Here is a 229,329-nt window from a genome sequence, read left to right on the forward strand (position 1 = left end):
GCTCCCCGCTGGGTAGGTGGAGAGCCCCCTGTCCCGAGTGGCGCGTAAAGGGTCAAGGGTCGAGAGTCGAGGAGTTGAGATTAGAGAACCCGGACCCGGATCCACCCGCTCTTAACCCTCGACTCTTGACCTTCGACTCAACGTTTCAGTGCCCAGGCGTCCTCGATGGCGAAACGCGCCAGCAAACCCATTTCCATCTCATCCAATCCCATGGTCCTGGCCTTGGCCCATTCACCGGCGATGTCGCAGGGGATGACGCCCGGATCATCCGTTCCCAGGGCGCAGCGCACACCGGCCCGGAGCATCACGGGCAGGGGATGGGGACCCAGATCCTTCACCAGGGCCTGGTTGGAGCTGGGACAGACATCGACGGGAATGGCGCGATCGGCCAACAGAGCAAGAATTCCAGGCTCCCCGGCGGCCTTGACGGCGTGGACAATGCGTTCGACACCCCCGTGGAGGATCGCTTCGCGGACATTTTCTCCTGGGCCGTTCTCTCCGGCGTGGGCGGCGATGCGCAGGCCGAGGGATCTTGCGCGCTCGAAGACAGGCGCCCAGTCACGGAAGGGGACTCCTTCGAGGCCTCCGGTGGAAAATCCCACGACGAATTCCGGAAGACTGCTTTCCACCAGGTCCAACACCTCGTGGCCATGCCTGGGCCCGAAATGGTTCACCGCGTCCAGGACCACGGCCACGGCCACGCCGAGCTTGCGTGCGTCCGCCAGGCCCTCCTCCAGGCCGCGCCAGAGTTCATCCAGGCCGAGGAGCTGCTCATGGCGCACGAGGAAATGGGGCGAAACCCATAGATCCACGCCTCGTGGAGCCGCCGCCTGGGTCGGCAGGCGCCCCACAATGGTCCCGAGGGCCAGCCTCACCGCCTCGCGGTCGCGTAGAAATCCGGAACCGAAAAGGAAAGCCTCGATGAAATGGTCGAAGGGTTGGGCATCGCCCCGCCAGAACGCTTCCAGGGACTCGGGAACCCGTTGCCCGGCAGCGTCCGCCTGCCGGCGGACCCAGGCCTGATCCAGCCCGCCCTCGAGATGCACATGGCGGTCGATGCCAGGGATGCCTGCGCGGACCGGTGGAGCCTGAAGGCCGGTCACAGCTTCATCTCGACCCATGCCGTCGTGAATATGTGAAGCCGAGAGCCGGGGGATCGAGGGCACCTTCAGTGCCGCAGAACATCGCCACCTTGATCATCTCGACCCATGCCGTCGTGAATTCGCCAAGCCGGGGGCCCGGCATTGAAGAGCACATTTAGTGCTACCGACGAACGATATCCTCATCATCTCGACCCATGCGGTCGTGAATTCGCCAAGCCGGGGGCCCGGCATGTGAGAGCACATTTAGTGCTCTCCAATGCCACCCGGCTAGGCTTATTCATCATAGTCGTCCATGCGGAGATCGCCGGGATCCACGCCTTCGGCCCGGGCGGCGCCGATGCCCAGGCTCTCGTCGAAGCCCTCTTCGGCCGCGGCTTCCGGCTCGGGTTCGGTGCCCAGATCATCCTCGATCACATGGACCTGCTTGTCCTTCTTCACCACTTTCAGTTTGGTGGGGGCGTCCTTCTGGTTCGACCCGCACTTCGGACATATCGCTTCGGGTTTGCGGAAGTCGTAGAACTTCGTCGCGCACGAGAAGCAGGTGAATTTTTTCCCCAGATTAGACATGCGTCGCCCTCGAAACCAAGGTCCAGGGTTTACCAGATCCTTGCGGTCTTGTCACCACCAGAACTTTACGCAAGTCCCCACCCTGTGGCTTTTTACTAATGAAACCTAGCTCTTGCAGCGCTTGGGGAAAGAGCTCAAGGATCTCGAAACCAAACCGGATGGCCCTGTCACGACCAAGGCGCGGGGCCGAGTTTGGAGGGAATGCCCTCGCATAATTGGGCCTGGACCGTCTGGATGAAAATCCTGTGCTGCTGTTCGGTGGGCTCGCCGAAGCGGTCGATGAAGGTGGCCCTGGACCGCTCCAGTTCATCCCGCAGGAGCGAATACAGGTTTCCCTGCTGGCGGCCCTGGGCGACTTTTTGAGGGAAGTAGAGTTCGATGTCGCCCACCAGAACGCGGGCAAGGCGCTCAGCGGTGGCCCGGATCTTGGGATCCAGGGCGGGGCCCGCTTCGATGGGCTCGGGCACCTGCTGGGTGGGCATGGAAGAGGGCGCGATGGCGGCCGGCAGGGCGATGGGAGCGGCTGGAGCCGGCGGAGCCGCGGGGGTGAAGGAGGGTGGCTGCGCCGGGGGTTTCAACGCCGCGGGAATCTGCATCTGCATGGTGGGGGCCGCGTGGCCCGCCGGCAGGCCGATGGGGGGCAGGGGTGTCGGCGGCGCGAGGGGCGGCGGAGCTTGCGGCGCGGCCGCCGCTGGTGGCGCGGGTCTGGGCGCGGGCGCGAGGGTGGGCATCGGACCGGTGGCTTTCAGCGGGCCGGTGCCGGGTTTGTCTTCGTCCTTCGGACCCGCCAGGAAGGCCAAGGCCGCTTCGGCGGAACGCACCAGCGCGCGGACGTGTTGAGGATTGTCCAAGGTGCGCCGCAGACCGCTGTCTGCCAGGACCAGGGCCACGGTCTTGCGCTTGAGCCGGATGGGGTGGATCCGCACATCGGCCGAGGTGAGGCCGGACAGGGGGCGGATGAGGGCGAGGTAGGCCTCTCCAGCCTGCTGGACCACCGGCAACTGGCCGGAAATCAGGGCCTCCAACTCCGGCGGCGGCACCACGGGCGTCCCGGGCTTGGCGGATTCCCCGTCGAAACCCCTGAAAGCGTAGAGGCTGGCGATCCCTTGCTTGATGATGAACAGGGCGCTGCGGTCCGCGAAGGGGCGCAGGCCGTCCAGCAGCTTGTGGAGCACTTCGGCCTGGCTCGGAGCGTTGTCCAGGAGATCCAGGGCCGCTCCCAATTCCGGATCCGAGGTGACCACTGGCGAGGGGGCGGGAGCTGCGGGGGGGACGGCGGCCAACAATTCCTTGGCCAGCGCATCGTCAGGCTGGAGGCGGCCCAGACCTTCCTCCCAGGTCATCATCACTTGTTCCAGAAGCGCCTGATGGCGCTCATGGAGCCAGGTCAGCAGGATCTGCTTCAGCGCGTCGGAAGGCTGCGGCATGTCGGACTCATCAGGAGGTTGGGTAATTACGATAGCGGAATTGGACCAGGAAGCGGGAGCAGATGCTTGGTAGGATGATCAGACCCTCTTTGGAGCCCTAGAATGACCGATCTTTCCATCCAGGTGCGTGATGCGGGCTGCGCCTCGGTGGTGGAGCCATCCGGGTTCATCAACGCCCACACCGTACGCCAGTTCGAAGGCGCCCTCGAAACCCTCGTCCAGGCGGGCCGGTACACGATCCTGCTGAACTGCCGGGAGCTGAACTACATCAGTTCCGCGGGCCTGGGCGCCATCATGGGGCTCATCGAGACCGTGAGGGAGAACAAGGGCGACATCCTGCTCTGCAACCTGCAGGAAAACGTCTTCGCCATTTTCGACACGCTAGGCTTCACCCAGCTCTACCGGGTTTTTCCTTCCGAGGAAGACGCCCTGGCTTCCATCACGGAGCAGGCCTGATGTCGCCCTCCCCAGCCATGCGGATGGAAAAGTCGGATTTCCGGCTCACCATTCCCAGCCAGACCCGCTACCTGAACCTGGTGACGGGATTGGCCAAGCGCGCGTCGCAATTGGCCGGCATGGACGACTCCACCGCCGCCAAGGTCTCCATCGCCGTGGATGAAGCGGTCACCAACATCATCATGCATGCCTACGGCGGGGAAGAGGACCATTCCGTGGAACTGGACCTGCGCTTCACGGACACGGCCCTGGAAATCCATATGTGGCACACGGGGGTGGGCCTCCGGGGCAACCAGATCGTGCTGCCGGACCCGAAAGAGTATGTGAAGCATCCCCGGAAAGGCGGCCTGGGGCTGCTGCTCATGAGCCGGTTCATGGACGAAGTGCGCTTCAGCGAAGAAAAAGGCCGGAGCGAGTGCTGCATGATCAAGAACATTGCCTAGTCCTGAACCGTTCGTGGCCCCTGAGAATCCCATCAATCCGTTCGACCGCCTCCGGGAACTCTCGCTGCGGATTCCGGAAGGCGCCAGCGAGCTGCTGCCCTTGGTGGATTTCCTGGAAGCCTTTCCGGAGCAGGTCACCGAAGAGGCCCTGGTCCATCTCGTGGGCGTCACGGCCCTGGGCATCGCCAAAGCCAGCCAGGGCGGCCTCTGGGATGGCTACACCTGGATTTTCCTGAGAGGCTCGGCGCCGGCCTTTCCCACCAATCCGGGCAAGGGCTGGATCAGCCTGCCTTGGACCCATGCCGATGACATCTACGGCCACTTGGTGCTCAGGACTCCGACCGCGCCGGCGGCCCTGGAACTGTTGCTTTCCATCTCCGCGCCGCTGCTGGCGTGGCGGCGGGCCGAGGCCCTGCGGAGCGATCAGAACCGGGCCCTGGCCCTGCAACTGGCGCGGCTCAACACCGTGTACGACTTGACCCGGTCCCTGGGCGAAGTGAACACCAAGCCGGACCTCATCCGCCTGATGGCATCCACGATCATGGGCGAGTTCCGGATTCCCCGCATGCTCGTGCTGGATGCGGATGGCGGCGTGCTGCTCAACAAGGGCCTGGGAGTCCTGCCGGTCCAGCTCTCCGGCACCGCCCTCCAGTCTGTGCTTTCGGAAAAAGCCCTGGTCCACGCCATCGAGATCCTGGACCAGGCCCACAGCCACGGCTTCGCCTACGCCGCGGAACCCACCGTGGGCCGCCTGAGCGAAGAAGATGAAGTCTTCCTGCAGACCCTGCTGAACCTCACTTCCAGCCAGCTCACCAGCCTGGATCTCCGGGAAAGCCAGGTGCTCACCCTGAAGATGGAAAAGGACCTGGATCTGGCCCGCAATATCCAGCGCCAGATCCTGCCCCAGGTGCTGCCGGAGCTCGACGGCTGGGAGTGCGCCGGGGCGAATCTTCCCTTCCAGGCGGTGGGCGGGGACCTCTACGATGTGTGGATGGCCGTGGATCCGGTGGGTTCCGTGGAGGCCGAAGCCGAGAGGCTGCACATCGCCGTGGGCGATATCTCAGGCAAGGGCCTGCCGGCCTCGCTGATGATGACGCAGCTTTCCACCTACCTCCGCGCCCGGGCCGACCGCCGCGTGAAGAACTGGGGGCGGCTCGCCAACCGGTTGAACGTGCGCATGAACCAGGTGCGGGACCGCAACCGCTACACCACCCTTTTCGCCGGCAGCCTCAATCCCGAGACGGGTGATCTGCGCTACGTGAACGGTGGCCACAACCCGCCGCTGCTGGTTCCCGCCGACGGCGGATCGGCCATCCGCCTGAGCCCCACGGGGCCCATGGTGGGCCTGCTGCCCAATGCCACCTTCGGCGAAGGCCGCGCCCGCATGGATCCGGGCGATGTGCTCGTGATCTTCACCGATGGCCTGGTGGAGGCGGAGAATCCCGCCACCGGCGAAGACCTGGGCGAGCAGGCCATCATCGACGTGGTGCGCGGCCACCAGGGCAGCAGCGCGGATGATATTTTCGAGCAGATCCTCGTGGCCACCTTCAAACACCTGGGCGACGGCGGATTCAAGGACGACGTGACGCTGGTCGTGGTGAAGCGGGTGGGTGAAGGGGACCGCTAGGCTCCAGGCCGCGAGCACGCACCGCTCCAGGAATATGGGCCCCCGGACTTCGGCTGTAAAATGTTTCCGGAGCGCCTCCATGAACCAGTTCAAGACGCTATTCCTCATCGCCGGGCTCACGGGATTGCTGGTATGGATCGGCGACATGCTGTATCCCGGAGGCCAGGGCCTGCTCATGGCGCTGGCCATTGCGGTGGTGATGAATTTCGTCAGTTATTTCTACTCCGACAGGATCGTGCTGGCTTCCTATGGCGCGAAGATCCTCGAACAGCAAGACGCCCCGGATCTCTACCTGCTGGTATCGCGCATCGCCCAGAGGGCGAACCTCCCCATGCCGCGCCTGGCGCTAGTCGAGGACGACACGCCCAATGCGTTCGCCACGGGCCGCAACCCCGAACATGCCGTGGTGGCGGTGACGACGGGGATGCTCCAACTCCTCAACGATGCCGAGCTGGAAGGCGTGCTGGCCCACGAACTGGGCCATGTGGCGCATCGCGACATCCTCATCAGCTCCCTCGCCTCGGTGCTGGTGCAGGCCATCATGTTCCTGTCGCGCATGGCCATGTGGGTGACGCCCCGCGATTCCGAAGGCCGCTCCAATCCGCTTGCGGGCCTGCTCATCGCCATCTTCGCCCCGCTGTCGGCCATGGTGCTGCAACTGGCGCTCAGCAGGTCCCGCGAATACCTGGCGGATGAATACTCCGCGCAGGTCACGGGCCGCCCCCTGGAGCTGGCCAACGCGCTGGAGCGCATTTCCGGACTCAACCAGATTCAACCGATGCGCGATGCCCAGCCCGCCACGGCCCACATGATGATCGTGAATCCCCTCCGCGGCGGCGGATTGATGAGCCTCTTCTCCACGCATCCGCCCATCGAGGCGCGGATCGAGCGGCTTCGGGCGATGGCATCGGGAATGCGGTAACTACTTTCGTCGCTCGGTGGGCCCTGACTACCCCCCGATCGCACAGTCCACTGGACTGTGCTCCCGCTCCCGCGGCGCCTTCGGCTTGCGATCGCGGAGGGGGCCCCGTCCCACATGATGATCGTGAATCCCCTCCGCGGCGGCGGATTGATGAGCCTCTTCTCCACGCATCCGCCCATCGAGGCGCGGATCGAGCGGCTTCGGGCGATGGCATCGGGAATGTGAATTCGGCTATCAGCTATCGGCTATGAGCTATGAGCCTCATTCGGATGCGGCCGGAGGCCGCGACTTTACTTATGGCGCGCCGGAGGCGCTTCCAGATCAGCTCATGGCTGATAGCCCGTAGCTGATAGCCCATTTCCCGCCCCTGGGCATAAACTAAACCCATGCACAACCGGACCATCCTCATCACCAACGACGACGGGCTTTGGGCTCCTGGCCTCGAGCTTCTGGCGCGGGTGGCCGCCCGGTTCGGGCGGGTGGTGGCGGTGGCGCCGGACCGCAACCGTTCGGCGGTGTCCTCGGCGCTTTCCTTGCATGGAATCCTCCGCCTCCATCCCTTGGGTGAGGACCGCTACGCCTGCGACGGAACACCCGTGGATTGCGTGTTGCTGGGCGTCCGATCCGTGCTGGAGCGCGAGCCGGACTGGGTGCTTTCGGGGGTCAATTACGGCTTCAACCTGGGCGAGGACGTCTTTTATTCCGGCACCGTGGGCGCCGCCTTCGAAGGAGTCCTGCAGGGGTCGAAAGCGGCGGCCTTCTCGATGCATCCCAAGGCCGATCTTGCGGTGGTGGAGGTGTGGATCGAATCGTTCCTCCGCCACTGGGAGCAGATGGAGCTGGGGCCGAACCGGATCTGGAATCTCAACTTTCCCAAAGGAGAGCCCAAGGGATTCAAACTCTGCAACCAGGACAACCGCCAGTACCACAACCTGGTGGAGAAGCGCATCGATCCGCGCGGCACGCCCTACTACTGGATCGGCGGCGACGTGGGCCCCACCTATGCCCGGAGTCCCGGAAGCGATGCGGAGGCCGCGCTGGACGGATGGGTGGCCGCGACCCCGCTGCGCATGGATCTGGCTTGCCCCGAAGTGCTCACCAAGGGCGAGGAATTCAACGCCGCCTTCAATGGGAATGGCGCATGACTTTTGGTTTCCGGGCGAAGGGCCGGGTCCAGGGCGTGGGCTACCGCGCCTTCGTGATACGGCAGGCGCGGGCCCGGAATATCGTCGGGTGGGTGCGCAACGAGGCTGATGGCTCCGTGGCCGGCCAGGCCAGCGGCGACGCCTCGGATCTCGCCCTTTTCCGCAGCCTTCTGTGCAAGGGTCCGGCCTGGGCTTTCGTGGAGTCACTGGACTGGGAACCCCTGAATGAGGGAGAATCCCTTCCCACTTCTTTCGAGATTCGATCATGAGCCTGGACTTCAAATCATTCGTGCGCGACGTGCCGGACTTCCCCAAACCGGGCATCCTCTTCAGGGATATAACGCCCCTCTGGGCCGATCCGGCCGCCTTTGGCGAGGCCATCAAGGCCATGGCGTCGCCGATCCAGACCCTGAAGGCGACCCACGTCCTGGGGCTGGAATCCCGGGGGTTCATTTTCGGCGCGGCCCTGGCTAAAAACCTGGATCTGGGCTTCGTGCCCGCCCGCAAGCCCGGCAAACTTCCGATGCCCACGCTCCAGGAGAAGTACGGCCTCGAATACGGCATGGATGCCCTGGAGATCCACCTGGATGCCTTCAAGGCGGGGGATCGCGTCCTCATCGTGGACGATGTGCTGGCGACGGGCGGCACCGCCGCCGCGGCGCGGCGCCTCGTGGAGCGCACCGGAGCCCAGGCCCTGGCCCTCACCCTCTTCATCGAACTGACGTTCCTGTCAGGCCGCGAAAAGCTGAACGGCCTGCCGGTATTCAGTGTGTTGCGTTACTGATGAAACGCGCCTGATGCTCGGCAAGCTCCTGCTGGTGGTGCTCGCCTCCGCACTGCTCATATCGCCCTTCGCATTGCTCATCCGCCTGCGAAAGCCACGGCGATGAGCGAGGTCATACGCGGCCGCAGCGCCCGCGACAATACCCGCCACTTGACGCCCTGACAGTTAGAAACCATAATGGTTCCATTACGGTTGGAGCCGGAAATGCCCACAACGCTTACCCTGAAGAATATTCCGGATGAAGTATATGACCGGTTGAAACATTCGGCGGAAGCGCACCGCCGCAGCATGAACAGCGAAGCCATCGTGTGTCTGGAGGCGGTGTTGCTGCCGGCCAAGCTGACTCCCACTGAGTGGCTGGCGCGCGCGCGTGAGCTTCGAAGTGCATTGCAGCCGGGGAAGTTCCGGGCGCGCGACATTGATGCCCTGAAGCAGGAAGGGCGCCCATGATCGTGGTGGACTCCAATGTGCTGGCCTACCTGTACCTGCCAGGCGAATACACAGCGGCCGCCGAAGCGCTGCTCGAGCGCGACCCAGAGTGGGCCGCGCCGGTTCTTTGGCGGAGCGAATTGCGCAACATTTTAGCGGGTTGCATGCGACGGAAGTCGCTCACCTTCCACCAAGCATGCAGCCTGCAGAGCGAGGCCGAAAAACTGCTTGCGGGAATGGAGTTCGAGGTTGACTCAGCAGCCGTGCTCGATCTGGTGAAAGATAGTGATTGCTCCGCGTATGACTGCGAGTTCATCGCGCTGGCGATCAGGCTAAGGACCAAGCTCGTGACCATGGACAAGAAACTGCTGCGGGCATTCCCGACACGCACGGTGGCGCTTTTCGCGTGAAAACGACGGAAGCGAGGGAGTCACGTCCCTGCGTCAGCTGAACACTTTTTCGACATTGGACAGCTCGTGACCGCGATGGCCATGGATTATTTATGTGTGGCACCCTCTCGACCCTTGGCTCTCGACCCTCGACTCTTAACTCACGCCCCCATCCCCTTCGGAAGCTCCACGCTGAAGCGGCTGCCTTTGGGCAGGGGCTCGAAAAAGGCTTCGCCGCCATGGTCCGTGGCGATCTTCCGCACGATGGCGAGCCCCAGTCCGGACCCCCGCTCCTTGGTGGAGAAGCTGGGTTCGAAAAGCCGCTCGCGATGGGACTCCTGCACGCCGGGGCCGTCATCCTCGACCTGGATGCGCACGGTGCCGTTCCGGTCCATGAGCCCGACCCGGATGGTGCCTGCATCCTCCACCGCGGCCACCGCGTTGTCCACCAGGTTGATGATGGCCCGTTTCACCATGTCCCCGTCCCAGCGCACGGGCACCGCGTGGTCCGGCAGTTCCCAGTCCCATAGGATCTTGGGATGGGTGGGGCCGTAGAGCGTGGCGGTCTGGCGGAGCAGGTCGCAGGCATCCACATCGCTGGGGTGGGGCGCGGGCAGCCGCGCGAAACGGCTGAAGGCGTCCACCAGCCTCGCCAGGCTCGCGACTTCCGTGAGAATGGTTTCCGCCCCCTGGTTCACCACCTCCGGATCCAGCCGGTTCTCGCGCACCCGGCGCAGCAAACGCTGGGCGGTGAGCTTGATGGGGGTGAGGGGATTCTTCACCTCATGGGCCATGCGGCGGGCCACTTCCTGCCAGGCGGCGCGCTTCTCGGCTTTGGCGAGCAGCGATAGATCCTCCAGCACCGCCAAGGCTCCGCCCCCTTCCAGGGGAGCCAGGATGGCCCGCACCAGGCGGCCCTCGCCTTCGCCGCCCAGGCGCAGCTCCTCCTGGTGGGCCCGCCCGGATTCCCTCGTCTGCTTGAGAAGGTGGAGCAGGTGGCCGAAGCGCTGCTGCGTGGCCCACTCCGCCCAGGAATCCCGATCGGGATCGAAGGCCTCGAGGCCCAGCCAGCGCCGGGCGGCCGGATTCACGAGCCTCAACTGGCCGGCCTGGTCCCAACTGAGCACGCCCACCGGCAGGGCCTCCAGCAGTTGTCCCAGGTAGGCCCGTTGCTGGTCCAGCCGCGCGCTTTGGGCCTCGATGGCGCCGCGGTTGGATTTCAAATCGGAAGTCATGCGGTTGAAGGTCTGGGCGAGAAAGGCCAATTCATCTTCACCCTCCTCGTTGAGCTGGACTTCCAGATCGCCTGTGCCCACGGCCTTCGCGGCTTTGGCCAAGGACCGGATGGGCTCCGACAGGGTCCGCGCGATGGTCAGGCCCGTCCACACCGCGGCGAACAGCGTGAGCACTGTCAGGAACAGGAACGTGCTTTGAGGCAGGGTTTCCAATACGCCGCGGTTCTTGCTCACCTGGAAGGATTCCGCCGACCGCTTTTCCATCCGCAGCAACCCGTCGGCCACGGTCCGGGGCACGAAAATCCCTACCACCAGCTGATCTCCGGTCCGTCCGTTGGCCTCCCCTGCGGTCCTCAACAGCCATCGGCCGTCTTCGGATTCCACGGTCATGGAACCACCTGCGGAGGCGGAGAAGATCGGGCGCTTGATCGTTTCCGGAATCGAGGACCGATCGCCTGCCTGGATCAAATCCAGGCCTTCCTCGGTTCTCAGCCGGTCCAGGTCCCTGAGGTCCGAGCCGCGCACATGCGCGATGGCGGTGTTCAACCTGGCCTGGACCTGGGCGTTGAAGGCCTTGGCCGTGGCCTGGCCGTCCTCGACGATCTCCTTCGTTTCAGGCAGGAACCAGCGGTCCAGGTTCTTGCTGATGGCGTTCTGCCCCACGAAGAACAGGATCAGGCTCGGCACCAGCGTCACGCCGAAGAACGCCAGCACCAGCCGCGTGCGCAGCCGCGCGCCCAGGATGCCCCGGCGGCGTTCGAAGTAGAGCTTGGCCAGGGAGCGCGCCACGATGAAGAGCAGGATGCCGATGGCCAGCACGTTCAACAGGCCCAGGGACATCAGGGCCCACTTCGAAGGCGCGTCGATGGCGCCGCTGACGCGCTCGCTCAGCAGCTTGTAGGCCTTGAAGATCATCCAGACCAGCACCGCGAGTCCCGCGGCGGCATAGAGCCGGGTGAGCTCATGATCCCGTTGGATCTTCATGATCCGGCCCTCATCCGGGACAGCCGTGTATCTTCCTGGTTCCTAATCATGCTGCCAGCCTACCCCAGCTTGCGGTACAGGGCCGCGTCTTCTCCGTTTTTGTAGTAGGCCTTGCGAAGGCCGTCCTGTCTCCAGCCGGCGCTTTCGTACAGGCCGCGGGCCGGAGCATTGGACACGCGGACTTCCAGCAGCAGCGTGGCGATGCCCATGCGGTTCAACTCGGCTTCGCAGGCGAGCAGCAGGGTCCGCCCCAGGCCCTGGCCTCGGCGCCCTGGAGCAACGGCGATGCGGAGCAGTTCCGCCTCCCCCGCCACGGCGTTGACCGCCCAGATGGCGAAGGCTTCCTTCGAGAATCCCCAGGCCTGTTCGTGGCCCGCGAAATCGCCCCAGGCTTCGCCAAAACTGTTCCGGTCCAATTCCTCCAGCCAGGCTGGAACCCCGGAGCCGGGTCCGAGGCGGAACAGCTCCTGTGGTCCGCTCAACGCGCCCTGCCTTTGCGGAGCGCGTCGTCCAGGTGCGCCGAGGCTTCCGGGAAATTCACTTCCGCATCGGTCTCGCGCAGGTAGAACGGATGGATCGGAGCCTCCGGAGGAAGGGCAGGGAGATCTCGGCAAAGCGACACAAGCCCTTCCAACATCGAGGCGCCTTCGTCCTCAAGGCGCAGGGGCGGGCGGGCCGATGGGGAAAGTTTCGGAAGGAGGCTTGAAGGCGCCCACCATTCCTCGGCGGAGATGAGATCGGGCAGATCCGCCAAAGGCACCTTCCGGGCTTCGTTCGCAGCTTCGACGCCATTCCATTTCTGGAGGAACACCTCGCTGCGCTGCCCGTCCAGCAGCACCCAGAAGGCTCCCGTGATGCCAGCCTGTTTCAAGGCGTGGGCGCGCAGCAGGAAGGAGGAGAACCCCCAGGTGGGCAGCCCTGTGAGTGCCAGGCCTTCCGCTGTGGCCACGCCGATGCGGATGCTCGTGAAGCCGCCAGGGCCCGCGCAGCAGCACACACCTTCCAGATCGGCCGCCGAAGCGCCGGCTTCCCCCATGAGGGCCTCCAGGGAGGGCAGCAGCGAGACGCTATGGCTGCGTCCGACGCCCACCACCACCCGCCGGGTCCAGGCGCGTTCCCCATCCACCAGCGCCAGGTGGAGGACTTCGGTGGCGGTGTCGAGGCCAAGGATCATGGGGCGGCTGTCGTCATCGGGTCATGGACATTGGGAGGCATGGGCCATCCTATCGGCAGAGGCGCATCAAATGGAAAGGGCGGCCTTCAGGCCGCCCTTTCCATTCATGGGAAACGTACTTAAGCGGCTGTGCGCTTGGTGGAATTGTTGAGTCCCCGGGGGGCCTTCACGATCTTGCCCGCCTGCAGGCAGGAGGTGCAGATCGTCACCTGCTTGGCCACGCCGTTGACCAGGGCGCGGGCATTCTGAAGGTTGGGATTCCACCGGCGCTTGGTGATGTTGTTGGAATGGGAAACGTTGTTCCCGAATTGGGGCTTCTTGCCGCAAATCTCGCACTGACGGGACATGGGAACCTCGATAAGACAGGACAAACCTTGAAATGGCAAAGCGATGCGCAACAGAAGGAGTAGTCTACCAACTTCCCCTGTCTTTTCAAGGAAGAATCTCCCTTTGAGTCTCCTGGATCCAGCCCGACTTGCGCTTGCCTTCGCCGTGCTGCCCTGGCTGGAGCGCGACAAGGCGCGTCTCTGGGGGACCCTCCAGAATGGCGGGACAGCCGAACTCGGCCCTGAAGCGGTTTCGCAATTGGAGGCCTTGGACCTTCCCCGCTTCCGGAGCGAGGCCGCTGAGCGGAAAGGACGCCTCGTGCTGCCAGGAGATGAAGGCTCGGACGCCTTCTTCGAGCCCTTGCCCTATCCCGTGGCGCTATGGGTCCGTGGCACCCTGCCGCCGCCGGGGCTCCGCATCGCCGTGGTGGGCACCCGCACGCCCAGCCTTCTGGGCCGCGAGCGGGCACGGAACTGGAGCCGCCAGTTGACCGAGCAGGGTGTGGGGGTGATTTCCGGCCTGGCCCGGGGCATCGATGGCGCGGCCCATGCGGGCGCTCTCGAGGCTGGCCCCACCTGGGGAATCATGGGCTCGGGGCTGGACCACCCCTACCCGAAGGAGCACACGGGCCTCATGGAGCGCATCGTGGATTCCGGGGGAGGGTTGATCACGCCCTTTCCGCCGGACGCCCTGCCGCTCAAGTGGCACTTCCCCCGGCGCAACTTGCTGCTCGCGGCCTGGAGCCGGGGCGTGCTCGTGGTCGAAGCCAAGCTGAAAAGCGGCTCGCTGGTCACCGCCAAGCTGGCTCTGGACCTGGGCAAGGAGCTGTGGGTGGTGCCCGGCAGCCCGGAAGATCCGCTGTCCGAGGGGCCGAATTCCCTGTTGCGGGAAGGCGCCGCGCGCCTATGCCGCTCACCGGCCGATCTGTTGGAGGATCTGGCGGAATTGGGCTGAATAAAAAACTTCCCCCTACGGGGGAAAGAAATGCAAATCCCATGCTTGGACTTGACAAGCCTCCAGTCTTTTGTTCCATCATCCAGACCATCCCTGGAGTCTCCTTTGACCAAGCTCGTCATCGTCGAAAGCCCCTCAAAGGCCAAGACCATCGCTAAATACATTGGCAAGGAGTACACGGTGAAGGCCTCCGTGGGCCATATCCGCGACCTTCCCAAGAAGCTCGGCGTGGACATCGAGCATGGCTTCCAGGAGGAATACGAAATCTCCCCGGCCAAAGCCAAGGTGGTCGCGGAGCTCCGGGCCTCGGCCAAAGGCGCCAGTGAATTGATTCTCGCGACCGACCCTGACCGCGAAGGGGAAGCCATTTCCTGGCATCTGCTGGAGGCCATCAAACCCCCGAAATCCCTTCCTGTTTCGCGGGTGCTGTTCAACGAGATCACACCCGCCGGCATCCAGAAGGCCATGGCCAACCCCACGGTCATCAACAAGAAGCTGGTGGACGCCCAGCGGGCCCGGCGCGTGCTGGACCGGCTCGTGGGCTACAAGGTGAGCCAGGTGCTCTGGGACAAGGTCCGGCGAGGACTCTCCGCGGGCCGGGTCCAAAGCGTGACGGTGCGGCTCATCGTGGACCGCGAACGGGAAATCCAGGCCTTCAAGGCAGTGGAATATTGGGTGCTGAAGGGCCGGTTCAGCGCCAAGGTGCCGCCGAATTTCTGGATGCGCCTGGTGAAGCTCAGCGGCCAGGCCCTGCAGCTCGGCAACAAGGAGACCAAGCGCCGGGTGGAAAACGAGAAGCAGGCCCACGGCCTCCGGGACCAGATCCTCAAGGCGCCCTGGAAAGTCACCGGCCTGGAGACCAAGGAAAAGAAGCGCAATCCCGCGCCGCCCTTCACCACGGCGCGCCTCCAGCAGGAGGCCGCCCAGAAGCTGAAGATGAGCGTCAGCCGGACCATGCAGAACGCCCAGCGGCTCTATGAGGGCCTGGATTTCGGCGAAGGTCCCATCGGCCTCATCACTTATATGAGGACGGATTCGCCACGGCTGGCGCCCGAAGCCATCGAGGCCGCCCGGGCCTACATCGCGAAGAAATACGGGAAGGAGTATCTGCCGGCCAAGGCCCGCGTCTATGTCGGCAAGGCCGGCGCCCAGGACGCCCACGAGGCCATCCGCCCCACGGATGTCATGCGGACGCCGGAATCGCTGAGGGAGCACCTGGAGCCCGACCAGTTCCGCCTGTATTCACTCATCTGGCGGCGCACCATGGCGTCGCAGATGGAAGCGGCCCGCATGGACGAGACCGTGGCGAGCGCCGCCGCGGCCCTCGAAAACGGCGAGGAAGCCCTGTTCGAAGCCAAGGGCGAGATCGAACGGTTCCCAGGCTGGCTGGCGGTCTACCGCACAGACAAGAAAGAAACGGATGCCGAGGCCATCCAGGACGCGACCAAGACCGATGGAGAGGAAGAGGAGGAAAAGGTCGGCCTGCCCCCTCTGGAATTGGGCGAGACGCTGACCCTGCAGTCACTGGAAACCGACCAGCAGTTCACCAAGCCGCCGGCGCGCTTCAATGAAGCGACGCTCGTCAAGGAACTCGAAGAGGACGGCATCGGCCGCCCCTCGACCTACGCGAGCATCATCTCCACCATCCAGGACCGGGATTATGTGAAAAAGCACGAAGGCCGCTTCAAGCCCTCGGAGCTGGGCTGCGTGGTGACGGACCTGCTGGTGCAGGGTTTCCACGAGCTGATGAACCCGAAATACACCAGCGGTCTCGAAGCCAATCTGGACCGCGTGGAAGAGGGCTCCCTGACCTTCCTGAAGGCCATGAAGGATTTCTACGGGCCCTTCGAGCAGTCCCTGGCTGACGCGGGCACGCACATGCAAAACCTGAAGGCCGGCGTGCCCTCGGGGGAGGCCTGTCCGAAGTGCGGCGCGCCGCTGCTGAAGCGCATCGGCAAGAACGGCCTTTTTTTCGGGTGCTCGAACTACCACGCTGAAAAACCCGAGGACAAGTGCGACTACACCGCGGAAGTCGAGGCCATGGACGAGCCCGAGGACGCGCCGGAATGCCCGCTCTGCGGCTCGACGCCGATGGCGCTGCGCAAGGGCCAATGGGGGCCGTTCTGGGCCTGCACCAACTATCCGAAATGCAAGGGCATCCGCAAGGCCGACCCGAAGGGGATTCCAGTTCCCGCCGATGTGCCCACCGGCGAGAAATGCCCCGTCTGCGGCAAGGACTTCGTCAAACGCCATGGCCGCTACGGCGAGTTCATCTGCTGCGTGGACTACCCGAGCTGCAAGACCGTGAAGAAGGAGATCCTCGGCGTTCCCTGCCCCAAGTGCGGCGGAGATTTGAGCCCGCGCAAAACGCGCTTCGGGAAGGTGTTCTATGGCTGCACCAATTATCCCAAGTGCGACTTCACGGCCTGGGACAAGCCCGTCGCCCGCACCTGCCCCAAGTGCAAGAGCCCTTACCTCATGGAGAAGACCCGCAAGCCTCGCGGCAAGGATCCCATCCAGGTGCTGCTTTGCCCGGCTCCCGGTTGCGGGTTCGAGGAAGTCCTGGGCTGAGGCGGCTCCCGGATCCCGGTAATATCCCTCCATGGCCATGCCCAATCCCCACCTCGACGGGACCGTCCAGGAGATCGAAGCCGCCACGCGATGGAGCCGCCTCGCGGCGCGGCTCATCGACTACCTCATCTGGTTCGCGCCGCTGGCGCTCTTCATTTTCCCCTGCCTGGGCCCCATCGCGGCCGTGCTGGGCTGGCTCGGAATCCTGGGCGCCCAGATCTGGCTGCTGGTGACCCGGGCGCAGACCATCGGCAAAAAGGGCATGGGCATCTACATCATGCGGACGGATGGGGGGATTCCCCACATCGGATGGCTGCTGGTCCGTGAATTCGCGATCCCCGCCCTGGCCGGACTCCTGCAATACATGGGGAGCGTGAACCACGATGCCGCGGGCCTGTTCTTCAGCCTGGTGGCGAGCCTGCTCTGGCTGATCGACGTGCTGTTCATCTTCGGCCGCACCCGCCGCTGCCTCCACGACTACATTGCCGGTACCCATGTCGTGAAGGCCGCCTAGGCATCCCCCATCAGGGAATGAAAGGCTCCTCGTGGTCTTTCAGGCGGCCCTCGATGTAGGCGCCCAGGGCCCGTGCCTGCTCATCGGGCAACGGGTCGAAGCGCAGGCCGCAACCCATGATGTCCATGCCCTGGCCGCCCCCCAGCGTCCGCATCACGGTGGCGCTCATGGGGTTCGGGGGCAGGTCGGGATGATGGAGGATCAGGTCCTCGATGCGCCGGCCCGCCACCACGCCGCTCGTGTGGCTGGTGTCGATGAAAAGGAAAAGGCCGCCTACGCTCAGGCTGGTCACCCGGATGCCCGCCAGATGCTTGTCCTTGATGCGCAGGGAGGCGCTCAGGCGGCCGTCCACGACATTGATCCTCGGGTGCCGGCGCGGGGTGTCCATCGAGGAGCCTCCATCAGGGGAAGACGAGTCGGATTCGGGTCGTTCCAGAATAACCAGCGTCATACCTGGCTGAAGGGTGGTGGCGCCAGTTCACCCATGGGTCGTGGGCAGGAGCAGGTCTTCCAGGAAGAAAGCGGACAGTTCAGCGCGGCCCGCCAGGCCGGCTTTCCGATAGACATCCTGGGCCTGCTGGCGGACGGTGCGCTCGGAGGTGGACCGCAGCTCCGCGATGTCGCGGGTGCTGAAGCCTTTGAGGAGGAGGAGGGCCACTTCCCGTTCGGCGTGGCTGAGGTTCCATCGCTCGAACTGAATGTCCAGGGCGCGCCCCAGCCCCTCCAAGGCCTGGGCGGCTTCGGCGCGCCACCGGTCGGCCTCCTGCTGGGAAGCTTCCAGGGCCGTTTTCAGGCTGGTGATGGCCTGGCCCCTGTGGCGCAGGACAAGCAGAAGCCGTAGACCCAAGGTAAGGGATACGGTCCCGATCAGGATTTCAAATCCCTGATGCAGGAGGCTCACTTCGCCCTGGATCCGGTCCCACACCAGATCGACCGCGAACTGCACCGCGATGAATAGGAAAACTCCGCTCATCAGCGCCGTGCTGGGGGCTCCGTCATTTGCCGGATGCTGTCTGGGAACGGGCTGCATGGTGTGTGGCTCAGTGGTTATGGGTCGGACGACGGATGGCTGGATGGGCAGCGCTTTCCTATCCTGACAGGACCGAATTGAGGACGCGATGATCGAGTTGTCTCTGCACGCAGCAGCCGCCAAAGACCTTGTGGGGCAAGGGTCCGCGCCTCCCTCTCGATGTTTGGCGGACCTTTGGAAAAGGTCGTTGGCCGTGGAGCGGAATACAACTCGTCCAGGATTTTTGCGGGTCCGGATGGCGAAACATTTTGCTCAACCGCACAATGCCGCCAACTGATCAGCCATGCGTTTCCTTAACTTATATTCCGATATAGACATAGCTGAGGCCCGGCGTCGCACGCCCTTCTCCACTCTGGTCAGGTTCTCCAGGATTTTCCTGGATCCGCGCCGTTTCCCATGGATTCCGCAATGAAGCACGCACTGACATCCCTTCATATGCGGATCTTCGGAGCTGTCCTGCTGCTCATCGGATCGATGCTCGCTTGCAGCCGCGGCGATCAGACCCGGGGCGCGGGGCCGAGCCAGAACGGGCATTTCCATCCGGCGGACTGGATCTCCATCCACCCCGGCAAGGCCATGACTCCAGGCACCCTCGGCGGCTGCAAGGAATGCCATGAAATGACCGTGACGCGGACCGGCAGCGGCATCCCCTCCTGCATGACCGCGGACTGCCACCATAAACCGGTTCCGGGATGGGCCTTGGCGGGGAGCCACGGCGCGAAGGCGAAGCTGGCGCAGGACGCCTCGGGCGGGGGCATGGCTTCCTGCCAGCTCTGCCACGGCACGGACTTCGGCGGCGGCGTCTCCACGAATTCCTGCGAATCCTGCCACACCGTGAAGGCTCCGCATCCAGTGAAACCATGGAGGAATTCCGCCGGGACCACGCACACCAACACGGATCCATCGAATGCGGCGGTCTGCGCGCAATGCCATTTCCCGGGGTCCGCTGTGAATCCGCCCAACCACCCGCCGGTCAGCCCGGCCGCGGGGAGCGCACCCGGATGTTTCAATAACACGCTGTGCCACGGCGAGGCCGCAGCGCCCCATGCCCTGGGCTCCGTGTGGCTGGAGCCCACCAGCCAGAATTTCCATGGCCTTCAGGCGAAGCAGGATCTGCTGTACTGCCAGTCCTGCCACGGCACGCCGGGCACCCCTAAATTCGACGGCGGCTCCGCGTCCACCAAATGCTCCAGTTGCCATACGGCGGCCAAGGCCCACTCGAAGCCCTGGCATCCCGCGCCGGTCGCCACCTTCCCCGGCTACGTGCCCTCCCACCGGAACGCCGGAAAGCGGGACACCTCCTGCAGCGTCTGCCACGACTACACCAAGGGCCGGACGGCCCCGCTCATCGGCGCGCCCAGCTGCTATTCCGCTGCCGAAGGCGGAGTCGGCTGCCACGCCAATGGACCTGGCCAGGCCAACCATGCGGTTCCGTACCTTGAAGCAGGCCACACGGCAGTCACCCAAACGGGGTTCAATTCGAATTGCAGTTCCTGCCACGCGGTGGCGGGGGCCTCGCCACTTTCCTCGGCGCCGCTCTGCAGCGCCTGCCACCAGGCCGGATCTCCGTTGACCCAGGGAAGCTGCGCTTCGTGCCACGCAAAACCGCCCACGGGATCGGTGTTTCCGAATGTGGCGGGCACCCACGCCAAGCATGACGCGCTGAGCGGCCTGACCGGGCAGTGCGCCGCCTGCCACAGCGGATCCGATTCGGGATCCCTGCTCCATTACAACCACGCCAATGGCCGCTCCGGGCACGACTCGCTGCGGACGGCTCCGGGCGAGACCTCGTTCCTGGCCACCTTCAACAGCAAATCCGGTTCCGCCTCCTTCGATCCGACCCAGCTCACCTGCTCCAACGTGAGCTGCCACGGCGGAAAGACGACGCCGAACTGGCAGAACGGCATCATCGACGTGAACAGCGAAGCCGGGTGCCAGCAGTGCCACGTGGTCGGCACCGCCGTGGGGACGCCGGAAAACAACAGCGCCTACAGCGGCCTCCACGCGGTGCACATGGCCGCGAAGGCTGGGGCGGCCTGCGTGGATTGCCATGCGATGGGCAACAGCACGGCCGGCGCCCAGAACCACTTCAAGTTCCTCAACACGCCCCAGATGGAAGGCCCCGCCAGCAGCACCATCGCGCCCCAGGGCAATCCGTCCTTCTACAATATCCCGACCCAGACCTGCGGCAATTTCGTCTGCCACGGACAGCAGCACACCAACTACTCCTGGATCGGGGGAGCGAACCACGCCGTCCCCTTCCTCGACAGCGCCCACTTCACCGCCAGCCAGAGCGGCTTCGATGCCAATTGCAAGAACTGCCACTCGGACACGGGCTCGTCCCCGATCGCGGCGGCGCCGCTCTGCTCGACCTGCCACCAGGCTTCCTCGGTGCTGACGGTGTCGAACTGCGCATCTTGCCACACCAAGCCTCCAACGGGGGCGGCCTTCCCGAATGTGGCCGGAAAGCACGGCAAGCACGATGCGCTCGATGGCGTCGCTGGGGTCTGCTCGTCCTGCCACACGGGTTCCGATTCGACCACGCTTTCGCACTACGACCATGCCAATGCGCGTCCCGGCAAGGATGCGCTGCGGGTGCCGCCCGCCCCCACGGCTTTCATGTCGGTGTACAACGCGAAATCCGGCTCGGCCTCGTTCAATCCCGCCACGCTCACCTGCTCCAGCGTGAGCTGCCACGGCGGACAATCCGCGTCGAGCTGGCAGACCGGCACCATCGATCCGAATGCCGACGCCGGCTGCCGCCAGTGCCACGCCCTCGGCACCTCCCAGGGCGTTCCCCAGTACAACAGCCTCTTCTCCGGTCTGCACGCCAAGCATCTGGGCACCGAGGTCAATGCGCTCTGCACCGAATGCCACATCATGTCCAATGGCACCGCCGGAGCCCAGAACCACTTCAAATTCCTGAACACCACGCAGATGGAAGGCCCCGCCGGCAGCACCGTGGCGCCCCTGGGCAACCCGGCCTTCTACAACATTCCTGCGCAGACCTGCGGCACCTTCACCTGCCACGGGACCCAGCACGGCAACTTCTCGTGGACCGGCGGCCCGAACCACGCCGTCCCGTTCCTGAGTCCTGACCACACCTCGGTGACCCAAGGCGGATACGATGCCGACTGCAAGACTTGCCATGCGGTTTCCGGCACCTCCCCGCTCGCTTCGGCGCCGCTCTGCTCCAGCTGCCACCAAGGCGGATCGCCCCTGACGATCTCGAATTGCGCTTCGTGCCATGCCGAGCCGCCCACGGGAAGCGTCTTCCCGAATATCGCCGGCACGCATGCCACCCATGATTCCCTCCAGGGCGTCACGGGCGCCTGCAACACCTGCCACAGCAATTCGGGCACGACCACGCAGCTCCATTACGACCACGCCAACGGGCGGCCCGGCCACGATGCGCTCCGGGTCCCCCCGGGCGAGGTGCAGACCCTCTCCACCTACAACGCCAAGACCGGCGCGGCCTCCTTCAACACCGCGGGCCTCACCTGCTCCAACGTCAGCTGCCATGGCGGCCAGACCACCCCGAATTGGCAGACCGGCTCCATCAACGTGGACACCCAGTGCGCTTCCTGCCATGTCCGTGGAACCACCCAATTCAACAGCTACAACTCCGGGGAGCACAAAAAGCACGTGGTGGACGAAGGGATCGCATGCGTCGAATGCCACAACACCACAACGCTTGCGGTCAACCATTTCACCACCCTGGGCACATCGGCCATGGAGGGCCCAGCCTCAGCCACCATCGGCGGCGGCGCGACGGCGATCCCGGCGGGCGCCTGGAACGCCACGAACAAGACCTGCACCTTCAATTGCCATGGCCAGGAGAACCACAACAACGAGCAGTGGTAGGAACCCATCCCTGATCCATCCCCAACCCGAAGCTCACCGGAGCTTCACCACCCTGGAACCCGGCTGTTTTCACTCAACCCCTAAAGGAGGCACCATGAACCCCTTCACCCACCGCCTGCCAGGCTTCAACCGCCTGGTGCTCGCCGCTCTGCTCGTCTCGGGAGCCGCCCTGTTCGGCGGCGACCAGGCCAAGGACCTTCCCAAATTCGACGGCAATCTCCAGAAGTACTGGAATGATGCCTGCGCGCGCTGCCACGGCGCCAATGGCAATGGCCGGGACAACAGCGGCAAAGCGCTGCCGGACGCGGGCTTCGACTTCACCGACAGCCGCAAGGCGAACAAGAAGAAGGACAGCGATTGGGTGAAGGTGACCCTGGTGGGCAAAGACAAGATGCCCGCTTTCAAAGACAAGATGTCCGAAGCCGATGTCCAGAAAATGATCACCGAGATCATCCGCAAATTCGCGGCCAAGCGCTGAGCCGGGGCCGCCATGACGCACAAGATGTTCCCAAAGATCGCGCCTCTGGCCGCTTGCGTCCTGCTGGCCGGCGGCGCCCTGAACGCCGAGGAATCGGAAATCCCCGTCGCCATCAACCTGCCGACGGCGGACCGGATGCAATTCTGGGACATCGGCCTGGTATTCACCCACCGCTTCCTTTCGCCGGTGAAGGACCACGGCAAGGACCTCTACGGCCTGGACGGCTTCACCTACGCTGGTTTCGGATTCAATTTCGGCATCAAGTCGGTGGAGGGCTTGAATGCCAGCATCTACCGCACGGCGGACAACAAGACCTTCACCGTGGCGCTCCAGCAGCAGCTCCTGAACAAGGACCGGATCCGCATGTCCGCCAGGGTGGAGCGCTTCGACGAGGTGGTCACCCAGGTGGCGACCAAGGATGGAACCGTCGGCATCAGCGGCATGGTCTTCCAGCTCCCGACCGAGATTTTCGTCACGGATGATCTGGTGCTGTCCGTGGTCCCCACCTACCTGAGCCGCACCACCACCCAGGAGAAGAGCATTTTCAACTATGGCATCGGGCTGCACTACGACTTCACGGGCAAGTTCAGGTTCGTCGCGGAGTACTACCCCCGGCCTTCGAAAATCGCCAAGACCTTCGAGACGGGCTTCGCGGCGGGCATCTCCTACAAGACCTTCAAGCACCGCTTCACGCTGATGGGCACGAACAGCACCGGGACCACCGCGCATCAGGTGCTCGGCGGCGACTACGGCGGCGGGCCCAAGCCCAAAGGCGACTGGTCGATTGGTTTCAACGTAGCGCGCGTGTTTTGAGACAAAGGGTCCTGGATGCCTGAATCACTGCTCGACCTGTTCGCCCGCGAACATCCCGCCTTCGTGCATCTGCCGCTGGGCCTGGTGATCGCGCTGCCCTTCGCCATGGCCATCTCCTTCAAGGCCAAGCATCCGCATGCCTGGAAACTCGCTTCGTTCTTTCTGGCGGGCCTGGCGTTCATGAGCAGCGCCGTGGCCCTGCTCAGCGGCTTGTTCTGGGGCCGCCAGATCTCCCTGATTCCGCCCGGGGGCTTTCTCCCCGTGGTGGCGTCCGAGAAGCAGGTCCTCCAGAAAATGCTCCAGCTCCATGAATTCGCTGCCTTCGCCGGAATCGTCATCGGCCTGCTCTGCCTCGTCCTGCTTTGGCGTTCGCTGAAGCAGGATGGCCCGGCCCGCGCCGATGCCTCCACCCTGCGGCGGCGCCTTTCCGATCGCGGCGTGGGGATCGCGCCGCTGTTCGTCAGTTTCCTCTGGGTCGCTTCGTGGGGCTTCTGCGGGAAGCTCGGGGGCATCATGGTTTTCGGCAACGAGGAGACCAACAGGGCCGCGGCCGAGGCCGACCAGGCCCGCAAGGGCGACGCAGAAGCGGATCTCCCCATCCGCGCGCTGGATTACGCCAGCCTTGAACCCGCCCAGGCCGCTCCGGCCAGGAGCAAAGCCCATGGGAACCGCTGGGCCCGCGTATGGGTGACCGCCTCGGGCATCGACGACTACAAAGCGGGGAAGCCGCTTCCAGCAGGCGCCTATGCGGTGTTGAGCTCGGTCGAGGACCTGCGCGGAAAACCCGGCCAGGAACCCGGCCCGCTCTACATGAGGGAGACTCTGGCGGATGGCCGCGTGTCGTTCGCATTCTATTGGCCCCGCGTGCCTGAATCCCAGCGTGCCGAGACCAATGGCGAGGATTTCGCCTATTGGCGGAGCCCCAGCGAAAAGCTGAAATCCTGCGCCGTTTGCCACGCCACGGCAGGGCCGGCGGCCAAGCCCTGATCGTTCCGGCCTGCCCGGAGGCGAGGCCCGCATTTGGACCGCGGGGCCTGTCTCCGGGTAGGCCTGCTCTGGCCCTACACTGGATGGACCTCCTGGGAGCGTCCCGTGTCCTTCCCCCACCTGCTGGCCCCCCTCGATCTCGGGTTCACCACGCTTCCGAACCGCGTGCTCATGGGTTCCATGCATACGGGACTGGAGGAGGAGAAGGGCGGCTTCGAGAAGCTGGCCGCATTTTTCAAGGAGCGGGCCCAGGGCGGCGTCGGCCTCATGGTCACCGGGGGGATCGCGCCGAATCTGCGGGGGCGCCTGGCGCCCTTCGGCGCGCAGCTCAGCTGGCCCTGGCAGGTGCGGAAGCACCGCCTGATCACCGAAGCGGCGCATGCGGGCGGCGGGAGGATCGCGATGCAGATCCTCCATGGCGGACGCTACAGCTACCATCCGCTGTCCGTTTCGGCTTCGAACGTGAAATCCCCCATCACGCCCTTCAAACCGTCTGCGCTTTCCGGCCGGGGCGTCGAGGGCACCATCCGCGACTATGTGTCCTGCGCCCGCTACGCCCAGGAGGCGGGCTATGACGGCGTGGAGATCATGGGCAGCGAGGGCTACCTGATCAACCAGTTCCTGGTGGCCCGCACCAACCGCCGCACGGATAAGTGGGGCGGCTATTACGAGAACCGCATGCGCTTTCCGGTGGAGATCGTGCGGCGCACCCGGGAAGCGGTGGGGCCGAACTTCATCCTGATCTTCCGGCTTTCCATGCTCGACCTCGTGCCCGAAGGCTCCACCTGGGAAGAGGTGGTGCAGCTCGCCAAGGCCGTGGAAGCCGCGGGCGCCACCATCATCAACACCGGCATCGGCTGGCACGAGGCCCGCGTCCCCACCATCGGCGCCATGGTGCCGCGCGGCGCCTACGCCTGGGTGACCCGGCGCATGAAGGGCGAAGTGAAGATTCCCCTCATCACCACCAACCGCATCAACACGCCGGAGCTGGCGGAAACCATTCTTGCGCGCGGCGACGCGGACATGGTTTCCATGGCGCGCCCGCTGCTCGCCGACCCAGAGTTCGTGCTCAAGGCCGCCCGGGACCGCAGCGATGAAATCAACACCTGCATCGCCTGCAACCAGGCCTGCCTGGACCATGTCTTCGAACAAAAACGTGCGACCTGTCTCGTGAATCCAAGGGCCTGCTACGAGACGGAACTGAATTTCCAGAAAGCGGCGAATTTCAAGCGCATCGCCGTGGTGGGCGGAGGCGCCGCGGGCATGGCCTTCGCGGGCTACGCCGCCGAGCGGGGCCACCGGGTGACGTTGTTCGAGGCGGCCGGCGAGCTGGGCGGCCAGCTCAATCTGGCCAAGCGGGTGCCGGGCAAGGAAGAATTTTATGAAACCCTGCGCTATTTCTCGCGCCGTCTCGAGCTGATGAACGTCGACGTGAAGCTGAACACCCGCGCTTCCGCCGAGGAACTGAAAACCTTCGATGAAATCGTGCTCGCCACGGGCGTCCTGCCGCGCCAGCCAGAAATCCCCGGCATGGACCATTCGAAAGTCGTCAGCTACCCGGACCTGCTATCGGGACGCAGGAAAGCGGGCGCGAAGGTGGCCATCATCGGCGCCGGCGGCATCGGCTTCGATGTGGCGGAATTCCTGGTGGCGGAAGGCGAGAAACCCGACATCGGCGTCTATTTGAGAACCTGGGGCGTGGACGAGCGGGAAGGCCCCCGCGGTGGGCTCCAGGCCTCGCCGGAGAAGCCGAGGCCAGGCCGCACGGTGTTCCTCTGCCAGCGCAAAAGCGACCGCATGGGGGCCACCCTGGGCAAGACCACGGGCTGGGTCCACCGCGCCACGCTCAAGGCCAACCAGGTGAAGATGATCGGCGGCGTCACCTATGAACGCATCGACGACCAGGGCCTGTGGATCCGCGAGAGCGGCGGCGAACCGCGCTGCCTCGACGTGGATTCCGTCATCAACTGCTCCGGCCAGCTCAGCCAGCGCGAGTTGGTGGAACCCCTGAAGGCCACAGGCGTTCCCGTGCACCTCATCGGCGGCGCCGAGCTGGCCGCTGAACTCGATGCCAAGCGCGCCATCCGCCAAGGCGCGGAGTTGGCGGCGAAGATCTAGTGGCGGGTCCATGTTCCAGCTAGGCGGTGCCGGGAGTCCATCATGATGAAGGTTTTCGAAGCCCGGCACCATGCCGAGGCCCATTTCGTGGCGGGGCTTCTCGACGCTTCTGGAATTTCCGCGGAGGTCCGTGGCGAGTCCCTTTTCACTACCGTGGAAGGCGGCACCGCCATTCCAGGAATGCGCCCTTCGGTCTGGATCCTGGAAGACCGTCAACAGGAGAAAGCGAGGGAGATCCTCTCGAACTACGCGACCGGGGAGGGCGCGCCGACCTTTTCCGACGGCCCGTGGAAGTGTCCACGGTGCGGTGAAATCCACGAACCCCAATTTGCCGCATGCTGGAATTGTGGAACCGAGAATAATAGGGAATGACCGACCTCCAATCCCGCGCCCGCCGAATAAAATTGCTGTGCACCGATGTGGATGGCGTGCTCACGGACGGGTCCCTTCATTTCGGCCGGGAACCGGGCCATACCAAGGCTTTCAATGTGCGGGACGGCGCGGGCATCAAGTGGCTGCAGAAGGCCGGCATCCCGGTGGCGTTCATCTCTGGGCTGGATTCCCCTTCAACCTGGAACCGCGCGAAGCAACTGGAGGTAGTGGACTGCTTCGCGGGGCATCTGCAGAAGCTGCCGATCCTGGAACAGCTGTGCGCCAAGTACGGGTTGCAAATGGACCAGGTCGCGTTCATCGGCGATGATCTGCACGATCTGCCTCTGCTTAAGCGGGTGGGCTTGGCGGTTTGTCCCGAAGATGCGGTGGCCGAAGTGCGCGCCGCATCCCATTGGATTGTCCCCCTCTACGGCGGCCGCGGCATCCTGCGCGCCGTGGCAGAAGAGATCCTGAAGGCGCAAGGGAAGTGGGATGAGGTGGTGGGGCGGTACTCGGTTTGAGTCCCAAGTCTCAAGTCTCAAGTCTCAAGTCTCAAGCAGGAGCGGACCCATCATTCCGGTGCATTTGGGACTTGGGATTTGTCGCTTGGGACTAGTCCACTGGATGAATGCTGCCCCCCGCGTTCCGCGATCCAGGCATCCACGCGCCGCTCCAGCAGGTCCAAGGGCAGCGCGCCGCCCCCCAGGACGCAATCGTGGAAGCCCTTGATGTCGAAGCGGGGGCCGAGCTTCGCTTTCGCCTTCTCGCGCAGTTCGAGGATCTTCATCTGGCCGATCTTGTAGGCCAGGGCCTGGCCTGGCCAAGCGATGTAGCGGTCGGTTTCGCTTTGGATGTCCACTTCGTCCATGGAACCGTGGGCGCGGAAGTAGTCCACCATCTGGGCCCGGGTCCAGTGCAGCGAGTGGACGCCCGTGTCCAGCACCAGGCGGATGGCGCGCAGCATTTCATCGTTCAGGCGGCCGTAGTCGGAATAGGGATCTTTGTAGTATCCAAGCTCCTTCGGCAGGCGTTCGGAGTACAGGGCCCAGCCCTCTTCGAAAGCCGTGAAGGGCGCATGCTTCTGGAATTCAGGCACCGAATCCAGTTCCTGGGCGATGGAGATCTGCATGTGGTGGCCTGGGATGGCCTCGTGGTAGGCGGTGCTCTCGCAGGTAAGCATGGTGCGGGTTTCAGCCTTGAAGGTATTGACGGCGAAGCGCCCGGGCCGCTTGCCATCGGGCGTCCCGGCATTGTAGTCCGCGGCGGCGGCGGCTTCCGCCCGGAAGGCCTCCATGGGGATCACGCGCAGAGGCGCTTTTGGAAGCCTGCCGAATAGCTTCGGCAGTTGGGCTTCCATGCCGTCCACATAGCCTTTATAGCGCGCCACCAGCTCCGCGCCATCCTTCGGATGAAGGTCCTGCTTTTTGGAGACGGCTTCCCGGAAGGCGGCCAGATCCTTGAATCCGAGGCTCGCGCCGATGACGGCCATTTCGGCTTCGATGCGCGCCACCTCCTTGAGTCCGGTCTCGTGGATGGCTTTCGCATCGAGCGCAGTGGTGGTGTGGCGGCGGATGGCGTAGCGATACCGCTCCTCTCCGCCTTTCAGGGCCCAGATCCCCGGCTCGACCCGGCCTTTGGGCAAATACTCCTTTTCAAGAAAATTCAAAAGGCGGACATAGGCGGGCGTCACCGCCTGCCTGAGGGCCGCGTCCACGTGCTCGCGGAGCGTCGCCCGCTCGCCCGCGGAAAAGCCTTCCGGGAAGGCCTTCAAGGGTTCCAGGAAGGGCGCAGTGGCGGTGGTTCCGCCGCTCAAGGGCCGCACCTGGCCGATGATCCCCTGGATCACGAGCCTGGGCGGAACGTTCTGGCGCCGGAGCCCCGAACGCATGTTGGCGATGGCATCGTCGATGCTCTTCGGGAAAGCGCGGAGCCGTGAAACGTAGTCCTGGTAGTCCTTCGGAGTCTTGAAGGGATGGCTGCTGAAGAGCTGCGGGAAATCGATGTGCGGGCCGTCCATCTGGGTGAGGGGAGTCTCCCAGGGCTTGAATCGGGCGCCCTCCAGTTGATCCTGGACCAGGGTATGGAGGACATCGCGGCTGAGAAGCCGGTCCGCGTCCAAGCCCTTCCCGGGGACCGCATCCAGTTTTGCCAGGAAGGCGCGTTTCCAGGCGAGGTCCTTCTGGATGGCGGCCAGGGACACATCGCTGAGCCGATCGTTGTAGCGGCCGTCGCCCACGGTGGTGGCCAGCTCCGGGCTCGTGCGCAACACGTGCTCCCAGTAGTTCCTGAAGAGGCGATCCAGGGTTTTGGCGGGAGTTGCGGCGGCCTCCAAGGGCACAGCGCAGATCGTTGCAGCTAGCAGGACGGGAAGGATGAGCTTATGGATCAAGGGTTCTCCATGGAATGCAGCAGGTGTTCGGCCACGCGGGCCGCAGCGCCGGGCTCGCCGAGGTGCTGGCGCACGGTGCCCAGATCTTCCCGGATCCTGGCTGCTTTGACGGGATCGAGCAGGCGCGCGAGAACCTTCGACAATTCATCGGGATTCACCTTGCCCTGCACCAGCTCTTCCACCACGCCGCGCCCGGCGACGACATTGGCCAACCCGAAATGGGGCAGTTTCACGAAGGATTTCGCCATGGCATAAGTCAATGGATTGAGTTTGTAGACAATGGCGAAAGGTGTGCCCAGCAAGGCCGTTTCCAGCGTCGCGGTGCCCGAAGCCACCAGAGCTGCATCCGCATAGGCGCGGGCTGCATAGCTGTAGGAACGCAACGGAAGAATGGGCGTGTTGTTCAGGAAGGGTGAGATGAATTCATCCGAAAGGGTCGGAGCGACAGGAAGCACCCATTGCACATCATGGTGTTTTGAATCGCCGTGCCACCGCCGCGCCAATTCCGCCATGGGCGGCAGCAGGCGTTGGATCTCGCCTTCGCGGCTGCCGGGAAGCAGCGCCACCAGGGGTTTCATTGGGTCGAGTCCAGTGCTTGAAAAGAAGGCCTCGCGATCCACTTCCGGTTTGACCATTTCCACCAAGGGATTGCCCACCCAGACGGCCTCCACGGGAAAACCTTTGAAGAGGCCGGGTTCGAAATCAAACAGGCAATAGAGCGTGTCGAGGACGCGGCCCAGCTCCGGGATGCGGCCCTTCTTCCAGGCCCAGACCTGGGGACAGACGTACTGGTGGAGCTTCACGGCGGGCATGGATTTCCGCAGCGATCTGGCGAGCCGCAGATTGAGACCCGGATAATCGATGAACAGCGCGGCCTCGATGGCTTCTTCTCCGGCCGCTTGAAGGATCCGCTTGAAGAGCCGGTTGAGCGAGGGCAGGTGCTTGATGACCTCGATGAACCCCACCACGCCGAGATCCTTCACGTGGGCCAGCTGGCGATCGAGATAGGGCGCCATGCCGTCCCCGCCGATGCCGATGATGCGCAGGTCCGGGCGCCGCGCCTTGATCTCGCGCAATAGTTCCGCGCCGTGCAGATCGCCGGAAGCTTCGCCCGCGATGACGAGCAGGGTGCGGCTCACTCGCGGCTCCGATCCGGCTGCTCGTTCCAATGGGCGCCGAAGACCAGGCTTTCATCTGGCACGATCGGCCGACCTAGCGCGGTGGTGGGCATTTCTGCGGGAAAAAATACGGTTGGGAATTTTCCCTCAAGCATCTTGATTCTCGAAGAAAGCTCCTCCGGAGACCCCTCTACCGCAAGATTCCAGCGGTAGCCAGTGCGCTGCAGCGAAGTGTAATCGGCTTCCGATCCTCCCACCGCGGTGAAGAGGCGGTCTGCGATGAGATCGAGGTCCTGGCCGATGTCCGGATCCCAGCAGAATCCCACCGCCTCGCCCCTGGCCTCCCTCAGCAGCGGCACCAGCGCCGGAAGGGCGCCCTTCGAAGGGCGGAGCGCGAGCTTCACGCCGCGGCCGGAGGTGTGCTCCAGGAGGGCTTCCAGGGTTTGGAGGAAGGCCGCGTTGGCTTGCCGGCCCGTGGGCGCGCTGGCCGGCAGCACCAGGAAATCCACGCCGAGCCGGGGGCGCAGCGCTTCCAGCGCCAGTTCCAATAGCCCGGCGCCCCAGGGCCCTGGCGGGAGGTGCAGCGCATGGATGGCCATTCCGTGCCTGGCGGACGGCTCCCACTCCGCATGGAGATGTCCATCCCACCTCAGCTCGACATTCCTGAACGCGGCCCAGGTTTCAGGGCTGGAACCGGAGAGGATCAGGGGAACAAAGCGCATGGGATTATCATGAAGCAGCGGAGGAGAGCATGGCCCGAGTTTTCACCCTGGAGGAAGCCAAAGCATTGATGCCCGCGGTGCGGTCCATGACCGCCCCGGTGTTTCAACTGGCGGCCAGCCTCGCGGAGGAGTTGAGCGAACTCGAAGAGCAGGACGATGCCCGGGCGGATGCGCTGCGCGACCGGCTGCAGGTCCTGGTGGAGAGCTGGGCCGATGGCATCCGCGATCTCGGGGCCGATGTGAAGGGCCTCTGGCTCGTGGATTTCGACAGCGGCGACGGCTACTGGTGCTGGGCCTATCCCGAGGAAAACCTCGAGCACTGGCATAGCTACGAGGGCGGTTTCGGCAGCCGCGTGCCCGTCACCATGAAGCCCGTGCATCAAGCATGAAACGCAATCCTGGAGCCGCCCGGAATCCAGACATGGATGTCGAAGATGGGGATCCTGGACCGGAATTCCGGGATCTCGTCCTGGCCATGGTCGCGAAAATCCCGAAGGGGCGCCTGGCGAGCTACGGCCAGATCGCGATGCTGGCGGGCTTCCCGCGCCGTCCCCGGCAGGTGGGCATGGTCCTGCGGGGCCTGCCGGAAAAGACGAAGCTGCCCTGGCATCGCGTGGTGAACAACCAGGGCTATGTGCCCTCCAAGGGCCGGTGGTGGGGAGCCATGGTCCAGATCGAACGGATCCGCGCCGAAGGCATCGAAGTCGCGAACGACGGCACCTTGGATCTTGAAGCCCATCGCTGGAGACCGCGGGGATCTTGAAAATGAAGCCTCAAGTCCCAAGTCCCAAGTCTCAAGTCTCAAGTACGGCGCTCCGCGCCGCTGTGGACATCAGAGAAACGGCCCGTCAGGGCCGTTTCTCGCTTGGGACTTGAGACTTGGGACTTGGGACTGATCAAGCCCCATTTCCGCGATAAAATTTCACCATGGGGGCAATGATGAAGGTTCGCGTGCTGGTGTCGCTGAAAACGGGGATTCTGGATCCCCAGGGCAAGGCGGTGGAGCAGGGGCTCCACGGCTTCGGATTCCAGGTGGACCACCTCCGCATCGGCCGCCTGATCGAGATGGAGGTCCCAAGCCTCGATCCGGACGAGGCGCGGGCCCAGGCCCAGGCCATGTGCGACAAGCTGCTGGTGAATCCCGTCATGGAAAAAGCCACCATCGAGGTGCTCTAGTGCGCGTGGCGGTCCCTGTATTTCCCGGCTCCAACTGCGACCACGACGCCCTGCACGCCTGCGGGGCCGTGATGGGCTGGGACACCCGGCCCGTATGGCACCAGGAGGCCAGGCTGCCGGAAAGCACAGAGCTGGTCTTCATCCCCGGCGGCTTCAGCTACGGCGACTACCTCCGCTGCGGGGCCATCGCGGCGCTCTCGCCCATCATGGAGGACGTCAAGCGCCATGCCGAGAACGGCGGTCTGGTCTTCGGCGTCTGCAACGGTTTCCAGATCCTTTGCGAGGCGAAGCTGCTGCCCGGCGCTCTGCTGCGCAACGAAAGCCTGCGCTTCATCCACCAGCACGTGCACATCCGCGTGGAGCGCGCCGGCCTCCCGTTCACCTCGGCCATGAAAGCGGGCCAGGTGATGAAAATCCCCATCGCCCATGCGGAGGGCAACTACACCCTCGATGCCGCTGGACTGGTGGATCTGGAAGCGCGGAACGGCGTGGTTTTCCGGTACTGCGACGAGGCAGGGCGGATCGGGGAGGCGCAAACGCCGAACGGCGCGGCCAATGGCATCGCTGGAATCATCAATGTCCGGGGCAATGTGCTGGGCATGATGCCCCACCCAGAACGGGCCGTGGAGTCCGAAATGGGCGGCACCGATGGGCTTGGAATATTCCGAAGCTTGGCCGACACTTTGGCAAAAGCCTGAGCCCATAGAATCGCGAGTGGAAAAAAAGCCTACGAGCGGAGGCGAATTCTGCCATCCTGCCAAGGATGTTTCACTTTTTATAGCGGTTTTTGCCATGGACACCTTCATCCCCGATCCCAACGATTGCCAGGTCTTCTCGAGCGGGACGCTGCGCCTTGTCGTCCTGAAGCGGGATCCGATTCCTCCCAAGGCTTTGCCCAGCAAGGATGCGTGGACGCTGATCCTGCCCACCTCTTCGGTGCGCGTGTGCACCGGAGATGGGGACCGCGAAGAAGGCATCATCCGCCGCGGCGACCTGGCCCTGCTGCTGCCGGGTTTCGGCCACACCCTGAAGCGCCATCAACCCCAGCAGGGTTTCGGATTCACGTCCCTGGAACTGGAAGGCCCGTTTCCGGAGCCGCTGCTTTCCACCTTCCAGAGCCCGCCCAAGAAATGGCAGGAGCATACCTTCGCCGTGCTGCGCAGCCAAAGCCTGAAGCAGCTCTTCCACATCTTCATGAGCGAGTTGATGAACCCCGACGGCGTCCAGCTCATGACCCGGGAGCTCTTCCAGATCCTGCTGGGCGCCGAGCTGGGACGCCTTTCCGAGAAGGAGGACCGGAGCCGGTTCCCCTACCGGCTGAACCGCTCCACGCTCCAGATCGTGTTGGACCACATGGAGGCGCAGATCGGGCAGCCGAACAGCGTGCCGGAACTGGCCAACATGGCCAAGTGCACGCCGGACCATTTCATCCGGCTGTTCCGCGAAGCCACGGGCACCACGCCGCACCAGTACTTGATCGAGCGCCGCCTGCAGCGGGCCGTGACCCTGCTGTCCAACGGCGAGCGGCCCTCGGATGTGGCGAAACTGCTCGGCTTCTACGATGCGTCGGCCTTCACCCGCGCCTTCAAGCACCGCTTCGAAGTGCCCCCCTCGGTCTACGCCAAGGAATCCTACGACCGGCAGTTCCCGAAAAAGGACTGAGAATCGTGAGGTTTCCGGCCGCCCGGCGCCCGGCTACTTCCTGAACATGTTCCTCAGCACATAGGCCGCCATCATGGGGTTGTGGGCCAGGCGGCGCTTCAGATAGTGGATGGCGAACTTCCACTCCTCGGCGAAGGGCAGGTAGATGCGCATCACTCCGCCGCGCTGGACGATCTCCTTCTGGATCGCGGAGCGCGGGATGCCCAGGAGCATCTGGAATTCATAGGCATCCTTGGGGCAGCCGCGCTGGTCCAGGTAGTCCATGCACCGGCGGATCAGCGCCTCGTCGTGGGTGGCGATCTCCGGGTAGTGCCCCTTGTCCAGGAGGAGCTGCACCTGGTCGAAGAGCTTGTCCTTCATGGCAGGCTTGGCGGTGAGGGCGACCTCCGCGGGCTCTGTGTAGATGCCGATGCAGATGCGCACCTTGCAGGGCTTTTCGTGGAGCGCAAGGATATCGTCCGTGGTCCTGAAGAGCCGGGATTGCAGCACGATGCCGACGTTGTCGAACTCCGAGCGCAGGGCCTTGAACATCCGGAGGGTGGCATCCGTGAAGTTGCGGTCTTCCATGTCCACGGTGATGTGCAGCTTGTGGGGTGCCGCCTGGGCCACGATCCTCCGGATGTTGTCGAGGCAATAGCCTTCGCTGTCATGGATTCCCAACTGGGTGGGTTTGAGGGAGATGGAGGCGTAGGGGCGGTCCTTGAGGGCCTCGATCATGCGGAAATAGAGTTGGACCGTGGCCTCCACGTCCTCGCGCAGGTGGACCTCCTCCCCCAGCAGATCGACGGTGCTGTAGAGGCCGGAATCCTTGAAGAGCTGGTCCGCCTTCCGCACGCCGGTCTCCAGGCCCCTCCCGGCCACGTACGGCGAGGCGAAAAGGCGCACGAGCCTGCCCGGCATCAGGTCGACCACGGCCCGCTTGAAGTCCATTTTTCCTCCGGCATCCGCCCGCTACGCATGAGCTCCAAGGTTAGCCCGCGGCTGGTATGCACGCGATCACGACTCGATGGAGAGCAAGGCCGCTGACGGGCACAGCCTCTAGCTTAGCGCCGATCCGGCCCCCGGATGAACGCGAACCGGGCGGGAGCCTTCGGGTCCACAGGTTGCATTCAGAGCATCACCGTGGACTGGAACCCGGGTGGGCGCCGCGCCTTGGTGGCCTGCTCGAACGCGAAGCCCAGGTTCAAGAGCTTCCGTTCGCTCCAGGCGCGGCCGAAAAAGGAGAGCCCCACGGGCAGCCCGAAAGCGTGGCCCATGGGCACCGTGAGGTGGGGATAGCCCGCCACCGCCGCGGGGGAGGAACAACTGCCCCCGCCCCCGCCGCCATTCACCAGGTCCGTCACGTCCGCCGGATTGCCGGTGGGCGCAAGCAGCGCGTCCAGCCGGTGCTTGTCCATGGCGGCATCGATGCCTCCAGCTTGGGAAAGCCGTCGGCAGGTCTCCAGGGCTTTGACATAGGCGGGGTCCGCGAGCGGACCCTTGGCATTGGCCTGCTGAAGGATCTGCTGGCCGAAGTAGAGGAGTTCCCGGTCGGCTTTGGCTTCGTTGAAGGCGATCAGGGTTGTGAGATCCTTCACAGCCCCGCCCCGGGCTGTCAGGTAGGCGTTGAGGTCCGCCTTGAATTCGTAGAGCAGCACATCGAATTCCGCATCGTCGTAGCCGCTGGTGGAGAGTCCGATGGGGTCGATCAGTTCTGCCCCGGCGGCCTTGATCGCTTCCAGGGCGGCGGCGAAGGCCTTCGCCAGGTGCGGGTTCGAGCCCATGAAGCTCCGGACCACGCCCAGCCGCGCGCCCTTCAGGCCATCCGGATCCAGGAGGCGTGTGTAATCCTCCACGGCCTTCCCGCGGGCGGCTTCCGTAGCGGAGTCCTTCGGATCCAGGCCGGCCATGGCGCCCAGGAGCATCGCCACGTCCCGCACCGTGCGAGCCATGGGCCCCGCCGTATCCTGGCTGTGGGCGATGGGGATGATGCCGCTGCGGCTCACCAGTCCCAGCGTCGGTTTCAGGCCCACGATGCCGCAGGCGTTGGAGGGGCTCACGATGGAGCCATCGGTCTCGGTGCCCACGGCGGCTGCGCAAAGGCTCGCCGCCACCGCCACCGCCGAACCGGAACTGGAACCCGAGGGGTTTCGGTCGAGCGCGTAGGGATTGCGCGTGAGCCCGCCCCGGCCGCTCCATCCGCTGGTGGAGCCCTTCCCCCGGAAGTTCGCCCACTCGCTGAGATTCGTCTTGCCGAGGATCACCGCACCTGCTTCGCGGAGCTTCTGCACGACAAAGGCATCCGCCTTGGGCGCGGGCGCATCCATCAGCGCCAGGGAACCGGCGGTGGTGCGCATCTTGTCGGCGGTGTCGATGTTGTCCTTGATGAGGACGGGAATGCCGTGCAGCGGTCCACGCGGGCCCTTCTCTTTGCGTTCCCGGTCCAGCGCCGCGGCGATGGCCAGGGCCTCTGGGTTCACTTCGATCACGGAGCGCAGGCTGGGTCCCGACTGGTCGAGGGAGCGGATGCGCGCGAGGTAGCCCGCCACCAGCGACTTCGAAGTCCAGCGCCCGGAGGCCAGTCCCGCCTGCAGATCCGCAAGGCTGAGTTCCTCCAGTTTGGGAGCGCTTTTCCCGCTTGTGCCGCTCAGTAAAGGTGCAGCCACTGTAAACGCGCCCGCCGCCAAGCCGAGGTTCAGGAAATCGCGGCGATCAAGGCCCTGCTCTGAAGGAATGGCCATGGGAGGCTCCGGGATATTCCGAGAGCATACATCCAGGCCCGGAACCATTCACCGATGCAGGAGGACCCTCCACCGATCCTTCCTGGACACGGGCTCCTGACGCCCCCAGCTTGGATTCCGGGTATTTTTCCGGAGGTGGCCATGGTCAAGTTCCTGCTCTGGTGCATCCTGCTGGTGCTGTGCTGGCCCCTGGCCCTGCTGGCACTGGTGCTCTATCCCTTCATCTGGCTGCTGCTCCTGCCCTTCCGCCTCGTGGGCCTGACCGTGAACGGGCTGCTGGCATTTGTTCAGGCGCTATTCCTGTTGCCGGCGCGGCTGCTGGGCGCAAAGTCCTGATCAGCCCAGCGCGCCCTCCAGCGCACTGGCGTGGATTTTCCTCAAGTCCGCGGCATCGGCGTCCAGGATGGGCTGGCCGTCCACGGCCACGGTGACACGCGCGCCGCCGGTGGTGCCAAGCTTGGCGACGGGCACGCGATGGGTGTCGCAGATGGCCTTGAGCGCGCTTTCGCCTTCGCCGCTGACGGTGACGACGATGCGCCCTGCGGTTTCGCCGAAGAGCAGGCTGTCCAGGCGCAGATCGCGCTTCGAGAACATCAATTGGCAGCCCATCCCGCCGCCGAAAGCGGATTCGAGGATAGCCGTGAGCAGGCCGCCCTCCGAGGTGTCGTGGGCGCTATGGATGAGGCCCAGGCGGATGCCCTCCCGCACGCAGGCCTGGAGCCGGAATTCATCGTCCAGGCGCAGTTCCGGGCAGGGGCCAAAGACCTTGCCCGTGCGCAGTTTCAGGTACTCGCTGCCACCCAGTTCATCCCGGGTCTCGCCCATTAAAAAGATGCCATCGAAGGGTGCGCGGAAGGCGGAACCGCAGAACCGGTTTCCCACTTGGGAGAGCGCGGTGGCGTCTGGCGCGTTCACATCCACGGGCAGCGCCACGTCTTCGATGAGGCCCACCGCGGCGATCATGGGCGTAGGGAAGATGCTCACGCCCTCGGTGTCGTTGTAGAGGCTGACGTTGCCGCTGACGACAGGTGCGTTCAACGCGAGGCAGGCCTGGCGGATGCCCAGGCAGCCCTGCTCGAAGGCCCACATGTTTTCGGCCTTCTCGGGATTGCCGTAGTTGAGGCAATCGCTGAGGCCGATGGGCTCCGCTCCCACGCAGGAAAGGTTGCGGCATGCCTCCGCCACCGCATGGGCCGCCCCCCAGAAAGGATCGAGAAAGGCGAAGCGCGCATTGCAGTCGCTCTTCATGGCCACGGCCTTGCCGGTGCCCTTGATGCGGATCAGGCCCGCATCGCCCGCGCCCTGGGGCAGCAATGTATTGCCCCGCACGGTGCCATCGTACTGCTCGAAGATCCAATGCTTGGAGGCGATGGTGGGCTGCGCCAGCAGCTTCCGCAGCGTTCCTTCCACGTCATCGGGATTCAGGTCTTCGGGCATGGGCGCGGCGCTAACGGCATCCAGGTAGGCGGGACGGGCGCGGGGCCGGTCATATTTGGGCGCAGCGTCCGAGAGCGGCTGGATGGGCAGATCGATGACCTTTTCGCCATGCCAGGTGCCGATGAAGCGACCGCTGTCCGTGACCTCGCCCACCACTACGGCGTCCAGGCCCCATTTGTGGAGCACGGCGATGATCTTGTCCTCGCATCCCGGTCTCGCCACCAGCAGCATGCGCTCCTGGGATTCCGACAGCATCAGCTCGAAGGGCGTCATGCCCTCCTCTCGCATGGGAACCTGGTCCAGCCGCAATTCCAGACCGGTTCCGGCCCTGGAAGCCATTTCGAAGGAGCTGGAGGTGAGGCCCGCGGCGCCCATGTCCTGGATGCCGATGACCCAGTCGGTTTCGAAGATTTCCAAGCAGGCTTCCAGCAATAGCTTTTCGGTGAAGGGATCGCCCACCTGCACCGTGGGGCGCTTTTCCTCGCTGCCCTCGCCGAATTCCGCCGAGGCCATGGACGCGCCGTGGATGCCATCGCGGCCGGTCTTGGAGCCGATGTACATCATCTTGTTGCCCACGCCGGACGCGAAGCCCTTGAAGATCTTGTCCGTTTTCAAAACGCCCAGCGTGAAGGCGTTCACCAGGATGTTGCCGTTGTAGCAGGCGTCGAAGCCCACGTCGCCGCCGAGCATGGCGATGCCCATGCAGTTGCCATAGCCCGAGATGCCCGCCGCCACGCCCTTCACGAGGCCCTTCATGCGCGGCGCATCGATCTCACCGAAGCGCAGGGAATTCAAGTTCGCCAGGGGCCGTGCGCCCATGGTGAACACGTCGCGCAGGATGCCGCCCACGCCCGTGGCCGCGCCCTGGTAGGGCTCGATGAAGCTCGGATGGTTGTGGCTCTCCATCTTGAAGGCCACCGCCCAGCCGTCGCCGATATCCACCACGCCTGCGTTCTCGCCGGGCCCCTGGATCACGCGGGGGCCTTCGGTGGGCAAATTCTTGAGGTGGATGCGGCTGCTTTTATAGGAGCAATGCTCGCTCCACATGGCGCTGAAGATGCCGAGTTCCGGGTAGGTCGGCGTGCGGCCCCCCAGCAGGCGCAGCGCGACCTGCCATTCCTCCCGGCTCAGGCCCAATTGGAGGGCCAGGGATTCGTTCACCACAGGTTCGGTCAGAGTGGACACGGAGACCTCAATAAATAAAAGCGACTACGCGGAGGGCAGCGGAGGAGCGGAGGGAAGCGGAGAAAAACTAAAACAAGTCAAGAAAACATGGGGTTCAGGATGCGCTTGATGCCGTGGTCTTTCAGCGGCCAGGACCAGAAATTCAAAATGAGGCCTAAGCGGAGATTCCTGAATCTAAGGTAGGTCAAGAGCTGGGCTTCATGAACGGGAAGAATCATCTCGATGGTTTTTAGTTCGAGGAGCACAGAATCATTCACCACGGCATCCAACCGATAGGCGTTGGGCAGAACCATGGATTCGTATCGGATCTCTAATGGGACTTGGGTTTCGACTTTCAGACCCGCGTGCCGTAACTCATAGGCTAAACATGCTTCGTAGGCGGATTCGAGAAGCCCATTGCCAAGCGAACGCTGAACCTTGATGGCCGCTCCGATGATCGTCCCAGTGAGTTCCTCCTCTTCTAAGAACCCTCCGCTTCCCTCCGCCACTCCGCTACCCTCCGCGTAGTTTAGTTTAGCTTCGATCGAGGCACGAAGATCCCTGTAATTCCAAGGCTTTTGGCCCTAAACTATAGGGCTGGACGCCCATGACGCCGACACTTCCCAAGACACTGCTGCTCTACTCCGCGCCCCGGAGCGGTTTTGGCGACGAGTGGATGACCTTCCTGCCCATCGGGCTGGGGTTTCTGCAGGCGATGCTGAAGACAAGCGGCTTCCCGTGCCGCCTCGCCAATCTCAGCGGGAAGAACCGCAAGGAGATCCTCGCCTATCTGAAGGCCCAGAACGCCGACGTGGTGGGCGTTTCCATGTTCACCTTCAACCGCAAGCGCAGCTATGAACTGCTGCAATGGGCGAAGGAAGCGAACCCAGGCTGCATCACGCTGGCGGGCGGACCGCATCCCACGCATCTGGCCACCGAGGTCTTCGAGGACTGCCCTGCGTTGGATGCCGTCGTGAAGGGCGAGGGCGAGCCTATCCTGCTGGGCATCCTTGACCGGTTGAAAACAGCGCCAGGATCGGATCTATGGAAACGCACGCCGGGACTCATTTTACGTGATGGCGAAACGGCAGTGCAACCTGTGATGGAAGATTTGGATGTAATGGGCGCGCCGGTGCAGCACTTCGAGGCGGACTTCCTGGATGACATCGGGCAATTGGCCTACATCTCCACCTCACGCGGTTGCCCCGCCACCTGCAATTTCTGCAACACGCCGGATTTCTGGGGCACGTCCATCCGCTTCCGCGGTCCCGAGGCGGTGGTGAGCGAGATGCGACTGCTCCGCGAGAAGCACGGCATCACCTACTTCTCGTTCCGCGACGACACCTTCACCGCCAACCGGGGCCGCATTCTCGCGATGATGGATCTCATCCGGCAGAGCGGCCTCCATCCATTGTGGAACTGCCAGAGCCGAGTGAACCTGGTGGACGAGGAACGGGCGGTGGCCATGAAGCGGGCGGGCTGCGAATTCATGCAGTTCGGCGTGGAGAGCGGTTCGGAAAAGGTGCTTTTATTGCTCGATAAGGGCACGAGCATGAAACATGTGCGCCAGGCCCTGGCGATGGTGCGCAAGGTGGGAATGAACCTCGGCATCTACCTGATCACCGGCATCCCGGGGGAAACCTGGGAAGACATCGAAGAAACCGCCCAACTCATCCGCGAGGCCAGGCCCCACGACTGCCAACTGAGCCCCTTGGCGCTTTATCCGGGCACCCGCATGTACGACCAGTACCGCGCCGAGGGTCGCATCACGAAGGCGTTCTATCGGGAGAGCGGCGACGCGGAGATCTTCGCCCGCCAGGATGCCCACACCGAAAAGGCGCTGAATCATTTGTACGGCGAAATCGAGACCGTGAAAGCCAAGGCCCGCTACACCCCCCGTGAATTCGCCGAGCAGAAAAAATGGCTAGGCTTCTGCGCCGTCACCAACATTCTCTGCGGCGAGGCCGCCGAGGACACGGGCCGCCTGGTGGAAGCCGAATCCGAATACTCCGAAATCATCGCCCGCGAACCCGACAACCCCTGGGGTTTCATGAAACGTGCGCTGCTCTTCGAGAAACAGGAAAGGATGAAACTGGCCAAGGCGGATCTCGAGGAAGTGTTGAATCTGGCGCCGGGCAATCCTGAAGCCACGGAGCTGGCGGGGCTCTGGGGCCTGCGCCTCAGGAAGCAGCGGAAAGGCGGACCCAGCCATGGCCCGGCCGCGGTGATGAAGGGCGCCGAAGCCTTCCTCAGCCGCCCCAAAATGTGAATCAACGCCGGGCGGGCCGCGGGATGTGGTCCATCAAAGGCGCCCGAAAAGGTACACTGGAGGGGTCCCGCCCGGGACGCTGGAGGTGCCATGCCCGCTGCCCAAGGACAGTGCCCGTTGGATGCCGCCCAGTTGGAGGCGACCATCGGACGCCTAGCCCAGGACATTGCCTCGGGATTGCGCCCAGGCGAGGCGTTCGTCCTCGTGGGCATCCGCAGCCGGGGCCTGCCGCTGGCCGAGCGCCTGGCACCGCTCTTGCGGGAGATCACCGGCGGCCCCGCTCCGGTCGGGGCCCTGGATATCACGCTCTACCGCGACGACCTCACTGAAAAAGCCGGGACGCCCATCGTGCGCCCGACGGAAATCCCTTTCACCCTGAAGGACCGCACCGTGGTCCTGGTGGACGACGTGCTGTACACGGGCCGCACCGTGCGCGCGGCATTGGACGCCCTGCTGGACCACGGCCGCCCCACCCGCGTGCTGCTGGCGATCCTCGTCGACCGCGGTGGACGCGAGTTGCCCATCCAGGCCGACTTCACGGGCCTGGCTGTGAAGGTGGAAGACCATGAGCGCGTGTCGGTCCGGATCCAGGAACTGGACGGCGAAGACGGCGTCCACATCGAGCGCATCGAGGGAAGGGACCTCCATGGTGGCTGAACGCTACGCCTTTCCTCATAAGCACCTGCTGGGCATCGAGCCCCTGAGCCCCCGCGACATCACCGCGATCCTGAACCAGGCCGCGGCTTTCGAGGAAGTCTGCGAGCGTCCGGAGATCAAGATCGTGCCGGCCCTGCGCAAGCGGGTGGTGGTGAACCTTTTTTTCGAGAACAGCACCCGCACCCGCAACAGCTTCGAGATCGCGCAGAAACGCCTGAGCGCCGAGATCATCAATTTCGACGCGGACACCAGTTCCTTGAAGAAAGGCGAGACACTCATCGATACGGCCATGAACCTGCAGGCCATGCATCCGGACCTCATCATCATGCGCCACAGCGCGCCCGGCGCCCACGCGCTGCTGGCCCGGCACATGCAGGCCAGCATCGTGAACGCCGGGGATGGCGCCCATGAGCATCCGACGCAGGCCCTGCTCGATGCCTACACGCTCCGGAAGAAATTCGGGAAGGTCGAGGGCCTGAGGATCGCCATCGTGGGCGATATCCGCCACTCCCGCGTGGTGCGGTCGAATTTGTGGCTGCTCACAAAGATGGGCGCCAAGGTGACGCTGGTGGGTCCGCCCACCCTGCTTCCGAAGGAGATGAAGGCCACCTGGCCGGAGGTGGAATTCACCAGCGACTTCGAGTCCATCATTCCGCAGCAGGACGCCATCATGATGCTCCGCGTCCAGTTCGAGCGTGGCACCGGCGGCTTCATCCCGGGGCAGGGCGAGTACATCCGCTTCTTCCAGCTCAACAAGGAGCGCATGAAGATGGCCAAGCCGGATGTCGCGGTCCTGCATCCAGGCCCCATCAACCGCGGCCTCGAAATCACCTCCGAGGTCGCCGACGGGCCCAACAACCTGATTCTCGACCAGGTCACCAACGGCGTTCCCGTGCGCATGGCGGTCATGTACCTGCTCTGCAATCCCCACGGCGAATCCGTGCCCTGATGGCGCTTCCGGTCGAGCGCATCTTGAAGTCCATCCTGGTTTTAAGGGGTGAAAAGGTCATTTTGGATACCGACCTGGCGTTACTTTACGGTGTGGAAACGAAGGTCCTCTTGCAGGCCGTCCGTCGCAATATAGAGCGGTTCCCTGACGACTTCATGTTTCAGATGGACGAGTTGGAGTGGTCTGTTTTGAAGTCACAATTTGTGACCTCAAAACCAGGCCAGGATCCCAGAGGTGGTCGCCGGACAGCTCCCTACGCATTCACGGAACAAGGTGTGGCCATGCTTTCCAGCGTTCTGCGAAGTGATCGGGCCATCGCCGTGAACATCCAAGTCATGCGTGCCTTCGTCCAGCTTAAACGCATGCTCGCGACCCACGAGGACCTTGCCCGTAAAATCGAGTCGCTTGAGCGGAAATACGATGCTCAGTTTCGGGGTGTCTTCGATGCGATCCGGGAATTGATGGCGCCCCAGGAGAATCCGAAGAAGCAGCCCATCGGCTTCAAGGTGAAAAAGTGATCTCCGGCCCCATCACCCTCCTGATCCTCGACGGCTTCGGCGACGGGCCGCGCAATGCGTTCGACGCCACGTTCACGGCGGGGATGCCGCATTTCACGGAACTGCGGAAGCGCTACGCCTGCACCCAATTGATCACCTCGGGCGAAGCGGTGGGACTTCCCGAAGGGCAATTCGGCAATTCCGAAGTGGGCCACATGAATCTAGGCGCGGGGCGCGTGGTCTGGCAGGAATTGACGCGCATCGATGCCGCCATCCGGCATGGCAAATTCCGTGAGAATGTGCCCATCGCCAGGCTGCTGGCGGGGCTGAAAGCTTCCGGCAAGCGGCTCCATCTTCTGGGCCTCGTCAGCGATGGCGGCGTCCACAGCCACCAGAACCACCTCGTGGCGCTCGCCAAGTGGGCCCAGGATGAAGGAATTCCAACCACCATCCACGCCTTTCTCGATGGCCGCGACACCGCCCAGAAAAGCGCCGATGGCTACCTGCAATGGCTGACTTTCCAGATCCGCGATTGCCCGCTCGTCGCCATCGGATCGCTGTGCGGGCGCTACACCGCCATGGACCGCGACAAGCGCTGGGACCGCACCGAACGCGCCTGGAAACTGCTGGTGGATGGCCATGGCGAATTCGAATCCAGCGACGCGGCCTCAGGCATCGCCGAAGCCTACGCGCGCGGCGAGACCGATGAATTCGTCTCCCCGACGAAGCTAGCGGCCTTCCACCGCATCGCGGAAGGCGATGGCGTCCTCTATTTCAATTTCCGCGCTGATCGCGGCCGGCAGATGTGCCAGGCCCTGGTGTCACCGGATTTCAACGGCTTCGTCCAGCGCCTTCGCCCCACGGTTTCACTGCTCACCTTCACGCAGTACGACATTTTGCTGGAACCCTATCTGTCCGTGGCCTACCCGCCCCAGAATCTCACGCGCATCCTGGGCGAGCTCATCGCAGAGCACGGATGGAGGCAGTTCCGCACCGCGGAAACCGAGAAGTACGCCCACGTCACCTACTTCTTCAACGGCGGGCGTGAAGAGGCTTTCAAGGGCGAGGACCGTAGGCTGGTGCCTTCGCCCAAGGTCGCCACCTACGACTTGCAGCCGGAAATGAGCTGCCTGGAGGTCACGCGGGGACTGGCCCAGGCCATCCGCAGCGGCGACTACAGGCTGTTGGTGTGCAACCTCGCCAATGGCGACATGGTGGGCCACACCGGCGACATCAGCGCCGCGAGCACCGCCTGCGAAGTCCTGGACGACGCCATCCGCGTCATCAGCGAGGCGGTGCTGGAACAAAAAGGCGCGCTGTTCATCACCGCTGACCACGGCAATTGCGAATGCATGCGCGACGAGGCCGGAAATCCCCACACGGCCCACACGCTGAATCCGGTTCCGGCAGTGCTGGTGGCCGAGGGCTTCGAGGCCCGGCAACTCCGCGTCGGCGGCGCGCTCAGCGATGTTGCCCCCACGCTGCTCAAACTCATGGGCGTGGATCAACCGGCGGAAATGGACGGGTCGAGCCTGTTCTAGGAATTGAAGGGTGCCATCATTTCCCGCGGTTGCTGCTCCGGGTGTGGGCGGCGCCCGCGGCCTTTCCAGCGGGCTTGGTGCTGGTCTTGACTTTGGGCATGGGGCTCTTTCCGCCCTGGGGGGCGGGTTTGGAGTCGGTGGGCAATTCGGCTTTTTTGGGCGTGAGGTTTTTCAAGATATCGGCGGCGGTGGATAAATCAGGCTTCACGGTCATGGGAGGCTCCTCGGTCTTTTCTAAGCACATTCTAGCGCCGTTGCGCCAGGAAGCGTATCTTGGTTGCGCTATCCCAACCAAGGAGGTATCGATGCGACTCACCCTTTTCCTGGCCCTTGGCCTCGCCCTGGCGGCAGCGCCCCTGCCTGCCCAGGGCAAGGCAGAGGAACAGAAAGCGCCCCCCACCATGGCCTCGATGATGAACAAACCTGGGCCGGAGGCGGCCAAGCTCAAGGGCATGGTGGGCACCTGGAATGTGGAGGAGACCATGGAAGCCAGCCCCATGGGGCCCGCCGGCAAGGGCATGGCGGTCAGCCGTGTCACTTTAGGCCCTGGCGGCCTGTCGATCATCATCGACTACCGCTCCGTCAGCGGGCACATGAAAGGCTATCGTGGCCACGGCGTGGTGGCCTGGGATGGAGAGGCCAAGGCCTACAAGCAGGTCTGGACCGACAACATGGTGCCGATGATCATGCTCTCCAGGGGCGGCATGGAAGGTGACAAGCTCGTGCTGAATTCCGAAGGAACGATGATGGGCAAGCCCTTCAAGGCCCATGACACGCTATCCGGCATCGGGACGGACTCGTTCACGCTCGTCTCTGAGATGTCCCTGGACGGCAGCCCCATGGCCAAGGTGATGACCCTCGCGCATAAGCGCGCCAAGGCCGCGGATGCGAAACCCGCCGAAAAAAAGTAGGAACCCAAGCCTCGACCATCGACTAGTCAGGGTTTGATGCCCACGTGCAGGGCCACGATGCCGCCGGTGAGATTGGTCCAACGGACCTGCTCAAAACCGGCGGTTTTCAGTTCCTGGGCCAGCCGGGGCTGGTCCGGAAACTCCCGGATGCTCTCGGGCAGGTAGGTGTAGGCGGAGCGGTCGCCGGAAATCAGCGCGCCGATCCTGGGCAGAACCTTGAGCGAGTACCAAGTGTAAAGGCCGCGGAAGCCAGGAAGCACTGGCGTCGAGAATTCCAGGATGGTGAGCCGTCCCCCGGGTTTCAGCACCCGCAGGAACTCCGCATAGGCTTTCATCCGGTCCTCGACATTGCGGATTCCGTAGCAGATGGTGAGGCCGTCGAATTCCTCGCTCCTGAAGGGCAGCGCCTGGGCATCGGCGTCCGCGCTGGCCCAGATGAGCGATTCAAGCTTCTTCTGTCTGAATTTGGAGGGGCCTAAGCGCAGCATGGCGTGGGTGAAATCCGTGCTGACGACCTCGGCGCCGCGCCTGGCGAGGGCGATGGAGGAATCGCCGGTGCCCGCCGCCACATCGAGCAGTCGCTTTCCCTTCGCGGCGCCGCTGGCCCGGGCCATGCGCCGCCACCAGTAGAAATCGATTCCACCGGAGAGGACATGGTTCAGCAGGTCGTATTTTCCAGCGATGCCAGAGAACATGGCCTGCACTTGTTTTCCTTCGGGCACTCGGCCTCCCACTACCAATGATCGCAAGTTTTTCCGGCTTACCCAAGGTATGGGTGGAACCGCGGCCTGGTCGGCGCGATGATCGTTCGATTCCTGGAGGAACCCATGGCCACCGCGACCACTGAGATTGTGCAGGGCGGATCCTTTCTGCTGACGCCCATCGGGCAGTTGTCCCAATTCACGCCCGAAGACCTCTCCGACGACTCCAAGGAGTTCGGGCGCGCCGCGCGGGATTTCATCGAAGGCGAAGTGCTGCCCCGGGACGAGGCCATCGACAAGCTGGACCTTCCGCTGACCATCGAGCTGCTGAGGAAGGCCGGGGAGATCGGCCTTCTGAGCATCGAGATTCCCGAGGCCTACGAGGGATTGGAACTGGACAAGAAAAGCTCGCTCCTGGTGCTCGAGGAAATGAGCAAGCAGGGCAGCTTTTCAGTGAGCTACGGCGCCTGCACCGGCATCGGCACACTGCCCATCGTCTATTTCGGCACCGAAGCCCAGAAAAAGAACTACCTGCCAAAGCTAGGGGCTGGCGAGCTGCTGGCGGCCTATGCGTTGACCGAGGCCGGCAGCGGTTCCGATGCCATGGGGGCGAAGACCACGGCCGTGCTGGACGGCGACACCTGGGTGCTGAACGGCACCAAGATGTGGATCACCAACGCGGGTTTCGCGGATGTCTTCTGCACCTTCGCCAAAGTGGACGGCCAGCATTTCAGCTGTTTCATCATCGAGAAGGACGATCCTGGACTGAGCACCGGCGCCGAGGAACACAAGCTCGGCATCAAGGGCAGCTCCACGCGGACGCTCATCCTGGAGAACTGCCGCATTCCCAAGGACCGGTTGCTGGGCGAGATCGGCAAAGGCCACAAGATCGCTTTCGGCATCCTGAACATAGGCCGGTTCAAGCTGGGCGCGGGCTGCATCGGCGGCGCCAAGCGGGTGATCGAATACACCCTGAAGTACACCGCCGAACGCCATCAGTTCAACAAGCCCCTGAATTCCTTCGGCCTGATCCAGCAGAAATTGGCCGACATGGCCACCAAGATCTACGTGGGCGAAGCCATGAACTGGCGCACCATCGGCTACATCGACGAGGCCCTGTCCCAGTCCAGCTGGTCCGACCCCGATGCCGGCGCCAAGAAGATGCAGGCCATCGATGAATTCGCCATCGAGGCTTCCATCGTCAAGGTGTGGGGCAGCGAGGCGCTCTCCTGGATCGCCGACGAGTCGGTGCAGTGCTTCGGCGGCTATGGTTTCAGCGCCGAATATCCCCCGGAAAAGGTCTACCGGGACTGCCGCATCAACCGCATTTTCGAAGGCACCAACGAGATCAACCGGCTGCTCATCGCCGGCACCTTGTTGAAGCGGGCCATGAAGGGCGAGCTGCCCATGATGCAGTTCGGCCAGCAGGTGGCCAAGGAGATCTCGAATCCGCCCAAAGCCGCGGCCTTCACCGGGCCTGTGGCGCGGCTCAAGCATGGGGTGGAACTGAGCAAGCGCCAGTGCATGCTGGCCTCGGGCCTCGCAGTCCAGGTGCTGGGCCAGAAGCTCGTAGACAACCAGGAGGTGATGGCCCGCATGAGCAACATGATGATGGAAATCTACGCCATGGAAAGCGCCGTGGTGCGCGCCGAGCGGATGCTGGAATCCGGCCATCGCTGGGCGGAGATGGCTCGGGACTTCACCGAACTCTATGTCAACGAAGCCTGGCATCGCGTCCATGGCGACGCGCGCATGCTCTGCGCTGACGTGACCGATGGCGAAGGCCTGCGCCATGCGCTCGCGGGCATCAAGGCCTTCGCGGAATTCCACCCGACCAGCTGCGCCCGGCTCCGGGGCCGCATCGCCAGCCAGCTCATCCAGAAGGGCGGGTATCCGATCGAAGTGATCTGAGGCCCCGCCGCTGGGCCAATGGCCAGCAGAAGAAAAGCCCCCGCGGGGGCTTTTCTTCTGCTGGCCTGGACTTCATCCGCGGCGGGAACTGCCGCCACGATCCGAAGGCGGGGAAGGCCTTGATTCCTGCCGGGGAGCCGGTTGGCTTTCCTGGCGCGAGGGGCGGGACTCTTCTCTGGGCGCGGGCCGGCTCTCCTGCCGGGGGGCTGGCCGATCTTCCCGGGGAGCGGGACGGCTTTCCTGGCGTGGGGCCGGGGTGTATTCGCGCGGTGCCGGGCGTTCCATGGGCCGGTATTCTTCGCGAGGCCGGTCCCGGGTCGGGGCGGGACGCTCGTCCCGGAGGAATTCCCGAGGACTGCGCTCCCGTTGGATGTCCCGAGGACGATCAGCAGGACGATCGGTGGGGCGGTCGACCGGGCGAGTCTCGCGGCCGGCATTCGGATCCCGGGGACGATCCACGGGCCGATCGGTGTGGCGATCGCTCAGCTCCCGGGCGCGGTCCGACCTGTCTGTCCTATCTGTCCTATCGATGGCATGGGGCGTCACGGTGGTGCGGGAAGAACCATTCCCGCCTGGAGTGGCCCGGTCGAGGGTGCGTGAGGAACTGCGATCCGAGATGACTCCGCGTCCGGCCGGCGAGCCCGTGCGGTCGCGGTTCTCGAAAGGAGCGGGAGTCGTCCGTTTCCGATCCACAGGCACGAGGTTCACGGTCCGTCCCGTGCTGGATTGCGCCGCGCGGGAGTAGGTGTTCAGGCGGTCCTGGGCCACGGAGCGGTTGAAGGCCGTGCCCAATTGGCCGGGATTCTGGAACTCCTGGCGGGTGGCGATGATCGGGGCCGTCCGCCAGGGCGGCGTGAGGCTTCGGCCGCGGGCCGCCCAGGTCGTGGCGCCGGTGCCGCCGGACATGTTGGCGATGACGTTGTGGTCCGACATCAGCCGGGTGCGGAGGTTCGGAGTGTTGAGGTGGTGGATGCTCACGACGTTCCAGGCATGGTAGCCATTCCACGCGCCATAGCCCCAGGAGCAGGGGTTGTTGTAGTAGCCCAAGGGCGCCCATCCGCAGTAGCCGCCGCTCCAGTTCCAGGCCACCCACGCGGGGCTGTAGAAGCTGCCGGGAATCCAGTACCAACCGAAGGTCGCGCCCCAGCCCCAGCGGCCGTAGTGATGGGTGAGATAGCCCCAGGGTTCGTCGCTGATCCAGGTGAGTCCGCCGCTGTAGGCCCCCCAGCGTCCGCGGGAGTAGGGGCGCCAGTCGGCATAGGTCACGCGGGGGCACCAGACCCGGCCCACGTCCTCCACATCCACCCAGGAGCCGTTGTCATCCAGGTCATCGCTGTAATAGCGGATGTCGGCGGGCACATTGTCCCAGGAGGCACCGCGGCGGGCTGTCATGTACGAATCGCTCCAGGAATCGAAATCATCCTGTTCGTAGGTGTTGTAGCTGCGCACCCGGTCCAGGCGGTCCTGGCTGCTGTAGACCGTGAGCCGCTCGCCCGCCAGGATGCGGGCCTGGTCCCTCTCGTTGGTGAAATTGATGCGCCCCGAAGCCACATGCACCTTCACGCTGCGGTCGGAATCCACCGCGACCGTCACGTTCGCCTTGCCATCCAGGATCGCGGTACCCGAGGGCGTGTCGATGCGGATGCGGCCTTCGCTTTCGGAGCCATAGTTCACCCGCAGGCTGCCCCGGTCCAGGCGCAGCAGCACCTGCCTGGAACCGTCCTTTTCCGTGAAAAGCGCCGCGATGGTGAAGCGCGTATTGCGGCCGAACGCCACGCGGGTGCCGTCCCCCAGTTGCAGGACGCCACGGCCGCGGCTATCCACCACATCGCCCTCGGCGATGGGCGTGCCGCGGGAGAGGGTTTCGTCCGCATCGCCTTTGCGGATCCGGATATCGCCTTCCAGTACCTTCACCGAGGCATAGCGGTAGGGCGCTTCGCCTTGGTAGATCTGCTCATCGCCATCCTGCGCGAAGGCCAAGGCGGCATGGGCCGGGGTGTGGAATGCGAGGGGCGCTGATACCGCCAGCAGCGAGGTGAGCAGCGAGAGCGGCAGGGGAAGCCGCAGGTTCCAAGATGTGCGGGTGCGCTGGGTCGACATGGCTCATCCTCCTATGGGATTTGGATGCTGGAAGCAGTGTGAAAGCTTCCTTTGAGTCCGATGGGTATCTGCGAGGGCCGTGCCATTTGACGCCGGCCTCTCCAGCCGGCATCTCGCACCCTACCATCCTTCTGGCCAGCCCCGGAGCAGCATCCACCCTTCCGACCAAGGCGCAACGGCCCCCTTCAATTCGGAAACGGGACCAGGGCCGTGCCGAGGGCGGGGCTATCCTCGGGCCGGGCCAGCTTGGCGAATTGCGGCAGCAGGGCCAGCCAGGGCAGGGACCACCTCCGGGGCGCGCCCGAGGAGCCTTGGCCGGGGATTTCAAGCAGCTCCAGGTAGCCCGGGGTCATCCGGAGGCTGAAATCCTGGCCGATGGGCAGGGGCAGGAAAACGACCCGGGCTGTGGCGGGATGCACCACCGTGAGGAAATGTTCGCCGTCGTCGAGGATCCAGAGCAGGCCCTTCAAAGCACTGCGGAAATCCTCACCGCCCCAGGGTATGGCCTGGATCCCCCTGGCCAGCGGCGTATCACTCGGGAACCGCCAGGACTCGCTCGGCGATTCCAGCAGCGACAGATCCATCGGAATGCCCCCGTCGCGCCAGGCCCTGAGCGGCCGGCCCGGCAGGCCCAAGCGCAGGCGGCGGACGCCTTTGGCGCCCAGGATGCGCAGGGTTCCATCCGCGGATACTTTCACCGTGATCGGACCACTGCTGGGGACAGTCGGGGAGATCGGGGCTTCAGGTTCCGAAGCGGCTGCAGCTCCGGCATGGCTGCCGAGGCCCGCCCGCCAGGAAACGGAAGGGGCCGATTCCCAGGGCAGGGGCAGCCGCGCTTGCGCGGCCAGGGCATTGGCCAGCGTGGCGGCCAAAAGCATCGCCGTCAGGCGGGGGGCGCCCAGCCGCACAGGGCCTCCAGATTCCGGGTGGTGAGCTCTTCGATGCGGGCGCCGGTGATGCCGCGGAGCTGGGCCAGGTGATCCGCGACGGAACGCACGTAGGCGGGCTCGTTGGTCTTTCCCCGATGGGGCACCGGCGCCAAATAGGGCGAGTCGGTTTCCACGAGAATGCGGTCCTCGGGCGCCCAGGCGGCCACATCCCGGACGGCGTGGGCGTTCTTGAAGGTGACGATGCCTGAAAAACTAAGGTAGAAGCCCAGATCCAGGGCCCCTTCGGCAAAGGCCATGTCCTCCGAGAAACAATGGATGGTGCCGGAAACCTCCTCGGCGCCCTCCTCCCATAGGATGCGCAGGGTGGCTTCCGGGGCGGAGCGGGTGTGGATCATCAGGGGTTTTTGAACGCGCTTGGCCAGTTGGATCTGGGCGCGGAAGGCCAGTTCCTGTTCCTCCCGGGGGCTCAAGTCATAGTGCCAGTCCAGGCCCGTCTCGCCGATGAAGCGGACATTGGGGTCCAGCGCCAGGGTCTCCAGCTCCGCGGCGGACTCTGCGTTCCAGGACTTGGCCTCATGGGGGTGGACGCCTAGGCTGGCCTGGACGCAAGGCAGTTCGCGGGCCAGATCCAGCACCGCCTGGCTGTCCTCCCGGTCCGTGCCCACCGCGATGAACCCGGTCACGCCGGCGGCGAAAGCCCGTTCCAGGGTGGCCTTCACCTGGTCCTGGGCCAGGTGGCTCCCGGTCAAATGGCAATGGGCATCTACGAGCATGAAACCATTGTCTCAGATAACCTGAAGTATGCCCCAGCCCCAGACGATCCTCATCGTGGACGACGAGCCCGGTATCCGCCGCAGCCTGGGCGAGACCTTGAACGACGAACACTACGCGGTCCTCAAGGCGGAGCGCGGCGAACAGGCGCTCGAACTGCTCCAGAATCCCGATAGCGACGGCATCCATCTCATGCTGCTGGATGTCTGGCTGCCGGGCATCGATGGGCTGGAGACCCTGAAGCAGGCCAAGGCTCTGCGCCCTGACCTCCCGGTGGTGATGATCAGCGGCCACGGCAACATCGACACGGCCATGCAGGCCACGAAGCTGGGCGCCTTCGATTTCATCGAGAAGCCCATCGATCTGGACCGGCTGCTGCTCGTGGCGGGCAATGCCCTCAAGCAGGCGCAGTTGCTGCACGAAAACATCCGGCTCATCCAGGAGGCCGAGGGCGAACGGTTCTTCCAGGCCGAGAGCGGCGCCATGAAACGGCTCATGGCGGATCTCAAGCTGGTGGCGCCCACGGAAGGCCGCGTGCTCATCACCGGCGAAAACGGCAGCGGCAAGGAAGAGATCGCGAGGCTGCTCCACAAGGGGAGTCCCCGGCGGGACCATCCCTTCGTGGAAGTCAACTGCGCGGCGATCCCCGAAGAACTCATCGAAAGCGAGCTCTTCGGCCATACCAAAGGCGCTTTCACGGGCGCCTCCAGGGACCAGCGCGGGAAATTCCGCGAGGCGGACGGCGGCACGCTCTTTCTGGACGAAGTGGGCGACATGTCCCTGAAGACCCAGGCCAAGGTGCTGAGGGCGTTGCAGGAAGGCCGCATCGAGCCCGTGGGCGGCGGCGGGGCGCTGGCGGTGGACGTGCGGGTGATCGCGGCCACCAACAAGGACCTCGCGGAGGAAATCAAGGCCGGCCGTTTCCGGGAGGACCTCTACTTCCGGCTCGCCGTGGTGCCGCTGCGCGTGCCGCCCCTGCGGGAGCGCCTGGAGGAACTCATCAGCCTGGCGGATGCCTTCATCGCCGCCATCGCGCGGAGCTACGGCCGGGCGCCCAAGCGCCTGGCGCCTGATGCCAAGGACACGCTGCTGAACCATGACTGGCCGGGCAATGTGCGGGAGCTGAAGAACCTCATGGAGCGGGCAGTGATCCTGAGCCGGGGCGCCGACATCACCGCCCGGGACCTGGGCCCGCTGACCGCGCGCCACCTGGCTGAGCCGGATCCTTTCTCCTTCCCATCCTTCTCCAGCCTGCGCGATGCGCGCGATTGGTTCGAGGGCGTCTACATCCAGCGGGAAATCAGGGCCCAGAACGGCAACATGACGCGGGTGGCCGAAGTGCTTGGCCTGGACCGCTCCAACCTGTACAAGCGGCTCAAGATCCTGGGCATCGAGTCGAGGGAGACGTGACCCGCAAATGGTTCAAGATCGGCGAGGCTGCCAAGCTCATCGGCGTGGGTCCCAAGGAACTGCGCTATTGGGAAACGCAGATCCCCGAGATCAAGCCGCGGCGGTCCAAGGGCAACCTCCGCTACTACCATGTGGATGAACTGCCGCGCCTGCACCGCATCCACGGCTGGATCGCGGAAGGCCTCACCGTTTCGGACTGCCGCGAGCTGTTGACCACGGGCCACCTGGCCCGGGGGCTCCACGAGGCCCTGGGCCTCGATGTGCCTGAACCCCAAGGACCGCCACCCGCCAGGAAACCCGGTTCGGCCCGGCCGCCCCGGCCGATGGAGCCTGCCAACGCGTCTGTCCCGTCCTCCCTGCCCAAAGACAGCCTCGAAGCCATCACCACCGCCTTGAAGCTCCTGCACCAGAGACTCCGCGCCTTGCCGGACTTCTCGATCTGAGCAGCGCCAGGAGATTCCCGGTCCCGGCCCCTTTGCCAATGCTTCCTTGACCCGCCGCCCTCCAGCCCATAAAGTAAAAGGTTCACGGCGCGTGGCGCAGCCTGGTAGCGCACACCCTTGGGGTGGGTGGGGTCGGAGGTTCGAATCCTCTCGCGCCGACCACAGAAGATTTCGGCTGAAGGGAGACCTCGGCCGATTTTTTTTGGGTGCTCCAAGGGAACGGCGAGAGGATTCGAACCTCCGATCGGCAACGGCGCGGGAGTAGGAAAAGGCTGAGACGCGAGAGCGTCGAAGCCGGTCCGCGAAGCGGATTTCCGCCCGCAGCCGTGCCGCGGGGGATGGGTGCGGCACCGCCGAGAATTGGAGGGCGGAAGCACCCCACCAACCGCCGACCACAGAAGATTTCGGCTGAAGGGAGACCTCGGCCGATTTTTTTGGGTGCTCCAAGGGGACCGCGAGAGGTTGGGGGGGGGGGGGGGGGGGGGGGCCGGGGGGGGGGGGGGGGGTGGGGGGGGGGGGGGGGGGGGGGGGGGGGGGGGGGGGGGGGGGGGGGGGGGGGGGGGGCCGGCGGATTTCCGCCCGCAGCCGTGCCGCGGGGGATGGGTGCGGCACCGCCGAGAATTGGAGGGCGGAAGCACCCCACCAACCGCCGACCACAGAAGATTTCGGCTGAAGGGAGACCTCGGCCGATTTTTTTTGTCCAACTCAAGGGGCCGGCGAGAGGATTAGAACCTCAGCTGCTGAACAGGAAATGCATCACATCGCCGTCCTGCACGATGTACTCCTTGCCCTCGGTCCGCATCTTTCCCGCGTCCTTGGCGCCCTGCTCCCCCTTGTATTGGATGAAATCCTGGTAGGCGATGACCTGGGCCCGGATGAAGCCTTTTTCGAAATCCGTATGGATGACGCCTGCGGCCTGGGGGGCCGTGTCCCCCACATGGATGGTCCAGGCGCGGACTTCCTTCACGCCGGCGGTGAAGTAGGTCTGCAGGCCCAGCAGCCGGTAGCTGGCATGGATCAGCACATCCAGGCCCGGTTCGGCCAGGCCGGCCTCCTCCAGGAACATGGGGCGTTCCTCAGGGGGAAGCTCCTGGATTTCGGCCTCGAGCTTGGAACAGATGGGAATCACCGGGCAATTCCGCTCAGCCGCGATCCTGGCGAGGGTGGCGTAATGGATGTTTCCTTCCGGATCGCGGATGTCCGATTCGGCGATGTTGCCCACCAACAGCATGGGTTTCAGGGTGATTAGGCCGAAACTCTTGATGGCAAAGAGCTCCTCCTTGCTCAACCCCACGGAGCTGGCCCATTTGCCATCATTGAGGGCCGCATAGACCCGCTCGAGTATCGCCACCAGCTGGGCGGCTTCCTTGTTGGCCCCCGAGGACTTGGTGAGCTTCCGGTTGCGGTCCAGCCCCTTCTCCACGCCCTCGAGGTCCTTCAGCATCAATTCCGTCTCGATGATGCCGAGATCGCGTTCGGGGCTGATATCGCCCTCCACATGGGTGATGTCGCTATCTTCGAAACAGCGCACCACCTGCACGATGGCGTCGGTGTCGCGGATGTTGGTGAGGAAGGCGTTGCCCAGCCCCTCGCCCTTGCTGGCGCCCCGCACCAGCCCTGCGATGTCCACGAATTCCTGGGAGGCCGGAAGGATGCGCTGGGGCTTCACGATCGCCGCGAGGTGGGAAAGGCGGGGGTCCGGCACATCCACCACGCCGGTGTTGGGATCGATGGTGCAAAACGGATAGTTGGCCGAGGCCGCCCCGGCGCTGGTGAGCGCATTGAACAAGGTGGACTTGCCCACATTGGGCAGCCCGACGATGCCGCATTGAACTGCCATGGAGACCTCGCGAATCAAGCCCGCATCAAGAAATGGGGCAAAACTCCAGTGTCCCAAAGCATCGCTGCCTTGCAAAGCGGGGATTCCCGGAACAACGCCTGAAAAATTATTTTCGAGGAGTCCTTGCACGGAGGCGCGGGACGCCCTACGCTCCCCGGCATAGCTATGTTGTCTTGGCACAAACCCAGGCACCGCAGGAACCTCAGGAGGCAGGCATGATCGTCAAAGCGGAATGGCCGGGATACGTGATGGACATACTGGTCAAGCTTGGGCAAGAGGTGGAAGAAGAAGAGCCCCTCATGCTGCTGGAGGGCACGGACTCGGGCCATACGCCCTTCTACATCCATTCGCCCGAGGCCGGGAAAGTGCGGGAACTGCTCATCGAGGAGGGGGATTTCGCCGCCGAGGACGATGACCTGGTGCTGCTGGGAGACATCGACGGTGATTGAAAGGGTCAGCGGTTGACACCGGAAACCGCTGGCGCTGTCCTACCGGAATAGAGGCTGCCCTTCTGCGAATGCGGAGCGCAGGAGGCCTCGGCGCCTGTAATCCGTCTGCCAAGCTACAATCTCCTATTCAATGGAGGCAGGCATGGCGGTAATCCGCGCGGAAATGGCGGGCAAGGTTCTGGAAGTCCTGGTGTTCGAAGGCGATGCCATCTCCGAAGACCAGGACCTCATCATCATCGAGTCCATGAAAATGCAGATTCCCGTGGGTAGTCCCGAGGAGGGCACGGTGGTGAAAGTGTTCGTGGTGGCTGAACAGTTCGTGAATGAAGGCGATGCGATCATCGAACTTTCCTAGGGTTTCCCGTCGATGGGCAGATCACATCGGAGGTCTCGCGCATGAGTGGAGCGAATACCGAGAGAATGCGGATCCCAGTGGGTAGTGCCGAGGAGGGCACGTTGGTGAAAGTATTCGTGGTGGCTGAACGGTTCTTGAATGAAGGCGATGCGATCATGGAACTTGGCTGAATGACGACCTTGCGCGTGGAGCGCCTCGATGGAGCCGACAGGGGCATCCTGATGCTCGGTCTGGAGCGTCCGGAAGCGAAGAATGCGCTGGGACGCCAGTTGTTGCAGGACATCCAGGAAGCGCTGGCGGCCGCCGCTGGAGGACTCGCCGTCCGGGTGGTGATCGTGCATAGCCTGGTGCCCGGCGTGTTCTGCGCCGGCGCGGACCTGAAGGAACGGGCTGGCATGACCCAAGACGAGGCCCGCGCCTTCGTCCAGACGCTCCGGAGCACTTTCACGGACCTGGAACGCCTGCCCATGCCGACCATCGCGGCCATCGAAGGCGCCGCCCTGGGTGGAGGACTGGAACTGGCTCTGGCCTGCGACCTGCGGGTGGTGGGCGGCTCCGCGAAACTCGGCCTGCCCGAGACGAGCCTCGCCATCATTCCGGGGGCCGGCGGCACGCAACGGCTGCCGCGGCTCACCGGCCGCTCCAGGGCCAAGGAATTGATCTTCACGGCGCGCAAATTCGGCGCGGCCGAGGCCCTGGCCTATGGCATCGCGGACCACATCACCGAAGCGGGCATGGCTTTGGCATCCGCCCTGCAGCTGGCCCGGGAGATCCTGCCCAACGGCCCCATCGCCCTCCGCGCCGCCAAGGAAGCCATCGACCGGGGGCTCGATCTGGATCGTGACGGCGGCCTTGGTATCGAAGAAGCATGCTATGCGAAAGTGATCCCTACCGAAGACCGGCTGGAGGGCTTGGCGGCATTCAGGGAAAAGCGCAGGCCCGTGTACCGGGGCCGGTGATGGCGGCGGATTCCGGACATCTCCATCATGAGAGGGGCCCCACCACGATGTGGCGGCTGGCTTTCAGCGCGGCGATCTTCGGGTTGAATTTCCTGGTGCAGGGCCTGGCGGGTCTCTGGACCGGCTCCCTGGGGCTCGTGAGCGACAGCCTGGAGAACCTGAATGATCTGGTGGTGAATCTGCTGGCCATCGGCGCCATCTCCCTCGCCAATAAGCGGGAGCCCTGCGACCGTTTCACCTATGGCTGGCACCGGCTGGAAGTCTTCCACACGCTGCTGGGCGTGGGACTTCTGGTGGCGCTGGCCGGGGGCATCCTGTGGGAGGCCTGGCACCGGCTCTACCATCCCGTGCCCATCCAGATCGGGTGGACCATCGCCTTTTCCGCCCTGGGACTCTTCATGAATCTGGCCGCCACCTTGGTGTTGGCGCCGCCCAGGGGCACGCGCCTGGCCGGCGACCTCAACCTGCGCAGCGCCTACCTGCATGCGTTGAGCGACAGCCTGGACAACGTGGGCGTGATCCTCGCCATGGTGGCCATCCATTACACCGGATGGCGCTGGATCGATCCGGTCATCGCCATTCTGATCGTGCTGGTGATCCTGCGGGGGGCCTTCCTGCTGTTGAAGGGCGCCGCCGCCATCCTCATGCATCGCGCCGCCTTCGACCACGAGGCCGCCAAGGCGGACCTGATGAAACTGCCCGGCGTGCTCGGCGTCGAGGATCTGCGCAGCTGGAAGATCTGCAGCCACCTCACCGTGGCGACCGCCCATGTGCTGGTGGACGCCGAACGGCTGGATGAGACCGAGCGCTACCTGAAGGACATCGAGCACGTGCTGTCCGAGCACTATGGCGTGCGCCACCTCACCGTGCATTTCGAGACCTCCACCATGGCGCTGCGGCACCACCACAAATTCATCCACCAGCACGAAGCCCCCGGCTCCGGAGGCCATACCCATGCCGGCGGACACGAGCACGATCGATGAGGCTCGCCCGGCTGCGGCAGCCCATGCGCAGGCTGGCGCTGGCCTTCACCCTCTGCCCGCTGTTCGCGCAGGCTCCGGGCGCCCTGCCGAGGGGTGAGCTGGTTCCAAGGGTGGTGTGCGCCTCGGACGCGCGCTTCAGCTATGCCCTCTACCTGCCCAGCGGCTACCGCGAGGACCGGGCATGGCCGGTGCTCTACGGCTTTTCTCCGGGCGGTTCAGGGGAAGAACCTGTGCGGCTCTTCCAAAAAACTGCCGAGCGCTTCGGCTGGATCGTGGTCGGGTCGAACGAATCCCGGAACGGCCCCTTGCGTCCCTCGCTGGAAGCCTCCGAGGCCATGTGGAAGGATGTCCGCTCCCGCTTCAAGGTGGATCCCAAACGCAGCTACAGCGCGGGATTCTCGGGCGGCGCACGCATGGCCATGCGCCTGGCGCTGAAACATCCGAAAAACTTCGCGGGCCTCGTTTCCATCGGTGCCTTCGGCACGGGGGATGGAATGTTGACCGGGCTGGGGCACCTGCGTTTCCACCTGAGCTGCGGCCTGGAGGATTTCAACCATTGGGAACTGCAGAAAGGGCGGCAGGAACTCCAATCCCGGGGATGGAAAGCCCTGGCGGATCGTTTCGAGGGCGGGCATCGGTGGGCCACCGAAGCGGCGGCCGCATCCGCCTTGGGCTATCTTCAGCTCGGCGCGGGGCGGGACGGGCTCACCCCGAAGGATCCGGCCCTCGAATCAGAGGTCTGCCGGGAATTGGAATTGAACGCAGTGAAGGCCGGAAGGACCCTGCTGGCCCTGCGGCGCTGGCGGGAATTGGCGGCTCTGTGTCCGGATTCCCGGGAAGGCCGGAGCGCCCGGGAACACATCGCGGAACTGGAGAAGGAAAGCACCGTGGCCGAGGAATTGAAGCTCGAAAAGCGCTACGAGACCGCCGCCGCGGAATTGCCGGAGACCCCCAAGGGAACGCAATACCAGGAGGTGCTCGTGCGGCACCTCGACCGCCTGAAAACATCCCCGCCCACGGAACAGCTCATGATCCGCAGGCTTCTGGGCGGTCCGATCCTCAGTTATCAATTGGCGCTGGGCGAAGCCTTCCAGGAACGGTCCTGGGAGCGGCTGCTTGCCCTCAGCACGAGCCTTGCCGCACTGGACGACCGCGAAGGCTGGCCCTGCGTGTATGCGGCGATCTCTCTGGCGCAATTGGGCCGGCCCGGCGAGGCCATTCCCCACTTGAAGATGGCCCAGGTCCGGGGCTACCGGAAACCAGAGCGGCTCCGCGGATTCGATGAGTTGAAGCCTCTAGCCGGCCGCGAGGATTTCGAGGCGATCCTGAAGGACATGGAGCCGGAGCGTCCCCGCTAGCTGGAGGGTCCGCAACGGACTAGGCCGTCGTCACACAATCATCCTGTCGCTTCGATGGCAGGACGGCATAAGACGCGGTGTCCGGGCTTTGCCGGAGACCACGTGGGGAGCATGAGGGGGACGCAGAGGAAGCGAAGCGACCGGGCGGTCCCCCTCATTCATGACAGGACCCATAACGAAACAACCAGAAAAGCACTGGTTATTTCGAAACGGCTCCTAAGCTTTAGGCATGCGGCGCTGGGCTGTCCGGATCCTCGGAACGGGTGGCGGGGTTCTCCTGTTGGCCCTGTCCATGCTCTGGTTTTGGGTTGCACGGGAATACCGCCGTGAGCCGATGCCTCTGCTCGATCAGCAGGCACTTCCACTCGTGGTCCGGACCCTGCGTGAATCCACGATCTCCACCGCGGCCGGGGAGACGCGCCGGCTCTTGGAATATGAACTCGACGGCGCCCCGGAAGGGCCCGTCCGCCTGGCCCTCAGTCTTCCGATGGCTCCGGAAAAACCGCTTCCTGTTGTGGTGATCCTGGGCGGTCTGGATGTGGGACAGGAGAGCCTCCGCTATGTGGAAACTCACGGTCCCAACGCCCTGGTGGCCCTCGCCTACCCCCGCCCCACCGCGGACCTGTACGAAGGGAAGGCCCTGCTCAAGCTTCCCCGGATACGCCGAGCGGCCCTGGCCGTGCCTTCCCAGGTCTGCGCCCTCGCCTCCTGGATCCGCGATCAAGCCTGGGCCGATCCCCGGCGGGTGAGCCTCCTGGGCTACAGTTTCGGGGCCATGTTCGTGCCGGCTGCGGCTCGGGTGGCCCAGGTCCGGGGAATTCCATTCCGGACCCTGGTCATGGCCTATGGCGGCGCGGACCTTCCGGGTCTGCTCGCCGCGAATTCGGACCTCCGGCCCGCGTGGGTGAAGTCCCTGGCAGCGCGCGTGGTGGGCGCGGTGGTCCGCCCGCTCGAGCCAGCCCTCCATCTGCCCCATCTCGAGGGCGAGATCTTGTTCCTCACGGGGCTGCGCGACGAGCGGGTGCCCCTGCCTTACGCACGCCTCATGCAGTCCTTGAAACCAGGTCCGAAGACGGTCCTCGATCTCGACGAGGGCCACATGGATCCCTCCCTGCCCGATCTCAACCGGAAGATCGTCGCCTCAAGCCAAGCCTGGCTGGTGGACCGGGGCGCGATGGATGCGCCCTGAACGCGCCTCCGCTGCGATCGGCCTGGCTGGACCCATCCTGTTGCGGCGTGCGAGGTGCCGTCCTCCTTTCGGCTCGGGGGCCTTCCCGCCCCCAACTTCGTGGTGGCCCCTTGACTGTGGCAGCAGCAAGGATTACCTCTGGTCCCAGCCTTTCCCAGAAGCGCCCTTTTCCCGCCGCGAAGGTCGGCCAGATGCCATGCGGAAGCCTGTTCTTGTATCCCAGCCTCCGTGACCCCGTCCTACTGGCCCCCCCCACGGCTCTGCCCAAGTTCCGAGCTCGACCCTAGGACGGGTCTCCTGGAGTCCAACCATGTCCAGCCATCGGATACCGTTTTTCGGGGCATTGGCGCTCGCGTTGCTACAGGCAGGCGCGCCCTTGATGGCCCGCGCCCTGGACGACCCCACTTGATGCAGAACCCGCGCCGGGTTCTGGTTGCCGATCGACCAAGGAGGTTCTATGGGGAAAAGGGGATGGGCCATTGCAGGGTTGGGAGGCTTGGTGGTTCTGGCCGGTCTCGTCATCCATGATCAGATCTATGAGAGGACCTATATCCGCCCCGAGGGGCTGAAGGCCCTGGAGGCCGTCAAGGGATTCCAGCCCGCGAAGGCCTTCCCGCCTCCACCGGGCTGGCTGATGGACGGATTCCGGACGACCCCGGGGAACGCCGCCGAGGACTACGACAGGGCCATGTCCACCTACGATTCGCGCGTGCGGGCCTGGAGCGGACCCAGGTTGTGGCGGGCGGACACCATCGCCCCCGGAGAGCGGAAGGATCTCAAGGACCACGTTTCAGCGCCGGAACTGGTCTGGATCGAATCCGGCGCGGTCAAGCAGGATTGCCTGTTCACCTCCCGGTTGTACCCCATCCCCAATCCTGCGGGAGAGCTCAAGATCCCCCGCCTCATCGCAGGCATGAACCTGGCGGCGATCCTGATCGATAAAAGCCGGCAGGCCGAGGAGAAATCGGACCTCAAGGAAGCTGAACGCCTGCTGCGCTGCCTGGTCTCCTTCGGGCACCACCTGGAAGGCGAATACACCCTGCCGACCTACCTCGCCGGACTGCGGATCCGGATCATGGGAACCGAGGCCCTGCAGGGCCTGTACACCCGCTCGGGTGAGGGGGAGAAGGCGGACCAGTGTGCCCGGCAGGCATTCCTTCTCAGGGAGGCGACGAAAGAGTGCAAGACCCTCTCCCATGGCGTCCTGGAAGGCCTCACCCTGACCCCGGAAGGACGCGCCTGGCTCACCGGACTTTTCGATTCCTCCAGCACACCCAATGCCATCAAGTCCGAGGTGGCTTTCGTGACCTCCTACAGCCACCTCTACTTCCTCACCAAACGCATCTACGGGGCCGGTTCCGATCGAAAGAAACTGATGGCCCGGTGGGGCCGCGCCCCTGATCCCGTGCTCAAGGAGCTGGTGGAAAAATCAACGCCCTACCTCCACCTGGGATTGAAGGCGCGCTTCTCGCTGGTCGAACGGACCGCGGTGATCAAGTAGGAGAAGCGCGCCGTATGTGGTGGTTCTTGCAAGGGGTTATCTCTGTCCCTTTGACTGGAGGATCTGCTTGACCACCAGAGACGGAAAGGTGCTGTCTTTGAATTTCCAATCGCCTAGCTGCCCGAAAGAGTTATTACCAGAAGCTAGCAACTCATTTTCCACGGTGAGGAAGAGGGTGTGGTACCCGCCACAACGGACGGCCGCGACATTCATCAATGGTCCAGTTGCTCCGACAACGGGCACAGGCAAGCTGCTCGCCTCGGGCTTCGGGTTTCCCAGTTGGCCAAGATTATTATCACCCCAGGTCCACGCCCGGTGATCATCCGATAGAACTGCGCTGTGGTCATAGCCTGCTGAAATCAGGCCTGCGTGCGCCACACCCTTCACTTGGGTGGGGTTCATCCTGGATTCATTCGTGCCGTCCCCCAATTGGCCATAATCGTTATTCCCCCACGCCCATACAGTTCCATCACTTAGCAGGGCAAGGCTGTGACGCCCTCCGGCAGCGATCATTTTAACTGCCGTCAAACCCTGCACACGACGGGGAGTCCTCACAATTCTGACCGTTCCATCGGATCGATGACCCATGGCTCCCCATTCCCAAACGCTTCCATCCTTCTTCAGGGCCAAGGAATGACTCAATCCTGCCGCCACCGACACAATGCTCTCCAGACCAGCAACCTCAAGCGGTGCCAGGCTCACCGTAAGTTTGGGTTGACCTAGTTGGCCGCATTCATTGCTCCCCCATGCCCAGACGCTGCCATCGCGCTTCAGGGCGATCGAGTGTTTTCGTCCACCGCAGACTTCTATAATCTGGCTCAAGCCTTTTACTTCAGTCGGCACGGACTGATCGATTTTCGTTCCAATGCCCAATTGGCCATCTTGGTTCAATCCAAATGCCCAGACTGAACCATCTTCGGAGAGGGCCAGGGAATGATCTTCACCTGCTGAAATACCAATGATTCTTGATGCTCCGATTCCAGGTTTAAGCGGGAAAGGCAGATCGCGACGGACCCTGGTCCCATTTCCCAACTGGCCATTTTTGTTCAGACCCCAACCCCAGATTTGCCCGCTCTCGTCTATGGCAAGCGAATGATAGCCTCCGGCAGTCACCTTGCCTTGGACATCTGGTTTTCCGACATCCAAAGCCATGTCAGAAAATAAGAGTCCTCCGCAGGACAGCAAGGCAATTAGGTGCTTTAAATATTGAGTTAGGTTCATGATTTTGGCTTTGGAATCATGATGCCGTACTGCTTGAACCATTCCGCAAACTTGTCGTAGGATTGAGCCCCGTAACGACGTTCTACTAGTTTTCCATCCACGAACATCAGGCTCGTGGGAAACACCTGGACGCCAAAAGCCACAAGGTCCATGGCATTCACATCCAGCTGGGGGAAGGTCAGTTTCTGTCTCCTTACAATCGCATCTCGATCCGAACGAAATGAACTGGGTTCACAGACCCCGACGATTTCCGCGTCCACTCCCGCAGAACGGAGCTGCCCACGCAATCGTTCGAGCATCGGGAGTTCGTTGCGGCAATGAACGCACCAGCCAGCCCAGAAATTCACCAGGACCACGCGATGTGCCGGGAGATCTCCTTTTGGGTATAGCCGACTCAGTGGGGCGTCTGAGCGAAGCGGTGTATGGGATGCGGGTAACGGCTCAGCGGAGTTCTTGAGGAAGCCCGACGCCATCATGAAGCCACGAAATTTATCTGAATCATGACGAAATGACAGCCGTCCATCTTTCGTCCAAGCCGGGTAGTAGCTGGATCCTTCGAGGTCCGTGACCTTGATCATGGTCCGCATATGGAGGTCCACCACGATAATTTCGTACCCCTTGCTCTTTCCACCATCTTTTGGAGCATGGAAGGCAATGTATCGTCCGTCGTACGAAAAATCCGCCTTGCCGCCGGGGAGCTGGGTTTCAAGAAGGTAATTACAGCCTTTAAGACTGCGAACCACTAGGGTTCCACGCACAAATGTCGCGATGAGCCGTCCATCCCTCGAAATCATTGGCTGGGAGCCCGCCCCGATTTCCGGGCAAGCGGAAACGGTGCGGTAGGGTCGCAAAGCCTTGTCGTTTTCCAAGTTATAGTACTGATTTTCTTGGGTAAGGATCAAATCCTTGCCATTAACTACACTCCAACTGAAATATGCACCTAATTCAACAGGGGCAACATTTCGGGCCACCTTACCTGTCTCGGCATGCCAGATGCACACATCCATATCATCGCCATCCCGGGTGCTCAGGAAGATGACGCGTTTCCCATCTGGAGCCCAGTACGAATCCATACCGGGTTCCGAATAAAGGATTTTACGTGTTTTCAAATCAATGATGTTGATAGTCCGCTTTACCTCTCCATTGACCATGCGCTCAGAGGCGTAGGAGAGCCGATTGCCATCAGATGAAATCCTCGAATAGGCAAAGACGCCCTCTTCGGGAAGCAATGGAAGGCTCTCACTGTAAACCGTGAAATTCTTCCTCCCATTCGGCGGCGGAGAAGCGATCAGGAGAGATTTCGCATTCAAGATGCATAAAAACAACATAAAAATGATGCGAAAATAGGAGTAATCCATGAAATATGGTCTGTTCATTGTTATCTCTTGAGGATGTGATAGTTTAACCATTTGATGAATGCCTGACCTTTCTCGTTTATTCGAGCTTACGCTTGGCGCGGTCGCCGTTCAAGGCAATTGGGAACAAATTATGATTCAACTGGTTTCAATTATGACCCTCTAACATATTCGATAAAACATTTAGCACAGCCATCAATTTATGCCTGCTGTCCGTTCGGAGGTAAAAAAGCACCGTTCGAGGATATTGGAGTCTCCCCATCGAAGCGGGTACTAAACTCGCGAAACGTTTTTCCCATATGCCGGTATCGCGAATTAGTGATGGAGATGTCTATGCGTTTTCACCCGACTACCTTTCCCACGATGATGATTATCGTTGTCGGAGCCTCTCTCCCGGGCGCACCGCTGCTGTTGGCGCCCGCGCCCAAAATCACGACTGCCGAGATCCGACAACTCCGTATTTTCGAGGAGCCGTTGATCCCCGTCGGCAGCGAGATTATCCAGGCGGAGAACCTGGAGCTTCATGACGCGGTGCTCTCCTACCAGAAGGGAGGCGATGCAGAGGATCTACGTCCCTTCCAGTCATTCCTTAAGGCCCATCCCGCCTCTGTCTGGGCACCGTCTTTGTGGTGCAACCTTGGGATCACCTACAGCAGATTCGGGTACATCTCCAAGGCCCTGGATGCCTGGGAACATGCGTGGGCCTTAAGCAAGAATGTCCGATCAGGTGAAATGAGGGCCATTCCCGAGCGGGCTGCGGGAGGCTTGGCGGATCTCTATGCTCGATTGGGCCGGGTGTCTGAGCTCGAGAATCTGCTTTCGGAATTGGACCGTTCTCCGGCTCTGCACGGGGCAGCTGCGGATAGGGTCATCGCAGCCAGAAGCGGCTTGGGGTTCATGAAAGCCGAACCCACCAAGGCTTTCTTGTGCGGACCCCTTTCGCTGGCTTGCATCCTCACATCCCTGGGCCGAGATAGCGCGCCTGCCCACGAAGCGTCCTGCACCCCTAAGGGCACCTCGCTCACTCACAACCTGGACTTGGCCACCCGCCTGGGTCTCAACATGCAGATGGCCAAGCGCGAGCCTGGCGCGGAGATGCTGATACCGGCCCTGGTCCACTGGAAAGCTGGGCACTTCGCTTCAATCGTGAAACACCAAAATGGCCGCTATCTGGTAGAGGATCCCAACTCCACCAAAGAGACTTGGATCAGCGAAGATGCCCTTGATGATGAAGCCTCTGGTGGAATGCTGGTCCCTGCTGGTCCGTTGCCCCCGGGGTGGCAACCGCTACCCGAGAGGGATGGAGATGCGGTGTGGGGCTGCGGCTACGTGACCATCCCCTGCGATGCTCCGGATCCCACCGATCCTGGCTTCACGGAATGTCCCACCGGAGGCCCCGGCATGGCGACCTACTCTTTCCACGCTCAATCAACCAGTTTGATGCTCAAAGACACGCCCTTGGCCTACACCCCTCCGAGGGGCCCCGCGCTTCCTTTCACCTTGACTTACGCCCAACGCCAGGCAAATCAACCCCAGGCATTTTCATACTCGAATTTGGGCCCAAAATGGACGTTCAGTTTCCTGGCCTACATCGAGGATGTCGTGCCGTCCGCACCGGCCAAGACTCCCCTAAACGGCCTTATGTTGAGGCGCGGGAGCGAGGGGAGCCAGACCCCAGCCTCTCCACCCGTGGCCTTGTCTGGGAGTGCCCAGAATGGCCTAGAAATGAAGGAAGCCATGCTGCTCCTAGGGCCCCACATCAGCGGCGGTGGAGGAGGGGCTTCCTATGCCGCCCCCTTCCTTTTCGGCTCATTTGGCGAATTGAAGGTGTACCGATTCGATACTCGGACTTACCGGGGATCTTCGGCTTCGAGACCCCAGCAGCAAAATCAGACAACCCTGATCAGGCCAACGCCGAACAGCTATGAACGAATCGGATTGGATGGAACCCGCCAGGTCTTCGATCTGCCGACCTCCACCGCACCGGGCTATCGCAAGATCTTTTTGACCAAGCTGATCGACAAGAGTGGCAACACGGTAACGATCAATTATGACGCGCAGATGCGGGTTGCGAGCCTGACGGATGCGCTGGGCCAAGTCACCACGCTCGGATACGAGCTTATCGCTGATCCCCTTAAGATCACAAAGGTCACCGACCCCTTCGGCAGGTCAGCGTCCTTTGAATACAACGACCAGGGTCAGCTCGCCAGGATCACCGATGTCATCGGGCTCGCGTCAGAGTTCACGTATGGCCCCACGGCCAGCAGCCCCGCAGCCGCGGCCGATTTCATCAATTCCATGAAAACCCCTTACGGCACGACCAGGTTCGACATTGCTGAGCAATACATGGTGCGGGCTCTCACAGCCACCGATCCGCTTGGAAGCATGGAGCGCATTGAGTCACGCTCGTCTTCGACAGTCCCCTATTCCGAGTCCGTGGTTCCGCCGAATGTTGGCAACGCCCATTTGAATTTCCGGAACACGTTCTATTGGAACAAGCGCGCCATGGCCCAGGCTCCGGGAGACTATACCCAGGCCGAGCTCATCCACTGGCTGCATAGCGATGCGAATGGCGCTGCCACCATCGCGATCCCCGAATCGCGGAAGAAGGTCGGGGAATCCAGGATTTGGTACCGATACCAAGACCAGGCATCCAGCTACCTGGCCGGCGCTTTCGGTCTGCCATCCCGCACGACCCGCCTGCTTCCTGATGGCACAAGCCAGGAAACGCTCGCTACCTACACTCCTGGCGGAAGGATGGACACTTCCACGGATCCCTTGGGCCGCGTGACCAAATACATCTACTCCCAGCCGGACGAAGAGGACCTGCTCGAAGTCAGGAATATTACTGGCGGTGCTTCGGAAATCCTCTCTAAGACGACCTACGACGGCAACCATCGCCCGCTTACCGTCACGGATGCGGCCAGCCAGGTCACCACCTACACCTACAACGCAACCGGGCAGGTGGCCACCATCACCAATCCCAAAGGCGAAACCACGACCTTCAGCTATGGCGGATCGGGTTACTTGTCCAGCATTACCGGTGCGCTGGCAGGCTCCACCACCACGTTTACCTACGACACCGCCGGTCGCGTCCATACAGCGACCGGACCCGACGGCCTCAGCATCGCCACGGATTACGACGATCTAAACCGGCCGACCAAAGTCACCTATCCCGATGGGACCTACGAACAGACGCTCTACGACAAACTGGATGTGTCCGCCAAGCGTGATCGGAAAGGCCGTTGGACGACCCTGCAATACAACCCGCTGCGCCAATTGGTGGAAGTGCAGGATCCGCAGGGCCGCATCACACATCTGGATTGGTGTGGTTGCGGGAACCAGCTTGAAGGCTTGACGGATCCATCGGGGCATTCCACGGCCTGGATCCGCGACTTGAATGGGAAAGTCACCGCCAAGATTCTGAATGACCATACCCAGACCAATTATGGTTATGACTCGGCAGGTAGGCTGGCGCACCGGTTGGATGCAAAGGGCCATCAAACGGTTTATAGCTACTGGACTGACGGCTCGCTCCAACGGGTTGACTATCCAGATGCCATGGGAACCACACCCTCTGTAAACTACGCCTACGATCCGAAATATCCGCGCCTGGCAACCATGACCGATGGCATTGGAACCACCACCTACGACTACTACCCGATCAATGGGACGGTCGGCGCCGGCCGCCTGAAGACTGTGGTTGGGCCTTTCCCCAATAGCACCATCACCTACACCTATGATCAGTTAGGCCGTGTGACCGTCCGCGATATCAACGGCAGTGCGGAGACCCGGAATTTCGATGCCCTGGGTCGCCTGGGCACCGTGGTGAATCCGCTTGGTACTTTCACTTACAACTACGACGGCCTGACTTCACGCCTCAGCCGTGTGGACTATCCCAACGGCCAGAAGACGGTCTTCACCTATGAAGATTCGCTCAAGGATTTCCGCCTGAAAACCATCCAGAATCTCAAGTCCGACAACTCCAACATCTCCACCTTTGGCTACACCTACGATACCGACGGCCAGATCAAGACCTGGAGCCAGGCGGCGGATGCGGCTGCACCCAAGACCTACACCTTTGATTACGACGCGGCCAACCAGCTCACCAGCGCCATCCTGAATGGCCCCAACGGCGAGCTGATCCGACAGTACAGCTATGGCTACGACCTGGCGGGCAATCGCACCAGCGAAGGTGTGGACGGCGCCACCACCACGGCCACGCACAACGATGTGAACCAGCTCACGGGACAGCGCTACAGCCTCAACGACGCAGCCCTCCGGCGGAAGGACGCCGACGACGCAGCCCAGGCCCAGCGCAGACAGGCCTCAAGGATCGCCAAGCCAACCAGGCCCTCGAAGGCTCCCAAGGCCTCTGAGCCAAAAAACAACTCCTCACAGCCGACCAGGAACTAGGGGCAGCCATGAAAACGACTCTCCTCTCCTCCGGTCTGGACTGGGTGCGCGCCTTCACCACGAATCAGCCAGCGTTCCGGCGCACGGTCTTCTTTTTCTGCCAGCGCTTCCTGCGGCTGCCGGTGCTGCGGCGCAGCACAGCGGCTTTGGTGCTTGGGGTCATGCTCGCCACACCCATGGCGCCGCTTTTCGCTCAAACCACCATCACCATCACCCCCGCCAGCACGAATGTCATCGTCGGCGAAACCCAGGCCTTCACGAGCAATGTCACGGCCACCTGGACAGTGCAGGAAAGCGGGGGCGGTTCCATCACCTCCGGCGGCCTTTACACTGCGCCCACCACCCCCGGCACCTACCACGTGGTGGCCACGAACACCGCGGATCCCAACCAGACCGCCACCGCCACGGTTTCGGTGGATCTTCTGGATATTTCCGGGACCTACACCGACAACTTCAATGAAACGTTCACCCTTTTCCAGAACGGCGACCAGGTGTGGGGAATCCGGGGAGGCTCCTATCCGATAGCAGCGACCTTATCCGGAAGAACGCTGACAGGGACCATGAACTATCCCAATGGAACCTTGGCCTTGAATTTCGTGTGGACCTTCACGTCCACTGCGAGCAGCTATTCTGGCGCCTATGGAATGGGAATGTCGGCGCCCGCTTACGCCTGGACCGGGACCAAACTAGCGGGTGTCAGCGTCGAAGTGAACCCAAGGCCGGCAGTGTTCCAAGTCGGTGCCTTGCAGGCGTTCACGGCTTTTGTGGCGGGGAGTTCGAACAAGAGCGTGACCTGGACGGCCTCCGCCGGGACCATCGATTCCGCCGGCCTGTTCACGGCCCCCGCGCAGCCCCAGATGGTGACGGTCACAGCTACTTCCGTGGCGGATGCCGCCAAGTCGAATTCGAGACAGTTCCAGGTGACCGCAGACGGCCAGCTGGATGTCTCGGGCACCTACGTGGACATGTACGGTTACGTTTTTACGCAGTACCAGAATGGCGCGCAGATATGGGGGACCCGGGCGGGTCAAAACCTGGTCGCGACGATCTCGGGCCTGACGTTGACGGGCGTCACCAACAATCCCGATGGGACGCTCGCATCCAATTACGTCTGGACCTTTGCTTCCGATGCCGGCAGCTACACCGGTCTTTATGGAGTGGGGGCGGCGACGCCATCCGGCGCCTGGAACGGCACCAAACAACCGGGCGTCAGCGTGGAGGTGCATCCAAAGCCTGCCTCCATCCAAGCCGGAGCCTTGCACACCTTCACCGCTTCAGTGGCCGGCAGCCTCAACAAGGAAGTGACCTGGACGGCTTCTGCCGGGCTGATGGATGCCACCGGTCATTTCACGGCTCCTCCTCAACCGCAAGTGGTGACGGTCACCGCGACATCCATTGCGGATCCAACCAAAACGGCTTCTCTCCAGATTCCTGTGACCTTCGATGGAATTCTCGATGTGTCCGGCACCTACACCAGCACCCAACCTGGAAACGGGACGCTTTTCCAGAGTGGGACGACCGTATATGGGACCCTGGCCAACATTTCCATCCAGGGGACGCTGAATGGCCTGGTCCTGTCGGGTAGGAACCAGGATGTCTATACCCCTGGGAATCATTATTTCCAATTCACTTTTTCCGCGGATGGAAGCCAGTTCTCCGGATACTACGACTCTGCGACCCCCAATCCTACGGCGGGACCGCTTGGCTTTGGCACTCGCCAAGCGGGTGTGGTCTCCGTAGACCTGAACCCGAAACTGCCAGTGGTCAAGGTGGGGGTGACCCGGGCCTTCACCGCCCTGGTGGCCGGGAGCCTCAACAAGACCGTGGGTTGGGCCGCAACGGCGGGGACGATCAATAGCTCAGGGGTTTTCACGGCTCCCGCCCAGCCCCAGGTCGTGACGGTCACGGCGAGCCCTGCTGCGGATCCGTCCAAACAGGTATCCACCCAGATCCAAGTGACCTTCGATGGGGTTCTGGATGTGTCCGGCACCTTCACCGGCACCCAACCAGGCAATGGAACGCTTTTCCAGCATGGAACGGCTGTTTCCGGAACCCTTGGAGATACCTTTTTCCAAGGAATATTGGATGGCCGTGTGCTATCCGGCTCAAGCAAGGACCCCTACAATTCCCCCAAATTTTTTCAATTCACATTCACGGGAGACGGGAATCAGTTTTCAGGTATTTATAGCGGCCTTGCGCCCAAGCCCGTTGCTGGGACGATCGGCCAGGGGGTTCGCCAGGCCGGCACCAGCGTGCAGGTCACGCCGGCCAGTTCCCAGGTACCCTTTCCCTGGAATCAGAGTTTCCTGAGCCTGGTGGCAGGCACCCTGGATAAACGGGTGACCTGGACGGTGATGGAAGCCAACGGGGGCACCATCAACGCGGCGGGCACCTACACCCCGCCCAATCTGGCAGGTACCTATACCGTCAAAGCCACCAGCGTGGCGGATGCCACCGCAAGCGGCACCGCCTTGGTGACCGTGCCGTTCCAGATTTCGGTGGATCCCAATGCCGCCAGCATCCGGCCTTCAAGCTCCATCAAGCTCAGGGCCACCGTCACAGGCACGCCCAATGGGGCCGTGACGTGGAGCGTGACGGAGAGTGGCGGTGGCACCGTCGCCGCGGACGGCACCTACACCGCGCCCGCTGCGCCCGGCTTCTACCATGTGGTGGCCACCAGCGTGGCGGACAGCACCAAGACCGCCCAGGCCCCGATCACCGTGGAAACCGCGGCGCCGATCTCTGTCGCCGTGGCGCCCTACGCCACACAGCTCAACAAGGGCGGCACCGCGGCCTTCACCGCCACGGTGCAGGGCAGCACCAACACCGCCGTCACCTGGACCGCCACGGGCGGGACCATGGCTGCCAATGGCACGTACACCTCGCCCAACGCCTTCGGCACCTACACCGTGACCGCCACCAGCGTGGCGGACCCCACCGCCTTCGCCGTGGCCACCGTGGTGGTGAGCGCGCTGGCGGGCCAGGACAAGAGCTTCACCTACGACCTGAACGGCAACATGACCGGCGACGGAGAAAGGACCTTTGAATGGGATGATGAGAACCGGTTGATCGCCGTGAATATCGTGGCGACAGGGCATCGCAGCGAGTTCAGGTACGATGGGCTGGGGAGGAGGGTTGGGATCGTTGAAAAGGACATGGATGCCCAAGGGAACCTGGTCCCGAATAGCGATAAGAAGTACCTGTGGGATGGCGTCGAGATTGCGGAAGAACGCAGTCCCGATGGCGGGACCGTTGCCAAGCGGTTCTATACCCAAGGATTTGTCGACAACGATGGAACCGCGCTCTTCTACAGCCGTGATCACCTGGGATCGATTCGGGAGCTGACGGATAGCACCCAGGCCATGAGGGCGCGGTACGACTACGACCCCTATGGGCGCATGACGAAAATCCAAGGGAATCGGGACAGCTTGTTCGGATATACCGGCCACATGTGGCACTCACAGAGCGGGCTGAATCTCGCGCTCTACCGGGCCTATGATGCAAATTTAGGAAGATGGATTAGTCAGGATCCGATTCAAGAAAAAGGAGGTATAAATTTATACAATTATTGTTTAAATAATACCATCAATAAAATTGATCCAACCGGACAGGAACCGATCACGATAACAGTTGCGGCTATAGCTGGCGCTGCTGCCTTGGCCGCGTTAATTGTATTAGGAATTTTAATTATTGCTGTAATAATTGAACAAGGGACTTGGAGTATTACATTTGATTTACCTCCTCCAAAAGGTCCAAACCCTCTTGAATGCTGGAATTCTTATCTGCTGTGTAATCGGCAATGTGATCAACTGCCCTCTCCTTCCAGGAGAGCAGTTTGTAGGGGGCAGTGTTCGGAGGAATTCGCGAATTGTCTAGCGGGGAGACCACGATGTCGAATGGCATAAACAATGGTAGATGGATGAATGAAGAATTATTTAATAGGGAATTCAACTTTCCATTTGAAGTAACCAAAGAAGATTTAACAACATATCTCTCGTGTATCCGATTTGCTATGAATAAAAATAATTTCAATATTTTTATAGAATTTATTTCTTGGATCGATCATAGAGTCGAAATCCAATCTCAAATAAATGAAATCATTGATGATTTTAAAATTCAGAATTTTGATGGTGCTATAAATGATTTCGATTTCATCATAATAAACAAAAATATTAATTTAATGCAAAAAAATGAAAACAATTTAAACAATGCATGGCAATTATTAATATATTATTCAATTATGTATGTATATCTATTTAATAGTCATATTATATTATTGGAAAAATTTAAAAATCTGCCTTCCGAAGAATTTGATAAAATGCATTCATTTGCACTGACTCAATCGGATAATCCGCTTGGTTTTTTTTATAAATGGATTAAAATTTAATTAATCAAATCAATGTTTTATGATCTCCGTCTTCCCACCCGAGCATCCCATCGTGGCGAGGGCGGTCGAGCCCCGCCAGAACCCGGCCCTTTGGGCGGGAACATAGATGCGGCAGGAGCCAATAATCGGGCTGGAAGCAAGGAAAGCCCTTGAAGGACTTTTGAAAGACCTAGCTCGGAAAGGAAACAACATAAATGGAATCCTTGAGGAAAATATTGATCGCTACAGTTCTGGCGGGCTTGGCTTGCGCTGTCGGCTTAGCCCTTTGGTTCGGGCCACGCGTGGTGCGTTCCATCCAGGCGGCCAGGCTCTTGCCTGGTTTCCGGAACTTCGATCATGTGGAAGGAACGGCGACCCTGTTGGCCGATGGCCGCGTTCTCCTGGCGGGCCGGCAGGCTCCGTTTGGCCCGATGAGCGCTGAAATCTATTCGCCTGAGCAGAATGCCTTCAGCCGCGCGGCGGACTTGGCTTCACCTCGCGGTTTCACTCCGGTGGCCACGCTGTTGAAAGACGGGCGGGTGCTCATCGTCGGCGGGAGTTCAACCAGCCATTCGGACGTGGAGACGATCGAGGCCTACGATCCGGGCACGAATACCTGGAAAGAGATCGGGCGGATTCCGCCTGAAGCGCGCATCTCGGATGCCCTCTCCCTTGGCAATGGTTCGGTTCTATTCACGACCGGAGAAGGCCACAAGGAGGGGCTTCTCCTCTTCGACCCGCTGAGCGGAGGTATCAAGCCTGTGGGCCATCCCGCGATGGTCGTCAATGGTTCCCCGCTCGCGACCCTGCTGGCGGATGGCCAGGTCCTGATCACCCACCTGGATTATGGGAGCGACGAAGACCAGGCTGCCAATGCCTTCCTGTACGATCCCAATTCGGAGACCACCAAGGCTGTGGGGCGCCTGGCCCAAGGGCGTCAATCGCACCAGGCCACGTTGCTCCCGGATGGCCGGGTGCTCATCAGCGGCGGAGCCGATCGGGCCCCTTCAGCGGAGATCTTTGATCCAGTGAAGATGACCTTTTCTCCTGCGGGAGAGATGGTCGCACCCCGCGCGCTCCATCGGGCCGTGGCGCTTTCGGATGGGCGCGTTCTGATCGTCGCGGGTGTCGCCTCCGGGGGCACGGCGGCCATGCCCGATCCTGCGGTCCTGAAGGACAAGACTCCGGATGAAATCATCAAGATCATGAAATCCATCCCCACCCCGAAGGCGGAGCCGTTGAGGGCGGAGGCTGAACTGTTCGATCCACGAACGAACAAATTCACCCCAGTTGCGTCGCCTCCAGCTTTCATCCATGGAGGGATGGGGCCACGAACCGGGGTCAACATCCGGGTTGCGAGTGGAGAAGTGCTGTTCATGAGCCTTCATGGACCTTTGTATTTCGTGCCGGGAAGCAATACCTGGCGCTTTCCACCTGGGAAGTGAGAAGACACGTTTCTCCTGCTTGAGCCTCCCAGTGCGGGCGCGGGGGCCCAGACAAAGCAGGAGAAAAAAATAACGGGGCGGAATCCCGCCCCGACAGCCCGTGATAAAGAAGTAAATCGGGCCTCTCCCGCCGCAGCAGCATGACGAATCCATGGACGGCAATGTCAAGTGATGTCAATCTACTCGACCCCCCCACCTTTCTAATACATGTCCTTTCATTCCTTCAATTTCATCCTCAGCCTCCCTTTTTTCGTCCTGAGCTTTTGGCTCCTGCCGAAGGCCTTTCAGAAGGGCTGGTTGTTAGTCCTGAGCCTGGTGGTGTACTGGGCGGCGGGGCCCGCGGATTTCCTGCTCCTGCTTTGGGTGGTGTTCCTGAACTGGGCCTCCCAGGTCAACGGCTTCCAGCCGCGGCGGGTGGCCGGTGTGATGGTGGCCCTGAACCTGGCCATGCTGGTCTGGTTCAAGTACCGGCTTTTTCTGGGGGACATGGCTGGCTTCAGCGTGGCCCGGGACCTGATCATTCCGCTGGGCATCTCGTTCTACATTTTCCAGCTCATCGCCTACCAGGTGGAGGTCGCCCGGGGGCAGATTTCGGGGCGGCAGTCCTTCTGGGAGGTGCTGCTCTATATCTTCTTCTTCCCCCATCACCAGGCAGGGCCCATCATGCGGCCCCGGTCCTTCCTGATCTGCTTCCACAAGGCCCGGAATTTCTATCGGTCCCGATTCCTGACGGGCCTCATGATTTTTGCCTGGGGGCTGTTCAAGAAAGTGTGGATCGCGGATGTGGTCGCGCCTTGGGTCAACCGGGATTTCGGGAAATTCCATCTCTGGAGCGGGGCGAAGGGTAACCTGTTGCTGCTGGGCGTGCTGTTCGGCATCCAGGTCTACGGCGACTTCTCGGGCTATTCGGATATGGCCGTGGGCATGGGCCGCATGTTCGGCTTCAAGTTCGACCGGAATTTCCATCAGCCCTACCTCTCCAAGAACCCTTCCGAGTTCTGGAAACGGTGGCATGTCACCCTGACGAATTGGATGCGGGACTTTGTCTATTTCCCGATGTGGAACTGGGCCAGCCGCCACCTGGGCCACCGCTTCAAGCCCGGCGCCATCATGCTCGGATGCAGTCTGGTCCTGATGCTTGTCACGGGGCTCTGGCACGGCGCCGGGTGGCATTTCATCCTGTGGGGCGGCCTCCACGGGCTGATCTTTATCGCCTGGCGTCTATTGCCTTCGCTCCAGAACCGTTCTTTTAAACTCATCTCGTTCTTTCTCTTTCAAACTGTCATCGGACTCACCTGGGTGGTGTTCCGGGAAGCAGACATTCAAGCCATCGGCAGGGCCTTTCTCCGGAGTTCCGCCTGGGATGGGCAGGATTCGCTGCTTGCGCTGGGCTTGCTGTTGGCCCTTATTCTCTTTTCCCGGGCGGAGGAGTGGCTGGAGCGCCGCTTCGTGCGCTTGACGGTGTGGGCGATGCATCTGCCCATGCCCCTTTTCGCGACGGCCTACGGGTCGATGCTCATCTTCATTTTCATCGGGGCGGGCAGTGCCACGACCTTCATCTACCAGCGCTTCTAGGTACCTCCTCGGATTCTTCGCCCTGGCCCTGCTCGTCATGCTGCTGTGGGACCGGAGCTTCTTTGCCCAGCGGCGCCGCTTTGTGAAACTGGATGTGGGGGCCTGGAACGATAGCGAATGGATCCAGCGGAGGGCCTTGCTTCAGGCCCGGCCCCAGCCCCCGCCCATCCTGTTTCTGGGGGACTCCTGCATGGCCTATGGGATCCGCCCGGGCCTGATCGATCCGTTGGCGCTCAACATGGCCCGGCCGGGGCTTCAAAGCAATGAATTGGGAGAGTTGTACCTCAAGCTCAGGAACGATCTCAAGGGAACCCCCCGGGCAGTCTACCTGGGAATGATGTGGTTTGAATTCTATGAGGCGGAGTCCGAAGCGAGCTTCCTCGATGGGCACCCTGTGGGCCTTGGAACCATCCTGCGGGACTACTATGAACGGCGCCAACTGAGCCAGCAGCTTGTCTTCCCTGGGACGAGGGTGCTCCGTTACGGGGTGGACAAGGGTCTGGACCGGAATCTCAAGCCCATGAGCGTTCGGGTGGATCCGGACGGGTACGCGCCCTTGGGGGACCAGCCCGCTCCAGCCGTGGTTTCTGCCCCGGTTCAATTTTATCAAAAGGAGGAAGGCTGGTTCGGTCCTTCGAAGATGGTGAACCTCGCGGCGTTCCATCGGCATCTGAGCGAAATGGGGGTCGAGCAGACCTTCATCTTCATGCCCATGCACCCTCATTACAGGAAGGTCTACCGGGCCAAGTTCGGCGAGGACCATAAGCGCTGGAAGGCGGCCGTCACGGCGGTCTACGTGGGCAGGGTCCTGGATTTAGAGGATGTGTTGCCGGAAGCCAAGTACTACCGGGACGCTACCCATTTGAATCGGGAAGGGGCCGAGGTTTTCAGCCGGATGATCGGGGAACGGATTGCGGAACGCCCGAAGTGAGAGCCCTTATGGTGCTACATCGGGCTCAGGTGATGCGAAGCAGGGCCGATCCCCATCCCATCCCGGCACCGAAGGCGGCCATCACCGTGAAACCTGGGTTTAGGCGGCCTTCAGCTTTGGCTTCCGCGGTAGCGATCAGCAGGGCGGCCGAGGAGGTATTTCCATAGCGGGCCAGGTTGAGATAGACCCGGTCTTCAGGAATTTGCAGGGCCAGGCCGATTTGCTTCAACAAGTTCACGTTTGCTTGATGAAAGAGCCAAAGGCCTACATCTGGGACCTTCAGGCCATTGCGATCCAGAAGCTCCGACAGGCTCTGGCGCAATTTGCGGTTGGCTTGAAGGATGACCGTGCGGCCGTTCATGGCGAGCGCAGCTTCGAATTCCAGGCTCAGTTCATCGGCGAACGTGCCATCGGACTGCATCCGCACATCCACCACGGTGATGGGGCCCTCCCCCGGCGCCACAATGCAGGCGCCCGCGCCATCGCCAAATAGAATGGCGGTCTCCTTGACGCGCGGCTGTCGAAGCATGATCTCGCTCATTCGCTCGGCGCCGACCACCAGGATCGGGCCATAGCGATGGCAAAGCTCGGCCGCCGTGGCCAGGGCGAAAAAACCGCCCACGCTGGCCAGGTGGATATCAAAGGCCGGTATTCCGTTCACCTCGAGGCGCTGCTGAAGGCTGGCGCTGATTCCCGGGAACTGCCGGTGCGGCGTTCCGCTACCCACGATGATTCCGCCTAGATCGGACGGAGCCAGGCCTGCATCCGCCAAGCAATTCCGCGCAGCTTGTTCGGCCAGATCGACGACCGATTCTTCGGGAGCGGCGATCCGCCTGGTCTCGATGCCGCAGGCGTTCAGGATCCAGGAAGGCTCCACGCCGAATTCCTCGGCCAAGGCCGCGTTGTCCAAAACACCGCCGGGAAGGTACGCGCCAAAGCCGAGAAGGTGCGCCATGGTCAGAGTCGGGCCTGGAAATACGCCATGATTTTCTCAACGGTTTCAAACCGGCTGGGGATCAGATCCGAATCAGGCACATCCACGTGGAAAGCCTGCTCCAGGGCCAGCATGAGGTCCACCAGGCCGAAGGAATCGATGACACCGCGCTCGAAGAGCGAGACGGAATCATCCGCCGGAAGGGGCGCCTGGGCCAGGTCTTGCACGGCCGCGCGAACAGTGGTGCGCACATCCATCTGAAGGACTCCTGGTTGATAGGCAATTGAAAAAGTGGGAGTTGAAAAAGGTCTGCCAAGCCTTCCCTGGAGCGATGGCGGCGGCCCCTTGGGGCCTGACCTGGGCCCATCAGAGCGTCTTCATGTCCAGCACGAAGCGGTAGCGGACATCGCCCTTCATCATGCGTTCGTAGGCCTCGTTGACCTGCTGGACGGGGATCAGCTCGATCTCGGAGACGATGCCGTGTTCGGCGCAGAAATCGAGCATCTCCTGGGTCTCTTTGATCCCGCCGATGAGCGAGCCGGATAGGGTCTTGCGGCCGAAGATGAGGGAGGTCGCGGCCACGGGCGTTGGGGCCGGCGGAACGCCCAGCAGCACCATCGCGCCTTCGAGCCGCACCATGCCCAGGTACTGGTTGTAGTCGTGGGGCGCCGAGATTGTGTCGATGATGAGATCGAAATGTCCCCTCAGCCGGGTGAAGGTGGAAGGGTCCGAGGTCAGGCCGAAGCCCTGGGCGCCCAGCTTCCGCGCGTCGGCTTCCTTGGAGGCGGAGGTGCTGAGCATCGTCACTTCGGCGCCCATGGCCGCGGCGATCTTGACGGCCATGTGGCCGAGACCGCCCAGCCCCACGACGCCCACCTTGTCGCCCCGCTTCGTTTTCCAATATCGCAGAGGCGAATAGGTGGTGATGCCCGCGCAGAGCAGGGGCGCGGCGGCGGCGAGGTCGAGCTTGGGCGAGATATGCAGCGCGAAGGCATCGTCCACCACCACGCTGCTGGAATAGCCTCCGAAGGTGGGCGTCTTGCGGTCCATCTCGGTGCCGTTGTAGGTAAAGGCCGCGCCCTTTTCGCAGAACTGCTCCAGGTTCCGCGCGCAGCTCGGGCAGGTCCGGCAGCTGTCCACCATGCAGCCCACGCCGGCCAGATCGCCAATTTTGAAATTCTTCACGTGCGCGCCCACGGCGGTGACGCGGCCCACGATCTCATGGCCCGGCACCATGGGATAGGTGGCGCCGCCCCATTCATCCCGCACCTGGTGGATGTCCGAATGGCAGATGCCGCAATAGGCGATCTCGATGCGCACGTCGTGGGGGCCCGTGGCCCGGCGTTCGAAGGTGAAGGGGGTGAGGGGCGAAGTCGGGGAAGTCGCTGCGTAGGCCTTGGTGCTCATGGGGGCTCCTGGAGTCGGGATTCCTTCGACTCTAGAGCAGAACTCCGGCGGCGGCAGCAGGCACTTTTCCGTGCGTGGCCCTGGCCGGCGGGTTCAGCGCGAAGCGGAGACCCGCTTCAGTCCCTCCCGGATGCTGAGGCCGGACAGTTCCGCGCGATGGGCGGCGATGAAGGCTTCCACAGCCTCGGGCCGGGTCTTGCTGTGCTCCCGAAGGGCCCAGCCGATGGCCTTGCGGATGAAGAAGTCCTGCTCAGGTGCGAGCCGCAGGCAGTGATCGAAAAGCTGGGCTTCGTCGGCGCGCTCCCGGTGCTTCTGATGGGCCACCAGGGCGGCGCGGCGGATCCAGAGGTGCTCGTCCTGGATCCAGCGCTCCATCACGGGTTTCATCACCGCACGCTCCTTCAGCAGCAGGGCGCCGACGAGGAAGCGGGCCACTTCATCCACCGTGTCCCACCAGGCCCCTTCCCGGATCATGCGCTCGAAGAGGGGCAGGGCCTCAAGGGTCTGGAAGGCCGGGAAGAGCTTGGCCCATTCCACGGCGGCATAATGGGCCTCCCGCTGGGGCAGGGACCAGAAGGCCTGGATCTGCGCTAGGTACTCGGCCTGGTTTTCCGGCGGGTGGGATTTGGCCATGCCTTTCACCACGCGGCGCATGGACGCGGCGTCCACGCCGAAGAAGGGATCCGAAGTTTTCATGTAGGCCTGGGCGCCCCGCTGCCGATCGGGATTTGCTACAGCCTCCAAGCGTTGGGCCAGATCGAGGGCCAGATCCCTTGGCTTCATGATTCCTTGGCTTTCAGCAAGTGGGTTTCGATGCGCTGCAGGCGTTCCAGCACACTCTGGCGTAGCTCATCAACGGTGTCATGCAAGTGGGCGACCTCAAGCTCGGCCTTCACATTGATCTCGTACTCGATGTCGTCCCGCACATGGTCCTTGGCGGCCTGCCGGTTCTGGGCCAGGAGCACGAAGATGGACAGGAAGATGGCCTGCAGGGACACGATCATCGTCAGCAGCCCGAAGGGAAAGGGATCGAAACGCCAGGTGCCCGATATGTTGAGCCAGATCCACGCGCCGAACCAGAGCGCGTTGCCCGCCAGGAAGGACATGCTGCCGGAAAAGGCGGCGATCCAATCCGCGACCTTCTGCACGAGCGTCATCTGTTCCTGGATCTCCTCGCTGGGATTCCGCGCCACCCTGGCCCGCAGCAGGAGATCGGCCTTCCGGGTCATGGCGCCCATGGCGCCGAGAAGGTGCAGCGCCGCTTCGGGTTTTTTGCTCACCAGGAGCAGCAGATCGGCGCGGTCAACCTCCAAAAGCTCCGTCTCCTCCAGCGCCACGGCCGAGGCAGTGCGGGGTCCCGCATCCAACATGGCCAGCTCGCCAAAGACATCGCCGGGGCCGCATTCCGTGAGCACGATCTTCTGCCCCGCGAGGTCCGTGATGAAGATCTCCACGGCGCCCTGGACCACCACGTACATGGCCTGGCCGGGATCCCCGGCCCTGAAGAGGACCACACCCGCATCCAAGGACCGGGTGCCCACCGCCTCGGTGAGCAGGGCGCACTCGTCGGCATTGAGGGTGGCGAACAGGGGCAGGGCGGTGAGCAGGGAAGCGTCGGCGGGCATGGGGCCTCCGAAAAGAAACCATTACAGCAGGATCCCGGCGGCTCCCCCTCCGCGGAGTTTGACATTGCGCACAGGGCTTCCGTGCTATCCACGAGTGGGGCGCGGCCAGGGCCTTTCCGGGAGGGCATTCCTGGGTTCCGGCCCCAGAGGATCACCCAACCATGTGCAGCCTCCAAACCCCCGCGAAGTTCCTCTGCGCCCACAGCCATCTCTGCCCCTTCTGCAAATCGCCCTGCCCCCGGGGAGTGCGTCTTCGCCGACGGGATGGAATCCATGCACCTGATGATCCTCGTCTTCGACGTGGAGAACCGGCGCGTGGTGTTCGAGAACAGGGCCGTTAAGCAGCTGTTGGACACGGTCGGAGACCATAGCTACGAAGGCCTGAACACCCTGCTGATGAAGCGCGGCATGACCTTCGAAGATCTCGAGGGCGACCACGTGGACGGGGAGTCCATGCGTGTGGGCTCGCGGCTCTACGGCTACACGTTCTACCGTTCGGGCGGGTTCGTCTGGGTCTTCCTGCGCGACATCACCGAGCGGGACCGCCTGGAGGCCATCGCCGGTTCCGTGGAACAGATGAACAGCCTCGGCTTCATCTTCTCGGCGGTGCGCCATGAACTGGGCAACCCGATCCACTCGATAAAGGCCGCGGTCAGCGTCCTCCGGAGCGGTCTCGATAGGTTCCCCCGGGAGACCGTGGCCGAATACCTGGAGAGCATCGAAGGCGAGCTGGCCCGGGCCGAAAACCTGCTGCGGTCGCTGAAAAGCTTCTCGCTGTTCGAGCAACCCGAGATCAAGGCCCTGGACCTCGCCTCCTTCTTTGCGCAGTTGAAACCGCTGATCGAGCCCGACCTGGTGGCGCGGGGGATCGGCCTCGAATTCGAGATCGATCCGGGCCTTCCGCTGGTGAACGCCGATGTGCGGGCGCTGCACCAGATCCTGATCAACCTTGTGGCGAACGCGGCGGACGCCAGCGGCGGCGAGCCGGAACCCCTCATCCGGATCCGCGTGGTTCCCGGCAAGAACCAGGTGTCGGTGATGGTGGAGGACAACGGCCCCGGCGTGCCGGACCACCTCAAGCCGCGGGTCTTCACCCGTTCTTCACCACCAAGGAGCAGGGCACGGGGTTGGGCCTCATCATCGTGAAAAAGATGGTGACCGGGATGAACGGCACCATCTGGATGGAACCGGCCCAGCCCCGGGGCACCCGGATGACCTTCACGCTCGTGAGCGCCTGACATGGACCCCCGGAAAAAGCTTTTGATCGTGGACGACAATTCGCTCTTCCGGAAATGCGTCGCGGATTTCTTCAGGGACCGGTTCAAGGTGCTGGAGGCTGGAACCTGCGCGGCTGCGGATGGGTTCCTCGCGCAGGAATCCATCGACCTCGCGATCCTGGATGAGCAGCTTCCGGATGGCAGCGGCCTCGACCTCTGCCGGCGCCTGCTCAAGGCGAGCCCCTTCGCCAAGGTGATCTACGCGACGGCCTTCCCCACCTTCGACCATGTGGTCGATGCCCTGAAAGTGGGGCCCACGACTACCTTTCCAAGCCCTTCGAAGTCGCGGCCCTGGGCCACGCTGTGGACCGGTTGATGTCCTATTCGGCCCTCGAGCGGGTGGGCCGCCTGGAAGCCTGGCGGGCCCAGGCGGATGGCCATAGCGCGGTCCTGGTGGGCGGGTCCGCCCAGATGGCCGAAGTCAGGAAGATCGTCGGCCTCGCCGCAAGGTCCGATGCGTCCGTGCTCATCACCGGAGAGACGGGCACCGGCAAGAACCTAGTGGCCCGGGCGATCCATCACGCCAGCGCGCGGAGCGCGGCGCCCTTCGTGACGGTGAACTGCACGGCTTTGCCCGAGAACCTCATCGAAGCCGAGCTGTTCGGCTGGACCCGCGGAGCCTTCACCGGGGCGGTCGCCTCGCGCGAAGGCGTGCTGGAGATGGCGGAGGGGGGAACCCTGTTCCTGGACGAGATCGGGGAGATGCCCATGCACCTCCAGGTCAAGCTCCTGTCGGTGCTGGAGGACCGCATGGTCACGCCCCTGGGCGGCCGGGTGGGCAAACGGGTCGATGTGCGGATCGTGGCGGCGACGAACGCCATTCTGGAGAAGGCCATCGAATCCCGCCAGTTCCGTTCCGACCTGTACTTCCGCCTCAATGTGCTGCGGATCGAGCTGCCCCCGCTGCGCGAACACCTGGAGGATCTGCCGGAACTCTGCGCCTTTCTCCAATCCAATCAAGCCGGGCAAGGGCGGCCGCTTGCCGCCGAAGAGCTGGCCCATCTGGCGGCCTACGCGTGGCCGGGCAATGTGCGGGAATTGAGGAACGTCCTGGAACGCGCGTTCCTTCTGGATGCGCCCCCATCCGCCTTCCTGCCGGGCGGAGGGATCCCCGTGTCCGCCGCCGCGTCCCCGGACCTGGAGCCGGCTCCCCTCCTGACTCTGGAGGAATTGGAATGGCAACATCTCCGCCGCGCGCTCCAGCTTCATCAGGGCAACTTCACCCGCGCGGCCGAGGCGCTGCACATCTCCCTGTCGACGCTGAAACGCAGGATGAAGAAAGCTCCAGCGACCGGGCCAGTCTGACCTGCGCCGGTCGGACTGACTGGTCCATATTGAACGGGCGCTTTCAGTGATAATTATTAAAATATTGATAATAAATGGTTTAAATGTAAATAAATTCTGGCACCTCCCATGCTCTGGTCCAGGCATGGGAGATTTGCCATGACCCCCCCTCCCACCCTGCTGGTGGTGGACGACGAAGAGCTGTTCCTGAGGACAGCCTTGGACGGCTTTGCCGGATCCGCCCTGGACATGACCGTGCTCACCGCCAAGAACGGCAAGCTGGCGGCGCAGATCCTCGACGACCACCGGGTGGACCTGGTCGTGACGGACTTGAAGATGCCCGAACTGGACGGCTACGGGCTGCTGTCCCACATGAGCCGCCATCATCCCGGGGTTCCAGCCATCGTCATGACCGCCTTCGGCACGCCGGAGATCGAAAGCCGCCTCAGGGACCAGGGCGTCACCTGCGTGCTGGACAAGCCCTTCGATTTCCCACGCCTCCAGAACGCCGTGGCCGAAGCCCTCTCGGCCATGGCCAGCGGCCACCTCACCGGCATCAGCCTGGCCACCTTCCTCCAGATGATCCAGATCGAGCGGAAGACCTGCATGGTGCGGGTGGAGGCCAAGGGGGGCCAGGGACTGCTCCACTTCCTGGATGGCCAGCTGATCCACGCCCAGGCAGGGACATCCACCGGGGACGACGCGGCCCTGGCCATCCTCGCCTGGGAGGATCCCGCCATCGAACTGCTGAAGGGCCGCACCCCCGTTCCGGGACAACCCATGCGGTCCCTGCCCAACCTGCTGATGGAAGCCTGCCGCATCAAGGATGAAGCCCGGGTGTCCAGGGCCCCCGGCGTCGCTGAACCTCTCTCCCCCGCTGATCTGGAAGATCCTCCGATCCTCCAGGTCCCTCCGCCCCCTCCCACTTCTCACAAGGAGCACGCCATGGCTGCTGCTGACAAACTGAAAGAACTTGCCTCGATCGACGGCTTCGCAGGCTGCGGCCTGTTCACTCCGACGGGGGAGCAACTCTGCCTCCTCGCCGCCGAAGGCGTGAACCTCAAGGAAGTCGGCGTCCTCGCCAACAATGTGCTGATGAACGCCCAGAAGGCCTCGTTGGAAATGGGGACCGGCCGGGGCCAGCAGGTGCACGTGGAAGCCGAGCACGCCCACATTCTCGTGCGCTGCCTCAACGAAGGCACGGATCCCCTGCGTTCGATGCCCGGGAAGGCCCACATCCATATGGTCCTGATCCTGAAGGAGGATGCGAGCATCGGCATGGCCAAACTCAAGATCAATGCCGTGATCGCCAAGATGGCCGAAGATTTCCGCGGCTGAACCCGCCAGCCCGTCCGGCGGCAGGGATCCCGGCGAAAGCCGGGCCCCTGCCGCCGATTTTCCCACGCAAATTATTGGTACCCTCTCGTTCCCACGGTTTTTTAAAACAGGATTGTCTTCAGGTATACGCTGCTTGGTGACTTCGGCTTGGCGGCGGCGATGAACCAGCGAATGCCGGGACCGCCAGGGCAGCATTTATACGAAGGGGAACACCATGGAATCCTTTCGCTGGGACAAACATTTCATCACCGGCCTGGAGGAGGTCGATAAACAGCACCACCACCTGGTGGACGTCATCAATCAGTTCGGCGAACTGCTGATGCGATCGGAAGGAGTCACCTTCACCGAAATTGAAAGGGTGTTCGGGGAGTTGGCGGCCTACGCCCAGTATCATTTCTCGGAAGAAGAGATGCTCATGGCCAATGCGGGGATAGACCCGCGCCACCTGGAGCACCACCGGCATGAACATGCCAATTTCCTGCATGAAGTGACGCAGATGCACGCCGGTGTTTCGCCGGAAAATACCGACAAAGCCAAACTGCTGCTGAAGTTCCTCGTCTATTGGCTGGCCTACCACATCCTCGGTTCCGACCAGACCATGGCGAGGCAGATCGCCGCGATCAGGTCCGGGCATACCGCGGCCGATGCCTACCTGGCCGAGGAGCACATGAAAGAAGGGGCCGTAGAACCATTGCTCTACTCGCTCAACGGCCTTTTCGAGCAAGTCTCTGAACGGAACCGAGAATTGCTCCATTTGAACCAGACGCTGGAAGCCAGGGTGGAGGAACGCACCAGGGAGTTGGCCATCGCCAACCGGCGGCTGGAGGAAATCGCATTGACCGATGCGCTTACCGGCTTGCCCAACCGGCGCCATGCGATGCTGCGCCTGGCGCGATGGTGGGAGGAAACCAAGGACGGATGCGCGCCGCTGGCCTGCATGATGATCGATGCGGACGGCTTCAAGCAGATCAATGACAACCATGGGCACGATGCGGGGGATGAGGTGCTGCGGCAACTATCCAGGCATCTGAGGTATTCCGTGCGAACGGACGACGTCGTATGCAGATTGGGAGGCGACGAATTTCTAGTCATTTGCCCCCGCACGCCGCTGGATGGGGCCATGCAGCTCGCCGAAAAACTGCGCCGGGTGGTGGCTGGGCTGAGCGTGCCCGCGGGCCATGGCGAATGGCGCGGCAGCATCAGCATCGGCGTGGCGGTGCGCACTGCGGGAATGGGGAGGGTCGAAGATCTGATCAAGGCTGCGGATGAGGGTGTGTATATCGCCAAGAAGCAGGGGCGAAACCGTGTGGCCGCGGAATCCCCAGGAAAAAAGGAAATGGTTCAACTCCTCTGAATCTTTGGCGCCACTGATGGCTCATAGGTTTCTATTCTATTGAATGCGATCTGTGTGAAAGTCCATCCAGTGCCCCGACAGCAACCGAGAACCCACGGCCCTCCTCCGCCGAGCAAGGGGCTGCTGAGCGACCTCCGGCGCTTCTTCCTGAACCGGCCGGCCCTGCCGACCCTGGTCCAGTTCCGGACCGAGGAGGAGCGGCAGAACTACAGCAAGCGGATCATGCAGCGGATCGGCATCGACGTCTCCGAGTACCGGATCCTGAATCTGCACAAGATCGGCATCAACGCGCCTGTGCGGTACGTGTTCGAGGAACTGCTCAAGTGGAACGGCGATTCCACCTGCTGGCCCAACCACCTGGCGCAGGTGGAACGCATCGATGGCCGCCTCGAAAACATCCGGCTGTTCCTGTGCGGCTGGAAGAAATACCCCTTCGGATTGCGCCGGGGGATCTTCGGCCTGAGCTTCATCCCGCTCTTCAACCTGAACGCGAAGCGGTTCCAGACCGTGCCGCCCTCCTCTGACTGCGACAACGCCCGGTACCTGCTCTACGAGTGCAGCGGCGGCTACCCCATCGGGATCTTCTCCATGTACGCCCGCTCGTCCATCGCCGAACAAAATGAGACCGAGGCGACCCAGGTCTTCCTGGCGGTGGGGTTCAATTTCTACGGGAAGGAGCAGCTCTCCAGGACCAAGCTGGTGAACCGGACCTGGGAATGGATCCACGACCGGGTCACGGCGAACGTCATGAACCGCTTCAAGCAGCTCTGCGAGTGGCGGTTCAACCAGATCCAGGATGGACGCGGGCTCTGAAATAAAACACGCGGCGGGGCCGGTCCCCGGTAAACATTCCGGAGCTGGAACCGTAGCCCTGGTTCAGCCTGGAGCCCGCCGTGCGAACTGCCTTCTTCAATCAGGACCACCGCCTGCGCAATGGCTGGTGGATGCTCATCTTCATCGGATTCGTGGCGGCGGCGGGGCTGGTGTTCATTCCTCTCTCCTTGGGGCTGAAGAAGCTGGGCGTGTCCGGGGAATGGCTCCAGCCCGTGCCCTTCGTCATGACGCTCCTGGCCACCTGGGGCTGCACGCGGCTCCGGAAGGAACCCCTGGCCAGCATCGGCTTTCATCTGGACCTGCGCTGGGCCAAGGAGATCGCCTGGGGCACGTTGATGGGCGCGGGGGTGATGCTCGCCGCCGCCGGGATGACCTGGGCCGCAGGCGGCGTGCGCTTCGAGCTGGACCCTGCCCGCAGCCTGAGGACCCTCGGCTATGGGTTCTACGTGATGCTGGTGGTGGGTTTTTTCGAGGAAAGCTTCTTTCGGGGCTTCCTTTTCCAGCGGCTGCTGGACGGCACCGGCGTCTGGGTCACGCAGCTCGTGCTGGCGCTCTTCTTCGCCTTCGCCCACTGGGGCAATCCGGGCATGCACGGCGCCACCATGTTCTGGGCCACCCTCAACATCTCGCTGGCGGCGGTGCTCCTGGGCCTCGCCTACCTCCGCACGCGCAGCCTCGCCCTTCCCATCGGCATCCACCTGGGCTGGAACTGGATGCAGGGGAGCGTCCTGGGCTTCGGCGTCAGCGGCAATGCAGGGAAGGGTTGGGTCCACCCGCTCTTCCAGGGCAAGCCCGAATGGCTCACCGGCGGCTCTTTCGGCCTGGAGGCCAGTGTCTTCGGCGTGGCGGCGGTGCTGATCAGCATCGCCCTGCTGTGGAAATGGAAGGGCTCGGCCGATGTCCCAGCCGATGCCCCAGCTTCCGCATCGCCGCACCTGGATTCCACTGTTTCAATATGAATTGGTCAACCTGATTACCCACGAGCCTCAGCCGGGGAAAAGTATCCCGCGAAGGGCCGCGAATAACTGCCATGCCACGGGTATTAGCTAGGCTGAGGCCGAGAAGGGGTGAAGGAAGGGCCGCGAAATCTCATTTGCCACACCAGCGCTTTGGCGACCAGGAGACTCATCATGGGCCAGCCTCGCGGATGGAATTCAGGCGGCCCGGCGACGGGCTCGCACAAAGGTGTGATCCGCGCCGGGCCGCCTGAATTCGCGGGCCAAGGGGCCCGCGGGCGCTGCGCGCCCCCGCGAAGCGATACCGGGTTGAATCACGTTTCGCGGCCCTTCGGCAGAGCGCAGCGGCTTTGCACCCCTTCGCGGGCACGCTTCGTCGGCTGAGATTGGGATAATCAGGTTGATTAATAACTAAATAAAAAAGATTATTATTTGTCCTGGTTCGGCAAAGCCGCTAGCAGATCTTCCACGCTCGCGCGCTGCTTGTAGTCCGGGTCCCCGAAGGCTTTCAGGATCCTGCGGTCCTGGCCGATGACGAAAGTGGCCGCCAAGGGCAGCTCCCCGCTGGCGTCGCCGTTGAATTCCGGAAGGAAGGTGTAGTTGGCCGGGGCCTTGAATACCAGGCCGTAGGAGCGGGCCACCTTGAGCCCGAGATCGCTGAGCACCGGGAAGGTGAGCTGGTGTTTCTGGGCCATCGCCTCGCCCTTTTCCGGCACCTGGGGCGAGACCGCCACGAGCGTGGCACCCTTGGCCTGGAAGCGCGCCAGGGCCTTCTGGTAGCTGCCCAGCTGCACATTGCAGAAGGGGCACCAGGCGCCGCGGTAGAAGGCCAGGATCACGGGGCCTTTGGCGAGCAGGGCCGAGAGCGCCACGGGCTTGCCGTCGGCGCCGGGCAGCGTGAAATCAGGGGCCAGGGCGCCTTCTTTCAAGGAGCGTTTCATGGCCGCCTCGGGCGTGGTTTCGGGGCGGGCCGTTTCTTGAATGGCCGGCACCGGCATCGGAATCGCGAACATGGGTCACCTCACTCCTTCGGATGCCATCAGGAATTCATCTGTGACGAATTGGATAAACAGCACTTTAAGCACGTTAAAGCTTTAATCAATGCAAGAAAGGCTTCCCGTGCTCCCCATCGCCTTGCGGCCCCAGGCTCCGGGTGTGCCAGAATGGCTGGCTATGGCCGAAACCCGCACGCTCAACGCAGCCACCGTGGGCCGCTACCTGGTGGAACCCGCCTCCCATCCCGCGCCTGGGGGCGCGGCGCCGCTGCTGGTGGGCTTCCACGGCTACGGGCAGAACGCGGAGATGCTGCTGGATGAGCTGCGCCGCATTCCCGGAGCCGGCGCGTGGACCCTGGTGTCCGTGCAGGCCCTCCATCGCTTCTACAACACCAAAACGCAGGAAGTGGTGGGCTCCTGGATGACGAGCCTCGACCGTCACCAGGCCATCGGGCACAACCTGGCCTACGTGCGCAGCGTGGTTTCCGCGCTGCGGGCCGAAGGGGAGCCTGGCAATCTCGTGTTCATGGGCTTCTCCCAGGGCGCCGCCATGGCCTGGCGCGCCGCGGCCGGTTGCGGTCTCTGCGACGGCCTCATCGTGCTGGGCGGGGATCTGCCCAAGGATGTGGCCGAAGCGGCCGACCTCGCGCTGCCTCCGGTCCTTCTGGCCCGCGGCGAGGCGGATGCGTTCTATGGATCGAACCAGTTCGAGAAGGATCTGGCCGTTCTCGGAACCCGCGGTGTCCCCGTGGAATCCCTCCAGTTCAAGGGCGGCCATGAGTGGAGCCAAGCCTTCCGCGAGGCCACTGGTCGATTTCTGCAACGGGTCCTCGCCTAGCGCAGAAATATCGACCACGAAAGACCTTATGTGCATCTCTAGAGCAGCTCCAACACCCGTTCCGCAGGCCTCGCCACCACGGCCTTGCCGCCGCGTACGACGATGGGGCGCTCCATCAGGATCGGATGCGCCAGCATCGCTTCGAGCGCTTCTTCATCACTGAGGTCGTGATCCGAATATTTTCCCTGGAACACCGCCTCGCCGCGCCTCAGCAGCTCACCCGCCTTCATGCCGAGCACCCCCCACCGCGCGGGCGGGGGCGGGGGGGCGGGGGGGGGGCGGGGGGGGGGGGGGGGGGCGGGGGGGGCCGGGGGGGGGGGGGGGGGTGCTGTCTGTTGGTCTGTGGCCTATTCGCCAGGGCCGACGGGAGCAACGGGTGTTGTGGTAGATGCGGAAGGGAGTCGTTTTCATCGAATTCGATTATCGCGCGGGGGAACCCTGCAGCTCCAGCGCCGTGATTCCCGGCAGCACCAGCCTCTGAAACATCGCGTCCAGCTCCTCGGCGGTGCAGGGCGCCTTGTGGTCCATCCACCAAACCAGCAGGGCCAGGTAGGCGCCGACGGTGGATTGGACCACGGCTTCGATGGGGATGCGGGACAGGGCATTGCGGGTCTTGGCGGGCACCCGGGCGGTGATCTCATCTCGCGCCAGATCCGCCAGGATGCGCTGGATGTGGAGCATGACCATGGTGCCGCTTTGGCGGCCGACAAACGCTTTGTAGAGCCGGTGGTGGCTCTTCACGTGCAAGAGCATGGGCAGGCTGAAAGCGAAGGGGCGGCCCTTCGTGGCACCTGAGCCGGCGCGCGCCTGCCCCGTGCCCGGATGCTTGAGGGCCGCCTGTTGCTGTTCCGCCAGCGCCGCCTTCAGCCGCTCCAGGCCGCCCATGAGCAGATCCTGCTTGTCCAGGAAGTGCGCGTAGAAGGTGGAGCGCCCCACGTCGGCCTTGTCCAGAATGTCCTGCACGGTGATGGCGTCGTAGCCCTTCTCCACGATGAGCGCCACCAGGGCATCCTGCAGCCGGTTGCGCGTCCGCGCCACGCGGCGGTCCTCCAGCTTCGCGGGTTTCAACACCATGGCTTCCTCCTCTCGAACAAAGTGGTCCGGAGTGTTCCGAAACGGACAAAACCGCTTCCCTTGATCTGGTTCGCGGCGCCCGCGCGGAGAAACTTGATACCGAACATGATGTTCGATTATGAACTTCATGTTCGACATTACAAGGAGCTCTTCCGATGCCGCCAACCCAATCCCAAGACCTGGTTCCGCACCTGATCTCGCTCACCCGGATCTCCAAATCCTTTCCCACGCCCACGGGCCCATTCCTGGCGCTGAAGGAGATCACCCTCCGCATTGCCGCGGGGGAATTCGTCGCCGTGGTGGGCAAATCAGGAAGCGGAAAATCCACCCTGGTGAACCTGCTCACCGGCATCGACCGCGCCACGTCCGGGGAGATCCAGGTGGCGGGCACGGCGGTCCACACCCTCAGCCAGGGCGGGCTGGCGGCATGGCGGGGCCGGAATATTGGCGTTGTCTTCCAGTTCTTCCAGTTGCTGCCCACGCTCACCGTGGCGGAAAACGTGATGCTGCCCATGGATTTCTGCGACACCTACCCCGAAGCCGAGCGCCGCCCCCGCGCCCTGGCTCTGCTGAATCGCGTGGGCATCGCCGATCAGGCGGACAAGCTGCCTTCGGCCCTGTCCGGCGGGCAGCAGCAGCGCGCCGCCTTGGCCCGCGCCCTGGCCAACGACCCGCCCATCCTGGTGGCGGACGAGCCCACGGGCAACCTGGATTCCCACACAGCCGAAGCGGTGCTGGACCTCTTCGCGGAGCTCGCGGGCGAAGGCAAGACCGTGGTGATGGTGACCCACGAGCGGGACCTGGGCCGTTTCATCACCCGGACCGTGACCTTGATGGATGGGGAGATCGTCTCCGAGCCTTTGGAAAAAACGGCTCGGTCTTTCCTTTTCGCTCCCTTGGGTTTCCCGGCGGTGTCCCATGTTTAGGCCTCGGTGGCGGAAGCTTTGGCGGGACCTGGGCCAGGCGCGGGGCCGCACCGCCATGATGGTGTTGGCCATCGCCGCGAGCCTGCTGGGCATCGGCACCATGCTGGGCGCCTACGCCATCCTTACCCGCGAAATCCGCGTCAACTATATGGGCACCAAGCCTCCCTCCGCCACGCTGGAACTGGACCGGCTGGACGACACCCTGCTGGAGGCCGTGCGCCGCCAGCCCGGCATCGCCGCCGCCGAAGCCCGCGCGAAAGTGCTGGCGCGGGTCCAGGTGGGCCCGGGCCAGTGGCGGCCGCTGCAGCTTTTCGTGGTGCAGGATTTCAATGCCATGCAGCTCGCCACCTTCAAGCCCGTGGCGGGCGCCTGGCCGCCGCCGGTGGGCACGCTGCTGCTGGAACGCACCGCCGTGGAAATGGTGAAAGCTGGAATGGGCGGCCGCCTGTTGGTGAAGCCGCCCCACGGGCCGCCGCGCGCGCTGACCATCAGCGGTCTGGTGCAGGATCCCGCCCTGGCCCCGGCCTGGCAGGAGCGCACGGGCTACGGCTACATCACGCCCGCGACCATGGCCTGGCTCGGCGAAACCGGCGGCCTGGACTTGCTGAAGATCCGCGTCAGCGAGTCGCCCATGGATGTGCCTATAGATGTGGCTGCCGTCGATGCCACCGCCCGCCGCCTGGGCGCATGGCTCCAGGCCCAGGGCCGCGTGGTGGAACGCATCCAGGTTCCGCCCCCGGGCATGCATCCCCACCAGGGCCAGATGACCGCCGTGCTGGTGATGATGGTGGCCTTCAGTTTCATGGCGCTGGGCCTCAGCGTGATCCTGGTGGCGACCATGGTGGGCGGCATGCTGGCCCAGCAGGTGCGCCAGATCGGCGTGATGAAGGCCGTGGGCGCGCGCACCGGGCAGATCGCCGCGCTCTACCTGGTGATGGTGCTGGGCCTCAGCGCCGTGGCCACGGCGCTCGGCGTGGGCGCGGGGACGCTGGGGGCGCGGGCCTTCGCGCAGGCCGTGGCCGAGCTGCTGAATTTCACGCTGACGAGCGAAGCCATTCCCGCCTGGGTCTACGCGGCGCAGATCGCGGCGGGCCTGGTGGTGCCCGCGCTCGTCGCGCTGGGTCCCATTCTGCGGGGGAGCCGCATCACCGTGCGCGAGGCCATCAGCGATTTCGGCGTGAAGCCGGAATCCTTCGGCGGTCGCGGGCTGGATGGGCTCCTGGCTTCGCTCCGGGGCCTGGACCGCACGCTGCTCATGGGCCTGCGCAACGCGTTCCGGCGGCGCGGTCGGCTGCTCCTCACGCTGGGCCTCCTGGCCGCGGGCGGGGGCATGTTCATGACCGGCTTGAATGTGAAATCCGCCTGGGCCAAACGGCTGGATGAAGGCATGGCCCATCGCCACTACGACGTGGAAGTGGATTTGAACGGCTTGGAGCCCGCGGCGCCGATCCTGTCCGCTTTGCATAGTGTGCCCGGCGTGAAGACCGTGGAAGCCTGGGGCTTCGCGCCTGCCGCCCTGGAAAAGCCGGGGCTGGTGGACGTGGTCCGCACCTATCCCGACGGCGGCCACGGCAGTTTTACACTTCGGGCCGTGCCCGAGAATTCGCGGCTCGTGGATTTTCCCTTGCTCGCGGGCCGCTGGCTGCGGCCAGGGGATACGGATGCCATCGTGTTGAACCAGGGCGTTCGCGGCCAATTGCCCCATGCGGCGGTGGGCGATGCCATCGCGCTTTCCATCGATGGGTGTGACGGTCGGCCGTTGAATGGCCGCGTGGTGGGCATCGTGGAAGAGATCGGCGCGGCGAGCGTCGCCTACGTTCCAGCGGAAACCCTGGATCGCTTGACCGGAAAACCCGGCCAGGCGCGCTCTTTCCGCCTCGTCTTTGATTCGCGAGTTCCCGCGACCCAAGCCCAGATCCTGCGCGGCATCGAAGAAGCCCTGCGCGCAAGTGACGTCAACGTGTCCGTGCTCATCACCGATCGGGAACTGCGCAGCGCCGTGGGCGCCCACATCGCCATCCTCATCGACGCGCTCCTCTTCATGGCGGTGCTGATGGCCGTCGTCGGCGCCCTGGGCCTTGCCTCCACCATGAGCACCAGCGTGGTGGAGCGCACGCGGGAGTTCGGCGTGATGCAGGCCATCGGCGGCACGCCGCGCGTGGTGCTGCGGAACGTGCTGAGCGAAGGCATCTTCATCGGGGCGCTGAGCTGGGTGCTGGCCATCGGCGTCTCGCTGCCCTTCTCTTCAATCGTGGGCCGCGTGGTGGGCGCCATGGCCTTCCGTGCGCCGCTCGCGCTCGTGCTTTCCCCGCTCGGCCTGCTGCTGTGGCTGTGCATCGTCCTCATCGGCGCCGCGCTGGCCAGCTTCTTCCCCGCCTGGCGGGCCTCCCGCCTCACCGTCCAGGAAACCCTGGCCTACACCTGAAAAGGAACGCAACCATGCGCAAACGCATCCTCATTGTTCTCGCCGTCCTGTTGGTGGCCGGCCTGGCCCTCCACCTCCACCGCTCCGGCGGGTCCGGCCTGCTGGAGTCCCTGCGGCGCTCGGTCCACGGTGAATGACAACCGGGCCATTGCGACCTCATATGGAGTTGCAATCAAGAAAGTAAAAACTAACCACAGATGAACACTGATGAACACTGATGAACACTGATGAACACTGATGAACACTGATGAACACTGATGAACACTGATTCACTCGGATCAAGGATTAAAATAAGAGTGGGACACACAGCTCCATCTTTGATGGTTCCGGCCCGAAATCGCTTTGCGGGCCACCTGAATTCCATCCGCGAAGCTCATACGTGATGAATCTGTGGAATCTGTGAAATCTGTGGTTCCCAATCCTTTGAACGCAAACTGGCTCTAGGCCACGCAAGCCCAGATGGAAAGAAACGTGCGAAAGCTCAGGACCTGAACAGGGGCCGGTAGCGGTCGCGGTGGTAGTAGGCGACAAAGCCGTTGGCGAGGACCAGGAACACGGCCAGGGGAATGCCTTCGGGGCCCAGGAACACGTGCGTCAGCAGGATGTTCACGATGATGGGCGCGATCAGCACCGAGGCCAGGGGCACGAAGCGGCCCGACAAAAAGGCCAGGCCGCAGACCAGCTCGATGACCTTCACCGTGGGCATGATGTAGCGCGATGCCTCGAGGCCGTCGTTGAACACCTTCATGGCCCCCGCGAGCGGCGGCGGCGTGAAGAGCTTGAACAGATAAGTGACCGACGCGAACACGAACAGCAGCCCCATGAGGCTGCGCACCAGGATCATCGCGATCCTCATGCCTTTGCCGGGGGTGGCGGACGGGATGGCTTCAGCATTCATGGCTGGCTCCAGGGCTGGGGTGGAGATCTGTGAAGGAAGTCAGGGACTATCGTAAATGCGTTTCAGAATTGCGAGGGTAGGTTCCCGTGGGCCATCAAGTTTGTGACCTTCACAAGCCCCATGTCTTTTTCTCAGCAATGAATAACCCGAATGATTGTCAAAAGAAGTTTTTTAGTAAATATAAAATATATTTCTATCTAATTAATAATTAAACAAATTTGATAATATTATCAATAATAATTGAGTATGATGTAAAATCAATATCCACTTAATTTCTTTTATGTCTTCTAAAGGCTTCTTCTATTGCTGGTGCCGCGTTAATGATTCTTACTACCAATTTCGAATTATCTAATCTTAGCAGATTCACACGTTCAATAAATCTTCCAGCAAATTTTGTAGATATGACTCGAACTTCAGAGAAATCAAATTCTATATAATTTTGGCTTTGTTCAGCAAGTTTAATAGTAACAAATTCAAATAAATTATTAACAGGATTGACTCCCGCGCCTGCAGCTCCTGAGTAATTATAAACATTAAAAATCATATTTATTTATACCTCAAAACTACGCACGTCATTTAATATTTCAATTCCCTGATTAATAAATTTTGATGAGAGTTGTAATCTTATATAGGTCCCTGGAAATGTAAATTTCGAGGGTCTGCAATGGTATTCTTTGAGAGTATAAGATAGAAATCCATTCCTTGAAATCATTTTAAGTGCACAATTTTCATCAAATAAGGCATAAGCTTTTACTAAATCAAGCCCCATGCCATAATTGTGCCCTTGATGGAGTCTTCGGCTTACACCGGGTTTCAGGGCTTCATTGATTATTTCTTCATCAGAAAAAGTTGGAAACAGATCTGACAAGGTAGCTGGAATTGAATTACCAAAATCAACCACAACTATTTGAATGTGTTTTTTTATAGGGAAATATTCACCAACTAATATCCCCCCACCCTTTGAGGCTGAGTGATCCACAACGTTTGCAACTAACTCCATTATTGCTTTCTCTGCTTCAGAAATCGATGCATCCGGAGCAGAAAACCCTTCCCTTGCAACCTTCTGAAGCCATACGGGGACTTCCGTTAACAGCATTCCGTCACTGTACTCAGAGGAAAAAAGTCTGAGGGGGAAAATTAAACCTGGATTCCCGTCTGGTTCCAATAAATGAACTCTTTTTAAAAATTGATAAGAATCTGGATTTAATTCATCACAATTAATAATTAATCTATCTCCTAAGCCAGAAGTCTGTTTTGCTAAACCTAAAATTGCTAGTCCACCAATATCAATAAGTGGTGAACCCATAAATTGAATTTCTATTCTATCTTCAGGATTTCTAATAAGTGTCTGCAAGTGATAAACAGCATCTTTATCAGCAAATTTACCTGTTGAATAAATAGCTTTTTTTGTCATAAACTTATCCTTCCCTGGCAGCCTGATTCAACAATTGACCCTTTGAGTGACCATATCCTTCGCTCCAATTAAAGTATAGTTCCAATTAATGTAGTCAATATCTTTCGTCTTTGGGGTTGATTTCCGGAAGGAAGAGACTATCCAGAATTTGAACTCCGTGTGTTTCAGGATAAAAGTTTGGTCGTTCACCTTTGGGATATCAGTGTTTACAAGGGGTGGCCAAGATTATGGAACGTGGAATGGCCCGATGGTCTCTCTGGGCTGCTTCACTTTACATCATCCCTGGTATGGCTGCGTAAACCCCCGGGACATACCTAATCAAATTGCGTGGAACCCAAACGTAGTACGTGCGCCACCTGTTGACCCGCAACTGAGTGGGAAATATTGACAGAGGTTTGGGCTTTGCCCTTGTTCCACATTTACTCGACCTTCTTGACATCGGGAAAGCGTAAATCCGGCTTGCGAGTCCTTCGCCCTCCTAAAATATTCTAAACGGATGCCTAACTAATCCGTTACCAATCCTGATGTTTTCCCTGCATTCCGGTGATCCCTTGCTCAGCGCCACGCCTGGCCGTGGCGGGCTGGCATCGATTACGACCATTTGAAAACCCCAACCGAAAGGAGTTCTATGAAGACCCTCTCCCTGCTCCAACGCTCACTATGCGGCGGGCTGCTGGTCGCGCTGGCGGCGACATCCTTCCCTGTGGGGGCCGCCGCGCCCAAGCGCTACGAGATCAAGGATTTCTTCGGAAACCCTGATCGCACGGGCTACCAGCTCTCCCCGGACGGGAAGACGCTCAGCTACATGGCGCCTTTTGAGCGGCGGCGGAACCTGCACATCGTGGCCCTGCCCGCCGATGGCAGCGCGCCGGATTTCGCGAAAGCCAAGCGCCTGACCAGCGAAACCGCCCGCGACATCGCGGGTTATTTCTGGAAGGGCAACGGCCATCTCCTGTTCGCCAAAGATTTCGGCGGCGATGAGAACTTCCATGTGGTTTCCGTGGACGTGAAGAGCGGCGACATCAAGGACCTGACGCCCATCCAGAAGATCCAGGCCGCCATCATCGATGACCTGCGGGACGATCCCGAACACATCCTGGTGCAGCACAACCAGCGCAATGCGCAGATCTTCGACGTCTACAAGATCAACGTGAAGACCGGGACGGCCACGATGGCCGCGCAGAATCCCGGCAACATCACCGGCTGGGTCACGGACCACAAGGGCGCCGTGCGGATCGCCACCACCACGGATGGCGTCAATGCCAGCGTGTTGTACCGCCCCACCGAGAAGGATGCCTTCAAGACCGTGGTGACCACCGATTTCCGCACGGCGGTCAATCCGGTGCTCTTCACCTTCGACAACAAGAATGTGTACGCGCTGTCGAACCGCGGGCGCGACAAGACCGCCCTGGTCGTGCTGGATCCCACCAACGGCCAGGAAGCCAAACCGATGTTCGAGCATGCGGACGTGGACCTGAACGGCCTGGACTATTCCCGCAAGCGGAAGGTGCTCACCACCGCGAGCTTCGAGACCTGGAAGACCCAGCGCCACTACTTCGACGACGCCACCCGCGCCACCTACGGGAAGCTCGAAAAGCAGCTGCCCGGGCTTGATGTCGTCATCACCAGCGAGAACCTGGCCGAGGACACCTTCATTGTCGCGACCTACAGCGACCGCACGCCCGGCACCCGCTACCTCTACCACGCCAAGGCCGACAAGCTGGTGAAGCTCGGCGACCAGAACCCTCGCATCAACGCCGCCGACATGGCCACCATGAAGCCCGTCGCCTACACCAGCCGCGATGGCCTGAAGATCAACGGCTACCTGACGCTGCCCGTGGGCCGGGAAGCCAAGAACCTGCCCGTCATCGTCAATCCCCACGGCGGCCCCTGGGGACGGGACTCCTGGGGCTTCAACCGCGAGATCCAGTTCCTGGCCAACCGCGGCTTCGCCGTGTTCCAGATGAACTTCCGCGGCTCCACGGGCTACGGCCGCAAATTCTGGGAAGCCAGCTTCAAGCAGTGGGGCGGCACCATGCAGAACGACATCACCGACGGCGTGCAGTGGCTCGTCAAGGAAGGCATCGCCGATCCCAAGCGCGTGGGCATCTACGGCGGCAGCTACGGCGGCTATGCGACGCTCGCCGGCGTCACCTTCACGCCGGACCTCTACGCCGCCGCGGTGGATTACGTGGGCGTGTCGAACCTCTTCACGTTCCTGAAGACCATCCCGCCCTACTGGGCGCCCTACCTGACGATGATGCACGAGATGGTGGGCGATCCCGAGAAGGACAAGGCGCTGCTGACGGCCGGTTCGCCCGCCTTCCACGTGGACAAGATCAAGACGCCGCTCTTTGTGGCCCAGGGCGCCAACGATCCCCGCGTGAACAAGAACGAGTCCGACCAGATGGTCGAAGGCTTGAAGAAGCGCGGGATCACGGTGGAGTACATGGTCAAGGACAACGAAGGCCACGGTTTCCACAACGAAGAAAACCGCTTTGAGTTCTACGGCGCCATGGAAAGCTTCTTCACGAAGCACCTGGCGACGAAATAGGCGAGCGCAAGGCCAATGGAAACGGCGCCTTAACGGCGCCGTTTTTTATGACAGGTGGTTCGGTTTATCAACGGCATTACGTTCGTACTAGTTTGCGTCGAAAAGCCTGGAACCACAGATGAACACGGATGAACACGGATAAACACTGATTCGGAATGTGCCAGCTTCGCGGATGGAATTCAGGCGGCCCGGCGGCGGCCTCACGCATTAGTGTGATCCGCGCCGGGCCGCCTGAATTCGCGGGCCGAAAGGCCCGCTGGCGCTACGCGCCCCGCGAAGCGATTTCGAGATGGAACCATCAAGCAATGTGCATTGGGTCTCGACCGCTTGATTTGGATCCATGTTCATCCGTGTTCATCCGTGTTTATCTGTGGTTAATATTTTCCCCACGCGACCAGGAATCAGCGGCCCTGGCCCTCGGCGGCCCGGCAGAGCTCCTCGGCGATGTCGCGCATGTGCGCCACGGCGCTCTGGACCATCCCGCAGGGATCCTCGGCGGGGGATGGGGCCCCGGGCCTTTCCCGCCAATCCATCTCGAACTCCAGCTCCACGGCGTCCTCGCGGCCCGGCAGGGCCCGCACATGGTTGCGGACGCTGCCCTCGAAACTGGGATGCTCCACCAACGTGAAGGTCAGGGAGCGGGCGGCCTCGTCCACGAGGATGCGTTCCCGGAGCCGGAATTCCCCGGGGAGTTCCATTTCCCGGAGCACCCATCCATCCCCGCGCTCAAGGATCGAATAGTCCATGACGGATTCGATATAGCGCTGGGGATGCTCGATCTTGTCGAGCAGCAGCGCCCAGACGGTCTCCAGGGGGGCTCTCACGGTGAGGCTGTGGTTGCAGCGCGGCATAAATCCTCATGGGTGATTCAGCCAGGATGGTCCCGATTTCCCTTGGCGCAAGACCCCGATCCGCCGCTTGGACAGGCCGATTCCCGCCTCTGGGCGGCCTCCTGGCGAATTCCCTTGTGGGGGAGGCTCCGTCCTGGCGACTCTGGCAGGGTGTGAAGGCACCAACCGGAGGCACCATGGTCATCCCAGCACTTCTCCTCATCCTGGCGGGAATCGCCGCCTGGCGCCTCAAGACCAAGGTCGAATTTCCGCTCTCGAAACGCCTGGCCCAGATGCAATGGGTCGCGGTGGGCCTCGGGGTCCTGCTCTTCATCGGCTCCATGGCCGTCGTCATCCCGCCCGGGCAAGCGGGCATCATCGTCCTCTTCGGCAAGGTGAACCTGGAGCCCCTGCCTTCGGGCCTGCACTTCATCAACCCCTTCGCCACCGTGGCCGAGATGGAAGTACGCACCCGGAACTACACCATGACCAGTTCCCCCGACGAGGGCCAGAAGCGGGGCGACGACTCCATCGCCGTCATCACCAGCGACGGCTTGACGGTCAAGCTGGACGCCACGATCTTCTACTCCCTGCAGCCGGCCAAAGTGGCGCTGATCTACAAAGACATCGGCCCGGACGTGGAAGACAAGATCCTGCGCAGCGAGATCCGCGCCAGCCTGCGCGATGCGGCGGCGAGCCTGCAGGCCACGGAGCTTTACACCTCCAAGCGCCAGTCCTTCGTGGACCAGGTGACGAAGACGCTCAAGGCCTCCTTCGAGGCCCGGGGCATCAACATGGAGCAGATGCTCCTGCGCAACGTGCTGCTCCCCGACCAGATCACCAAGGCCATCAATGACAAGATCGCCGCTGACCAGGACGCGCAGAAGATGGCCTTCGTGCTCCAGAAGGAGAAGCAGGAGGCCGAGCGCAAGCGCATCGAGGCCGAAGGCCAGGCCAAGGCCCAGCAGATCGTGAGCCAGAGCCTCACCCCGCAGATCATCGAGTACCAGCGCATCCAGGCCCTGCGGGAGATCGGCGCCAAGGGCAACATGATCATCACGCCCATGGGCGGCGCCACACCGCTGATCCAGATTCCCGCGAAGAAATAGGTCAGGAACGGTCTGCGCGGGGATAGCTGCCGAGCACCTTCACCGCTTCGCACAAGGGGCGCAGGGCGTCGAGGGCCTCGCCGATGGCCTTGTCCTGCTGGTGGCCTTCCACGTCCATGAAGAAGACGTTCTGCCAGGCCTTCCGGCGGCCCGGCCGGCTTTCGATCTTGGTGAGGTTCAGGCCTGCATCCGAGAAGGGTTGCAGGATGCGCAGCAGGATGCCGGGGCCATCCTTCGCCGTGAGCAGCAGGCTCATCTTGTCGCGCCCAGTGGGATCCGCCTGTACCTTCCCGAGCACCAGGAAGCGGGTGGCATTTTCCGCGAGATCCTGGATGCGCTGGCGAAGGATCGTGAGATCGAACAGATCCGCCGCCATTTCGGATGCCACGGCCGCGCCACCGGGATCCTCCTTGGCAAGACGGGCCGCCTCGGCGGTACTGGAGGCTTCGACCTGGGTCGCCCGGGGCAGGTTGGCTTCCATCCATTTGCGGCACTGGCCGAGACCTTGGGGATGGCTGTACACGCGCTCGATGCCGGGAAGATCCAGACCTTGGCGCACCAGCAGGCATTGGGCCACCTCGAGGATGATTTCGGCGCTGATCTTCAACTCGCTATCAAGGAACGTATCGAGGGTGTGGGTGACCGCGCCATCGGTGCTGTTCTCGATGGGCACCACGCCGAAATCCGCCGCGCCTTTCTGCACCTCGGCGAAGACCGCCGCGATGCTGCCCACCGGCAGACCCCAGGCGCTGAGGCCGAACTGGTACTTCATCGCCATGTGGGTGAAGGTGCCTTCAGGCCCCAGAAACGCGATGCGCAGGCCCTGCTCCAGGGACCGGCAGGCGGACATGACTTCCTTGAACACGGGCCGGATGGATTCGTTGGGGAAGGGCCCCGGATTGCTAGCCAGCAGCCGCTCCAGTACCGCCTGTTCGCGGCTCGGCACGTAGAACGCCGAAGCCTGTTTCGCCTTCACTTCCCCCACCTGCGACACCAATCGCGCGCGCTCGTTCAGCAGCCGCAGCAGCTCGTCATCCACCGAGTTGATCTGGGTGCGCAGATCCGAGAGGTCCATGGATCAGTTTAGTAGGTTGCGGGGTTGGTGAGTCGGGAGTTAAGAGTTGAGAGTCGAGAGTTGAGAGTTAGCAAGAGCCAAACGAAAGCGGACCCGAAGGGGCGAGGGCCAGGGGATCGAGTCACACGCAACCCCGCGTCATTAGCGCGATCCTCGCCTGCATTGAGTTCAAACCACAGCTGCCCCAGTGAGTTCGAAGAATCCCGAAAACCCAGCGTGCGAATTCTCCCGGTAACTGCGGGTCACGGAAGTTCTGTCTTTAACTTGACCCAGGCCGTCGCAGGGCGTATCAACAGGCAGGAACTTCTCGATGCCAACAACTTGGGAAAGCATACCTGCCGGATGCACCCCTCCTTTTTCAATCCCATTCCCGCCTCAGGGCCTGGCGTCCATCCACACGCGCCATCGAAATGGGGCATTTAATTTCTCTATACACACCCACCCATAACGAACGACGCCATATTAGGGAGCCGTCATGGCTGACCTACGGTTGGGGCACTTCCGGATCCTCGAGAAGCTGGGGGCCGGCGGCATGGGGGTCGTCTTCCGGGGACATGACGAGGACCTCGGCAGGGATGTCGCCATCAAGGTCCTGAATGCGGACAACCTCCAGGATTCCGCCGCCCGCGCACGCCTGCTGCGCGAGGCGCGCACCGCCTCGAAGCTGAACCATCCAAACATCTGCACCATCCATGAGGTGGGCGAAAGCGAGGGCCAAGCCTACATCGCCATGGAGTTGGTGGAGGGCCAGACCCTGAGCGCGCGCCTCGAGTCCGGGGCCCTCCCGGTGGAGGAGGTGTTGCGGTACGGGGCGCAGCTCGCGGAGGCCCTGACGCATGCGCACGAGCGCGGTGTGATCCACCGCGACCTCAAGAGCGCGAATATCATCCTCACCGGCGACCAGCGGGCGAAAGTCCTGGACTTCGGGCTGGCGAAACACCTGGCGGGAAGCGGCACCGCCGATACTCCGACCGTGACCCTGGACACCCTGACCTTGCCGGGCATGATCACGGGCACCCTGGCCTACATGTCGCCGGAGCAACTGCGGGGTGAGTTGGCCGATGCGCGTAGCGATATCTGGGCCCTCGGGGTGGTGCTCTACGAGATGGTCGCGGACCAGCGCCCCTTCCAGGGCCACACGGGCTTCGAACTGAGCTCGGCGATCCTGGGCAAGGCGCCAGAGTCGCTTCCCGGGGGCGTGCCCGAGGGGCTCCGCGCGGTCATTGGCCGCTGCCTGGAGAAGGATCCGGGCCAGCGGTTCCAGCACAGCCAGGAGGTGCTGTGTGCCCTGGAATCCCTGAAGTCCGGGGTGGCGTTGCCGGAAGCGGCCCACCCCCCACGCGCCCTGCCGCGCTGGCCGTGGAAGGTCTGGCCATCCCTGGCCGTGGGTTCGGTGCTCCTGCTGGCGGTCCTGGCGGTCGGCTGGGCCTTGGGCTTCCCGAAGTGGGGGTTGGGCACCCCGCTTCGTTCCCTCGCGGTCCTGCCGGTGGCTAACCTGTCGGGAAACCCGGAGCAGGAATACTTCACCGACGGCATGACCGATGCCCTGATTACGGATCTGTCGAAGATCGGCGCCCTGAAGGTCATCTCCCTCACCTCCGTGATGCGCTACAAAGGGACCAAGAAGGCCTTGTCCGAGATCGCCCGCGAACTGAACGTCGACACCGTGCTCGAGGCCTCCGTGGTCCGCGAGGCGGACCGGGTCCGCGTGTCGGTGAACCTGATTGATGCGAGGGCCGACCGGAGTCTCTGGGCCGAGAGCTACCAGCACGAGCTGTCCAGCATCCTGGCCCTCCAAGGTGAGGTGGCGCGCGCCGTCGCGCGGGCCGTCAACGTGAAGCTGAGGCCCGAGGAGGCCTCGCGCCTGTCCAGCGCGCGCAAGGTCAATCCAGCGACCTATGAGGCCTACTTGAGGGGAATGCACTTCATCCGCAAGGGGACGCCGGAGGACCTCCGGAAGGGCACGGCATTCCTCCAGGGGGCGGTGGAGAAGGACCCGGCCGATCCGCTGGCCTACGCCGGGCTGGCGCTGGGCTACATTACGATCGCCCATAGCGCGGATCCCATGGGTGACGCCATGCAGCGGGCGAAGGCCGCCGCCGACAAGGCCCTGAGGCTGGATGACACGATGGCTGAGACCCTTGCCGCATCGGCGTTCGCCGAGGGCTACTACGGCTGGAACTGGAGCGAAGCTGACCAGAAGATCCAGCGTGCCTTGGATATCAACCCGAGCCTGGCCATGGCGCACTTCCACAAGTCTTGGTTCGATGCATTGTTCGGCCGCATGCCGGAGGCCATCGCCGCCCATCAGCGGGCCCAGGCCTACGATCCCTTCGACCCCAGCAATACGGCCTGGCTAGGGGAACTCTATCGATGGGAGGGGCGCCTGGACGAGGCGGAGGCGGAGGCCCGCAAGGCCATCGCCATGTCCCCCGAATACTCGGTCGGCTACTTCGTCCTGTCCCTGGTCCACCTGGACCGTGGGCAGCGGGAGCAGGCCATCAATGCCATGCAGCAGGCCGCGAAGGTCGACCCCGACTACAGGTGGCCGCTGGGCATGGTCTACGCCGCGACCGGCCGGGAGGCGGAGGCTCGGAAGGTACTCGAGGTGATGAAGGCGCAGAAGGTCATCCCCTGGGTCGTCTGCTGGCGCGTCATCCTCCACGCCTCGCTGGGCGAGGTGGATGAGGCCTTCCAGTGGATCGACCATCCCATGCCGTTCGCTTGGCGTCCCTGGTTCCGTGTGTTGCCCTACCCCGGCTGTGAGGCGCTGCGGAAGGACCCGCGCATGGCGCAGCATCTCAGGCGCATGAACCTACCGCCAGTGACGCCCCGGCGGGACTGAGGCGCCCCAGGCAACCCTGGAATGGCGAATCCGGCGAGGGTTCCCTACGGCTGCGATTTTCCCATCGATCAGCCTAATAAAAGGAAGGGCCCCAGATGGGGCCCTTCGTGATGTCAATTCGGGGCGATCACCCCATGCCGTGCTTCTTCATGATGTTGGCGCGCTGGGCGTCGAACTCGGCCTGGCTCAGGAGCTGGCTGTCGAAGAGATCTTTCAGCTCGGTTAATTCTTCCTTGAGCGATTTGGCCGGAGCGGCCGGAGCCGCGGCGGTGCCGCCCATCGGCATCTGCTGCATCGGCTGCTGGCCCATGCCCATGCTCGCCTGGGCCATCTGGCCGGCCATCATGCCGCCCATGCCGAAGCCGAGGCCGGCGCCCATGCCGAGGCCCGCGACGCCGCCCTCGTTGGCCGCGGCGATGGAGATGCTGTCGGCCACCTGCATCTGGGTGTAGGCGCCCATCACCGGCGCCATCATGCCCACCGAAGTGCGCTTGTCCATCATCGCTTCGACTTCTTCGGGCAGCGTGAAGGGTTCGACCACCAGCTTGGCGAGGGACACGCCATAGGTCAGGAATTCGGCGGTGAGTTTCTGTTTCACCGCATCGGCGACTTCGTCGATCTGGGCGTTGACGTCAAGGACGCCGATCTTCATCTCGGCCAGGGTGTCGGCCAGCTTGCTGCTGATGGTCTTGCGCAGCTGCTCCTGGCACTGGTCCACGCTGAAGGTGCCGTTGGTCCCCACCAGCTGGCGGATGAAGGTGGCGATGGCCTCCTTGTCCTTGGGCACCTGGATGGAGTAGATGCCGTGGGCGCGCACGCGCACCATGCCGAAGTCCGGGTCCCGCATGATGATGGGATTCGGCGTGCCCCAGCCCAGATCGTTGAACAGTTTCAGGTTCACGAACACGATGTCGGACTTGAAGGGGCTTTCGAAGCCAAACTTCCAGCCCTTCAGCGTGGCCAGGATCGGCAGGTTCTGGGTGTTCAGCGTGTAGGTATCGGGATTTTCGAAGATGTCGGCGAACTTGCCTTCGTTCAGGAAAGCCGCGGCCTGGCTTTCGCGCACGATCAGCTTGCCGCCGTTCTGGATTTCCTGCCCGCGGAAATCAAAGCGCCACGCCATCATGTCCTGGGACGGGTCCATCCACTGCACGACGTCTAAAAATTGGGCTTTGCCCCAATCCTTGAAGTTGTCCATCAGAGCCATCGAGCCCTCCATGCGGCGGTTGCCGCGAGAATCAAGTTTAAATGCCTGCGCAAGGAGTGCGAGGGGGGGCGGTGTGAAGAATCGGTGAAGGCGCCTGGTCCACCGTTCAATGGGCTGTTTGAACCGGCGGAAGGAGGGGAAGGGGCCAGGTCCAGGAGGTCCAAACCTCCTTCGGCAGCAGTTTGGGCTGCTCGGCGGCATTGGCCGCCTGCAAGGCCAGATCCCGGGCCAGCCGCACCACCCGGGCCACTTTCTCGAAATCGATCTTGTCCGGGGTGTCGGTGGATTCGTGGTAGTCGCCGTGCATGCCGCCGAAGAAGAAGATGCTGGGGATGCCGCGCTTGGCGAAGGTGAAGTGGTCCGACCGGGTCCAGTACTTGTCGGCTTCCAGATTGAGCTTGATGCCTTGCTGGGACGCGAGGGCCCTGGCGTCGCGGGTCAACGTGCCCACGGCGCCTTCGATCCGCGCGGGGGTGACGGAAAACTCGTCCGCGGTATTGCGGCCCACCATGTCCACGTTGATGTCGGCCTTGATCCTGGACAGCGGCACCGGCGGCGCCTCCACAAAGGCCTGGGAGCCCCAGAGGCCGATCTCTTCGCCGCTGACGGAGAGCACCAGGATGCTCCGTTTGGGTTTCGAATCCTTCAGCAGCCGCGCGATTTCCAGGATCGCCGCGGTGCCCGAGGCGTTGTCATCCGCGCCCGGGCGCAGCTTGCCGCCCTCCCGCCCGAGATGGTCGTGGTGGGCCGACACGACGATGAAATCATCCTTGAGATCCGGGGCGACCCCAGGAATGACCGCGACGAGGTTTCCCGCCGGGATTTCTTCCGTGTCGGTTTTGGGGACATAGGTGAAGGCGCCCAGGGACCGCGGCGGCTCGGGCCTGGCCAGGGGCCTCAACCCGAGCTGCAGCGCCTTGGCCGCTTCAGCGCTCATCCAGATGATCTGGGATTCCCGAACGGCGGCGCCCTTGATCGAGATCTGGCCACGCTTGACGAAGCGGCTCAGGAACAACCGCATGTTGCCGAAACCGGCCTCCTTGTCTGGGCGGGTCTGGATGAACAGGCAACCCGCCGCGCCGGCCTTCCTGGCCCAGTCCAGTTTGGTCTCGGTCTGGCCTGCGCGGGCCCAGCCGGCTTCGTTGGCGCCTTCGCCGGACCCGGGCCTGCCTTCCCACATGGCCACCCACCGGCCCTTCAGATCGAGGCCCGCGTAGTCGTCCCACTGCAGTTCCGGGGCATGGATTCCGTACCCGATGAAGAACAATTCGCCGGAGGCCGCATGGATCCGGGTGGTGAGGATGTCCTCGCCCAGTTTCAAGGAGGTCTTGCCGATCTGGACCGTAGACTGGGCGGGGTCCACCCGGGTGCGCACCAGATCATAGGGAAGGAGGTAGGGATCCGCGCCGCCAGGGCTCTTGGGCCGGGGCAGGGGGGACAGGCCGGCCTCGCGGAATTGCTGGGACAGGTATTTCAGCGCCTTCCGATGGCCTTCGGTTCCGGTGGCCCGGCCCTCCATGGAAGGATCCGCCAGGGCATAGACATCCTTGCGGATCCGGGCAGGATCAGGATCCTGGGCGGACAGGGCGAAGGCGAGGCTCAGGGCCGCGGCGATCCGGAGGCGGTTCGGCATGGGCTGCGTTCAGCGATGGCGCTTCAAGGGCGGATTGGGAATCCGGTCCTTGGTGTAGACCGAACGGGTGTCGCAATCCACGGTGCAGCGCCAGCCCCGGCTGTCCTTCGGCATGTGCACGTCCACTTCCCAGCCGCAGGATGCGCCGTTCAACGGGATCCGCCGGGCGGTCATCGCGATGCCTCCGGTGTCCTGCTCGGCGATCGCTTTGGCCTCGCGGGCCGTGCTCACCGGTCCGCCGCGATGCCTGGGGGCGCGGGCCTGGCGGTCCCCAGCCATGAGCAGAGCGGGAATGAGGAGCAGCAGAGCCAGTCGCATGGTGACCTCGGGCGGAGTGGACCAATTCTAAGGTGAGATTTCCGGAATTCCTATGGCCCGGAGCAGAACCGCCTGTTCCGTCGGACGCTCGCTGCGGAGCTCCCCCTTCCGCACCGCGTGGAGCAGCAATGCGCCATCCCTGAATCCCAGCAAGGCGCCTTCGGATGTGAGCCTGAAACTGCCCGGAGCGCAGGGCAGGGAGGTGGGCAGCGCCCATGGAATATGCAGGGTGCCACCGTCGGCGCCGAGGAAGGCATTGGGCCACGGATCCGCCACGGCACGGATCAGGTTGAAGGCTTCCGTGGCGGACATCGAAAAGTCGAGCCGCCCGTCCTCGGGTTTGCGCCCTCCGAAATAGGTCGAGGGGCCAAGGTTTTTCTGATTGATCCGGGAAGCGGTTCCATCAAGCAGCTTCGGGACCGTCTCCCGCACCAGATGGCGGCCGGCGTCGGCGCTCTTGAGCGTCAGGCTCAGGGCGGTGTCGTCCCAATCGATGGGGAGCACGGCCTGTCCGACAATGTCGCCGTCGTCGGGCTTGGGCGTCATCGCATGCAGGGTGATGCCGGTTTCCGGTTCGCCTTTCACCAACACCCAGTTGATCGGAGCCCGCCCCCGGTACTTCGGCAGCAGCGATCCATGCAGGTTGTAGGCGCCCAGGCGCGGCAGTTCCAGGAATCGGGCCTGGATCATTTCGCGGAAATAGAAGCTGAACAGGAGATCGGGTTTTAACGAGCGGATGGCCTCGAAAACGGTGTCTTCATTGAAGGATTTTTCCATGCGCACGGGTATGCCCAGGGTCCCGGCCAGCCGCGCGGGCGGTTCGAACCAGCCGTCGGAATCGCCCTGGGGGTAGGTATAGAGCGCCAGGATTTCAACGCCGGCATCCAGCAGACCCGCCAAGGCTTCGCGCCCCACCGGTGAATATGCGCATACGACGGCTGTCGGTCCCATGGTTTAAAGATTGGCATGAAATGGTTGTTTCGGCCCCGACTCTGAAGAATCGCCACAAACCTGTGAATTCGGGCCTAAAAGGAGTTTCCACGCGCATTCCCGGTTGAACTGCAGGCCAAGGAGCCTATCTTGCTGTTACCCGCCATCAGGCGGGGTTGGCTCAGGAAAAGAGGCACGAGGATGCTCTCCCGCAATAGGCCCAGCAAGGTATCCAAGGCGCTCGCGGCGATGATCCTGGTGGCAGCCGCCGGGCCTGGGGCGCTGCGGAGCCAGGAACCAGTCCTGCCACTGCCTGCCAAGCCCCTGCCGATTCCGTTCACCCAACTCTCCGATGCGGCTCCCTTGGCGGCTCCTCCCGAATTGCTGCCGATCATGCGCAGGGCTACCTACCACGGGATGAGCGTGCGGGCCAAACTTCAGGGGATCCTGGATGTCATCTTCCGGCCCGAAACGGATGGCGGCCTCGGCATCACCTATGACAACTCCCGCACCCGCACGGTTTCAGAAGTGCTGAGGGACCGCAAGGCCAACTGCATTTCACTGACGGCCCTGTATGTGGCCTCGTGCAATCTGGTGGGGATCCAAGCCCACTTCGCCGAGCCTGTGAATCTCAACCATTGGACGCGGGACGGCCAGATCATCCGCATGGAACGGCATGTGGTGGCGCTTGTGCCCATTATCCCCATGGGGGACGTCGTGGCGGACTTTCTGCCTCAGCTCCGGCAGCGCCAAGGCCTGTACATCACCAAGTCGCTGACACCGGAACGTGTGGAAGCCCTGTTCCACAGCAACCGAGCCGTGGAGCTCCTGATCGAGGGACGGCCGGATGCGGCCAGGGTCCAGGCGGACATCGCAGTGGAGGTCGATCCCACCTCCAACGTGAGCTGGAATATCCGTGGCGTGGTGTTGAAACACACGGGCCACCTCAAACAGGCCGAGGGAGACTACCTGAAAGCCCTTAGCCTGGACGCCAAGGACACCGCCGCCATCGGGAACATGGAGTCCATCCTTCTGGAAACGGGCCGTCCGGCGGAGGCAGTGCGCTACCGGCAGCTTGGGCTGGAGCTCCGGAAGAAAGACCCTTATTTCCAAGCATTCCTGGCCGAAGAAGCCATGGAGGCCGAACAGTGGGAGGAAGCCGCGGATCGCTTGGCTGCCGCCATCAAGCTGTTGCCCCACGAATCAAGTTTCTACTTGATGAAGGCCAGGTTGGAACTCATTGGGGGCAAGCCCCAGAACGCCCTGGTCGCCCTGGAGCAGGCCCGTCGTTGGGCCCTGCCTTCCGAGCGGGAGCGCTACGACAGCAAGATCGCCCTGCTGAAGAAGAGTTAAGGGTCAGTTAGACTCCAGTTCCGCCAGCCGTTCGCGAGCCTCTCCGCTCTCGGGGTGATGGACCAGGCATTCGCGCAGGAACCGGCGGGCGCCTTCGGGATCATGGAGGGCGCTTCGGCTCTCCGCGAGCTGGACCAGGGCTTCCTCGCAGGCCTGATCGAGATGAAGCGCCTGCCGCCAGTGGTTTTCAGAGCGTTCCCATTCTCCCAGGTCCGCGCAGGCGTGGCCGGCGTCCAGCACCAGGCGCAAATCTTCTGGATCCATGTGGGCCGCCCGCTCCAGGTCCATCCGGGAGGCCAGCGCATCGCCCTGGCGGCCCAGCGCCAGTCCTTTCAAGTGCCAATACACGGCCCGCTTGCGAGGTTCCGGCCCGAGGCCCTCCAGGAAATCGAGCAGGGCCGACCAGGCTTCAAGGCCCGCCAGGCAATCTCCTTGCAGCAGGAGCAGGGACGGATCCCCCGGGTGCTCCTCCAGCAGCTCCTTGCACCTGGCGAGGGCGTTTTCAAAATCCCCGAGGGCTACCTGCAATTCCAAGTCCAGGGGCGGGTGGGCGTTTCCTCGCCGGTCGGCCGGGACGGTCCGCAGGAACTCCCAGGCGGCAAGCGGATCGCCATCGACCCAGTGGGCGAACTCAGCCCGGCGCACCTGCCACTCCCACCGCAGTTCGGAGTTTTCTTCCGGCGGCAGGGAGGCCTCGGCCCGCTCCAGGCAATGGCGGGCTTCTTCGAACCTTCCGGCATCCAGGGCCATCTGATGCTTTTCCACCCAGAGGCGGAAGGAATCGGGATACCGCGCCAGGCCTTCCTCCAGGGAAGCCCAGGCGCCGTTGTCATCCCCGAGCCTGCGCAGGGCCCGGGATTCCCCGGCCCAGTGCCAGGGCTCGGTGCGGAAGGCAGGCGGGAGGCTGCGGAAGAGCGCCAGAGCGTCGGCCACGCGCCCTTGCTGCAGCAGGTAGGCCGAAGGCGCCGAACGGTCCCAGGGCAGGCGCGGATCTCCATGACGTTGCATGAGCAGAGCCAGGGCCTGCTCCGCCAAACCATGCTCGCCGCGGTTCAGCGCCGCAAGCAGCAGGTCTTCCAGCAGGAGCGGATCCTCCACCGCCAACGGGAGCACCGCGCGGAAGTGCTCCCAGGCTTTTTCGACATCGCCCTCCTGGTCCCGCCGGATATGGAGGATCCCCAACCGGTGGGGAATCTGCGGCACGGAGGGCGCCAATTTCAGGATCATCCGGCCGTAGCGCAGGCGCCAAGGACGGATCTTCGGGGGCACGCGGCGGAAAAAAGGCTGGATGAGCAGACGCCTCCACAGCGGCAGCCGGACCAACTGTGCTTGGAGGAACTCGGTCCAGGCCTGGTTGCGGAATCCCTGGGCGAACCGGGCGCGCCCCAGCAGCAGGAGGATGCGATAGCCGGTCTCGCCGCTGGCCGCAGGCCGGGAGGAACTCAACAGATCCGTAGTTTCTGATACCGGCGCGCTGGAGTTCCAGCTTGCTTCCGCCCTGCGGAGGGTGCGGGGCAGGAACCAGTGAAGCTGGGCCCAGCGGCCGATGATCAGGACCCCAAGGAGCAGGGCGAGGGCGAAGTCCACATTCGTCATGGATCCAGTATGCCGCCATGAAAAAGCCCCGGCAGGACCGGGGCCTGAATCTGCGGAGGGCCGGACTTCAGATTTTCGTGACGTTCGAGGCCTGGGGTCCCTTGGGACCGTCGACCACATCGAAGCTCACACGCTGCTGTTCATCCAGGGTGCGGAAACCCTGGCTCTGGATGGCGGTGTGGTGGACGAATAGGTCCGTGCCGCCTCCGTCGGGGGTGATGAAGCCGAAACCCTTTTCGGCGTTGAACCACTTCACTGTGCCTTCAGCCATAAAACACTTTCCTTTAGGGGTCCTACCCCAGCGCCTGGTGTGGATCGCCGGAATGCCAACCAGGCATCGGATTCCGGGGAACAGTTCACCGTTCTTTCAAAGCCCGCGATGGAGCTATTCCAGCTTTGGGGCAGTTGCCGAAAAGTTGGGTTGATGCAGGAAGGGTATCAGGGAGATGGAATTCGTAAAATAAAAACCCTGTTGGTGGAGTTGAGAGTCAAGGGGGGGGGGGGGGGTCGAGGGCAAATCGTGTTCAACCGTTGACTTTCAATCGAAAATCTGCGGGTGCGATTCTATTGGGCCATCACAAGCCGCTCAGACTTCCCTTGCGATTGTGGGGATTTGAACCAACCAGCGGAGCCCCACTCGGGACAGGCCAAGGGTTCCCGGATCCGCAAACCGAAGGTGAGCGGGAGGGCGCAATGCGCCCGATATCCGGGAGGCCTGTCCGCTCGCGACCCGCAATCCAGCGGCGATTCGTGGAGTTGAGTGATTCCGTCTCTTTATATCAGTTTCCCTGCTGGATCTCTTTCGCGATCACCAGCCGCTGGATCTGGTTGGTTCCTTCGTAAATCTGCAACAGTTTTGCGTCGCGCATGCACTTCTCGACGAGGTAGTCCTTGGAGTAGCCGTTGCCGCCGAGGATCTGCACGGCATCGGTGGTGACTTCCATGGCGGTGTCCGTGGCGAAGGTCTTGGCGATGGCGCTCTGCTTGGAGTTCTTGATCTTGTTGTCGGTCATCCAGGCGGCCTGCCAGGTGAGCAGGCGGCTGGCTTCGATCTTCTTCGCCATGTCGGCGAGCATGAAGCTGATGGCCTGGTTGGCGATGATGGGTTTGCCGAACTGGATCCGGGTCTTGGCGTAGTCCAGCGCGATCTCGAAGGCCGCGCGGGCCACGCCGACGCCGCCGGCCGCCACCGCCGCGCGGGTCTGGTCGAGGGTCTTCATGGCGATGATGAAGCCCATGCCCTCTTTGCCCAGGAGGTTTTCGGCGGGGACTTCTGCGTTTTCATAATGGACATGGACCTGGTTCGAAGCGCGCTGGCCCATCTTGTCCATGGCCTTGCCGACCCGGAGGCCCGGCGTGTCGCGCGGCACCACGATGCAGCTGGTGCCGCGGGCGCCCTTGTCGGGGTTGGTGGAGGCGAAGAGCGTGTAGAAGTCCGCGTGGCCGCCATTGGTGCAGTAGCACTTGGTGCCGTTGATGATGAACTTGTCGCCCTTCAATTCCGCCCGGCAGGTCATGCCGCCGGCATCGGATCCGGCCTCGGGCTCGGACAGCGAAAAGGCCGCGAAGAGGGGTTCTTCGGTGAGCTTCGTGAGCCACTTCCTCTTCTGCTGGTCGCTCCCGGCGATGAGGATGGGCGTCATGGCCAGCCCATTCGCCATGATGGAGGTGTAGAGTCCGCCGCAGCCCCAGGCCATCTCCTCGCAGACGACCGCTTCCTCGATCTGGTTCTTGCCGGGGCCGCCGTATTCCTTGGGCACGAGGGCCTGCAGGTAGCCTTCATCCCACGCCTTCTTGTAGACCGGCGTCGCCCATTCGGCGGTGTCGTCGTAATACCGGGCCACCGGCCGGATCACGTTGAGCGCGAAATCATGGGCTTTCTCTTGAAGGGCCAGCAGTTCAGGGCTAAGGGAAAAATCGAGCACGGCCACCTCGGCGAAGTAGGACTCCGGGAGTTCGGAGACAGAAAGCCCAGTTTATCCGAGGGTCCCGGGACTTCCAGCGGGAGGATGCGGCCTACCTCGGGTAGCCTCAGGGCCTGATGGCTCAGCCCCCCGGTTCCCGCATTGAACCCTTCAAATCCAGGATTTCCAAGGTTTTTGAGGCTCCGAGGGCTTCGGTATAATGGCTGGGTGTGCCCACCATGAGATCGCGCGATCGTCGGCAGGCCCCAGGAGACCACCCCATGGAACCGAGCCTGATGATGCGCATTTCGGCCCGCGCGAACCGTTTTCCGGACTCCCCCATCCGCAAGCTGGCGCCGCTCGCGGATGCCGCGGCCGCCAGGGGAACCAAGGTCCTCGCCCTGAATATCGGCCAACCGGATGTCCCCACGCCGCAACCTTTCCTGGATGCGCTGCATTCCTATGACCGCAAGGTCATCGCCTACGGCCGCTCCGAGGGCGAACCCGCCTACCGGCTGGCCCTGGCCGACTACTACCGCGCCGCGGGCATCGAGCTGGACGAGAGCGATCTCGTTGTGACGCTCGGCGGGAGCGAAGCCATCCTGTTCGCCTTGCAGATCGTGGCGGAACCGGGCGACGAGGTGCTCTGCTTCGAACCCTTCTACACCAACTACAACACCTTCGCGATGATGTCCGGGGTGGCGCTCCGCCCATTGCGGACCGAGGCCGCCACGGGGTTCCACCTGCCGGACGACCAGGCCATCCTCGCGGCCATCACGCCGCGCACCAAGGCGATCCTGATCTGCTCGCCGAACAACCCGACGGGCACGGTCCTGAAGGAAGCGGAACTCCGGCGCCTTGCGCGGATGGCCAAGGATCACGGCCTCTTCATCATTTCCGACGAGGTCTACCGCGAATTCGTGTACGAGGGGTCGCACACCAGCATCCTGCACCTGGAAGGCATCGACGACCACGCCATCCTGGTGGACAGCATTTCGAAGCGCTACAGCGCGTGCGGGGCCCGCATCGGGTGCCTGGCCACGCGCAACAAAGAGGTCCGCGCGGCAGCCGTGCGGATGGCCCAGGGAAGGCTCTGCCCGCCGGTGGTGGAGCAGGCGGCGGCGCTGGCCATGACCAAGCTGGGCCCGGGCATTTTCGCGCCCATGCGCGATGAATACCTGCGCCGGCGGGACGCCACCTTCGAGGGCCTCCAGCGCATTCCAGGCCTCGTCTGCGAGAAGCCCAACGGCGCCTTCTACATCATGGCCGAGCTGCCCATCCCGGACTGCGAGGCCTTCGCCCGCTGGCTGCTGACGGATTTCTCCCACGAGGGCGAAACCTTGATGGTGGCGCCGGGGCCCGGCTTCTACGCGCAGGATCCATCGCTCGGCAAACCCAAGGGCCTGAATCAGGTCCGTCTGGCCTACGTGCTGGAAGTGCCCAAACTCCAGCGCGCCATGGACCTTCTGGCGCGGGCCGTGGACCAGTACCAGGAATAGCGGAGCAACCCATGCGCCCCGACCATCCGATCGTCCTCATCACCGGGGCTTCCAGCGGTATCGGCGAAGCCACCGCGCGCCTGCTCGCGGCTGGCGGCTGCCATCTGGCCCTGGGCGCCCGCCGCGTCGAGTTGGTGCAGAAGCTCGGCATCGAATTGAAGGCGGCGCACGGCGTCCAGGCCTTCGCGGGCTACGTGGACGTGCGTGATTCCGGGTCCGTGAAGGCTTTCGTGGATGATGCGGCGGCGGCCCTTGGCGGCCTGCACGCGGTGGTGGCCAACGCAGGCCTGGCCAAACGCCTGGACCGCATCGAGGCCATCTCCGAGGAGACCTGGCAGTTGATGCTGCATACCAACGTCGAAGGCGTGATCCGCACCTTCCAGGCTGCGCTGCCGCACCTGCGCAAGGCGGGCTGGGGGCATCTCTTCAGCATCGGCTCCATCGCCGGGCACAACGTCTATGAGAACGGCGGGGTGTACTGCGCGTCGAAACATGCGCTGCGGGCGCTGGTCCAGGCTTTGCGCATCGAGCTCTGCGGCGAGCCCATCCGGCTGACCTCGGTGGATCCGGGACTCGTGGAAACGAACTTCTCCCGGGTGCGGCTGGACGACGAGGCCAAAGCCAAGGCGGTCTACCAGGGGATGACGCCGCTCGTGGCGGTCGATATCGCCGAATGCATCCGGTGGGCGCTGGCCCTGCCCGATCATGTGAATATTGATGAATTAATCATCGCGCCCCGGGACCAAGCCAGCGTATATAAGGTTCATAGAAAGTTGTAGAGGCTCCGTTTGGACGCTGACCCCAGGCTCCGTGGCATTCCATGGTTTCATCGGTTTAGGCGGACGCTTTCTGTTGCGCTTTGTTCCCTGTGCCTGGCAAGTCCAGTCCTTCCTTCCGTCCCTTCCGAGGCCCAGGGCGTCTACCGGTTCAAATCCTACGGCCCTGAGCAGGGCTTGACGAATCTCGCCACCACCTGCCTCACCCAGGATGACGAAGGCTACGTCTGGGTGGGCACCGAAGGCGGCCTGTTCCGCTACGACGGCCAGCGGTTCAAACATTTCGGCCTGGCGGAAGGGCTTTCCGATCTGCTGGTGAATGATGTGCAACCCATTCCCGGCGGGCTGTTCGTGTTCACGCAGAGCGGCCCCATGCGCTTCGACGGACAGCGCTTCCAGCCCTGGGGGGCGAAGGATGGCGTCCCCGAGAAGGGCTTCGCCTGCGTGGCCCGGGACGGGGCGGGGCAAGTGTGGATGGGGACGCTGGCCGGCCTTTCCCTCAGCAAGGATGGCGGCCGGACCTTCCAGCCGGTGAAGGACTACCCGGCCGGCGGTGCCTCCGCCCTTTGGGTGGATCCGAAAGACGGCACCCTGTTCGCCGTGCATCGGCGGGGGAAACCCGGCGAACGCGAAAGCAGCATGGTGCGCCGCCAGGGGAACTCCTGGTCGTTCCTGGAATTGCCGGAGGAATTGCGGAAGCAGCTTTTCAATTGCGGGCGGGTGGACCGCGCGGGCGCCATCTGGATCCGGGGCGGTTCCCGCCTGGTCAGGTTCGCCGCCTGGGGGGCGAAGCCAGAGGACCTTTCCAGCCTGCTGCCAGGCAAACCGGTCGCCTCGGGAGATGGACTGAGCCTGGACCACGAGGGCCGGGTTTGGGCCGCCACGGATAGCGGCCTGGCCTGCTTCGAGAAGGGCCGCGTCTGGATCCTGGATGAAGGCCATGGCCTGCCTTCGGCTTGGGCCAACGCCACCCTCACCGACCGCGAGGGTTCCTTGTGGGTGGCCGCCGAAGGCCTCCACCGCCTTCAGGGCCGTTTTCTCTGGACCGCCTTCACGCGCAAGCAGGGCCTTCCCGTGGACGCGGTGTGGAACCTCCACCGGGGCAGGGACGGAGAACTCTGGGCGGCCACGCCGCGCGGCATGGCGCGTCTCAAAGATGGTGGCTGGATCCTGGTGCCGGAGACCCACGAGCGCAGTTTCTATGCCATCGCCGAGAGTCCCGATGGCGGGGTGTGGGCGGGCGGGCAATCCGCAGAGCGCAAGCCCAACACCCTCTTCTACCGGGCGCCTGGCCAGGCAGCATTCAAGGAGATCCTCCTCCAGTCCGTGAAGCGGAACACCGTGACTTCGCTCGCGGCGGGCCTGGACGGGACCATCTGGATCGGCACCCAGGGAGCTGGCCTGCACCGGCTGCGAAAGGCCCCGGGAAACCCCGGCGGCGCCTTCGTCTGCGAATTGGCGAACCTTCCGGGCGGCAGCGAAGCGACCGTCAACCGCGTGCTGGTGGACCAGGAGGGCCTGGTCTGGACCGCCGGCGACCATGGCCTTGGTCTTTTTGACGGCCGCTCCTGGCGCCACTTCGGCCCCTCCGAGGGACTGAAGGATCCCAATCCCAGCGGCCTCGCGAGGGACGCCAAGGGCAATCTCTGGGTGGCCTACTGGACCGCCCACGGCCTCACGCGGCTCAGCCGCAACGGAGGCGTCTGGCAGGTGGCGGGGCATGTGCAGGAACCCGCGGAGCTGTTCCAGGACGACATCGTTTCCCTCGATTGCGATTCGAAGGGCGTGCTCTGGTTCGGCACCACCCAAGGCGTGAAACGTTGGCAGCCGGAGCACCAGGCGGGCGGCGCCTTCGAACGCTATGGGCGCAGCCAGGGACTTCCGGGCGACGATTGCACCGCCAATGCGTTGCTCCTCGAACCAAGTGGCGATGTCTGGGTGGGCCTGAGCGCAGGCATCGCCCAGTTCCACAGCGCCTATTACCACGGTCCACCCCAGGCTCCCAAGGCCAGGATCATCCTCATGAAGGAAGGCTCCGGGCGGATGCTCCCGCTTGGGGAGAATCTGCGGATTCCCTATCGCTGGCGGAGCGTGGACCTGGCTTTCGCCTCGCCCAGCTTCCAGGATGAATCGCATTTGAAGGCCCAGTTCCGGCTCGCGGGCTTCGAGGATGAATGGCGCGATACCGCCGCCCGGGAGGCGCGCTACACGACCCTGCCAGCGGGTTCCTACCGTTTCGAGGTGCGCTTCGGAGATGCGAACGGGCAATTCGGCGAACCCTCGACGCAGTCCTTCCAGATCCTCGCCCCCTGGTGGCAGAAGCCCTGGTTTTTCCTCCTGGCGGGCCTGGCGGCCACGGGCCTGATCCTGTTGATCATCCGCCGGCGGACGGCGCTGCTCCTGCGCAGGACCCAGGAGCTGGAGGCCCTGGTGCGGCAGCGGACCACGGACCTGCTGGAATCCAATGCCGCCCTCCACCAGGCCAATCTCGCGCTGGAGGAATCCAGCATGCTGGACGCCCTCACCGGGTTGCGGAACCGCCGCTTCCTGGGCCTCCACATGCCGGACGAGGAAGTCCGCGTGCTGCGCGTCTACCGGAACTTCCTGGAGTCCGGGGAGCCCGGCCTGCCCAAGGGCGAGGACCTGGTCCTGCTGCTGGTGGACCTGGACCATTTCAAATTCGTGAACGACACCCACGGCCATGCGGCAGGGGACCAGGTGCTGAAGGAGGCCGCCGAAGTGCTGCGCAAGGCTTGCCGGGAGGCGGACACGGTGGTCCGCTGGGGCGGCGAGGAGTTCCTGGTGGTGGCGCGGCGGACCGACCGCGCGGCGGCCCTGAACATCGCCCGGAAGATCCGCGAAACCATGGAGGCCCACCGCTTCAACATGGGCGGCGGGAAATTCATCCAGCGCACCTGCTCGGTGGGGTTCTCCGCCTTTCCGCTGCTGCCGGGGCACCCCGGCACCTTCCACTGGGAGGATGCGGTGGAGATCGCGGATCAATGCCTCTATGCCGTCAAACGCAGCGGCAGGAACGGCTGGGTGGGCCTCACCTGCGAGACCGTGGACGCGGACCTGGCCTGGGCCCCGCGCATGCTGACGGACCTCCCGGGCCTCGCCAAGGAGGGCAAGCTGGTGCTGCGGACTTCCTACGACAACCCGGAATCATTGGTCTGGTGAGGTGGGCCGCTTTCCCCGCCGCGCGATCCCCACCGTCAGCGGCAGCCCGCAGAGCATCAGCAGCAGGCCGACGCGCCAGCCCCAGGCGAAGCTGGTGGCGCCGATGAGGGTTCCCAGCAGAAGGCTGCCCAGGCCGATGCCCGCGTCGAACGCGAACATGAAGGTGCCGAAGGCCGCGCCCCGGCGGTCGGGCGACACCACGCTCAGCACCTCGGTGTTGAGCAGCGTGTAGACCATCGAGTAGCCCGCGCCGTAGAGCAGGGCCGCGGCCACATGGCGCACCAGGCCCAGGTGGCTCCCGCCCTGCTCCCAGCGCCCCCCTGCGAAAGCCATGATGGCCATGCCGGCGATGGCCAGCAGGAGCATCCAGGGCAGCAGCCGGGCCGGCCTTTCGCCAAAGCCCGCGGAGGCCATGACCAGGCGCATCACCACCATCCCCAACGCGAGGCAGGAGAGGAAAGCCGAGGGCCACTTGAACCCCAGCGCGATGGCTTCCTGGGTGCTGTAGCTGGTCATGGCGCCGTAGCTGAAGGCCACGAAGAGCAGCACCGAGGACAGCACCAGCACGGGCCGGTCCGGCCACTGCAAGGGCGGTTTTTCATGGCTTTCCAGATGGGCGTCCTCGGGCAGGAACCGCGCGAGCAGCGATAGCCCGAGGAAGCAGAGTCCCAGCAGCAGGCACATGGTGCGGAAGGAGCCGTGCTGATAAAGCGCCACCCCCACCGAGGGACCGAACACCACGCCCAGCGGGCTCGCCAGGCCATACCAGCTCATCCCTTTGGCGCGTCCTTCCTCGGGAAGGATGCCGCCCAGCATGGCTACGGTCGAGGTGATGAGGCCCGACCACACGGCCCCATGGAAGGGCGCCAGCGCGTAGAACCCCCAGCGCACCGGCAGGAATGCGTAGATCGCCATGATCAGCGTGAAGCCCGTCGCCGTGCCCACGAGCATCCGCCGGTGCCCCATGCGGTCCGCCATCTGCCCCGTTACCAGCGCGCCCAGGGAGGATCCCCCGGTGAAGATCGCCAGGAAGAGCCCGCTTTCCGCTCGGGAGGCGCCCAGTTCCAATAGCCGCAACGGCGCCGTGGGGAAGAGCTGGAAGGCCGCAAAAAAGGTTAGGAAAGTGCAGGACCAGATGAGAAGGAAGGGACGGGTCCAGAGGGTGGGGCGCAGTTCGGGCATCCCATAAGAATCTCATGGCGGCTCACGGACTGGGATCGAGAGTCGAGAAGTTGAAGAGTTGAAAAGTTGAAGAGTCGAAAAGTCGAGGGTCGAGGGTCGAGAGTGTGAAGACTCAAGGGCGGCGGCTGAGGCTATCCGTCCGTCCGGCGAACTTCAGGCACAGCAGCCAGGCCAGCACCAGGCAGGCTGCCCCCGCCCCCCAGCCGAACCGGAAGGAGCGGTGCTGCATGAGCCAGCCGATGGTGAGGCTGCCGGCGGCGACCCCCGCATCGAAGGCCGCGTAAAGCGCGCCCACCGCGGCCCCCCTCCGGGCGGTGCTGCTCTGGGTCATCACGGCGGAGAAGATCAGCGTGTGGACGATGCCGTAGCCTCCGCCGTAGATCAGAGCCCCCAGGATGTGCCGGACCAATCCGAGATCCAGGCCCAGGAAGGAGCCGCCGGGCAGGGCCGCCAGAACGAGATTCCCCCCGAGCGCCATCGCCATCATTCCCGGCACCAGGCGCATCGGATCCGAGCCCAGTCCGCGGAGGCCCAGGATGAATCGCATCCCGACCATGCCCAGGGCGAAACAGGTGAGCAGCGCCGAAGGCCAGGCCAGACGCAGCGCCAGGGCTTCCTGCGCCGCGTAGGGCGGCATGGGGCCATAGCTCAGGGCCAACAGGAAGAGAATCGCGGCGGGCAGCCAGACGCTGCGTTCGGGCAGGCTCAGATTCAACGGTGGCCGCTCCGTCTTTGGCGGATCCTTGGGCAGCCTTCCCACCAGCACGTGGGCGCCCAGGAACGAGACGCCAAGCAGGGCCATCTGCCAGTGGAAGCCCAGGTGCGGGAAGAGCCATAGGCCCAGGAGCGGTCCCACCGCCACGCCGCCAGGGCTGGCCAGACCGAAGATGGACAAGCCTTCGGCGCGGTGGCTGTCGGACAGCAGTCCGCCGACCTCCGCCACGGAGGCCGTGCGCAGCCCCGACCACAGCAGGCCGTGCAAGGGCGCCAGGACATAGAAGCCCCAGCGTCCGGGCATCACCGCGTAGGTGAAGAAACAGGCCGCGCAGAAGAGCGAGGCCCCGCGCAGCACCCGCCGCTGGCCCAGGCGGTCCCCGAGGGGCCCCGTGAACAGTGCGCCGAGTCCCGACCCCACCGTGAAGGCCGCCATGAACCGCCCGCTCTCCGCCAGCGTGGCGCCCAGGTCCCGCAACCGCAGCGGCAGCACTGGAAAGAGCTGATACCCGGCTGCGAATATGAAGAAGTAGAAACCCCAGAGAATGAGGAAGGAACGGGACCTCAATACTGAGCGGACCTTAGGCATGGGCGGTCTCGGCCCGCAGAGGGAGCCCGTGGAAGCAGCTCCAGGACTGGCGGAGTGCTGGCGGGCGAGGCCGGATTCGGAACGCGGACATGGAAACAGGCTACCCCACACCTGGGCGGCCGCGGTGGAACCGAGGTCGGCCATCCGCTCCGCTCGCGATACCCTGGAGCATTCGTCTTCGAGGCCTCCATGAATCCCGAACAGCTCCAGTCCGAAGCCGCACGCATCCGCAAGGGCGGCCACGCCAAGGCCCACGAGAAGAATGCGGAGGCAGGCAAGCTCTTCGCGCGGGAACGGATCCGGCTGCTGGTGGACGAGGGTTCCTTCGTGGAGGATGGCCTTTTCGCCAACGCGCTGCACAAGGACCTCCCGGCGGATGGCGTGGTGACCGGCACGGCGACGGTGGGCGGCCGTCCGGTGGCGCTCATGGCCAACGATTCCACCATCAAGGCGGGCTCCTGGGGGGCGCGCACGGTGGAGAAGATCGTCCGCATCCAGGAAGTGGCGCTGCGCCAGAAGGTGCCCATGCTCTACCTGGTGGATTCCGCCGGGGCGCGCATCACGGACCAGCTCGACATGTTCCCGGGCCGCCGCCATGCGGGAACCATCTTCCATATGGAAGTGGCGCTTTCGGGACTGGTGCCGCAGGTCTGCCTGCTCTTCGGGCCTTCCGCCGCGGGCGGCGCCTACATCCCGGCCTTCTGCGACGTGGTGATGATGATCGAGGGCAACGCGAGCATGTACCTGGGCTCGCCGCGCATGGCGGAGATGGTCATTGGTGAAAAAATCAGCCTGGAGGATCTGGGCGGCGCGCGCATGCACTGCTCCGTGTCCGGCTGCGGGGATTTCCTTTGCAAGACCGAAGCCGAGGCCATCGAGCTCTGCAAAAAGTACATCGCGTACTTTCCGCAGCATTGCGAAGACGCGCTGCCGGTTCAGGAATCAAAGCCCGTTGCGGCCAAGGCCAAGGCGCTCGGCGCCATCGTTCCCACAGACATCAACACGGCCTTCCAGATGAAGGACTTCATCGAAGGCCTGGTGGACGAGGGCAGCTTCCTGGAGATCAAGAAGCTCTATGCGGGCGAGATCATCACGGGCCTGGCGCGCCTGGACGGCAAACCCGTGGGCATCGTCGCCAACCAGCCCCGGGTCAAGGGCGGCGTGCTGTTCGTGGACAGCGCCGACAAGGCCACGCGGTTCATGACGCTCTGCGATGCCTTCGGCATCCCTCTGGTCTTCCTGAGCGACGTGCCGGGCTTCATGATCGGCAGCGCGGTTGAAAAGCAGGGCATCATCCGCCATGGCGCCAAGATGATCTCGGCCATGGCTTCGTGCAGCACGCCGCGCATCTGCGTGGTGGTCAGGAAGGCTTACGGGGCGGGCCTCTACGCCATGAGCGGGCCGGGCTTCGACCCCGATGCCACGCTCGCGCTGCCCACCGCCAGCATCGCCGTCATGGGCGCCGAGGCCGCCGTGAACGCAGTATTTGCCAACAAGATCGCCGAAAAGCCCGAAGAAGAGCGCGCCGCCTACATCCAGGCGCTCCGGGACGAGTACAACGAGGATGTGGACCTCAAGCGCCTGGGCGCCAACCTCCACGTGGACGCCATTGTGGATCCCGGCGACTTGCGCCACGAACTCATCACGCGGTTGAAGCGCGCCCGCCGCCGCGAGGCCTGGCCCACCAAGCGCCGAAGCGTCACGCCGGTGTGAGCCACGGGAAAAGAATCCGTGTGGATCCGTGGCAGAAAAGGTTTTGAGTGCTATATAAAAAAAATAGCCCAACACACAAAATTACCCAAATTAAGAACCACCCCCCAGGCCCGAGCTTTGCTGGACTTGATCCACCCCATAAAAAACTTGAATCCAGTGCTGGGATTCAGCCTGCATAGATGCGAAACCCCGGAAGGAGAGCGATTTCAAAAACCCCCCCAGGAAGGCCGGGCCAAGGGAGGCGGGGGACCACCGGGGGCCCCCGGGAGGAGGACAGAAAAAAAAAAGCCCGGGGGGGGGGGGGGAGAAAAAAAGAGGGAGGGGGAGAGCCAGAGCAAGGCGAAGACCGAGGACCAAAAAAAAACCAAACGAAAAAAAAAAAAAAAAAAAAAACCAAAGGAAAGAGAAAACCCGGAAACAAAAGGGCCGGAAAAGGGAAAAAGGGAACAAAACCAAAACCCCAAAAACCCAGAGCCAGCCAACCCCAGGCCGGAGAGGGGGGGCCAGGAGGCAAGAAAAAGAAGAAAAGAGAAAAAGAAACACACGAGGCAAAGAAAGAGAGAGGAAAAAAAAAAAAAAAAAGGGAAGGGGGGCGGGGGGGGCAATCTGTCCTACGGTAGGGCATGGACGGAAGGGCCCGCCGGGAAAAGAATGTAGGAGCGCCTTTCCGCGGCTCCTGCATTCTGCCTATCCCGTCCCTTATCCGGAGGTCCCATGAAATACCTGGACGACGCCCGCGACATCAAGTTCAACCTCTTCGAGTGGCTGGATCTCGACGCGGTCCTGGCCTCCGACGCCTACGGCGAGTTCGACCGCGAGCAGCTGGAGATGGTGCTGGACGAGGCCCTGAAGGTCAGCAAGGGCAGCGTCGCGGCCTGCAACGAAGCGGGGGACCGGATCGGGGCCCGCTTTGAGAATGGCAAGGTGAGCCTGCCGGAGGGCTTCGCAACGGCCTACCAGGACCTGGCTTCCGGGGGCTGGATCAGCCCCACCATGCGCCCCGACTTCGGGGGCATGGGCCTGCCCGAATCGGTGGGGACCGGCATCAGCGAGTTCATCATGGGGGCCAATACCGCCGTCAGCCTGCAGATCCTGCTCAACCGCGGCGCCGCCCACCTCATCGAGAATTTCGGTACGGATGCGCTCAAGGCCACCTACTGCGAGCGCATGTACACCGGCGAGTGGACCGGCACCATGTGCCTCACGGAAGCCGGCGCCGGCAGCGACCTCGGGGAGATCAAGACCACGGCCGTCCAGCAGGCCGACGGGAGCTACCTCCTCACCGGTGAAAAGATCTTCATCACCAGCGGCGAGCACGACCTGACCCCCAACATCATCCACGCGGTCCTGGCCCGCATACCCGGGGCGCCCGCCGGCGCCAAGGGCCTCAGCCTGTTCGTGGTCCCCAAGGTCCGCGTGAAGGCGGATGGCTCCCTGGGCGAGCCCAATGATGTGATTTGCGCTGGCATCGAGCACAAGCTCGGCATCCACGGCTCCCCCACCTGCAGCCTCGTGTTCGGTAGCGGCGGCGCCTGCCAGGGCTTCCTGCTGGGCCAGGAGGGCCAGGGCATCAGCCTCATGTTCCAGATGATGAACGCGGCCCGCTACGAAGTGGGCATCCAGGGCCTCAGCATCTCCTCGGCCGCCCACCAGGCCGCCCTCGCCTACTCCCGCGAGCGGCTCCAGGGCCGCCTGTTCTCGAACAAGAAGGCCGACGCCCCCCAGGCCCCCATCGTGCAGCACCCCGAGGTGCGCCGCTCCCTGCTGCTGCAGGCCGCCTATGTGCAGGCCATGCGCGCCCTGGTCTCCTACACGGGCTGGTGCATGGACATGGCCCATTCGACCAAAGGCGAGGACAAGGACCGCTGGCAGGGGCTGGTGGAGCTGTTCACGCCGGTGTGCAAGGCCTGGAGTTCGGACTGGGGCTTCCGCGTGACAGAATGGGCGCTCCAGACCTTCGGCGGCTACGGCTACACCATGGACTACCCCGCCGAGCAGTACCTGCGGGACTGCAAGATCGCCTCCATCTACGAGGGCACCAACGGCATCCAGGCCCTGGACCTGGTGGGACGGAAATTCCGCATGCAGGACGGGCGCCCGGTGAAGCACCTGCTGGGCCTGGTGGCGGAAAACGCCCAGGGGCTCGCATCGGACCCGGTGCTTGGGCCTTCCGCGCAGCAGCTCGGTTCGGCTGTGAAGGCCATGGGCGCGGTGCTCACCGAGATCCCCGCCCGCGAAGACGGCCTGCTGCTGACGGTGCTCAATGCCGTGCCCATCCTCGACATGCTCGGCCACCTGGTCGGCGGCCACCTGCTGCTGCAGCAGGCTTCGGTAGCCAAAGCCAAGCTGGCGGCGCTCTTGCAGGAACGGGGCGTGGCTGCAGAGGATGACGCGGCGGTCCGCGCCCTTCTCACCGAAAGCCCCGAAGCCGCCTTCTACCACAACAAGATCCAAGCCGCGATCCACTTCGCCCATCGCGGCCTGCCCCTGGTGGCGGCCCAGGCCGTGGCCCTGCGGGTGGGAGAGACGGCGCCCATGGACGCGGTTCTTTAATCCACGAAATTCTGCTGACGACCTAGGTGGAGGGGTTACAGCTCCAGCTCCAGTGTGGCTTTCAGTGCTTCCCCGATCGCTTTCATCACGCTGCTTTCCGCTTTTCCCAGGCGTTTCACCAGCCTTTCCTTGTCCACGGTGAAGAGTTGCGTGCAGTTGGCCCAACTGGGCGCGGAAAGGCCCGTAGCTTTGGTTTTGGGAATGGGGATGTAGAAGACAAAGGGGCGGCCGCTGGTGGTGAGCGGCACCACGATGGTGGTGCGGGCGCCATGGGCGTGGTTGCCGAGATCCGTCTGGAGGATGACGCTGGGCCGGAAACCGCCCTGCTCGGAACCCCGTCGTGGCTCGAAATTAAGCATCCAAATTTCCCCACGATTGCACGTTTGCAAGTGCTCGCTCATCGGGCGGAGCCCGGCTTTCCAGCCTTTCCCTTGGATGTTGTACCGGGCTTGGCGGTAGAAACCGCAGCGCCCTTGGGCTTAGCCCCATAGGCCTTCCGCTTAGGTTCTGACACCACCTGGGCCTGGGCAGCCATGGCGTAGCTTACGTCCTGGGCCTCGGCGTCCTCAGCGTAGGCACGCCAGTCGTGGGCAAGACGCTTCCGGGCGGCGGATTCCTGCTCTCGGCGGATCAGATCAGCAAGAAATGCGTTTACGCTGAGCGCGCTTCGGCGTGCCGCTTCTTGCAGGAATTGGCCCAGGCTTTCATCAATGCGAAGGGTGGTGCTGAACATGATGCGCTCCTTATCATCATTTTATGATGGCATAAAAAAACATCAATAGGAGATTCGTGTGTTTTTTGGATGTCCCACCCTTATGCCTCGGTCGCTCCTCATTTCCCACACCAATAGGCCTTAAACTATTGGGTCACCCGAACGGTACCCGCATGCTCCGAACCACCCTTCTCACATCCATCTTGCTGGTCGCAGTGAATGCGTGCGCCCAGCAGCCTTCGGCCCCGGAAACCGCGAAGACCAATGTCTTCGAAGCCACCTCCAACGCGGTGCGGCCGGGCGATTCGGTGGGCCTGCGCTGGGACTGCGCGGTGGCGGGGAAGGTGCGGCTGGACCCGGGCGGGCTGGTGATGGAAGCCAGGGGCCAGGCCACCGTGAAACCGTCCGCCACCACCATCTACACCCTCACCGAGGCCAAACCCGGCGGCGCGAGGCTGGGCCGCCTGGAAGTGCGCATCGAACCCTACGCGCCCTATGGCGAGCCCGCGAAAGTCTGCGCCTTCGAGGCCAGCACCCACGCGGTGCTGCCGGGCGAGCCGGTGGTGCTGCACTGGACCTGCACGGGCACCGCCAAGGTGAAGCTGGAGCCCGGCGGCCTGGAATTGGACGGCCAAAGTGAGATCACCGTGACGCCGCTCGAGACCACGCGCTACACCATCACCGCTTCCAACTTCGCCGGTGGCGCTTCCCGCACGGTGGAAGTGCAGGTGCTGAAATCCCCTGCGGGCGAACCGGCCCGGGTCTGCGCCTTCACGGCGGAGCAGAGCGCCATCCGGCCCGGCGAGCCCGTGGAGCTGCGCTGGGAGTGCGTGGGCGATTCCAAAGTGCGCCTTGAGCCTGGCGGGTTGGAACTGGACGGCAAGGACCGGATCACGGTGCAGCCCACAGAAACCACCGTCTACACGCTGAGCGCCGCGAACATCCTGGGCGGCTCCAGTCGCAGCCTGGAGATCCGCGTCATCCCCGGGCTTCCCGAGCGTCCGGCCCCAGCAACGGAAGCCCCGAAGACCGCCGAGGCCGCTTCGATGCCCGGCATCCAGCCCGCCGTGGCGAAACCCGCCCCGGCCGTAGCCAAGAATCTGAAGGCCGCGCCCGCAGCGGCGTCCACGGCCCCTCCATCCCCTGCATCGGCATCCGTGGCCCCGGCGCCGGAGAATGCCGGCGAATCAAAGCTCACTGCGTTCCGCGAGGCCAATCTGCCCCTCGCCATCGCGCTGAGCGAAGCGGAGCGGGCTGCTGCGCCCCAGGGGCAGTGGACCTTGCGCCTGGTGGTCTCGGGCTCCGTCGCTGGACTCAAGGTATTGGCCAAACACGGTGGCAAGGATGCAGAGGACCTCATGGTGCTGCCCTTCGTGCGCAAGGACGGCTTCCGATGGTGGCAGGCCTGCTACGGCGCCTTCCCCAGCAAGGCAGCCGCGCTCCAGGCCTACGCCAAACTTCCGGAGGCCTTGCGCAAGGCGCTGTCCACGCCCCTGCCATTGCATCTGGACCGGTTGCCCGGAGACTTGCCGAAGGCCGCCGAACCCCAGGGCTGATCAGCGGCGTTCAGGATTTCGCGCAGGCGCGGAAGGCCGGGAGATGATGGCTCCGCGAGGACTCCTGGAGATGGCGGAGCACCATCCGCACATCGCTTTCGCGGACCTGGGACAGCAGCCGTTCGTACATGGCGATGGAGGCTTCCTCGGTTTTCACGCCCAGGGCGCAGGCCTCGGGCAGCGTGGTGGGTATGGTGGGCGGAGCCCCCTGGCTGGGGTTCGGAGGGATTTCAACTTGATGCGCGCGGAAGAGGTCCAACAGGGCCTCCTGGCCGCGGCGCTCCAGGTCCGCGATGGCGAGGAAGGGTTCCACAGGGCCGAACCTGGCCAGCACCGCGGCGTAGGCGGCTTCGGCCTTGCGTGCGTCGGCCAAGGCTTCCAGCAGCGCGTCCCGCGTGGCATCCGGCAGCGGCGGCGGCGGGGGTACAGGGGCTGGAATGGGCGCCTGGGCGACCAGGAATGGCAGCATGCCGCACGATCCTTCCGGGAACGGGAAGCGGAAAAAATTCCCGCCTCGATTTTCCCATGCCCTGTCCAGTGGCCCCGGAAACCCTTCGCTAGATGCGCTCCAGCGCGGCCTGCAAGCTGGCTTTGACTTCCGCCGCCTGGGCCGGATCCAGCCGTTCGGTGAGCGTGAACAGCGCCCTGGGATTCACGGCGGTGACCTCGACGGCGTGGGGCAGTTCGCGCACCACCACATTGCAGGGCAGCAGCACCGCCACCTCCGGCTCCACGGCCATGGCTTCGAAGGCTACGGCTGGAAGACAGGCGCCGAGGATCACGCGGCGCACAGAATCCTTGCCGAGCTTGGCCTTGAAGATGGCCTGGGTATCCATTTCCGTGGGGATCCCGAACCCTTCCGCCAGGAGCGCATCGCGCGTGCGCGCAAGCACGTCATCAAAATCGGCGCCGGGCAAGGATTTGGTGAATGCGTAGGTAGACATGGTCAACTCCTCAGGGTGGTCCAAGGACCGGCATTATGGACATCGGTGAAGCCCAACCGCTTCAGCAGGGCCACGGCCATGGCGCTGCGGGAACCGCTGGCGCAGCAGAGCACCACGGCCCGCGCTCGGTCGAGTTCTCCGCTGCGGGCCTGGAGATCATCCAGCGGGATGTTTTTCGATCCTTCAATGTGCCCGCCGCGGAATTCGCCGGGGGTCCGCACGTCCACCACCTGGGCGCCGCCGGCCAGCAGCGCCGAGCATTGCTCCGCAGAGAGGCCGCGCCTCCGCAACAGCATCCAGGCCAGGCCCAGGAGGACGGGAATCCAGATCCAGGCGGTCATCGGGCTCCCGCTGCTTCCAACGCCTGCACCAGGGTCGGAGCCTGCTGGACGCCGACCCAGCGTTTGGCGATCTGCCCGCCTTTGAGCACCACCAGCGTGGGAATGCTCTGCACGCCGAAGGTCGCGGCAAGCTGGGGCTCTTCATCCACGTTGACCTTCGCGATGATGGCTTTCGCGCCGAGGGTGTCCGAAACCTGATCAAGGATGGGGCCCTGCATGCGGCAAGGACCGCACCATGGGGCCCAGAAATCAATGAGGACCGGCGAGTCCTGCTTGGCGAGCTTATCGAAGGCTCCGGTGGTGGCGTGGATGACGTTGGACATGTGGAACTCCTAATGAGGTTATTTGCTGAAGGCCCAGATGAGGCCCATGACGCCGCCGTAGAGCATGGTGCGGAGCGGCGTGGCAGTGAGGGGGCAGGTGCCGGTGCGGCAGCCCACGAGTTTTTGATAGGCGAAGCCCAGGACCGCGCCGACGGCCAGGCCCAGGAGGATGCGCTTGGCGAGGAGCAGGTTCATGGCAACTTCCTGGCTGGCACTTCGACCCAGAACCAGCCACGCAGGTCCCCGGCCTGGTAGCCAGTGGCTTGGTCCCGGGGATACTTCTTTTCGAGCGCCGAACGCACGCCTGGGGCAATGTCTTTTTCCGGGCCGTGGCAGACCAGGCAGGCCTGTCCGAGACGGATCGGGAGGAGCGCTTGCATGCCCCCATCCGGAGCCTGGATGAAGCGCGGTTCGGCGACTTTCTCGGCCACCATCGCTTCGGCCCAGGCGGGGGTGCGGTTGGACGGATTGCGCAATTTCGTGGAGGTTCGCCCCATGCGGACTCCGTGGCTTCGGCCCACTTTTTCGGCCATGGCGGGGGCTTCGTTTTGGCAGACTTCGATGGCTTTCTCCGGGCCCTGGGCCTTCAGGACTTCCTGGAGGCGGCCCATGAGCATTCCCGCCAGTTCCGTGCGGGCAGCCTCGGCTTTCGCCCGGAGGTTCCCTTCCTGGGCAGGTGCGACAACGCAGAGCGGAATGGCGAGCAGCGCAACGGATTTCATGGCTTCACCCCGCACTCGGACACGTCTTCCTTCACCCCGAGCTTGCGCAGGATGGTCACCATCAGGCACCAATTGGTGAAGGCGCTTTGGAGGAGGTTGGCGCCCACGAAAGCCGTGAACCACAGGAAGTAGGGGCTCACGAAATGCGCGAGCAGAAGGCTGGCCAGGATGAAGGTGCCGGCGATGGCGTGAAGGGCGCGGTTGACGGTCATGAGGTCTCCTCAAGGGACGGATTGATTGTTGGTTGTGGGCTGTGGGCTATCAGCTCTCAGCTATGAGCTTTGCTCATTAATGTTGGCTCATGGCCCATAGCTGTTGGCTGATGGGGCCACCTCACCTGAGAGCCCGGCCTTCCGCTGGAGTTCAGCGGCGTGGCCACGGCGGGCGACGAGGTAATAGAGCACGGGAATGGAGGGGACGGACAGCAGCGTGGCGGCGACGGATCCTGCCATCAGGCTGATGGCCAGCCCTTGGAAGATGGGATCCGCGAGCATCACCAGCGAGCCCACGATCACGGCCGCTGCGGTGAGCAGGATGGGCCGGAAACGCACCACACCCGCTTCTTCCACGGCGGCCTCCAGGCTCATGCCTTCCCTCAATTTAAGCTCGATGAAATCCACCAGGATGATGCTGTTGCGCACGATGATGCCGGCGCCCGCGATGAAGCCGATCATGCTGGTGGCGGTGAAGAAGGCGCCGAACAGGCCATGGGCCGGGATGATGCCGATGAGGGAAAGCGGGATGGGCACCAGGATCACGAAGGGGATCGTGAAGCTTTCGAACCAGCCCACCACCAGCACGAAGATCAGCACCAGCACCGCGGCGAAGGCCAGGCCGAGATCCCGGAAGACTTCCAGCGTGATGTGCCACTCGCCATCCCATTTGATGGCCAGCTTTTCGGTATCCGCAGGATGCTCCAGGCCGTAGCGGGGAATGATTTCGCCGCCGGTGCCCTTGAGCTGGTCGAGCTTCTTGTTCAGTGCGGAAAGGGCATAGACCGGGCTCTCGATTTCGCCCGCCAGATCGCCGAAAACATAGCTCAAGGGTTTGAGGTTCTTGTGCATGATGTCCGGTTGCTCGACGCCGCTTTGCACCTTCACCAGTTCAGAGAGCGGCACCGCGCCGCGCATGCCAGGCACCGTGAGCTGGAGCAACTGGTCCAGGCGAGAACGCTGTCCGGCGGCCATCTGGAGCACCACGGGCACCTGGGCCGCGCCGCGCTGGACATGGAAGGTGCCGAGCGGCATGCCCTGGCCCGCCATGAAGAGGCTCTGCACGACGCTGTTGGGCGCCACGCCGTGCAGCGCGGCTTTTTCGCGGTCCAGGACCAGCGTGATCTTGGGGCTGGTCGCATTGAGGGTGGAATCCACATCCACGATGCCCTTGGTGCTGGAGAAAGCTGCGAGGACTTCCTTGGAAAGACGATTGCGTTCAGCTTCGGAAGGCCCGTAGATTTCGGCGACCATGGTGTCCATGACCGGCGGCCCCGGTGGGATTTCGACGATCTTCATCCGTGCGCCGGTGGGGACCGTGATCGCTTCCAATTCAGGCCGAAGGCGCGTGGCGATGGCGTGGCTTTGCGCCTTGCGTTCGCCCTTGCCCACCAGATTCACTTGCAGATCCACCATTTCCGCGCCTTCGCGCAGGAAACTGTGGCGCACCATCCCCACGAAGGTGAAGGGTGCGGCCACTCCGGAATAGATCTGGACGTCTTTCACTTCGGGTTCCTGCAGCAGGCGGCGGGCTACGGATTGGCCCACGGCCAGCGCGTTTTCCTTGGGCGTGCCCGCGGGCAGATCGAGCTGCACCTGGAATTCTGACTTGTTGTCGAAGGGCAGCATCTTCACTTTCACCACGCCAAAACCCACCAGGGACATGGCGCCGAACAGCAGCACCAGCACCCCGCCAAAAAAGGCGAGCCGCACGGGCATGTTGAAGAGCAGGGCCCGCATGACTTTCCGGTAGAGCCTCGAAACCGCTGTTTCCGGTGCGGTTTCCAGGTTGTCCTCGGGGGAATCCATCAAAGGCTCCGGCGAGGCGGTATCCACGTCCGCGGGATGCAGGCCGCTGTCATCCACTTCGGGCAGGTGGGCTTCTTTCTTGAAAATATTGAGCGCGGCCCAGGGGCTGATGATGAAGGCGATGACCAGGCTGAAGAGCATGGCCAGGCTCGCGCCCACCGGAATCGGCCGCATGTAGGGGCCCATGAGCCCGCGCACGAAGGCCATGGGCAGGATCGCGGCCACGACCGCGAAGGTCGCCAGGATCGTGGGATTGCCCACTTCGTCCACGGCCTCCACCACCACGCGCGCGAAGCTTTTGCGCGGCCCCGGCAGATGCATGTGCCGGTGGATGTTCTCCACCACCACGATGGCGTCGTCCACCAGGATGCCGATGGAGAAGATGAGCGCGAAGAGCGTCACGCGGTTCAGGGTGTAGCCCATGAGGTAGGTGAGCAGCAGCGTCAGGGCGAGCGTCACCGGCACCGCCACACCCACCACCACCGCGCTGCGCCAGCCCATGGCCAGCATGATCAGGACGATGACGGACAGCGTCGCGATGAGCAGGTGCTCGATCAGTTCATTGGACTTGTCGCCGGCGGTCTCGCCGTAGTTGCGCGTGACATCCAGCTTGAGATCCCGCGGGATGAGGCCGCCTTTCAGGGCTTCAACCTTCGCGAGCACATGGTCCGCCAGTTCTGTGGCATTGGTTCCCGCGCGCTTGGAGAGCACGATGGAAACGGCCTGCTCGAAGCCCGGCTGGGCCTTTCCGCCGTAGAGCACCACCGGCGGTTCCGGTTCCGGCGCGTCCAGCACCTTGGCCACATCGCCCAGGTAGATGGGCCGCTGATTGCGCACAGCCACCACCAGGCGGTTGAGTTCCGAAGCCTCCAGCACGAAGCCGCTGGCCTCCACCTCGGTGCGCTTGCCGCCATCCACCAAGGCTCCTGCGGGAAGCTGCGCTTCGGCGCTTTGCAGCGCGGGCATCAGTTCCGCCAAAGAGACGTTGAGGCTGCGGAGCTTGGTGGCATCGGGTTCGATGCGCACGGTCCGGCGCGCGCCGCCCACCACTTTCACTTGGGCCGTGCTGGGAACTTCCGACAGTTCCCGGGCGACTTCCTCACCCAGTTTCCGCAAACCGCCAGGGGTCTGGTTCTCGCCGTGCAGCGTGAGCGTCAGGAAGGGAACGTCATCGATGGTGAGCAGGCGCACCATGGGTTTCATGGCGCCCGTCGGCATGAGTTCGGGATGCGCCGCCAGTTCCTGGTGGATCTTCACGAGGCTGGGTTCCTGGGGCTCGTTCACCTTGAAGCGCACGGTGATCAGGGCCACGCCGGGGCGGCTGACGCTGTACAGGTATTCAACGCCAGGAATGCCCCAGAGGCGGCGCTCCAGGGGCGTGGTGAGCTGGCTTTCCACTTCCTTGGGGCTGGCGCCGGGGTAGGGGACGATGAGGTCCACCATCGGCACGATGATCTGGGGTTCTTCCTCGCGGGGCGTGAGCACCACCGCCAGGACGCCCAGCATCAGCGAGGCCAGGACGATGAGGGGCGTCAGCTTGCTGCGGAGGAAGGTCTTGGCGAGGCGTCCTGCCAGGCCCAATTTCTGTTCATTCATCATTTCACTACCTCAACCGGTTGGCCGTCCTTGAGCTCGCCTGGCTGGTCCACCACGGCTTCGCCTTTGGCGAGGCCCGCCTTCACGGGGAAACGGTCGCCTTCGGCTTCGCCCAGGGAGATCCAGCGCAATTGCGCCTTGCCATCCTTGATGATGAAGACACCGTTCAGCTCGCCGCGTTGGATCAGGGCGGTGCGTGGAACGGACATCCCAGTGTCGGCTTTAACTGCCACGGGAAGCCGCAGGCGGGCGAAGCTGCCCGTGCGGAGATCCCCTCCGCCTTGGATGACGCGCGCCCGGAGCGAGCTCCGGTGGGAGATGGGATCACCGCCGGGAGCCAGGGCCGTGATCTGCGCGGTGCCAGTGCGGCCGTCGCTTTCAAAGGGCAGGGTCTGGCCCGATTTCAGGTTTTTCGATTCGGATTCGGAGACAGTGGCCTGGAGTTCCAGGGCGCCCTGGCCTTCGAGATCCACCAGCGGCATGCCTGGGCCCACAAAGTCGCCATCGGAAACGCGCTTGGCCTGCACCACACCGGCGAAAGGCGCCCGCACTTGGGTGTAGGCGATGTTGGCCTTGACGCCCGCCAGGCCCGCCTGCGCCTGCGCCAATTGCGTCTGCGCCATTTCCAGTTCGCTGGGCGTGGACGCGCCTTGCTTCTGGAGATTCTCCACGCGCCGGTGGTAGGCCGTTGCAGCGGCGAGCCCGGCTTCCGCAGCCTTCAGCCCGCTCTGGAGATCGTCATCCGCAAGGCTCACCAGCAGCGCGCCCGCCGCCACGCGGCTGCCTTCTGCGACATGGACCTTCTTCACCGAGGCTGCCATGCGCGTGGAAAGCGTGGCGCGCTGCGTGGCGCTGAGGGTGGCGGCCACCCAGGATTCGGTGGCGCCATCGCCGCCTGCGATGAGATGCACCTTCGCGGTGGGCAGCGTGATGGTCTTGGCGGCTTCCTGCTTGTGGCAGCCGAGGGCTGCGAGCAGGAGGGCCAGGGCGGAAAGGGTGATGAGCGGGCGCATTATTGGACTCCTTCGATGGGCTGCCCCTGGGCGAGGCTCAGTTGGGCGCGGCTTACGCGCAGTTCGTATTGGCTGTTGAGAAGCAGGGTGCGGGCGCCGGAAAGGCCGGCCTCGGCATCCAGCACTTCGGTGAGGGGCAGCAGGCCTTCGCGATGCCGTGCTTGGCGCAGGGTGCGCACGGATTCCGAGGCTTCCAGCGCTTCCTGCGCCATTTTGATGCGGGCCGATGCGCTCTCGATGGCTAGCTGCGCTTCGGAGGCTTCCCGTCCGGCCACTTGTTCCTGCCAGCGCAGGTTGTAGGAGGCCGCCCGCTCCATGGCCTTGGCGGAGGACACGCGGCGGCGGTCCGGCGCGGAGAAGACATTCCACTTGAAGCCCAGGCTGACTTCGCTCCAATTCCCCCCGCTGCTCCAGGTGTTGCGCATGGTGCCGAGCCCCAGGTTCAGGCCCACTTCCGGGAGAAGGCTCCCCTTCGCGGCCTTGGCGCCCTCCTGGGCGGCTTGCCATTGGAATTTGGCGGCCTGCAGGTCGCCCCGGGTTCCCGGAGCGCCTCCGGCCAACGGGGTGGATTCCCCGGTCAAGGAGGTCGCCAAAGTGACGGGCGCGGCCCCCATGCCGGTCAGCAACGCCAGGGCCGAACGCGCGGAGGCCACGCGCTGGCGCGCCTCCGCCACTCCAGCTTCGGCTTGAGCCCGATAGGCGCGGATGCGCATGCCCTCCGCCTTCAACATCAGGCCCTGGTCCACGCGGGCCTGCACGAAGCGCTCGACTTCCCGCGCTTGCCTGAGGCTGTCTTCGGCGTAGACCTTTCCTTGCTCCGCCACCTGGGCGCCGAAGTAGGCCTGCACCACCGCCAGCGCGACCTGTTGGCGCCGGTGGGACTGGTTGGCCACTTCGGCATCGGCCATGGCGCTCCCGGCCTTGCGGGCCGCGGTGAGCCGTCCGCCGGTATAGAGCGGTTGGCTCATCGTCAGGCCGCCGCCGATGCCTGTGATGGCGTCGGGCTTGTTCAGGGCCGCCGGGTTGAAATCCATTTGCGCGATGCGGGCCTGGTTGAGCTTCATGCCGAAGGCCATCATGGGCTGGTCCGTGCGCAGGAGACCCGCCGACAGGCTGACGGTCGGCAGGTTCAGATCCCGCATGGCGTCGGCTTCGGACCGCGCGCGGTCCACCATGGCCTCGCCCGCCTGGAGGCCCGGCTGTCCGGTCCAGGCGCGGCGGATGGCGGCCTCGAGGGTCAGCGGCCCCGGGGACTCCTTTTGTCCTTCGGCGCCTTGCGCCGGCAGGGGCATGGCCATGGCGGACAGGGCCGGAACGAGCAGAAGCGAAAAAATCAATTGTTTGTTCATGAAGGAATACTCCTGTGAAAAAAATCAGGCTAGGGACTTGAAGCTCTCCTGGATGCGGTGGCTCACGTGGCCGCAGACCAGGTTGCAGACTTCGGCGACCATGGGCTCCACGACCTCGAAACGGGCCTGGGTGCCTTCGGGATGGCGGCGCACCAGGCCTTCCCTGACGAGCAGGGACAGGTGCTTGGAGGCGTTGGAAACCTGGAGGCCGGCCCGCTCCGCCAATTCGTGCTGGACCAGCGGCCCCCGGGCCGCGAGCAGCACCTGGAGCAGCCGGAGGCGGGAGGGGTCCCCCAAAGCCTTGAACAATCCGCCCGCTTCCTCGAGCAGATTGACCTTGGCGCCCTCAAGGCTCGCGGTGGCGCAGATGGGGTGGGTGGCAGGAGTCATGGATCACCTTTCAAGGTAATCATATAATCAAAAAGGAAAGTATCAAGCGAAATTTTTCACGCCCGCCGATCCGGCCAGGCAAGCCTGTCTAGCGGAGGGCGCGGTAGTTTTTCTTGACCCGGTCGCTCACATGCCCGCAGACCAGGTCGCAGATATTGGAGACCAGCGGCAGGATCGGGCTGAAGAAGACCGTGTTCCCTTCCGGCTCCCGGTCCACCAGCCCCACCCGGACCAGGCAGGCCAGGTGTTTGCTCGCGTTGGCCTGGGAGAGTCCAGTCGCCTCGGCGACCGCCCCCTGGCTTTGGGGCCCTTTCGCATCCAGAAGGGCGCGCAGGATGCGCAGCCGGGACTGGTCGCCCAGGGCTCCGAAAAGGCTGGTGACTTGCTCGATCATGGCATCGCTGAGCCCGTGCTTCATGCTTCCCTCACAACCAAAGAGTAATATTCCGGATCGGTTGAGTCAATGCCTTTGGGGACGAAAGGCTTACTTCTGGACGGCTGCGCAAAGGCGATCTGGTGACCTAGGACACAACGGAGCGGCCGTGGATCGGCTGGTGGAGGCCCTTGGCCGATTCTGGTCTCTTGTGTGGACCACCCGCGGAACAGACCGCAGATGCTGGAAGCGAGGGGCGCGCGGGGCCCCCGGAATGTCGAGCCTCGGGAGATTAAATATTCATTAAACGTTATATAGATATATGACTAATATCACTGAATAAAAAACCAATAAGGAGGAACTTGGTCGTGCGGTGGTTTTCATTTTCGATCCACCCACCCTCCACCGCGTTCCATGAAAGGAAAATCCATGAGAATCCCCGTCCGCTACCTGTTCCCAGTCCTCGCGCTGGCCGCGGCCCTCCCCTTGATGGCCCAGGCCAAGGGCAGCGACACGAAAGGCAAGTACTACTTCAAGAAGAGCTGCAAGGCCTGCCATGTGAAGGGCGGATCGGCGATGGAACTGACCCCGCTGGCCAAGACCCAGGCCCAGTGGAAGAAGTTCTTCGAAGCCGGCAAGCACGGCAAGCCGGGCGTTCCCCTCACGCCCAAATTCGGCACGCCGGAACAGCTCCTGGACATCAAGACCTTCCTGGTGAACCACGCCTCGGATTCCCCCCAGCCTGAAACCTGCGGTGGCTGAACGAGTCGTTCAATCCCTAGCCTGAACCCTGCCAGGGCAAGCCGCCGCGCATGTGGCCACGGGCGCGGCCCTGCCTTTTCAGCCCTTCCACTCTTTTCAAAGGAGCACCCATGCGAATCACGCGTATCACCGCTCTGTTGCTGGCTGGCCTCGGCCCGCTGGCCCTGGGGGCCCAGACCTCCGATCAGGACGACATCAAAAAACAGATCCAGGAGCTCAAAAAGCAGGTGGAGCTTCTGGAGGAAAAGGCCAAGGATCAGGAGAAGACCCTGACCAAGGTCGAGACCAAGGTGGCCCAGGACAACATCGCCTGGGGCGGCGATCTCCGCACGCGCTTCGATAGCCAGGAATGGAACTTCAAGCCCTACCAGCAGTTCATGGGTTTCGCGCCCCAGGCCATGCCCGGCCCAGGCGGGAGCACGTTCTACGTGCCTTCGCCCGTGGCGATGCCCGTGCCGGCGCAGGACTACAACAACTCCGTGCAGTGGTCCACCCGGCTGCGCCTGCGCATGGGCATCAACATCAGCGAGCACGCCAAGATCATGGGCCGGCTGACCATGTACAAGGTCCACGGCGGTGCGGACGTTCCGACTTTCAACGGCTCGCCGAACACTGTCGCCAATTCCTTCAACAGCGGCAAGGTGCCCACCAACGACATCCTGCACGTGGAGCGCGCCAGTTTCGTCTATGACTGGCCGTCGGTGGGCGTGCTCTCCATCGGCCGCCAGAACACATCGGACGGTCCGCCCTTCGAGGTCCGCGAGGGCGGCGAGCGCCAAGCCACTCCGCAGGCTTTGGCCGTGAACGCGATGGTGGATGGCATCGGCTGGAAATTCCATCTGGACAAGCTGGGGATGCCGGAAAACACGCTCCTGGGCCTCTGCTACGGGATCGGCTACGAGAGCGGCTTCGGCGGCGGTGGCAACATCAAGAGCAGCGCGGCGGTGGTGGGATTCAATTTCTTCCCGGCCCCGAATGCCGGCACGGCCCTGACCCCGGCGCAATACCCGCAGCCCGCCCTGCAGGTGAACACCATCGGCCCGCTGAAGGACAGCACCGTGCTGGGCGTCATGTTCGACATGCCGCTGCTGTTCGAAGCCTTCGGCACCGTGCATTCGGCCAATGTCTACGTGGGCTTCAACCGCTTCGGGAACATGACCGACATCCCTTACGGCAGCCTCAACAACTTCCCGGTTCCGGCCAGCGCGGGAATGGGTGGCATGCCGTCATCCCAGTACGTGACCGCCACCAATAACCTGGGCGACATGGATCAGTGGACCGCCACCTGGAAGCACCGGATCGGCGATACCTTCACCTATTTCGGCAGCTTCGGCTACATCAAGAGCAACCCCAACGGCAAGGTCTCCCAGTACGGCGCCTACTGGAACATGCCCACACCCTTCGGCGGCGCAAACTACCAGTTGACGGGCTTCGGCGGTTTGCTGGGCGATCCCGTCAACAGCCAGAGCGCCACGGCCTACTACGTTGGCGTCCGCTACGATCCGACTCCCGACCTCGGTATCGGCCTGGAGTTCAACCACGGCTCACCCAAATGGTTCACCTACAGCCCAGCCACGGGAGAAGCCACGGAGAAGCTCGGCACTCGCGGCGATGTGTGGGAGGCCTATATCCACTGGAGCTTCGCGAAGAACGTCGCCCTGCGCGCAGGCTACATCGACTACAAGTACAGCACCGCGTTCAGCGGCTGGCACATCGCGCCCATGGCCTTGGAGAACTTCGATCTGTCGAAGAATCCGATGATGCAGTACGCCTTCCCGGCCGGAATCAAGAACACCTATCTGGCGCTCGAAGTGAAGTTCTAGGGGACCGGGCCCGGCCCTGCCTTCCAGTCTCAGGAGAGGATCATGGAACGACGCACTTTCATGGAAATCATCGGCGCGGGATCGATGATCCTCCCGCCGCTGGCCTGCAATTTCCGCAGGCCGGTGGCGGCCGGGCCCACGTTCCTGGATGGCATCGCCACCACCTGCGAGCTGTGCCCGAACAAGTGCTCGGTCCTGGCCGTGGTGAAGGACGGGCACATCACCAAACTGAATCCGAATCCGGAAAATCCGAAGTCCCGTGGAATGCTCTGTGCCCGCGGTAACGCGGCGGTGCAGCAGGTCTACGATCCGGACCGGCTCAAGCAGCCGCTCATCCGCGTGGGCGCCCGGGGCGAAGGGAAATGGCGCCCGGCTAGCTGGGACGAGGCCTTCGATTACACAGCGAAAAAGCTCAGCGACATCAAGGCGAAGCACGGACCTGAAGGCACGCTCTGGTCCAGCACCGAGGGGTTCCAGGAAATCTTCTTCAAGAACCTGGGCCAGGCCTTCGGCAGTCCCAACGTCATGCGCCATCCCAGCCTTTGTCTGGCCTCGGTGAACCTCGCCTACTCCATGACTTTCGGCACGGTGCCGAGCTTCGATCTGCTCAACGCCGACTACGTGATCATGTCCGGGGCCAACCGCTTCGAAAGCATCATCACGCCGGACACCATGGATCTCATCGGCGGGACCATGGAGCGCAAGGCCAAGCTCATCTACCTGGACCCGCGCTTCACCGTCACCGCCTCCAAGGCCGACGAGTGGTATCCCATCAAGCCCGGCACCGACATGGCCTTCATCCTGGCCATGATGAACGTGATCATCACTGAAAACCGCTACGACAAGGCCTTCGTGGAGTCAGTGACGGTGGGCTTCGAGCAGCTCGCCGAACACGTGAAACCCTACACGCCCGAGTGGGCCGAAGGCGAGACCGAGATCCCCGCCCAGGACATCGCCCGCATCGCGCGGGCCTTCTCCGACGCAGCCCCGCGCGCGGTGTTCTACGCGGGCCGGCGCTCCAGCTGGTACCAGAATGATTTCCAGATGCGCCGGGCCCAGGCGCTGCTCAACGCCATCGTCGGGAATTGGGACCGCCAGGGCGGCATGGTGCCGAACCAAAAGATCGCCAAGGGCGAATTCCTCGTGCTGCCCTGGGACGATCCCAAAGCTTCGCGGGTGGACGAAGTGGAAAAGGCCTTCCCGCTCGCCAGCGCCAAAGATGGCGTCTATCTCCCGCTCCGCGAGAACGTGCTGAAGGGCCAGCCCTATCCAGTCAAAGGCTGGATGATCTACAAGCAGGATCCCCTCCACGCCCTGCCGGACCAGGGCAAGACGATGAAGATGCTCGACCAGATGGAGTTCGTCGGCGTCATCGATATCGCCATGAGCGACACCGCCTGGTACGCGGACGTGGTGTTCCCGGAAAGCCATTATCTGGAGCGCACGGATCCCATCGAGGTGATGCCCGGCATCTGGCCCGCGGCGGTCTACCGGCAGCAGGTGGTCAAGCCCATCCACGACACCAAGCCCTGCCTGGAGATCGCGCAGGGGTTGGCCAAGCGGCTGGGGCTGTCGGACTATTTCGACTACACCATCGAACAATGGGTGGAGGCCGAAGCCAAGGAATTGCCGGTGCAGAACGGCCTGGCGCACATGAAGCAGCGCGGCGTCGTGGCTGTGTCCCAACCCAAATATGGCGCCACGCTCAACCCGGTCCACCGCTTCCTGACCAAGAGCGGCAAGATCGAGATCTTTTCGGAGCGGTTGAAGGAAGCGGGCCAGGATCCGCTTCCGGTCTACACCACGCCCGTCCAGCCCAGCGGCGGGCGGTTCCGCCTGGTGCTTGGACGGAAGGCCACCATCACCCACGCCACGTTGACGAACCTCCCCTGGCTGCACGAGCACAATCCTGAAAATGATCTGTGGATCCACCCGGAGCCAGCCGCAAAGTTGAACATCCGCAGCGGTGATCTGCTGGACGTATCCAGTTCCGTCGGCCAGGTGCGCATCAAGGCCCGGGTGACGCAGGAAATCCGGCCCGACTGCGTGTTCATGCTCCACGGCTTCGGCAAGAAGTCCCCCTGGCTGAAGCGCGTGCACAACGTCGGCGCCGCCGATTCGGTGCTGCTGGAGACCGCCTGGGACAAGGTGAGCGGGAACGCCGCCATGCACGAGACCTTCGTCAAAGTCGTGAAGGTTTGATATGTATCCGGGGGGGACCGCCTGCTCGCTTCGCTCACTACGTCCCCCCCGGACCCCCCACCTCTTGGTCGGGCGACCCGCCCATGAGGTCTGATGGAGTCTGCCATGGCAACAAAAACCCTGAAAACCGCTCAGTCCATTCGACGCTTCGCGATGGTCATCGATGCGAAAAAATGCATCAACTGCAAGGCCTGCGTGGTCGCGTGCAAGGCCGAAAACCAGGTGCCGCTGGGTGTTTTCCGCAACTGGATCGGCGAAGAGGCTTCAGGCGAATATCCCCGCCTGCGCATGAGCTTCGATCCTGAGCAGTGCCATCACTGCGCGGATCCGAGCTGTGTCCGGGTCTGCCCCACCGGCGCCAGCTGGCAGCGGGAGGACGGCATCGTGCTTGTGAAGGAAGACGACTGCATCGGCTGCAAGTACTGCATCATCGCCTGCCCCTACGACGCGCGTTACCACAATCCAGAGACCCACACCGTGGGCAAGTGCACCTTCTGTTCGCATCGCGTGGATCGCGGCGAGGTGCCGGCCTGCGTGGAGACCTGCCCCAGCAAGGTGCGCGTGTTCGGCGATCTGAACGATCCCAAGAGCCAGCTGCACCAGCTCCTGGCCACCCGCCGCTACGAAGTGAAGAATCCCCAGACCGGCAACGGCCCCCAGCTCTACTACCTGCTTTAGCTTTTCTAGGACACGACATGCGCGAACCGGTCTGGGAATTCCTCATCGTCAATTACCTCTTTCTGGGCGGCCTTTCCGCAGGGCTCTATTTCGCCTCGGCGCTGGCCACCTGGATCCAGGAGGACGGCCATTCTGCCTATCCTCGCATCGCCCGGTGGGGCGCGGTCTTGGCGCCCTGGCCCGTGAGCCTCGGCTCGGCCCTGCTGGTGCTGGACTTGGGGCAGCCCTTCCGGTTCTGGAAGATCTTTTTCCATTTCCGGTGGCGCAGCCCCATGTCCATCGGCAGCTGGCTGCTGGTGGCCTTCACGTTCCTGAGCCTGGCCTACCTTTGGTCCTGGCTGGAGCAGAGCGAACGGCAGTCGCTGCTCGCGCGCATCCCTGAAAAAATCCGTACGCGGATTCCGGTCCGAGTGCGCGGGTGGCTGGATCTGGATGCCTCTGCCTGGCGGCGGAATCTGGCGATGCTCGGCTTCCCCATCGCGGTGGGCGTGGGCATCTACACCGGCGTGCTGTTGGGCGCCGTGCAGGCGCGGCCGTTCTGGAACACCAACCTGGTGGCGCAGATGTTCCTCTTCAGCGCCCTCAGCTCCGGCACCGCGGCCCTGGTGGTGGCCCGGCTCCTGGACCAGGAGCCCGTGGAACTGAAGGAGATGCGTTTCCTCTATTCCATGGACATCACGCTGATCGTGTTGGAACTGTTCATCGTCCTGCCCTATCTCATCCACGGCGAGCTCAGCAGCCTGGCGGTGAAACATGCTCTGGCGCAGGTGCTTGGCGGACCTTTCACGATCGTGTTCTGGATGTTCTTCATGGGGGTCGGCTTGCTGCTGCCCTTGGCCATCGAACTGTATGAATTCAAGCCCGTGATCCTCGGGAAGGGAACTTTCCATATCCAGCCCCGCTGGGCTCTCACCGCCGGTGGGCTGGTGCTGTTCGGCGGCTACATGCTGCGTTATGTCTTCGTGTTCGCGGGTCAGGCCACGGGGTTCCGATGAGCTTCCACCTGCCCGAGCTGCTCCAGGCCCTGGCAGCGGTTTACGCCAGGCCAGGGGCCTTTCCGAAGGCGGCCCTGGAGGCCGCCACGCAAGCCTTCTGGGTTTCGGCTTCCCTGAAGTCGGATCTGGAATGCTTGTTGGCTTCAGAAACACCGGATCTCGCGGTGGCCTATGCCGATCATTTCCTGGTGAGCCGGGAGCATCCGGTTTTGCATCTGGAAGCTTCGGTCCACCGCACAGGTTTGTTGCGGGATCCAGCTCTTCTCCATGACCTGGACCGGCACTACGAGGTCTTCGGATTCTGCCCACCTGAGGGCCTGGGCCCCGACCATCTAGCCACCGAACTGGAAGCCTTGGCCATGGGGCTCCAGCGCTTGGGAAACGCCACCGAAGATGAGGTGCCCAAGGTCGTGTCCACCCTGCTGAGTTTGGTCGATCTTCACCTGCTTCCGCTGCTTACGGAACTGGACACGCTGGCTGGGCGCCGGTCCCTCCACCCGGTCTATGCGGCCGCGCTGAAGTCCACTTCGTCCTGCGTGGAATTGGTACGGGGTGGCATCTTCGCCTTCACCTGACCCGGACTTCCCTCATCGGGTATCTTGGGATCAACCTATCTGGAGGTCCCATGTTCCGCCACCTCGCCGATTTCAAGACCATTTGGGCGCATGAAGTGGAGCACACCCTGCACGTGTTGGAGGCGATTCCCGATGCCGCTTCGCACCAGGCCGTCGCGCCCGAGCACCGGGATCTGCGGCGCATCGCGTGGCACCTGGTGGAGACCTGCGTGGAGATGCCCGGCAACATGGGCCTGAAAATCGAGGGATTCGCGGGCGAACCCTTCAAGACCCATCCGCCCGCCACCATGAAGGAGATCCGGGACACCTACGCGGCGGTCTCCGGGTCGGTCCAGGCCGAAGTGGCGAAGCTCAATGACATGGCCCTGGCCATGGACTACCCCTTCTACGGCATGACCTGGACCGGGGCGCTCGGGCTCTTCGTGCTGGTGACGCACCAGAGCCACCACCGCGGCCAGATGACCGTGCTCATGCGCCAGGCCGGCCTGAAGGTGCCCGGCACCTACGGCCCCGCCAAGGAGGAATGGGGCGCCTTCGGCATGGAGACGCCGGTGGTTTAGCGCTTCGGAAGGTTCTGCCTGGCGTAGATGCGCTTCTTGATGCTGTCGTAGAGCCCCGCGGTGATGATGTCGTGGGTGACCAGATGGGCTTTGCTCTTGTAGGGACGCCCGGCGATGATCTTGTCCGCATAGGCATCGGTGATGCCGGGAACGGTCTTCAATTCGTCCTTGGAGGCATGGTTGATGTCCACTGGGGCCACTTTCGGCGTTTTGGCCTTTTCAGCTTTCAGGGCCTTGGACCTGGCCTTGGATTGGGCCGCGATCAAGGGGTCCACCGCGGACTTGCCGGCCGCGGATGTCTTTCCTGGGGCCGTTGGTTTTGCCTGAGCCGCCCAGCCCAAGGCGGGAATGCCAAGGATGAGTGCGGCAGCAAGGGTCAGCTTGAGGGGCATGCAGGGCTCCATAGTTCGATGGCCCAAGGTTAACAGCGGCGTTCCAGGCCACGGAAACGGCCGGCCCCCGATATCCGCGGGGTTCTGGCAGGGGCAGGAAAAAGCCCGGATGCTGGATCGCATCCGGGCCATCAAGCCGTTGATTCAGGTCATGCCCGGGCCAGGCAGGCTGGGCACGGTGGTTCCGCTACTTGAAGGTCATGTGGACCTTGGCCACGTCCGCGATCTTGCCGGAAGAGTGGCAGAGGAAGCACTGCTCGCTGTTGATCAGCTTGCCGCCGGCGGCGGGCGGATTCTGCACGCTGCTGCGGGGCACATAGAATGACCCGCCGTTCGCCTTCATGTGGTTGAGGGCCATGGTCGAGTCGTGGCAATTGGAGCAGGCCGCGACGTAGGGCGAGCTCACCAGCGTGGTGTTGGCCGCGGGCGTGCTGGTGCCGGTGTTGCCGCTGAAGGAGAACCCGCTGCCGTAGACGGCGCCGGCGGTGACAAAGGGCGAATAGTAGGTTCCCGGAATGGGTTCGTTGCCGGTGAGGACCACGGGCACAGGGTTCGGGATCGTGCCGGTGGCCACGGTGGTCCAGTTGAGGTTGGGCACCTCGGTCACGTTGGCGGAAAGGCCGAAGTCATAGGACCCGGGCACGTGGCAGGCTTCGCAGTTGTTCAGGATCGCCGGATAGGTGATGGTCCAGAACTTGAGGCCCGCGGAGGATTCCCAGGAGAATTTGTTCACGCGCTTGCCTGCGCCGTGCAGGGCATGGACGAAGTCCTTGGTGTTCACGCCCCAGCCGCTGTTGACGCGCTGCCCGTTATGGCAGAATTCGCAGGTCATGGCATCGTTGCGCTGGCCGGCGTGGTAGGTCTTGGCGGTGAAGACGCCAAGCGCGCCGTGGCAGTCATTGCACTTCTGGCTGGTGACGATCGCGCGGCGGGGAGTCGTGACCTGCGTGGCATTGAAGCCCGCAGGAATGGTGCCGCTGGCCATCTTGGTCACATTGGGGGCGGGGACGCTGAGGCCGCCCTGGCCGGTGCCTAATGCGCCGGTATATGGAATATACGGGTAGCCGGGAACATTGGTCTGGGTCAGAGGTTGGGTGGTTTTCAGGCCATAGGTGTAGCCGATGCCTGCCGTGATCATGCCCGCGGTGGGCGGGATGACCGCTTCGGTGAAGGTCAAGGCGTAGTAGCCGCTTCCATCGGGACCTGTGAGCGTGCCTTTGGCCCCTGCGGCAAGATTCGCACCGGCCATGTCCTTGCCGTCGCCCCGCCAGATGTTCTTCAGGTAGGTGCTGATGCTGGCGTTCCAGTCGGCAGGATAGTCGATGCCGTCGTAAGGCACGGTGAACACCACATAAATGCTGGGGCCGCCCACGAAGTTGTCCATCAACTCGGACTTGGCGGGATAGGTGTTGAACACCACCGGCGCGCCGTCCTTGAGGAAGCGGAAGGTGACGACGGGCTTGGTGCCGTTGAAGGTGAGGCTCTTCAGATCCCAGGCCACCTTGCTGGCGCCGGGGGGCAGGTTGTTGGTGAAGGCCGCCACGTAGGATGCGTTGGTGTTGTTGTTGCCCCCGGCGACATTCCAGACGTTTCCGGGGTCCGGAGTCAGAACGGGCAGGTGGAAGGTCTTGATGGACGCAGCGTCATGGCACTCGACGCACTGCAGGTCGCTCAGCTGCGGGCCGCCTTCGTTCTGGATTCCATGGCCATTGCCGGTCTGCCAGTCGACCTGGTCGTGGCAGGCGCCGCAGGCCATGCGGCTGGGCTTGTTGAACCAATTGTCGCCCTGGGGGGTCGACGAGGAAGCGGAATGGCACTTGACGCAGTTCCGGTGGTCCTGGGGATAGGTGATCTCGTTGGGCAGCACGTTGAAGATGTTGTAGCCGTCCTTCTTGAGTTCCTCGCCCATGTGGAAGCGGTGGATCATGTTCGGGAAATTGGCGGCGGCGAAGCCCTGGATCTTGTTCGTGGAGCCCGAGTACCCGGTGCCCGTGGTGGTGGCTTCGGCGTACCCGTATTTGAGCTGGTCCGTGTGGCAGATCACGCAGAACCTGGGATCGACGCGGTTGGCGCCGTGGAAGGCCAGCTTCGTGTGGCACTTGTTACAGGCGTCCATGGACACCATGTCCCGGCGCTCGTCGGTGGCGCCGATGGCGGCGCCGGTGGCGGGGATGAAGTCATAGACCAGGTTGATCGCGGTCTTCACATGGACGGCGGGAATGCCGGAGTTGGATCCGTCAGGCGTGACGGTGCTGGTCCCCGGGGCGTTGCCGCCGATGAAAATGCCCACGCGGTGGGTGAGGTTCGGCTGGTAGCTGACATCTCCCAGGTCGGCCCTGGATTTGGGCGCGGCATAGCTCAAGCCGTCCAGCATGGACTGGACCTGCGTGAGATCCCACCGGAAGGTGTAGCGGTAGGAGCCGTCGCCATTGTCCTGCAGGGTCCCATAGTTTTCATAGCTGGCGAGCCTTGGGATGGGCGCGGTATCGGTGGTCTTCGGCGCGGTCAGGACGATGTAGTCCACCCACTTGCTGGGACTGCCGTTGGCGCCGGGCACCAGCTTGGCGACGGTGAAGCCGAGGCTCGGGAAGCTGGGGTATTTCGCGCTGGACGCCTGGGAGGTGAAGCCCAGCCCTTTGATGGGCGTGCCCTTCGCATCCGTCACCTTGAAGCTGACGGTGGAGGCCGTCCCCATGGTCGCGCCGGTGATGCTGCCCTTGAATTCCAACTGGCCCCACTCGTCGGGCGTCATTTTCGTGGCGTCGAGGGTGTAGGTGGCCCCTGGGCTTCCGTTGTTGCCGTTGCTGCCGTTGGTGCCGTTGGTCCCGTTCACGCCGTTCTGGCCGGTGGCGCCCCGGCAACCGATGAGCGCGAGGGCGACGATAGCGGTTGCAAGCGCGCCACCCATTCTTTTCAGTGGTTTCAGTTGCATGCTACATCCTCCTGTTTTGGGTGTTACTGCGGATTGGGTTGAAGTGCGGCGTTTGAATCGATGGAAAAGCGAGCGGGATCAGCAACTTGGACACCTCCTCGGGATGGGCGAAAGGCGCATGCCCGTCAGTGGATGCTTGTGCCGTGGCACATGGTGTTGTTGAAGCAGCCGGGCGCCGTGCCCGCGGGCGCGGGAGTGGTCGGCTTGAGCGCGGAATTGGCGCCGTTGGCGTGGCACTTGACGCACTCCGGCGCATTTCCCGCGTAAGTGAACACGTGGTTGGCCAGGGCTTCGGAGTTCCCTACCCAGGGCTTGTCCGGGTGGGGAGCCTTGGTGTGGCAGGCTTTGCAGGAAGGCGCGGTGCCGGTGGGGTTGTCATAGTTGGATCCGTGGCACTTGGCGCAATACGCGAAGCCGGCGGTGGCGGAGGGTGCGAGCTGGGCGCCCAGGCGGCCATGCTTGGCGCCGTCCCCCCAGCCAGGCTGGTGGCTGGGACCGTTCGCGTGGCAGGTGAAGCAACTGACGCCGGAAATGCCGCCCGCGGAGGCCTTGTCTGTGGACGAGCCGTGGCAAGTGGCGCATTGGGCGGGATTGGTGATGTATTCGGCCCAATGGTTCTGGAGCCAGTTGGCGGGATGCTGGCCGGTGGCGGTGTTGAAGCGGGGGGCGTTGGTGCTGCTGCCGCCGCACCCCAGCAACAGCAGGGCGAAGGCCGAAGCAACGAGGGTGTTGATCACTTGTCTGGCTCTGCTCATCGTGTTCCCCTTTGGCGCATAAACAGATCCCTACTTATGGCAAGTCGCGCATTTGTCGTTGTTGGACCGGCCATGGCACTTGTAGCAACTGCCCGGATCCATCTTTCCGTCCATCCGGTGCAGGATCAGGTAGTTCCCCCGGTGCGCCAGCACCCGGTCGGGCCGGTCGCCCAGCTTGACGGAGGCCGACATCGAGACCTTCCCGCCGTGGCAATCGGCGCAGAAAGACGGGGCGTGGCAGGAGGCGCAGGTCGCCGAATCCTGGTTCGCCTGGAAGCGGTGGTTCTTCACGAAGGTCGGAGTGTGATCGAAGGAGTTGTAATTCTTGAGGCCGCCCTTCATGGCTTCGGTCCCGTGGCAGTCCGAGCACAGGGGCCTTACGCTGGCCTCCACGCCCTCGGGATGGGTGGGGGCGAAGCTCGTCTGGGGCGACAGCAGGGCGCAGGCCGTCAGGATTCCGAATCCCAGGATGGCCACGCAGAGGAGAAGCGTTTTCCGGATCATTTACGGCCTCCCTTGCCGGCTGAGGCGAATCGGTATTCCACCCGGAGCAGGCCCATGACCTGTTTCTTGAAGAGGGCATCGTCGCCGTAGCTGATGTCCCCCGAGATCTTCAGGTTGGCGGTGGTCTGGTAGCCGACCGAACCCACCACCTGGTAGATGGAGCCTTTTCCGCCCAGATTCGGATTGGTCTTGTCGTTGAAGCTGTAGAAGATGCCGTCCAGGCTGGCCGACAGCAGGCCCTTCTGATACATGGCCCAGGCGCGCAGTTCCTGGTGGGACAGGCCGTAGGTGGGGACGTGGGTGCCGGTCAAGGGCGCGTCGTCGGCGTCCACGCGGTGGTATCCGAACCCGGACAGGAGTTTCCATTTGCTGACGTTCCAGCGGACGTCGGCGCCGAAGCGGTTGGCGTCCCCGTAGGACTCGCGGTGGGTGTTGCGGAAGTCGGCGACCACTTCGATGGAGGAAGGGGAGCCCCAGGCCACGCTGCCTCCGAACGAACGGAATTTGTCCTTTTCGTCCTGGCGGAACAGCGACTTGAGGTTGCTGCCCGCGAAATAGGCGTAGAAGTTCCGCTCGGTGAAGGTGCCGGCCACGGAGACCGAATCGGCGACTTTCACCGACAGGGTGTAATCGTGTTCCGCGATCTTGGAGGGTTTCTCGGCCAGGGTCGCGGGCGTGTCCGCGTGCGAGGCGAGGTCGAAGAGGGTGCGTCCGCTGAAGTCGACGGCTGAATGGGGCGACAGCTTGAAATCGATGCCCAGTTGTTTCCGGGAGTAGTCCACGGGGGATGGGATCGGCAGGTCCTTGGCGGCGGTGGAGCCGTCCTGGAGGTAGGAGAGGCCGATCTCGCCGGCCTTCGGGATCCTCAAGGAGAGGCGCGTGCCGAAGATCACGTCGTGCTGGAAGTCGTAGTCCTGTTTCGCATCGGGATCCAGGAAGCTCGCGAAGCGGACGGGCCGTCCGCCGAAAGCCGAGATGGCGAAGCCGCCGCGCAGGTCCGCGCGCGCGCTGACGCCGTCCACATGCTCCATGCCCCCGCCCTGGCTGACCATGAAGCGTCCGGCCTTGATCTCGGCGTTGGCCTGGGAGAAGCGGTACTGGAGGTACCCGGAGGTGAGGTACCCGCCGGATTTGCCGTTGGGCGAGGACTGGTCGGCCAGATCGGTCATGCCCCAGCCGTAGATGTGGAGCGACAGGGCGTCGGTTCCCAGCTTGGTGGCGTCGATGCCGAGGTACTGGGTCACCGGGGTGTAGGTGTACTTGTCGAAACCCGGAGTCTCCTGCTTCCAGAGCTGGGCCATGGTGGTGCTGTACACGTTCACGTCCTGGGACCAGCCCGCGGCGGAAACCAGGGTGGCAAGCAGGGCCACATGAATGCATCGCTTCATGGCTCGCCTCCGCCCGCGATCCGCACAAGCGGCGCGGTCCACATGACCAGGGATCGCTTTCGCATGCCTAACCTCCTATCGGGACGCTGAGTGATGACGGCATTGCATGTTCAGACACCGGAGTATTGCCCAATTGCCCGGGATAATGCTGTGACATTGATCAACTGTTGATGAGACCACAAGCCGGCCCATGCGGAAACCCTGTTGCTGGCTGGTCCGGCCATGACGCCCCTTGCGCCGCGGGCCTGGGAGGGCCCGTGGCCCCCGTCCTGTGGATGCCGGCTGTCAGCCACTGTGGAGTACCCGGCCAGGGATTTCGGGGCCGCCGGAACGACACGTCGACCCCAGATCCATGGGGCAAAAGAGCATGGCGATGTGACGAAATCCACACTCCATCCCAGGCATCGGTCGCCTGAAACTCATGAGCTCCTACAAGATGGATCCTGGTTTCATGCGCGGGTGAGCTGCGCCCAGGGCGGTCCGAGCCGCGTGGAGCCTTTCCGGTAACTGGGAATCGCGGGCTATTGCCTGGCGATGATGCGCTTCTTGATGGCGTTGTACTGTTCGATGTTCAGGATTTTACGGGTGACCAGGCGGGCCTTGGAAAGGTAGGGACGCCCGGCGATGATCCGGTCGGCCTGTGGATCCTGGATGCCCGGGAGAGACTTCAGTTCCTCCTTGGTGGCGCGGTTGATGTCCACCAGAGCTGCTTTGGCTGTGGCCTTGGCACGGTGGGCCGGGGCGGGTTCGCGGGTGGCCGCCGGGGCGGATTTCGGCTTGGCCTGGGCGTCCAGGCTGAAGCATGCAGTGGCGAGGAGGGCCGTGGCCAGAAGCAGGCGGAGGGAAGGAAAAGTCATGGAGCGGCTCCGGGGAAAGGTTGGATGAATCTGCACTCTATACGAAACAACCCGGATGCGGTGGCGCATCCGGGTTGCTCATTCTGGAAGGGGCCGGGTGGAATCCCGGATTCCCTGTTAGACGTTACATGTGGACCTTGGCGGGATCGAACTCCGCGCCAGCGCCATGGCAGACGGCGCAGGACTCGCCGGCCGAGTTCAGGGCGCTGCGGTTCACCTTGATCTGGCCGCCGTTCAGGGTCATATGAGCCTGGGCGGGGGCGCTGTCATGGCAGGTGACGCAGGCCGCGGTGAACGGCGTGATCATCTTGTCCGTGGCATTCAGGGTGGCCAGGGAGGCCTTGGCGCCAACGGTGGTCGCAGTGCCGTTGTCGGCGTTCTCGCGGGAAGCGAGGACGTTCGCCGGCGTGCCGCTGAAGCCGTTGTAGGTATGGCAGCTCTGGCAATTGTTCAGGATGCCCGGGAAGCCGATATTGCCGCCGTTGATGATGGCGATGGCGCCGGGGGTCCGATTGCGGACGATCGCGATCGGGCTGGTGCGGTCCTTGCCAGCGTGGATGCCGTGGATCATGTCCTTGAAGTTGTTCGTGGTCTGCGGGAAATTCAACGCGAAGTTCGATCCAACCGGGACGGGATTCGGAATGGTGATGCCCCAGGCGGCCAGGTTGGTGATGTCCTTGGCGGTGAAGAGGCCGGCGGCGCGGTAGGTTTCGAGCTCCGTGTCCGAGATGCCGCGGCCGCTGGTGGTCAGGCCGGGAACGTGGCACGTGACGCACACCTGGACCTGGTAGACACGGTTGCCGCCATGGCCCTCGAACCATTCGTGGCAGTTCGCGCACTTGGCCGAATCGATGACGGTGCGGCGGACGGTGTCGCCCGTGACGGCCTTGACCACCGAGACGGTGTGACGGGCCGCGGCCGGGCTGATCTGGGTGAAGTAGCCCTGCAGGGAAACCGAGCGCAGCGTGGCTCCGGCGGGGAAGATCTTGGCCGCGCCGACGATGGTGGCGGTGTAGTAGCCGCTGGAGTCAGGGCCGGCCAGGGTGCCGACCGAGGTGGTCTTGGTGGTGTCCAGCAGGTTCGCGATGGAGACGCTGATGGGCTGGAAATTGGAACTGCCGCTGCCGATGTTGTTGTAGTCGGCCGGCGTGGCGACGCCGTCCTGGGGCTGGGCATAGGCGAGCAGGAAGCTCGGGCCGCCGGTGAAGCCAGCCAATGGATTGGCCATGGAGGCCGCGGGAGCCACGAAGGTCACGGCTGTGCCGTCCGCCTTGATCCTGAATTTCACGACCACGTTGGTGGGGCTGGCCACTGCGGAGCTGATCTCGTAGGTGAAGTTCTTCAGCCCGGCCGCGACGGTCGGATTGTGGGGCGTCAGGTTTTCGGTCATGTGGTAGGTCTTGATGTCCGCTGCTTCGTGGCACACGGCGCAGGTGTAGTCGGTCTTGGGGCCGCCCACATCGACACCGTGGTTCTCGCCGGTCTCGAAGTTGACCCGGTCATGGCAGGAACCGCAGGCGATGATGCTGGGCTTGGTGTTCCAGTTGGCGCTCTGGGCGGCGTTGTCGTGGCACTTGCTGCACATCTTCTGGCCGCCGCCGAGCATGGAATAGCCGATGTCGTTGAACAGGACGTTGGCGTAGTTGTAGCCCGTCTTGGTCAATTCCATGCCCTGGTGGATCTTGTGGACCATCCTCGGGAAATCGCCAATGGCCGCGTTGCCGATCTTCCGCTGGCCCAGCGTGGGATTGCCGCTGCCGACCGCAGGAGCTGCGACATCGGCAGGATCGTAGCCGGTCGCGGTCACGGCGGCTTCCTTGAATCCATACTTGCGCTGGTCGTTGTGGCAGACCACGCAGTACCGGGTATCGACCCGGCCGCCGCCGTGGAAGGCCAACTGTCCATGGCATTCATTGCAGTTCTGGATGGCCACCACTTCGCGCTGGGCGTCGGCGGAGGTTACAGCCCGGCCGGTGGCCGGGATGAAATCATAGATGAGGTTGATGGGTTTTTTCAGGGGCACGGCGGTGGCGACGGTGACGCCATTGGACGTGTTGCTGCCGGTGCCGCGCGCGTTGCCCGAGAACTGGACCACCATGCGGTGGGTCAGGTTCGGTTCATAGGTCGTGTCGCCCAGGTCAGCCCTGAGATTCAGGCCGGTGTAGGTGTAGGCATCGAGGAAGGCCTTCATCTGGGTGATGTCGCGGTAGAAGGTGTACCTGTAGGTGCCGTCGCCATTGTCGACCAGGGTGCCGGTGTTGTCGGTGCTGGGCCTGGTGGGAGCCGCGGCGGCGGTGGTGGTCGGTACGGAGGTCACGATGTAGCTGACCCACTTGCTGGGCGCCTTGCTGGTGGTGGTCAGGTCTTCGGGGATCAGCTTGGCGAGAGCAAACGCCAGGTTGGGATAACTGTTCAAGGTCGCTGTGGACGACTTGGAGGTCATATTGCCGAATCCCTTCAGGCCGGTGCCCTTGGAGTCGGTCAGATAGAAATTGACCACCGGACGGCCGGAGACCGTGACGCTGGTGACCGCGCCTTTGGGGTCCAACGAGGCCCATTCATCGGGAGTCAACTGGGTGACATCGATGGTGGTGCTGCCAGCGGGACCCGTGGGGCCCGTGGGACCGGTGGGGCCGCCGGAGCCGTCGGAGCCGGCCGGGCCGGCCGGGCCCGTGGCGCCATTCTGCCCGGCATCGCCTTTACAGGCGACGAGCATGAAGGCGAATGCGGCGATGGCGATCACCCCGCTGAGCCTTTTCAGAAGTCTAGTTTGCATACGGCACTCTCCCTTTGGTTGTGCTACGGATTTCGAAACGGATGACGATCAGGCGGATGGATGGAATCGGGCACCTCCCCTCTAGATGCTCTTGCTGTGGCATAGCGTATTGTTGAAGCAGCCGGGCGCCGTTCCAGCGGGAGCCGGCGTCGTGGGTTTGACGGTGGAGTTGGCCCCGTTCGTGTGGCACTTGGCGCACTCCGGCGCGTTCCCCGCATCCGTGGCGTAGTGGACGCTCTTGGCGGGGTCGGCGCCCGACCAGGGTTTGCCTGGGTGCGGAGACGCGGTGTGGCAGGCGAGGCACGAGGTCGCTGTCAGGCCTGCGCTGATGTTGTTGCCATGGCATTTGAAGCAGTAGGCGAAGCCGCTCTTCTCGCCGGGCGCGGACTGGGCTCCCAGCCTTCCGTGCTGGAGCCCCGTCGCCCATCCGGCGGGGTGGCCCGGCCCTTTGGTGTGGCAGGTGAAACAACTGACCTTGGAGATGCCGCCCGCAGCCGCCGGATCCGACACGGAACCATGGCAGGTCGCGCATTGGGCGGGGCTCTTCGCGTATTCGGCCCAATGGTTCTGGAGCCAGTTGGCGGGATGCTGGCCGGTGGCGGTGTTGAAGCGGGGGGCGTTGGTGCTGCTGCCGCCGCACCCCAGCAACAGCAGGGCGAAGGCCGAAGCAACGAGGGTGTTGATCACTTGTCTGGCTCTGCTCATCGTGTTCCCCTTTGGCGCATAAACAGATCCCTACTTATGGCAAGTCGCGCATTTGTCGTTGTTGGACCGGCCATGGCACTTGTAGCAACTGCCCGGATCCATCTTTCCGTCCATCCGGTGCAGGATCAGGTAGTTCCCCGGTGCGCCAGCACCCGGTCGGGCCGGTCGCCCAGCTTGACGGAGGCCGACATCGAGACCTTCCCGCCGTGGCAATCGGCGCAGAAGGACGGGGCGTGGCAGGAGGCGCAGGTCGCCGAATCCTGGTTCGCCTGGAAGCGGTGGTTCTTCACGAAGGTCGGAGTGTGATCGAAGGCGTTGTAATTCTTGAGGCCGCCCTTCATGGCTTCGGTCCCGTGGCAGTCCGAGCACAGGGGCCTTACGCTGGCCTCCACGCCCTCGGGATGGGTGGGGGCGAAGCTCGTCTGGGGCGATAGCAGGGCGCAGGCCGTCAGGATTCCGAATCCCAGGATGGCCACGCAGAGGAGAAGCGTTTTCCGGATCATTTACGGCCTCCCTTGCCGGCTGAGGCGAATCGGTATTCCACCCGGAGCAGGCCCATGACCTGTTTCTTGAAGAGGGCATCGTCGCCGTAGCTGATGTCCCCCGAGATCTTCAGGTTGGTGGTGGTCTGGTAGCCGACCGAACCCACCACCTGGTAGATGGAGCCTTTTCCGCCCAGATTCGGATTGGTCTTGTCGCTGAAGCTGTAGAAAATGCCGTCCAGGCTGGCCGACAGCAGGCCCTTCTGATACATGGCCCAGGCGCGCAGTTCCTGGTGGGACAGGCCGTAGGTGGGGACGTGGGTGCCGGTCAAGGGCGCGTCGTCGGCGTCCACGCGGTGGTATCCGAACCCGGACAGGAGCTTCCATTTGCTGACGTTCCAGCGGACGTCGGCGCCGAAGCGGTTGGCGTCCCCGTAGGACTCGCGGTGGGTGTTGCGGAAGTCGGCGACCACTTCGATGGAGGAAGGGGAGCCCCAGGCCACGCTGCCTCCGAACGAACGGAATTTGTCCTTTTCGTCCTGGCGGAACAGCGACTTGAGGTTGCTGCCCGCGAAATAGGCGTAGAAGTTCCGCTCGGTGAAGGTGCCGGCCACGGAGACCGAATCGGCGACTTTCACCGACAGGGTGTAATCGTGTTCCGCGATCTTGGAGGGTTTCTCGGCCAGGGTCGCGGGCGTGTCCGTGTGCGAGGCGAGGTCGAAGAGGGTGCGTCCGCTGAAGTCGACGGCTGAATGGGGCGACAGCTTGAAATCGATGCCCAGTTGTTTCCGGGAGTAGTCCACGGGGGACGGGATCGGCAGGTCCTTGGCGGCGGTGGAGCCGTCCTGGAGGTAGGAGAGGCCGATCTCACCGGCCTTCGGGATCCTCAAGGAGAGGCGCGTGCCGAAGATCACGTCGTGCTGGAAGTCGTAGTCCTGTTTCGCATCGGGATCCAGGAAGCTCGCGAAGCGGACGGGCCGTCCGCCGAAGGCCGAGATGGCGAAGCCGCCGCGCAGGTCCGCGCGCGCGCTGACGCCGTCGACATGTTCCATGCCCCCGCCCTGGCTGACCATGAAGCGTCCGGCCTTGATCTCGGCGTTGGCCTGGGAGAAGCGGTACTGGAGGTATCCGGAGGTGAGGTATCCGCCGGATTTGCCGTTGGGCGAGGACTGGTCGGCCAGATCGGTCATGCCCCAGCCGTAGATGTGGAGCGACAGGGCGTCCGTCCCCAGCTTGGTGGCGTCGATGCCGAGGTACTGGGTCACCGGGGTGTAGGTGTACTTGTCGAAGCCCGGAGTCTCCTGCTTCCAGAGCTGGGCCATGGTGGTGCTGTACACGTTCACGTCCTGGGACCAGCCCGCGGCGGAAACCAGGGTGGCAAGCAGGGCCACATGAATGCATCGCTTCATGGCTCGCCTCCGCCCGCGATCCGCACAAGCGGCGCGGTCCACATGACCAGGGATCGCTTTCGCATGCCTAACCTCCTATCGGGACGGTGAGTGATGACGGCATTGCACGACTCGATTCCGGATGCTGGCACGTAGGTTCCCGCCACCGCTGTGACTTCAGTCAACTGACCCGCGGTAGATCAGCGGAACCCGCTCATGGCGCCCGGCGCGGTGAAGATCTAGGCCTGGCGCGCCCGTGCGTAGAGTTTGAATCGGAGTGATGATTCCTCTCCTGCACGGGCCAACCACATGTGAAAAGGAGGTCCGGCGGCGGAAAAACCGCTTCCGCCTGCACCTTGGAAAAGGGCTTGGAGATGTTTGCCGGGGCTCGCCAAACCTGGCTCGGGCAGATCGGTGTGATGACACCTTTGATGGCGCGAGGAATCCGTTTTTTTCCGAGCCGGCGCGTGCATTGGCCTTCGCAGCGCCATTGTGACCGAATCCACACATTCGCCTTGTCCCCGGGCGGTGGCGAAGCGGGTGTTTCTGGAATCCAGGATCCGGACCCGCAAGGCGGGCCTGGAATGGCGGCGCCTAGACGCGCAGCGGCCCGCCGTGGTCATCTGGAGGCAGAGGCCCTCCCATGCTGAACCAAAAAAAGATCGCGCTGCTCGGCTCTGGAACCATGGGCAAAACCATCGTGGGCGGCCTTTTGAAATCCGGCAAAGTGAAGCCCGCGCAGCTCCGCGCCACCACGCGCCGCGCCGCGACGGCCGAATCGTTCAGCCAAGCCCAGGGTGTGACCTGTTTAACAGACAATTCCAAGGTCGCCGCCTGGGCCGAGATCGTGATCCTCTGCGTGAAGCCCAAGGACATCCCCAAGATCCTGCAGGAACTCCATGCAAAGGGCGCCCTGGCCCACAAGCCGCTGCTCATCTCGATCGCTGCGGGCGTCAGCACGGCTTTTCTGGAAGAAGCGAGCGGCGGCGGCTGCCCGGTGCTGCGGGCCATGCCCAACACGCCCTGTTCCATCGGCAAGGGCATGACGGTCGTGGCCAAAGGCAGCCACGCCGGGGACGCCCACGTGGCGCTGGCCAAAGAAATCTTTTCGCCGCTCGGCCGTTTCCTGGAACTGGAAGAAAAGCACATGGACACGGTCACGGGACTCAGCGCCAGCGGCCCGGCCTTCATGTACATCATCATCGAGGCCCTGGCGGATGGCGGCGTGATGCGGGGCCTGCCCCGGACCGTGGCGGTCGAACTGGCGGCGCAGATGACCCTGGGCGCCGCGGAAATGGTGCTGGCCACCGGCAAACATCCTGCGGCCCTGAAGGACGATGTGACCACGCCCGCAGGCTGCACCATCGCAGGCATCCTGGCCCTCGAGGACGGCCGCATCCGCAGCGTCCTCGCCCGCACGGTGGAGCTGGCGTCGAAGGTGGCGGGGGAGCTGGGGAAGTAGAACCTGCGTTGGACTGCGGACGCTAACGGACCAGGGACAGCGTGAAGTCGCCGGCGGCCAGGGGCACTGTGGCATCGCAACTGTGTTTGCTGCCGAGGTCCCGATAGACGATGCGGATGGGTCCTTGCCCGGCGGTGGGCTGGATGGCGGCAATGGGGGTTGTGAAGTAAGGCCGGACCTCAGGTGCATCTCCCTTGATCAGCGCCAGCCGCTTTCCACCCTGGGTGATTTCTATCTCGGAACTGCCGAGCATCCAGGCCTGGAAGGCGATGGCCCAGCTGCCGTCGCGCTGCGGCGTCAACCGCCCCTGCACGCTTTGGATGCCCTCGCTGCCCTCGGTGGGCTGGATGGCTTTGTCCCGGTAGAGGTCCATCACGGCCTTGGAGTAGATGCGGCTTTCATCGGTCGGGGCCTTGGCGCCTGCGGCGTCCACGGCCTTTTCCCCGGCATTGTAGGCGGTGACCGCGCGGGCCATGTCGCCCTGGTAGCGGTCCAGCAGGAAGCGCATGTATTTCGCGCCGGCTTTCAGGTTCTGCTCCACCTGCCATGCGTCCGTGACGCCGAAGCGGGCCGCGGTCTTCGGCATGAGCTGCATCAGCCCCATGGCGCCCATGGGGCTTCTGGCCGAGGGATTGAAGCGGCTCTCGCACTGGACCATGGCGCGAATGAGATCAGGATCGACGCCTTCGGCCCTGGCTGCCTCATCGACCTGGTCGAGCAGGGCCGAAGGCACGAGGATGGCGGGTCCCTTCAGGCCTTCGCGGAAGGGCACGATGGCGGCCAGGCCGATGCCCGTGAGCACCAGCGCTGCGCCGAAGAGAGCGGATAGGGAGGGGCGGATGTTGACGCCCAGGAGGTGCTGGATGCGGATCATGAGGGAAGCTCCGTTAGCGAGAAGGGCGGGTGAGGCAGGTGCCCGGGAAGAGGGTGGAGGGAGTGACGATTCCGCCGGACGCAGGTCATCGAGACGATCCAGCAGGGCCGTGTAGAATCGGGCGTCCCCGCAGACCTCCACCGCCGCCATGTCGCAGCAGCGCTCGCGCTCCAGTCGCGCGGCGGCGGAGATCCAATGGGCCAGCGGGTGATGGAACAGCAGCAATTCCGCCACGGATTGCAGGGCGTTCACAAGAAAGTCGTGGCGGCGGAGATGCGCGAATTCGTGGGCCAGCAGAGCCTCCAGATCGCGCGCATCCAGGTGTCCGAGGCAGGCCGCGGGGAGCACCACGACGGTGCGCCAAAGGCCGTAGCAGAAGGGTCCTGCGATGGCCCTTGAAACACGCAGGGATGGAAGGCGCAGGCCCATTCGCCGTGCCAAGTCCGGGCCCAGGTCCAGCACCCAGGCGGGGGCGGGTTCCGTGGCTTTTCGGAGGCGCTGGAGCCACAGCCACCCGCCCATCAAACGCAACCCCAAGGTGAGCACACCTGCGCCCCAGATCATCGCGAGCCAAGGCAGGGCTGGCTCTGACCACGCGGCCAGCCCCGCAGGGAATCCAGGCTGGACCGCCGCCGAGGGTGGAGGGTGAAGCACCGGCTGGATGAAGAGCGGACCCCTCGCAATGGCGGAGGCGCGGCCGCTGCGGTAGGCGCGGGCCTGCTGGAATGTGGAGATGGGCCAGAGCACGGCGAGGGCAAGCGCCGTGATCGCGAGGCTATGGCGCAGGTTCGGCGAAGCCCGGTGGAGGATGGTTAGCAGGCCCCACAAAGCCGCCGCCACCACGGCCACCTGCCAGAGCGAGTGGAGCAGGGCGCTGCCCATATCCGTGGCGAGCCCTTGGAGATCAAAGAAGGGCACCGTCATTTCCCTTTCAACAGGCCGCGCAGGGCGGCCTTTTCCTCGGGCCTCAACCGGCGGCCCTGCAGGGCCATCTGCACCAGCTCTCCCGCCGAACCGGCGAAAACCTTGTCCATGAATTCACCCAGCAGGGCGCGTTGGGTTCTCGATTTGGCCTGGGCGGGCCAGTAGCGGTGGGCCCGCTCGGATTCGTCGCGCTCCAGCAGCCCCTTCTCCAGCATGGTCTGCATGAGCTTGAGCACGGCCGTGTAGCCCAGGTCCCGCTCCTGGCCCACACGGGCATAGACTTCCTTCACGCTGCTGGGTCCCAGCTCCCACAGCACCTGAAGGATGCCGACTTCCGCTTCGGTGGGCCTGGGGGCCGGATTTGACACGGGCGCTCCTTTGAGTACGATAAACAATGTACGATAAAAAATGTACACGGCAAGAATATTTTCGGCCCAATCGGCCATGGAAAGCCGGGCAGGCCGGAATCCTTGGCACAAAGCCCGTTCCTGCTCTGGAGGAAATCCGTGAAACTCCCGCGCGCAATCCGCTTCCTGGCCACGGCGGCCTGTTTCAGCGCCCCCGCTTACCCGCAATCCGTGACGTTCACCTTCGACGATGGCCCGAAACTGAAGGCGACGCCGCTCATGAGCCCCCAGGCGCGCAACACGGCGCTCTTGGAGACGTTGAAAAAGCATCAGGTGAAGGCCGCGCTTTTCGTGACGCTGGCCAATGGCGCGGACCGCCCCGAAGGATTGGCCTTGGCGGAGGCGTGGGGAGAGGCCGGGCATGCCATCGGCAACCACACCGCCACGCATCTGGATTTGAATGCCAAGTCCGTCACCCTAAAGCAGTACCAGGACGAGATACTGGCCTGCGATAGCGTGATCCGCTCGCTGCCTGGCTATGCACCCTGGTTCCGCTTCACGTTCCTGCGGGAAGGCGACACGCCTGAAAAGCGCGATGGCATGAAGGTTTTTTTAAAAACCAGAGGCCTGCGCAATGCCTATGTTTCCCTGGATACTTCGGATTGGCGGCTGGACGCGGCCTTGGAGGCCGCCCTGAACGAGCATCCAGGTGCAGACCTGGCCCCCTTCCGCGCCACCTACCTGGCGCATCTCCGCCAGCGCGCAGAAGCCTACCGGGACCTTTCACGGCGGCTCTTCGGACGGGATATCCCCCAGGTATTGCTGATGCACCACAATCTCATCAACGCGCTGTTCCTGGATGACGCGATCCAGCAATTCAAGGCCATGGGATGGACCATCATCGAACCCGGAAAGGCCTTCCAGGACTTCGTCTACAGCCTCGATCCCCAGCGGCCCTCGCCAGGCCAGAGCCTGCTGATCTCCGCGGCCCGCAGCCTGGGCTATCGTCCAGATAACTGGGAGCGGATGCTCGACGATGGAGACTTCGAGATCCTGGAGCTCAAACAGAAAGGACTGCTGCCCGCGTCCTTCGAGTGAAGAACAAAGCCGCAGATTCTGTAGCTGGCGTAGATGGAAAACGCTGGCGGCTGAGACGCGATCGGTCCACAGGCGCTCGTTCAACGCTTGATGCGTGAAAATAATTTTTGCCCAATGGCCTTGGCCTGGGGATGTCCCAGCGCCAGCATCAGGCCGCCATAGGCCGCGGCGCATAGCGCGATGAAGGGCAGCAGGCGCAACGCCAGGGAAAGGCGGTGCAGGGGAGCGCCAAGGCCAAGCCAGTCGATGCCTTGCCAGGCCAGCAGGCCCATGAGCGAAGCGCCCAGCAACGAGATCATCCAGGTCCTGAGCACGGGGGCGGCGGGCAGCTCTGGCAACCGCGGCTTCAACCGGAACACCAGGAAGAAGAGCCCGGCCAGACTGGACACGCCGTTGGCCAGCGCGAGGCCGCCCGTGCCCAGGGGGCGCAGCCAGAGCAGGCTCAGCAGCACGTTCAGCAGCATGGAGAGCACCGCGATCACCATGGGACCGCGGTAGTCCTTCAGCGCGTACAGCGCCTGGGCGCCGATGCGGCTGGCGGCCACGAACAGCAGGCCGACGCACTGGAAGACGATCGTGGCCGCGGTCCAGTCGGCGGCGGCTGCATCGTAGGCGCCGGTGCGGAAGATGAGCGCGCAGATGGGATGGGCGAGCACCGCCAATCCGACGCTGGCGGGAATGACCAGGAGGCCCGTGGCGCCGAGGGCCTCGGCCAGGTTGCTCCGCATGCCGTCCCAGTCCTTGGCTTCCGCTTGCCGGCTGAGGGCCGGGAGGCTCGCGGTGGCCAGGCTCATGGCGAAGAGTCCCAGCACCATCTCGCCCATCATGTTGGCGTTGTAGAGGACGATCTGCGCGCCCACCTCCAGGTTCGAAGCGAGCATCGCGGAGATGTAGGTGTTGATGGGATAGACGCCCGCGGCCACCAGTCCCGGCCCCATGCGCTTCAACGCCAGGCGCACCCAGGGATCCTTGAAGTGGAGGCCGGGCCGCACGGTGAATCCAAGAGCCCGGGCCGATGGGATGATGGCCCCCAGCTGCACCATGCCGCCCGCGAGCACCGCGAAGGCGCAGATGGTGGCGATGTGCTCAGGTCCGGTCCAGCCATGGCTGCGCCCGAAAACGATCGCGGCCCAGCCGAAGGAGATGAACGAGAGGTTCCAGAAAATCGAAACCGCCGAGGCGAGGGCGAAGCGCCCGCGGAGATTCAAGAGGCCGCCCAGCCCGGCGGTGAGGCTCACCAAGGCGAGATAGGGAAACATGATGCGTCCCAGACGCACCGCCAGCGCCATCTCCGGGGGCGGCGGCATCGAACCCGAAAGCACGCGGCCCAGCATGGCGAGTTTTTCCCCGAAGGACACGTCGGTGGCCATGCGCCCGACCACCATCAGGCCGGCGATGAGGCTCATGGCCAGCATCACCACCAGCACCAGCGCCGACAGCAAGGTCAGCAGCGTGCCCAGGAATCGCGCGGCGGTGGCGCGGGCGGCGGGTTCGCCATCCTTGGCCTCCAGTTCCGTCAGCGTAGGCAGGAAGGCCGCGGTCATGGTGCCCTCGGCGGTGAAGCGGCGCAGCAGGTTCGGCAGGCGGAAGGCCACGGAGTAGGCGTCCGCGGCCGCGCCGGCGCCGAGGTAGTGGGACAGGAAGTAGGTCTGCGCGAGGCCGGTCAGGCGGCTCAGCAGCGTCATGGCGGAAACGACGGCCGCCGAGCGCATGAGGCTCGGCGGGGGCGTCTGCTGGGCGGATCCGCTCACGGCCGCATCAGGCGCAGAGGACCGTCTGGAACGCGAGGTCCAGCCGATCGATAGGGTGCGGGCGGCCAAGGCCAAGGAAAGGGAGCATCAGGATGTCCGGGGTCGCTCCAGCTTAGCTTGGCTTTCGCATTTCGTTTTCGCTTCCCAATGGGATTGGGGGATCACAATAATTCCAGGTCCCACTTCCCCGGTGCTCCATGCTGCTCAAGAAACCGCTCCTGAACGTCTTCCTGGTGGTGGCGGAGGAGAAGAGCTTCACCCGCGCGGCGGAAAAGCTGGGCCGGACGCAGCCGGCCATCACGCAGGCCATCCAGCGCCTGGAAACCGAACTGGGGGAGACGCTCATCGACCGCAGCGGGCGGGAACTGGCCCTGACCGACGCCGGACGGGTGGTGTTCGAGGTGGCGCGGCGCCAGGAAAATCTCCAGCGCGAACTGCTCACGCAGCTCGGGGAGCTGCGGAACAAGGCCGCCGGCCGCCTGGTCATCGGCGCCAACGAAAGCATGATCTTGTACCTGCTGCCGCACCTGATCCGCTACCGCCAGGCCTACCCCAAAGTGAAACTGGTCGTGCAGCGCAGCCGGTCCAGCGAAGTGCCGGACCTGCTGCTGGCGGGGGACGTGGATTTCGGCGTGGTGAGCTACCTCGCGGGGGATGAGCGGCTGGATTCCCAGGTGCTCTACGTGGACCACCTTTCCTTCGTGGTGGCGCCCGGCCATCGGTTGGCCAGGCACAAGCTGCTGACGATCAAGGATCTGGAAACGGAGACCTTCGTGGCGCACAACGTGGCCTCGCCCTACCGGGATGCCGTGATGAAGGCCTTCCAGCAGCAGCGGACGCACCTGAACATGGATATCGAGATGCCCACGGTGGAAAGCATCCGGCGCATGGTGCAGTCGGGCCTGGGCGTCGCCTTCCTGCCGAGGGTCTGCGTGGATCAGGATCTGAGGACCGGCATCCTCAAAGAGATCCCGGTTCGGGAATTGCAACTGGAACGGAAGATCTACCTGCTGAGCGTGGGTAAGCGGCCCCTGAGCCATGCGGCGGGAGCTTTCCAGGAACTAATGAAGAAGGAGCTGGCCGGGTAGCCACAGGCGCTGGGATCAGCCCCGAAGATTATTTCTTTCGCTAAGCCGCTGCGACCCATCAACTTGATCAATGCGGAGTGAAGGGCGCCGGTTATTTAGGCTGGATCCCTAAACGCATCCGGATGTCCGCGGGTCAGTAGGGCATCCCACAAGGAGGATCAAATGCGAAGCAGGCTACTCACCCTGGCCCCTCTGACTCTGGCTGGACTTCTGGCCTGTGGAGGGGCCGGCGACAATCCGCCCGCCGCGCCACCGGCGAACCCGAAAATGGATGTCGAAACGGCTGCGGCCCTGGCCGTTCCCTTCGAGACCATCGAAGCCAACCAGGCTGGGGAGATGGATGAGTCCGGACCCACCGCCGCCGGGGAAGCCATGAGCATGGTGCAGCCCGGACATCCGGACTGCGTGTCGGTGAGCAATGTCACGGCGTCCTCGGTGACTTGGACCTTCAACAGCTGCACCGGTCCGCACGGATGGACCTGGAACGGAGTGGTTGTGATCTCCTGGACGCGGAATAACGATGGCACTGTGCTGGTGAAGCACGATCACCAGAATTTCGTCGGCACCAAGGATGGCAAGTCCTGGACCATCAACGGCATCAAGGACCGCTTGCGCAACCCTGCCGCCCGGAAGGTCACCCTCACCGCCGAACCGGGCTTCACCAAGGCCTTCAATGACGGCACCACGACCACCGTGTACACCTACACCTGCGCCATGACCGCTGATTGGTCCGAACAGGGCAAGCGCAAGCTGTATGGAACCTGGGCGATGACACCGGCCACCGGCGACGCGGTCAGCGCGACCATCGACCAGGCCACCGCGCTGGTATGGGACAGGGCGGCCGGCTGCTGCTATCCCGTCTCCGGCACCTTGAACCTGGCCAAGGGCACGAAGAAAGCCACCATCGTGCACAGCCTGCCCTGCGGCACCGTGACCATCAATGACACGACGCGGCTCCTTCCGCCCTGCTCCATGTGAATCCGCGTGGCCTGGAACCTGCCCCGGCATTTGCCGGGGCATTTTTTTGGAATCCGGGAGTAGGATAGGGGCGTTTCGGAGGTCCCCATGGCTACGCTCACCTTCAATGGAAGCCCGATCCACACCACGGGAGAGCTGCCCGTCATCGGGCGTCCCTGCCCGCCCTTCACCCTCACCCGCGCTGATCTCAGCGAGATCTCCCTCGTGGATCTGGAGGGCCAGCGGGTGATCCTGAACATCTTCCCGAGCCTCGATACCACCATCTGCGCCAAGGGCGTGCGCACCTTCGACGCGCGCGCCTCGGAAGTTCCGAACATGGCGGTGCTCTGCGTGTCCCAGGATCTGCCCTTTGCCCAGGCGCGGTTCTGCAAGGCCGAGGAAATAACGGATGTGGTGCCGGCCTCCACCTTCCGCCATCCGGAATTCGGCACTGATTTCGGCGTGATGATGGTGGATGGCCCCCTGCGCGGCCTCCTCGCCCGCGCCCTGGTCGTGCTGGATGAAAACGGCACCGTGGTCCACACCGAACTGGTGCCGGAGCTGGCCTGCGAAGCGGACTATGACGGGGCCCTGGACATCATCCACAACCACCACCGCCCCTGCCTGGATGACGCGCTGCTGACGAGCGAATAAGGAAGCGCCTGGGCTGGACTGGCCTTCCGGCCACAACCCCGGAGGCTCTCTGGCCGTGGTAGAAAGAGGGCATGAGCTTTCCAATCCGGTCCTCCTTGTCTGGCCTGTTCGCCCTGGCGGTGGTTGTGGTCGCAGGAGGCTGCGGCGGCGGTGAGCCTGGTCTTCATCCAGCCTCCCAACCTCCGGTGCTGGTTGACTTCACACCGGCCAGTCCGCGCCTGGGGAAGCAAGCCCTGGTTGACGACCTCCGGGTGCTGTCTGCGCCGGACATGGAGGGCCGGAAGCTGGGCAGCGCGGGCAATGCCAAGGCCCGGGCGATGATTGTGGGGCGCTTCCAGCAACTCGGGCTGTCCAGCTACGGCGGCGGCTTTGAGCAACCTGCAACCTGGCGCAACACCCCGTGCACAAACGTGGTCGGCTACTGGCCGGGCGCCACGAATCCTGGCCGCGCCATCCTATTCACGGCGCACTACGATCATATTGGCATTCGAAATGGGGAGATCAACACCGGAGCGGATGATAATGCCTCGGGCAGCGCCGCCCTGTTGCAGTTGGCGGCCTGGCTGAAGGATCATCCCCCGGCGCATACCGTGGTCTTCTGCCTATTCGACGGGGAGGAGGCAGGGCTCTACGGCTCCCAGGCTTTCGTGGCCGCGCCCCCTGCGGCCCTGCCGCTCGCCGCCATCGATGTCGTGCTGAATCTGGACATGATCGCCCAGGGCACCAAGGGCCGGATCTTCGTGGGGGGAACCAGCTACACCACCGCCCTGAAGCCGCACCTGGCGGCTGCCTTCAGCGCCTCCGCGGTCAGGCTCGTCCCGGATTTCGAGACCTATGACAACGCTTCAGATCAATTCCCCTTCATGCAACGGGGCATCCCTTTCCTGTTCTTCTGCGTGGGCGATGATGATCCCTACTACCATACGCCGCGGGACACGTTTGAAAGCATTCCCCAAGTTTTCTACTGGGCTGCCGTGGAAGCCATCCTGGACACTTTTCTGCGCTTGGATGGCCTGCCCAATATCCCTTTGATCCTGCCCCGTCCGCCGGTCCGCGAACCGGGCGCCGAGCAACGGGCCCTGGATCCTCACCCTTGGCGCCACCGGAGGATTCAAGGGGAGGAGTAAATCGGGCCGAGTATTCAGCAGCAACCCAGGCGCCGGGGCAATCCATCCAGGGTCTCAAGTATTTCTGCTGCATCGGAGCCCGGCAGGAAGCCGGACACGAGGAAATCCGTCATCTCCGCAGATGCATCTGAAAGCACAACCGTAAGCGGAAAGAAGCGTCTTTCCTTCAACAGAGCGCTCAGGGTCGCAGCCAATTCCGATGGCGGCGCGCTGCCACGCAACGCCGTCCGGAGGGCGACGGGAGCCTCGATCCGGCGATGCAGTTCCGGAAACAACAGCAGGGGGGCGGTGCTGCCGTTCATGCGGAAATTGAGGTCGAAGAACTTGAAGGACCCGTCCGCCTGGAAACCCGCGTCCAGGCCCGCGGCGCCCCGGTATCCGAGGGCAGCCGCCCGCCGGCAGATGGCCGCGCCCGCAGCCACGGCCAGCGGGTCGGGCTGGTCCTCGGCACGGAACCAGTTCCCCAGGTAATGTCCCTCCGCCGACAGGAATTGTTCAGGCGCCCCCAGGAACATCGGTTCCCCGGAGGCACCGATGAGGTAGTTGAAACAGCGGGTGGACCGGAAGGACAGGAACTCCTCCAGGACCGCCCCTTCCGCGCCGTCCAGCAGGGCGGCCAAGCGCGCGGCATCTCCCGAATGCGGCGGCAGCAGGAGGTCGTGCCCGCCTCCGGTGGCTTCGAGGGTGGCGACCTTCACCGCGCTATGGAGGCAGGCCTCCGGTTGCGCCATCGCTTCCGATGCCCCCATGAGGCGCCGCGCCGGGCGCTGGTCCATGGGCACCAGCCGCTCCAGGTTGCCCTTGTGGTTCAGGAAGGCGCGGAGCGATGGCTCGACCAGGTGGATTGCTGCGGGGGCGATGTCTTCCGGGAGCGGGAAGCTGGCCACCAGTCTGGCGCCACCGGCGGCTTGATCCCGGATGAGCGCGCCCAGTTCCTCCGTCGAGCGGAACACGAGAAGCTGATCCGGCAGCCGCCAACCGGCCTCCGAGAGCAGGTCCAGGGCCAAGGGGGAGGCGGCGAGGTGGCCGCAGAGCATGGCGAGGCTCCCTGCGACGCAAAGGGACCCGGCGCTGAACGCCTGGGCGGTCAACTCGTCCTTCACGAGCCAGCGGCGGCCGCCGGGGTGTGGATAGCCGCACAGGAGGGCTTTGGGACCCAGGGCCTGGCGCAAGGCTCCATCCTGGTCCGTCAAGGCTGGACACTCCCATCGAGGAAGCCGTGCAAGGCCCTCGCCAGGGCTTCCAGGACCGGCCGGGACCGCTCGGTGACCTTGCTTTGGGTGGGTGTCTTGTTCACGTCATAGACCACCGCGCGCCCATCCACGACGCCGAAATCGATCTTCCCGAAATCAAGGCCCATGGCCTCCCTTGCTTCGCGGACTTCCACCGGCACCTCGTGCAGAAGGTCGTGCCGGTAGGCGTTGCCGGCCTTGGCGATGGGGTGGATCGACAGGCTGCGCCAGACGACCCCGGCCTCGCCCAGGAAGAGCCAGGAGCGCAGGCTGAAGTGTCCTTCCGGCGTGCGTTCCGGCATGAAGCGCTCGATGATCAAGGCCGGGTTGTCCCAGGCCTCCGGCGGAACCTGGGCCGGCTCCGGAAAGATCGGATACTCCTCCGGCGGCATGAACCGGAGCTGGCCCCAGCCATCGGTGGGCCAGGTTTCCAGCCCCAGCTTGCGGGCCTCGGGAAGGCCGCCATAGTTCAGGTTTGTCTTCAGGATCACGGGCCCCTGGTAGCCATCCCCGGGGCGGACCCTCAGCCGCGAGAATCCGCGCTTGCCGATGTCGATGGCCCGGCGGTTCAGGACGCAAGGGTGATCCTGTACGAGATCCAGGAGAGCCGCTGGCACCTGGGTGAGGTCCACGTGAAGGATGGCCGCGTCGCAAACCAGGGGGCGGGTCCAGTCGGTCACGACCTCCACCCGGTGCCCGGCGGATCTCCAATAGGCAGACAGGTGCCCGAGGACATAGGCCTGATCCTCGAAGCCATCCTCAGGCTGGGTCAGGATCGCAATGGCGCGGGATCCGGTCGGCATCCCGCCAGGATCGCACATCTCCCGCCAAGCGGGTCTGGAGGACCCTCCAGGCCGTTGTATTGGAGCCGCTTGCGGGATCGAACCGGCGCACCTTTATTACAAAGCGCCTGATCATCCAATCGCACCGGTTGGTGACGGTACGCCGCAGAACTTACCCGATCCTCCTGGAATAATCTCACGATGCCCTCCGCTAAAAATATCCCCGAGTCCCTGGACATCCTCTACCGAACTGAATCCAGGCACATCCTGGCCACATTGATCCGCCTGCTCGGCGATTTCGATCTGGCGGAAGAGGCCCTGCACGAGGCGTTCCGGGCGGCACTGGAGCAGTGGCCGGCGGATGGCGTGCCGGCCAAGCCCCGGGCTTGGCTGATCTCCACGGGCCGCTTCAAGGCCATCGATGCGCTCCGCCGGCGCGCGAAGTTCGAAGCCCCGCTGGACGCGCTGGCCGAAGCCCAGATCCCCGCCGCGCCCGAGGAGCCGGACGAAGCGGATGAGCCCATCCAGGATGATCGCCTTCGCCTCATCTTCACCTGCTGCCATCCCGCCTTGGGCGCCGAAGCCCGTTCGGCGCTCACGCTGCGGGAAGTCTGCGGCCTTTCAACCGAAGAAATCGCGCGGGCGTTCCTCACCTCGCCCTCCGCCATCGCCCAGCGCATCGTGCGCGCCAAGGCGAAGATCCGCACCGCGCGCATTCCCTATGAGGTTCCTTCGCCTGACGAATTGCCGGACCGGCTCGACACCGTGCTTCAAGTGATTTATCTCGTCTACAACGAAGGCTACTCTGCGCCTTCGGGCGAATCGCTGACGCGCGCAGATATTTCCGGGGAAGCCATCCGCCTGGGAAGGCTCCTGAAGGAGCTTCTACCGGGTCCGGAAGTCCTGGGCCTGCTCGCCCTCATGCTGCTGCAGGAATCGCGGCGCACAGCGCGCACTTCCCCCGGCGGGGATCTGATCCTCCTTGCTGATCAGGACCGCGCGCAGTGGAATCGCGATCACATCCTCGAAGGCTCCGCGCTCGTGACGCAGGCGCTTGGGTCGCGCCAGGCTGGACCCTACACCCTGCAGGCCGCCATCGCGGCTACGCATGCCCTGGCGCCCAGCATCGCCGCCACGGACTGGAACCGGATTGTGGCGTATTACGACGTGCTGGCCCGGATCGATCCTTCGCCGGTCATCCGTCTCAACCGCGCCGCCGCCCTAGCCATGCGGGACGGTCCCCCGGCGGGCCTGGCGCTCATCGACCAACTCCTGGACGAGGGCGATCTGGCCAACTACCACCTGGCCCATTCCGCACGCGCGGATCTTTGCCGGCGGATGGGGCTGGTGGAAGCAGCACGCGCTTCCTACCGCACCGCACTCGCCCTGGCCCAGCAAGACCCCGAACGGCGGTTCCTGGAGCGGCGACTCATCGAATTAGGCTGATTACAAAAAAAGAAATGCCCATTGTCGATTTGGGCCTCCTCCGATCGACTAAAGAGGGAAGGCACAAACTTCAAGGAGAACCGCCATGAAATACATCTGCTTCGGATACCTGGACGTACAGAGCTGGGAGAAGAAATCGCCCAGCGAACAAAACGCCATGATCGATCAATGCTTCGCCTATGACGATGTGTTGAAGAAAGCCGGCCACTGGGCGGGCGGGGAAGGCCTCCAGGGCGCCACCACTCTGAGCTACCAGAACGGGAAAGTGTCGGTGTCGGATGGCCCCTATGCGGAGACCAAAGAATTGTTGGGCGGTCTTTTGATCCTGGAAGCCAAGGATCTGAACCACGCCATCCAGCTCATTTCGAACCACCCCGGCATCAAAATGGGCCGCTGGGAAATCCGTCCCGCGGAGGACCTGAAGCCCATGATCGAAGCAAGCGAAAAGCGCCGGGCTGCCGCGAAATAGGAAGAGTGGCCCTTCGGGCCATGACCACCCTAGAAGCCTCGAAGGATTCAGAAGCGGAGGCCATGCCCTCGAAGCCCTGGTGGCGCAGATGCAGGAAGAATATTCAAGAGCCCGGGAAGACCAGCACTTTATGGCCCTTCGGGCCGTTGATGTCCCCCCTGAAACTAGACCGAAGTTTTTAAAAGGAAGTCGATGATCGTCTGCGTCTGCCGATTGGGGGGCTTGGGCGGGACTGGAATGGAGGTTGGACCTTCCGGATCAAGCTACTTCGCAGGAACGAGCTTCAGAGCCTCGAGGACCCGTTCGGGAGTGAACGGCACATGGGTTACCCGAGCGCCTGTGGCGTCGAAAACGGCGTTGGCCAAGGCGGCGGCCACCGGCACCACGGGGGGCTCGCCGATGCCTTGAGTGGCCATGGTGGAATTGTCTGCGAACACGACCTGGATGCGGGGAATGGCGGAAAATCGGGGCAGCAGGTAGGTATCGAAGTTCTTGTCGAGGATGCGGCCGCCCTTGAAGCGGATCTCCTCGCTGAGGGCCTGTCCGATGCACATGGTGATGGCTCCCTCCACCTGCTGGCGGGCCCCGTCGGGGTTGACCACCAGGCCGACATCCACGGCCTCGAGAAAGCGCTCCGTCTTGACCTTCCCGGTGCTCTTGTCCACGGCCACCTGGGCCACGGCCACCACGAGACCCTGGCGCCAGGCACCGCAGGCCAGTCCGATGCCTCGGCCCGTGGGTCCGGGCGCGGGCTCCCAGCCGAAGGTCTCCACCGCCAGGTCCAGGAGGCGCAGGAGACGGGCATCGGTGATGAGACGACGGCGAAGGGTCACGGGATCCACGCCGGCTTTGGCCGCCAGCGCATCCAACTGGCTTTCCCGGGCGAAAGCGTTGGTGTGGGCGTTGGGGGCACGCCAGGCGCCGACCTTGAGGGGATGGAGGCCAGGGACGGCTGGAGCCTGATACCGGTTCGACTGCATTTCGTAGGAGAGCTCGGCCTCACCTTGGGAGACGCCCGCCACGGTGTTGTCCCAGAAGGTGATGGCGCTGCGCCCGGCGTCCAGGCCTGAGCGGATCTTCACCACGGCGGCCGGGCGGTAGGTGTCCATGAAGAGGTCTTCCTCACGATTCCAGCTCACCTGGATCGGCACGCCGGGGATCTTATGGGCGATGCGGACAGCCTCGATGGCCCCAGGGCCCACAAGCTTGCCGCCGAATCCTCCCCCCACGAACTGGGCGATGATGCGGACCTTGTCCTGGCCAAGCTTGAGGGCCTCGGCGACAGAATCGCGGAGGACGAAGGGGGACTGGGTGGAGGCCCAGACCGTCATGCGCCCTTCCTCCCATTTGGCGACGCAGGCATGGGGCTCGAGGGTGGCGTGGCTCTCATAGGCGTTGCGGTATTCCCCCTCCACCACGGTGGCAGCCCGTTTTTCACCGGCGGCCAGGTCGCCGCGGGAGATCACCACTCGCTGACCTGGCGCTGCCTTGTCCACGAGGTATTGGTAGATGCGGGCATCGTCCACATCGGGTTCGACCCCCTCGAAGGTGCCCTTCACGAGGGCGAGGGCCTTGCGGGCGGTGTCGGGCTGTGGGTGGAGCACGGCCAGGAGGGTGCCATCCCGCACGATGCGGACGCCGGGAATCCGCTCAGCGGCCGCCGTGTCCGCGGCGGCGAGGTTCAGGCCGTGGGCAGGGGGCCGCAGGATGCAGGCATGGAGCGTACCGGGAAGCCGCAGGTCGCCTGCATACTTGGCGGCGCCGGTGATCTTGGCGAGGGCGTCCTTGCGGGGGACGCGGCGCCCGATCAGGGTGCAGTCGGAAAGGGGCTTGGGCTTGACCTTGCCCAGGTGCCGCTCCATCTTCCGACCCTTCACCAAGTCGCCGAAGGTAGTGCGGCGCTCGGGGGCCGCCTTCACCCAGATGGCGCCATCCTTCAGGGTCAGGTCCGCGACCGGGGCTCCCAGGGTTTTGGATGCCATTCGCAGGAGCACAGCGCGCGCTTCCGCGGCAGCGCCTCGCAGGACAGGGGCCGTGTGCCACATGGTGAGGGAACCGCCGGTGGGCATATCCCAAGGGCAAAGGTCTGTGTCGCCCATGAGCATGTCCACTTGGGCGGGATCCAACTCCAGTTCCTCGGCAACGAGCATGGCCAGCACGGTCATGGCGCCTTGTCCCAGTTCGGCCTTTCCCACGAAGCAGCCCACGCGCCCATCGGCTGAAATCTTGAGGAACGCATTGAAATCCTCGGGGTAGGCCCCGGGCCGGGTCGGTACGATCGGTGCTGATCCGGCGGGGGTGGTGAAGAAGAAGATGAGCGCGCCGGAAGCGACGCCCTGGAGGAAGGACCGCCTTCTCATCGCGCACCCCCCATGGCCTTGCCTGCCGATTCGACCGCGTCCAGGATCCTCACGTGGGCCCCGCAGCGGCAGAGGTTCCCCTCCATGGCTTCGACGATCTCGGTTCTGGTGGCCGCAGGCTTCTTCTTCAGGAAGGCCCAGGCAGCCATGATCATCCCGGAGGTGCAGTAGCCGCACTGGAAGGCGTGGTGGTCCTGGAAGGCCTTCTGCACGGGGTCCAGCTTTCCGTCCAGGGCCAAACCCTCGATGGTGAGCACCCTCTTCCCGGCCACATTGCCCAGCGTCGTGGAGCAGGAGGGCACAGCCTCGAAGTCGACGAGCACGGTGCAGGCCCCACATAGTGCGGCCTCGCAGCCCACCTTGGTACCCGTGAGCCCCAATTCGTCGCGCAGGACCCATACCAGCATGCGGTCACTGGGACTCGCGACGGTGACCGGCTTGCCATTAAGCATGAACGAGACGGTGGCGTTCATCGGGAACCTCCCAGGAAGAGGGCATGGCGCGGGGACGCCACATTATATTCCTGGAACCGAAAATCAACGCCGAGGATAGAAGTCTGAACCCGCCAGCAATCGATGAAAAGGGCGCCGATGTCATGGATCACTGCCTTCTTTGGACCGATTCATCCGGGGCCAATGCGAGCCCGATGCGAACCCATCTCGTTTTTCAAAACAACAGTGCGACCGTAAACCCGCGCTGGGTTTGGAGCCGCTTACCGGGATCGAACCGACCCCTCCGGGGCGCGGCCTGGCTGGCCCCGCCGCTTAACGCTGCGATCGCTGCGCGCTCTTCGCTACGGCTTGCGGGCCGCCATGCCGATCGCTGGTCCGCTCCCGTCAAGCGGGGGTTTGGAGGGCCCTTCGGGCCAATAATTTGGAGCCGCTTGCCGGGATCGAACCAGCGACATCCTGATTACAAATCAGGTGCTCTACCAACTGAGCTAAAGCGGCACGGATTCAGTTTAACTGGGGTGGTGCAAAGGTGGTACCCGAAGCAAGCTCTCCGCACTTTCGCACGTTTTTACGCCTCGACTTTTCGACTTTTCGACTTCTTGACTTCTCGACTCTCGGACTTCTGCCGCGCCGCCTCAACGCACCAGGTTTTCCTCGCTCCAAGGCTTAGCGGGTCTGGGAAGGATGGACTCGTCCACGCTTCCACGGACCGGCACGACCCAGGTCCATCGCAGCAGTCGCACCTCCTGTGTGAATTTAAGGCGCACCCGGCAACGCCGGGCGCCTTCTTCTTCGAACATCTCCACCTCGATGGCCCCATCCTGAAGCTGGATGCCCGAGAGTCCCAGGCGAAGGGCTTCGGCGCGGAGATCCGCTTCCACCTGGGTCGCTTCCATTCCTTCGGATCTCCGTGCGGCGAAGGCTGCCTTGTCCAGGAGCACGAAGCGGGCCCAGAGGACCGGCGCCACTTTCCAGGCCAGCGTTGCGACCGCCAGCAGGGGCAGGAGCAAGGCCAGGCGCCGCCGCCGGCGCCGCCCCGCATAACCCCGGAACCAGCCCACCAGCTCCCAGAGCGCCATCGCGAGCAAAAAGAGTGCCCAGACCAGCAGCACGCCTATCCAGACCAGGCTGTCCAGGAGCTTGGAACGCAGGGCTGTGGCCGACGCTTCGGGCATGGTCGAAGGGTAACCCCGATGGCGGGAGCCGTGGCCGCAGGAATCCCCACAGGATCAGGTCAGCGGGAACTGTGGGCCTTCATCACCAGCCCCAGGGCCAAGCGCCTCAGGTCCTCCTTGCTGTTGCCCACCTTGGCGAGGGTGCGCAGTTCGGCCAGCGGAAGGGTTTCCAGCAGGCGCTGGGCCACGGGCGTGGGGGTTTTCGGATTGCGCACCAGGGCGATGCGGATATCGGCGCTGGCCAGCCAGCGCCGGTCCGAAGCGATCCGCTGCAGGATGTCCGGGGATGCGTAGGGGGATTTGGCGATGGCCAACACGTTTTCAGAATCCAATTGGGGGTTGGAAAGGAGGTTGAGCAGGACGGGCGCCATGGTGTCGCGGCTCAGGATCACACGCTCCCCCCGGTCGGCCTTCAGCGCCAACTGGACGCGCTGGGGGACGTCCAGTTCCCGGATGCGGAAGATGGGAGAGGTGCCCAGGTATTCCCCGGCCTCCACCGGGGCTGAACTGGCCTTGTCCTGGGGTTCATCCAGGCCGGATTGTCCCAGCATGGATTCCAATTGCTGGTCTTGGGTTCCGCTCCAATCCGCGAATTGGAAGGCGGCTTCGAATTCGGCCCCGCTCGGGAAGGTCTGGACCGGCGTCGCGTGAAAGCGCAGGCCTCGCCCACCCTCCAGCCCGGCGGTGAAGGCGAAGGTGGCGAAGGGCTCGGGCGCCTGATCGAGCCGGAGGAGGAAGGCCTGGCGGTCGAGGGCATCCTTGAAGAAGCCTTCAAGGGCTTCCCGCGAGGCGAAACGAAGCGTGATTTCCGAATCGCCAAGGTTGGCTTCGACGCGCATCCCGCCCATGGATTGGGGCATTCAGACCTCGCCTTCCTGGATCCTCCCGCCCGCGCTACAGCTCCGCTTCGATCTCCGCCATGAAGGTCTCCATCCACTTGGTGCTGAAGCCCCCGGAGATGAAATCGGGATGGTCCATGATCTTGCGGTGGAGCGGCGCGGTGGTCTTGACGCCTTCGATGACCAGGGTGTCCAGGGCGCGGCGCATGCGGGACAGGGCCTCGGTGCGGCTGTTCCCATAGGCGATGAGCTTGGCCACCATGGAATCGTAGGTGGGCGGGATGACCGCGTCCTGGTACATCGCCGTGTCCACGCGGATGCCGGGGCCGCCGGGGAAATTGAGGGCGGTGATGCGGCCGGGGCAGGGGGTGAATTTCCACGGATCCTCGGCGTTGATGCGGCACTCGATGGCGTGGCCGCGCTGCACCACGTCATCCTGGGTGAAGGTCAGCTTCTGGCCGGCGGCGATGCGCAGCTGCTCTTTCACGATGTCGATGCCGGTCACCATCTCCGTCACGGGGTGTTCGACCTGCACGCGGGTGTTCATCTCCATGAAGAAGAAGTCGCCGCGCTTGTCCAGGAGGAATTCCACGGTGCCCGCGTTGTAGTAGCCCACGGCCCTGGCTGCCTTCACGGCGGTGTCGCAGATGCGCTGGCGCAGGTCGGCGGAGATGGCTCCGCTGGGGCTTTCTTCGATGAGTTTCTGGTGGCGGCGCTGGATGGAGCATTCGCGCTCGCCCAGGTGCACGATGTTGCCGTAGAGGTCGCCCATGATCTGGACCTCGATGTGGCGGGGCTCCAGCAGGTACTTTTCCATGTACACGGCGTCGTCGCCGAAGGCGATCTTCGCCTCGCTGCGGGCCGTGTGGTACAGCTCCGGCAGTTCTTCGGCGCTGTTGCAGATGCGCATGCCGCGCCCGCCGCCGCCGGCCGAGGCCTTGACGATGACGGGATAGCCTATCTTTTCGGCATTGGCCAGGGCTTCGTCCACGGTTTCCACCAGGCCATCGCTGCCGGGCATCAGCGGGATGCCGGCCTCCTGCATGGTGGCCTTGGCCTGGGCCTTGTTGCCCATTTTGCGGATGATCTCGGGGTTCGGGCCGATGAAGTTGATGCCACAGGCCTGGCAGACTTCCACGAAATAGGCGTTCTCGCTCAGGAATCCGTAGCCCGGATGGATGGCCTCGGCCCCGGTGACTTCGGCGGCGGCGATGACCTGGGGGATGTTCAGGTAGGACTTGGCGCTGGGCGCAGGGCCGATGCAGACTTCCTCGTCGGCGAAACGGACGTGCAGGGAATTGCGGTCGGCCTCGGAATAGACCGCCACGGTCTGGATGCCCAGCTCCTTGCAGGCCAGGATCACCCGCAGCGCGATTTCACCGCGGTTGGCGATGAGCACTTTCTTGAAGGGCGGCTCCTCGGCGTGGGGAGCCGATACCTTCAGGGCCTTGCGCTTGATGGCGGCGGTCATGGATCAACCCACGCGCGCGGCGAACAGGCGCTCGCCATATTCCACGGGCTGGCCGTTTTCCACGAGCACCTTGACGATCTCCCCGGTGATGTCGCATTCGATCTCGTTCATGAGCTTCATGGCTTCGACGATGCACAGGGTCTGGCCGGGCCTCACTTTGTCGCCGATGCTCACGAAGGCGGCGGCTTTGGGATTGGCGGACCGGTAGAAGGTGCCCACGATGGGGCTGGTGATGTAGTGCAGGTCCGGGTCGTCCATGGGAATGCCGGGCTCGGGCGCGGCGGCCGGGGCCACCGCCAGGGTGGCTGGAGGCGGCGCCTGGGCCAGCAGGTGGCCCACGGGTGAACCGAAGGAGGAGGCGGCCGGGGCGTTCGCATACGTCACCTGGGGGGCCGGGGCATGGATGCTGTCTTTCCGGATGCGGAATTTCATGTCGCCCGCTTCGAATTCGAACTCCTGGAAAGGTTCCTTGCCCACCAGCGCGATCAGGGACTTGATCTCATCCAGGCTCAAGTAGGTGGATCCGCCGGATTTCGACGGGGCCGCGCCCTGGGCGGCGGAAGGCTTGCCGGTCTTGGCGGCGGCGCGGGCGGCGGCGGGAGCTTGGGGGGCGTTGGCTTTTTTCCGGGTACTCATGCGTGGGGTCTCCGGGGGAAGGACTGCTGGACGGGACATTCGGGTTGGCGGGAAAGCCATCGAGCATAGCGCAGGCGATTCTGCTACGCAGGTTCGGGCGGTTCAGGCTTGGGTGGTGGTGCAGCCGCTGGTGATTTTCCGTGCCGGCGCGGTGTTTCATTTTCCGAGCCCCGGAATTCCTTGCGCGCGGCGTCCAGGATGCCGTTGAGGAACTGGGTTCCTTCCTGGTCGCTGAATTCCTTGATGATCTCCAGGGCCTCGTTGATGACGATGGGGAAGGGCACTTCTTTCAGGTACATCAGTTCGTAGAGGCTGAGCCGCAGCAGGTTCCGGTCCACCACGGCCATGCGGTGGATCTTCCAGTGCTCGGCATAGCGCTGGAGCACCGCATCGATCTCCTCGAGCTGTCCGTGGACGCCGTCCACGAGCCTCCGCGCGTAATAGAAGGCGTCCCGGTTGAGATCCTGGATGGCGGAGAAGCCAGCGAAGACCTGGTCCGGCAGGTAGCCATTCATATCCATGGCGTAGAGCATTTGCAGGGCGTATTCTCGGCCCCGGCGGCGAACGCCCATCAGCGTTTCTTCCCGAAGGCGCGGTTGAGATCCGCCAGCTCGATGAGGGCCGAAGCGGCTTCCCAGCCCTTGTTGCCCATCTTGGTGCCGGCCCGCTCGATGGCCTGGTCCACGCTGTCCACCGTGAGGACGCCAAATACTGTCGGGACGCCGGTCTGCATGGCCACCTGGGCCGTGCCCTTGGTGACTTCAGCGGCGATCAGCTCGAAATGGGGCGTGCCGCCGCGGATGACGCAGCCCAGCACCAGGATCCCTGTGTACTTGCCCGATTTCGCGGCCAGCAGCGCCATCTGGGGCAGCTCGAAGCAACCGGGCACCTTGATGAGATCGAATTGGGATTCAGAGCCTCCGTGGCGGAGGAGGCAATCCGTGGCGCCGCCGATGAGGCGGTCCACGATGAAATCGTTCCAGCGTGCAGCCACCAGGGCGAAGCGATCGCCCTTGTCCACGCGTAATTGGCCCTCAAAGATCCCCATGGGAACCCCCCTCAAGGTGGTCGGAACCGATAAGCCTATCACGGATGCGCGACCGGCCAAGGGAGGATCCCAGGCCCACCGGCCCGGCGTGAATATTTCCTAATGATCCCGGGGGAAAGCCCCCCTAGACTGGGGGAACGCATGTTGGCCCTGCATTTGGTTCTCTTGGGTGCTGCGCTCTGGTTGGCTTCCGGTCTTGCCGTGCTGGGACGCCCGAGCGAGCGGGCCTCCTTGCCTTTGAGTCTGCTGGGCTCGGCGCTCGGTCTCGTGGGCGCTGTCTCATGTCTCATTCAAGGCGGCGGCACCCTGGCCTTTTCTTTCGCTGGCTTTCCCGCGCATGTGGCCATGGACGCGCTTTCCGCGGCCTTCCTGCTGCCGCTTCACCTGGTGGCCGGTCTGGGCGCCCTGTACGGCTCCTCCTATTGGCCCCTGGACGCGCCCAAGGGCGCCGGACGGTCCCTTCGCTTCTTCTTTTCGTTGTTGGCGGCCGCCATGAGCCTGGTGTTCCTTGCGCGCCAGGGGATCTTCTTCCTTCTGGCCTGGGAAATCATGGCGGTTGCGGCCTTCTTCCTCGTCGGAACGGACCACGAAGATGCGAAAGTCCGGCGGGGGGCCTGGGTGTACCTGGTGGCGACCCATCTGGGCACCATGATCCTGATCGCCATGGTGATCCTGCTGGCCCGGCGCAGCGGGGGATGGCACTGGGACCTGGTCCCGGGGGGGGTGGCTTCCCCGGCCCTCGACACGGGGATCCTGGTCCTGGCGGTGCTGGGATTCGGATTCAAGGCCGGGTGGATCCCCTTTCATTTCTGGTTGCCCGCGGCCCACGCAGGAGCGCCCAGCCATGTTTCCGCCATCCTTTCCGCGGTGATGTTGAAAACAGGCATCTACGGGGTCCTGAGGATTTCGGGCCTCCTGCCCTGGATCCCCGCCGGCGTCGGCGGGGTGCTGCTGCTGCTGGGGGCCGCCACCGCCCTATACGGTGTGTTCTACGCCCTGGCCGAGCGGGATTTCAAACGCCTGCTCGCCTACTCGAGCATCGAAAACATCGGGGTGATCGGCATGGGAATCGGGCTCGGACTCACGGGCCGGGCCACCCATGATTCCTGGCTGACGGCGCTGGGGTTCGGATCGGCCCTGTTGCATGTCTGGAACCACGCGGCCTTCAAAAGCCTCCTGTTTTTTTCCGCGGGCTGCGTGCTGCACGCCACCGGAACCAGGGACATGGAGCGGCTCGGCGGCCTGGCTGCGCGGATGCCGGACACCGCCCGGTGGTCCTTCGCGGGCGCGCTGGCCGTGGCCGCCTTGCCTCCCTTCGGGGCTTTCGTCAGCGAATGGGTGCTGTACCGCGGCTTCTTCGCCGCGCTGCTGAGGGGGTATCCCTGGTCCGCGGGCCTGGCGCTTCCGGCGCTCGCCCTCGCAGGGGGGCTCGCCGCGGTGGCCTTCGCGAAATTCTTCGGGTTCGTCTTCCTGGGCTCGCCGCGCAGCGCCCTGGGCGAGCACGCCCATGATCCCCGCCCTTCCATGCTGGTCCCCATGGGCGTGCTGGCATCGCTTTGCCTCGCCCTGGGCCTTGGCAGCGCGTGGCTGCTTCCCGCCCTCGACCGGATGGTGGCGGTTCTGGCGCCTGGAACGCCGGGCCTGCTCACTTCGAGCCTTGGTCTTGAGCTTCGGATGATCGGCGGATTCGGCGCGGCCTTGCTCGTTCTTGGCGGCCTGGCCTGGGCCTGGGCGCGCCGTCCAGCCATTGTTCCGGGACCAGGGCCGGCGCTGGATCTGCCGACCTGGGGGTGCGGGTATGCGGCTCCATCCGCCCGGATGCAATATTCCGCGGATTCCTTTTCCGATGGGTGGGCGAAACTCCTGCCTGGACGGCGCATCAGGATGCGGCGGCTGAAAGCCGTTTTCCCGACGCCCTCGAGGTTGCATCTGGAGCTTACGGATTCGGCCGGACTCGGGTTTCTTGAATCCAGGGTGGAGCGGTTGGCCGCCCGGGCACTGTGGTTTCGGAGGCTCCAACCGGGCTTTCTGACGATCTACCTGCTGTATGTCCTGCTCGCGCTCCTGGGCGTCTTCCTCTGGATGCTGGCCAGACCCTGGTTGCAAGCGCTGTCCGGGTGGTCCGCATGACCCTCTATCTCTCGGCGATCCTGTTCGCGGCGCTGTCCGGCGTGCCGGGACTGTTCGACCCGAAGCACGGGGCCCGGAGCGCCGCGGCGCTCATGGGCGTTGCGGCGCTGCTCGGCATCTCCGCCTCGGCCTGGCTGCTGTTCGGAGGGGCGGACTCGAAGCTCGCGTTGCCTGGAACCTCGCTGATCTCCTGGGGCCTGCTGGCCTTCGACCCCATCGCGGCCTTCTTCCTGGTGCCGGTGCTCCTGGTCTCCCTGAGCGCCTCGATCTATGGAATCGGCTACTGGGGGGAGCATCAGGAGGGAGCCTCCAAGGTGAGGTTGTTCCTCGGCCTTTTGGCTGCCTCCCTGGCGTTGTTGGTGGGTTCGGTCCACACCTTCGTGTTCCTATTGGCCTGGGAAGGCATGGCGCTCCTGGCCTTCCTTCTGGTGATGACCGAAGACCGGGAACCCGAAACCCGGCGGGCCGCCTGGATCTACCTGACCTGCACGCACACCGGGACCCTGCTCCTGCTGGGCGCCTTCGCGGTCATGGCCGGGGCCATCGGCGGCTTTGAACTCCACCGGCTGCCGCATGGGTTCGCCTCGAGCGGCAAGGGCACGGCCATGTTCGCGCTGTTCCTGCTCGGATTCGGATTCAAGGCCGGCGCGCTGCCCCTCCATTTCTGGCTGCCGCCGGCCCATGCGGCGGCCCCCTCCCATGTCTCTTCCCTAATGTCCGGGGTCCTGATCAAGATGGGCATCCTGGGCTTCATCCGCCTGGCCTCCTGGGTGCCGGATCCCCCGGTCTGGTGGGGCGGGACCCTCGTGGCCCTGGGCGCTGTCTCAGGGATCATGGGCGTGGCGCTGGCCCTGGGACAGCACGATCTGAAGCGGCTGCTCGCCTACCATTCCATCGAAAACATCGGAATCATCCTCCTTGGCCTCGGGCTTGGATTCATCGGCAAGAGCTCCGGCCATCCGGCGCTGCAAGTGCTTGGTTTCGCCGGGGCCCTGCTTCATACGCTGAACCACAGCCTGTTCAAGGGCCTGCTCTTCCTGGCCGCGGGGTCGGTGGTGCATGCGACCGGCACCCGGGACCTGGAACGCATGGGCGGGCTCGGGCGTTCGATGCCCAGGACCGCGGCCGCTTTCCTGGCGGGGGCCTGGGCGATCTGCGGGCTCCCGCCCCTCAATGGCTTCGTGAGCGAGTGGTTGATCTACCTGGCGGCTTTCCGGGGATTGGCGCAGGCCCGTTGGGGCTTCTCCCTCATCACACTGGGGGCGCTTTCGATCATCGGGGCGCTGGCCCTGGCTTGCTTCGCCAAGGCCTACGGCATCGTGTTCCAGGGCGAGCCCCGCAGCGAGGAGGCAGCCCAGGCCAGGGAGTCCCCCCCGGCCATGCTCGCGCCCATGGGTTTCCTGGCCGCCGCCTGCGTGGGCCTGGGCCTCGCGCCGGCGTTCATCGCCGGGCCCCTGGACCGGGTGCTTTCCATGCTGGCGGGAGAGGCGCAGCCACTTCCCGCCCTGGGCAGCCTCGCGGGACTCTCCTGGTTGTCCTTCCTGGCCATCCCTCTGCTCGTCCTCGGGTTCATCCTTTGGAAATGGGCTGCTCCGGAACCACAACCAAGGCGGCAGCCAACCTGGGGTTGCGGCTACGCAGCGCCGAATGCGCGGATGCAATACACGGCGTCCTCGTTCTCCGATGGCCTGGTGCAGGGAATGAGCTGGGTCCTCTGGCCAAAAACAGTGGGCGGCCGGGTCCGCGGATTCTTTCCCTTTCCGCGCCGTTTCGAGACCCATCTGCCTGATCCCGTGCTGGACCGAGTCGCCGGACCCGGACTCAGCGGGTCTGCCTTTCTGCTGTCCGGCCTGCGGTTCCTGCAGGCCGGGCACATGTCAATCTACCTGTTGTACGTCCTTCTAACGCTGCTTGTGCTACTGGTCTGGATGGTGGTCTGAACCATGCCTGAATCCCTGTTCGCCCACACGCTCCAAGTGCTCCTGCACATCCTCACGGCGCTGCTGCTTCCGCCGCTCATCCCCGGCCTCATCAATAAAGTGAAGGCCCTCATGGCCGGCCGCAGCGGCCCGCCGGTGCTTCAGCTCTACTACGACCTGGCCAAGCTCTCCCGGAAACAGGCGGTCTTCAGCCGCACCACCACCTGGGTATTCCTGGCCGGACCCGTGGGGGCCGTGGCGGTGGGCCTGGTGGCGGCGATGCTCGTTCCCTTCGGCCATGCACACGCACCCCTGCGCTTCCAGGGCGACGTCATCCTGTTCGCCTACCTCTTCGGCCTGGCCCGTTTCCTCACGGTGATCTCGGCGCTCGACACGGGTTCGAGCTTCGAAGGCATGGGGGCCGCGCGCGAAGTGACCTTCGCGGCGCTGGCGGAACCCGCGCTGTTCCTTGGCTTCGCGGCCCTGGCGAAATCCACCGGCAGCCTGTCCCTCTCGGACATGCTGGCCCACTCGGGCCCGCTGTTCAAGTTCTCGGGGCCGCTGGTCCTGGTGCTGGCGGGCTGGGCCATCGTCTATATGGCGGAAAATTCCAGGATTCCGGTGGATGATCCCAACACGCACCTGGAATTGACGATGATCCACGAGGTGATGGTGCTGGACCACTCGGGACGGCCCTTCGCACTGGCGCTCTATGGCGCGAGCCTGAAACTGCTCGTGCTCGGCGCGCTGCTGGTGGGGCCGATCCAGCCGCGGAACGGGAATCCCTTGGTTGGATTGGCTGGAGTTCTACCTGGCCCTCGGCGTCCTGGCTGTGGGCGTGGGCTTCGCGGAAAGCGTCATGGCGCGGTTCCGCATGACCAAGGTGCCCCAGTTCCTCGTGGCCGGCGTGCTGGCGACGGCCTTCGCTTTCCTGCTGATGCTGGTGTAGGAGCCTGCCATGCTGCACGACATCCTGATCACCCTGACCGTGCTCACCAATTTCACGCTGGTGGCCACCAGCCGGATCCAAAAATCCATCCAGGTGGCGGCCTTCCAGGGCGTCCTGCTGGGCCTGCTGCCGCTGACCTTGGGCCAGGGCTTCCATATCCACATCCTGCTCATGTCCGCCGCGGCGGTGGTGGTGAAGGGCTGGTTCATCCCCTTCCTGCTCCGCAGGGCTTTGCAGAAGGTGCACATCCACCGGGAGGTCCATCCCTACATCGGCTACACGGTCTCCCTGATGCTTTGCGCCTTGGGCACGGGGATGAGCATCGTGCTGGCCCACAACCTTCCCCTGAAACCCGGCGGACCTTTCGCGCTCTTCGTTCCGGCGGCGCTGGCCACGCTCTTCACGGGCTTTCTGCTGCTGGTGTCCAGGCGCAAGGCCATCACGCAGGTGGTCGGCTACCTGGTGCTCGAGAACGGCATCTACCTGTTCGGCCTGATGCTGATCGAGGACATGCCGATCCTGGTGGAAACCGGCGTCCTGCTGGACCTCTTCGTCGGCATTTTCGTCATGGGGATCGTCATCAACCACATCAGCGTGGCCTTCGATTCCATGGACACGCGGCAGCTCGCCGAGCTCAAGGACTGACGGATGGCTTGGTATCTGATCGTCCTTCCTCTTCTCGCGGCCGGAGTCGCCTTTGCGATTCCCTCGCCCATGTGGCGCGTGCGCATCCTGGCCACCACCGCCATCCTGCACCTCGTGGGCCTGCTGGCCGCGCTGGGGGGCTGGGGAATGCTGCCCGCGGGTGCCTGGCTGGGATTGGACGCATTGGGCGGATGGGTGCTGCTGGTGATCAGCGTGCTCTTCCTGGTCTGCGCGCTCTATGCCCCCGCCTACCTGGCCCTGAGGCCTGACCGGGACGGCCGGATCTTCACCGGCAGCCTGTTGAGTTTTCTGGGGCTGGCCTCGCTGCTGGCCCAATCGCAGCATCCCGGTCTCACCTGGGTGGCCATCGAGACCACCACCCTGGCGACGGCGCCGCTGATCTACTTCAACCACAACCGCCATTCCCTGGAAGCGACCTGGAAATACCTGTTGATCGGATCGGTCGGCATCGCGCTCGCATTGCTCGGCACCCTTTTCTTCGCGTACGCAGCCAGCATGGGCGGGGTCGAGGAGCCGCTCTTGTACGGCCGCTTGATGCATGAATCGGCCCTGCTTTCGAGACCCTGGCTGAGGGCGGGCTTCGTGCTCACCCTGGTGGGCTACGGCACCAAGATGGGGCTTGCGCCCATGCATACCTGGAAGCCGGATGCCTACGGCGAGACGCCCGGCATCGTGGGCGCCCTGCTCGCGGGCGGCGTCACCAGCTGCGCTTTCCTGGCCTTGCTCCGGCTCTACGCGGTGGTGTCCGCCGCGGGGGAGGCCCAGTTCGCCAACGAACTCCTGGTGGGGTTCGGTTTGCTCTCGATGGCCTGGGCCATGGTCTTCATGGTGCGGCAGCTCGATTTCAAGCGCCTGCTCGCCTACTCCAGCGTGGAGCACATGGGGATCCTCGTCCTAGGCATCGGGATCGGCGGCAATGCGGCTAAATTCGCGCTCTACCACCTGGCCGCGAATGCCTTGGTGAAGAGCGTCCTGTTTCTCTCCGCGGGCAACATCCACCGAAGTTATGCGAGCAAACAGCTGCCCTACGTCACCGGCGCCATCAGGCGCACACCCGTATCGGGATGGCTGTTCCTGCTGGGGTTCCTGGCCATCACGGGCACGCCGCCCTTCGCGCCCTTCATCAGCGAGTTCAACATCGCCTATTCGGCGCTCACCACCGGCCATGTGTGGGTCGGAACGGCTTTCCTGGTGCTGCTCGGGGCCATCTTCCTGGGCATGAGCGACACGGTGGTCAAGGTGATCTTCGGAACGCCCAGCGCCCAGCGCGTGCGCACCCCGTACAAGGACACCTTCGCCACCACGGCCCCCATGATCGCGGCGCTCACCCTGGCCCTGGTGATGGGACTCTGGCTGCCCCGCCCGCTCCAGGACATGCTCAATGGCGCCGCGACGATGGTGGGAGGCCCCGCCGAGCGGGAGCAGGCGCCCCGCGCAGTGGCGGGAGGCCGGCCATGAGCGGATCGGCCTTCCTTCCCGTCCTCAACGGCCAGGCCCTCCCGTTGTCGGCCATCCCGGAATCGGGCCTGGAGGATTTCCGGCAGGCGATCATCCAGGGAGTCCACGACGGCCAACGCCTCGCCTGCCTGTGCGCGGATGCCGAGCTGCGCCTGTTTGCGGTGCTGGCGGATGATGCCGCCAAGCAGCTTCGCATCGGCCGGACCCGCCTGGCCCAGGCGCGCTACCCCTCGATCACGACCCAATGCATCCAGGCCCACCTCTTCGAGCGCGAGATGGCCGAACAGTTCGGCATCGTGCCGGAGGGGCATCCCTGGTTCAAGCCTGTGCGCTTTCACCCGTCCTGGGCGGACGGGCGCGATGCCTGGGGACGCAGCTCCAAGCCGGCGCCTGCGGTGATGGACTTTTTCGCCGTGAGCGGCGAGGAGGTCCACGAAGTGGCGGTGGGGCCAGTCCATGCGGGCGTCATCGAGCCCGGCCACTTCCGCTTCCAGTGCCATGGCGAGACTGTGCTGCACCTTGAGATCGCCTTGGGCTTCCAGCATCGCGGCATCGAAAAGGCGATGGCGGGCGGGCCCCATCCCCTCAGCTTGAAACACGCGGAAACCGTTTCCGGCGACGCAACCATCGCCCATGCCTGGGCCTTTTGCCGGAACCTGGAAGGCCTGGCCGGGAGCCAAGTGCCAACGCGTTCGGAGTGGGTCCGGGGCGTGGCCTTGGAGCTGGAGCGCATGGCGAACCACGTGGGGGATCTCGGCGCCCTGGCCGGGGATGTGGGCTTCCTTCCCACTTCATCCTTCTGCGGGCGCATCCGCGGAGACTGGTTGAATCTGAGCGCCGAGGTCTGCGGGAGCCGGCTGGGGCGGGACTGGCTGAGGCCCGGCGGGCTTCGCCAGGAGCTTGAACCAGACCTCGCCACGCGGTTGATGCCCCGGCTGGCCAAGGCCTGGGCCGACACGCAGGACGCCATCGCGCTCCTGTGGGGAGCCGCCTCGGTCATGAACCGCTTTGAAGCGGCGGGCCATGTGGATGAATCGCAGGCCCGCGAAATCGGCCTGGTGGGCGTCGCGGCGCGGGCCTGCGGCATCGGGCTGGACGTGCGCAAGGACCATCCCTTCGGTCCCTACGCGGAGCATCCCATTGCGCCTTCCCTGGCGGAGAGCGGCAACGTCCACTCCCGCGCCTGGGTCCGCTGGCTCGAGTTGATGGAAAGCCACCGCTTCCTTTCCGAAGCGCTCCAAGGCCTGGCTTCGACGCCGCCAGATGCGGCGCCTCCGCCCCTGGGGGCCCTGGCGCCGGACAGCCTTTGCGTTTCGCTCACCGAAGGCTGGAGGGGGGAAGTCCTACACCTGGCCGTGACGGATTCCATCGGCCGCTTCGCCCGCTACAAGATCGTGGATCCCTCCTTCCACAATTGGTTCGGCTTGGCCCTTGCGATGCGAGGGGAGCAGATTTCCGATTTTCCCCTCTGCAACAAGAGTTTCAACCTGTCCTACTGCGGCCACGATTTGTGAGACGCCCATGATCCACATCCTGTTGTCCCGCCTGCGCCAGGGCCACCGCACCCTTCCTTATCCCAGGGAACTGCCGGCGTTGCCGGAGCGCTTCCGGGGGCGGCCCATTGTCGATGCGTCCAAATGCGCCAACACGTCGAACGACGGGGCCATGGAGGACTGCCGGCTCTGCGTCGAGGTCTGCCCCACCGAGGCCATCGCGCTCCGCGAAGGGGTTCCCGCCATCGATCTCGGCAAGTGCCTGTTCTGCCCCGAGTGCGAGTCGGCCTGCCCCAAGGGAGCCATCCACTACTCCGGGGACCACCGCTTGGCCACGCGCTCCCGGGAAGATCTCATGGCGGACAACAAGGCGGAGTACCGATTGGCGAAAAAGCTGGACGCTGAGCTGATGCGCGTGTTCGGCCGTTCCTTGAAGCTCCGGGTGGTCAGCGCCGGCGGCTGCAATGGCTGCGAGGTGGACGTGAACGTGCTCGGGACCATCGCGTGGGACCTATCGCGCTTCGGCATCAGCTATGTGGCGTCGCCGCGGCACGCGGACGGCCTGCTCATCTGCGGCCCCGTCAGCCAGAACATGGAGGAGGCCCTCCGGATCACCTACGATGCGGTCCCTGCGCCGAAGCTGGTCATCGCGGTGGGCGCCTGCGCCATCAGTGGCGGCCCCTTCCGTTCGCACTCCGAACAGCTTGGCGGAGCCGCTTCGGTGGTCCCCGTGGATCTCTTCATCCCAGGCTGTCCGCCGCATCCGCTCACGATCCTGGACGGCCTGCTGCGGCTGCTCGGAAAACTGAGGAAAAGCGCCTAGAGCATGAATATCCGCCCCCTGGTCAGGGCCCCCCGAAGCGGGTTGTGCCCGATGTCTCAGCAAGTTTCCAAAGGCGTTGGCTGCGGCAGAGATAAACTGGTGTTTTGGCTCATTTGGAGACCCGCATGGCCCGCATCGAATCCAGCCCCGAATTCGTCCGTTCCGTCTACGCGAAGATGGAAGCCAACCTGAAGGTGGTGTGCCAGCGCCTGAACCGGCCCCTTTCCCTGGCTGAAAAGATCGTCTACGGCCATCTGGACAACGCCGCGGAGCAGGAGATCGCGCGGGGCAAGTCCTATCTGGATCTTCGTCCCGACCGCGTGGCCATGCAGGATGCCACGGCCCAGATGGCGCTGCTCCAGTTCATGAGCTCGGGCCTGCCCCAGGCCGCGGTTCCCTCCACCGTCCACTGCGACCACTTGATCCAGGCGGAACTGGGCAGCGACACCGACCTGGCCAAAGCCAACAACGACAACAAGGAGGTCTACGACTTCCTGGCGAGCGTCTGCAACAAGTTCGGCCTGGGATTCTGGAAACCCGGCAGCGGCATCATCCACCAGGTGGTGCTGGAGAACTACGCTTTCCCGGGCGGCATGATGATCGGCACCGATTCCCACACGCCCAATGCCGGCGGCCTGGGCATGGTCGCCATCGGCGTCGGCGGCGCGGACGCCGTGGATGTGATGGCGGGCCTTTCCTGGGAACTCAAGGCGCCAAAACTGATCGGCGTGAAGCTGACCGGCAAGCTGAATGGCTGGACCTCTCCGAAGGATGTGATCCTGAAGCTTGCCGGCATCCTCACCGTCAAGGGCGGCACCGGCGCCATCGTCGAGTATTTCGGTCCCGGCGTGGATTCCATCTCCTGCACGGGCATGGGCACCATCTGCAACATGGGCGCGGAGATTGGCGCCACGACCAGCCTGTTCCCCTTCAACCACAGCATGTCCAGGTACCTCCGGGCCACCAGCCGCGTGGCCATCGCCGAACTGGCCGAAGGCTTCGCAGAAAACCTGAGGGCCGACGAAGGTGCTGAATACGACCAGCTCGTCGAGATCGACCTGGACACCCTGGAGCCCCACATCAACGGCCCCTTCACGCCGGATCTCGCCTGGCCGCTTTCCAAATTCGCCGGCGCGGTGCGCGAAAAAGGCTATCCCGAAGAGCTGAAAGTCGGGCTCATCGGCTCCTGCACCAACTCCAGCTATGAGGACATGGAGCGGGCCGCCAGCGTGGCGAAGCAGGCCCTGGACCACGGCCTCAAGGCCAAAAGCGAATTCACCATTTCCCCGGGTTCCGAGCAGATCCGCGCCACCATCCAGCGCGATGGCCAGATGGCCACCTTCACGGCCGTCGGCGGCGTGGTGATGGCAAACGCCTGCGGCCCCTGCATCGGCCAGTGGAAGCGCCACGATATTCAAAAGGGCGACAAGAATTCCATCATCACGAGCTTCAACCGCAACTTCGTCGCCCGCAATGACAGCAACCCCGAAACCCACGCCTTCGTCGCATCGCCGGAGATCGTCACGGCCTTGGCCATCGCGGGCCGCCTGACCTTCAATCCCATGACCGACGAGCTCAAGGGCGCTGATGGGACCGCATTTAAGTTGAATGCGCCCTCAGGCGACCAACTCCCGCGCCGAGCCTTCGATCCCGGCGCGAATACCTACCAGGCCCCCGCCGCTGATGGTTCCAAGGTCTCCGTGGTGGTAGCCCCCGCCAGCGACCGCCTGCAATTGCTGGCGCCCTTCAAGGCTTGGGAAGGCGCGGATCTGCTGGATCTGCAGCTGCTCATCAAGGCCAAGGGCAAGTGCACGACGGATCACATTTCCATGGCTGGCCCCTGGCTGAAATTCCGCGGCCATCTCGACAACATCTCCAACAACCTGCTCATCGGCGCCATCAATTTCACCAATGGGCTCGCCAACACGGTGAAGAACCAGCTCACGGGCGAGTACGGCGCCGTGCCGGCCACGGCCCGGGCCTACAAGGCCGCAGGCCAAGGCTGGATGGTGGTGGGCGACGAGAACTACGGCGAGGGATCGAGCCGTGAGCACGCCGCCATGGAGCCCCGGTTCCTGGGTGGCCGCGCCATTCTAGTGAAGAGCTTCGCCCGCATCCACGAAACGAATCTCAAGAAGCAGGGCATGTTGCCCCTCACCTTCGCCACGCCAAGCGATTACGACAAGATCCAGGAAGACGACCGGCTCAGCATCCTGGGCCTTACCACCTTCACGCCCGGCGTGCCGCTCACCTTGGTCGCCAAGCACAAAGATGGGTCGGAAGATAAAATCACGCTCAACCACACCTTCAACCAGGGCCAGATCGAGTGGTTCAAGGCCGGGTCCGCGCTAAATCTGATGGGGCAGAAGACCAAGCAGTAGCCTCCAACGCCTTCATCGCCATAAAGGGCCCCGATCGGGGCTCTTTGGTTGTCCATCGGTTCCTTCGGCTCAAGATCGTGGGCCAGCATCGGTCCTTGCGGTACATTCCTCGATCAGGCCAAGGAGGGTTCGGCCGGTTGCTTCGGCCTGGCCCCTCGGAGCACCAGCCAGAGCATGAAGGCGAGCTCCCCGAGGAGGGCAGGGAAGGTGATCTTGGAGACGAACTCCATGTGCTGCGGGCTAAGCATCCCGACGAAGCTCGTGGCAACGTAGGCGACGCCATTGATGATCAGCCATACGCCCAGGAAGCGGGGAAGAAATCCCGAACGGAAGACCAGCCATCCGAGGGGGAAAAGCCAGAGCCCCCAAAAGATCTCGGTGACGATCGTCATCTGGCCGCTCAGCTTGAGGAACAGCATCGCCAGGGCTTCCCGATGCGGCTGGTCGAACACCGACAGGAAATCCGCGCCGCGCAACAGCACAAGGACTGCGAGCTGGTTCACTTCGTCCACGAAACCGATGGGGATCTGGACCAGCACCAGGATCACCATGAGCATCGCGAGCGGCTGGTCGATCTCCTTGAACAGGCGGTAGAGAGCCAGGGCGAGGAAGAGGAAAACCACCAGGGAAACGACCCCGCTCGCGATGCTGAACCGGAAGAGCGGCTCGGATTCCAGGATCTTCTGGGCCGTCGCCGCGGCGTTTCCCCGTACGATCAGCTTGCTGGGAATGTAGATCAAATTCACCAGACCGAGGATCACAAGCACCAGATACAGCCATCCTGCGGTTCTTGCGCTCTTCTGGAGTGAAGGCATGGTTTCCCCTCGTTTTTCAGTTGCTGTTTTCTGATCTACGGGATCTTGGTCCATCCGGTTTAGGAGGCCGGAGCCGGATATTGCCCCGGCAACCGAGCCAGGTTGCTTGAACTGCGAACCCCCCTTGTTTCTCCGCACCTCAGCAGGCGTTTTTCTTTCGCGTCCATGCGATCCCCAAAATTCCGCGGACCTAACGGGTGAGCGAATCGAGGTTGGCCCTGGCCAGGGCATAGTCTGGATTCAGCGCCAGCGCGGCTTCAAAGGCCTTCCGGGCCTCCGCGGCCTCGCCTTGGACCAGATGGGCGTAACCCAGGTTGTTGTGGGCCCGGGGGTTCTGCGGCGATACACGGAGGCTGCTACGCCAGAGGGTGATTTCGCTCTGGTAATCGCGGTTCCGGACGGCGGTGCGGACACCAAGGCACAAGGCCAGCAACAGGAAACAGGATGTGGCGAACCTCGCATCCACATTGAACCTGCGGATTCCTTCCCGGGCAGCGGTGGCGAGGGCGAAGGCGAGGCCCAGGCTCGGCAGATAGAGCTGCCGCTCGTTCACCAGATCGAAACGGGGGATGAATGAGTTGGTGGGGACCAGGTGCAGGAAGAACCACAACAATCCGAATCCCAGCCAGGGCCTGGAGCGAAGCGAAAAAATCCCCATCCCGAGCAGGCCCACGAGCAAGGCGGCCTGGCCTGCGATCCCCCAGGCCAATTGCGCGCGCTCGGGCAGAAAGGGATCGATGTTCAAGTGAGCCGGCCAGCACCAGGTTCCGAGAAGATAGCCCTGGGCCTGGACCTGGTTCAGCAGGTTAATGGGGATGCTGCGGGTGGCGAAACCGGCAGCGAGCAGCATCCGTTGCGCGGGATGGAGCGTGACGCCGAGGCCGAGCGCCCCGAATAGGAGCCAATGCAGCGAAGTCGTGCGGAGGGCCGGTTTCAGGCCCCTCCAGGGCCCAGCGGCGCGCTCCCAAAGGAGCAGGGCGAAGGGCAGGGTGAGCGCGGTCTCCTTTGCGAGGCAGGCCAGCAGGAAGAACAGCACGGACAAGAGATTCCACGCCCTTGAGCCTTGTTCCTTGCCTTGGATGAAGGCCACCAGGCTCGCGAGGTAGAACAGCGCCATCAGCGAGGTGGAGCGCCCGCAGATGTAGGTGACGGCCTCGGTCTGGGCAGGATGCAAGGCGAAGAGCAGGGTCGCGGCGAGGGCGATCCATCCAGCGCCGGGATTGCCCGGCGCGAACCGCTTCAGCACCGTGCAAGCCAGCAGTCCGTTGGCGCCATGGATGGCCAGGTTCACCAGATGGAAGCCCCAGGGTCCAGGCCCCGCCATCCAGTTCAGCGTGTAGGTGAGCTTCAACAGCGGGCGGATGCCGCGGAGATCCCCGGCCCAGGCGGCCAGGCTGTGCACCCGGCCGTTGTCCACGATGACGTTGAAATCATCGAACTGGAAAGCGCCCGGAAAGGCATTCAGGTAGGCCAGGCAGATCGCTCCGAGGATCAAGGCGGGAGCGAGGAACCGCGCGGCTTTCCCCGGGGCCGGGTCCGACGGGTGGGAGATCGGGTTCACTCGCTCGAAAGTCCGGCCAGAGGTCACGGCTTTCTCGCCCGGACTTCCTTGAGGGCCTCGGCCATGCGCTCGCAGGCCTGGTTCTGCTCTTCCAGGTCGTGGGCGGCGAAGCCCATGCAGATGAAGGGCAGGGGCTGGTGATGGAACTCGTATAGCTGGCCTGTGTAGAAGACGACACCCTTGGTGGCGCAGCGGTCCGCCCAGGCGTCCAGCAGGTGCGGCTCCCGCACGTTCACCCAGAGCGAGAGGCCCTCGCGGGGGTCCTCGACGCGGACGAAGGGATGCAAATGGAGCAGCAGGCGGTCCACCATGGTTTCGCGGCGCTCGTCGGTCATCCGGCGGATCCGGCGCAGGTGCCGCTGGATCTCCCCGTCCCTGAACAGTTCTTCCAGTGCGGCTTCGTGGAGCTGGTTGCCGGGCCAGTCGATGAGCTGGCGGTACTTGGCCATGGTCTTGATTTCAGGGCTCGGTCCCGCGATGAAACCCACCTGCAGGCCCGGCGCGAGGATCTGGTCCAGGGTGGCCGCATAGAAGACCAGGCCTTCGGTGTCCTCGCTCGCGAGCGCCGGAGCTGGCGCGTTTTCCGTGTGAAAACCGAGGCTGAGATCCAGTTCCAGGATCCGGGCTCCATGGGCCCTGGCGAGCCCCAGGAGCCGCCGCCGGTTCTCGGGGCCCATGACGGCATGGGTCGGATATTGGGGGCTGGCGCTCACGCAGATGAGCCGCACGGTTTCGCGCTTGAGCAAATCCTCCAACGCATCCAGGTCCATGCCGCCCGAATCCACTGGCACAGACATCAGGCGGGCGCCGGCGGAGCGGAAGGATTCCACCAGCCGGAAGGCTCCGGGCGATTCCACGATCACCGCGTCCCCCGAAGCGAAGAGGCCTTTCGAGGCCAGGTGCAGGGTGCCCATGAGCCCCCGGGTGAGCACCAGATTTCCCGGCTCCAGGTTGATTCCGCGCAGGTCGCGCAGCATCTGGCAGAGCGAGGTGCGCAGTTGCAGGTGGCCCCGCGGGTCCCAGCTCGGCTGCAGGGCGCGCTGCTGTTGGAGGCGCAGCACCCGGCCATAGGCCCTATGGATGCTGCCGGTGGGAGCCAGCCGCACATCCGAGAGATCCGGCAGGAGCTGGAAGCCATCGCGGTCGATGGCCGGAGGCTGGAAGAAGGGTTCGGTCATGGGGGTGGGGCTGGTCCAGGAGCCCGAGTCCACGGCGGCGATGGTGGAAGTCTGCTCCAGATCCACGGGCGGGTTGGCCGCTACGAAGGTGCCGCGGTCCGGTTCGCTGACCACCCAGCCCTCCGCTGACAATTCGCGGTAGGCGGTAAGGGCGGTATTGCGGTTCACACCCAGTAATTCCGCCAGCGCCCGCGTCCCAGGAAGGGCATCGCCTGGGCGGAACCGGCCTTTCCGGATACCGTCCTGGATCGCGGAGGCAATCTGGAGGTAGAGGGTTTCCTCCCGTTCCCGGTCCAACTGGATGGCCAAGTCCCATTGCGCCATAGCGATCCTTTGGTTGAGGTTGCAGGGTTCCGTTTTCCACCATTCCCCGATCTCCTGAACCGGTCAAGTGACTGGGGTGGACCGGAGGGGTCCGTATCTTCGGACCGGACCTTTTCATGCTCCATGAAGTCTTCATCGTTAGGACTGCCCCAACCAACAAGGAGACTCCATGAGCAAGCAAGAAGCTGAAATTCCGTTGGATCGCCGCACCTTTTGCGCTGGTGCTGTGGCCGCCACGGCCTTGGCCTGCGGAGGAGGAGGCGGCGGCGCAGGGAGCACGCCCCCCCCGCCCCCCGGTGGAGGAACCCAGAAGACCACCACGGACACGAAGGCGGTCTTCCTGACTCAACCGACGGGAACCGTACGCGACTACCGGAGCCTCGGGAATTTCTGGCTGGCCAGGGATGCGGGCGGCATCTATGCCATGACCGCCATCTGCACCCACATGGGGTGCACGGTGAACGGGTGGAATGGCAACGTCTTCCCCTGCCCCTGCCATGGCAGCCAATACGACCTCAACGGAGCCGTGGTCCAGGGGCCTGCCCCCTTGCCGCTCAACCACTTTGAGGTCACGACGGATGCCAATGGATTCCTCGTCGTGGACACGGGGAAAGTGGTGGGCGCCCAGGTCCGGCTCACCTAATTCCCAGGCGGCATCGGCCGCCCGGGCGCAGCCGTCATTGAACCAGCGCTGGTCATTCCCCGAGACCCCTAGGAGGTCGTGATGGAAGTGAACATCAACCATCCCAAAGTTCCTGCCTTGGTGCTCGCGGGGTTCGCCTTCGCTTTATCTCTGGCTTGTGGCGGAGGAGGCGGTGGGAACACGCTGCCGCCCAGCGGCGGCGGGAACACGAATGTCGCACCGGCCATCACGGGCCAGCCTTCGGGCCTGACCGTCACCCTGGGGCAGGCCGCCAATTTCATTGCTGCCGCATCCGGCAACCCGGCTCCGGCCTTTCAATGGGAACGCAGCAGCGACGGCAACAACTGGACCAGCATCGGCGGCGCCACCAGCGCTTCCTATAGCTTCACTCCAGCCAAGGCGGACCACGCCGCCCAGTTCCGGACCAAGGCCACCAATGTCGCGGGGACGGCCACATCGAACTCCGCGCCCCTCGCGGTCCAATGGGTTCCCACTTTCACGCTGCAGCCGGCCTCCCAGTCCGTCAGTTCGCCGGCTGCGGCCACCTTCACTGTCCTGGCGGAGGCCAACCCGGCGGCCACCTACCAATGGCAGTCCAGCTCCAATGGCGCTTCGTGGGCGGATCAGGCCGGAGCCACCGGCGCGGCCTTTCAGACCGGACCCACGCTCAATTCCATGAACAATCTCCAATTCCGCTGTGTGGCTTCGAACGCAGTGGGGTCGGCCACCAGCAATAGCGCGACCCTTCTGGTGAATGTGCCCTCCGTGACGCTCACGGTGAATCTGGGGACAGGCACCACCGGAACGCCCGCGACCACCGCAGCCCATGCCGTCGGCACTTCTGTGAACTACGCCTACAGCGCCCAGCCTGGATTCACGAATCTCCAGGTAGCGCTGGATGGAAACCCGGTGGCCTCGGCCGGCACAGTCAACATGGATGGCGCCCATACCCTTGCGGCCACCGCTTCAGCGATTCAACGCACCGTCACCTTCACAGCCGGAGCGGGGGGGAACATCACGGGTACGACCAGCCAGGTAGTGCCCCATGGTGGCAGCACCGCGCCGGTCACCGCGGCTCCCGATGCTGGCTTCTCCTTCGTCAACTGGACCGGGAACGGCTTCACGGCCACCAGCGCCAATCCCCTCGCCCTCAGCAATGTGACCCAGGATTATGGAATCACCGCCAATTTCAGCGCGGTGGCGCCCACGCTCCATACGCTCACCGTGAATCTCGGCACTGGAGCGACCGGGACCCCGGCCGCCGGGAGCCCTTTCACCCAAGGGAGCGTGGTGCCCTACAGCTACACGGCCCAGGCTGGCTTCAACAACCTGGTCGTGCGGCTGGACGGCAGTCCCGTGGCGGCCGCGGGCACCGTCACCATGGACGCCGCCCATACCCTGGCGATCACTGCCCAGGCCATCCCTGATCCCAACACGATCAAGGTCGGGCAGGGCGGGCTCGTCTTTTCACCCGATTCGCTCACGGTCCAGGTGGGGACCACGGTCACCTTCCATTGGTCCAGCAGCGGGCACAGCATGGTGATCGGAAATCCATGCTCGCCCAGCGGCGTGCTGGACTCCGGCATCCGGAGCGCGGGATACGAGTTGACCTACACGCCGATGGCCGTGGGAGACGTGCCGTTCTATTGCTCCCCCCACTGCGGATTCGGGATGACGGGCGTCATCCATGTGGTGCCTTAGGATCTCCCCTGGGAATCGCCCGTCGGCCGGGCGGTGATCAAGGGCGCGGGTGGAAGCGCGCCCTTGATCGGTGTTCCGGGTCAGTGGTCGAAGGCCTCGCCAATTTCCGGCCAGCAGCCTTCCTCCTCGGTGGCGCGCGCTCGGCCGGCGGCGGCCGCGCTGGCCGGGCCGGGGGCAGCAAATTTGGGATCGAGGATCCTGGCGATCTGGTCTTTCAGGTCTTCAAGATGCGCCCTTGATGCGCCCTTGGCCGAAGGCAGCTTGGCTGAAAGCTGCGACTGCAGCGACTTCAGCTCCGCGCGGATAGCTCCGCGCTGGTCGTCCAGGGCATTGGGAGCCGGGATGGCGAGGCCGGGGAAACTAAGGGGCGCAGGCGCCGGCTGGTTCAGGCGTTCGTTCAGCAGCTCGAGGTAGGCCCGCTGCAGATCCCGGCGATGCCCATCGATCTTGGGCGCGGGGGAAGACAGCTCCGTGAACGCGCCGCTGCGGATATCGGCCAGCAGTTCGCCAAGCCTGTAGGCCTTGTCCCCCAGCGCGGATTCCTGCTCCTGAAGCCGGCCCAGCCGGCTGCGGTCCAGCAGGTTCCGCAACACGCTTTTCTGCGCGGCCAGGAGCCGCGCGGAACCGCTGTTGGGTTCAAGGCGGCTCAGGATTTCGGGCTTGAGCAACCAGTCGGGCGTCTGGAGGATGGCGCCGTTCAAGTATTTCACCGCCAGTTGCTGGCGGGTTTTGGAAACCGGTGTGAAGACCGCGCCCGATTGCCCGCCGTGCTTGGTCTGGGCGTCGTAGCCGCCCACGATGGCCGCCACATGGTTCAGCTCGCGGGTCCACTGGCCCCAGGTGGCGGTGTAGAGATGGCTGAGGGTCCCATTGTCCTCGCCGGGTTTGTCGCAAGCCTTCATCAGCATGCCTGCGACCCGCTGGAGGTTTTTCGTTCCGAGCGCCGTGGCGGCCACGGCATCCGCATCGCCCACCGCCTCGGTGTTCTCGCCTGGGTCGGATCCGAAAGCGCCGGGGGTCGAGAAGCGCAGCCACGGCTCGCTGTCCTGCCTGCGCGCCCAGGTGTCCAGCGTGGGCGTTTCATCATCGGGAGTCTTGGCGCCGGGAATGGGCGTGTAGCCCCACTGGACCGCATACATATCATAGGGGCCGATCTTCGGGATCAGCAGCTTGGGATCGATCTTGTCTTCGGGCTGTGCGACGTAGTTGAACCGGCAGTAGTCCATGAGGGTCGCCACATGCCCCATCTTGGCGAGCCACTCCTTGTCCCGGATTTTTCGAAAGGATATTCGGAACTGGACTTCATGTTGTGGGGAAAGCCCAGGGAGTGGCCGCATTCGTGGGTGACGACGTAGGCCACGAGTTCGCCCATGAGGTCGTCCGGCAGGGGCAGCGATTGAGCCCTGGGATCCAGCGGCCCCACCTGGGTGAAATACCAATCGCGCTGGAGCTGCAGGATGTTGTGGTACATCACGATGTCGGCATTCAAGATCTCGCCGCTGCGCGGGTCACTGATGTGCGGGCCGTAGGCGTTGGCGATGGGCGAAGGCACCCAGCGGATGACGGAATAGCGGATGTCCGCCGGATCGAATTGGGGGTCCTGCTCCTTGGTGGGGAAGCTGCGGGCCTGCACCGCATTCTTGAAGCCCGCGGCTTCGAAGGCCACGTTCCAGGCCTCCACGCCCTTCTTGATGAAAGGCACCCACTGGGCCGGCGTCGCGCTGTCGATGTACCAGACGATGGGCTTGATGGGTTCGCTGAGGGCTGCAGTGGGATCCTTCTTCTCAAGCTTCCAGCGCGTGATGTAGGTGCGGCGCTTGGCTTCGTGCTCGTCGCGGCCATAGTCCACGTTGCGGACCGAGAAGTAGCCCACCCGGCCATCCATGAGCCGGGGCATCATGGGGGTGTCCGGAAGGGCGACGAAGGAATAGGCCACCTTCACCGAACCGCTTTTCGGCGGAAGGCTGGGCATCCCTGGGATGACAGGCGTTCCCGGCGGCAGGGCGCTCATGGTGTAGGTGTGGATCGAATCCACCAGGACATTGCCCGGGAAGGCCTTCGCCTGTTCCACGTAGCTGCGGCCCGCGTCCAAGGCCATGGCGTTGAGGATGGTTCGCGCGGTGAAATCGCCCACTTCGCTGGTGAAGAGTTTGCTCACTTCGATGACGGGCGATCCATCCTTGGCGAAGGCCTCCACGGGAAAGCCCATGAGGATCGCGTCCTGGTTGGAATTGTTCACCGCTGCCGCGATGGGCTTGGAGGGATCCGAAACCACTGCGTGGGACACCTGGGTGAGGTAGACCTTGTTCTCGTGCGCCACCCACCGGACAATTTCGTCGTTGATCTCCTTGCCGGCGTGGTCCACGCCCGCGGGCGTTTTCGTGGCTGTGGCCACCAACAGCAATTCTTTTCCGAGGCCAGACTTCGGGATCTCGAAATAGATCTTTCCTTTGTGCTGGTGCACCTTGAAAAGGCCCGACTGGGTCTTGAATTCCGGCGTGATGACCTTGTCGTAGGGTTTGGGTTCGGCATCGGAGGCCGCGCCGGGCCTTTGTCCGGCCGCCTGGCTGTTGGGTCCGCCGGGCGCCTGCGGCCCCTGGGCCGGTTTTGGAGCCGGTGTCTGCGCGAAGACACTGAGGCTCACCAGCGCCAGGGCTGTGTATCGAAGAAGACGGGAAGGCATGGTGGCTCCTGTGGATGGAATGCTTCCAACCTAACAGGATGCCTCGCAAGACGATGGAAGAATTTTTCCCCTCGATTTCCTGCGGTCAGTACACCTCCTTGAGGTTCCGGGGAGGGTTCCCGGCCTCGCCGTGGAAGGTCCTCGCCCAATCCTTGGGGAGGAAGAAGACCTGGGCCTTGCCGTCCCGCAGGAAGACCAGGGAATCCCAGATAAGGCCTCGGGACACCCGCAGGGGATCGATGCTGCCTTCGTCCATGGCGATGGCCTTGGTCCGGAATAATCCCCGATGGATGAAATGCCAGCGCCCCCCCAGGTGCGCCAGGAAGCCATCCTTCAAGCGCGGGGCTCCCTTGGCCCTGCGGGCGAAGGCCCGGACCACACGCTGGCTGCCCTGGTGATCAAGCTCGAGGATCGCCAGCTCGGCCCATTCGGCAACCTCGTGGCGGCCAGCCCCGCGGACCCAGGACATGACGCGCCCTGCGAAGCCCGCCAGCAGGAAATGCAGTACCCGGAAGAGCAGGGGCAGCATCAGAGCCGTGAACAGGATGATGGCCGCCAGCACGGGCAGCGCCACGTAGGGATGGCTGTAGGCCAAGGCCAGCAAGCCCACGACGCCCACATCCTCCGCGATGCTGATCAGGCTGTGGGTGGTTGGCTCTGGCGCGGTGTGGGCCAGCAGGCGGAAGCCCATCTTGGAGCCGTGGGCGCCCAGGGCGATGGTGCCCCCAGCCAGCAAGGCGATGACCTGCACGGTGGGATGCAGGTTGCCCGCCGCGCCAAGGGCCAGCAGCGCGCCGCCGACGGGCCTCACAAAGGTGTGGATACCGTCCCAGACCACGGTGACGAAGGGGACCTTGTCGGCGAAGAATTCGATGAGAAAGAGCAGGGCCGCGGCGATGAGCACGGCCGGGTGGGCCAGGACCTGCAGTTCCGGCGGAAGGCCGGAGACCCAGTGGTACCGCTCCGCCAGCCCGACCGTGAGCACAGCGAGGTACAGGTTGATTCCCGAAACGACGGAAAGGCCGAGGATGCCTGCGAGGGTGGAGAGGGTTGCCATGGGATCCGATCTTTCCTCGTGGCGAAGCCTACGACGGGGCTGGGCCAGGCGTCAAATCATGGGCTCCCGAAGGGTCCAGGCCCGGACCCTGGACGCCGTCGCCATCGCGATTCCGTTTTTGTATCCTGGAATGCGGAGAAGAAGCCGGAATGATCGCACAACACCTCTACATGATGGCTTTCGAGCATCATCGGGCCGGCCGTTTGAGAGAAGCCGAAGCCGTGTACAAGGCGGCCCTCCGGCATGATCCAAACCTCTCCGGCGCTCTCTGCAATCTCGGCATTCTGAGCCACCGGGCGGGCGACGAGGAGCAGGCCCAGGAGTACCTGCGGCGGGCCCTTGATTCGGAACCGGAATCAGCCTTGGCGCTTTCCAACCTGGGCGTCGTGCTGAAGTCCCTCGGCCAGCTGGAGGAATCCCTGTCGGTTCAATTGCGGGCGGGGGGACTGACCCCGGATTCCCCCGCCATCCATCACAATCTCGGTACGGTCTACCGCGCGTTGGGCCGTCCAGAGGAATCTGAAGCCTCCTTCAGGCGCGCCCTGCAATTGAAGCCGGATTTCGTGGATGCGGAATTCGGCCTGGCCCACCTGAAACTCTCCCAAGGGGACTTCGACTCGGGATTCGAACTCTACGAGTGCCGCTGGAACCTTGAGGAAGGGCGCAAGGCGCGCCGGTCCTTCCAGGCCCCGCGCTGGAATGGCGAACCCTTGGATGGGAAGACGCTGCTGATCCATGCCGAACAGGGATTCGGGGACACCATCCAATTCATCCGCCTCGCTACCTTGATCCAGGAAGGCCGTGTGGTGTTCGAAGGCCAGGGAGCCTTGTTGCCGCTGTTGCGGAAGGCTGATGGCATCGATCAGGTGGTGGCGGCCGGGGAGCCTCTGCCCCATTTCGATTACCACCTGCCCCTGCTGAGCCTGCCGCGGGTGATGAAATTGAAACTCGACGGGATCCCCGCCGGAGTTCCCTATCTCCGGCCCGAGCCGGCCCGCGTGGAGGCCTGGGCCAAGCGCCTGGGAACCCGGAAGGGCAGACGGATCGGGCTTGTCTGGCGCGGCGCTCCAGGCCACGTCAATGATGTCGAAAGATCCATGGATCCAGCCTTCCTGGCGCCGCTTCTGGAGCTTGAGCAGACTGAGGTCTTCGGCCTCCAAAAAGACCCAAAACCGGGAGACATCGATCGCTTGCCGGGACTGCGGAACCTCGGGCCGGAGCTGCAGGATTTCGGCGACACAGCGGCGGTGCTGGAGCATATGGATTTCACGGTTTCGGTTTGCACCTCGGTGCTCCATCTGGCGGGCGCGCTGGGCCGGAGGGCCATCGGGCTTCTGCCCCATGTGCCGGATTGGCGCTGGCTCCAGTCCCGCGAGGATAGTCCCTGGTATCCGACGATGCAGCTCATCCAGCAACGGCGCCCAGGCGATTGGGCGGAGGTGGTGGGCCGGGCCCTGGAAACCATCCGCCGGCCGCAGCATCAAGGGTTCTGATCAGCCCCCAGACCTTCTGTTGCTATGCTTCCAACTGGTTGGAGGTCCGCCATGGCCCTTGGAACGTCTGAACGGGACGGCTATCTCACGCGCTATGGATCCGGGCCTGCGCTGCTCAGGCTGGCCTGGTCTGAAGTGCCGCCGGAGGCCCGCCAGTGGCGCCCGGGGCCGGGCAAGTGGAGCGCCCACGAGATCGTGGTCCATTGCGCGGATTCCGAAACCTATGGCGCCACGCGGATCCGCCTGGTCCTGGCGGAAGCGGAACCCCTCATCGTCGGCTACGACGAAAACCGATGGGCCACGGCCTTCGACTATCACAGCCACGATGTGGACCTGGCGTTCCGGACCATCGAGGCCGTGCGCTCCAACACGGTGACCATGCTGCGTCGCCTGCCCGAGGACGCCTGGAACCGGGCGGGACGCCACACGGACAGCGGCCCTTATTCGGACGCTGATTGGCTCCGGATCTACGCGGACCACCTTGAAATCCATGCCCGCCAGATCCGGCGGAACATCCAGGCCTGGAATGCATCCAGTTCCCGGAGCGCCTCATGAGCACGCTCTTCCCGGTGGTTCGGACCCTTGACCACGTGATGATCGAAGCGGAGGATCCCACGGTGCTCCTGCGCCTTTTCGCGGAGGGCTTCGGCCTGCCGGTGGCCTGGGAATTCGGCGACTACGGGGATCTGTGGAGCGGCGGCGTCTGCGTCGGGAATCTGAACCTGGAATTCTGCCGCTTCAAGGAAAAACGCTTCGGCCGGCCGGATGTCTGGGAGGGCGCCGATGGCAGCGCGCGCATCGGAGGCCTGGCCTTCGAACCCACCATGCCCATCTCGGAAGTCATCGGCGTGCTGTCCGAATGGAGCGTGCCCTTCGGATCGGGCATCGCCTCCGAGAATTGGACGGAGCTCGAAGTGAAGGGCTTGTTGGATGCGCCGGGAATCGTCTTCCTGGTGGAGTACAGCTTCGACCACGATGCTTGGCAGCTGAGCCACCGGGAGGCCTTCGCTGCCTCCGGCGGAGGATCCCTGGGACTCGTGGGGGTGCAGGAAATCCAGGTCGGGGCGAGGGACGTGGACGAAGCCTCGCCGGCCTGGGACCGCTTCCTGCGCGATATCCCCAAGCTGGACTCGGCAGCCTGGCGGCTGGCGGACGAGCTGTCCCTCAGGCTGGTGCCCTGGGGCAAAGATGAAATCGCCTCCCTCGTGCTCCGGGTGAAGTCGGTGGAGCAGGCGATGGCCTTCCTGGCGGACGCTGGCATCCCGGCCCTGGAAACTCTGGACGGCGTGGCGCTGGACCCTTCGGTCACGCAGGGGCTGCATTTCCAGTTGCTGGACTCCGAAGCGCCTGGATTCTGAATATCCCGGGAGCGCTTCGGCCGGCGGGGCCGCTGGCGCGGTGCCAACCGCCGCCACAGCACGACCTGGTCATCGGCATCGCCCTGGACAGGACGGAGTGGGCTATGCTTTTCTCCTCTCTCCAAGGTGGGCCATGTCGAGCATCCGCCGCGTTGCCATCAATACTGGAGGCGGGGACGCGCCCGGCCTGAACGCGGTCATCCGCGCGGTGGCCATGAGCGCCCACAACCGCGGCTGGGAATGCTACGGAATCCGGGACGGCTTCAATGGCATCTTTTTCCCTGAACGCTATTCCGATGGCGGCCTGATGCGCCTCACGCGGGAGCGCGTGTCGGGCATCGCGCATCTGGGCGGCACCATCCTGGGCACCACCAACAAAGGCAACCCGCTGCACTTCCCGCTCCACATGCCCGACGGCACCGTGAAGGAGGTGGACCGCTCGGACGAGATCCTGGAATTCTTCGCGAAGCGGGAACTGGATGCCCTGGTGACCGTGGGCGGCGACGGATCGCTCACGATTGCTCACGCCCTATCGCAAAAGGGCCTGCGGGTGGTCGGCGTGCCCAAGACCATCGACAACGATCTGGATAAGACGGTCACCACCTTCGGCTTTGATACGGCGGTGGCCTTCGCCACGGAATGCATCGATCGCCTCCACAGCACCGCCCAGAGCCATCAGCGGGTGATGGTGATCGAAGTCATGGGCCGCTACGCGGGTTGGATCGCGCTCAACTCAGGGATCGCGGGAGGCGTCCACGCCATTCTGCTGCCCGAGATCCCCTATGACCTGGAGAAGGTGGCCGCCCGCATCCGTTCCCGGGACCAGGGCGGGCGCCTGGATTCGCTGGTGGTGGTGGCCGAGGGCGCCAGCCCCAAGCATGGACGCCGGGCCGTGGCGCAGGCGGCGGATACGGGCCACGCGGAGCGCCTGGGCGGCATCGGCGAACAGGTGACCGCTGAACTCCAGGAGATCACCGGCAAGGATTGCAGGCTGGTGGTGCTGGGCCATCTCTTGCGGGGCGGAAGCCCGACGGCGTTCGACCGCCTGACGGCCCTCCGCTTCGGCGCGGCCGCCATCCGGGCGCTGGACGAGGGCCAGAGCGGCATCATGGTGGCCCTGGCATTTCCAAACGTGGACTACGTTCCCCTCGAGCAGGTGGCCGGCCGCATGAAGGCGGTGCCCCTGAACAGCGACACGCTGCTGACCGGGCGGGATCTGGGGATCTGCTTCGGGGACTAAAGCTTGCCGCCCGCGGGCGCGGGGGGGGCAGGGACGGGCAGCTCCGTCGCGGCTGCGACAAATTGGCGGACAAGCTCTTAATCACATCCACGCGAAGCTGCGGAGGGTTATCCGTGAGCAAAGCCCCATCCACCAATGCCACACGCCTGCTCAAGCGGCTGGGCATTCCCTACGCGGAGCATTTGTACCGCTACGAGGACAAGGGCGGAACGAGCGTCTCCTCGCGGGAGCTGGGCATTCCCGAGCACGCGGTCATCAAGACCCTTGTGATGGAGGATGAGAAGGGCGCCCCCATGATCGTGCTCATGCATGGCGATCTTGAAGTGGGAACCCAAGCCCTGGCGCGGCGGATCGGCGCGAAATCCGTGAGGCCCTGCAAGCCGGAGACCGCCCAGCGGCATAGCGGCTGCATGGTGGGCGGCACCTCGCCCTTCGGCACCAAGAAATCCATGCCGGTCTATGCGGAAGCATCGATCTTCGATTTGGCCAGGATCTACATCAACGGCGGCAGCCGGGGATTCCTGGTGGAGCTGGACCCGATGGACCTGGACAAAGCGCTGACCATTGCGCGGGTGAATGTCTGCCTGGCGTGAATCACGCGCCTTCAAAAACGCAGCGTCACGCTGAAATCCACGGATCTGCCGGGCTGGGGCAGCAGGGAGTTGTAGTAGCTGCCCGACCCCTTCCAAACGCCTGAGTCATTGAATCCGCCCGGGGTCGTGCCGGCGCCCGCGTCCCTCAGGCCTGGATGGAAATAGGTCCTGTCGGTGAGGTTCGCCGCGCGGAGCGAAATCCCCAGCCCCGGGATCCAGAGGTCCTTCACGTTAAGGATGAGGTCCAGGGTTCCGAAGCCGCTCACTTCGCGCACCGGGTTGCTCAGCACCGTCGGGCGGGAGTCGATGATCCGGGCCAGGACCGTGCCGCTCGCATGGCGGTTCCAGACGAGCGTCGAGCCCAGCCAGACTTTGTTGTCCGCCAGGTCTCCGCTGCGGGTGGCCAGGTTCCCGGCCGGACCTGCGGTGATGTCATCGGCTTTGAAATAGCGGGAGTAGTAACCCCACAGCTTCCATTGCCGGACGAAGCCGACGGGCAGGATCCACTGGGCGCCCAGATCGGCGCCGACGACTTCCTGGGAACCTGAATTCACCACCTCGCCGCCGATTTTCTGGATCTTCCCGGCGTTTTTCACCCGGTACAGATCGAGGCTCAGGCCGAAGGAGCGCTCGGTGTAGCTGGCGCTGAGCTGGGTGGTATTGGAAGTCTCCGGGCGCAGGTTGGCATTGGCTCCGGTGCCCGAGGTGGCCCCGTAGAGGAGCCGCGCCGTGGGCTCCTGGTAGGCCTGCCCGTAGAGCGCTTTCAGGCTCCAGTTCCCGAAGGTGCCGACGTAGCCGCCCCGCAGCGTGTTCGCCGTCCCATAGATGGAATTGGTGTCAGAGCGGAGCCCCAGATTCAACTGGTTCGACGGGTCCAGCCGCCAGCGGCCCTGGAGGTAGACGCCCCGGTCGTTGACGCTGAAATGGTTCGTGTCCCCCAGGGAATTGGTTGGGAAGAGTCCGCCTTGGGCCGTGCCGTAGGCTTTCTGCAGCGTTTTCTGTTCGTACTTGAGACCGGCGTTGAAGGAAAGATCCTCGGCGGCCCTGAATTCGAAATCCTGGGTGAAGGCCAGGCTGGAGTCCAGCACCTCATAGCGGGTGAGCACCGTGCTGGCGCCGGAACCGAACCCGTAGGCGGATTCAACGTCGAAGGAATCCTTCTCCACATCGCTGCGCCGGAAACGCACCAGGATGGTGCTGGACAGCCGGTCGCCCAGGGTGAACGGATGCCGGACGTAGACGCTCAGCTCGGGCCGCGTCCAGCGGCCGATGGCCTGGGACGCATCCGCCGCATAGGCAGTGCCGAAGCCCGAGGAGATCCAGAGCTGTTGCACGCCAAACTCCGTGGCGCCCCAGGAGAGCCTGGCATCCACCGCATGATGCGAGTGTTCGGACCGGGCGCTGCCCGCCAGGTCCGGATCATCCACCACAGGTCCCCACAGGCTCCGGTTCGCGTAGTACTTGGCCTTGGTGTACTCGTAGTTTTCGGCGGCGCTCTGGTCTGCAGTGCCCCTGTCCGTCCGGGCGGCGAGGCTGAAGACCAGGCTGCCGCTCCGGTGGACGGCTGAGATGTCCGCGATCCTGGTGCCGAAGGATCCGGCGGTGAGTTTCCCGCGCACGGAGGTCCCATCGGCGGTGGCCTTGCGGGTGATGAGATTGATGACGCCCATGAAGGCATCCGCGCCATAGACCGCCGAGGCCGGCCCATAGACCACCTCCACGCGCTCAAGGGCCGACATCGGATAGGTGACCAGGGGGGTGTCGGCGGTGCTGAACCAGAGGTGGTTGAAGGCCACGCCATCCACCATCACCAGGAAGGGCTCGCCGATGTCGTTGCGGTAGCCCCGCCAATAATTCTTGAAATAATTCGCGCCGTAGGAACGGGCCATGTCCATGCCCGGCAGGTCATCGAGGATCTGCGAAAGCTCGGTGTAGCCCCGTTCCTCGAGATCCGTGCGGCTGAGCACGATCACCGTGGCCGGAGCGTCCGAGATCTTCTCCAGGGTCTTGGACGCGGACACCACCCGGGTGTTCATCAGCTCCATCAGATCCTTCAGGGGCTTGTCGTCGCCGGTGACCTGCTGGGCCTGCGCTGCCAGCAACGGCGGCAGGCCGAGCCACATGGCCGCAAGGAAGGGCGCGGTTCTCATGCGCATGGTTCCTCCTGCGGGAAGGGCGCGGCAGGAGCCGCGGGGCGGCTCCGTGGGGACGTGGACATCGGGTGGGCTGGTCGGATCATTTGTACCATCGGCGCCAAGAAAGCCGCCTCATCTCCCTTCCGCCCGCGCCTGGAGCAGGGCCTGGATCTTCCCCACGAGCCGCGCCACATCCACGGGCTTGGTTTCGAAATCGTCGCAGCCGACGGCGAAGGCCTCCTTGCGGTCGGTCTCCATGGCGTGGGCCGTCAAGGCGATCACCGGGATGCCGGCCGTGGCCTCATCCTGCCGCAGCAGGCGCGTGACGTCCTGGCCGTCCAGGTCCGGCAAGCCCATGTCCATGAGGATGAGATCGGGGCGCTCGCGCGCGGCGATTTCCAGGCCCTCCACGCCGTCCCGGGCCGAGGTGACCTCGAACCCCCGCCGCAGGAGGTGGCGGGTTAGCGCATCGCGGTTCAATTCGTTGTCCTCCACCAGCAGCAACCTAGTCATCGGGGGCCTCTTCCGCGGGATTTCCGCCTTCGGCGACCGGCGGGGCCGGGATCTCCAAGGTGAATGTGGACCCTTTGCCAAGCTCGCTGGCAACGGTGATGTCGCCGCCCATGAGCTGGCAGAGTTTGCGGCTCAGGGCCAGGCCCAGGCCCGTGCCTCCGTAGCGGCGGGAGGTGCTTTCCTCGGCCTGCGTGAATTCCTGGAAGATGCGTTCTTGCTGGGCTTCGGTCATGCCTATGCCCGTATCCCGCACCGTGATCCGGATCCAGGTGCCGCCCTCTCGCTGGAAGGTCGAGGCATGGAGGTCCACGCTTCCCTTGGCTGTGAACTTGCAAGCATTGCTCAACAAGTTGAACAGGGCCTGGCGCAGCTTGGTGGTGTCCCCCAGGAAGGCCGGGATGCCAGGCGCGCAGTCCCAGGACAGCGTGTTCCCGTTCTTGTCGGCAAGCGGCTGGACGGTCTGGAGGCATTCCTGCACCAGGATCGACAGGTCCACCGTCTCCATGGACAGGCTCATCTTTCCGGCCTCCACCTTGGAAAGATCCAGGATGTCGTTGATCAGCCGCAGCAGATGCTGTCCCGATCCATGGATGCGCTGCAGGTCCATGCGGTCCGATTCGCGGCCCTGGACCTCGGCATCCTCGCCCAGCAGCTCGCTGTAGAGGAGGATCGCGTTCAATGGGGTCCGCAGCTCGTGGCTCATGTTGGCCAGGAAGGCGCTCTTCGCGCGGCTCATGGCCTCGGCCCTGAGCTTGGCTTCCTGCAATTGCTCGTTGCTCACCACCAGTTCTCCCGTGCGGCGGGAGACCTGCTCCTCGAGGTGCTCGTGGTATTCCTGGAGCTGGTCGTCCCGGCGCTGTATCTGGCTCAGCATGTTGTTGAAGGCCTCCACCAGCGATCCGATTTCATCGGCGCCGCGGCTGACGGACCGCACGGAGTAGTCCTTTTCATCGGAAACGAGCCTGGCCAGGGCCGCCAGGTCCAGCAGCGGCGCGGTGATGTAGCGCTGCACGCGGTAGGCGATGGCCGCCACCATCAGCCCCAGCACGCAGAACAGGCCCAGGTTGAAGAGCAGGTTCCATCGCAGGGTCTGCTTCAGGTCCTTCAGGTCAGCCCGGAGATAGACCGTGCCGGCGAGGCCGCCCTCCTGCCGGATGGGATGGAAGATCACCAGGTGCCCTTCCTGGAAGGCGGTCTGGTCCCCGGGCTGGAGCGCGGGGAAGGCCGAGGCGTTGCCGCGCGGATAGGTGGCGAACACCCGCCCGCCCGGATCGTAGAGGCACGCGGCATCCACCGAGGGGATGGATTTCAAGGACTCCAGAATCTGGCCGGCCGCCTCGGCATCGCTGAAGGCCAAGGCGGCGCGGCTGTTCTGGCCCACCACATCCCCGAGGGTGACGAGCTGGCGGACCATCGCATCGCGGTAGGTGTAGCTCTCATAGCCCAGCACCGCCATCGCCGAGAGCAGCAGCGCTGCGCCGGCGATGGCGGTCATCCCGAGCGTGAGCTTGCGGCGGATGGACATGTCCTGGAAATGCGCCATGGGATTCCTACCAGACCTTCCGGGCGAGGCTGAGCAATTGGGCGCTCATGCCCAGGTTGTTCCAGCGGGCGACGCCCAGGTTGATTTCGAAGCGCGGAAGGTCGTCCTCGATGGCCAGGTTGATCATTACGCCTTTCTTGCCGAAGCCCTCTGTATCTCCCACGGTCAACACCGGCCGGTTCCCGACATGCGCCATGATTTCCTTCAACCGGCCCTTCTCTGAAGCGCAGATGAACACCATCTGGCAGCCGCTTATGACGCCTGGATCGTTTGAATACACGATCTTCACCGGGTGCCCCTTCACTTTCCGGGATGCGGCGGCTTCGTCCAGGCGATGGTCGAAGGGGGAAGCCCCAAGAACCAACAGCACAAAGGGTCTGGTGGCATCGCCCAGGCCCGCCTCGGGAGGCCAGGCCACGAATTCAGGGAACTGCAGGAGGAAGCGCGCTTTCAGGGTGTACTCGGGCTGCGGTTCCTGGCCCGCCACGCCGGCCCCCGCCAGCGCTGCGCCGGCCAGGACGATCGTGGGAATCCTCAAACTCCGGAGCATCACCATTCCGGAGGCCGGGTCCTGCGGGGAAGGTTGAAAACGCCCACCGGTCCACTCGGCTTAGGATTGGGCTTTGTAGACCGGCAGCTTGCCCGCGCGCCAGGCCCGCAGGCCGCCCTTGAGCACATACAGCCAGGTGAAACCATTGGCCTCGAAAATCGGCCTGGCGCTGTGGGAGAGTTCGTCGGTCTCATCCACCAGGACCACGGGTTTGCCCTTGGACTCCTTTCGGATTTCGTCGATGCGCTCCATGATCTCTGGAATGGGTACGGAGATGGCGCTGCGGATGTGGCCATGCTTGCCGAGGAATTCCTCGCGGGGGCGCAGGTCCACGATGATGGGCCTCACGCCGGGCATCAGCACCTCCAATTGGAGGGGGTCCAGCACGCCGCCTTTGCGCGAGCGGAGGGCCGTCGGCAGCTTGATGACCCACATGCAAAGCAGCACGGTGACGGCCAACACGGCGATGGCGCCAGGAATCAGGATCTCGGGACGATCGAGCAGCGGCGTTTCCACGGGCGGGACCAGCAGGGCGATGGCGGAGATTTCCATCATGGCGGCCTCTTCGAGGAGTTGGGTTGGAGGAAGTATGCCCGAAATCCTGGAACCTGCGCGCCCAGGCTGGCATTATTCAGATGCACCAACTGGGATCCGACTTGACACCTGCCGCCCGTTTCTCCTTGCCGTTCGTCCTCGCCGCACTGCTGGTGGGCTGCGGCAGCAGCGCGCCGGAGGCGGTTTCACTGGACCCGGATCCTCCCACCGTGCAGGTGGGCGAGCGGCTCCAACTCCGCGCCACCCCCAATGAGAATCTGGCCACGGAACCGGAATGGGAGCTGATGGATTACAACGGCGGGGGGCTGCTCAGCACCAAGGGCCTGGCCACCACGTATCTCGCTCCCAACCACGCCGGGACTTTCCGGCTGATGATTCACGCCAAGCGCCCCGATGGATCCACCGCCAAAGTCCAGCGCGAAATCCGGGTCCTGCCCATCTTCAAACCGGAGCCTGCCACGGCCATGCTGCAAGCAGGCCAAGTCCAGACCTTCACGGTAAAAGTCAGAGGTCTGGCGCGGAATGATGTCATCTGGAAGGCCGAGGCAGGAACCTTCAGCGAGGGCGGAACCTACATCGCTCCGACTGAACCTGGCACCTACCATCTCACGGCCACCAGCGCCTCGGATCCGAGCGTCAGCGCGACGGTGACGGTGATCGTGAATTAATCCCTTATCCACGATCGGTCAGTCAAGGACGCCACGAACAGACACGAATCCAAACCTTCGTGCTGGTTCGCGCCCCTTCGTGGCTATTCTCCCTCCAAAGGGAACGGCATTGGGATTATGCCGGCAGCGCCAGCCCTAGCCGCGCGGCGATCTCGCGGAATTCCTGGGGAATAGCGGCCTCCACCGAAATGCGTTCGCCGCTGACGGGATGGTCCACCGCCAGCTTCCAGGCATGGAGGAAGGGATGGGGCAGTTCCAGCGGTTCCTTGTCCACGTCCTGCCAGCGCATGGGCCCGCCGTAGAGGCCATCCCCCAGGAGTGGGGCCCGCATGTGCTGCAGATGCACCCGGATCTGGTGGGTGCGGCCGGTCAGCAGTTCGCATTCCAGGAGCGCGACGCTGGGCGTGCGGGAAAGCACGCGGATGCGCGTTTGCGAGGGGCGGCCTGAGCCTCCGATGGTCATGCGCATGCGGTCGGTGCGGTGGCGCAGGATCGGCTCGTCGATGAGCAATGAACCGAGTTGCGGCAATTTGGGCGAGTGGCGGACCATGGCGAGGTAGCGCTTTTCCACGCCGCGCTCCTTGAATTGCGCCTGGAGCGAAAGCTGGGCTTCCTTGGTCTTGGTCAGGCAGAGGCAGCCCGAGGTGAAGCGGTCCAGCCGGTGCACCAGCCCCGGCCAACCGCGGGGAGCTTCTTCTTCCTCGGGATCAAGCGCTGCTTCATCCTCGGCGAGGTCCACGATCGGAAGCGCGGCCTTCAGCCTTCCCAGCAGCGCATTCACAACGGTGCCGCCCGCGTGGCCCGGTCCAGGATGCACGACCATGCCCGAGGGCTTGTCGATGATCCAGAGCTGGGCGTCTTCGAAGAGCGTGGGCAGTTCAATGGTCTCAGCGAACAAATGGCGGGCCGGAGGCGTCATGTCCGGCAACTCGGTTTCGATGACATCGCCCGCTTTCAGCTTCCTGCCGCCCTTGGTAGGAACTTCGCCATTGAGCAGCACGCGGCCTTCGCGGATCCACTCATCCCACTTGTTGCGCGGGACCTCCGGCAGATGCTCCGAAAGGAAGCGGTCCAGCCGCGGATATCCCGTTTCAAGTTCAATGCGCATCAGGCTTCCTTCGGGGTTGCTTTGGGTGGGCTGTAAGGCAGGCGTTTCCGTGAGAAGGCCCAGATGGCGATGCCCAGCACGATGAAGCCGATGGCCGTGAGGCGGCCGGTGGTGAGCCAGGCCTGGCCCAGCCAGGCCCCCCGGTCCAGATCGCCGCGCCACAATTCCACGATGACGCGGCCGATGCCTTCCAGGATGAAGTAGAGCGAAAAGATCTGGCCTTCGAACTTCCGCTTGCGGCGGGCCAGGACCAGGATTCCGCAGATGAGCAGGTTGGTCCCGAAGTGGTAGAGCTGCACCGGATGGATGTGTTCGAAAAGGGGCGTTCCTGACAATTGCTGGGCATCCGGGCTCGTGAAAGTGACTGCCCACGGAAGATCGCAAGAGGTGCCGTAGCAGCACCCGGCCATGAAGCAGCCGATGCGGCCGATGGCCTGTCCCAGGGCCACGGCTGGAACCAGCGAGTCGCCCGTTTTGCGCAAGGGCAGGCCCGCTTTCGGGCGCAGCTTCCAGAAGAACACGATGGCCGCGGCGATGATGCCGCCGTGCACGGCCCCGCCGGCCCTCAGCATGCCTACGGTGAAGATGTCGCGGAAGGCCATGTGGCCGTCGCCGCCTACGGGGGTCAGGAGGCCAACGATGATCATCAGGGCCTTGGATCCGATCACACCCGCGATGAGCACCGCGATGGCCAGGTCCGTGACCGCTTCACCTGACAACCCGTCGAGGCGGCCCTGGCGTTTCGCCAGAGCCAGGGCGGTGAAAAAGGCCAATGCCATCATCAGGCCATAGGTCCCGATGCCGAAGCTGCCGATGTGGAAGAGGTAGGGATGCATCAGGAATCCTTATGGTCGGGGATGTCCCGGAGCCGCGCGGGCGGCAGGTCCAGGGCCGTGATGTCGAAACTGATGATTTCGCCGTAGGGCCGGAGCAAGGGCATGAGCCTGGTCACGACCAGGGGCCGGAAGGCTGCATGGAACTCCTGCGCCAGCAGCTCCCGAGGTTTCCCGCTGATGCGGAATTCCCGCACCTTTCCGGTGCGCAGCTCCTGCAGTTCCGCCTTTTCCAAATGCGGCTCCACCAGCGCCAACACCTGGATCCGGACCGATTCGGGCAGGGGTCCGTGGTCCACAGCAGGGGCGGGCGCAAGCTTCGCGGTGGCGGTGAGGCGGCGCACGGTCCAGGCGGAATAAGCCAGGACGATGGCCAGGAGCCCCAGGCAGATCAGCATCCAGCGCCGCTCCGAGGGATGGGCCGGTCCTTCCAGGCTGCGCGAGGAATCTTCGTGGGCGTCGGCGGGTTCGGTCACTGGGCTCATGGACGGGAGGATGCAATCATGGATAAGGGCCATCTGGGATCGGCAGGCAGCTCGCGGGCCTGGCAGGCTCTAGGGTTTGGAAAACGGAGGATCCATGCACAAGGGAAGCATCACGGCCCAGGAATTGGCCCATGCGCTGAACGGCACGCTTCTCCATTGTCCCCCAGGAATGCTCCTTCACGAAGTGCGCCCTCTGGATGAAGCAGGGCCGGGGCATCTGAGTTTCCTCGCCAACCCGAAGTACGCCTCGAAAGCATTGAAGGCCGAAGCGGGCCTGATCCTGGTGGACGCCAAAACCTTATTGGGCGACCGCCCGGTGCTGGTCGTTGAAAATCCCTACTGGGCCTTCGCCCAGAGCATCGCCTGGCTGCATCCGGAACCCGAACCCGCATGGGAGCCGGCGCCCATCCATTCCACCGCTGAGATTGCCGCCGGCGCGCGCATCGCTCCTGGCGTGACCATCGGAGCCCGCACGGTCGTGGGGGATGGCTGCGTGCTGCACCCGGGCGTCCATATCGGCGATGACTGCGTGCTTGGCGAGGGCTGCGAACTTTTTTCCGGCGTGGTGCTCTACCGGCGCACCAAGGTCGGCCAGAACGTGCGGATCCACGCCAACAGCGTGCTGGGCAGCGATGGCTACGGCTACGTGCTGGTGGACGGGCGGCACCAGAAAGTGCCCCAGATGGGTTGGGTGGAGGTGGGCGATGAAGTCGAAATCGGCGCCTGCGTCACCGTGGACCGCGGCGTGCTGGGGCCGACGCGCATCGGGTCGGGCACCAAGGTGGACAACCAGTGCCAGATCGCCCACAACGTGCAGGTGGGCGAGCACTGCCTCATCGTGAGCATGACCGGCATCAGCGGCTCTTCCAAGATCGGCGACTATGTGACGCTCGCGGGCAAAGTGGGTGTGGTGGGCCATATCGAAATCGGCGCCCGCAGCATCGTCGGCGGCGGCAGCATCGTGGCCAAGAGCCTGCCCGAGGGCAGCTTCGTCACGGGCTACCCCGCGCGTCCCCACAAGGAATGGGTGGAGGCGCAGGCCGCCGTGAACCGCCTGCCGAAAATATTGAAGAAACTGCAGCGTGGTTGATGGGGTGATGAAACCGCTTTCCCCGCTTCCCATCGACCCGCTGCTGCCACAGGTTCTGGCCTCGCTGAAGCACATCCCGAACCTGGTCATCACGGCCGATCCTGGGGCGGGGAAAACCACGCGGGTGCCCCGGGCGCTGCTCGATGGCGGCCTGCTCTCGGAGGGCGAATGCTGGGTGCTGGAGCCGCGGAGGCTGGCGGCCCGGCTGGCGGCCATGCGCGTGGCTGACGAATTGGGGGAAGGCCTCGGGGAGCGCGCGGGCTACGCGGTGCGCTTCGAGCAGAAGGTTTCCAAGGCCACGCGCATCCGTTTCGTCACCGAGGGACTGCTGCTGCGGCGGCTGCAAACTGATCCGTTATTGAACGGCATCGCCGTGGTGGTGCTGGATGAATTTCACGAGCGGCACCTGCACACGGACCTGGCCATCACCCTGCTGCGGCGGCTGCAGCTCGAAGATAGGCCGGACTTGAACCTGCTGGTCATGTCCGCCACGCTGGATGCGGGTCCTGTGGCGGCATTCCTGGACGCACCGGTGTTGCAAAGCGAGGGCCGCGTCTTTCCGGTGGATTTGAGCTATTCCGATCGTCCCGATGACCGGCCGGTTTCAATCCAGGTGGCCGAAGCCGTGGAGCGACTATACGCCGCGGGCCTGAAGGGCCACACGCTGGTTTTCCTTCCGGGCGCGGCGGAGATCCGCGCCTGCATCAAGAGCTGCGAGGGCCTTGCTCAGCGCCTAGGATTGCGCATCTTTCCGCTTCACGGCGAGTTGAGCGCCGACGCCCAATCCCAGGCCATCGCGCCATCCTTCATTCCCAAAATCATCCTGAGCACCAACGTGGCGGAGAGCTCCGTGACGCTTGACGGCATTGGCGCGGTGGTGGACTCGGGCCTGGGCCGCGAAGCCCAGCACTCGCCCTGGAGCGGCCTGCCGAGCCTGCGCACCGCGCGCATCAGCCAGGCGCGCTGCATCCAGCGGGCGGGCCGGGCCGGCCGCACCGGGCCTGGCTTTTGCGTGCGGCTGTTCACGGAAAGCGAGTTCAATGCGCGGCCAGCCTTTGACACGCCGGAGCTGCGGAGGGCGGACCTGGCCGAGCCCATGCTGGTCCTGCATGGCCTGGGCATTCCCTCGCCCGGCGATGTGGATTGGTTCGAAGCGCCGCCCCCGGCCTCCGTGGAGGCGGCGGAAAAGCTGCTGCGCTGGCTCGGGGCCCTGGACTCAGGAGGCACGTTGACGACAGTGGGCCGGACCATGCTCCAGGAACCCCTCCACCCGCGCCTGGGGCGGTTGGTGGCGGCCGGTGACCAGTCGGGCATCCCGCGCCTGGCGCGGCTGGCCGCGGCCCTGCTGGAGACCGGAGATCTGGCGGCGAGGCAGAACCTGGATCATGCCCAGCCCGCCGATGGCAGGCCGGTGCTTTCAGATCTGCTGCTGCGCCTGGATCAATACGCTGAGGTCGAAGCGGCCCATTTCAACGCGGGCGCCTGCCGTGCCGCGGGCCTGGATGGCGCGGCTGTGCATCGCGCCCACCAGGCGGCCAAAAGCCTGCTGCGGGACGCGCCGGATGCCGATGAGCCATCCGATGCGGAAGCCCGGTTGCTGAAGGCCCTTCTGCGGGCCTACCCGGACCGCCTGGCCAAGCGGGGCGGCGGGGCCACGGTCGCCTTTGTGGGGGGAGGCGGAGCCAGGCTGGATGCCCGCAGCCGTGTGAAAACGGATCTTCTGCTCGCCCTGGAGGCCGACCAGGTCAAGCGCGGGGCCGGAAGCGAAACCACCGTGCGTTCGGCCTCCGCAGTCGAGGCGGATTGGCTGTTGGAGGTCTTCCCCGAGCGGCTGAGAGACACCGAGGAACTGGTGTTCAATGCCTCGAAAGATCGGGTGGAGCGCATCGTCCGGCTATGGTTCGAGGACCTCTGCATCGATGAAAGCCGCGGGCCCGCGCTGGGGGGCCAAATCGGAGTCGCGGACGTGCTGGCGGATGCGCTGCTGCGGAAAGGCCTCGGCGAGGACCAGGACAAGGTGGACCGCCTGCTGGACCGAGCGGATTTCCTGGCCAAGCATCGGGAGGATCTGGGGCTTCCGGACCGCGAACACCTCCGCCACCGGCTGCTCGCCAAAGCCTGCGAGGGGGCCGTATCGCTGCGGGACCTGAAAGCCATCGACTGGAACTGGTCCCTGAAATCGATGCTGGGGGACGAGGCTGCGCGGTTGCTGGAAACCTGGGCGCCGGACACGGTGCAACTGCCCAAGGGCCGGCCCGCCAAAATCCAATACGGCGGCGAGTCCCCGTGGATCGAGGCCAGGCTCCAGGAATTCTGGGGGCTGAAAAAAGGCCCTGCCATCGCGGGCGGAGCCGTGCCGTTGATCCTGCATCTGCTCGCTCCCAACATGCGCGCCGTGCAGGTGACCACGGATCTCAAAGGTTTCTGGGAGCGGGTCTACAAGGAACTGCGTCCGGGTCTCTCCCGCAGATATCCCAAACATCATTGGCCGGAGTGATCCTCGAGCCGCCAAGGCGCTCGATAAAAGATGAACCACGAAGGCACAAAGACACTCAGTATCAAAAAGAAAAACCTTTTGGCTCTTCGTGTCTTTGTGGTCGGCTTTGAACTTTTCCTTCGTGGTTCCTGCGCATAATGCTTCAGTGAACTTCATGAACCGGACCGGCGCATGCCGGCCGAAATCTAGAGGAAGGAATTCACCGTGGCACTCTCCGAGTCGCTGGACAAAGTTTCACTGGGCAAAATCGTCGTCATCCGCGAGCAGCTGATGAAGGCGCAAGCGACGGGCCAGACCGTGTACCGGTTGGAATCCGGCGATCCGAGCTTTTCGGTGGCGCCGCATGTGCTCGCCGCGCTGCAGGCCGCGGCCGCGGCCGGGAAGACCCACTACATTCCCAATGACGGCATTCCCCAATTGCGGGCCGCCTTGCGGGACAAGCTGCGGCGCAAGAACCGCATCCCCGCGGTTACCGAGAACGACATCTTCGTCACCAACGGCGCCATGCATGCCCTCTTCGTGACCTTCTGCTGCCTGCTGGCCAATGGCGAGGAAGTCATCGTGCCGGACCCCATGTGGACCGAGGTGGTGGAGAACGTGAAGCTCGCCGGCGGCGTGCCCGTGGGGGTTCCGCTGAAATTCGAAAAGGGCTTCGAGTACGACCCCGCGGACATCCGGCAGCGCATCACGCCCCGCACCAGGGCCATCTTCCTGAACACGCCCCACAATCCCACCGGCGCGGTGCTGTCCAAGGAGACCCTGCTCGAGATCGTGGCCATCGCGGAGGAGCATGGCCTGTGGATCGTCAGCGACGAGGCCTACGAGGACGTGCTCTACGCGCCCAACCAGCATCATTCCATCGCCTCGCTGGCGCCCCACTACCTTGAAAAGATCGTCAGCGTCTTCTCCTTCTCGAAATCCTACGCCATGAGCGGGCTCCGGGTGGGCTGCATCGTCACCACCAGCGCCAAGCTCCAGAGCCGCATCCCGAAACTGCTGCGCTGCACCATCAATGGCGTCAACAGCGTGGCGCAATGGGCCGCGCTGGCCGCCCTCGAAGGCCCCCAGGACCAGATCGCGGAGATGCAGGCGGAATATGCCGTGCGGCGCGGGCTGCTGTTCGACGCCCTGACGGGCATCGAGGGCCTGCGCGTCTTCAAGCCCAATGGCGGATTCTGCATGTGGGCCGAGCTGGATCCGAAGCTCTATGCGCGGCTGGGCTGCGCCAACGCCGACGAGCTGTCGGAATGGCTGGCCAGGATGGGCATCGGCAGCGCGCCGGGCGATGCCTTCGGCGAGACCTGCCACGACGCCATCCGCTTCGCGTTCAGCTGCGATACGGCGATGGTGCGCGAGGGAGCCCTGGCGCTCAGGCGGGCATTGACGGGGCCGGGCCTCGCGGCCGCGGACCAGTGAGATGCGGGCCGCCATCGTCCAGATGCAGATCGTGGACGGTGATCCGGCCGTCAATCTGTGCCGCGCCGCTGAGCTGATCAACGCCAACCCCGGGGCGGATCTTTACGTCATTCCGGAGCTGTGGACAACGGGTTACGCGCATGGCTGCTGGAGCGATGCCGCCCGGAACTCGACTCCGGACATCTGCGGCGATCTGCAGGCACTGGCCGAGGCGAACCAGGCCTGGATCGCCGGCAGCATGATCAGCCAGAACGCCGAGGGGCACCTCGTGAACCGGCTCTGGGCCTTTCCCCCGGATGGCGAGCCGCCGGTCCATTACGATAAAGGCCACCTGTTCCGGCCCATGCAGGAGCACCTTCATCTGGCGGCAGGCAAACACCGGGTCCGGCGGCGCATCGCTGGTGTCGAGACCGCGCTCAGCATCTGTTTCGACCTGCGTTTCCCGGAAATGTACCGCCGCGATGCGGTGGACGGCGCGGAGATGTTCCTGGTGGTGTCCGAATGGCCCCATCCGCGCAGCGAAACCCTCCGCACCCTCGCCCGGGCCCGCGCCATGGAGAACCAGGCCTACCTCGCACTATCGAACCGCGTGGGCCGGGGCGCCGATGGCACGGACTTCTGCGGCGGCTCCATGGTCGTGGCGCCCGATGGCGCGGTCCTGGCCGAGGCGGGCGAAGTGGAGGCGGTCGTCTTCGCGGAAATCGATGCTGCGAAGGTGCGCGAGGCGCGCAGCGCTTTTCCGGTGCTGGGGCTCAGGGCGGAGGGGTTGGATTTCTGAGAGCGATCCTGTCCAGGTTTCTCGGCCAGGATGCCACGCGAAGGTCACGAATGGTGTCTTTGTGCCCGATTGGTGATTCTTCGTGGCTTCTTTCTTTGCGCATCTGTGGTTTCAATAAACCATGGCCGCCAAGATGACCTTCCGCCCCATCCGCCCCGAGGACGATGCCGCAGTGGCCGCCATCATCCGCACGGTGATGCCGCAGTTCGGGGCGGACGGTCCTGGCTTCGCCATCCATGATCCGGAAGTGGATGGAATGCGCGCGGCCTATTCGGTTCCGGGCGCGGCCTATTTCGTGGTTGAAGCGGAGGATGGCCGCGTCATCGGCGGGGGCGGCATCGCCAGGCTCGAAGGCGGGGAACCCGGCGTCTGTGAATTGCGGAAGATGTATTTCCTGGATGAAGCCCGCGGCCTCGGCATGGGTGAAAAGCTGCTGCGCCACTGCCTTTCCGTGGCAACGGAGCTGGGTTATCAAACCTGCTACCTGGAAACCCTGAGCGGCATGGACGCCGCCATGCGCCTCTATGAAAAGCTCGGTTTCAAGAAGCTCTGCGCGCCCATGGGAGCCACGGGCCATGGCGGGTGCGACCGCTGGTACGCGCGGGAGCTGCGGTGATCATCGGCCTCGGCACGGATCTATGTCCGCCTTCGCGGTGGAAGCATCTGGTCGAACGGTTCGGCGCCGAGAAGTGCGCGAACAAATTCCTGCACGCGGACGAGGCCGCCTACCTGCTCGGGGGGAACCGGGAGCGCCTGGCGGAACGGCTGGCGGGACGCTGGGCGCTGAGGGAGGCCTTCGGAAAAGCCCTTGGGCTGGGGCTGAGCGGATGGTCCTGGAAATCGCTGCGCTACATGAACGGGAAACTGTGGCCGGAAGGAAACCTGCAAGGCCTTCTCGCCTCCCGCGGCATTTCGCGCATCCATGCTTCCATCAGCCACGATGGGGACATCGCCATGGCCTTCGTGGTCTTAGAGCGTGTTGTATAATTCCCCGCGGCGCCGGGGGGGGGGGGCGCGGGGGCGCGGGGAGGGGGGGGGCCGGGGGGCGGGGGCGCCCCCCCCCCGGGGCCGGGGGCCCCGGCGGGGGGGGGGGGGCCCGCCCCGGGCGGGGGGGGGGGGCGGGCGGGGGGGGCGCCCCCCCCCCCCGGGGGGGGGGGGGGGGCCCGGGGGGGGGGCGCCCCGCCCGCCCGCCCGCTAAAACACGCTCTTAAAGCGCCCGGAATAGCGTCAGCACGCGGATTTCCGTGGCCCCGGCTTTCCGGAGCCGCTGCGCGCAGCGCAGCAGCGTGGTGCCCGTGGTCCAGACATCGTCCACCAGCAAGATGGTCCTGCCTTTGATATCCGCGCGTCCATCCAACGCAAAGGCTTTCTGGGGCAGGCGCCGCCGCCTGCTTTCCGGAAGGCCCGCCTGGCGCGGACTTCGGATGGATTTCCGGAGCAGCGGCGCAAAGGGTTTCGCGATGCGTCCAGCCAGGATCCGGGCCACGTCTTCCGCCAGATCGAAGCCCCGGCTCCATCTGCGCCAGGGGTGGGCGGGCACCGTGGTGACGAGGTCCACTCCCGAAGCGAATTCCGGTAGAGGCGCTGTTCCAGCGCGGCCCAGCAGCGCCGCCCGCCAGCCCCATTCGCCGGCCTTGATGCCGGGCATGAGCAACGCGCCCAGGGCCGGCCGGCCGCTGTGGTAGTCCCACAGCGCGTCGCCATGGGTCCAGGCCACGGGTTCAGGACATTCGCGATCGCTGCCGTGGGCCAGGGCGCAACGCCCGCAGCGGTCCGGCGGCAGCGGCGCGAGACCCGACCAGCAGCGTCCGCATAGTCCCGCTTCTGAACCTTCCCGAAGCTCGCCCAGGCAGCATCGGCACCGCAGTGCTTCGCTACGCAGACGCAAAAAAGCTCCCAGGAAGGGGAGCTTTTTCGGCATTTCGAATGAGGGCACTAGACTTCCCCCGACTCCATCTGCTTGCGGATCACGCTGTGGTGGCGGCCGTAGAAGAAGTAGATCGCCATGCCCAGCGCCAGCCAGGCGAGGAGCCTCAGCCAATTCGCGGCAGGCAGGGAGAACATCAACAACAGGCACATCAGGATCCCCATGATCGGCACCACCGGCACCATGGGGCAGCGGAAGGGGCGCTCGGCATCGGGGTTCGTGCGCCGCATGATGAGCACCGCCCCGCATACGATGACGAAAGCGAACAATGTGCCGATGTTCGTGAGGTGCAGAAGCGCATCGATGGGCAGGAACCCGGCCAGGCAGATCACGAAGACGCCGATGGCGATGGTGGATTTCCAAGGCGTCCGAAAGCGGGGGTGCACATCGCCGAAGAACCCTTTGGGAACCAGTCCGTCGCGCGCCATCGCCATGAAGACCCGGGGGCCGCTGAGCATCATCACCAGGAGCACGGAGGTGATGCCCGCCACGCCTGCGGTCGCGATCAGGCCCTCGGCCCATCCGATGCCCTTGGCTGCGAACGCGAGGGAAACCGGTGCGGCGGTGTCGAGCTGGTCGTACTTGACCATGCCGGTGAGCACAGCCACCACCAGGATGTAGAGAATGGTGCATACGACGAGCGAAGTCACGATGCCGATGGGCACGTCGCGCTTCGGATTCTTCGCCTCCTCCGTGTGGGTGGAAACCGAATCGAAGCCTATATAAGCGAAGAAGATGATGGCGGCTCCGGCGAGCATTCCCCGGGGTTCGCCGGTGGGCGACAGTTGTCCGGCGATGTGGTGGCCGAAGAAACTGAGGCCTGTCCAGCCGTAGGGCGCGAAGGGATTCCAGTTGGCCTTCTCGATGAAGAAGGCGCCCACGCCGATCACGAAAAGCACGGCGGCCACCTTGATGCCCACCATGGCGGCATTGAAGTTGGCGCTTTCCTGGATGCCCTTCACCAGAACGGCGGTCACGATGATCACGATGATGACGGCCGGAAGGTTGATGAAGGATCCTGTGGAATCGAATCCACCCGTGGCCGCGTTGTATTTCCAGGGGGATTCGGTGAGGAGCTTGGGGACATGGATCCCCAATTTGGCAAGCACGTTCTGGAAGTAGCCCGACCAGCCGGTGGCCACGGTGGCGCTGCCCACGGCGTATTCCAGCACCAGGTCCCAGCCGATGATCCAGGCGAACAGCTCGCCCAGCGTGGCATAGGCGTAGGTGAAGGCCGAGCCGGCCACCGGCACCATGGCTGCGAATTCCGCATAGCAGAGCGCCGCGAAGATGCAGGTGATGCCAGCCACCACATAGGAGAGCATGAGGGATGGCCCCGCGACGTTGTGCGCGGCGGCTCCGGTGGCCACGAAGATGCCGGCGCCGATGATGGCCCCGATGCCGAGGGCCGTGAGCTGCACGGGGCCGAGGATCCTGCGGAGCCGGTTCTCGCCTTCGCCTTCGGCTTCCTCCAGCAGAAGCTTCAATGACTTGGTGGCGAAATACTGGTTCCTGGTCGGTGGGCGGTCGGCCACGGGCATCTCCTGCGGGACAACACGGCTGAAGGCCGTCTGCTATAAATAGATTTGGGTTGGCGTTCAGGTCCCCACCTACGGCCTGGTTGCCCTGGATTTCAGGTGAAGATCTCTGAAGATGCCCCAGGGGTCCGCCAGGGTCAAGGAGAACCTGTCTCGGTCCCATGCGGATCCTGGGCTTGGCGGCTTTGCGCTGGGACCGGGATTCGGGCAGGCTGGATCATCCACTGGAATCCAAATGAACCAAGCCCTCTGGGAAGACTGCGCGCCCTCCAAACGCTGCGACTGGGTGGACCAGCTGCGGGGCTGGGCCGTGCTGGTGATGATGGAAGTCCATTGCGTGAATGTGTGGCTGGACCTGGGCCGGCGGCCGGACTGGCTCAACTACCTGAACGGCTTGGTGGCGCCCAGTTTCCTCATGTGCGCGGGCTTCAGCCTGGTGCTTTCCACCTTCCGGTCCGACGGCACGCTCCGGCCCTTCAAAGACAGCTTCAAGCGCTACCTCTTCATCCTGGCCTGCGCCTACGCGCTGCACGCGCCGGGCCTGACGCTGGCGGAATGGACCGTGCTCGCCACGCAGCACAAATGGCGGGAGCTGTTCAAGATCGACGTGATGCAGTGCATCGTCTATTCGCTGTTGATCCTCCAGGGATTGGCGAGGGCCTTGAAACGGCCGCGGATCTTCACCTTCGTGGCGCTGGCCTTGGCCATCTACATTCCCTTCGTGGCTCCCTACCTCTGGGCCCATGGCATGGCGGATGGGCTCTGGCTGCCGGTCCGCGGGCTGTTCAACGGCAATGCCGACCGCGGAGTGCAGGCGCTCTTCCCGCTCTTTCCATGGTTCGCCTTCGTGGGATTCGGCGCGTTCCTCGGGGGCGCCTACCGCTGGGCGCGGCAGGAGGAGAACTCGGAAGGCAAGGCTTCCTGGACCGAGGGGCGCTTCCTGGCCGCGCTGTTCATAGCGGGCTTGGCCCTGTGGGCCTGGGGCAGCCATGCCAAGGCGGACTGGCTCTGGAAGGGGACCTGGGTCCAGGATCCCGGCACCAAGGCCTGGCTGTTGAATGGCCAGTGGTCCTGGAACGAGTTGAAGAGCCTGCACAACACGACGCTGCCCAGCGTGGCGGACCGCCTGGGCTGGATCTGCATGGGCGGAGCTTGCTTCGGATTGATCGAGGGATACCGCCGCAAGCTGAAGGGCGCGAACTGGATCGGCGCGGCCAGCAAGGAATCCCTGCTGCTTTACATGCTGCACCTGAACTTGATTTTCGGACTGCTCCTGGCCCAGCCCGTGCTGGCCATCACGGGCCTGGATTGGAACACCCAGGGTTGGCCGATGACGCTCCTCCTGACGGCCCTGGTCATCGGCGCCAACATCGCAGTTGCCCTGTGGTGGCAGCGGGTCCGCAAGGACGCTGAGCGCATGAGGCAGCTCCAGCACCTGGCCGTTTCGGCCCTGGCCATCTGGTTCCTGGCCGGGGGCTGGTGGACCTTCCGCTACTACCTGCGCAGCCCCGAGCTGGCCCGGGAGCCCTATGTGTTCCTCAACGCCGCCAGGGCCCGGAAGCTGCTTCCGTCCACGCCCGACGGCCTGACTCGAAATGCCGACGAATATTTCCGCGAAGCCGAACGCCGGCGCGTGAAGCTCAGTGATGAGGCCAAAGTCAAGATCAGGGAACAAATTGAGCGCAGGGGAAATTAGGCCTGAGGTACGAGGTGCGAGGTTCGATGTTCAATTTGGCGGCGGCCAAAGGCCGCATCATCCAGTGCACCAAAGGCGCACCCCTCATAGCTCATAGCTCATAGCTCATAGCTGATAACCTACTCCTGTGACCGATCCAAGCAGCAGCAACATCCATTTCTGGCTGGGCTTCGCCGTGGCCGCGCTCCTGATCTACCGCGCCGGCATGGCTACCTTGCTGGCGGCCTTCCATTCCCTGTCCTCGGTGCAGCGGCGCAGGCTGCTGGAGGAAGAGGCCATCGCGGACCCGGTGCTGGCGGGGCTGATGGCGCGGCCGCTGATCCTGCGCATGAGCCTTGGCTTTTGGAGCCAGATCCTGCTCGCCCTGCTGCTGCTGTTCATCTGGCCCTTCCATGGCATCCTGCCCGGCGGCGGATGGGCCCTGGCCGCTTCGGCCCTGGTCTATCTCTGGGCCCTCGATCTGGCCCTGCCGACGCTGCTGACCTGCCGGAATCCGGCGGCCTGGATCGTCCGGCTGTTCCCCATCTACGCGCCGTTCCACCGCCTCCTGTTTCCACTGGTGGCGCCGATCGCCCGGGTCATCGAGCGCCAGCGGCAGGAACAGGAATTGGCGCGGGATGCGGACGACGAGGACGCGACCGAGGACGCCGTGACGGCGCTGCTGGAAGAAGGGGAAGCCGAGGGCATCCTCGAAGAGACCGACAGCGCCCTCATCCGCAATGTCGTGAGCTTCGGCGACACCGTGGTGCGGGAAGTGATGACGCCCAGGACGGCCCTGGTGGCCCTCCCCGCCGATGCGTCCGCGGGCGAAGCCTGGTCCGCCTTCCGGAAAAGCCGCCACTCGCGGATCCCGCTTTATGACGGAGGGATCGACAAGGTCGTGGGGGTGCTGCTGCTGAAGGACCTGCTGCAGCATTCCGAGTCCCAGGCCCTGGATCTGCGAGGCCTCATGAAGCCGGCCCAGTTCGTCCCCGAGAGCAAGCCCATCGAGGAATTGCTGCGGGACCTCCAACGGGCCCGCGCTCAGATGGCCATCGTCATCGATGAATTCGGCGGCGTGTCGGGCCTCGTCACCGTGGAGGATCTGCTGGAGGAAGTCTTCGGCGAGATCCGGGACGAGCACGAGGGCGCCGTGGACATCATGGAGCAGGAGCCGGGCGTGTTCATCGTCTCGGGCAAGGTCCACGTGGAAGATCTGGAACAGCGCATGGGGCTTTCCTTCGAGCGCGATGGCTTCGACACGGTGGCGGGCCTCGTCATGGCCCGCCTGGGCCGGGTCCCGGAGGCAGGCGACCAGGTGGCCGTCGAAGGCGCGAGGCTCACGGTGATGCGCATGAAAGGCCCCCGGATCCTCCAGGTGCGGGTGGAGCGGACCGCTGAGGCCGCGCCCGGATGCTGAAGAAGGTCCTCGCCTGGTGCACGATCCTTGCGCTGCCCATCGCGCTGATCCAGGTCCGCCGCCGGGAAAAGCGGCGCCTCACGCCTCAGCCCCGGGGCATGGTGCTCGGACTCTATGCGGGGATGCCCGACTACGACTACCGCGAAGAGCTGGACCGCATCGCGGCCACGGGTGCCACCTGTGTCAGCCTCCAGGCCATCTACCGCATGGATCGCTACGATTCCAATGAAGTGGTGCGACATCCCACCAGCAGCCCTACCGACGAGGCCCTGCTGCGCACCTTCCGACAGGCCAAGGTCCGCGGCCTGCGCATGATGTTCTTCCCCACCATCAACCTCCGGGCCGAAGCGGACAACGAGAAATGGTGGCGGGGCAACATCCGGCCCAGGGACTGGGACGCCTGGTGGAAGAACTACACCGCCTTCAACGTGCGCCTCGCGGAACTGGCCCAGCAGGGCGGCGCGGAGTGGTACAGCGTGGGCACGGAGATGGCCAGCACCCATCCCTTTCCGGACCGCTGGCGCGCCCTGGTGGACGCGGTGCGCCAGGTGTTCCGCGGCAAGGTCGCCTACAGCGTGAACTTCGACAGCCACGACAGTTTCACCTTCGGCGGCTGCCTGGATGTCATCGGCATCAACACCTATGATCCCATCGCCAAGCACGATGAATATCCGCGCCCCGAGCAGATCCGCGACGAGTGGTGGTGGATTGTGAACAAAGCGCGGACCCTCCAGGCGCGGTTCAATCGGCCGGTGATGATCACGGAGGTGGGCTACCCCTCGGTGGCCCACGCCCACGTGGGGCCCTGGGATTTCCGCACGGACAAACCGTTGGATCTGGCCCTGCAGGACCAGTTGCTGAAGGGGGCCTTCGGCGTGCTGCGCAACTGGTCCGACGGCGAAGCGGTGTTCTATTACCTCTACGGCGAGCATCTCAACCAGAAGCCCGTGGGCGGGCCCCGGGACCGGACCTACGCCATCTGGGGCAAGCCAGCCGAGCGGACCGTGCGGGACTATTTCGCCCTGCCCATCTTCGAAGGCCACATCCCGCCCAAACCGTCGGACATCCATGCGGCCGTGATCGAGTCCCTGGTGGCGCAGAAACGGAAGGAACGCGATTACGAAGATGGGAAGGTCGCCCCCTGGGCGGAGCAATGGATGAAAGAGCACCCTTCGGATCTCCGGGCGGTGCTGGAGGTCGTGGACCGCGAGCCCCTGCCCGTGAAGAAGATTGCCAAGGGCCGGGAGCGTTGATGCGCTGAAAACCCTGTTTCCACCGATCAGGCCGGGAGCGGCCGCCGAAAATCTCATTTCTTGCCGGAAAGGAAGCGCGGTCCACGCTAATCTCTACCCATCATGGCACTTCCCCGCAGCCCCTCCCCCGAGCCGGACAAAGCTACGCTGAAAACCGTCCTCTTCGTGGAGGACGAGGTCAGCACCTTGCGTTTCTACAGCGCAGGACTCCGGGGATTGCACGAATTCAAGTTCCTGCTGGCGGAAAACGGGCAACAGGCCCTGGATGCGCTGAAGGCCAACAATGTGGATGTGGTGGTCACGGACCTGAACATGCCTGTCATGGACGGTTTCACGCTCAT

General features: G+C 64.0%; 207 protein-coding genes, 2 tRNA genes and 3 pseudogenes (1 of these 212 running past the window's edge). 112 read left to right on the forward strand and 100 right to left on the reverse strand.

Features of this window, described 5'->3' with window-relative positions; translation table 11 throughout:
• Positions 1–137 precede the first annotated feature (137 nt).
• The 3 genes from IPQ13_11380 to IPQ13_11390 form a co-directional block, all read right to left on the reverse strand.
• The gene (locus tag IPQ13_11380) at positions 138–1,103 is read right to left on the reverse strand and encodes a hypothetical protein (GenBank protein MBL0211492.1); all 966 of its coding nucleotides are present in this window, start codon (positions 1,101–1,103) and stop codon (positions 138–140) included.
• Between the two features lie 273 nt (positions 1,104–1,376).
• Positions 1,377–1,670, reverse strand: a complete 294-nt coding sequence (locus tag IPQ13_11385; GenBank protein MBL0211493.1) for an FYDLN acid domain-containing protein — start codon at positions 1,668–1,670, stop codon at positions 1,377–1,379.
• 167 nt (positions 1,671–1,837) lie between these two features.
• A complete protein-coding gene (locus tag IPQ13_11390) occupies positions 1,838–3,097 on the reverse strand; it encodes a hypothetical protein (protein ID MBL0211494.1) in 1,260 nt (419 codons plus the stop codon).
• Between the two features lie 102 nt (positions 3,098–3,199).
• Between IPQ13_11390 and IPQ13_11395 the strand changes: the two genes are divergently transcribed.
• The 10 genes and pseudogenes from IPQ13_11395 (at position 3,200) to IPQ13_11440 (ending at position 9,313) form a co-directional block, all read left to right on the forward strand.
• Positions 3,200–3,553, forward strand: coding sequence for an STAS domain-containing protein (locus IPQ13_11395; protein MBL0211495.1), 354 nt, complete (start codon positions 3,200–3,202; stop codon positions 3,551–3,553).
• Positions 3,553–3,996, forward strand: coding sequence for an ATP-binding protein (locus IPQ13_11400; protein MBL0211496.1), 444 nt, complete (start codon positions 3,553–3,555; stop codon positions 3,994–3,996). The genes IPQ13_11395 and IPQ13_11400 overlap by 1 nt, the downstream gene beginning before the upstream one ends.
• A 13-nt stretch (positions 3,997–4,009) precedes the next feature.
• Positions 4,010–5,623, forward strand: coding sequence for a PP2C family protein-serine/threonine phosphatase (locus IPQ13_11405; GenBank protein ID MBL0211497.1), 1,614 nt, complete (start codon positions 4,010–4,012; stop codon positions 5,621–5,623).
• 79 nt (positions 5,624–5,702) lie between these two features.
• Positions 5,703–6,545 (forward strand): zinc metalloprotease HtpX, encoded by an 843-nt coding sequence (locus tag IPQ13_11410; protein ID MBL0211498.1) that lies wholly within the window; start codon positions 5,703–5,705, stop codon positions 6,543–6,545.
• A gap of 102 nt (positions 6,546–6,647) precedes the next feature.
• Positions 6,648–6,770: pseudogene (locus IPQ13_11415) on the forward strand (protease HtpX).
• A gap of 161 nt (positions 6,771–6,931) precedes the next feature.
• The gene (gene surE / locus IPQ13_11420; GenBank protein ID MBL0211499.1) at positions 6,932–7,690 is read left to right on the forward strand and encodes a 5'/3'-nucleotidase SurE; all 759 of its coding nucleotides are present in this window, start codon (positions 6,932–6,934) and stop codon (positions 7,688–7,690) included.
• The gene (locus IPQ13_11425) at positions 7,687–7,959 is read left to right on the forward strand and encodes an acylphosphatase (protein MBL0211500.1); all 273 of its coding nucleotides are present in this window, start codon (positions 7,687–7,689) and stop codon (positions 7,957–7,959) included. Before surE ends, IPQ13_11425 begins: the two co-directional genes overlap by 4 nt.
• On the forward strand, positions 7,956–8,474 hold the full coding sequence (locus tag IPQ13_11430) for an adenine phosphoribosyltransferase (protein ID MBL0211501.1): 519 nt from the start codon (positions 7,956–7,958) through the stop codon (positions 8,472–8,474). The genes IPQ13_11425 and IPQ13_11430 overlap by 4 nt, the downstream gene beginning before the upstream one ends.
• A 204-nt stretch (positions 8,475–8,678) precedes the next feature.
• Positions 8,679–8,924, forward strand: coding sequence for an Arc family DNA-binding protein (locus tag IPQ13_11435; protein ID MBL0211502.1), 246 nt, complete (start codon positions 8,679–8,681; stop codon positions 8,922–8,924).
• Positions 8,921–9,313, forward strand: a complete 393-nt coding sequence (locus IPQ13_11440; GenBank protein MBL0211503.1) for a type II toxin-antitoxin system VapC family toxin — start codon at positions 8,921–8,923, stop codon at positions 9,311–9,313. The genes IPQ13_11435 and IPQ13_11440 overlap by 4 nt, the downstream gene beginning before the upstream one ends.
• A gap of 140 nt (positions 9,314–9,453) precedes the next feature.
• On the opposite strand, the gene IPQ13_11445 is transcribed toward IPQ13_11440, so the two are convergent.
• The 4 genes from IPQ13_11445 to IPQ13_11460 form a co-directional block, all read right to left on the reverse strand.
• On the reverse strand, positions 9,454–11,511 hold the full coding sequence (locus tag IPQ13_11445) for a HAMP domain-containing protein (protein MBL0211504.1): 2,058 nt from the start codon (positions 11,509–11,511) through the stop codon (positions 9,454–9,456).
• A 59-nt stretch (positions 11,512–11,570) separates the two neighbouring features.
• Entirely contained in the window at positions 11,571–11,993 is a 423-nt protein-coding gene (locus IPQ13_11450; GenBank protein MBL0211505.1) for a GNAT family N-acetyltransferase, read from the reverse strand.
• The gene (gene tsaB, locus IPQ13_11455) at positions 11,990–12,685 is read right to left on the reverse strand and encodes a tRNA (adenosine(37)-N6)-threonylcarbamoyltransferase complex dimerization subunit type 1 TsaB (GenBank protein MBL0211506.1); all 696 of its coding nucleotides are present in this window, start codon (positions 12,683–12,685) and stop codon (positions 11,990–11,992) included. Before tsaB ends, IPQ13_11450 begins: the two co-directional genes overlap by 4 nt.
• A 119-nt stretch (positions 12,686–12,804) precedes the next feature.
• Positions 12,805–13,032 (reverse strand): 50S ribosomal protein L28, encoded by a 228-nt coding sequence (locus tag IPQ13_11460; GenBank protein ID MBL0211507.1) that lies wholly within the window; start codon positions 13,030–13,032, stop codon positions 12,805–12,807.
• Positions 13,033–13,135: 103 nt separating this feature from the next.
• Between IPQ13_11460 and dprA the strand changes: the two genes are divergently transcribed.
• From dprA to IPQ13_11475, 3 genes are all read left to right on the forward strand, one after another.
• A complete protein-coding gene (gene dprA, locus IPQ13_11465) occupies positions 13,136–13,966 on the forward strand; it encodes a DNA-protecting protein DprA (GenBank protein ID MBL0211508.1) in 831 nt (276 codons plus the stop codon).
• A gap of 105 nt (positions 13,967–14,071) precedes the next feature.
• Positions 14,072–16,537, forward strand: coding sequence for a type I DNA topoisomerase (gene topA / locus IPQ13_11470; GenBank protein MBL0211509.1), 2,466 nt, complete (start codon positions 14,072–14,074; stop codon positions 16,535–16,537).
• A gap of 31 nt (positions 16,538–16,568) precedes the next feature.
• A complete protein-coding gene (locus IPQ13_11475; GenBank protein ID MBL0211510.1) occupies positions 16,569–17,051 on the forward strand; it encodes an RDD family protein in 483 nt (160 codons plus the stop codon).
• Positions 17,052–17,061: 10 nt separating this feature from the next.
• Here the strand turns inward: IPQ13_11475 and IPQ13_11480 are convergent, their stop codons facing one another.
• Both IPQ13_11480 and IPQ13_11485 read right to left on the reverse strand, forming a co-directional pair.
• A complete protein-coding gene (locus IPQ13_11480; GenBank protein MBL0211511.1) occupies positions 17,062–17,439 on the reverse strand; it encodes a PilZ domain-containing protein in 378 nt (125 codons plus the stop codon).
• A gap of 90 nt (positions 17,440–17,529) precedes the next feature.
• Complete coding sequence (locus IPQ13_11485; protein ID MBL0211512.1) at positions 17,530–18,081, reverse strand: helix-turn-helix transcriptional regulator; 552 nt, start codon at positions 18,079–18,081, stop codon at positions 17,530–17,532.
• Positions 18,082–18,489: 408 nt separating this feature from the next.
• On the opposite strand from IPQ13_11485, the gene IPQ13_11490 reads away from it, so the two are divergent.
• The 7 genes from IPQ13_11490 (at position 18,490) to IPQ13_11520 (ending at position 27,234) form a co-directional block, all read left to right on the forward strand.
• Positions 18,490–21,945 carry a CxxxxCH/CxxCH domain-containing protein gene (locus tag IPQ13_11490; GenBank protein ID MBL0211513.1) on the forward strand — a complete coding sequence of 1,152 codons (3,456 nt, stop codon included), beginning with the start codon at positions 18,490–18,492 and terminating at the stop codon, positions 21,943–21,945.
• 94 nt (positions 21,946–22,039) lie between these two features.
• Positions 22,040–22,423: a cytochrome c gene (locus IPQ13_11495; GenBank protein MBL0211514.1), complete on the forward strand. Its 384-nt coding sequence runs from the start codon at positions 22,040–22,042 to the stop codon at positions 22,421–22,423.
• A 12-nt stretch (positions 22,424–22,435) separates the two neighbouring features.
• Positions 22,436–23,236, forward strand: coding sequence for a hypothetical protein (locus IPQ13_11500; GenBank protein MBL0211515.1), 801 nt, complete (start codon positions 22,436–22,438; stop codon positions 23,234–23,236).
• Between the two features lie 15 nt (positions 23,237–23,251).
• On the forward strand, positions 23,252–24,223 hold the full coding sequence (locus IPQ13_11505) for a hypothetical protein (GenBank protein ID MBL0211516.1): 972 nt from the start codon (positions 23,252–23,254) through the stop codon (positions 24,221–24,223).
• A gap of 105 nt (positions 24,224–24,328) precedes the next feature.
• A complete protein-coding gene (locus tag IPQ13_11510; GenBank protein ID MBL0211517.1) occupies positions 24,329–26,341 on the forward strand; it encodes an NADPH-dependent 2,4-dienoyl-CoA reductase in 2,013 nt (670 codons plus the stop codon).
• A 42-nt stretch (positions 26,342–26,383) separates the two neighbouring features.
• Positions 26,384–26,713 (forward strand): DUF2007 domain-containing protein, encoded by a 330-nt coding sequence (locus tag IPQ13_11515; GenBank protein MBL0211518.1) that lies wholly within the window; start codon positions 26,384–26,386, stop codon positions 26,711–26,713.
• Positions 26,710–27,234 (forward strand): HAD hydrolase family protein, encoded by a 525-nt coding sequence (locus IPQ13_11520; protein ID MBL0211519.1) that lies wholly within the window; start codon positions 26,710–26,712, stop codon positions 27,232–27,234. Before IPQ13_11515 ends, IPQ13_11520 begins: the two co-directional genes overlap by 4 nt.
• A gap of 50 nt (positions 27,235–27,284) precedes the next feature.
• Here the strand turns inward: IPQ13_11520 and IPQ13_11525 are convergent, their stop codons facing one another.
• From IPQ13_11525 to IPQ13_11535, 3 genes are read right to left on the reverse strand one after another with little or no spacing between them, the layout of a single operon-like run.
• Positions 27,285–29,102 carry a DUF885 domain-containing protein gene (locus IPQ13_11525; protein MBL0211520.1) on the reverse strand — a complete coding sequence of 606 codons (1,818 nt, stop codon included), beginning with the start codon at positions 29,100–29,102 and terminating at the stop codon, positions 27,285–27,287.
• Positions 29,099–30,241 (reverse strand): lipid-A-disaccharide synthase, encoded by a 1,143-nt coding sequence (lpxB, locus tag IPQ13_11530; protein ID MBL0211521.1) that lies wholly within the window; start codon positions 30,239–30,241, stop codon positions 29,099–29,101. Before lpxB ends, IPQ13_11525 begins: the two co-directional genes overlap by 4 nt.
• Positions 30,238–30,942 (reverse strand): hypothetical protein, encoded by a 705-nt coding sequence (locus IPQ13_11535; protein ID MBL0211522.1) that lies wholly within the window; start codon positions 30,940–30,942, stop codon positions 30,238–30,240. Before IPQ13_11535 ends, lpxB begins: the two co-directional genes overlap by 4 nt.
• A gap of 29 nt (positions 30,943–30,971) precedes the next feature.
• Here IPQ13_11535 and IPQ13_11540 point away from each other — a divergent pair, with 29 nt between their 5' ends.
• The 5 genes from IPQ13_11540 (at position 30,972) to IPQ13_11560 (ending at position 33,780) form a co-directional block, all read left to right on the forward strand.
• Positions 30,972–31,331, forward strand: coding sequence for a DUF2203 family protein (locus IPQ13_11540; GenBank protein ID MBL0211523.1), 360 nt, complete (start codon positions 30,972–30,974; stop codon positions 31,329–31,331).
• Between the two features lie 32 nt (positions 31,332–31,363).
• Positions 31,364–31,705 carry an MGMT family protein gene (locus IPQ13_11545; protein ID MBL0211524.1) on the forward strand — a complete coding sequence of 114 codons (342 nt, stop codon included), beginning with the start codon at positions 31,364–31,366 and terminating at the stop codon, positions 31,703–31,705.
• A 176-nt stretch (positions 31,706–31,881) separates the two neighbouring features.
• Positions 31,882–32,118, forward strand: coding sequence for a phosphoribosylformylglycinamidine synthase subunit PurS (gene purS, locus IPQ13_11550; GenBank protein ID MBL0211525.1), 237 nt, complete (start codon positions 31,882–31,884; stop codon positions 32,116–32,118).
• The gene (gene purQ / locus IPQ13_11555; protein MBL0211526.1) at positions 32,118–32,816 is read left to right on the forward strand and encodes a phosphoribosylformylglycinamidine synthase subunit PurQ; all 699 of its coding nucleotides are present in this window, start codon (positions 32,118–32,120) and stop codon (positions 32,814–32,816) included. The genes purS and purQ overlap by 1 nt, the downstream gene beginning before the upstream one ends.
• A gap of 94 nt (positions 32,817–32,910) precedes the next feature.
• Entirely contained in the window at positions 32,911–33,780 is an 870-nt protein-coding gene (locus tag IPQ13_11560) for a helix-turn-helix transcriptional regulator (protein ID MBL0211527.1), read from the forward strand.
• 33 nt (positions 33,781–33,813) lie between these two features.
• On the opposite strand, the gene IPQ13_11565 is transcribed toward IPQ13_11560, so the two are convergent.
• Together IPQ13_11565 and IPQ13_11570 are read right to left on the reverse strand one after the other, a co-directional pair.
• The gene (locus tag IPQ13_11565; protein ID MBL0211528.1) at positions 33,814–34,710 is read right to left on the reverse strand and encodes a proline dehydrogenase family protein; all 897 of its coding nucleotides are present in this window, start codon (positions 34,708–34,710) and stop codon (positions 33,814–33,816) included.
• 179 nt (positions 34,711–34,889) lie between these two features.
• A complete protein-coding gene (locus IPQ13_11570; protein ID MBL0211529.1) occupies positions 34,890–36,500 on the reverse strand; it encodes an amidase in 1,611 nt (536 codons plus the stop codon).
• Between the two features lie 141 nt (positions 36,501–36,641).
• Between IPQ13_11570 and IPQ13_11575 the strand changes: the two genes are divergently transcribed.
• On the forward strand, positions 36,642–36,836 hold the full coding sequence (locus IPQ13_11575; GenBank protein MBL0211530.1) for a hypothetical protein: 195 nt from the start codon (positions 36,642–36,644) through the stop codon (positions 36,834–36,836).
• Here the strand turns inward: IPQ13_11575 and purL are convergent, their stop codons facing one another.
• Together purL and IPQ13_11585 are read right to left on the reverse strand one after the other, a co-directional pair.
• Complete coding sequence (purL, locus tag IPQ13_11580) at positions 36,837–39,113, reverse strand: phosphoribosylformylglycinamidine synthase subunit PurL (protein ID MBL0211531.1); 2,277 nt, start codon at positions 39,111–39,113, stop codon at positions 36,837–36,839.
• An 86-nt stretch (positions 39,114–39,199) separates the two neighbouring features.
• The gene (locus tag IPQ13_11585) at positions 39,200–39,610 is read right to left on the reverse strand and encodes a GxxExxY protein (GenBank protein ID MBL0211532.1); all 411 of its coding nucleotides are present in this window, start codon (positions 39,608–39,610) and stop codon (positions 39,200–39,202) included.
• Positions 39,611–39,708: 98 nt separating this feature from the next.
• Between IPQ13_11585 and IPQ13_11590 the strand changes: the two genes are divergently transcribed.
• From IPQ13_11590 to IPQ13_11610, 5 genes are all read left to right on the forward strand, one after another.
• A complete protein-coding gene (locus tag IPQ13_11590; protein ID MBL0211533.1) occupies positions 39,709–41,370 on the forward strand; it encodes a radical SAM protein in 1,662 nt (553 codons plus the stop codon).
• A 90-nt stretch (positions 41,371–41,460) separates the two neighbouring features.
• A complete protein-coding gene (pyrR, locus tag IPQ13_11595; GenBank protein MBL0211534.1) occupies positions 41,461–42,027 on the forward strand; it encodes a bifunctional pyr operon transcriptional regulator/uracil phosphoribosyltransferase PyrR in 567 nt (188 codons plus the stop codon).
• Positions 42,017–42,976, forward strand: a complete 960-nt coding sequence (locus IPQ13_11600; GenBank protein MBL0211535.1) for an aspartate carbamoyltransferase catalytic subunit — start codon at positions 42,017–42,019, stop codon at positions 42,974–42,976. The genes pyrR and IPQ13_11600 overlap by 11 nt, the downstream gene beginning before the upstream one ends.
• Positions 42,976–43,494, forward strand: coding sequence for an ORF6N domain-containing protein (locus IPQ13_11605; protein ID MBL0211536.1), 519 nt, complete (start codon positions 42,976–42,978; stop codon positions 43,492–43,494). The genes IPQ13_11600 and IPQ13_11605 overlap by 1 nt, the downstream gene beginning before the upstream one ends.
• A complete protein-coding gene (locus IPQ13_11610) occupies positions 43,491–45,014 on the forward strand; it encodes a 2,3-bisphosphoglycerate-independent phosphoglycerate mutase (protein ID MBL0211537.1) in 1,524 nt (507 codons plus the stop codon). The genes IPQ13_11605 and IPQ13_11610 overlap by 4 nt, the downstream gene beginning before the upstream one ends.
• Before the next feature lie 16 nt (positions 45,015–45,030).
• Here IPQ13_11610 and IPQ13_11615 read toward each other — a convergent pair whose 3' ends face one another.
• Complete coding sequence (locus IPQ13_11615; GenBank protein MBL0211538.1) at positions 45,031–45,228, reverse strand: hypothetical protein; 198 nt, start codon at positions 45,226–45,228, stop codon at positions 45,031–45,033.
• A 91-nt stretch (positions 45,229–45,319) separates the two neighbouring features.
• Between IPQ13_11615 and IPQ13_11620 the strand changes: the two genes are divergently transcribed.
• On the forward strand, positions 45,320–45,925 hold the full coding sequence (locus IPQ13_11620; GenBank protein ID MBL0211539.1) for a DUF1579 family protein: 606 nt from the start codon (positions 45,320–45,322) through the stop codon (positions 45,923–45,925).
• A 26-nt stretch (positions 45,926–45,951) separates the two neighbouring features.
• Here IPQ13_11620 and IPQ13_11625 read toward each other — a convergent pair whose 3' ends face one another.
• Entirely contained in the window at positions 45,952–46,620 is a 669-nt protein-coding gene (locus IPQ13_11625) for a class I SAM-dependent methyltransferase (protein MBL0211540.1), read from the reverse strand.
• A gap of 132 nt (positions 46,621–46,752) precedes the next feature.
• Here IPQ13_11625 and IPQ13_11630 point away from each other — a divergent pair, with 132 nt between their 5' ends.
• Positions 46,753–48,537 carry an acyl-CoA dehydrogenase family protein gene (locus IPQ13_11630; GenBank protein ID MBL0211541.1) on the forward strand — a complete coding sequence of 595 codons (1,785 nt, stop codon included), beginning with the start codon at positions 46,753–46,755 and terminating at the stop codon, positions 48,535–48,537.
• 72 nt (positions 48,538–48,609) lie between these two features.
• Here the strand turns inward: IPQ13_11630 and IPQ13_11635 are convergent, their stop codons facing one another.
• The 3 genes from IPQ13_11635 to IPQ13_11645 all read right to left on the reverse strand — a co-directional run bounded on the left by IPQ13_11635 (position 48,610) and on the right by IPQ13_11645 (position 52,300).
• Positions 48,610–50,637: a FecR domain-containing protein gene (locus IPQ13_11635; protein MBL0211542.1), complete on the reverse strand. Its 2,028-nt coding sequence runs from the start codon at positions 50,635–50,637 to the stop codon at positions 48,610–48,612.
• Between the two features lie 185 nt (positions 50,638–50,822).
• Positions 50,823–51,545 carry a hypothetical protein gene (locus IPQ13_11640; GenBank protein MBL0211543.1) on the reverse strand — a complete coding sequence of 241 codons (723 nt, stop codon included), beginning with the start codon at positions 51,543–51,545 and terminating at the stop codon, positions 50,823–50,825.
• Positions 51,521–52,300, reverse strand: a complete 780-nt coding sequence (locus tag IPQ13_11645) for a TatD family hydrolase (GenBank protein ID MBL0211544.1) — start codon at positions 52,298–52,300, stop codon at positions 51,521–51,523. The genes IPQ13_11640 and IPQ13_11645 overlap by 25 nt, the downstream gene beginning before the upstream one ends.
• A gap of 28 nt (positions 52,301–52,328) precedes the next feature.
• Between IPQ13_11645 and IPQ13_11650 the strand changes: the two genes are divergently transcribed.
• The 3 genes from IPQ13_11650 (at position 52,329) to IPQ13_11660 (ending at position 54,313) form a co-directional block, all read left to right on the forward strand.
• Positions 52,329–53,708: a sigma-54-dependent Fis family transcriptional regulator gene (locus tag IPQ13_11650; GenBank protein MBL0211545.1), complete on the forward strand. Its 1,380-nt coding sequence runs from the start codon at positions 52,329–52,331 to the stop codon at positions 53,706–53,708.
• Positions 53,705–54,151, forward strand: coding sequence for a MerR family transcriptional regulator (locus IPQ13_11655; protein MBL0211546.1), 447 nt, complete (start codon positions 53,705–53,707; stop codon positions 54,149–54,151). The genes IPQ13_11650 and IPQ13_11655 overlap by 4 nt, the downstream gene beginning before the upstream one ends.
• A gap of 85 nt (positions 54,152–54,236) precedes the next feature.
• Positions 54,237–54,313, forward strand: a tRNA-Pro gene (locus IPQ13_11660).
• A 571-nt stretch (positions 54,314–54,884) separates the two neighbouring features.
• On the opposite strand, the gene ychF is transcribed toward IPQ13_11660, so the two are convergent.
• On the reverse strand, positions 54,885–55,991 hold the full coding sequence (ychF, locus tag IPQ13_11665; GenBank protein MBL0211547.1) for a redox-regulated ATPase YchF: 1,107 nt from the start codon (positions 55,989–55,991) through the stop codon (positions 54,885–54,887).
• A gap of 215 nt (positions 55,992–56,206) precedes the next feature.
• Here ychF and IPQ13_11670 point away from each other — a divergent pair, with 215 nt between their 5' ends.
• The 7 genes from IPQ13_11670 (at position 56,207) to IPQ13_11700 (ending at position 62,785) form a co-directional block, all read left to right on the forward strand.
• Entirely contained in the window at positions 56,207–56,440 is a 234-nt protein-coding gene (locus IPQ13_11670; protein ID MBL0211548.1) for a hypothetical protein, read from the forward strand.
• Positions 56,441–56,582: 142 nt separating this feature from the next.
• The gene (locus IPQ13_11675) at positions 56,583–56,795 is read left to right on the forward strand and encodes an acetyl-CoA carboxylase biotin carboxyl carrier protein subunit (protein ID MBL0211549.1); all 213 of its coding nucleotides are present in this window, start codon (positions 56,583–56,585) and stop codon (positions 56,793–56,795) included.
• A 170-nt stretch (positions 56,796–56,965) separates the two neighbouring features.
• Complete coding sequence (locus IPQ13_11680; GenBank protein MBL0211550.1) at positions 56,966–57,754, forward strand: enoyl-CoA hydratase/isomerase family protein; 789 nt, start codon at positions 56,966–56,968, stop codon at positions 57,752–57,754.
• The gene (locus tag IPQ13_11685) at positions 57,754–58,737 is read left to right on the forward strand and encodes a cation transporter (GenBank protein MBL0211551.1); all 984 of its coding nucleotides are present in this window, start codon (positions 57,754–57,756) and stop codon (positions 58,735–58,737) included. Before IPQ13_11680 ends, IPQ13_11685 begins: the two co-directional genes overlap by 1 nt.
• Positions 58,734–60,095, forward strand: coding sequence for a hypothetical protein (locus IPQ13_11690; GenBank protein MBL0211552.1), 1,362 nt, complete (start codon positions 58,734–58,736; stop codon positions 60,093–60,095). The genes IPQ13_11685 and IPQ13_11690 overlap by 4 nt, the downstream gene beginning before the upstream one ends.
• 229 nt (positions 60,096–60,324) lie before the next feature.
• A complete protein-coding gene (locus tag IPQ13_11695) occupies positions 60,325–61,284 on the forward strand; it encodes a prolyl oligopeptidase family serine peptidase (GenBank protein MBL0211553.1) in 960 nt (319 codons plus the stop codon).
• A 499-nt stretch (positions 61,285–61,783) separates the two neighbouring features.
• Positions 61,784–62,785 (forward strand): hypothetical protein, encoded by a 1,002-nt coding sequence (locus tag IPQ13_11700; GenBank protein MBL0211554.1) that lies wholly within the window; start codon positions 61,784–61,786, stop codon positions 62,783–62,785.
• A 36-nt stretch (positions 62,786–62,821) separates the two neighbouring features.
• Here the strand turns inward: IPQ13_11700 and IPQ13_11705 are convergent, their stop codons facing one another.
• Positions 62,822–64,048, reverse strand: a complete 1,227-nt coding sequence (locus IPQ13_11705; GenBank protein MBL0211555.1) for an RCC1 repeat- and reductase domain-containing protein — start codon at positions 64,046–64,048, stop codon at positions 62,822–62,824.
• Positions 64,003–65,382: a PD40 domain-containing protein gene (locus IPQ13_11710; protein MBL0211556.1), complete on the reverse strand. Its 1,380-nt coding sequence runs from the start codon at positions 65,380–65,382 to the stop codon at positions 64,003–64,005. The genes IPQ13_11705 and IPQ13_11710 overlap by 46 nt, the downstream gene beginning before the upstream one ends.
• Positions 65,383–65,694: 312 nt before the next feature.
• Here IPQ13_11710 and IPQ13_11715 point away from each other — a divergent pair, with 312 nt between their 5' ends.
• From IPQ13_11715 to IPQ13_11740, 6 genes are all read left to right on the forward strand, one after another.
• Positions 65,695–69,777 carry a hypothetical protein gene (locus tag IPQ13_11715; protein MBL0211557.1) on the forward strand — a complete coding sequence of 1,361 codons (4,083 nt, stop codon included), beginning with the start codon at positions 65,695–65,697 and terminating at the stop codon, positions 69,775–69,777.
• Positions 69,778–69,785: 8 nt separating this feature from the next.
• The gene (locus tag IPQ13_11720) at positions 69,786–73,682 is read left to right on the forward strand and encodes a hypothetical protein (protein MBL0211558.1); all 3,897 of its coding nucleotides are present in this window, start codon (positions 69,786–69,788) and stop codon (positions 73,680–73,682) included.
• Positions 73,667–74,164, forward strand: coding sequence for a hypothetical protein (locus IPQ13_11725; protein ID MBL0211559.1), 498 nt, complete (start codon positions 73,667–73,669; stop codon positions 74,162–74,164). The genes IPQ13_11720 and IPQ13_11725 overlap by 16 nt, the downstream gene beginning before the upstream one ends.
• A gap of 281 nt (positions 74,165–74,445) precedes the next feature.
• Positions 74,446–75,588, forward strand: a complete 1,143-nt coding sequence (locus IPQ13_11730; protein MBL0211560.1) for a hypothetical protein — start codon at positions 74,446–74,448, stop codon at positions 75,586–75,588.
• A 207-nt stretch (positions 75,589–75,795) separates the two neighbouring features.
• The gene (locus IPQ13_11735) at positions 75,796–77,163 is read left to right on the forward strand and encodes an MBOAT family protein (protein ID MBL0211561.1); all 1,368 of its coding nucleotides are present in this window, start codon (positions 75,796–75,798) and stop codon (positions 77,161–77,163) included.
• Positions 77,132–78,094, forward strand: a complete 963-nt coding sequence (locus IPQ13_11740; GenBank protein ID MBL0211562.1) for a hypothetical protein — start codon at positions 77,132–77,134, stop codon at positions 78,092–78,094. Before IPQ13_11735 ends, IPQ13_11740 begins: the two co-directional genes overlap by 32 nt.
• Positions 78,095–78,119: 25 nt before the next feature.
• Here the strand turns inward: IPQ13_11740 and IPQ13_11745 are convergent, their stop codons facing one another.
• The 5 genes from IPQ13_11745 to IPQ13_11765 form a co-directional block, all read right to left on the reverse strand.
• Positions 78,120–79,049 (reverse strand): ketoacyl-ACP synthase III, encoded by a 930-nt coding sequence (locus IPQ13_11745; protein ID MBL0211563.1) that lies wholly within the window; start codon positions 79,047–79,049, stop codon positions 78,120–78,122.
• Positions 79,050–79,051: 2 nt separating this feature from the next.
• Positions 79,052–79,285, reverse strand: coding sequence for an acyl carrier protein (locus IPQ13_11750; protein ID MBL0211564.1), 234 nt, complete (start codon positions 79,283–79,285; stop codon positions 79,052–79,054).
• Between the two features lie 109 nt (positions 79,286–79,394).
• Positions 79,395–80,435 carry an NAD(P)-dependent alcohol dehydrogenase gene (locus tag IPQ13_11755; protein ID MBL0211565.1) on the reverse strand — a complete coding sequence of 347 codons (1,041 nt, stop codon included), beginning with the start codon at positions 80,433–80,435 and terminating at the stop codon, positions 79,395–79,397.
• Between the two features lie 93 nt (positions 80,436–80,528).
• Positions 80,529–81,218, reverse strand: a complete 690-nt coding sequence (locus IPQ13_11760) for a DNA alkylation repair protein (protein ID MBL0211566.1) — start codon at positions 81,216–81,218, stop codon at positions 80,529–80,531.
• Entirely contained in the window at positions 81,215–82,060 is an 846-nt protein-coding gene (locus IPQ13_11765) for a DUF1003 domain-containing protein (GenBank protein ID MBL0211567.1), read from the reverse strand. The genes IPQ13_11760 and IPQ13_11765 overlap by 4 nt, the downstream gene beginning before the upstream one ends.
• Before the next feature lie 273 nt (positions 82,061–82,333).
• Here IPQ13_11765 and IPQ13_11770 point away from each other — a divergent pair, with 273 nt between their 5' ends.
• From IPQ13_11770 to IPQ13_11805, 8 genes are all read left to right on the forward strand, one after another.
• Positions 82,334–83,206 (forward strand): HAMP domain-containing histidine kinase, encoded by an 873-nt coding sequence (locus tag IPQ13_11770; protein ID MBL0211568.1) that lies wholly within the window; start codon positions 82,334–82,336, stop codon positions 83,204–83,206.
• Positions 83,188–83,298, forward strand: a complete 111-nt coding sequence (locus IPQ13_11775; protein ID MBL0211569.1) for a sensor histidine kinase — start codon at positions 83,188–83,190, stop codon at positions 83,296–83,298. Before IPQ13_11770 ends, IPQ13_11775 begins: the two co-directional genes overlap by 19 nt.
• Position 83,299: 1 nt before the next feature.
• Positions 83,300–83,653 (forward strand): response regulator, encoded by a 354-nt coding sequence (locus IPQ13_11780; GenBank protein ID MBL0211570.1) that lies wholly within the window; start codon positions 83,300–83,302, stop codon positions 83,651–83,653.
• Positions 83,653–84,642 carry a sigma 54-interacting transcriptional regulator gene (locus IPQ13_11785; protein MBL0211571.1) on the forward strand — a complete coding sequence of 330 codons (990 nt, stop codon included), beginning with the start codon at positions 83,653–83,655 and terminating at the stop codon, positions 84,640–84,642. Before IPQ13_11780 ends, IPQ13_11785 begins: the two co-directional genes overlap by 1 nt.
• A gap of 138 nt (positions 84,643–84,780) precedes the next feature.
• Positions 84,781–85,959: a response regulator gene (locus IPQ13_11790; protein MBL0211572.1), complete on the forward strand. Its 1,179-nt coding sequence runs from the start codon at positions 84,781–84,783 to the stop codon at positions 85,957–85,959.
• A 214-nt stretch (positions 85,960–86,173) separates the two neighbouring features.
• Positions 86,174–87,313 carry a bacteriohemerythrin gene (locus tag IPQ13_11795; GenBank protein MBL0211573.1) on the forward strand — a complete coding sequence of 380 codons (1,140 nt, stop codon included), beginning with the start codon at positions 86,174–86,176 and terminating at the stop codon, positions 87,311–87,313.
• A 69-nt stretch (positions 87,314–87,382) separates the two neighbouring features.
• The gene (locus IPQ13_11800) at positions 87,383–88,126 is read left to right on the forward strand and encodes a hypothetical protein (protein MBL0211574.1); all 744 of its coding nucleotides are present in this window, start codon (positions 87,383–87,385) and stop codon (positions 88,124–88,126) included.
• Between the two features lie 80 nt (positions 88,127–88,206).
• Positions 88,207–89,106, forward strand: coding sequence for a CPBP family intramembrane metalloprotease (locus IPQ13_11805; GenBank protein ID MBL0211575.1), 900 nt, complete (start codon positions 88,207–88,209; stop codon positions 89,104–89,106).
• A gap of 425 nt (positions 89,107–89,531) precedes the next feature.
• Here the strand turns inward: IPQ13_11805 and IPQ13_11810 are convergent, their stop codons facing one another.
• On the reverse strand, positions 89,532–90,116 hold the full coding sequence (locus IPQ13_11810) for an AhpC/TSA family protein (protein MBL0211576.1): 585 nt from the start codon (positions 90,114–90,116) through the stop codon (positions 89,532–89,534).
• A 160-nt stretch (positions 90,117–90,276) separates the two neighbouring features.
• On the opposite strand from IPQ13_11810, the gene IPQ13_11815 reads away from it, so the two are divergent.
• Positions 90,277–90,936, forward strand: coding sequence for a dienelactone hydrolase family protein (locus IPQ13_11815; protein ID MBL0211577.1), 660 nt, complete (start codon positions 90,277–90,279; stop codon positions 90,934–90,936).
• A 38-nt stretch (positions 90,937–90,974) separates the two neighbouring features.
• On the opposite strand, the gene IPQ13_11820 is transcribed toward IPQ13_11815, so the two are convergent.
• Complete coding sequence (locus IPQ13_11820) at positions 90,975–91,166, reverse strand: arsenate reductase (glutaredoxin) (protein MBL0211578.1); 192 nt, start codon at positions 91,164–91,166, stop codon at positions 90,975–90,977.
• Positions 91,167–91,356: 190 nt separating this feature from the next.
• Entirely contained in the window at positions 91,357–92,010 is a 654-nt protein-coding gene (locus tag IPQ13_11825) for a TetR/AcrR family transcriptional regulator (GenBank protein ID MBL0211579.1), read from the reverse strand.
• Between the two features lie 155 nt (positions 92,011–92,165).
• On the opposite strand from IPQ13_11825, the gene IPQ13_11830 reads away from it, so the two are divergent.
• Together IPQ13_11830 and IPQ13_11835 are read left to right on the forward strand one after the other, a co-directional pair.
• Positions 92,166–92,936 carry an ABC transporter ATP-binding protein gene (locus IPQ13_11830; GenBank protein ID MBL0211580.1) on the forward strand — a complete coding sequence of 257 codons (771 nt, stop codon included), beginning with the start codon at positions 92,166–92,168 and terminating at the stop codon, positions 92,934–92,936.
• Positions 92,929–95,361: an FtsX-like permease family protein gene (locus tag IPQ13_11835; GenBank protein MBL0211581.1), complete on the forward strand. Its 2,433-nt coding sequence runs from the start codon at positions 92,929–92,931 to the stop codon at positions 95,359–95,361. The genes IPQ13_11830 and IPQ13_11835 overlap by 8 nt, the downstream gene beginning before the upstream one ends.
• Positions 95,362–95,842: 481 nt before the next feature.
• Here IPQ13_11835 and IPQ13_11840 read toward each other — a convergent pair whose 3' ends face one another.
• The 3 genes from IPQ13_11840 to IPQ13_11850 all read right to left on the reverse strand — a co-directional run bounded on the left by IPQ13_11840 (position 95,843) and on the right by IPQ13_11850 (position 97,673).
• A complete protein-coding gene (locus tag IPQ13_11840; protein MBL0211582.1) occupies positions 95,843–96,217 on the reverse strand; it encodes a DoxX family membrane protein in 375 nt (124 codons plus the stop codon).
• A gap of 310 nt (positions 96,218–96,527) precedes the next feature.
• Positions 96,528–96,803, reverse strand: a complete 276-nt coding sequence (locus IPQ13_11845; protein ID MBL0211583.1) for a hypothetical protein — start codon at positions 96,801–96,803, stop codon at positions 96,528–96,530.
• Positions 96,804–96,809: 6 nt separating this feature from the next.
• Positions 96,810–97,673 (reverse strand): sensor histidine kinase, encoded by an 864-nt coding sequence (locus IPQ13_11850; protein ID MBL0211584.1) that lies wholly within the window; start codon positions 97,671–97,673, stop codon positions 96,810–96,812.
• 628 nt (positions 97,674–98,301) lie between these two features.
• Between IPQ13_11850 and IPQ13_11855 the strand changes: the two genes are divergently transcribed.
• On the forward strand, positions 98,302–100,227 hold the full coding sequence (locus IPQ13_11855) for a S9 family peptidase (GenBank protein MBL0211585.1): 1,926 nt from the start codon (positions 98,302–98,304) through the stop codon (positions 100,225–100,227).
• A 401-nt stretch (positions 100,228–100,628) separates the two neighbouring features.
• Here IPQ13_11855 and IPQ13_11860 read toward each other — a convergent pair whose 3' ends face one another.
• On the reverse strand, positions 100,629–101,078 hold the full coding sequence (locus tag IPQ13_11860; protein MBL0211586.1) for a DUF1857 family protein: 450 nt from the start codon (positions 101,076–101,078) through the stop codon (positions 100,629–100,631).
• Positions 101,079–101,254: 176 nt separating this feature from the next.
• Between IPQ13_11860 and IPQ13_11865 the strand changes: the two genes are divergently transcribed.
• A complete protein-coding gene (locus IPQ13_11865; protein MBL0211587.1) occupies positions 101,255–102,166 on the forward strand; it encodes a prohibitin family protein in 912 nt (303 codons plus the stop codon).
• A 1-nt stretch (position 102,167) separates the two neighbouring features.
• Here the strand turns inward: IPQ13_11865 and pheA are convergent, their stop codons facing one another.
• Positions 102,168–103,241: a prephenate dehydratase gene (gene pheA, locus IPQ13_11870; GenBank protein MBL0211588.1), complete on the reverse strand. Its 1,074-nt coding sequence runs from the start codon at positions 103,239–103,241 to the stop codon at positions 102,168–102,170.
• A 475-nt stretch (positions 103,242–103,716) separates the two neighbouring features.
• Here pheA and IPQ13_11875 point away from each other — a divergent pair, with 475 nt between their 5' ends.
• Positions 103,717–106,086 (forward strand): protein kinase, encoded by a 2,370-nt coding sequence (locus IPQ13_11875; protein MBL0211589.1) that lies wholly within the window; start codon positions 103,717–103,719, stop codon positions 106,084–106,086.
• A gap of 127 nt (positions 106,087–106,213) precedes the next feature.
• Here IPQ13_11875 and IPQ13_11880 read toward each other — a convergent pair whose 3' ends face one another.
• From IPQ13_11880 to IPQ13_11895, 4 genes are all read right to left on the reverse strand, one after another.
• Complete coding sequence (locus IPQ13_11880) at positions 106,214–107,293, reverse strand: SPFH domain-containing protein (GenBank protein ID MBL0211590.1); 1,080 nt, start codon at positions 107,291–107,293, stop codon at positions 106,214–106,216.
• A 106-nt stretch (positions 107,294–107,399) separates the two neighbouring features.
• On the reverse strand, positions 107,400–108,926 hold the full coding sequence (locus tag IPQ13_11885) for a M20/M25/M40 family metallo-hydrolase (protein MBL0211591.1): 1,527 nt from the start codon (positions 108,924–108,926) through the stop codon (positions 107,400–107,402).
• Positions 108,927–108,935: 9 nt separating this feature from the next.
• Positions 108,936–109,244 (reverse strand): hypothetical protein, encoded by a 309-nt coding sequence (locus IPQ13_11890; protein ID MBL0211592.1) that lies wholly within the window; start codon positions 109,242–109,244, stop codon positions 108,936–108,938.
• 27 nt (positions 109,245–109,271) lie between these two features.
• Positions 109,272–110,195 carry a formyltransferase gene (locus IPQ13_11895; protein ID MBL0211593.1) on the reverse strand — a complete coding sequence of 308 codons (924 nt, stop codon included), beginning with the start codon at positions 110,193–110,195 and terminating at the stop codon, positions 109,272–109,274.
• A gap of 180 nt (positions 110,196–110,375) precedes the next feature.
• Here IPQ13_11895 and IPQ13_11900 point away from each other — a divergent pair, with 180 nt between their 5' ends.
• Positions 110,376–111,527, forward strand: coding sequence for a hypothetical protein (locus tag IPQ13_11900; GenBank protein MBL0211594.1), 1,152 nt, complete (start codon positions 110,376–110,378; stop codon positions 111,525–111,527).
• Between the two features lie 3 nt (positions 111,528–111,530).
• On the opposite strand, the gene IPQ13_11905 is transcribed toward IPQ13_11900, so the two are convergent.
• The 3 genes from IPQ13_11905 to IPQ13_11915 all read right to left on the reverse strand — a co-directional run bounded on the left by IPQ13_11905 (position 111,531) and on the right by IPQ13_11915 (position 115,048).
• A complete protein-coding gene (locus IPQ13_11905; GenBank protein MBL0211595.1) occupies positions 111,531–113,123 on the reverse strand; it encodes a tetratricopeptide repeat protein in 1,593 nt (530 codons plus the stop codon).
• Positions 113,124–113,190: 67 nt separating this feature from the next.
• Positions 113,191–113,394, reverse strand: coding sequence for a cold-shock protein (locus tag IPQ13_11910; GenBank protein MBL0211596.1), 204 nt, complete (start codon positions 113,392–113,394; stop codon positions 113,191–113,193).
• A gap of 508 nt (positions 113,395–113,902) precedes the next feature.
• Positions 113,903–115,048, reverse strand: coding sequence for an acyl-CoA dehydrogenase family protein (locus IPQ13_11915; protein ID MBL0211597.1), 1,146 nt, complete (start codon positions 115,046–115,048; stop codon positions 113,903–113,905).
• Between the two features lie 278 nt (positions 115,049–115,326).
• Here IPQ13_11915 and IPQ13_11920 point away from each other — a divergent pair, with 278 nt between their 5' ends.
• The 3 genes from IPQ13_11920 to IPQ13_11930 all read left to right on the forward strand — a co-directional run bounded on the left by IPQ13_11920 (position 115,327) and on the right by IPQ13_11930 (position 120,482).
• Positions 115,327–116,526 carry a pyridoxal phosphate-dependent aminotransferase gene (locus IPQ13_11920; protein ID MBL0211598.1) on the forward strand — a complete coding sequence of 400 codons (1,200 nt, stop codon included), beginning with the start codon at positions 115,327–115,329 and terminating at the stop codon, positions 116,524–116,526.
• Between the two features lie 11 nt (positions 116,527–116,537).
• A complete protein-coding gene (locus IPQ13_11925) occupies positions 116,538–117,305 on the forward strand; it encodes an SDR family NAD(P)-dependent oxidoreductase (GenBank protein ID MBL0211599.1) in 768 nt (255 codons plus the stop codon).
• Between the two features lie 174 nt (positions 117,306–117,479).
• Positions 117,480–120,482, forward strand: a complete 3,003-nt coding sequence (locus tag IPQ13_11930; GenBank protein ID MBL0211600.1) for a diguanylate cyclase — start codon at positions 117,480–117,482, stop codon at positions 120,480–120,482.
• On the opposite strand, the gene IPQ13_11935 is transcribed toward IPQ13_11930, so the two are convergent.
• Positions 120,468–121,664, reverse strand: coding sequence for an MFS transporter (locus IPQ13_11935; protein ID MBL0211601.1), 1,197 nt, complete (start codon positions 121,662–121,664; stop codon positions 120,468–120,470). The genes IPQ13_11930 and IPQ13_11935 overlap by 15 nt on opposite strands.
• Before the next feature lie 112 nt (positions 121,665–121,776).
• Entirely contained in the window at positions 121,777–122,967 is a 1,191-nt protein-coding gene (locus IPQ13_11940) for an MFS transporter (GenBank protein ID MBL0211602.1), read from the reverse strand.
• A gap of 189 nt (positions 122,968–123,156) precedes the next feature.
• On the opposite strand from IPQ13_11940, the gene IPQ13_11945 reads away from it, so the two are divergent.
• The 3 genes from IPQ13_11945 to IPQ13_11955 are packed head-to-tail and all read left to right on the forward strand — an operon-like array spanning position 123,157 to position 127,233.
• A complete protein-coding gene (locus IPQ13_11945; GenBank protein MBL0211603.1) occupies positions 123,157–124,680 on the forward strand; it encodes an acyl-CoA carboxylase subunit beta in 1,524 nt (507 codons plus the stop codon).
• 18 nt (positions 124,681–124,698) lie between these two features.
• Entirely contained in the window at positions 124,699–125,337 is a 639-nt protein-coding gene (locus tag IPQ13_11950; GenBank protein ID MBL0211604.1) for a hypothetical protein, read from the forward strand.
• 57 nt (positions 125,338–125,394) lie between these two features.
• Positions 125,395–127,233, forward strand: a complete 1,839-nt coding sequence (locus IPQ13_11955; protein MBL0211605.1) for an acyl-CoA dehydrogenase — start codon at positions 125,395–125,397, stop codon at positions 127,231–127,233.
• A gap of 35 nt (positions 127,234–127,268) precedes the next feature.
• Here IPQ13_11955 and IPQ13_11960 read toward each other — a convergent pair whose 3' ends face one another.
• Both IPQ13_11960 and IPQ13_11965 read right to left on the reverse strand, forming a co-directional pair.
• Positions 127,269–127,592: a type II toxin-antitoxin system PemK/MazF family toxin gene (locus IPQ13_11960; protein MBL0211606.1), complete on the reverse strand. Its 324-nt coding sequence runs from the start codon at positions 127,590–127,592 to the stop codon at positions 127,269–127,271.
• Positions 127,593–127,630: 38 nt separating this feature from the next.
• Entirely contained in the window at positions 127,631–127,966 is a 336-nt protein-coding gene (locus IPQ13_11965; protein MBL0211607.1) for a hypothetical protein, read from the reverse strand.
• A 152-nt stretch (positions 127,967–128,118) separates the two neighbouring features.
• Here IPQ13_11965 and IPQ13_11970 point away from each other — a divergent pair, with 152 nt between their 5' ends.
• Positions 128,119–129,501, forward strand: a complete 1,383-nt coding sequence (locus tag IPQ13_11970) for a hypothetical protein (GenBank protein ID MBL0211608.1) — start codon at positions 128,119–128,121, stop codon at positions 129,499–129,501.
• Between the two features lie 10 nt (positions 129,502–129,511).
• Here the strand turns inward: IPQ13_11970 and IPQ13_11975 are convergent, their stop codons facing one another.
• From IPQ13_11975 to IPQ13_12030, 12 genes are all read right to left on the reverse strand, one after another.
• Positions 129,512–129,910, reverse strand: coding sequence for a DUF2202 domain-containing protein (locus IPQ13_11975; GenBank protein ID MBL0211609.1), 399 nt, complete (start codon positions 129,908–129,910; stop codon positions 129,512–129,514).
• Between the two features lie 148 nt (positions 129,911–130,058).
• A complete protein-coding gene (locus IPQ13_11980; GenBank protein MBL0211610.1) occupies positions 130,059–130,445 on the reverse strand; it encodes a DUF302 domain-containing protein in 387 nt (128 codons plus the stop codon).
• Positions 130,446–130,447: 2 nt separating this feature from the next.
• Positions 130,448–130,786, reverse strand: coding sequence for a rhodanese-like domain-containing protein (locus tag IPQ13_11985; protein ID MBL0211611.1), 339 nt, complete (start codon positions 130,784–130,786; stop codon positions 130,448–130,450).
• Positions 130,783–131,109 carry a thioredoxin gene (gene trxA, locus IPQ13_11990; protein MBL0211612.1) on the reverse strand — a complete coding sequence of 109 codons (327 nt, stop codon included), beginning with the start codon at positions 131,107–131,109 and terminating at the stop codon, positions 130,783–130,785. Before trxA ends, IPQ13_11985 begins: the two co-directional genes overlap by 4 nt.
• Positions 131,110–131,127: 18 nt before the next feature.
• A complete protein-coding gene (locus IPQ13_11995; GenBank protein ID MBL0211613.1) occupies positions 131,128–131,304 on the reverse strand; it encodes a YtxH domain-containing protein in 177 nt (58 codons plus the stop codon).
• Positions 131,301–131,831, reverse strand: a complete 531-nt coding sequence (locus IPQ13_12000) for a DUF3365 domain-containing protein (GenBank protein MBL0211614.1) — start codon at positions 131,829–131,831, stop codon at positions 131,301–131,303. Before IPQ13_12000 ends, IPQ13_11995 begins: the two co-directional genes overlap by 4 nt.
• Positions 131,828–132,043, reverse strand: coding sequence for a DUF2892 domain-containing protein (locus tag IPQ13_12005; GenBank protein ID MBL0211615.1), 216 nt, complete (start codon positions 132,041–132,043; stop codon positions 131,828–131,830). Before IPQ13_12005 ends, IPQ13_12000 begins: the two co-directional genes overlap by 4 nt.
• Positions 132,044–132,130: 87 nt before the next feature.
• The gene (locus IPQ13_12010; GenBank protein ID MBL0211616.1) at positions 132,131–135,448 is read right to left on the reverse strand and encodes an efflux RND transporter permease subunit; all 3,318 of its coding nucleotides are present in this window, start codon (positions 135,446–135,448) and stop codon (positions 132,131–132,133) included.
• Complete coding sequence (locus IPQ13_12015; protein MBL0211617.1) at positions 135,448–136,461, reverse strand: efflux RND transporter periplasmic adaptor subunit; 1,014 nt, start codon at positions 136,459–136,461, stop codon at positions 135,448–135,450. Before IPQ13_12015 ends, IPQ13_12010 begins: the two co-directional genes overlap by 1 nt.
• Positions 136,461–137,810 carry a TolC family protein gene (locus IPQ13_12020; GenBank protein MBL0211618.1) on the reverse strand — a complete coding sequence of 450 codons (1,350 nt, stop codon included), beginning with the start codon at positions 137,808–137,810 and terminating at the stop codon, positions 136,461–136,463. The genes IPQ13_12015 and IPQ13_12020 overlap by 1 nt, the downstream gene beginning before the upstream one ends.
• Before the next feature lie 24 nt (positions 137,811–137,834).
• Positions 137,835–138,200 (reverse strand): winged helix-turn-helix transcriptional regulator, encoded by a 366-nt coding sequence (locus tag IPQ13_12025; protein ID MBL0211619.1) that lies wholly within the window; start codon positions 138,198–138,200, stop codon positions 137,835–137,837.
• A gap of 88 nt (positions 138,201–138,288) precedes the next feature.
• Positions 138,289–138,618 (reverse strand): winged helix-turn-helix transcriptional regulator, encoded by a 330-nt coding sequence (locus IPQ13_12030; GenBank protein ID MBL0211620.1) that lies wholly within the window; start codon positions 138,616–138,618, stop codon positions 138,289–138,291.
• Between the two features lie 384 nt (positions 138,619–139,002).
• Here IPQ13_12030 and IPQ13_12035 point away from each other — a divergent pair, with 384 nt between their 5' ends.
• The 7 genes from IPQ13_12035 to IPQ13_12065 all read left to right on the forward strand — a co-directional run bounded on the left by IPQ13_12035 (position 139,003) and on the right by IPQ13_12065 (position 146,168).
• Positions 139,003–139,335 (forward strand): cytochrome c, encoded by a 333-nt coding sequence (locus IPQ13_12035; GenBank protein ID MBL0211621.1) that lies wholly within the window; start codon positions 139,003–139,005, stop codon positions 139,333–139,335.
• Between the two features lie 110 nt (positions 139,336–139,445).
• Positions 139,446–141,158: a DUF3373 family protein gene (locus IPQ13_12040; GenBank protein ID MBL0211622.1), complete on the forward strand. Its 1,713-nt coding sequence runs from the start codon at positions 139,446–139,448 to the stop codon at positions 141,156–141,158.
• A 42-nt stretch (positions 141,159–141,200) separates the two neighbouring features.
• Positions 141,201–143,360: a molybdopterin-dependent oxidoreductase gene (locus IPQ13_12045; GenBank protein ID MBL0211623.1), complete on the forward strand. Its 2,160-nt coding sequence runs from the start codon at positions 141,201–141,203 to the stop codon at positions 143,358–143,360.
• A 105-nt stretch (positions 143,361–143,465) separates the two neighbouring features.
• On the forward strand, positions 143,466–144,038 hold the full coding sequence (locus IPQ13_12050) for a 4Fe-4S dicluster domain-containing protein (protein MBL0211624.1): 573 nt from the start codon (positions 143,466–143,468) through the stop codon (positions 144,036–144,038).
• A gap of 17 nt (positions 144,039–144,055) precedes the next feature.
• Complete coding sequence (nrfD, locus tag IPQ13_12055; protein ID MBL0211625.1) at positions 144,056–145,033, forward strand: polysulfide reductase NrfD; 978 nt, start codon at positions 144,056–144,058, stop codon at positions 145,031–145,033.
• Positions 145,030–145,608 (forward strand): molecular chaperone TorD family protein, encoded by a 579-nt coding sequence (locus IPQ13_12060; GenBank protein MBL0211626.1) that lies wholly within the window; start codon positions 145,030–145,032, stop codon positions 145,606–145,608. The genes nrfD and IPQ13_12060 overlap by 4 nt, the downstream gene beginning before the upstream one ends.
• A gap of 50 nt (positions 145,609–145,658) precedes the next feature.
• Positions 145,659–146,168, forward strand: coding sequence for a DinB family protein (locus IPQ13_12065; GenBank protein ID MBL0211627.1), 510 nt, complete (start codon positions 145,659–145,661; stop codon positions 146,166–146,168).
• Here IPQ13_12065 and IPQ13_12070 read toward each other — a convergent pair.
• From IPQ13_12070 to IPQ13_12115, 10 genes and pseudogenes are all read right to left on the reverse strand, one after another.
• Positions 146,165–146,560, reverse strand: a complete 396-nt coding sequence (locus IPQ13_12070) for a helix-hairpin-helix domain-containing protein (GenBank protein ID MBL0211628.1) — start codon at positions 146,558–146,560, stop codon at positions 146,165–146,167. The two genes, IPQ13_12065 and IPQ13_12070, sit on opposite strands and share 4 nt — an antisense overlap.
• Before the next feature lie 187 nt (positions 146,561–146,747).
• Complete coding sequence (locus IPQ13_12075; protein MBL0211629.1) at positions 146,748–149,492, reverse strand: OmcA/MtrC family decaheme c-type cytochrome; 2,745 nt, start codon at positions 149,490–149,492, stop codon at positions 146,748–146,750.
• Between the two features lie 125 nt (positions 149,493–149,617).
• Positions 149,618–150,247: a hypothetical protein gene (locus IPQ13_12080; GenBank protein ID MBL0211630.1), complete on the reverse strand. Its 630-nt coding sequence runs from the start codon at positions 150,245–150,247 to the stop codon at positions 149,618–149,620.
• A gap of 30 nt (positions 150,248–150,277) precedes the next feature.
• Entirely contained in the window at positions 150,278–150,751 is a 474-nt protein-coding gene (locus IPQ13_12085) for a cytochrome C (GenBank protein ID MBL0211631.1), read from the reverse strand.
• Positions 150,748–152,139, reverse strand: a complete 1,392-nt coding sequence (locus IPQ13_12090) for a hypothetical protein (protein ID MBL0211632.1) — start codon at positions 152,137–152,139, stop codon at positions 150,748–150,750. The genes IPQ13_12085 and IPQ13_12090 overlap by 4 nt, the downstream gene beginning before the upstream one ends.
• Positions 152,140–152,660: 521 nt before the next feature.
• Complete coding sequence (locus IPQ13_12095) at positions 152,661–152,996, reverse strand: helix-hairpin-helix domain-containing protein (GenBank protein MBL0211633.1); 336 nt, start codon at positions 152,994–152,996, stop codon at positions 152,661–152,663.
• 124 nt (positions 152,997–153,120) lie between these two features.
• Positions 153,121–155,772 (reverse strand): OmcA/MtrC family decaheme c-type cytochrome, encoded by a 2,652-nt coding sequence (locus tag IPQ13_12100; GenBank protein MBL0211634.1) that lies wholly within the window; start codon positions 155,770–155,772, stop codon positions 153,121–153,123.
• Between the two features lie 81 nt (positions 155,773–155,853).
• Entirely contained in the window at positions 155,854–156,477 is a 624-nt protein-coding gene (locus IPQ13_12105) for a hypothetical protein (protein MBL0211635.1), read from the reverse strand.
• Positions 156,478–156,507: 30 nt separating this feature from the next.
• Positions 156,508–156,980: pseudogene (locus IPQ13_12110) on the reverse strand (cytochrome C).
• Positions 156,977–158,368 carry a hypothetical protein gene (locus tag IPQ13_12115; protein ID MBL0211636.1) on the reverse strand — a complete coding sequence of 464 codons (1,392 nt, stop codon included), beginning with the start codon at positions 158,366–158,368 and terminating at the stop codon, positions 156,977–156,979. Before IPQ13_12115 ends, IPQ13_12110 begins: the two are co-directional and overlap by 4 nt.
• Before the next feature lie 622 nt (positions 158,369–158,990).
• Between IPQ13_12115 and proC the strand changes: the two genes are divergently transcribed.
• Positions 158,991–159,809 carry a pyrroline-5-carboxylate reductase gene (gene proC / locus IPQ13_12120; protein MBL0211637.1) on the forward strand — a complete coding sequence of 273 codons (819 nt, stop codon included), beginning with the start codon at positions 158,991–158,993 and terminating at the stop codon, positions 159,807–159,809.
• A 22-nt stretch (positions 159,810–159,831) separates the two neighbouring features.
• Here proC and IPQ13_12125 read toward each other — a convergent pair whose 3' ends face one another.
• Entirely contained in the window at positions 159,832–161,607 is a 1,776-nt protein-coding gene (locus IPQ13_12125) for a transglycosylase SLT domain-containing protein (GenBank protein MBL0211638.1), read from the reverse strand.
• A complete protein-coding gene (locus tag IPQ13_12130) occupies positions 161,604–162,053 on the reverse strand; it encodes a BlaI/MecI/CopY family transcriptional regulator (protein ID MBL0211639.1) in 450 nt (149 codons plus the stop codon). The genes IPQ13_12125 and IPQ13_12130 overlap by 4 nt, the downstream gene beginning before the upstream one ends.
• A gap of 42 nt (positions 162,054–162,095) precedes the next feature.
• Here IPQ13_12130 and IPQ13_12135 point away from each other — a divergent pair, with 42 nt between their 5' ends.
• Positions 162,096–163,052, forward strand: a complete 957-nt coding sequence (locus tag IPQ13_12135; protein ID MBL0211640.1) for a polysaccharide deacetylase family protein — start codon at positions 162,096–162,098, stop codon at positions 163,050–163,052.
• Between the two features lie 80 nt (positions 163,053–163,132).
• Here the strand turns inward: IPQ13_12135 and murJ are convergent, their stop codons facing one another.
• A complete protein-coding gene (murJ, locus tag IPQ13_12140; GenBank protein MBL0211641.1) occupies positions 163,133–164,803 on the reverse strand; it encodes a murein biosynthesis integral membrane protein MurJ in 1,671 nt (556 codons plus the stop codon).
• A gap of 197 nt (positions 164,804–165,000) precedes the next feature.
• On the opposite strand from murJ, the gene IPQ13_12145 reads away from it, so the two are divergent.
• From IPQ13_12145 to IPQ13_12160, 4 genes are all read left to right on the forward strand, one after another.
• Positions 165,001–165,891 (forward strand): LysR family transcriptional regulator, encoded by an 891-nt coding sequence (locus tag IPQ13_12145; protein MBL0211642.1) that lies wholly within the window; start codon positions 165,001–165,003, stop codon positions 165,889–165,891.
• 162 nt (positions 165,892–166,053) lie between these two features.
• Positions 166,054–166,869, forward strand: coding sequence for a hypothetical protein (locus tag IPQ13_12150; protein MBL0211643.1), 816 nt, complete (start codon positions 166,054–166,056; stop codon positions 166,867–166,869).
• An 87-nt stretch (positions 166,870–166,956) separates the two neighbouring features.
• A complete protein-coding gene (gene tpx / locus IPQ13_12155) occupies positions 166,957–167,502 on the forward strand; it encodes a thiol peroxidase (protein ID MBL0211644.1) in 546 nt (181 codons plus the stop codon).
• Positions 167,503–167,573: 71 nt separating this feature from the next.
• Positions 167,574–168,629, forward strand: a complete 1,056-nt coding sequence (locus IPQ13_12160) for a M20/M25/M40 family metallo-hydrolase (GenBank protein MBL0211645.1) — start codon at positions 167,574–167,576, stop codon at positions 168,627–168,629.
• A 14-nt stretch (positions 168,630–168,643) separates the two neighbouring features.
• On the opposite strand, the gene IPQ13_12165 is transcribed toward IPQ13_12160, so the two are convergent.
• Complete coding sequence (locus IPQ13_12165) at positions 168,644–169,801, reverse strand: hypothetical protein (protein ID MBL0211646.1); 1,158 nt, start codon at positions 169,799–169,801, stop codon at positions 168,644–168,646.
• A gap of 17 nt (positions 169,802–169,818) precedes the next feature.
• Positions 169,819–170,664, reverse strand: a complete 846-nt coding sequence (locus IPQ13_12170) for a hypothetical protein (protein ID MBL0211647.1) — start codon at positions 170,662–170,664, stop codon at positions 169,819–169,821.
• A 180-nt stretch (positions 170,665–170,844) separates the two neighbouring features.
• On the opposite strand from IPQ13_12170, the gene IPQ13_12175 reads away from it, so the two are divergent.
• The gene (locus IPQ13_12175) at positions 170,845–172,089 is read left to right on the forward strand and encodes an RNA polymerase sigma factor (protein MBL0211648.1); all 1,245 of its coding nucleotides are present in this window, start codon (positions 170,845–170,847) and stop codon (positions 172,087–172,089) included.
• A gap of 85 nt (positions 172,090–172,174) precedes the next feature.
• The gene (locus tag IPQ13_12180) at positions 172,175–172,558 is read left to right on the forward strand and encodes a YciI family protein (GenBank protein ID MBL0211649.1); all 384 of its coding nucleotides are present in this window, start codon (positions 172,175–172,177) and stop codon (positions 172,556–172,558) included.
• A gap of 263 nt (positions 172,559–172,821) precedes the next feature.
• Here the strand turns inward: IPQ13_12180 and IPQ13_12185 are convergent, their stop codons facing one another.
• From IPQ13_12185 to IPQ13_12225, 9 genes are all read right to left on the reverse strand, one after another.
• The gene (locus IPQ13_12185; protein ID MBL0211650.1) at positions 172,822–174,918 is read right to left on the reverse strand and encodes a xanthine dehydrogenase family protein molybdopterin-binding subunit; all 2,097 of its coding nucleotides are present in this window, start codon (positions 174,916–174,918) and stop codon (positions 172,822–172,824) included.
• Positions 174,915–175,391 (reverse strand): (2Fe-2S)-binding protein, encoded by a 477-nt coding sequence (locus IPQ13_12190; protein MBL0211651.1) that lies wholly within the window; start codon positions 175,389–175,391, stop codon positions 174,915–174,917. Before IPQ13_12190 ends, IPQ13_12185 begins: the two co-directional genes overlap by 4 nt.
• Before the next feature lie 401 nt (positions 175,392–175,792).
• Positions 175,793–175,868, reverse strand: a tRNA-Thr gene (locus tag IPQ13_12195).
• 137 nt (positions 175,869–176,005) lie between these two features.
• A complete protein-coding gene (locus IPQ13_12200) occupies positions 176,006–176,545 on the reverse strand; it encodes a hypothetical protein (protein MBL0211652.1) in 540 nt (179 codons plus the stop codon).
• 59 nt (positions 176,546–176,604) lie between these two features.
• Positions 176,605–177,405: a hypothetical protein gene (locus tag IPQ13_12205; GenBank protein ID MBL0211653.1), complete on the reverse strand. Its 801-nt coding sequence runs from the start codon at positions 177,403–177,405 to the stop codon at positions 176,605–176,607.
• A 34-nt stretch (positions 177,406–177,439) separates the two neighbouring features.
• Positions 177,440–178,855: an acetyl-CoA carboxylase biotin carboxylase subunit gene (accC, locus tag IPQ13_12210; GenBank protein ID MBL0211654.1), complete on the reverse strand. Its 1,416-nt coding sequence runs from the start codon at positions 178,853–178,855 to the stop codon at positions 177,440–177,442.
• 3 nt (positions 178,856–178,858) lie between these two features.
• Entirely contained in the window at positions 178,859–179,491 is a 633-nt protein-coding gene (gene accB / locus IPQ13_12215) for an acetyl-CoA carboxylase biotin carboxyl carrier protein (GenBank protein MBL0211655.1), read from the reverse strand.
• 83 nt (positions 179,492–179,574) lie between these two features.
• The gene (gene nusB, locus IPQ13_12220) at positions 179,575–180,063 is read right to left on the reverse strand and encodes a transcription antitermination factor NusB (protein MBL0211656.1); all 489 of its coding nucleotides are present in this window, start codon (positions 180,061–180,063) and stop codon (positions 179,575–179,577) included.
• Positions 180,063–180,539 carry a 6,7-dimethyl-8-ribityllumazine synthase gene (locus IPQ13_12225; protein MBL0211657.1) on the reverse strand — a complete coding sequence of 159 codons (477 nt, stop codon included), beginning with the start codon at positions 180,537–180,539 and terminating at the stop codon, positions 180,063–180,065. The genes nusB and IPQ13_12225 overlap by 1 nt, the downstream gene beginning before the upstream one ends.
• Positions 180,540–180,680: 141 nt before the next feature.
• On the opposite strand from IPQ13_12225, the gene IPQ13_12230 reads away from it, so the two are divergent.
• The 8 genes and pseudogenes from IPQ13_12230 (at position 180,681) to IPQ13_12265 (ending at position 192,358) form a co-directional block, all read left to right on the forward strand.
• Positions 180,681–182,669, forward strand: a complete 1,989-nt coding sequence (locus IPQ13_12230; GenBank protein MBL0211658.1) for a hypothetical protein — start codon at positions 180,681–180,683, stop codon at positions 182,667–182,669.
• Positions 182,666–184,609 (forward strand): hypothetical protein, encoded by a 1,944-nt coding sequence (locus IPQ13_12235; GenBank protein ID MBL0211659.1) that lies wholly within the window; start codon positions 182,666–182,668, stop codon positions 184,607–184,609. Before IPQ13_12230 ends, IPQ13_12235 begins: the two co-directional genes overlap by 4 nt.
• Before the next feature lie 3 nt (positions 184,610–184,612).
• A pseudogene (locus IPQ13_12240) lies at positions 184,613–185,537 on the forward strand (NADH-quinone oxidoreductase subunit H).
• 9 nt (positions 185,538–185,546) lie between these two features.
• Positions 185,547–186,182 carry a hydrogenase gene (locus IPQ13_12245; protein ID MBL0211660.1) on the forward strand — a complete coding sequence of 212 codons (636 nt, stop codon included), beginning with the start codon at positions 185,547–185,549 and terminating at the stop codon, positions 186,180–186,182.
• A gap of 3 nt (positions 186,183–186,185) precedes the next feature.
• Positions 186,186–187,661, forward strand: a complete 1,476-nt coding sequence (locus IPQ13_12250) for a hydrogenase (protein MBL0211661.1) — start codon at positions 186,186–186,188, stop codon at positions 187,659–187,661.
• Entirely contained in the window at positions 187,658–189,175 is a 1,518-nt protein-coding gene (locus IPQ13_12255) for an NADH-quinone oxidoreductase subunit C (GenBank protein MBL0211662.1), read from the forward strand. Before IPQ13_12250 ends, IPQ13_12255 begins: the two co-directional genes overlap by 4 nt.
• 7 nt (positions 189,176–189,182) lie before the next feature.
• A complete protein-coding gene (nuoB, locus tag IPQ13_12260; protein ID MBL0211663.1) occupies positions 189,183–189,977 on the forward strand; it encodes an NADH-quinone oxidoreductase subunit NuoB in 795 nt (264 codons plus the stop codon).
• Positions 189,978–190,102: 125 nt separating this feature from the next.
• Positions 190,103–192,358, forward strand: coding sequence for an aconitate hydratase (locus IPQ13_12265; GenBank protein ID MBL0211664.1), 2,256 nt, complete (start codon positions 190,103–190,105; stop codon positions 192,356–192,358).
• A gap of 113 nt (positions 192,359–192,471) precedes the next feature.
• Here IPQ13_12265 and IPQ13_12270 read toward each other — a convergent pair whose 3' ends face one another.
• The 3 genes from IPQ13_12270 to IPQ13_12280 all read right to left on the reverse strand — a co-directional run bounded on the left by IPQ13_12270 (position 192,472) and on the right by IPQ13_12280 (position 196,236).
• Positions 192,472–193,173: a DUF4386 domain-containing protein gene (locus IPQ13_12270; protein MBL0211665.1), complete on the reverse strand. Its 702-nt coding sequence runs from the start codon at positions 193,171–193,173 to the stop codon at positions 192,472–192,474.
• 190 nt (positions 193,174–193,363) lie between these two features.
• The gene (locus tag IPQ13_12275; protein MBL0211666.1) at positions 193,364–194,734 is read right to left on the reverse strand and encodes a tetratricopeptide repeat protein; all 1,371 of its coding nucleotides are present in this window, start codon (positions 194,732–194,734) and stop codon (positions 193,364–193,366) included.
• Positions 194,735–194,757: 23 nt separating this feature from the next.
• Entirely contained in the window at positions 194,758–196,236 is a 1,479-nt protein-coding gene (locus tag IPQ13_12280; protein ID MBL0211667.1) for a PLP-dependent aminotransferase family protein, read from the reverse strand.
• A 169-nt stretch (positions 196,237–196,405) separates the two neighbouring features.
• Between IPQ13_12280 and IPQ13_12285 the strand changes: the two genes are divergently transcribed.
• The gene (locus tag IPQ13_12285; GenBank protein MBL0211668.1) at positions 196,406–196,879 is read left to right on the forward strand and encodes a Rieske (2Fe-2S) protein; all 474 of its coding nucleotides are present in this window, start codon (positions 196,406–196,408) and stop codon (positions 196,877–196,879) included.
• A gap of 81 nt (positions 196,880–196,960) precedes the next feature.
• Positions 196,961–198,580, forward strand: coding sequence for a hypothetical protein (locus tag IPQ13_12290; protein ID MBL0211669.1), 1,620 nt, complete (start codon positions 196,961–196,963; stop codon positions 198,578–198,580).
• A gap of 80 nt (positions 198,581–198,660) precedes the next feature.
• Here the strand turns inward: IPQ13_12290 and IPQ13_12295 are convergent, their stop codons facing one another.
• From IPQ13_12295 to IPQ13_12305, 3 genes are all read right to left on the reverse strand, one after another.
• On the reverse strand, positions 198,661–199,827 hold the full coding sequence (locus tag IPQ13_12295) for a zinc-dependent metalloprotease (GenBank protein ID MBL0211670.1): 1,167 nt from the start codon (positions 199,825–199,827) through the stop codon (positions 198,661–198,663).
• The gene (locus tag IPQ13_12300) at positions 199,743–201,263 is read right to left on the reverse strand and encodes a DUF5117 domain-containing protein (protein ID MBL0211671.1); all 1,521 of its coding nucleotides are present in this window, start codon (positions 201,261–201,263) and stop codon (positions 199,743–199,745) included. The genes IPQ13_12295 and IPQ13_12300 overlap by 85 nt, the downstream gene beginning before the upstream one ends.
• 85 nt (positions 201,264–201,348) lie before the next feature.
• Entirely contained in the window at positions 201,349–202,320 is a 972-nt protein-coding gene (locus IPQ13_12305) for a DUF4126 domain-containing protein (protein ID MBL0211672.1), read from the reverse strand.
• 149 nt (positions 202,321–202,469) lie between these two features.
• On the opposite strand from IPQ13_12305, the gene IPQ13_12310 reads away from it, so the two are divergent.
• The 5 genes from IPQ13_12310 to IPQ13_12330 all read left to right on the forward strand — a co-directional run bounded on the left by IPQ13_12310 (position 202,470) and on the right by IPQ13_12330 (position 207,004).
• Positions 202,470–203,813 carry a tetratricopeptide repeat protein gene (locus IPQ13_12310; GenBank protein ID MBL0211673.1) on the forward strand — a complete coding sequence of 448 codons (1,344 nt, stop codon included), beginning with the start codon at positions 202,470–202,472 and terminating at the stop codon, positions 203,811–203,813.
• A gap of 51 nt (positions 203,814–203,864) precedes the next feature.
• Complete coding sequence (locus tag IPQ13_12315) at positions 203,865–204,368, forward strand: DinB family protein (protein ID MBL0211674.1); 504 nt, start codon at positions 203,865–203,867, stop codon at positions 204,366–204,368.
• Entirely contained in the window at positions 204,365–205,171 is an 807-nt protein-coding gene (locus IPQ13_12320) for a hypothetical protein (protein MBL0211675.1), read from the forward strand. Before IPQ13_12315 ends, IPQ13_12320 begins: the two co-directional genes overlap by 4 nt.
• A 133-nt stretch (positions 205,172–205,304) precedes the next feature.
• Positions 205,305–206,411 (forward strand): ATP-dependent 6-phosphofructokinase, encoded by a 1,107-nt coding sequence (locus tag IPQ13_12325; GenBank protein ID MBL0211676.1) that lies wholly within the window; start codon positions 205,305–205,307, stop codon positions 206,409–206,411.
• Positions 206,412–206,524: 113 nt separating this feature from the next.
• Positions 206,525–207,004 carry an aminoacyl-tRNA deacylase gene (locus tag IPQ13_12330; GenBank protein MBL0211677.1) on the forward strand — a complete coding sequence of 160 codons (480 nt, stop codon included), beginning with the start codon at positions 206,525–206,527 and terminating at the stop codon, positions 207,002–207,004.
• Positions 207,005–207,015: 11 nt separating this feature from the next.
• On the opposite strand, the gene IPQ13_12335 is transcribed toward IPQ13_12330, so the two are convergent.
• The 5 genes from IPQ13_12335 to IPQ13_12355 all read right to left on the reverse strand — a co-directional run bounded on the left by IPQ13_12335 (position 207,016) and on the right by IPQ13_12355 (position 212,300).
• On the reverse strand, positions 207,016–209,160 hold the full coding sequence (locus IPQ13_12335) for a TonB-dependent receptor (protein MBL0211678.1): 2,145 nt from the start codon (positions 209,158–209,160) through the stop codon (positions 207,016–207,018).
• A gap of 111 nt (positions 209,161–209,271) precedes the next feature.
• A complete protein-coding gene (locus IPQ13_12340) occupies positions 209,272–209,652 on the reverse strand; it encodes a response regulator (protein ID MBL0211679.1) in 381 nt (126 codons plus the stop codon).
• A complete protein-coding gene (locus IPQ13_12345; protein ID MBL0211680.1) occupies positions 209,645–211,195 on the reverse strand; it encodes a HAMP domain-containing protein in 1,551 nt (516 codons plus the stop codon). Before IPQ13_12345 ends, IPQ13_12340 begins: the two co-directional genes overlap by 8 nt.
• Before the next feature lie 7 nt (positions 211,196–211,202).
• Positions 211,203–211,745, reverse strand: coding sequence for a YfiR family protein (locus IPQ13_12350; GenBank protein ID MBL0211681.1), 543 nt, complete (start codon positions 211,743–211,745; stop codon positions 211,203–211,205).
• A gap of 60 nt (positions 211,746–211,805) precedes the next feature.
• A complete protein-coding gene (locus tag IPQ13_12355; GenBank protein MBL0211682.1) occupies positions 211,806–212,300 on the reverse strand; it encodes a rhodanese-like domain-containing protein in 495 nt (164 codons plus the stop codon).
• A 101-nt stretch (positions 212,301–212,401) separates the two neighbouring features.
• Here IPQ13_12355 and IPQ13_12360 point away from each other — a divergent pair, with 101 nt between their 5' ends.
• The gene (locus IPQ13_12360) at positions 212,402–212,968 is read left to right on the forward strand and encodes a hypothetical protein (GenBank protein MBL0211683.1); all 567 of its coding nucleotides are present in this window, start codon (positions 212,402–212,404) and stop codon (positions 212,966–212,968) included.
• 115 nt (positions 212,969–213,083) lie between these two features.
• On the opposite strand, the gene IPQ13_12365 is transcribed toward IPQ13_12360, so the two are convergent.
• Genes IPQ13_12365 through IPQ13_12375 form a run of 3 tightly spaced genes read right to left on the reverse strand, consistent with a single transcriptional unit; the run spans position 213,084 to position 215,394 of the window.
• Complete coding sequence (locus tag IPQ13_12365) at positions 213,084–214,076, reverse strand: RluA family pseudouridine synthase (GenBank protein ID MBL0211684.1); 993 nt, start codon at positions 214,074–214,076, stop codon at positions 213,084–213,086.
• Positions 214,076–214,912: a prolipoprotein diacylglyceryl transferase gene (locus tag IPQ13_12370; protein ID MBL0211685.1), complete on the reverse strand. Its 837-nt coding sequence runs from the start codon at positions 214,910–214,912 to the stop codon at positions 214,076–214,078. The genes IPQ13_12365 and IPQ13_12370 overlap by 1 nt, the downstream gene beginning before the upstream one ends.
• Positions 214,912–215,394 carry a hypothetical protein gene (locus IPQ13_12375; GenBank protein ID MBL0211686.1) on the reverse strand — a complete coding sequence of 161 codons (483 nt, stop codon included), beginning with the start codon at positions 215,392–215,394 and terminating at the stop codon, positions 214,912–214,914. Before IPQ13_12375 ends, IPQ13_12370 begins: the two co-directional genes overlap by 1 nt.
• 94 nt (positions 215,395–215,488) lie before the next feature.
• On the opposite strand from IPQ13_12375, the gene lpxD reads away from it, so the two are divergent.
• The 6 genes from lpxD to IPQ13_12405 all read left to right on the forward strand — a co-directional run bounded on the left by lpxD (position 215,489) and on the right by IPQ13_12405 (position 222,162).
• Positions 215,489–216,484, forward strand: a complete 996-nt coding sequence (lpxD, locus tag IPQ13_12380; GenBank protein ID MBL0211687.1) for a UDP-3-O-(3-hydroxymyristoyl)glucosamine N-acyltransferase — start codon at positions 215,489–215,491, stop codon at positions 216,482–216,484.
• Positions 216,485–216,491: 7 nt separating this feature from the next.
• A complete protein-coding gene (gene hrpB / locus IPQ13_12385) occupies positions 216,492–218,981 on the forward strand; it encodes an ATP-dependent helicase HrpB (GenBank protein ID MBL0211688.1) in 2,490 nt (829 codons plus the stop codon).
• A 204-nt stretch (positions 218,982–219,185) separates the two neighbouring features.
• Positions 219,186–220,397 carry a pyridoxal phosphate-dependent aminotransferase gene (locus IPQ13_12390; GenBank protein ID MBL0211689.1) on the forward strand — a complete coding sequence of 404 codons (1,212 nt, stop codon included), beginning with the start codon at positions 219,186–219,188 and terminating at the stop codon, positions 220,395–220,397.
• Between the two features lies 1 nt (position 220,398).
• The gene (locus tag IPQ13_12395) at positions 220,399–221,175 is read left to right on the forward strand and encodes a carbon-nitrogen family hydrolase (GenBank protein MBL0211690.1); all 777 of its coding nucleotides are present in this window, start codon (positions 220,399–220,401) and stop codon (positions 221,173–221,175) included.
• 121 nt (positions 221,176–221,296) lie between these two features.
• Positions 221,297–221,791: a GNAT family N-acetyltransferase gene (locus IPQ13_12400; protein ID MBL0211691.1), complete on the forward strand. Its 495-nt coding sequence runs from the start codon at positions 221,297–221,299 to the stop codon at positions 221,789–221,791.
• A complete protein-coding gene (locus tag IPQ13_12405; GenBank protein MBL0211692.1) occupies positions 221,788–222,162 on the forward strand; it encodes a holo-ACP synthase in 375 nt (124 codons plus the stop codon). Before IPQ13_12400 ends, IPQ13_12405 begins: the two co-directional genes overlap by 4 nt.
• A 220-nt stretch (positions 222,163–222,382) precedes the next feature.
• Here the strand turns inward: IPQ13_12405 and IPQ13_12410 are convergent, their stop codons facing one another.
• Together IPQ13_12410 and IPQ13_12415 are read right to left on the reverse strand one after the other, a co-directional pair.
• Entirely contained in the window at positions 222,383–223,111 is a 729-nt protein-coding gene (locus IPQ13_12410; GenBank protein ID MBL0211693.1) for a ComF family protein, read from the reverse strand.
• A complete protein-coding gene (locus IPQ13_12415) occupies positions 223,111–224,643 on the reverse strand; it encodes an amino acid permease (protein MBL0211694.1) in 1,533 nt (510 codons plus the stop codon). The genes IPQ13_12410 and IPQ13_12415 overlap by 1 nt, the downstream gene beginning before the upstream one ends.
• Before the next feature lie 232 nt (positions 224,644–224,875).
• Here IPQ13_12415 and IPQ13_12420 point away from each other — a divergent pair, with 232 nt between their 5' ends.
• The 4 genes from IPQ13_12420 to IPQ13_12435 all read left to right on the forward strand — a co-directional run.
• On the forward strand, positions 224,876–226,336 hold the full coding sequence (locus IPQ13_12420) for a DUF1624 domain-containing protein (protein ID MBL0211695.1): 1,461 nt from the start codon (positions 224,876–224,878) through the stop codon (positions 226,334–226,336).
• Positions 226,337–226,463: 127 nt separating this feature from the next.
• Entirely contained in the window at positions 226,464–227,735 is a 1,272-nt protein-coding gene (locus tag IPQ13_12425; GenBank protein MBL0211696.1) for an HlyC/CorC family transporter, read from the forward strand.
• The gene (locus IPQ13_12430; protein MBL0211697.1) at positions 227,729–228,988 is read left to right on the forward strand and encodes a hypothetical protein; all 1,260 of its coding nucleotides are present in this window, start codon (positions 227,729–227,731) and stop codon (positions 228,986–228,988) included. The genes IPQ13_12425 and IPQ13_12430 overlap by 7 nt, the downstream gene beginning before the upstream one ends.
• Before the next feature lie 102 nt (positions 228,989–229,090).
• On the forward strand, positions 229,091–229,329 hold the 5' end (the start) of the coding sequence (locus tag IPQ13_12435) for a response regulator (protein ID MBL0211698.1). The gene runs 511 nt beyond the window's last position; the window shows 239 of its 750 coding nt (coding positions 1–239); its start codon is at positions 229,091–229,093; its stop codon lies beyond the right edge, outside the window.

It is taken from the genome of Holophagaceae bacterium, assembly GCA_016720465.1.
Lineage (GTDB): Bacteria > Acidobacteriota > Holophagae > Holophagales > Holophagaceae > JANXPB01.

Coding starts and splice junctions, on each gene's coding strand:
- IPQ13_11560 (MBL0211527.1), top strand. CDS start 32,911: ATGGACACCTTCATCCCCGATCCCAACGATTGCCAGGTCTTCTCGAGC.
- IPQ13_11850 (MBL0211584.1), bottom strand. CDS start 97,673: ATGACAAAAAAAGCTATTTATTCAACAGGTAAATTTGCTGATAAAGAT.
- IPQ13_12325 (MBL0211676.1), top strand. CDS start 205,305: ATGTCGAGCATCCGCCGCGTTGCCATCAATACTGGAGGCGGGGACGCG.
- IPQ13_11830 (MBL0211580.1), top strand. CDS start 92,166: ATGCCGCCAACCCAATCCCAAGACCTGGTTCCGCACCTGATCTCGCTC.
- IPQ13_12070 (MBL0211628.1), bottom strand. CDS start 146,560: ATGCCCCTCAAGCTGACCCTTGCTGCCGCACTCATCCTTGGCATTCCC.
- IPQ13_12080 (MBL0211630.1), bottom strand. CDS start 150,247: ATGAGCAGAGCCAGACAAGTGATCAACACCCTCGTTGCTTCGGCCTTC.
- IPQ13_11820 (MBL0211578.1), bottom strand. CDS start 91,166: ATGAAGGCGGGTGAGCTGCTGAGGCGCGGCGAGGCGGTGTTCCAGGGA.
- IPQ13_12310 (MBL0211673.1), top strand. CDS start 202,470: ATGATCGCACAACACCTCTACATGATGGCTTTCGAGCATCATCGGGCC.
- IPQ13_12095 (MBL0211633.1), bottom strand. CDS start 152,996: ATGACTTTTCCTTCCCTCCGCCTGCTTCTGGCCACGGCCCTCCTCGCC.
- IPQ13_12000 (MBL0211614.1), bottom strand. CDS start 131,831: ATGAAATCCGTTGCGCTGCTCGCCATTCCGCTCTGCGTTGTCGCACCT.
- IPQ13_11935 (MBL0211601.1), bottom strand. CDS start 121,664: ATGCCCGAACTGCGCCCCACCCTCTGGACCCGTCCCTTCCTTCTCATC.
- IPQ13_11440 (MBL0211503.1), top strand. CDS start 8,921: ATGATCGTGGTGGACTCCAATGTGCTGGCCTACCTGTACCTGCCAGGC.
- IPQ13_12415 (MBL0211694.1), bottom strand. CDS start 224,643: ATGCCCGTGGCCGACCGCCCACCGACCAGGAACCAGTATTTCGCCACC.
- IPQ13_11905 (MBL0211595.1), bottom strand. CDS start 113,123: ATGACGAATGTGGACTTCGCCCTCGCCCTGCTCCTTGGGGTCCTGATC.
- IPQ13_12085 (MBL0211631.1), bottom strand. CDS start 150,751: ATGATCCGGAAAACGCTTCTCCTCTGCGTGGCCATCCTGGGATTCGGA.
- IPQ13_12175 (MBL0211648.1), top strand. CDS start 170,845: ATGCCCTCCGCTAAAAATATCCCCGAGTCCCTGGACATCCTCTACCGA.
- IPQ13_12230 (MBL0211658.1), top strand. CDS start 180,681: ATGTTGGCCCTGCATTTGGTTCTCTTGGGTGCTGCGCTCTGGTTGGCT.
- IPQ13_12395 (MBL0211690.1), top strand. CDS start 220,399: ATGCGGGCCGCCATCGTCCAGATGCAGATCGTGGACGGTGATCCGGCC.
- IPQ13_11840 (MBL0211582.1), bottom strand. CDS start 96,217: ATGAGGATCGCGATGATCCTGGTGCGCAGCCTCATGGGGCTGCTGTTC.
- IPQ13_11425 (MBL0211500.1), top strand. CDS start 7,687: ATGACTTTTGGTTTCCGGGCGAAGGGCCGGGTCCAGGGCGTGGGCTAC.
- IPQ13_12190 (MBL0211651.1), bottom strand. CDS start 175,391: ATGAACGCCACCGTCTCGTTCATGCTTAATGGCAAGCCGGTCACCGTC.
- IPQ13_11920 (MBL0211598.1), top strand. CDS start 115,327: ATGCGCATTTCGGCCCGCGCGAACCGTTTTCCGGACTCCCCCATCCGC.
- IPQ13_12355 (MBL0211682.1), bottom strand. CDS start 212,300: ATGATGGAAATCTCCGCCATCGCCCTGCTGGTCCCGCCCGTGGAAACG.
- IPQ13_11385 (MBL0211493.1), bottom strand. CDS start 1,670: ATGTCTAATCTGGGGAAAAAATTCACCTGCTTCTCGTGCGCGACGAAG.
- IPQ13_11985 (MBL0211611.1), bottom strand. CDS start 130,786: ATGACCGCCTGGATCTGGATTCCCGTCCTCCTGGGCCTGGCCTGGATG.
- IPQ13_12090 (MBL0211632.1), bottom strand. CDS start 152,139: ATGAAGCGATGCATTCATGTGGCCCTGCTTGCCACCCTGGTTTCCGCC.
- IPQ13_11635 (MBL0211542.1), bottom strand. CDS start 50,637: ATGTCGACCCAGCGCACCCGCACATCTTGGAACCTGCGGCTTCCCCTG.
- IPQ13_11970 (MBL0211608.1), top strand. CDS start 128,119: ATGCTCCGAACCACCCTTCTCACATCCATCTTGCTGGTCGCAGTGAAT.
- IPQ13_11940 (MBL0211602.1), bottom strand. CDS start 122,967: ATGCCTAAGGTCCGCTCAGTATTGAGGTCCCGTTCCTTCCTCATTCTC.
- IPQ13_12225 (MBL0211657.1), bottom strand. CDS start 180,539: ATGGGGATCTTTGAGGGCCAATTACGCGTGGACAAGGGCGATCGCTTC.
- IPQ13_11590 (MBL0211533.1), top strand. CDS start 39,709: ATGACGCCGACACTTCCCAAGACACTGCTGCTCTACTCCGCGCCCCGG.
- IPQ13_11705 (MBL0211555.1), bottom strand. CDS start 64,048: ATGGTTCAAGCAGTACGGCATCATGATTCCAAAGCCAAAATCATGAAC.
- purS (MBL0211525.1), top strand. CDS start 31,882: ATGAAGGTTCGCGTGCTGGTGTCGCTGAAAACGGGGATTCTGGATCCC.
- IPQ13_12035 (MBL0211621.1), top strand. CDS start 139,003: ATGAGAATCCCCGTCCGCTACCTGTTCCCAGTCCTCGCGCTGGCCGCG.
- IPQ13_11720 (MBL0211558.1), top strand. CDS start 69,786: ATGAAAACGACTCTCCTCTCCTCCGGTCTGGACTGGGTGCGCGCCTTC.
- IPQ13_12185 (MBL0211650.1), bottom strand. CDS start 174,918: ATGAGAAGGCGGTCCTTCCTCCAGGGCGTCGCTTCCGGCGCGCTCATC.
- IPQ13_11460 (MBL0211507.1), bottom strand. CDS start 13,032: ATGTCCCGTCAGTGCGAGATTTGCGGCAAGAAGCCCCAATTCGGGAAC.
- IPQ13_11760 (MBL0211566.1), bottom strand. CDS start 81,218: ATGAAGCCAAGGGATCTGGCCCTCGATCTGGCCCAACGCTTGGAGGCT.
- IPQ13_12020 (MBL0211618.1), bottom strand. CDS start 137,810: ATGAACAAACAATTGATTTTTTCGCTTCTGCTCGTTCCGGCCCTGTCC.
- IPQ13_11520 (MBL0211519.1), top strand. CDS start 26,710: ATGACCGACCTCCAATCCCGCGCCCGCCGAATAAAATTGCTGTGCACC.
- lpxD (MBL0211687.1), top strand. CDS start 215,489: ATGCACAAGGGAAGCATCACGGCCCAGGAATTGGCCCATGCGCTGAAC.
- IPQ13_12045 (MBL0211623.1), top strand. CDS start 141,201: ATGGAACGACGCACTTTCATGGAAATCATCGGCGCGGGATCGATGATC.
- IPQ13_12065 (MBL0211627.1), top strand. CDS start 145,659: ATGTTCCGCCACCTCGCCGATTTCAAGACCATTTGGGCGCATGAAGTG.
- IPQ13_12280 (MBL0211667.1), bottom strand. CDS start 196,236: ATGGCGCAATGGGACTTGGCCATCCAGTTGGACCGGGAACGGGAGGAA.
- IPQ13_11695 (MBL0211553.1), top strand. CDS start 60,325: ATGCGGCGCTGGGCTGTCCGGATCCTCGGAACGGGTGGCGGGGTTCTC.
- IPQ13_12015 (MBL0211617.1), bottom strand. CDS start 136,461: ATGCGCCCGCTCATCACCCTTTCCGCCCTGGCCCTCCTGCTCGCAGCC.
- IPQ13_11605 (MBL0211536.1), top strand. CDS start 42,976: ATGGCGCTTCCGGTCGAGCGCATCTTGAAGTCCATCCTGGTTTTAAGG.
- IPQ13_11535 (MBL0211522.1), bottom strand. CDS start 30,942: ATGCGCTTTGTTCCCCTGATCCTCTCCGGTTCCAGCCCTGAAACCTGG.
- IPQ13_12180 (MBL0211649.1), top strand. CDS start 172,175: ATGAAATACATCTGCTTCGGATACCTGGACGTACAGAGCTGGGAGAAG.
- IPQ13_12205 (MBL0211653.1), bottom strand. CDS start 177,405: ATGCCCCAATCCATGGGCGGGATGCGCGTCGAAGCCAACCTTGGCGAT.
- IPQ13_11885 (MBL0211591.1), bottom strand. CDS start 108,926: ATGCCGAACCGCCTCCGGATCGCCGCGGCCCTGAGCCTCGCCTTCGCC.
- IPQ13_11620 (MBL0211539.1), top strand. CDS start 45,320: ATGCGACTCACCCTTTTCCTGGCCCTTGGCCTCGCCCTGGCGGCAGCG.
- IPQ13_11770 (MBL0211568.1), top strand. CDS start 82,334: ATGCACCTGATGATCCTCGTCTTCGACGTGGAGAACCGGCGCGTGGTG.
- IPQ13_11825 (MBL0211579.1), bottom strand. CDS start 92,010: ATGGTGTTGAAACCCGCGAAGCTGGAGGACCGCCGCGTGGCGCGGACG.
- IPQ13_11445 (MBL0211504.1), bottom strand. CDS start 11,511: ATGAAGATCCAACGGGATCATGAGCTCACCCGGCTCTATGCCGCCGCG.
- IPQ13_12075 (MBL0211629.1), bottom strand. CDS start 149,492: ATGCAACTGAAACCACTGAAAAGAATGGGTGGCGCGCTTGCAACCGCT.
- IPQ13_11875 (MBL0211589.1), top strand. CDS start 103,717: ATGGCTGACCTACGGTTGGGGCACTTCCGGATCCTCGAGAAGCTGGGG.
- IPQ13_11860 (MBL0211586.1), bottom strand. CDS start 101,078: ATGCCGCGCTGCAACCACAGCCTCACCGTGAGAGCCCCCCTGGAGACC.
- IPQ13_11845 (MBL0211583.1), bottom strand. CDS start 96,803: ATGATTTTTAATGTTTATAATTACTCAGGAGCTGCAGGCGCGGGAGTC.
- IPQ13_12060 (MBL0211626.1), top strand. CDS start 145,030: ATGAGCTTCCACCTGCCCGAGCTGCTCCAGGCCCTGGCAGCGGTTTAC.
- IPQ13_12005 (MBL0211615.1), bottom strand. CDS start 132,043: ATGACCGTCAACCGCGCCCTTCACGCCATCGCCGGCACCTTCATCCTG.
- hrpB (MBL0211688.1), top strand. CDS start 216,492: ATGAAACCGCTTTCCCCGCTTCCCATCGACCCGCTGCTGCCACAGGTT.
- IPQ13_12125 (MBL0211638.1), bottom strand. CDS start 161,607: ATGACGGTGCCCTTCTTTGATCTCCAAGGGCTCGCCACGGATATGGGC.
- IPQ13_11925 (MBL0211599.1), top strand. CDS start 116,538: ATGCGCCCCGACCATCCGATCGTCCTCATCACCGGGGCTTCCAGCGGT.
- IPQ13_11855 (MBL0211585.1), top strand. CDS start 98,302: ATGAAGACCCTCTCCCTGCTCCAACGCTCACTATGCGGCGGGCTGCTG.
- nusB (MBL0211656.1), bottom strand. CDS start 180,063: ATGGGCGTTCGCCGCCGGGGCCGAGAATACGCCCTGCAAATGCTCTAC.
- IPQ13_11785 (MBL0211571.1), top strand. CDS start 83,653: ATGTCCTATTCGGCCCTCGAGCGGGTGGGCCGCCTGGAAGCCTGGCGG.
- IPQ13_11710 (MBL0211556.1), bottom strand. CDS start 65,382: ATGAACAGACCATATTTCATGGATTACTCCTATTTTCGCATCATTTTT.
- IPQ13_11750 (MBL0211564.1), bottom strand. CDS start 79,285: ATGGATGTGCGCACCACTGTTCGCGCGGCCGTGCAAGACCTGGCCCAG.
- IPQ13_11765 (MBL0211567.1), bottom strand. CDS start 82,060: ATGCCCGCCGACGCTTCCCTGCTCACCGCCCTGCCCCTGTTCGCCACC.
- IPQ13_12235 (MBL0211659.1), top strand. CDS start 182,666: ATGACCCTCTATCTCTCGGCGATCCTGTTCGCGGCGCTGTCCGGCGTG.
- IPQ13_12050 (MBL0211624.1), top strand. CDS start 143,466: ATGGCAACAAAAACCCTGAAAACCGCTCAGTCCATTCGACGCTTCGCG.
- IPQ13_11500 (MBL0211515.1), top strand. CDS start 22,436: ATGACGCACAAGATGTTCCCAAAGATCGCGCCTCTGGCCGCTTGCGTC.
- IPQ13_11815 (MBL0211577.1), top strand. CDS start 90,277: ATGGCCGAAACCCGCACGCTCAACGCAGCCACCGTGGGCCGCTACCTG.
- IPQ13_12350 (MBL0211681.1), bottom strand. CDS start 211,745: ATGCTCCGGAGTTTGAGGATTCCCACGATCGTCCTGGCCGGCGCAGCG.
- IPQ13_11630 (MBL0211541.1), top strand. CDS start 46,753: ATGGCCACCGCGACCACTGAGATTGTGCAGGGCGGATCCTTTCTGCTG.
- IPQ13_11615 (MBL0211538.1), bottom strand. CDS start 45,228: ATGACCGTGAAGCCTGATTTATCCACCGCCGCCGATATCTTGAAAAAC.
- IPQ13_11505 (MBL0211516.1), top strand. CDS start 23,252: ATGCCTGAATCACTGCTCGACCTGTTCGCCCGCGAACATCCCGCCTTC.
- IPQ13_11735 (MBL0211561.1), top strand. CDS start 75,796: ATGTCCTTTCATTCCTTCAATTTCATCCTCAGCCTCCCTTTTTTCGTC.
- tsaB (MBL0211506.1), bottom strand. CDS start 12,685: ATGATCCTTGGCCTCGACACCGCCACCGAAGTCCTCCACCTGGCGCTG.
- IPQ13_12100 (MBL0211634.1), bottom strand. CDS start 155,772: ATGCAAACTAGACTTCTGAAAAGGCTCAGCGGGGTGATCGCCATCGCC.
- IPQ13_11795 (MBL0211573.1), top strand. CDS start 86,174: ATGGAATCCTTTCGCTGGGACAAACATTTCATCACCGGCCTGGAGGAG.
- IPQ13_12365 (MBL0211684.1), bottom strand. CDS start 214,076: ATGCGCATTGAACTTGAAACGGGATATCCGCGGCTGGACCGCTTCCTT.
- IPQ13_11570 (MBL0211529.1), bottom strand. CDS start 36,500: ATGGCCATTCCTTCAGAGCAGGGCCTTGATCGCCGCGATTTCCTGAAC.
- IPQ13_12420 (MBL0211695.1), top strand. CDS start 224,876: ATGAACCAAGCCCTCTGGGAAGACTGCGCGCCCTCCAAACGCTGCGAC.
- IPQ13_12150 (MBL0211643.1), top strand. CDS start 166,054: ATGCGAAGCAGGCTACTCACCCTGGCCCCTCTGACTCTGGCTGGACTT.
- nrfD (MBL0211625.1), top strand. CDS start 144,056: ATGCGCGAACCGGTCTGGGAATTCCTCATCGTCAATTACCTCTTTCTG.
- IPQ13_12145 (MBL0211642.1), top strand. CDS start 165,001: ATGCTGCTCAAGAAACCGCTCCTGAACGTCTTCCTGGTGGTGGCGGAG.
- pheA (MBL0211588.1), bottom strand. CDS start 103,241: ATGGACCTCTCGGATCTGCGCACCCAGATCAACTCGGTGGATGACGAG.
- IPQ13_12245 (MBL0211660.1), top strand. CDS start 185,547: ATGCTGCACGACATCCTGATCACCCTGACCGTGCTCACCAATTTCACG.
- IPQ13_11980 (MBL0211610.1), bottom strand. CDS start 130,445: ATGTCTACCTACGCATTCACCAAATCCTTGCCCGGCGCCGATTTTGAT.
- IPQ13_11645 (MBL0211544.1), bottom strand. CDS start 52,300: ATGCTCGTAGATGCCCATTGCCATTTGACCGGGAGCCACCTGGCCCAG.
- IPQ13_11490 (MBL0211513.1), top strand. CDS start 18,490: ATGAAGCACGCACTGACATCCCTTCATATGCGGATCTTCGGAGCTGTC.
- IPQ13_12130 (MBL0211639.1), bottom strand. CDS start 162,053: ATGGCCGATTGGGCCGAAAATATTCTTGCCGTGTACATTTTTTATCGT.
- IPQ13_12250 (MBL0211661.1), top strand. CDS start 186,186: ATGGCTTGGTATCTGATCGTCCTTCCTCTTCTCGCGGCCGGAGTCGCC.
- IPQ13_12265 (MBL0211664.1), top strand. CDS start 190,103: ATGGCCCGCATCGAATCCAGCCCCGAATTCGTCCGTTCCGTCTACGCG.
- IPQ13_11400 (MBL0211496.1), top strand. CDS start 3,553: ATGTCGCCCTCCCCAGCCATGCGGATGGAAAAGTCGGATTTCCGGCTC.
- accB (MBL0211655.1), bottom strand. CDS start 179,491: ATGAGTACCCGGAAAAAAGCCAACGCCCCCCAAGCTCCCGCCGCCGCC.
- IPQ13_11540 (MBL0211523.1), top strand. CDS start 30,972: ATGGCCCGAGTTTTCACCCTGGAGGAAGCCAAAGCATTGATGCCCGCG.
- tpx (MBL0211644.1), top strand. CDS start 166,957: ATGGCTACGCTCACCTTCAATGGAAGCCCGATCCACACCACGGGAGAG.
- IPQ13_12370 (MBL0211685.1), bottom strand. CDS start 214,912: ATGCATCCCTACCTCTTCCACATCGGCAGCTTCGGCATCGGGACCTAT.
- IPQ13_12285 (MBL0211668.1), top strand. CDS start 196,406: ATGAGCAAGCAAGAAGCTGAAATTCCGTTGGATCGCCGCACCTTTTGC.
- IPQ13_11890 (MBL0211592.1), bottom strand. CDS start 109,244: ATGCGACTGGCTCTGCTGCTCCTCATTCCCGCTCTGCTCATGGCTGGG.
- IPQ13_12300 (MBL0211671.1), bottom strand. CDS start 201,263: ATGCCTTCCCGTCTTCTTCGATACACAGCCCTGGCGCTGGTGAGCCTC.
- IPQ13_11685 (MBL0211551.1), top strand. CDS start 57,754: ATGGCGGCGGATTCCGGACATCTCCATCATGAGAGGGGCCCCACCACG.
- pyrR (MBL0211534.1), top strand. CDS start 41,461: ATGCCCGCTGCCCAAGGACAGTGCCCGTTGGATGCCGCCCAGTTGGAG.
- IPQ13_11395 (MBL0211495.1), top strand. CDS start 3,200: ATGACCGATCTTTCCATCCAGGTGCGTGATGCGGGCTGCGCCTCGGTG.
- IPQ13_11880 (MBL0211590.1), bottom strand. CDS start 107,293: ATGGCTCTGATGGACAACTTCAAGGATTGGGGCAAAGCCCAATTTTTA.
- accC (MBL0211654.1), bottom strand. CDS start 178,855: ATGACCGCCGCCATCAAGCGCAAGGCCCTGAAGGTATCGGCTCCCCAC.
- IPQ13_12375 (MBL0211686.1), bottom strand. CDS start 215,394: ATGAGCCCAGTGACCGAACCCGCCGACGCCCACGAAGATTCCTCGCGC.
- IPQ13_11755 (MBL0211565.1), bottom strand. CDS start 80,435: ATGAGCACCAAGGCCTACGCAGCGACTTCCCCGACTTCGCCCCTCACC.
- IPQ13_12200 (MBL0211652.1), bottom strand. CDS start 176,545: ATGCCCGAAGCGTCGGCCACAGCCCTGCGTTCCAAGCTCCTGGACAGC.
- IPQ13_11575 (MBL0211530.1), top strand. CDS start 36,642: ATGGTCAAGTTCCTGCTCTGGTGCATCCTGCTGGTGCTGTGCTGGCCC.
- IPQ13_11435 (MBL0211502.1), top strand. CDS start 8,679: ATGCCCACAACGCTTACCCTGAAGAATATTCCGGATGAAGTATATGAC.
- IPQ13_12255 (MBL0211662.1), top strand. CDS start 187,658: ATGAGCGGATCGGCCTTCCTTCCCGTCCTCAACGGCCAGGCCCTCCCG.
- IPQ13_11515 (MBL0211518.1), top strand. CDS start 26,384: ATGATGAAGGTTTTCGAAGCCCGGCACCATGCCGAGGCCCATTTCGTG.
- IPQ13_11410 (MBL0211498.1), top strand. CDS start 5,703: ATGAACCAGTTCAAGACGCTATTCCTCATCGCCGGGCTCACGGGATTG.
- IPQ13_11865 (MBL0211587.1), top strand. CDS start 101,255: ATGGTCATCCCAGCACTTCTCCTCATCCTGGCGGGAATCGCCGCCTGG.
- IPQ13_12295 (MBL0211670.1), bottom strand. CDS start 199,827: ATGGGGCATGTGGCGACCCTCATGGACTACTGCCGGTTCAACTACGTC.
- IPQ13_12160 (MBL0211645.1), top strand. CDS start 167,574: ATGAGCTTTCCAATCCGGTCCTCCTTGTCTGGCCTGTTCGCCCTGGCG.
- IPQ13_12115 (MBL0211636.1), bottom strand. CDS start 158,368: ATGAAGCGATGCATTCATGTGGCCCTGCTTGCCACCCTGGTTTCCGCC.
- IPQ13_12290 (MBL0211669.1), top strand. CDS start 196,961: ATGGAAGTGAACATCAACCATCCCAAAGTTCCTGCCTTGGTGCTCGCG.
- IPQ13_11485 (MBL0211512.1), bottom strand. CDS start 18,081: ATGCAGCCCGTTCCCAGACAGCATCCGGCAAATGACGGAGCCCCCAGC.
- IPQ13_12270 (MBL0211665.1), bottom strand. CDS start 193,173: ATGCCTTCACTCCAGAAGAGCGCAAGAACCGCAGGATGGCTGTATCTG.
- IPQ13_11910 (MBL0211596.1), bottom strand. CDS start 113,394: ATGGCTGAAGGCACAGTGAAGTGGTTCAACGCCGAAAAGGGTTTCGGC.
- IPQ13_11835 (MBL0211581.1), top strand. CDS start 92,929: ATGTTTAGGCCTCGGTGGCGGAAGCTTTGGCGGGACCTGGGCCAGGCG.
- IPQ13_11965 (MBL0211607.1), bottom strand. CDS start 127,966: ATGTTCAGCACCACCCTTCGCATTGATGAAAGCCTGGGCCAATTCCTG.
- IPQ13_11680 (MBL0211550.1), top strand. CDS start 56,966: ATGACGACCTTGCGCGTGGAGCGCCTCGATGGAGCCGACAGGGGCATC.
- IPQ13_11625 (MBL0211540.1), bottom strand. CDS start 46,620: ATGTTCTCTGGCATCGCTGGAAAATACGACCTGCTGAACCATGTCCTC.
- proC (MBL0211637.1), top strand. CDS start 158,991: ATGCTGAACCAAAAAAAGATCGCGCTGCTCGGCTCTGGAACCATGGGC.
- IPQ13_11725 (MBL0211559.1), top strand. CDS start 73,667: ATGTCGAATGGCATAAACAATGGTAGATGGATGAATGAAGAATTATTT.
- IPQ13_12320 (MBL0211675.1), top strand. CDS start 204,365: ATGAGCACGCTCTTCCCGGTGGTTCGGACCCTTGACCACGTGATGATC.
- IPQ13_12315 (MBL0211674.1), top strand. CDS start 203,865: ATGGCCCTTGGAACGTCTGAACGGGACGGCTATCTCACGCGCTATGGA.
- IPQ13_12345 (MBL0211680.1), bottom strand. CDS start 211,195: ATGGCGCATTTCCAGGACATGTCCATCCGCCGCAAGCTCACGCTCGGG.
- IPQ13_11495 (MBL0211514.1), top strand. CDS start 22,040: ATGAACCCCTTCACCCACCGCCTGCCAGGCTTCAACCGCCTGGTGCTC.
- IPQ13_11955 (MBL0211605.1), top strand. CDS start 125,395: ATGAAATACCTGGACGACGCCCGCGACATCAAGTTCAACCTCTTCGAG.
- IPQ13_12340 (MBL0211679.1), bottom strand. CDS start 209,652: ATGACTAGGTTGCTGCTGGTGGAGGACAACGAATTGAACCGCGATGCG.
- surE (MBL0211499.1), top strand. CDS start 6,932: ATGCACAACCGGACCATCCTCATCACCAACGACGACGGGCTTTGGGCT.
- IPQ13_12010 (MBL0211616.1), bottom strand. CDS start 135,448: ATGAATGAACAGAAATTGGGCCTGGCAGGACGCCTCGCCAAGACCTTC.
- IPQ13_11670 (MBL0211548.1), top strand. CDS start 56,207: ATGATCGTCAAAGCGGAATGGCCGGGATACGTGATGGACATACTGGTC.
- IPQ13_11945 (MBL0211603.1), top strand. CDS start 123,157: ATGAATCCCGAACAGCTCCAGTCCGAAGCCGCACGCATCCGCAAGGGC.
- IPQ13_12335 (MBL0211678.1), bottom strand. CDS start 209,160: ATGCGCATGAGAACCGCGCCCTTCCTTGCGGCCATGTGGCTCGGCCTG.
- nuoB (MBL0211663.1), top strand. CDS start 189,183: ATGATCCACATCCTGTTGTCCCGCCTGCGCCAGGGCCACCGCACCCTT.
- IPQ13_12030 (MBL0211620.1), bottom strand. CDS start 138,618: ATGAAGCACGGGCTCAGCGATGCCATGATCGAGCAAGTCACCAGCCTT.
- IPQ13_12025 (MBL0211619.1), bottom strand. CDS start 138,200: ATGACTCCTGCCACCCACCCCATCTGCGCCACCGCGAGCCTTGAGGGC.
- IPQ13_12170 (MBL0211647.1), bottom strand. CDS start 170,664: ATGCCGACCGGATCCCGCGCCATTGCGATCCTGACCCAGCCTGAGGAT.
- IPQ13_12400 (MBL0211691.1), top strand. CDS start 221,297: ATGGCCGCCAAGATGACCTTCCGCCCCATCCGCCCCGAGGACGATGCC.
- IPQ13_11565 (MBL0211528.1), bottom strand. CDS start 34,710: ATGGACTTCAAGCGGGCCGTGGTCGACCTGATGCCGGGCAGGCTCGTG.
- IPQ13_11475 (MBL0211510.1), top strand. CDS start 16,569: ATGGCCATGCCCAATCCCCACCTCGACGGGACCGTCCAGGAGATCGAA.
- IPQ13_11675 (MBL0211549.1), top strand. CDS start 56,583: ATGGCGGTAATCCGCGCGGAAATGGCGGGCAAGGTTCTGGAAGTCCTG.
- IPQ13_11650 (MBL0211545.1), top strand. CDS start 52,329: ATGCCCCAGCCCCAGACGATCCTCATCGTGGACGACGAGCCCGGTATC.
- trxA (MBL0211612.1), bottom strand. CDS start 131,109: ATGTCCAACGTCATCCACGCCACCACCGGAGCCTTCGATAAGCTCGCC.
- IPQ13_11810 (MBL0211576.1), bottom strand. CDS start 90,116: ATGTTCGCGATTCCGATGCCGGTGCCGGCCATTCAAGAAACGGCCCGC.
- IPQ13_11895 (MBL0211593.1), bottom strand. CDS start 110,195: ATGGGACCGACAGCCGTCGTATGCGCATATTCACCGGTGGGGCGCGAA.
- IPQ13_11390 (MBL0211494.1), bottom strand. CDS start 3,097: ATGCCGCAGCCTTCCGACGCGCTGAAGCAGATCCTGCTGACCTGGCTC.
- IPQ13_11715 (MBL0211557.1), top strand. CDS start 65,695: ATGCGTTTTCACCCGACTACCTTTCCCACGATGATGATTATCGTTGTC.
- IPQ13_11790 (MBL0211572.1), top strand. CDS start 84,781: ATGACCCCCCCTCCCACCCTGCTGGTGGTGGACGACGAAGAGCTGTTC.
- IPQ13_12430 (MBL0211697.1), top strand. CDS start 227,729: ATGCTGAAGAAGGTCCTCGCCTGGTGCACGATCCTTGCGCTGCCCATC.
- IPQ13_11600 (MBL0211535.1), top strand. CDS start 42,017: ATGGTGGCTGAACGCTACGCCTTTCCTCATAAGCACCTGCTGGGCATC.
- IPQ13_11780 (MBL0211570.1), top strand. CDS start 83,300: ATGGACCCCCGGAAAAAGCTTTTGATCGTGGACGACAATTCGCTCTTC.
- IPQ13_11545 (MBL0211524.1), top strand. CDS start 31,364: ATGGATGTCGAAGATGGGGATCCTGGACCGGAATTCCGGGATCTCGTC.
- IPQ13_12105 (MBL0211635.1), bottom strand. CDS start 156,477: ATGAGCAGAGCCAGACAAGTGATCAACACCCTCGTTGCTTCGGCCTTC.
- IPQ13_12305 (MBL0211672.1), bottom strand. CDS start 202,320: ATGGCAACCCTCTCCACCCTCGCAGGCATCCTCGGCCTTTCCGTCGTT.
- IPQ13_11430 (MBL0211501.1), top strand. CDS start 7,956: ATGAGCCTGGACTTCAAATCATTCGTGCGCGACGTGCCGGACTTCCCC.
- IPQ13_11900 (MBL0211594.1), top strand. CDS start 110,376: ATGCTCTCCCGCAATAGGCCCAGCAAGGTATCCAAGGCGCTCGCGGCG.
- IPQ13_11960 (MBL0211606.1), bottom strand. CDS start 127,592: ATGCTTAATTTCGAGCCACGACGGGGTTCCGAGCAGGGCGGTTTCCGG.
- IPQ13_11745 (MBL0211563.1), bottom strand. CDS start 79,049: ATGGCGCACCTTCTCGGCTTTGGCGCGTACCTTCCCGGCGGTGTTTTG.
- IPQ13_11480 (MBL0211511.1), bottom strand. CDS start 17,439: ATGGACACCCCGCGCCGGCACCCGAGGATCAATGTCGTGGACGGCCGC.
- IPQ13_11995 (MBL0211613.1), bottom strand. CDS start 131,304: ATGAACCTGCTCCTCGCCAAGCGCATCCTCCTGGGCCTGGCCGTCGGC.
- IPQ13_12040 (MBL0211622.1), top strand. CDS start 139,446: ATGCGAATCACGCGTATCACCGCTCTGTTGCTGGCTGGCCTCGGCCCG.
- IPQ13_11690 (MBL0211552.1), top strand. CDS start 58,734: ATGAGGCTCGCCCGGCTGCGGCAGCCCATGCGCAGGCTGGCGCTGGCC.
- ychF (MBL0211547.1), bottom strand. CDS start 55,991: ATGGCAGTTCAATGCGGCATCGTCGGGCTGCCCAATGTGGGCAAGTCC.